210 protein-coding genes, 1 tRNA gene and 9 pseudogenes (2 of these 220 running past the window's edge) are annotated in these 230686 nt (G+C 55.2%); 149 read left to right on the plus strand and 71 right to left on the minus strand.

Annotation, left to right across the window (positions count from 1 at the left end):
* On the plus strand, window positions 1-703 hold the 3' portion of the coding sequence (locus tag K3169_RS06845; protein WP_263270729.1) for a glycosyltransferase family 2 protein. It extends 251 nt beyond the left edge of the window; only the last 703 of its 954 coding nucleotides appear in the window; its start codon lies off the left edge, out of view; it ends in the stop codon at window positions 701-703.
* Window positions 704-729: 26 nt separating this feature from the next.
* Entirely contained in the window at window positions 730-2247 is a 1518-nt protein-coding gene (locus tag K3169_RS06850) for a glucosyltransferase domain-containing protein (RefSeq protein ID WP_263270730.1), read from the plus strand.
* A gap of 64 nt (window positions 2248-2311) precedes the next feature.
* Here the strand turns inward: K3169_RS06850 and K3169_RS06855 are convergent.
* Window positions 2312-3193: pseudogene (locus K3169_RS06855) on the minus strand (glutamate synthase-related protein); the annotation flags it as partial.
* Window positions 3194-3667: 474 nt separating this feature from the next.
* Here K3169_RS06855 and K3169_RS06860 point away from each other — a divergent pair.
* From K3169_RS06860 to K3169_RS06875, 4 genes are read left to right on the plus strand one after another with little or no spacing between them, the layout of a single operon-like run.
* Window positions 3668-5731, plus strand: a complete 2064-nt coding sequence (locus tag K3169_RS06860) for a hypothetical protein (protein ID WP_263270732.1) — start codon at window positions 3668-3670, stop codon at window positions 5729-5731.
* Between the two features lie 4 nt (window positions 5732-5735).
* On the plus strand, window positions 5736-7766 hold the full coding sequence (locus tag K3169_RS06865; RefSeq protein WP_263270733.1) for a site-specific integrase: 2031 nt from the start codon (window positions 5736-5738) through the stop codon (window positions 7764-7766).
* The gene (locus K3169_RS06870; RefSeq protein WP_187602151.1) at window positions 7763-8689 is read left to right on the plus strand and encodes an AAA family ATPase; all 927 of its coding nucleotides are present in this window, start codon (window positions 7763-7765) and stop codon (window positions 8687-8689) included. The genes K3169_RS06865 and K3169_RS06870 overlap by 4 nt, the downstream gene beginning before the upstream one ends.
* A gap of 8 nt (window positions 8690-8697) precedes the next feature.
* Window positions 8698-9930 carry a tyrosine-type recombinase/integrase gene (locus tag K3169_RS06875; protein ID WP_187602150.1) on the plus strand — a complete coding sequence of 411 codons (1233 nt, stop codon included), beginning with the start codon at window positions 8698-8700 and terminating at the stop codon, window positions 9928-9930.
* 47 nt (window positions 9931-9977) lie between these two features.
* On the opposite strand, the gene K3169_RS06880 is transcribed toward K3169_RS06875, so the two are convergent.
* On the minus strand, window positions 9978-11444 hold the full coding sequence (locus tag K3169_RS06880; protein WP_187602149.1) for an RNA-binding domain-containing protein: 1467 nt from the start codon (window positions 11442-11444) through the stop codon (window positions 9978-9980).
* A gap of 64 nt (window positions 11445-11508) precedes the next feature.
* A complete protein-coding gene (locus K3169_RS06885; RefSeq protein WP_187602148.1) occupies window positions 11509-12510 on the minus strand; it encodes a hypothetical protein in 1002 nt (333 codons plus the stop codon).
* A gap of 335 nt (window positions 12511-12845) precedes the next feature.
* Here K3169_RS06885 and K3169_RS06890 point away from each other — a divergent pair, with 335 nt between their 5' ends.
* The 5 genes from K3169_RS06890 to K3169_RS06910 are packed head-to-tail and all read left to right on the plus strand — an operon-like array spanning window position 12846 to window position 16290.
* Window positions 12846-13196, plus strand: coding sequence for a metalloregulator ArsR/SmtB family transcription factor (locus tag K3169_RS06890; protein WP_187602147.1), 351 nt, complete (start codon window positions 12846-12848; stop codon window positions 13194-13196).
* Between the two features lie 22 nt (window positions 13197-13218).
* Window positions 13219-14508: an arsenic transporter gene (locus tag K3169_RS06895; RefSeq protein WP_187602146.1), complete on the plus strand. Its 1290-nt coding sequence runs from the start codon at window positions 13219-13221 to the stop codon at window positions 14506-14508.
* Window positions 14509-14517: 9 nt separating this feature from the next.
* Window positions 14518-14988, plus strand: a complete 471-nt coding sequence (locus K3169_RS06900; protein WP_187602145.1) for an arsenate reductase ArsC — start codon at window positions 14518-14520, stop codon at window positions 14986-14988.
* Window positions 14988-15722 carry an arsenical resistance protein ArsH gene (arsH, locus tag K3169_RS06905; RefSeq protein WP_187602144.1) on the plus strand — a complete coding sequence of 245 codons (735 nt, stop codon included), beginning with the start codon at window positions 14988-14990 and terminating at the stop codon, window positions 15720-15722. Before K3169_RS06900 ends, arsH begins: the two co-directional genes overlap by 1 nt.
* Before the next feature lie 19 nt (window positions 15723-15741).
* Entirely contained in the window at window positions 15742-16290 is a 549-nt protein-coding gene (locus K3169_RS06910) for an arsinothricin resistance N-acetyltransferase ArsN1 family B (RefSeq protein WP_187602143.1), read from the plus strand.
* Window positions 16291-16327: 37 nt separating this feature from the next.
* Here K3169_RS06910 and K3169_RS06915 read toward each other — a convergent pair whose 3' ends face one another.
* Window positions 16328-16777, minus strand: a complete 450-nt coding sequence (locus tag K3169_RS06915) for an antitoxin Xre/MbcA/ParS toxin-binding domain-containing protein (RefSeq protein ID WP_187602142.1) — start codon at window positions 16775-16777, stop codon at window positions 16328-16330.
* 14 nt (window positions 16778-16791) lie between these two features.
* A complete protein-coding gene (locus K3169_RS06920) occupies window positions 16792-17226 on the minus strand; it encodes a MerR family transcriptional regulator (RefSeq protein ID WP_187602141.1) in 435 nt (144 codons plus the stop codon).
* Window positions 17227-17322: 96 nt separating this feature from the next.
* Here K3169_RS06920 and K3169_RS06925 point away from each other — a divergent pair, with 96 nt between their 5' ends.
* Window positions 17323-18285, plus strand: a complete 963-nt coding sequence (locus K3169_RS06925) for an arsenic resistance protein (RefSeq protein ID WP_263270739.1) — start codon at window positions 17323-17325, stop codon at window positions 18283-18285.
* Between the two features lie 441 nt (window positions 18286-18726).
* Here the strand turns inward: K3169_RS06925 and K3169_RS06930 are convergent, their stop codons facing one another.
* From K3169_RS06930 to K3169_RS06940, 3 genes are all read right to left on the minus strand, one after another.
* Window positions 18727-19041 (minus strand): ATP-binding protein, encoded by a 315-nt coding sequence (locus K3169_RS06930; RefSeq protein ID WP_317633761.1) that lies wholly within the window; start codon window positions 19039-19041, stop codon window positions 18727-18729.
* A gap of 710 nt (window positions 19042-19751) precedes the next feature.
* A complete protein-coding gene (locus tag K3169_RS06935; protein ID WP_187602139.1) occupies window positions 19752-20663 on the minus strand; it encodes a toll/interleukin-1 receptor domain-containing protein in 912 nt (303 codons plus the stop codon).
* A gap of 630 nt (window positions 20664-21293) precedes the next feature.
* Entirely contained in the window at window positions 21294-22541 is a 1248-nt protein-coding gene (locus K3169_RS06940) for a DUF3800 domain-containing protein (RefSeq protein ID WP_262410209.1), read from the minus strand.
* Between the two features lie 409 nt (window positions 22542-22950).
* Here K3169_RS06940 and K3169_RS06945 point away from each other — a divergent pair, with 409 nt between their 5' ends.
* A complete protein-coding gene (locus tag K3169_RS06945; protein ID WP_187602138.1) occupies window positions 22951-23283 on the plus strand; it encodes a hypothetical protein in 333 nt (110 codons plus the stop codon).
* 180 nt (window positions 23284-23463) lie between these two features.
* Here K3169_RS06945 and K3169_RS06950 read toward each other — a convergent pair whose 3' ends face one another.
* Complete coding sequence (locus tag K3169_RS06950; RefSeq protein ID WP_263270743.1) at window positions 23464-24399, minus strand: hypothetical protein; 936 nt, start codon at window positions 24397-24399, stop codon at window positions 23464-23466.
* A 504-nt stretch (window positions 24400-24903) separates the two neighbouring features.
* Here K3169_RS06950 and K3169_RS06955 point away from each other — a divergent pair.
* Window positions 24904-26052 (plus strand): hypothetical protein, encoded by a 1149-nt coding sequence (locus K3169_RS06955; RefSeq protein WP_187602136.1) that lies wholly within the window; start codon window positions 24904-24906, stop codon window positions 26050-26052.
* Between the two features lie 260 nt (window positions 26053-26312).
* Here the strand turns inward: K3169_RS06955 and K3169_RS29700 are convergent, their stop codons facing one another.
* Window positions 26313-26633 (minus strand): helix-turn-helix domain-containing protein, encoded by a 321-nt coding sequence (locus K3169_RS29700; RefSeq protein WP_411567028.1) that lies wholly within the window; start codon window positions 26631-26633, stop codon window positions 26313-26315.
* Window positions 26634-26803: 170 nt separating this feature from the next.
* Between K3169_RS29700 and K3169_RS06960 the strand changes: the two genes are divergently transcribed.
* The 3 genes from K3169_RS06960 to K3169_RS06970 all read left to right on the plus strand — a co-directional run bounded on the left by K3169_RS06960 (window position 26804) and on the right by K3169_RS06970 (window position 28386).
* Window positions 26804-27382 (plus strand): hypothetical protein, encoded by a 579-nt coding sequence (locus K3169_RS06960; protein WP_263270744.1) that lies wholly within the window; start codon window positions 26804-26806, stop codon window positions 27380-27382.
* 66 nt (window positions 27383-27448) lie between these two features.
* Window positions 27449-27817: a hypothetical protein gene (locus K3169_RS06965; RefSeq protein ID WP_187602133.1), complete on the plus strand. Its 369-nt coding sequence runs from the start codon at window positions 27449-27451 to the stop codon at window positions 27815-27817.
* 53 nt (window positions 27818-27870) lie between these two features.
* Entirely contained in the window at window positions 27871-28386 is a 516-nt protein-coding gene (locus tag K3169_RS06970) for a hypothetical protein (RefSeq protein ID WP_187602132.1), read from the plus strand.
* Between the two features lie 81 nt (window positions 28387-28467).
* On the opposite strand, the gene K3169_RS06975 is transcribed toward K3169_RS06970, so the two are convergent.
* From K3169_RS06975 to K3169_RS06995, 5 genes and pseudogenes are all read right to left on the minus strand, one after another.
* Window positions 28468-30453: an AAA family ATPase gene (locus K3169_RS06975; protein ID WP_187602131.1), complete on the minus strand. Its 1986-nt coding sequence runs from the start codon at window positions 30451-30453 to the stop codon at window positions 28468-28470.
* A 2-nt stretch (window positions 30454-30455) separates the two neighbouring features.
* Window positions 30456-31028: an ABC-three component system middle component 4 gene (locus K3169_RS06980; RefSeq protein ID WP_222944659.1), complete on the minus strand. Its 573-nt coding sequence runs from the start codon at window positions 31026-31028 to the stop codon at window positions 30456-30458.
* Window positions 31025-32236, minus strand: a complete 1212-nt coding sequence (locus K3169_RS06985) for an ABC-three component system protein (RefSeq protein ID WP_187602130.1) — start codon at window positions 32234-32236, stop codon at window positions 31025-31027. The genes K3169_RS06980 and K3169_RS06985 overlap by 4 nt, the downstream gene beginning before the upstream one ends.
* Before the next feature lie 372 nt (window positions 32237-32608).
* A pseudogene (locus K3169_RS06990) lies at window positions 32609-33349 on the minus strand (glutamate synthase-related protein); the annotation flags it as partial.
* 203 nt (window positions 33350-33552) lie between these two features.
* Entirely contained in the window at window positions 33553-33918 is a 366-nt protein-coding gene (locus K3169_RS06995; protein ID WP_027899812.1) for a hypothetical protein, read from the minus strand.
* A gap of 195 nt (window positions 33919-34113) precedes the next feature.
* Between K3169_RS06995 and K3169_RS07000 the strand changes: the two genes are divergently transcribed.
* The 3 genes from K3169_RS07000 to K3169_RS07010 all read left to right on the plus strand — a co-directional run bounded on the left by K3169_RS07000 (window position 34114) and on the right by K3169_RS07010 (window position 36047).
* Entirely contained in the window at window positions 34114-34395 is a 282-nt protein-coding gene (locus K3169_RS07000) for a type B 50S ribosomal protein L31 (RefSeq protein WP_027899813.1), read from the plus strand.
* 156 nt (window positions 34396-34551) lie between these two features.
* Entirely contained in the window at window positions 34552-35643 is a 1092-nt protein-coding gene (gene ddlA / locus K3169_RS07005; RefSeq protein WP_263270749.1) for a D-alanine--D-alanine ligase, read from the plus strand.
* Window positions 35640-36047: an NUDIX hydrolase gene (locus K3169_RS07010; protein ID WP_263270751.1), complete on the plus strand. Its 408-nt coding sequence runs from the start codon at window positions 35640-35642 to the stop codon at window positions 36045-36047. Before ddlA ends, K3169_RS07010 begins: the two co-directional genes overlap by 4 nt.
* A gap of 6 nt (window positions 36048-36053) precedes the next feature.
* Here the strand turns inward: K3169_RS07010 and K3169_RS07015 are convergent, their stop codons facing one another.
* From K3169_RS07015 to gap, 8 genes are all read right to left on the minus strand, one after another.
* A complete protein-coding gene (locus tag K3169_RS07015) occupies window positions 36054-37562 on the minus strand; it encodes a sigma-54-dependent transcriptional regulator (protein ID WP_263270753.1) in 1509 nt (502 codons plus the stop codon).
* A gap of 252 nt (window positions 37563-37814) precedes the next feature.
* Window positions 37815-38171 (minus strand): DUF5064 family protein, encoded by a 357-nt coding sequence (locus K3169_RS07020; RefSeq protein WP_027899817.1) that lies wholly within the window; start codon window positions 38169-38171, stop codon window positions 37815-37817.
* 125 nt (window positions 38172-38296) lie between these two features.
* Entirely contained in the window at window positions 38297-38752 is a 456-nt protein-coding gene (locus K3169_RS07025; RefSeq protein WP_095094182.1) for a YbaN family protein, read from the minus strand.
* Window positions 38749-39363 (minus strand): biliverdin-producing heme oxygenase, encoded by a 615-nt coding sequence (locus K3169_RS07030; protein WP_263270756.1) that lies wholly within the window; start codon window positions 39361-39363, stop codon window positions 38749-38751. Before K3169_RS07030 ends, K3169_RS07025 begins: the two co-directional genes overlap by 4 nt.
* Before the next feature lie 117 nt (window positions 39364-39480).
* On the minus strand, window positions 39481-42090 hold the full coding sequence (locus K3169_RS07035) for a TonB-dependent receptor (RefSeq protein WP_263270758.1): 2610 nt from the start codon (window positions 42088-42090) through the stop codon (window positions 39481-39483).
* A 119-nt stretch (window positions 42091-42209) separates the two neighbouring features.
* Window positions 42210-43175: a FecR family protein gene (locus tag K3169_RS07040; RefSeq protein ID WP_411567029.1), complete on the minus strand. Its 966-nt coding sequence runs from the start codon at window positions 43173-43175 to the stop codon at window positions 42210-42212.
* Window positions 43176-43242: 67 nt separating this feature from the next.
* Complete coding sequence (locus K3169_RS07045) at window positions 43243-43761, minus strand: RNA polymerase sigma factor (RefSeq protein WP_122707943.1); 519 nt, start codon at window positions 43759-43761, stop codon at window positions 43243-43245.
* Between the two features lie 247 nt (window positions 43762-44008).
* Entirely contained in the window at window positions 44009-45010 is a 1002-nt protein-coding gene (gap, locus tag K3169_RS07050) for a type I glyceraldehyde-3-phosphate dehydrogenase (RefSeq protein WP_099267566.1), read from the minus strand.
* 219 nt (window positions 45011-45229) lie between these two features.
* On the opposite strand from gap, the gene edd reads away from it, so the two are divergent.
* The 10 genes from edd to K3169_RS07100 all read left to right on the plus strand — a co-directional run bounded on the left by edd (window position 45230) and on the right by K3169_RS07100 (window position 57764).
* A complete protein-coding gene (gene edd, locus K3169_RS07055) occupies window positions 45230-47056 on the plus strand; it encodes a phosphogluconate dehydratase (protein ID WP_231666075.1) in 1827 nt (608 codons plus the stop codon).
* Window positions 47053-48030, plus strand: a complete 978-nt coding sequence (locus K3169_RS07060; RefSeq protein ID WP_099267568.1) for a glucokinase — start codon at window positions 47053-47055, stop codon at window positions 48028-48030. Before edd ends, K3169_RS07060 begins: the two co-directional genes overlap by 4 nt.
* A gap of 205 nt (window positions 48031-48235) precedes the next feature.
* Window positions 48236-48973: a response regulator gene (locus K3169_RS07065; protein ID WP_027898728.1), complete on the plus strand. Its 738-nt coding sequence runs from the start codon at window positions 48236-48238 to the stop codon at window positions 48971-48973.
* A 60-nt stretch (window positions 48974-49033) separates the two neighbouring features.
* Window positions 49034-50440 (plus strand): ATP-binding protein, encoded by a 1407-nt coding sequence (locus K3169_RS07070; RefSeq protein WP_099267695.1) that lies wholly within the window; start codon window positions 49034-49036, stop codon window positions 50438-50440.
* A gap of 468 nt (window positions 50441-50908) precedes the next feature.
* Window positions 50909-52195 carry an ABC transporter substrate-binding protein gene (locus K3169_RS07075; RefSeq protein WP_263270761.1) on the plus strand — a complete coding sequence of 429 codons (1287 nt, stop codon included), beginning with the start codon at window positions 50909-50911 and terminating at the stop codon, window positions 52193-52195.
* Between the two features lie 114 nt (window positions 52196-52309).
* Window positions 52310-53218 (plus strand): carbohydrate ABC transporter permease, encoded by a 909-nt coding sequence (locus K3169_RS07080; protein WP_027898725.1) that lies wholly within the window; start codon window positions 52310-52312, stop codon window positions 53216-53218.
* Window positions 53211-54056 (plus strand): carbohydrate ABC transporter permease, encoded by an 846-nt coding sequence (locus K3169_RS07085; protein WP_027898724.1) that lies wholly within the window; start codon window positions 53211-53213, stop codon window positions 54054-54056. The genes K3169_RS07080 and K3169_RS07085 overlap by 8 nt, the downstream gene beginning before the upstream one ends.
* A gap of 2 nt (window positions 54057-54058) precedes the next feature.
* The gene (locus K3169_RS07090) at window positions 54059-55219 is read left to right on the plus strand and encodes an ABC transporter ATP-binding protein (RefSeq protein ID WP_263270762.1); all 1161 of its coding nucleotides are present in this window, start codon (window positions 54059-54061) and stop codon (window positions 55217-55219) included.
* A 112-nt stretch (window positions 55220-55331) separates the two neighbouring features.
* The gene (locus K3169_RS07095) at window positions 55332-56687 is read left to right on the plus strand and encodes a carbohydrate porin (RefSeq protein ID WP_027898722.1); all 1356 of its coding nucleotides are present in this window, start codon (window positions 55332-55334) and stop codon (window positions 56685-56687) included.
* 222 nt (window positions 56688-56909) lie between these two features.
* On the plus strand, window positions 56910-57764 hold the full coding sequence (locus K3169_RS07100; RefSeq protein ID WP_122707933.1) for a D-hexose-6-phosphate mutarotase: 855 nt from the start codon (window positions 56910-56912) through the stop codon (window positions 57762-57764).
* Between the two features lie 153 nt (window positions 57765-57917).
* On the opposite strand, the gene K3169_RS07105 is transcribed toward K3169_RS07100, so the two are convergent.
* Window positions 57918-58784 (minus strand): MurR/RpiR family transcriptional regulator, encoded by an 867-nt coding sequence (locus K3169_RS07105; RefSeq protein WP_027901054.1) that lies wholly within the window; start codon window positions 58782-58784, stop codon window positions 57918-57920.
* A gap of 218 nt (window positions 58785-59002) precedes the next feature.
* Here K3169_RS07105 and zwf point away from each other — a divergent pair, with 218 nt between their 5' ends.
* Genes zwf through K3169_RS07120 form a run of 3 tightly spaced genes read left to right on the plus strand, consistent with a single transcriptional unit; the run spans window position 59003 to window position 61864 of the window.
* Window positions 59003-60472 carry a glucose-6-phosphate dehydrogenase gene (zwf, locus tag K3169_RS07110; protein WP_027901053.1) on the plus strand — a complete coding sequence of 490 codons (1470 nt, stop codon included), beginning with the start codon at window positions 59003-59005 and terminating at the stop codon, window positions 60470-60472.
* The gene (pgl, locus tag K3169_RS07115; RefSeq protein WP_263270763.1) at window positions 60459-61172 is read left to right on the plus strand and encodes a 6-phosphogluconolactonase; all 714 of its coding nucleotides are present in this window, start codon (window positions 60459-60461) and stop codon (window positions 61170-61172) included. The genes zwf and pgl overlap by 14 nt, the downstream gene beginning before the upstream one ends.
* A 17-nt stretch (window positions 61173-61189) precedes the next feature.
* Window positions 61190-61864, plus strand: coding sequence for a bifunctional 4-hydroxy-2-oxoglutarate aldolase/2-dehydro-3-deoxy-phosphogluconate aldolase (locus K3169_RS07120; protein WP_263270765.1), 675 nt, complete (start codon window positions 61190-61192; stop codon window positions 61862-61864).
* A gap of 151 nt (window positions 61865-62015) precedes the next feature.
* Here K3169_RS07120 and K3169_RS07125 read toward each other — a convergent pair whose 3' ends face one another.
* Together K3169_RS07125 and K3169_RS07130 are read right to left on the minus strand one after the other, a co-directional pair.
* On the minus strand, window positions 62016-63191 hold the full coding sequence (locus tag K3169_RS07125; protein WP_263270767.1) for an aminotransferase class V-fold PLP-dependent enzyme: 1176 nt from the start codon (window positions 63189-63191) through the stop codon (window positions 62016-62018).
* A gap of 251 nt (window positions 63192-63442) precedes the next feature.
* Window positions 63443-63682 carry a DUF3820 family protein gene (locus K3169_RS07130; protein WP_263270769.1) on the minus strand — a complete coding sequence of 80 codons (240 nt, stop codon included), beginning with the start codon at window positions 63680-63682 and terminating at the stop codon, window positions 63443-63445.
* A 220-nt stretch (window positions 63683-63902) separates the two neighbouring features.
* On the opposite strand from K3169_RS07130, the gene K3169_RS07135 reads away from it, so the two are divergent.
* Entirely contained in the window at window positions 63903-64382 is a 480-nt protein-coding gene (locus K3169_RS07135; RefSeq protein ID WP_027901048.1) for a PA2169 family four-helix-bundle protein, read from the plus strand.
* Between the two features lie 175 nt (window positions 64383-64557).
* On the opposite strand, the gene K3169_RS07140 is transcribed toward K3169_RS07135, so the two are convergent.
* The 5 genes from K3169_RS07140 to K3169_RS07160 form a co-directional block, all read right to left on the minus strand.
* On the minus strand, window positions 64558-66054 hold the full coding sequence (locus tag K3169_RS07140; RefSeq protein WP_263270771.1) for a diguanylate cyclase domain-containing protein: 1497 nt from the start codon (window positions 66052-66054) through the stop codon (window positions 64558-64560).
* A 367-nt stretch (window positions 66055-66421) separates the two neighbouring features.
* Window positions 66422-67786 carry a heavy metal sensor histidine kinase gene (locus K3169_RS07145; protein ID WP_263270773.1) on the minus strand — a complete coding sequence of 455 codons (1365 nt, stop codon included), beginning with the start codon at window positions 67784-67786 and terminating at the stop codon, window positions 66422-66424.
* Entirely contained in the window at window positions 67783-68466 is a 684-nt protein-coding gene (locus tag K3169_RS07150) for a heavy metal response regulator transcription factor (RefSeq protein WP_122707921.1), read from the minus strand. The genes K3169_RS07145 and K3169_RS07150 overlap by 4 nt, the downstream gene beginning before the upstream one ends.
* Window positions 68467-68578: 112 nt before the next feature.
* Window positions 68579-71704 (minus strand): multidrug efflux RND transporter permease subunit, encoded by a 3126-nt coding sequence (locus K3169_RS07155; protein ID WP_263270774.1) that lies wholly within the window; start codon window positions 71702-71704, stop codon window positions 68579-68581.
* Window positions 71701-72861 carry an efflux RND transporter periplasmic adaptor subunit gene (locus tag K3169_RS07160; RefSeq protein ID WP_122707917.1) on the minus strand — a complete coding sequence of 387 codons (1161 nt, stop codon included), beginning with the start codon at window positions 72859-72861 and terminating at the stop codon, window positions 71701-71703. Before K3169_RS07160 ends, K3169_RS07155 begins: the two co-directional genes overlap by 4 nt.
* Window positions 72862-73111: 250 nt before the next feature.
* On the opposite strand from K3169_RS07160, the gene K3169_RS07165 reads away from it, so the two are divergent.
* From K3169_RS07165 to K3169_RS07195, 7 genes are all read left to right on the plus strand, one after another.
* On the plus strand, window positions 73112-73480 hold the full coding sequence (locus K3169_RS07165) for a hypothetical protein (protein WP_263270775.1): 369 nt from the start codon (window positions 73112-73114) through the stop codon (window positions 73478-73480).
* A gap of 581 nt (window positions 73481-74061) precedes the next feature.
* The gene (locus tag K3169_RS07170; protein ID WP_231676945.1) at window positions 74062-74646 is read left to right on the plus strand and encodes a fimbrial protein; all 585 of its coding nucleotides are present in this window, start codon (window positions 74062-74064) and stop codon (window positions 74644-74646) included.
* 179 nt (window positions 74647-74825) lie between these two features.
* Entirely contained in the window at window positions 74826-75575 is a 750-nt protein-coding gene (locus K3169_RS07175) for a molecular chaperone (protein ID WP_263270776.1), read from the plus strand.
* A 243-nt stretch (window positions 75576-75818) separates the two neighbouring features.
* Window positions 75819-78266 (plus strand): fimbria/pilus outer membrane usher protein, encoded by a 2448-nt coding sequence (locus K3169_RS07180; RefSeq protein ID WP_263270778.1) that lies wholly within the window; start codon window positions 75819-75821, stop codon window positions 78264-78266.
* Entirely contained in the window at window positions 78263-78994 is a 732-nt protein-coding gene (locus tag K3169_RS07185) for a molecular chaperone (RefSeq protein ID WP_263270779.1), read from the plus strand. Before K3169_RS07180 ends, K3169_RS07185 begins: the two co-directional genes overlap by 4 nt.
* Before the next feature lie 345 nt (window positions 78995-79339).
* Window positions 79340-80305, plus strand: a complete 966-nt coding sequence (locus K3169_RS07190; protein ID WP_317633754.1) for a fimbrial protein — start codon at window positions 79340-79342, stop codon at window positions 80303-80305.
* Window positions 80306-80407: 102 nt separating this feature from the next.
* A complete protein-coding gene (locus K3169_RS07195) occupies window positions 80408-80632 on the plus strand; it encodes a hypothetical protein (protein WP_263272241.1) in 225 nt (74 codons plus the stop codon).
* 150 nt (window positions 80633-80782) lie between these two features.
* On the opposite strand, the gene K3169_RS07200 is transcribed toward K3169_RS07195, so the two are convergent.
* The 4 genes from K3169_RS07200 to K3169_RS07215 form a co-directional block, all read right to left on the minus strand.
* Window positions 80783-81535, minus strand: a complete 753-nt coding sequence (locus K3169_RS07200; protein ID WP_231676948.1) for a YkgJ family cysteine cluster protein — start codon at window positions 81533-81535, stop codon at window positions 80783-80785.
* Window positions 81536-81641: 106 nt separating this feature from the next.
* Window positions 81642-81962 (minus strand): hypothetical protein, encoded by a 321-nt coding sequence (locus K3169_RS07205; RefSeq protein WP_263270783.1) that lies wholly within the window; start codon window positions 81960-81962, stop codon window positions 81642-81644.
* A gap of 43 nt (window positions 81963-82005) precedes the next feature.
* On the minus strand, window positions 82006-82512 hold the full coding sequence (locus tag K3169_RS07210; RefSeq protein ID WP_263270784.1) for a GNAT family N-acetyltransferase: 507 nt from the start codon (window positions 82510-82512) through the stop codon (window positions 82006-82008).
* A complete protein-coding gene (locus tag K3169_RS07215; protein WP_027901033.1) occupies window positions 82509-83408 on the minus strand; it encodes a chemotaxis protein in 900 nt (299 codons plus the stop codon). The genes K3169_RS07210 and K3169_RS07215 overlap by 4 nt, the downstream gene beginning before the upstream one ends.
* A gap of 325 nt (window positions 83409-83733) precedes the next feature.
* On the opposite strand from K3169_RS07215, the gene hmpA reads away from it, so the two are divergent.
* The 7 genes from hmpA (at window position 83734) to cyoE (ending at window position 91397) form a co-directional block, all read left to right on the plus strand.
* The gene (gene hmpA / locus K3169_RS07220; protein ID WP_263270786.1) at window positions 83734-84915 is read left to right on the plus strand and encodes an NO-inducible flavohemoprotein; all 1182 of its coding nucleotides are present in this window, start codon (window positions 83734-83736) and stop codon (window positions 84913-84915) included.
* A 654-nt stretch (window positions 84916-85569) separates the two neighbouring features.
* The gene (locus tag K3169_RS07225) at window positions 85570-86094 is read left to right on the plus strand and encodes a disulfide bond formation protein B (protein WP_099267589.1); all 525 of its coding nucleotides are present in this window, start codon (window positions 85570-85572) and stop codon (window positions 86092-86094) included.
* A 452-nt stretch (window positions 86095-86546) separates the two neighbouring features.
* Entirely contained in the window at window positions 86547-87515 is a 969-nt protein-coding gene (gene cyoA / locus K3169_RS07230) for a ubiquinol oxidase subunit II (RefSeq protein ID WP_027901030.1), read from the plus strand.
* 3 nt (window positions 87516-87518) lie between these two features.
* The gene (cyoB, locus tag K3169_RS07235; RefSeq protein WP_099267590.1) at window positions 87519-89537 is read left to right on the plus strand and encodes a cytochrome o ubiquinol oxidase subunit I; all 2019 of its coding nucleotides are present in this window, start codon (window positions 87519-87521) and stop codon (window positions 89535-89537) included.
* A gap of 2 nt (window positions 89538-89539) precedes the next feature.
* A complete protein-coding gene (locus K3169_RS07240; RefSeq protein WP_027901028.1) occupies window positions 89540-90163 on the plus strand; it encodes a cytochrome o ubiquinol oxidase subunit III in 624 nt (207 codons plus the stop codon).
* The gene (gene cyoD, locus K3169_RS07245) at window positions 90164-90499 is read left to right on the plus strand and encodes a cytochrome o ubiquinol oxidase subunit IV (RefSeq protein ID WP_027901027.1); all 336 of its coding nucleotides are present in this window, start codon (window positions 90164-90166) and stop codon (window positions 90497-90499) included. It begins immediately after the preceding gene.
* Window positions 90500-90509: 10 nt separating this feature from the next.
* Window positions 90510-91397 carry a heme o synthase gene (cyoE, locus tag K3169_RS07250; RefSeq protein WP_027901026.1) on the plus strand — a complete coding sequence of 296 codons (888 nt, stop codon included), beginning with the start codon at window positions 90510-90512 and terminating at the stop codon, window positions 91395-91397.
* 81 nt (window positions 91398-91478) lie between these two features.
* Here the strand turns inward: cyoE and K3169_RS07255 are convergent, their stop codons facing one another.
* On the minus strand, window positions 91479-92984 hold the full coding sequence (locus tag K3169_RS07255) for a hypothetical protein (RefSeq protein WP_231666088.1): 1506 nt from the start codon (window positions 92982-92984) through the stop codon (window positions 91479-91481).
* Between the two features lie 199 nt (window positions 92985-93183).
* Window positions 93184-93609 carry a VOC family protein gene (locus tag K3169_RS07260; protein WP_027901022.1) on the minus strand — a complete coding sequence of 142 codons (426 nt, stop codon included), beginning with the start codon at window positions 93607-93609 and terminating at the stop codon, window positions 93184-93186.
* Between the two features lie 126 nt (window positions 93610-93735).
* On the opposite strand from K3169_RS07260, the gene K3169_RS07265 reads away from it, so the two are divergent.
* Together K3169_RS07265 and K3169_RS07270 are read left to right on the plus strand one after the other, a co-directional pair.
* Window positions 93736-94620 carry a LysR family transcriptional regulator gene (locus tag K3169_RS07265; protein WP_099267592.1) on the plus strand — a complete coding sequence of 295 codons (885 nt, stop codon included), beginning with the start codon at window positions 93736-93738 and terminating at the stop codon, window positions 94618-94620.
* 108 nt (window positions 94621-94728) lie between these two features.
* Window positions 94729-95748, plus strand: coding sequence for a branched-chain amino acid aminotransferase (locus K3169_RS07270; protein ID WP_231672857.1), 1020 nt, complete (start codon window positions 94729-94731; stop codon window positions 95746-95748).
* Between the two features lie 90 nt (window positions 95749-95838).
* Here the strand turns inward: K3169_RS07270 and K3169_RS29705 are convergent.
* The 4 genes and pseudogenes from K3169_RS29705 to K3169_RS07285 all read right to left on the minus strand — a co-directional run.
* Window positions 95839-96324, minus strand: a pseudogene (locus K3169_RS29705) (ATPase); the annotation flags it as partial.
* Window positions 96325-96383: 59 nt separating this feature from the next.
* A pseudogene (locus K3169_RS29710) lies at window positions 96384-96816 on the minus strand (ATPase); the annotation flags it as partial.
* A gap of 165 nt (window positions 96817-96981) precedes the next feature.
* A complete protein-coding gene (locus tag K3169_RS07280; protein ID WP_263270791.1) occupies window positions 96982-97770 on the minus strand; it encodes a transporter substrate-binding domain-containing protein in 789 nt (262 codons plus the stop codon).
* A 172-nt stretch (window positions 97771-97942) separates the two neighbouring features.
* A complete protein-coding gene (locus K3169_RS07285; RefSeq protein WP_027901017.1) occupies window positions 97943-98731 on the minus strand; it encodes a transporter substrate-binding domain-containing protein in 789 nt (262 codons plus the stop codon).
* Window positions 98732-99324: 593 nt separating this feature from the next.
* Here K3169_RS07285 and K3169_RS07290 point away from each other — a divergent pair.
* Window positions 99325-99939 (plus strand): YitT family protein, encoded by a 615-nt coding sequence (locus K3169_RS07290; protein WP_027901016.1) that lies wholly within the window; start codon window positions 99325-99327, stop codon window positions 99937-99939.
* A 119-nt stretch (window positions 99940-100058) separates the two neighbouring features.
* On the opposite strand, the gene K3169_RS07295 is transcribed toward K3169_RS07290, so the two are convergent.
* Together K3169_RS07295 and K3169_RS07300 are read right to left on the minus strand one after the other, a co-directional pair.
* The gene (locus K3169_RS07295) at window positions 100059-100289 is read right to left on the minus strand and encodes a hypothetical protein (RefSeq protein WP_263270794.1); all 231 of its coding nucleotides are present in this window, start codon (window positions 100287-100289) and stop codon (window positions 100059-100061) included.
* A 49-nt stretch (window positions 100290-100338) separates the two neighbouring features.
* On the minus strand, window positions 100339-101223 hold the full coding sequence (locus tag K3169_RS07300; protein WP_027901015.1) for a manganese catalase family protein: 885 nt from the start codon (window positions 101221-101223) through the stop codon (window positions 100339-100341).
* A 778-nt stretch (window positions 101224-102001) separates the two neighbouring features.
* Here K3169_RS07300 and K3169_RS07305 point away from each other — a divergent pair.
* From K3169_RS07305 to K3169_RS29720, 3 genes and pseudogenes are all read left to right on the plus strand, one after another.
* Window positions 102002-102526, plus strand: a complete 525-nt coding sequence (locus tag K3169_RS07305; RefSeq protein ID WP_231666094.1) for a Bro-N domain-containing protein — start codon at window positions 102002-102004, stop codon at window positions 102524-102526.
* Between the two features lie 381 nt (window positions 102527-102907).
* A pseudogene (locus K3169_RS29715) lies at window positions 102908-103594 on the plus strand (PAS domain-containing protein); the annotation flags it as partial.
* Window positions 103595-103699: 105 nt separating this feature from the next.
* Window positions 103700-104134: pseudogene (locus tag K3169_RS29720) on the plus strand (methyl-accepting chemotaxis protein); the annotation flags it as partial.
* Window positions 104135-104178: 44 nt separating this feature from the next.
* On the opposite strand, the gene K3169_RS07320 reads toward K3169_RS29720, so the two are convergent.
* Both K3169_RS07320 and K3169_RS07325 read right to left on the minus strand, forming a co-directional pair.
* Entirely contained in the window at window positions 104179-104412 is a 234-nt protein-coding gene (locus K3169_RS07320; RefSeq protein WP_263270796.1) for a hypothetical protein, read from the minus strand.
* 870 nt (window positions 104413-105282) lie between these two features.
* Window positions 105283-106032: a DUF1828 domain-containing protein gene (locus tag K3169_RS07325; RefSeq protein WP_099267600.1), complete on the minus strand. Its 750-nt coding sequence runs from the start codon at window positions 106030-106032 to the stop codon at window positions 105283-105285.
* 806 nt (window positions 106033-106838) lie between these two features.
* Between K3169_RS07325 and K3169_RS07330 the strand changes: the two genes are divergently transcribed.
* Complete coding sequence (locus K3169_RS07330) at window positions 106839-108326, plus strand: SulP family inorganic anion transporter (protein ID WP_231666134.1); 1488 nt, start codon at window positions 106839-106841, stop codon at window positions 108324-108326.
* Window positions 108327-108596: 270 nt separating this feature from the next.
* Entirely contained in the window at window positions 108597-109541 is a 945-nt protein-coding gene (locus K3169_RS07335) for a T6SS immunity protein Tli4 family protein (RefSeq protein ID WP_263270799.1), read from the plus strand.
* Between the two features lie 94 nt (window positions 109542-109635).
* Here the strand turns inward: K3169_RS07335 and K3169_RS07340 are convergent, their stop codons facing one another.
* The 4 genes from K3169_RS07340 to K3169_RS07355 form a co-directional block, all read right to left on the minus strand.
* Window positions 109636-109914, minus strand: a complete 279-nt coding sequence (locus K3169_RS07340) for a hypothetical protein (RefSeq protein WP_099267602.1) — start codon at window positions 109912-109914, stop codon at window positions 109636-109638.
* A gap of 12 nt (window positions 109915-109926) precedes the next feature.
* Window positions 109927-110349, minus strand: coding sequence for a hypothetical protein (locus tag K3169_RS07345; protein ID WP_263270802.1), 423 nt, complete (start codon window positions 110347-110349; stop codon window positions 109927-109929).
* Between the two features lie 336 nt (window positions 110350-110685).
* Entirely contained in the window at window positions 110686-111021 is a 336-nt protein-coding gene (locus K3169_RS07350) for a hypothetical protein (RefSeq protein ID WP_164581778.1), read from the minus strand.
* Window positions 111022-111383: 362 nt separating this feature from the next.
* Window positions 111384-111468 (minus strand) — tRNA-Leu (locus tag K3169_RS07355).
* A gap of 108 nt (window positions 111469-111576) precedes the next feature.
* On the opposite strand from K3169_RS07355, the gene queA reads away from it, so the two are divergent.
* The 6 genes from queA to K3169_RS07385 all read left to right on the plus strand — a co-directional run bounded on the left by queA (window position 111577) and on the right by K3169_RS07385 (window position 117719).
* Window positions 111577-112641 (plus strand): tRNA preQ1(34) S-adenosylmethionine ribosyltransferase-isomerase QueA, encoded by a 1065-nt coding sequence (queA, locus tag K3169_RS07360; protein ID WP_099267604.1) that lies wholly within the window; start codon window positions 111577-111579, stop codon window positions 112639-112641.
* Window positions 112642-112655: 14 nt separating this feature from the next.
* Window positions 112656-113771 carry a tRNA guanosine(34) transglycosylase Tgt gene (gene tgt, locus K3169_RS07365; RefSeq protein ID WP_095094477.1) on the plus strand — a complete coding sequence of 372 codons (1116 nt, stop codon included), beginning with the start codon at window positions 112656-112658 and terminating at the stop codon, window positions 113769-113771.
* A gap of 51 nt (window positions 113772-113822) precedes the next feature.
* Window positions 113823-114158: a preprotein translocase subunit YajC gene (gene yajC / locus K3169_RS07370; RefSeq protein ID WP_099267605.1), complete on the plus strand. Its 336-nt coding sequence runs from the start codon at window positions 113823-113825 to the stop codon at window positions 114156-114158.
* A gap of 63 nt (window positions 114159-114221) precedes the next feature.
* Window positions 114222-116090 carry a protein translocase subunit SecD gene (gene secD, locus K3169_RS07375; protein WP_231672846.1) on the plus strand — a complete coding sequence of 623 codons (1869 nt, stop codon included), beginning with the start codon at window positions 114222-114224 and terminating at the stop codon, window positions 116088-116090.
* Between the two features lie 9 nt (window positions 116091-116099).
* Complete coding sequence (secF, locus tag K3169_RS07380) at window positions 116100-117011, plus strand: protein translocase subunit SecF (protein ID WP_095094266.1); 912 nt, start codon at window positions 116100-116102, stop codon at window positions 117009-117011.
* 165 nt (window positions 117012-117176) lie between these two features.
* Window positions 117177-117719, plus strand: a complete 543-nt coding sequence (locus K3169_RS07385) for a glycine zipper 2TM domain-containing protein (protein WP_027899883.1) — start codon at window positions 117177-117179, stop codon at window positions 117717-117719.
* Between the two features lie 118 nt (window positions 117720-117837).
* Here the strand turns inward: K3169_RS07385 and suhB are convergent, their stop codons facing one another.
* A complete protein-coding gene (gene suhB, locus K3169_RS07390) occupies window positions 117838-118653 on the minus strand; it encodes an inositol-phosphate phosphatase (protein WP_027899882.1) in 816 nt (271 codons plus the stop codon).
* Between the two features lie 592 nt (window positions 118654-119245).
* On the opposite strand from suhB, the gene K3169_RS07395 reads away from it, so the two are divergent.
* The 24 genes from K3169_RS07395 (at window position 119246) to K3169_RS07510 (ending at window position 141147) form a co-directional block, all read left to right on the plus strand.
* Window positions 119246-120393 (plus strand): IS3 family transposase gene (locus K3169_RS07395; RefSeq protein WP_263270807.1). Its coding sequence is split into 2 segments (ribosomal slippage): window positions 119246-119501 and window positions 119501-120393, totalling 1149 coding nucleotides; the frame shifts between segments, so codons are not numbered across the junction.
* A 758-nt stretch (window positions 120394-121151) separates the two neighbouring features.
* Window positions 121152-121925, plus strand: coding sequence for a tRNA (cytosine(32)/uridine(32)-2'-O)-methyltransferase TrmJ (gene trmJ / locus K3169_RS07400; RefSeq protein ID WP_027902652.1), 774 nt, complete (start codon window positions 121152-121154; stop codon window positions 121923-121925).
* Window positions 121925-122701, plus strand: coding sequence for a serine O-acetyltransferase (gene cysE / locus K3169_RS07405; RefSeq protein WP_027902651.1), 777 nt, complete (start codon window positions 121925-121927; stop codon window positions 122699-122701). The genes trmJ and cysE overlap by 1 nt, the downstream gene beginning before the upstream one ends.
* A 158-nt stretch (window positions 122702-122859) precedes the next feature.
* Complete coding sequence (gene iscR, locus K3169_RS07410; RefSeq protein WP_027902650.1) at window positions 122860-123351, plus strand: Fe-S cluster assembly transcriptional regulator IscR; 492 nt, start codon at window positions 122860-122862, stop codon at window positions 123349-123351.
* Window positions 123352-123395: 44 nt separating this feature from the next.
* Window positions 123396-124610 (plus strand): IscS subfamily cysteine desulfurase, encoded by a 1215-nt coding sequence (locus K3169_RS07415; protein ID WP_027902649.1) that lies wholly within the window; start codon window positions 123396-123398, stop codon window positions 124608-124610.
* Between the two features lie 84 nt (window positions 124611-124694).
* Window positions 124695-125081: a Fe-S cluster assembly scaffold IscU gene (gene iscU / locus K3169_RS07420; RefSeq protein ID WP_002552476.1), complete on the plus strand. Its 387-nt coding sequence runs from the start codon at window positions 124695-124697 to the stop codon at window positions 125079-125081.
* A 47-nt stretch (window positions 125082-125128) separates the two neighbouring features.
* Window positions 125129-125452, plus strand: coding sequence for an iron-sulfur cluster assembly protein IscA (gene iscA, locus K3169_RS07425; RefSeq protein ID WP_027902647.1), 324 nt, complete (start codon window positions 125129-125131; stop codon window positions 125450-125452).
* An 8-nt stretch (window positions 125453-125460) separates the two neighbouring features.
* Window positions 125461-125979 carry a co-chaperone HscB gene (gene hscB / locus K3169_RS07430; RefSeq protein ID WP_263270812.1) on the plus strand — a complete coding sequence of 173 codons (519 nt, stop codon included), beginning with the start codon at window positions 125461-125463 and terminating at the stop codon, window positions 125977-125979.
* 45 nt (window positions 125980-126024) lie between these two features.
* On the plus strand, window positions 126025-127887 hold the full coding sequence (gene hscA, locus K3169_RS07435) for a Fe-S protein assembly chaperone HscA (protein ID WP_263270813.1): 1863 nt from the start codon (window positions 126025-126027) through the stop codon (window positions 127885-127887).
* Window positions 127888-127890: 3 nt separating this feature from the next.
* A complete protein-coding gene (fdx, locus tag K3169_RS07440) occupies window positions 127891-128232 on the plus strand; it encodes an ISC system 2Fe-2S type ferredoxin (RefSeq protein WP_027902644.1) in 342 nt (113 codons plus the stop codon).
* A gap of 13 nt (window positions 128233-128245) precedes the next feature.
* Complete coding sequence (gene iscX / locus K3169_RS07445) at window positions 128246-128446, plus strand: Fe-S cluster assembly protein IscX (protein ID WP_087264564.1); 201 nt, start codon at window positions 128246-128248, stop codon at window positions 128444-128446.
* Between the two features lie 90 nt (window positions 128447-128536).
* Complete coding sequence (gene ndk / locus K3169_RS07450) at window positions 128537-128962, plus strand: nucleoside-diphosphate kinase (protein WP_002552482.1); 426 nt, start codon at window positions 128537-128539, stop codon at window positions 128960-128962.
* 30 nt (window positions 128963-128992) lie between these two features.
* A complete protein-coding gene (gene rlmN, locus K3169_RS07455) occupies window positions 128993-130141 on the plus strand; it encodes a 23S rRNA (adenine(2503)-C(2))-methyltransferase RlmN (protein WP_122808276.1) in 1149 nt (382 codons plus the stop codon).
* A 26-nt stretch (window positions 130142-130167) separates the two neighbouring features.
* Window positions 130168-130926: a type IV pilus biogenesis/stability protein PilW gene (gene pilW, locus K3169_RS07460; protein ID WP_027902641.1), complete on the plus strand. Its 759-nt coding sequence runs from the start codon at window positions 130168-130170 to the stop codon at window positions 130924-130926.
* Window positions 130926-131927, plus strand: coding sequence for a helix-turn-helix domain-containing protein (locus K3169_RS07465; protein WP_231676239.1), 1002 nt, complete (start codon window positions 130926-130928; stop codon window positions 131925-131927). The genes pilW and K3169_RS07465 overlap by 1 nt, the downstream gene beginning before the upstream one ends.
* A 3-nt stretch (window positions 131928-131930) precedes the next feature.
* Window positions 131931-133040, plus strand: a complete 1110-nt coding sequence (ispG, locus tag K3169_RS07470; RefSeq protein ID WP_027902639.1) for a flavodoxin-dependent (E)-4-hydroxy-3-methylbut-2-enyl-diphosphate synthase — start codon at window positions 131931-131933, stop codon at window positions 133038-133040.
* Between the two features lie 22 nt (window positions 133041-133062).
* Window positions 133063-134352, plus strand: a complete 1290-nt coding sequence (hisS, locus tag K3169_RS07475; protein WP_122707884.1) for a histidine--tRNA ligase — start codon at window positions 133063-133065, stop codon at window positions 134350-134352.
* Between the two features lie 39 nt (window positions 134353-134391).
* The gene (locus K3169_RS07480; protein WP_027902637.1) at window positions 134392-135033 is read left to right on the plus strand and encodes a YfgM family protein; all 642 of its coding nucleotides are present in this window, start codon (window positions 134392-134394) and stop codon (window positions 135031-135033) included.
* Window positions 135026-136177, plus strand: coding sequence for an outer membrane protein assembly factor BamB (gene bamB / locus K3169_RS07485; protein WP_099267614.1), 1152 nt, complete (start codon window positions 135026-135028; stop codon window positions 136175-136177). Before K3169_RS07480 ends, bamB begins: the two co-directional genes overlap by 8 nt.
* 131 nt (window positions 136178-136308) lie before the next feature.
* Window positions 136309-137781 (plus strand): ribosome biogenesis GTPase Der, encoded by a 1473-nt coding sequence (der, locus tag K3169_RS07490; protein WP_027902635.1) that lies wholly within the window; start codon window positions 136309-136311, stop codon window positions 137779-137781.
* Between the two features lie 342 nt (window positions 137782-138123).
* Window positions 138124-139272: a pyridoxal phosphate-dependent aminotransferase gene (locus tag K3169_RS07495; RefSeq protein ID WP_255877447.1), complete on the plus strand. Its 1149-nt coding sequence runs from the start codon at window positions 138124-138126 to the stop codon at window positions 139270-139272.
* Window positions 139260-140051: an amidohydrolase gene (locus K3169_RS07500; RefSeq protein ID WP_099267616.1), complete on the plus strand. Its 792-nt coding sequence runs from the start codon at window positions 139260-139262 to the stop codon at window positions 140049-140051. The genes K3169_RS07495 and K3169_RS07500 overlap by 13 nt, the downstream gene beginning before the upstream one ends.
* Before the next feature lie 73 nt (window positions 140052-140124).
* The gene (locus K3169_RS07505; protein WP_263270846.1) at window positions 140125-140562 is read left to right on the plus strand and encodes a hypothetical protein; all 438 of its coding nucleotides are present in this window, start codon (window positions 140125-140127) and stop codon (window positions 140560-140562) included.
* Between the two features lie 162 nt (window positions 140563-140724).
* Window positions 140725-141147, plus strand: coding sequence for a FlxA-like family protein (locus tag K3169_RS07510; RefSeq protein ID WP_027902631.1), 423 nt, complete (start codon window positions 140725-140727; stop codon window positions 141145-141147).
* A gap of 222 nt (window positions 141148-141369) precedes the next feature.
* Here the strand turns inward: K3169_RS07510 and leuA are convergent, their stop codons facing one another.
* The 3 genes from leuA to xseA all read right to left on the minus strand — a co-directional run bounded on the left by leuA (window position 141370) and on the right by xseA (window position 145672).
* Window positions 141370-143040 (minus strand): 2-isopropylmalate synthase, encoded by a 1671-nt coding sequence (gene leuA / locus K3169_RS07515; protein ID WP_027902630.1) that lies wholly within the window; start codon window positions 143038-143040, stop codon window positions 141370-141372.
* 409 nt (window positions 143041-143449) lie between these two features.
* Window positions 143450-144286 carry a peptidoglycan DD-metalloendopeptidase family protein gene (locus K3169_RS07520; protein ID WP_099267620.1) on the minus strand — a complete coding sequence of 279 codons (837 nt, stop codon included), beginning with the start codon at window positions 144284-144286 and terminating at the stop codon, window positions 143450-143452.
* 6 nt (window positions 144287-144292) lie between these two features.
* On the minus strand, window positions 144293-145672 hold the full coding sequence (gene xseA / locus K3169_RS07525) for an exodeoxyribonuclease VII large subunit (RefSeq protein ID WP_231676245.1): 1380 nt from the start codon (window positions 145670-145672) through the stop codon (window positions 144293-144295).
* 267 nt (window positions 145673-145939) lie between these two features.
* Here xseA and K3169_RS07530 point away from each other — a divergent pair, with 267 nt between their 5' ends.
* The 3 genes from K3169_RS07530 to guaA all read left to right on the plus strand — a co-directional run bounded on the left by K3169_RS07530 (window position 145940) and on the right by guaA (window position 149759).
* Entirely contained in the window at window positions 145940-146488 is a 549-nt protein-coding gene (locus tag K3169_RS07530) for a sugar ABC transporter ATPase (RefSeq protein ID WP_099267621.1), read from the plus strand.
* Between the two features lie 94 nt (window positions 146489-146582).
* On the plus strand, window positions 146583-148052 hold the full coding sequence (gene guaB / locus K3169_RS07535; RefSeq protein WP_099267622.1) for an IMP dehydrogenase: 1470 nt from the start codon (window positions 146583-146585) through the stop codon (window positions 148050-148052).
* 129 nt (window positions 148053-148181) lie between these two features.
* Entirely contained in the window at window positions 148182-149759 is a 1578-nt protein-coding gene (gene guaA / locus K3169_RS07540) for a glutamine-hydrolyzing GMP synthase (protein WP_099267623.1), read from the plus strand.
* A gap of 452 nt (window positions 149760-150211) precedes the next feature.
* Here guaA and K3169_RS07545 read toward each other — a convergent pair whose 3' ends face one another.
* Window positions 150212-150580, minus strand: a complete 369-nt coding sequence (locus K3169_RS07545; RefSeq protein WP_231676229.1) for a hypothetical protein — start codon at window positions 150578-150580, stop codon at window positions 150212-150214.
* A gap of 369 nt (window positions 150581-150949) precedes the next feature.
* Here K3169_RS07545 and K3169_RS07550 point away from each other — a divergent pair, with 369 nt between their 5' ends.
* The 11 genes from K3169_RS07550 to K3169_RS07600 all read left to right on the plus strand — a co-directional run bounded on the left by K3169_RS07550 (window position 150950) and on the right by K3169_RS07600 (window position 160211).
* Window positions 150950-153070 (plus strand): alpha/beta hydrolase domain-containing protein, encoded by a 2121-nt coding sequence (locus K3169_RS07550; protein WP_231676228.1) that lies wholly within the window; start codon window positions 150950-150952, stop codon window positions 153068-153070.
* Between the two features lie 221 nt (window positions 153071-153291).
* A complete protein-coding gene (locus K3169_RS07555) occupies window positions 153292-154155 on the plus strand; it encodes a hypothetical protein (protein WP_231676227.1) in 864 nt (287 codons plus the stop codon).
* A 106-nt stretch (window positions 154156-154261) separates the two neighbouring features.
* Window positions 154262-154825: an imm11 family protein gene (locus tag K3169_RS07560; protein WP_231676226.1), complete on the plus strand. Its 564-nt coding sequence runs from the start codon at window positions 154262-154264 to the stop codon at window positions 154823-154825.
* A 162-nt stretch (window positions 154826-154987) separates the two neighbouring features.
* Entirely contained in the window at window positions 154988-155422 is a 435-nt protein-coding gene (locus tag K3169_RS07565) for a hypothetical protein (protein WP_231676224.1), read from the plus strand.
* A 27-nt stretch (window positions 155423-155449) separates the two neighbouring features.
* The gene (locus tag K3169_RS07570) at window positions 155450-156043 is read left to right on the plus strand and encodes an imm11 family protein (protein WP_263270847.1); all 594 of its coding nucleotides are present in this window, start codon (window positions 155450-155452) and stop codon (window positions 156041-156043) included.
* 59 nt (window positions 156044-156102) lie between these two features.
* A complete protein-coding gene (locus tag K3169_RS07575; protein ID WP_263270848.1) occupies window positions 156103-156897 on the plus strand; it encodes a hypothetical protein in 795 nt (264 codons plus the stop codon).
* Between the two features lie 44 nt (window positions 156898-156941).
* On the plus strand, window positions 156942-157385 hold the full coding sequence (locus K3169_RS07580) for an Imm26 family immunity protein (RefSeq protein ID WP_231676219.1): 444 nt from the start codon (window positions 156942-156944) through the stop codon (window positions 157383-157385).
* A gap of 33 nt (window positions 157386-157418) precedes the next feature.
* Complete coding sequence (locus K3169_RS07585) at window positions 157419-157943, plus strand: SMI1/KNR4 family protein (RefSeq protein ID WP_231676217.1); 525 nt, start codon at window positions 157419-157421, stop codon at window positions 157941-157943.
* A gap of 3 nt (window positions 157944-157946) precedes the next feature.
* Window positions 157947-158258: a hypothetical protein gene (locus K3169_RS07590; protein WP_231676213.1), complete on the plus strand. Its 312-nt coding sequence runs from the start codon at window positions 157947-157949 to the stop codon at window positions 158256-158258.
* Between the two features lie 219 nt (window positions 158259-158477).
* Window positions 158478-159095, plus strand: a complete 618-nt coding sequence (locus K3169_RS07595) for a hypothetical protein (RefSeq protein WP_231676210.1) — start codon at window positions 158478-158480, stop codon at window positions 159093-159095.
* Window positions 159096-159371: 276 nt separating this feature from the next.
* Complete coding sequence (locus tag K3169_RS07600) at window positions 159372-160211, plus strand: TauD/TfdA dioxygenase family protein (protein ID WP_231676208.1); 840 nt, start codon at window positions 159372-159374, stop codon at window positions 160209-160211.
* Window positions 160212-160246: 35 nt separating this feature from the next.
* Here the strand turns inward: K3169_RS07600 and K3169_RS07605 are convergent, their stop codons facing one another.
* Complete coding sequence (locus K3169_RS07605; protein WP_122707849.1) at window positions 160247-160864, minus strand: TetR/AcrR family transcriptional regulator; 618 nt, start codon at window positions 160862-160864, stop codon at window positions 160247-160249.
* Between the two features lie 401 nt (window positions 160865-161265).
* Here K3169_RS07605 and K3169_RS07610 point away from each other — a divergent pair, with 401 nt between their 5' ends.
* Complete coding sequence (locus tag K3169_RS07610; RefSeq protein WP_099267637.1) at window positions 161266-161934, plus strand: DUF3313 domain-containing protein; 669 nt, start codon at window positions 161266-161268, stop codon at window positions 161932-161934.
* Window positions 161935-162210: 276 nt separating this feature from the next.
* Here K3169_RS07610 and K3169_RS07615 read toward each other — a convergent pair whose 3' ends face one another.
* Window positions 162211-162528, minus strand: coding sequence for a DUF2388 domain-containing protein (locus K3169_RS07615; protein WP_099267638.1), 318 nt, complete (start codon window positions 162526-162528; stop codon window positions 162211-162213).
* A 241-nt stretch (window positions 162529-162769) separates the two neighbouring features.
* Here K3169_RS07615 and K3169_RS07620 point away from each other — a divergent pair, with 241 nt between their 5' ends.
* Both K3169_RS07620 and tadA read left to right on the plus strand, forming a co-directional pair.
* Window positions 162770-164143, plus strand: coding sequence for a multicopper oxidase family protein (locus tag K3169_RS07620; RefSeq protein WP_231676202.1), 1374 nt, complete (start codon window positions 162770-162772; stop codon window positions 164141-164143).
* Window positions 164143-164625: a tRNA adenosine(34) deaminase TadA gene (tadA, locus tag K3169_RS07625; protein WP_027902587.1), complete on the plus strand. Its 483-nt coding sequence runs from the start codon at window positions 164143-164145 to the stop codon at window positions 164623-164625. Before K3169_RS07620 ends, tadA begins: the two co-directional genes overlap by 1 nt.
* A 214-nt stretch (window positions 164626-164839) precedes the next feature.
* Here the strand turns inward: tadA and mltF are convergent, their stop codons facing one another.
* Entirely contained in the window at window positions 164840-166300 is a 1461-nt protein-coding gene (gene mltF / locus K3169_RS07630; protein ID WP_099267639.1) for a membrane-bound lytic murein transglycosylase MltF, read from the minus strand.
* 225 nt (window positions 166301-166525) lie between these two features.
* Here mltF and purL point away from each other — a divergent pair, with 225 nt between their 5' ends.
* On the plus strand, window positions 166526-170422 hold the full coding sequence (purL, locus tag K3169_RS07635) for a phosphoribosylformylglycinamidine synthase (protein WP_263270849.1): 3897 nt from the start codon (window positions 166526-166528) through the stop codon (window positions 170420-170422).
* A gap of 6 nt (window positions 170423-170428) precedes the next feature.
* On the plus strand, window positions 170429-170740 hold the full coding sequence (locus K3169_RS07640; protein WP_099267641.1) for a YqfO family protein: 312 nt from the start codon (window positions 170429-170431) through the stop codon (window positions 170738-170740).
* A gap of 171 nt (window positions 170741-170911) precedes the next feature.
* Here K3169_RS07640 and K3169_RS07645 read toward each other — a convergent pair.
* Together K3169_RS07645 and K3169_RS07650 are read right to left on the minus strand one after the other, a co-directional pair.
* Window positions 170912-171331 (minus strand): annotated as a pseudogene (locus tag K3169_RS07645) (L,D-transpeptidase family protein); the annotation flags it as partial.
* Between the two features lie 188 nt (window positions 171332-171519).
* Window positions 171520-172071: an NUDIX hydrolase gene (locus K3169_RS07650; protein WP_263270850.1), complete on the minus strand. Its 552-nt coding sequence runs from the start codon at window positions 172069-172071 to the stop codon at window positions 171520-171522.
* A gap of 156 nt (window positions 172072-172227) precedes the next feature.
* On the opposite strand from K3169_RS07650, the gene K3169_RS07655 reads away from it, so the two are divergent.
* The 5 genes from K3169_RS07655 (at window position 172228) to purT (ending at window position 175538) form a co-directional block, all read left to right on the plus strand.
* Window positions 172228-172824 carry a CoA pyrophosphatase gene (locus K3169_RS07655; RefSeq protein ID WP_263270851.1) on the plus strand — a complete coding sequence of 199 codons (597 nt, stop codon included), beginning with the start codon at window positions 172228-172230 and terminating at the stop codon, window positions 172822-172824.
* 41 nt (window positions 172825-172865) lie between these two features.
* Window positions 172866-173390, plus strand: coding sequence for a gamma carbonic anhydrase family protein (locus K3169_RS07660; protein ID WP_263270852.1), 525 nt, complete (start codon window positions 172866-172868; stop codon window positions 173388-173390).
* The gene (locus K3169_RS07665) at window positions 173390-173584 is read left to right on the plus strand and encodes a DUF1289 domain-containing protein (protein WP_406644141.1); all 195 of its coding nucleotides are present in this window, start codon (window positions 173390-173392) and stop codon (window positions 173582-173584) included. Before K3169_RS07660 ends, K3169_RS07665 begins: the two co-directional genes overlap by 1 nt.
* Before the next feature lie 205 nt (window positions 173585-173789).
* Window positions 173790-174257, plus strand: a complete 468-nt coding sequence (locus K3169_RS07670) for a VUT family protein (RefSeq protein ID WP_263270853.1) — start codon at window positions 173790-173792, stop codon at window positions 174255-174257.
* A 99-nt stretch (window positions 174258-174356) separates the two neighbouring features.
* Entirely contained in the window at window positions 174357-175538 is a 1182-nt protein-coding gene (purT, locus tag K3169_RS07675) for a formate-dependent phosphoribosylglycinamide formyltransferase (RefSeq protein WP_099267645.1), read from the plus strand.
* 152 nt (window positions 175539-175690) lie between these two features.
* Here purT and K3169_RS07680 read toward each other — a convergent pair.
* The 3 genes and pseudogenes from K3169_RS07680 to K3169_RS07690 all read right to left on the minus strand — a co-directional run bounded on the left by K3169_RS07680 (window position 175691) and on the right by K3169_RS07690 (window position 179388).
* Window positions 175691-177012 (minus strand): annotated as a pseudogene (locus K3169_RS07680) (MFS transporter).
* A gap of 314 nt (window positions 177013-177326) precedes the next feature.
* Window positions 177327-178562 (minus strand): HlyC/CorC family transporter, encoded by a 1236-nt coding sequence (locus K3169_RS07685; protein WP_263270855.1) that lies wholly within the window; start codon window positions 178560-178562, stop codon window positions 177327-177329.
* Between the two features lie 13 nt (window positions 178563-178575).
* Window positions 178576-179388, minus strand: a complete 813-nt coding sequence (locus tag K3169_RS07690; protein WP_099267648.1) for an inner membrane protein YpjD — start codon at window positions 179386-179388, stop codon at window positions 178576-178578.
* A 210-nt stretch (window positions 179389-179598) separates the two neighbouring features.
* Between K3169_RS07690 and ffh the strand changes: the two genes are divergently transcribed.
* The 10 genes and pseudogenes from ffh to K3169_RS07740 all read left to right on the plus strand — a co-directional run.
* Window positions 179599-180975 (plus strand): signal recognition particle protein, encoded by a 1377-nt coding sequence (gene ffh, locus K3169_RS07695; protein WP_027902601.1) that lies wholly within the window; start codon window positions 179599-179601, stop codon window positions 180973-180975.
* A gap of 248 nt (window positions 180976-181223) precedes the next feature.
* A complete protein-coding gene (rpsP, locus tag K3169_RS07700) occupies window positions 181224-181481 on the plus strand; it encodes a 30S ribosomal protein S16 (RefSeq protein WP_027902602.1) in 258 nt (85 codons plus the stop codon).
* Window positions 181482-181486: 5 nt separating this feature from the next.
* Entirely contained in the window at window positions 181487-182023 is a 537-nt protein-coding gene (rimM, locus tag K3169_RS07705) for a ribosome maturation factor RimM (protein WP_027902603.1), read from the plus strand.
* 3 nt (window positions 182024-182026) lie between these two features.
* Window positions 182027-182779 carry a tRNA (guanosine(37)-N1)-methyltransferase TrmD gene (trmD, locus tag K3169_RS07710; RefSeq protein ID WP_263270858.1) on the plus strand — a complete coding sequence of 251 codons (753 nt, stop codon included), beginning with the start codon at window positions 182027-182029 and terminating at the stop codon, window positions 182777-182779.
* A 42-nt stretch (window positions 182780-182821) separates the two neighbouring features.
* Window positions 182822-183172 carry a 50S ribosomal protein L19 gene (rplS, locus tag K3169_RS07715; protein ID WP_027902605.1) on the plus strand — a complete coding sequence of 117 codons (351 nt, stop codon included), beginning with the start codon at window positions 182822-182824 and terminating at the stop codon, window positions 183170-183172.
* Window positions 183173-183283: 111 nt separating this feature from the next.
* Window positions 183284-184180, plus strand: a complete 897-nt coding sequence (xerD, locus tag K3169_RS07720) for a site-specific tyrosine recombinase XerD (RefSeq protein ID WP_027902606.1) — start codon at window positions 183284-183286, stop codon at window positions 184178-184180.
* A gap of 150 nt (window positions 184181-184330) precedes the next feature.
* Window positions 184331-185071: a DsbC family protein gene (locus K3169_RS07725; RefSeq protein ID WP_027902607.1), complete on the plus strand. Its 741-nt coding sequence runs from the start codon at window positions 184331-184333 to the stop codon at window positions 185069-185071.
* 103 nt (window positions 185072-185174) lie between these two features.
* Window positions 185175-186479: a homoserine dehydrogenase gene (locus K3169_RS07730; RefSeq protein ID WP_231676170.1), complete on the plus strand. Its 1305-nt coding sequence runs from the start codon at window positions 185175-185177 to the stop codon at window positions 186477-186479.
* Window positions 186480-186585: 106 nt separating this feature from the next.
* A complete protein-coding gene (gene thrC, locus K3169_RS07735) occupies window positions 186586-187995 on the plus strand; it encodes a threonine synthase (RefSeq protein WP_263270863.1) in 1410 nt (469 codons plus the stop codon).
* A 173-nt stretch (window positions 187996-188168) separates the two neighbouring features.
* Window positions 188169-190448, plus strand: a pseudogene (locus tag K3169_RS07740) (transporter substrate-binding domain-containing protein); the annotation flags it as partial.
* On the opposite strand, the gene K3169_RS07745 reads toward K3169_RS07740, so the two are convergent.
* Window positions 190432-190575 carry a hypothetical protein gene (locus K3169_RS07745; protein WP_231676168.1) on the minus strand — a complete coding sequence of 48 codons (144 nt, stop codon included), beginning with the start codon at window positions 190573-190575 and terminating at the stop codon, window positions 190432-190434. The pseudogene K3169_RS07740 and the gene K3169_RS07745 sit on opposite strands and share 17 nt — an antisense overlap.
* A gap of 42 nt (window positions 190576-190617) precedes the next feature.
* Here K3169_RS07745 and K3169_RS07750 point away from each other — a divergent pair, with 42 nt between their 5' ends.
* Window positions 190618-190914, plus strand: a complete 297-nt coding sequence (locus K3169_RS07750; protein WP_027902610.1) for a DUF3509 domain-containing protein — start codon at window positions 190618-190620, stop codon at window positions 190912-190914.
* A 171-nt stretch (window positions 190915-191085) separates the two neighbouring features.
* Here the strand turns inward: K3169_RS07750 and K3169_RS07755 are convergent, their stop codons facing one another.
* Window positions 191086-191976, minus strand: coding sequence for a TIGR02285 family protein (locus tag K3169_RS07755; RefSeq protein ID WP_263270864.1), 891 nt, complete (start codon window positions 191974-191976; stop codon window positions 191086-191088).
* Between the two features lie 277 nt (window positions 191977-192253).
* Between K3169_RS07755 and K3169_RS07760 the strand changes: the two genes are divergently transcribed.
* The 11 genes from K3169_RS07760 (at window position 192254) to K3169_RS07810 (ending at window position 205800) form a co-directional block, all read left to right on the plus strand.
* Entirely contained in the window at window positions 192254-192796 is a 543-nt protein-coding gene (locus tag K3169_RS07760; RefSeq protein WP_027902612.1) for a YaeQ family protein, read from the plus strand.
* Between the two features lie 174 nt (window positions 192797-192970).
* A complete protein-coding gene (recJ, locus tag K3169_RS07765) occupies window positions 192971-194686 on the plus strand; it encodes a single-stranded-DNA-specific exonuclease RecJ (RefSeq protein WP_027902613.1) in 1716 nt (571 codons plus the stop codon).
* Window positions 194687-194787: 101 nt separating this feature from the next.
* Window positions 194788-195894 (plus strand): NADH:flavin oxidoreductase/NADH oxidase, encoded by a 1107-nt coding sequence (locus K3169_RS07770; RefSeq protein ID WP_122396179.1) that lies wholly within the window; start codon window positions 194788-194790, stop codon window positions 195892-195894.
* A gap of 232 nt (window positions 195895-196126) precedes the next feature.
* Window positions 196127-196864, plus strand: a complete 738-nt coding sequence (locus K3169_RS07775) for a tellurite resistance TerB family protein (protein ID WP_263270867.1) — start codon at window positions 196127-196129, stop codon at window positions 196862-196864.
* Window positions 196865-197197: 333 nt separating this feature from the next.
* The gene (locus K3169_RS07780; RefSeq protein WP_231676162.1) at window positions 197198-198820 is read left to right on the plus strand and encodes a methyl-accepting chemotaxis protein; all 1623 of its coding nucleotides are present in this window, start codon (window positions 197198-197200) and stop codon (window positions 198818-198820) included.
* A 9-nt stretch (window positions 198821-198829) separates the two neighbouring features.
* Window positions 198830-199369, plus strand: a complete 540-nt coding sequence (locus K3169_RS07785; RefSeq protein ID WP_231676160.1) for a chemotaxis protein CheW — start codon at window positions 198830-198832, stop codon at window positions 199367-199369.
* On the plus strand, window positions 199366-200667 hold the full coding sequence (locus tag K3169_RS07790) for a CheR family methyltransferase (protein ID WP_263270869.1): 1302 nt from the start codon (window positions 199366-199368) through the stop codon (window positions 200665-200667). The genes K3169_RS07785 and K3169_RS07790 overlap by 4 nt, the downstream gene beginning before the upstream one ends.
* Window positions 200664-201353 carry a chemotaxis protein CheW gene (locus K3169_RS07795; protein WP_263270870.1) on the plus strand — a complete coding sequence of 230 codons (690 nt, stop codon included), beginning with the start codon at window positions 200664-200666 and terminating at the stop codon, window positions 201351-201353. The genes K3169_RS07790 and K3169_RS07795 overlap by 4 nt, the downstream gene beginning before the upstream one ends.
* Window positions 201350-203743, plus strand: a complete 2394-nt coding sequence (locus K3169_RS07800; RefSeq protein WP_263270872.1) for a hybrid sensor histidine kinase/response regulator — start codon at window positions 201350-201352, stop codon at window positions 203741-203743. The genes K3169_RS07795 and K3169_RS07800 overlap by 4 nt, the downstream gene beginning before the upstream one ends.
* Complete coding sequence (locus tag K3169_RS07805) at window positions 203740-204750, plus strand: chemotaxis response regulator protein-glutamate methylesterase (protein ID WP_027902621.1); 1011 nt, start codon at window positions 203740-203742, stop codon at window positions 204748-204750. Before K3169_RS07800 ends, K3169_RS07805 begins: the two co-directional genes overlap by 4 nt.
* A gap of 45 nt (window positions 204751-204795) precedes the next feature.
* Window positions 204796-205800 carry a PleD family two-component system response regulator gene (locus K3169_RS07810; RefSeq protein WP_027902622.1) on the plus strand — a complete coding sequence of 335 codons (1005 nt, stop codon included), beginning with the start codon at window positions 204796-204798 and terminating at the stop codon, window positions 205798-205800.
* A gap of 444 nt (window positions 205801-206244) precedes the next feature.
* Here K3169_RS07810 and K3169_RS07815 read toward each other — a convergent pair whose 3' ends face one another.
* A complete protein-coding gene (locus K3169_RS07815) occupies window positions 206245-207813 on the minus strand; it encodes a hypothetical protein (RefSeq protein WP_263270873.1) in 1569 nt (522 codons plus the stop codon).
* Window positions 207814-208030: 217 nt separating this feature from the next.
* Complete coding sequence (locus K3169_RS07820; RefSeq protein ID WP_231676142.1) at window positions 208031-208375, minus strand: hypothetical protein; 345 nt, start codon at window positions 208373-208375, stop codon at window positions 208031-208033.
* 409 nt (window positions 208376-208784) lie between these two features.
* Between K3169_RS07820 and prfB the strand changes: the two genes are divergently transcribed.
* From prfB to K3169_RS07855, 7 genes are all read left to right on the plus strand, one after another.
* Window positions 208785-209880, plus strand: a protein-coding gene (gene prfB, locus K3169_RS07825) for a peptide chain release factor 2 (RefSeq protein ID WP_099267665.1) whose coding sequence is annotated in 2 segments (ribosomal slippage) — window positions 208785-208856 and window positions 208858-209880 — 1095 coding nt in all. Because the reading frame shifts where the segments join, the coding sequence is not laid out codon by codon here.
* A 73-nt stretch (window positions 209881-209953) separates the two neighbouring features.
* Window positions 209954-211456: a lysine--tRNA ligase gene (gene lysS / locus K3169_RS07830; RefSeq protein ID WP_122396167.1), complete on the plus strand. Its 1503-nt coding sequence runs from the start codon at window positions 209954-209956 to the stop codon at window positions 211454-211456.
* A gap of 253 nt (window positions 211457-211709) precedes the next feature.
* Window positions 211710-212441 carry a TetR/AcrR family transcriptional regulator gene (locus K3169_RS07835; protein WP_263270876.1) on the plus strand — a complete coding sequence of 244 codons (732 nt, stop codon included), beginning with the start codon at window positions 211710-211712 and terminating at the stop codon, window positions 212439-212441.
* 25 nt (window positions 212442-212466) lie between these two features.
* Window positions 212467-213054, plus strand: coding sequence for a hypothetical protein (locus tag K3169_RS07840; RefSeq protein ID WP_263270877.1), 588 nt, complete (start codon window positions 212467-212469; stop codon window positions 213052-213054).
* Window positions 213055-213068: 14 nt separating this feature from the next.
* Window positions 213069-214346 carry a flavohemoglobin expression-modulating QEGLA motif protein gene (locus tag K3169_RS07845; protein WP_027897880.1) on the plus strand — a complete coding sequence of 426 codons (1278 nt, stop codon included), beginning with the start codon at window positions 213069-213071 and terminating at the stop codon, window positions 214344-214346.
* Between the two features lie 192 nt (window positions 214347-214538).
* The gene (locus tag K3169_RS07850; protein WP_263272244.1) at window positions 214539-215393 is read left to right on the plus strand and encodes an alpha/beta hydrolase; all 855 of its coding nucleotides are present in this window, start codon (window positions 214539-214541) and stop codon (window positions 215391-215393) included.
* Window positions 215390-215719 (plus strand): hypothetical protein, encoded by a 330-nt coding sequence (locus tag K3169_RS07855; protein WP_263270879.1) that lies wholly within the window; start codon window positions 215390-215392, stop codon window positions 215717-215719. Before K3169_RS07850 ends, K3169_RS07855 begins: the two co-directional genes overlap by 4 nt.
* Window positions 215720-215919: 200 nt before the next feature.
* On the opposite strand, the gene K3169_RS07860 is transcribed toward K3169_RS07855, so the two are convergent.
* The 3 genes from K3169_RS07860 to K3169_RS07870 form a co-directional block, all read right to left on the minus strand.
* Window positions 215920-216702 (minus strand): OmpA family protein, encoded by a 783-nt coding sequence (locus tag K3169_RS07860; protein WP_027902471.1) that lies wholly within the window; start codon window positions 216700-216702, stop codon window positions 215920-215922.
* Window positions 216703-216762: 60 nt separating this feature from the next.
* Window positions 216763-217191: a DUF4398 domain-containing protein gene (locus K3169_RS07865; RefSeq protein WP_027902470.1), complete on the minus strand. Its 429-nt coding sequence runs from the start codon at window positions 217189-217191 to the stop codon at window positions 216763-216765.
* Between the two features lie 258 nt (window positions 217192-217449).
* Window positions 217450-217788, minus strand: coding sequence for a pilin assembly protein (locus tag K3169_RS07870; RefSeq protein ID WP_231677736.1), 339 nt, complete (start codon window positions 217786-217788; stop codon window positions 217450-217452).
* Between the two features lie 247 nt (window positions 217789-218035).
* Here K3169_RS07870 and ppc point away from each other — a divergent pair, with 247 nt between their 5' ends.
* The 7 genes from ppc to K3169_RS07905 all read left to right on the plus strand — a co-directional run bounded on the left by ppc (window position 218036) and on the right by K3169_RS07905 (window position 225502).
* Window positions 218036-220672, plus strand: coding sequence for a phosphoenolpyruvate carboxylase (gene ppc, locus K3169_RS07875; RefSeq protein WP_263270882.1), 2637 nt, complete (start codon window positions 218036-218038; stop codon window positions 220670-220672).
* A 276-nt stretch (window positions 220673-220948) separates the two neighbouring features.
* Window positions 220949-221596: an adenylate kinase gene (adk, locus tag K3169_RS07880; protein ID WP_231677734.1), complete on the plus strand. Its 648-nt coding sequence runs from the start codon at window positions 220949-220951 to the stop codon at window positions 221594-221596.
* Between the two features lie 90 nt (window positions 221597-221686).
* Complete coding sequence (gene tsaB, locus K3169_RS07885; RefSeq protein WP_263270884.1) at window positions 221687-222361, plus strand: tRNA (adenosine(37)-N6)-threonylcarbamoyltransferase complex dimerization subunit type 1 TsaB; 675 nt, start codon at window positions 221687-221689, stop codon at window positions 222359-222361.
* 377 nt (window positions 222362-222738) lie between these two features.
* Complete coding sequence (locus tag K3169_RS07890; protein ID WP_027902465.1) at window positions 222739-223050, plus strand: hypothetical protein; 312 nt, start codon at window positions 222739-222741, stop codon at window positions 223048-223050.
* The gene (locus tag K3169_RS07895) at window positions 223047-223916 is read left to right on the plus strand and encodes a DUF72 domain-containing protein (protein ID WP_263270886.1); all 870 of its coding nucleotides are present in this window, start codon (window positions 223047-223049) and stop codon (window positions 223914-223916) included. The genes K3169_RS07890 and K3169_RS07895 overlap by 4 nt, the downstream gene beginning before the upstream one ends.
* 51 nt (window positions 223917-223967) lie before the next feature.
* Window positions 223968-224801: an oxaloacetate decarboxylase gene (locus K3169_RS07900; protein WP_122396160.1), complete on the plus strand. Its 834-nt coding sequence runs from the start codon at window positions 223968-223970 to the stop codon at window positions 224799-224801.
* 2 nt (window positions 224802-224803) lie between these two features.
* Window positions 224804-225502 (plus strand): extensin family protein, encoded by a 699-nt coding sequence (locus K3169_RS07905; RefSeq protein WP_263270888.1) that lies wholly within the window; start codon window positions 224804-224806, stop codon window positions 225500-225502.
* A 105-nt stretch (window positions 225503-225607) separates the two neighbouring features.
* Here K3169_RS07905 and K3169_RS07910 read toward each other — a convergent pair whose 3' ends face one another.
* Complete coding sequence (locus K3169_RS07910; RefSeq protein WP_122396159.1) at window positions 225608-226231, minus strand: energy transducer TonB; 624 nt, start codon at window positions 226229-226231, stop codon at window positions 225608-225610.
* A 96-nt stretch (window positions 226232-226327) separates the two neighbouring features.
* Here K3169_RS07910 and K3169_RS07915 point away from each other — a divergent pair, with 96 nt between their 5' ends.
* Window positions 226328-227125, plus strand: a complete 798-nt coding sequence (locus tag K3169_RS07915) for a class I SAM-dependent methyltransferase (protein WP_263270892.1) — start codon at window positions 226328-226330, stop codon at window positions 227123-227125.
* Between the two features lie 192 nt (window positions 227126-227317).
* Here K3169_RS07915 and K3169_RS07920 read toward each other — a convergent pair whose 3' ends face one another.
* A complete protein-coding gene (locus K3169_RS07920; RefSeq protein ID WP_122396157.1) occupies window positions 227318-227965 on the minus strand; it encodes a TetR/AcrR family transcriptional regulator in 648 nt (215 codons plus the stop codon).
* Window positions 227966-228055: 90 nt separating this feature from the next.
* On the opposite strand from K3169_RS07920, the gene K3169_RS07925 reads away from it, so the two are divergent.
* Together K3169_RS07925 and K3169_RS07930 are read left to right on the plus strand one after the other, a co-directional pair.
* A complete protein-coding gene (locus K3169_RS07925) occupies window positions 228056-229156 on the plus strand; it encodes an efflux RND transporter periplasmic adaptor subunit (RefSeq protein WP_263270896.1) in 1101 nt (366 codons plus the stop codon).
* Window positions 229157-229162: 6 nt separating this feature from the next.
* Window positions 229163-230686 carry the start of an efflux RND transporter permease subunit gene (locus K3169_RS07930; protein ID WP_263270898.1) on the plus strand. The gene runs 1545 nt beyond the window's last position, so the window shows 1524 of its 3069 coding nt (coding positions 1-1524); its start codon is at window positions 229163-229165; the stop codon falls past the right edge of the window.

Below are 230686 nucleotides of genomic sequence, written 5' to 3' on the forward strand. Positions count from 1 at the left end.
TGGCGATGCCGCCATTCCAATAGACGTCGATTTGCAGGACCCGATCAGCGTTATTCCACGCATGGTCATTGAGTGGCAAAGAGGAGCCGATGTGGTGTTGGCCAGGCGCCAGGACCGCTCGGTTGACAGTCGTTTGAAACGTTACGCGGCCGCGTTTTTTTATCGACTCATGAATGTCATTGGTAGTACACGGATTGAAGCAAACGTAGGTGACTTCCGCCTGATGGATCGCAAGGTCGTGGACGTTATAAAAGCACTGCCGGAGCATGAATTGTTCATGAAAGGATTACTTTCCTGGGCGGGTTTTCATACCGTGATTGTTGACTATGAAAGAGCCGCCAGGGTTGCCGGGCAGACGAAATTCAATGCCCGCAAACTTTGGCATCTGGCCCTGGATGGCGTTACTTCTTTCAGCACCGTACCGCTCCGGATATGGACCTATGTGGGCTGTACGCTTTCGTTATTTGCGGTGTGCTACGGGTTTTACCGTGCGGTGGACTGGTTGATGTGGGGTAGCGATATTCCTGACTATTGGCCGCTGATGACGGCCTTGTTATTTTTTAGCGGTATTCAACTAATCGGGATTGGTGTTTTAGGAGAGTATGTGGGGCGTATCTACATGGAAGCCAAGCACAGGCCGCGCTATGTGGTGGAGAGTATTGCAGGACTTCCGGGCAACTCTTCAGCGAACTATAGTGATTGAGGAAGTTCTTTGCGAGGGACCGAGGCGTGAACGGATTTATTCGTAGAGATTTGAGCGGTCAAGAAGTCTTCAGGTTCTACTTGCTTGCTGTCAGTCTGTTTGTTTTTCCGATCGTTCAAGTGGACTATCTTTTTTTTGATGATAATTTTCGCTCTCTGCTAGAGGGCGATGAACTTTGGCGGGATGCTGGAAGGGTAGTGGTTCAGCTGTTTTACAATGCACTAAGCTTTTCCTCGGTAACACCTAATGTATTTCCTCTGGCCCATTTTATTGCAATACCTGTGGTGGCCTCTGCGTTGCAGGTGATTACTCAATATTATTTTGCGCCGTGCAAGCTCGCTGACTGCCTGGTGGTTTTGCCATTATTTTTCAGTCCCACTATTTTGGGTATATTAATTTACCAATACGACGGTCCCGCCGTCATGCTAGGGATGGCCACTGTTCTCTATGCTCACGCCTACCGGTCCGAGTGGCGAGGGCACGCGTGGTTGGGCCCCGCCGTCCTGATCGCAGTTTCTCTGTCTTTTTATCAGGTGTTGTTAAACGTCTTGCTAGGTCTTTATTGTGTTGAAGTTACCGTGAATATCGCACGTGGATCGTCGTTCGGAGGTGTGGCCAGATTACTGGCGAGGCGTGTCATTCACGTCGTGTTGGGGGGGCTCATTTACGGGTTAACTGCCTTGCAGTTCTTGAATACCTGGCGGTCACCATTGCTACCTTTAGACACACACTGGCCTACCGTCATATGGGCGCGCTTCAGCCAAGCTGTCGAAAGCCTTTTATTATTTGTTAATTCGGGTAATCGTTGGCTGGTTATTGTGTTCTCAACGTGTGCGTTCCTCGGCTATTTGAAAGGAGCGACAGAGGTATACAAGCGTGGAGAGTCAGCCATCGAAACAGGCGCATTGTTAGGGCTCTATGTGATGATTGTCCCGGTGATGGCAGGACTTGTTGTGGGATGTGTTCCGTTGTTTTGGGTGTATGAACCCAGTGCGCGAGTTCTGCTGGGATTGGCACCTGTGATATTTTTTGTCTTCTTCTTCAGTCACCGGTTTTTGAGCGCTCTGAGCAAGAAAGCAGCATGGCTACTGGCGATCCCCCTATTCTGCATGTTGTCGTTTTCATTCATGTATGGCCGGATTCTCATGACCCAGAAAGAGCTTGAGAGCAGTATTCTGTACTCGTTGGCATACGATATTCACTCACGATTAGAGCTGAGAAGTGTCGGAGTGATCTATCTGGTCGATGCTGACACCTCCCCGGTGCGCCGTCCTGCCAGTCTGCCTGTTGCAGTAAAGAATCCCGCATTGAATTATGTCGGTGGCGGGTGGCACCCAGAAGGGGAGCACTATCTTGTCATGCCATCTCAATTTCCATACGTGGGAATAACAAACGTAATAGGTATGTCGTCTTCTGATTTCGAGAAGATTATCGATAAGCAGCGATTGGTGAATCATGGACTTTATGACATCTATCTTTCCGGTAGAAATGCCTATATCCAGATGAAAAAAATGAATACATTTTCAGAACCAGAGCCCCGTTAGTCATAAGATAAACCTGCCACAGATCAATATCGCCAAGGCAGGTCTTATCACTTGACTCATTCTGCTAAGCCACCGCATTAGGCTCAAAACTGTCAGCCCGCGCCATCTGCCACATCGTGGAATAGAAGCTTCCATCCACTTCGCCATTCAATAACTGCCCCGGCTCGAGGAACACATGGGACTGGGAAAACAGTTTGATTTCAGTGGCCGACATCCGCCGTACCAGATGTTTGGCCTCCAGTTGCGAAGGATGATCCAGGCCCGCAGCCGCGAGCATTTCGGCCAGCCCCTTTAGCGTATTGCGATGAAAGTTGAAGACCCGCTCGGCTTTGTCCGGCACCACCAGTGCGCGCTGGCGCAGGGCGTCTTGAGTCGCAACGCCGGTGGGGCATTTGTTGGTGTGGCAGCTTTGCGACTGAATGCAGCCGATGGCGAACATGAAGCCCCGAGCGGAGTTGGCCCAGTCTGCGCCGATGGCCAACACGCTGGCGATATCGAAGGCGCTGACAATCTTGCCGCTGGCACCCAGTTTGATTTTGTCTCGCAGATTCAGGCCCACAAGGGTGTTGTGCACGAACAACAAGCCTTCGCGCATCGGGACGCCCATGTGGTCAGTGAACTCCACCGGCGCAGCGCCGGTGCCGCCTTCGGTACCATCGATCACGATAAAGTCAGGGAGAATGCCGGTGTCCAGCATGGCTTTGGCAATGCCCATGAACTCCCATGGATGCCCCAGGCAGAACTTGAAGCCCACGGGTTTGCCGCCCGAGAGTTCACGCAGTTGAGCGATGAACTGCATCAGTTCACCAGGCGTGGAGAACGCGCTGTGGCGTGACGGTGAAACGCAGTCCTCGCCCATGAGGATGCCGCGGGTTTCGGCGATTTCCTTGGTGACCTTGTGTTTGGGCAGGATGCCGCCGTGGCCCGGCTTGGCACCCTGGCTCAAAAAGTTAGATTTCTGAAAGTGTTGACCTTAGGAGCGCTTACCAGCTCATAGGGGTTGCTACGTGGTCACGTTGTATCAGCCCTAAGATTTATAACTGCCTGTGTCAGTTTAACTACATGAGTCTTGAATATTTTGAATGTATAGTTTCTAAACCTCGGCGCAGAGGAATACCTATATATAATAAGCCACTAAGTTTAGCCGGTGATGTGGGGGAGTTATGATCAAATGCCTGAATTATCAAGGCCAAAGGATTGATCGGTACGTCAGCTGAATAAACTGTGGCGGGAGCTTTCAAAACATGATCTAGTTGGAGGCTATACGGTGCTATTGAGAGGTATTTTATAATGTGGTCCGAACTTAATTATCAAGATGGGAAAGCCATTTCAAAATCTACTGAAACGGGCTAAAAATTCAGGAAGGGACTTCACTCGAAGTCGACACCGACTAAAAGAGAAAAAATTCGAAACCCGTTATATGGGAGGTATGATTGTGGGTCGCCGGCGAGTTCAGGTAGATATTGACCAAGAATTGTTGATTGCAAAAACGCAGCAACGGTTTGATTTTACCGACGATGATGGTCTATACCCGTTTTCCAGTGCTTTCAAATGGCGTCCTCAGAAAGGCAAAGCTCAAGGTACGCTGGTTTCTCTGACAATTGATGCCGAAGCTGCGACTAAGATGGAATTAAAATCCAAATCTTATAATTCGGCTAGGTTCTTTTATTCTGAGTTCAAAGAACAATACCCATGGGCAGTGAGAAGCCTCGGACGGGGTTTGAAAACTATATGCTTGAGTAGGCGCGTTTCGCACTCAGAAGGCTCCTACACACGGAATAGCATAAGTGTTTTTTTAGAGTTTTGCAGGCGTGAAGGTGTGGAGCTGAACAGCTTCGAGGATTTAAATTTTCAACTGCTATGTAGCTGGCGAAGTGAGCTACGTTTGGATAATAGAAAAAGTAGTTATAAGGCTGCCCTTTTCAGACGCTTTTGCAAGGTGCTTGAATTGCTGATGGGCACATCTGAATACCCTGTGAGGTTTTCAGTTCCAGTGATGAGATTCGATACATCAGAACCACTGCCGCCTTATAGTGACGCGGTGATGTATCAGTTAATTGCAGCTGCCGCCACAGATGTCGATAATATAATTGCTGGTGCAGCAGAGTTTGAAAAACTTGCTCTTGGTATTTCAAATAATCAACCGCCAAGACGGGTTGTGAAAAAATACGATTGGAAAGAGATCGTATCCGATTTCATGCAAGGCGGATGCAATATCAGGAATGCGGTAGAAAACTCTATATCTCCAGATGATAAAAGCAGAAAGAAACTCACGCTTAAAAGCCTTTATATGTTTAAACAGTGCCCGGATGAATTTCAAGAGTTTTTTGAAAAAGTGAGTCTGGTTGCTCGCCAAAAAAATGGAGAGTTAGCTGCATTGCGAAGGTTAGATGAAAAGCAGATTCCTAGTCGTGATTCTTTGTTTCCATTTTTTCTGTTTTTTTTAATAAACTCTGGAGCTAATAAAGAGACCGCGTGCAGCTGGAAACGTCGATATAAAATAGGCTCTAGTTATATTTCTCCTCTTGACTGGAAAGACCCGTTTGACGATTCGAGGTGTCGGCTTAGAGGAATAAAGTATCGAGGGAAAAGTAACTTACACATTGGTGTCGAAGATACTTGGATACAGATCGCTGAAGAGGGAATGTATCCGATGCTTAAATTTTTACTTTGGTATACCGAGCCGGTATCTAAATTGGCAGATTTTGAGTTGCGGGATCATCTCTGGTTGTACATGGAGAATAATAAAAAGGGCGTTTATGATTATGATGAGCACGATTCTTTTGGAGTTGCATCCCAATCTTTCTTGAATCGCCATGAAATTTGGGATGTTCAATTTGACGATGACGGAGGCTTACTTAAAGCGAGAGTAACATCGCTAGATAGCAGGCGTTTTCGAAAGGTCTTCACTGCTAAGGAACTTCTCAAAACAATTAAAGAATCGCAAAACTTCCAAGAGTTGGCGAGCCAGCTACAGAGCGCAATGCATCATGCAAATTTTGATACTACGTTAGCGAGTTACATGTCTATTGGAAAGTCGAAAGATATTCTTGATATCGGAATTTTCACCTTGCAAACTCAAATGGTGGAGGAAGCGCGTAAGTTTCGAGGGGTTAGGGTCGAATACTCGGATTTATCCGGCCGGGCTGGACTATACACCGCGTGTGCTGATCCCACTCATCCGGATCACGAATGGGCAATTATCGAGACTGGATCGGAATGCGGCGAATACGATATGTGTCTCGGATGCTCTCAAAGTCGGGTATTCAGTGTCCATCTTCCTCGAATTGCAATGCGTATCCTTCAGTATGAAGTCTTTAAAAAATCAATGCCTATCGAATATTGGGATGCCGAGTTTGGTCGTAAAACTGCTCGTGCCTATGACGTGCTGAGTGGATGGTCAAATAAGAAAGAGCTAGAGCTAGCGTGGCAGCAAGCGCGTGAAGGGACCATTTTTCTGCCAGAGATAATCGTTCGTGGGTGAGCATATGGATTCTAAGTCATCATCATTCGAAGTTACAGAAATTGCCGTTGATCAACTCAATGTTGTGGAAGTTCGTTGGAATGATCTCGATAAGACTGCACAGTACTACGCGCCGCGTAAAGTCTCTCAAATCAGCAAATTTGAGGACGATATTTGGGATTTTCGCAGAGAGGGAGTAGGGCGCTTACACTTTGATTCAATGATAGGAAAGAGCGGGAGGCGTTATTTTCCTGCAAAACTTTTACTAAAGTTAATAGCTTTTGTTCTTCTGGGATTTAATGCGAGATTCGAAAGGTCTTGTAGAACAGTCCATAATATTTTATTAGGCGGCAAGCAGTTCGTACACTGGCTGATAAATCAAGGTTATTTGCACAGTGTAAATGAAAATGGATATTTCAAACTACCTTGCGAACTCTATACTGAGGAGTTGAATTCATTCTTTGTCGAGGTCGGAGCATCGACATGGCATGAGAATACAAAAGCTGAAAAGGTAAGATTTCTTTCAGAGTGGTGGGGAATATCCTGCCAAAGTGATTATTTGCCAAGTTGTCTAAGATTAACGTCTGATCCGTTTGGTGGAAATAGAGTCAGTGATATTTTCGCTAAAGATGACTTGACTGAACAGACCTTAGGTTCTGACAATGATGAGGAAGAAGTTGGAGGGTGGCTGCCCATTCCTTTAGAATTTGCCTTTCCAATAGCCAGAACAGCGGTTGAATATATCGAGAAATACGCATCGCCGTTAATTAAATTCTATGAGGTCGTTTACGAAGGTATTGTCAGCGTCAAGCGCAGCAATACGGTAACTCGCGGTCGTATATTGAAAGAGTGTGAAGCGAGAGGTATCACGCTTGATGAATTAGGAAAGGATTTACCCTTTCCCTTAAAATTTGAGCATTATGCACCGCCATCAGACTCGTCAAGGTTTACTTATCGTTTAGATCGGAGAGTTGCAGAAAAGGCTTTTTCATATATAAAACGAGCGGCTGTTATAATTATTCTGTTTACAACTGGCATGCGTGCTCGTGAGCTGAGAAATTTAAAAGTCGGATGCTGTACATTAGATCACCGCATTGGAGTAGAAAATTTCTACCGCCTAAGTGTCACCATACAGAAAACCAGCATGGAGTATTACTCTGGACAGGTAGTGTCAATTCCTGTGCCGGAAATAACTTATCGTGCTGTAAAACTTTTGGAGAGCTTGGGGCGTGGAACTCGACGTGGTAGCATACTTATTGCCCCTCTTCATAGTAATGAGAAAACGGACCATGTAACGGAGCCGGTTTGCCATCAGTCAATAATTAATTACGTTCAGAGTTTTTGTGAGGAAAGTGGAATAGATTATCTCCCGCACCCCCACCAGTTTAGGAAAACAATTGCTGGTTGGTTTGCTATGAACAGTCCAGTTTTAGGGCCTTTACTCGTCATGACTCTTTTTTCCCACAAAAATATCAGCATGACTGAGATGTACTTCAGAAATAATCCTCTCATAAAGTCTGCTCGTGAAGATGTGCTGGTGGAACAATCCCTTAAACTGGTTAAAAGTATTAGCCGTGCGGCAGTTTCGGGGAAGCTGGCAGGAGTATCCGGAGATCGAATTAAAGAAGGTGTAAGATCAGAACCACTATTCCAAGGGTTAACTGGAGACCGTCTAGGGGCAAAGATCGAAGAATATCTACGCGAACGAGCGTTATACGGGTCGATGCATTTTTTACTCACTCCACTATCAATCTGCATGTTCAATCCTGACGATAATGATGAGAAACCGTGTACTAAATTGATCGCGAGCACCGCAGGCGGCAGAGATGATTTCGCTTCAATTGGACTCCCACTTACAAGCGCATGTGTAGGCGCTAAGTGTGATCATTGTCTACTGACAGAGTGCCAATCTGAAAAGCTAGAGCAATCTCTTGAGTTTTATCGTGAGCTTATAGAAGGGGCAGTTGCCGATGATTATTCCAAGAACCTTCATCTTATAAGTACTGCGCGCAACTTTGTAGTGGATTATGCGCCGCTACTAGAGCAGATCAGATGAACGACAGCTGGCTAAAGCTTACGCGTGCCGAGCATGCTCTGGAACAGCTTCGTTCCGAATGTTTGCGCAGTGGAAAGAAAATGGCAGTGTCTCAGTTAGCAAAGATGTCTGGCGCAGACCGGAAGTATTTTTACGGCCATCTCAATACGCCTAACGCCGAGCTGCGCCTGCGTTGGAAGAGGTTGAGTGATGAGGTCAAAAAATTTAACCAGTCTTTCCTCTCTTCAGCTCAGGCTGCTGAGGTAGATCAGCTATCAATCAAAGACAAACTACGTAACGCTTTGATTGAAAATTACAGTCTTGTAGAAAGCGCGAGCCGACTAAACTTAATCAAGAAACGTTTAGAGGACCATTTGACCCAAGCGAGAGAAAAAAATGAAGCTCTGGAGCATCGTATTCAGTTGCTAGAAGCTCGGCTGCATGAGGCGCCAGTGATGAACCGGCCGGTCGTGCCGTTCCTCCATAATCCAGTAGTTGTGTCGCCAGACAGCCTTGCTTTAGGGGGAGATTCGTTGAGTAGGGCTAAGGCATGGGTTAAGGCGGTCAGTGAGCTAAAAATACTATTGGCTAGGCCATTGGACAAAAATCTATACATTACTATTGGTATTCCAGGTAGCGGGAAGACGACTTGGACTTCTGCTGTACAGCCCTCTCAGCGTCTGTCGCTAATATTTGATGCCTGTAGTCTTACGAAATCAGATCGATATGAAGTTTTGGAGGCCGCTAAACATTGCAATAATGTGCGTTGTATTGCGGTGGTGTTTATAGTGCCGCTAGTGACAGCTCTTGATAGAAACAGGCAAAGAATGGAGAGTAGTCGCGTCCCAGAAGCGAAAATTATGGATATGTACGCGTCTATTGAATATCCAGGGTTGTTCGATATTGTTGAGTTGTTTGATGAGATTATACTCGTTCGATCATAGGGGGCGGGATGTATTTAGAGTTTGTTCTTACAGATGACGGTTTCATAATTCCTCACGTTGGAGGAAAGCTCGCCTTCCCCTTAGTTGATTTTTTAATTTATCAGTCTAGCACCCCAATGAAAAGAGGCGGCGTTCGAGAAATCGAGACACTTAAAAATATATACAATCATATGAAAATTTGGTTTGATTATTGTGCAGATCTTGGGCTTGGGTATGACATGGTTACCTATGAAGTACATTTAGTAGCTCTTCACAGATCGCTCAAGGAGCGTCGAGTAATATCAGAGTCTTACAATGTTTATTATCGATCTTGGAGAAGCTTCTATGATTGGTGTGACTCGGAAGGCATTCCCCATTTAATGCGTTTTCCAGCGAAACATACCATTGGCCAGCGTTTGAGTTCTGGTAGTGGGAATGGTTTTAAATCACAATCTGTTTTGAAAATAGAGATAGATCCAGGATTGGATATCACTAATCAAATTTCTGACTACAAGGAAAAGATATTAAGCGATGAGGATTTTAAAGCGCTATCTGATGAGTTAAATAGGCAGGATCCTGTTTTCAAGTACATAGCCTATATGATGGTGACTACTGGACTAAGAGTGGGTGGAGTGGTACAAATTCCAATCGGTGCCAATGTTCTTAATCCAAAGTGGCTCCGTTATCCGGATCTCCAAGAAAAAAATTTAAAATTTCAGAAGCTTACTTATATCCCTAAAGGTGGTAAGCGTAAACTTAAGTGTCTAGTGCTCACTGAAGCGTTAGGTGTGGTTCATGATGAGTATATTACTCAATGCAGACCAAGAAGGGCTGAACTATTTAAAGAAAAAAATGGCAAGCTAGAAGTGGCTCCGTTATGGATTAATGCAAATGGCAAGGAAGTATATAGGCATGATATTTGGGCCGCGTTCCGCGTAGCGTCAAAGGTACTGGGTCGACGTATAACGCCACATTTTTTACGGCATACTTATGCTTCTTATGTGGTGTACTACTATTTTAAGGTTAATGGGTTGACGCCTAACTTAGCGTATACTCATGATATTCATGAACAATTGAGAATTCAACTGGGACACTGTGACGTGGAGACTACGAAAATGTATATTCGTACAGTCATCAGTGTCAAGATGGAGGCTTGGTTACCGTTATTGACTCCACACGTTAAGCAGTTCGTAGATGCGCATCTACCATCGGAAGTATTGGCTATGGTGACACGCTTTTTTGAATCGGATGGTGATTTCTAGGTCTACTTCACTTTCGACTTTGCTAGCGATCATAACACGCTGTGCGACTATGAGAGATCTTCGTCTTGCCTTGGGCATGGGGTCACAGACTCAACCAAGTCATCGCGAGTGGCAAAACCGCACTCGTACTGGATGTATTCAAAATCAGCGTCGATATCCCTGTTACCTATAGACATAGTGCGGGTGAACGAGTGTCTACTAGCGACCGGAGAATCACATGTCGGACAGATAAGGTCGGTCTCTCTTAGCATTTGCCATGCTGATGAAACGCTATCACGTAATTCTGATAGTTCTCCTTGCTTTCTTGCGAGTTCGTCCGCTGCACGGTCACCCTGTTTTTCGAGCCTTCTAATTTCGTCTATGGCAATATGTGCTCTTTGAGTAACGACTCTGAGTAGGTCGTCGGCAGTGCTATAGCGAGCACAGATGTGAACGAACAACTGATGCCCTTTAATAGCTGATGTTGAAGTTCCGTGGCGGATCCAGGTTTCACCGCTTTGTGTAAAATACATCTCGTTAGGCCTGCCGCTGGGTATGCTGATCTCTACAACAAACCTATCCTTTACTTCAGTACCAACGCTAATGAGTGGCCTGAGTTTAATTTCTGCGGCGCTTTGAGGGACGTTAGGAGTAATCGTCAAAATGGCGGCAGCGACTTTTCTGAACAACAGATCTCGGTCATCACGGTCCAACGGCACTCCTTCGGCGACACCATTGTCGGTGACGCCAAAGAGAATGCGTCCCCCTTTGTTATTGAGAAAGCCTATGAGGTATTTAGGTAGCTGTTGCTCAATGGCCTTGCATGGATTGCCCGAAGACACTGCCTTGAATTCAAGAGTCTCAGATTCTTCCTCATTAAGCGTTTCCATTAGTCTGAAGGACAATGAATTAAACTGTGAAAGTGACCTGTCAAACTCATCTGAAATTGGCTGTTGTTCGGAAGTGTAATATCCAGCTTTGATTAGTTTAGTATAATCAATTGTGAAAAGTTCATCGTCAGAATATATCTCGCAAAGTAAACGTTCAAAGTGATGGCCTAGAATCCAAATGTTCTGAGATGGCAAGAGCCATTCAGAACTGCTGCCCTGAATGAAATCCAGCATCGCACTAGAATAGTCGTCGAGGTCAAACTGTGCCATATAGTCGTAGCCATTTCGATCACGACATCTCCATTGCTGCACCAACTCTATAAGCATCTCTACGGTGATTGCGCACCCATAGTCGAGGAAGCTTCGGCATTGAGCCGCATTGTCGTCCCTCAGTTCTCCATAGCCCTTCTTGAGGACGGTAACGATCTCATCACGAACATGACTGAGCGAATATCCTAGAGCTTCGAGTCTGCGGCGAAGCTCGCGAACGGTGATTTGGTAGGCCCGACGAAAATCAGAATCCCCTATTTCACCGATTGCGATCAAATCTGATGCATTAAACAGCAGAGCCTGGTGGTCTCCGACGTGCTTCGGGGTGCCTCCAATATACGTTCCTCCGATCTTCACTTCGCTTTCAGTCGCCATCGCTTTCCCCGTGGTTGATCTATAAATTCTTTAGCAGTGAGCGTGATATCAACGACTACCAAGTTTAGAACGGTATATCGATGTCCATCGGATTAAGCTTTACTGGTTGGCTGCCGGATTTTTTCGGCAAGGCTAGATTCGTAACCGTGTAGAGGTTAAGGAGATCATCCCTGTCCATGAACATAATCTGAGATCGTTTCGCCGCGTCCAACTTGTTCCCGATCCAGTTTCGCGCTTGCTTGGTGATCTCGCCTCCGGCCACGATGAAAGCATGGTCGACGAGCACACGTTTGCTAATCTCAGAGTCGAAAATTTCATGGCCAAGCATCATGTGTACTTGATTGTGAATTTCGGCAATATTGGCGGAGCCTGCCTTGCCAACGCCAGCAGAATCGAGCTTGCCTTTTTTTACCTGGATGCCGAAATAGAGGACGTGAAGCGTGGGCAAGGTGTATTTCATCCAAATATCTTTGCCGTACTCCAGTGCTTTGTCTTTGTGACCGGCTGCCGTGATTCGGTGGAACCCAAGCTGGCGGAACAATGGGAGCAGCACCTCCTCTATCAACTCGTCTTCGGAGCATCTATCGAGATATGTAGTAAGTTGTTCCTTACGTACCAGCTCTGAGGATGTCAGAGGGCGATGGGGGTTCGTTGTCTGGGCAACCGTATTCGTAGCTATGTGACGCAGATGCCCCGTTGTTGACTCGTCATAAAAGGCCTCCCAGCCTTCGCGTGCTAAGACTGTGTTGAGCTTCGAAAGCGCCTTTGAACGTGTTGGATCACTTGGTTGAGCATCAGCACTATCTAACAATAGTCGGATGATCCGTATGAAGGCATCCGGGGGAACCGTAGGGCTTGCCTGCGGCTGATTCAACACCTCGACCAGTCGATCCGCCACCCATGACCATCGAGTCGAACCGTCATGGACGAAATCCAAATCGCAGTCCTCGAAAAACTCGGTCAGGTAGCTGCTTGACCTGTACCGAAAATAGCTAACGCCATCCGGTGATGGATCTCCGCAGACCAAATGCGCTAATTCCCTGAGATTTCTGTTCTTCCATTTCATATTGGAAAATTACCTAGCATCTGACCACCGAATTCCATAGCTGTTGACCAGTTGATTGCATTCGCGCTGACCACTCAATTGCATTCGACCTGACCAGCTATCCTGCCTTTACGCTTAGCGTACTGAATCCCAAATGGCGTTCAGCGAGCATCCATTCGAACATCAAACCTCCGTCCGCGTGCTGAGGCTAATGCTAACCCCTCCGTGTCTTTGCCCCGTGGTCGACCGTTGAGTATTGATCCCCATCGCTCATCCCGTCATAGACATTTGTGCAAGCGGGCTGAATGTGGTTACATCTTCATATTCGATTATCCACATATGCAGAGCGGTTGCTTATGAGCCTGGCACCATACACCTTCTTCAAATGCCTTGGAGACGAAACCCGCGTTCGGATCATGCTCATGCTTTCGGCCGAAGGTGAGTTGTGCGTATGCGAGTTGATCTGGGCACTGGATGACAACCAGTCAAAGGTTTCGCGGCACCTGGCCCAGCTGCGTGCCTGCGGGTTACTCGCGGATCGCAGGCAGGGTCAGTGGGTTTACTACCGCCTGCATCCCGAGCTTGAACAATGGGCACTGGATGTTCTGAACGTCACTACGCAAGCCCACCAGTCCTGGGTTCACGACCATCAAGGACGGCTGGCTTCCATGAAAGACAGACCCGTGCGCCAATCCTCCTGCTGCTGACCTTCTGATTCGGAACATACCCATGCTCATCGCTGCGTCAATTTTCGTAGTTACGCTCGTCTTTGTTATCTGGCAACCCAAGGGGTTAGGTGTCGGCTGGAGCGCGGCTGCGGGTGCCGTTCTGGCACTACTGACAGGCGTCGTGAGTCTGGGGGATGTGCCGGTTGTGTGGCACATCGTCTGGAACGCGACCGCGACCTTCATTGCAGTGATCATTATCAGTTTGCTGCTTGATGAAGCGGGCTTTTTCAAATGGGCAGCGCTGCATGTTGCTCGCTGGGGCGGTGGGAAAGGCGGACGGCTTTTTGCACTCATGATCCTGCTCGGTGCAGCGGTTTCAGCGCTGTTCGCTAACGATGGCGCAGCGCTGATCCTGACACCTATCGTTATAGCGATGTTGACGGCGCTTCGTTTCAGCCCGGCATCCACCTTGGCATTCGTTATGGCAGCCGGCTTCATCGCCGATACCGCCAGTCTGCCCATGGTGGTGTCCAACCTGGTCAACATTGTTTCGGCTGACTTTTTCGGCGTCGGTTTCGGTGAGTACGCCTCGGTGATGTGGCCAGTGAACCTGGTGGCGGTTGCTGCGACGCTGTTCATGCTCTGGATGTTCTATCGCAAGGACGTTCCCGCCCAGTACGATGCGAATCAACTTGAGGCGCCTGAGTCGGTGATTCGTGATCGGGCGACCTTGATTGCGGGCTGGTGGGTACTTGGCCTGCTGCTAGTTGGTCTGTTCGCACTGGAGCCGTTAGGTATCCCCATCAGCGCCGTTGCTGCTGCGTGTGCATTGATCCTCCTGGTCATCGCCGGAAAAGGCCACATCATCTCCACCCGAAACGTCATCAAACACGCGCCCTGGCAAATCGTCGTGTTCTCGCTGGGGATGTATCTGGTGGTCTACGGCCTGCGCAATGCTGGGCTCACCGACTCGCTCGCGGCGCTACTGAACATATTTGCTGAGCATGGTGTGTGGGCCGCTACTTTGGGCACGGGTATCACCGCTGCGCTGCTGTCCTCGATCATGAACAACATGCCGAGTGTGCTTATCGGCGCTCTGTCCATTCAGGGCAGCGACGCTACGGGGCTGGTGCGTGAAGCCATGATCTACGCCAATGTCATCGGTTGCGATCTCGGCCCAAAGATCACACCAATCGGAAGTCTGGCCACGTTGCTGTGGCTGCATGTGCTAGCGCAGAAAAATATCCGCATCACCTGGGGCTACTACTTCAAAGTTGGCAGCATCCTCACCCTTCCTATCTTGCTGGTAACGCTGGTGGCACTGGCGTTGCGGCTGAGCATCCCTGCCTAGGAGACACCCATGAAAGTGCTATTTATGTGTACGGCAAACAGCTGTCGGAGCGTTCTCTCGGAGGGGTTGTTCAACCACCTAGCCCCGAGCGGTTTTACCGCCGTCAGTTCGGGCAGCTTCCCAAGCGGACAACTGAATCCACGCGCCGTGAGTACGTTGCAGGCGCTGGGTATCGACACCACAGATCTCTACAGCAAAGGCTCAGAGGTGTTTTCGGACTCACCACCGGATGTGGTGATCACCGTGTGCGATAAGGCTGGAGGCGAACCCTGCCCGGTCTATTTCGGGCCTGCTGTCAAAAGCCACTGGGGCCTTGCCGACCCTTCTGATGTAGAAGGAACGGACAGCGACATCCAGGCCGCATTTGACGCGACAGTCGTCAAGATCAAAGATCGTTTCGCAGCATTTTTCAGTCTGGATCATTCGACGCTTACACCACAGGAACTGAAGCGCGAGCTAGATCGAATAGGTGAACTGTAATGGACGAATTTCCCTCGGAAAGCAGTCTGGATCTTCCAAGTTTGGATCTATCACTGGTTGATATCCCCACACTGGATCTGCTTCAGGGGCACGATCAACCAGCCCACAAGCCGCGTATTTTGTTGTTGTATGGTTCGACCCGTGAGCGCTCTTTCAGCAGGCTACTGACCCAGGAGGCCGCGCGCATCCTGACCCTAATGGGAGCCGAGGCCGTTATTTTTGATCCCTCGGGCCTGCCTCTCCCTGATGACGCTCCGGAAGACCATCCAAAGGTCAAAGAGCTGCGGGATCTGGTTCTGTGGTCAGAGGGACAGGTGTGGTGTTCGCCAGAGCGTCACGGTGCAATGTCTGCTGTATTCAAAGCCCAGATCGACTGGATTCCTCTCACGATGGGCGCTGTCCGGCCTAGCCAGGGCAAGACGCTCGCCGTCATGCAGGTCTGCGGTGGATCACAGTCCTTTAACACGGTAAACCAGCTGCGGATCCTCGGGCGCTGGATGCGGATGATCACCGTCCCAAACCAGTCGTCAGTACCCAAAGCCTTCCTGGAGTTCGACGACGCAGGGCGTATGAAGCCATCTGCCTACTACGACCGTGTGGTGGACGTGATGGAGGAACTGATGAAGTTCACGCTGATGGTTCGGGGCCGGGAAACGTATCTGGTAGACCGCTACTCGGAGCGCAAGGAAAGCGCCGAGTCACTCTCGAAACGAGTGAATCAAAGATCGATTTGAGCGACCAAGGGGATAGAGGATGAGCAACACCACAGTAAGGATTGCGCAGATTTCGGACGCTCAAGCCATCCAGGCAATTTACGCACCGATGGTTGAGCGCACCGCGATTTCGTTTGAGCTTGAGCCGCCTACAGTCGAAGAGATGGCCAAGCGGATTGGGTCGACTTTGCCGAGTTACCCGTATCTGGTAGCGGAGCGAGACGGCCAGGTCATCGGCTATGCATATGCCAGTCAGCACCGGGCTCGTGAGGCCTATCGCTGGTCGGTCGACGTTACCGTTTATATATCGCCAGAAGCGCGCCGTAGCGGCGTCGGTCGGGCACTGTATGACGTGTTGCTGCCGACGTTGAAGAGGCAAGGATTTCACGCAGCCTATGCCGGGATCGCTCTGCCCAATGATGGCAGCGTAGGTCTGCACGAAGCACTAGGCTTTGCTCACATGGGGACGTATCCAGAAGTAGGATTCAAGCATGGCGCTTGGCATGATGTTGGATATTGGCGTATCGCGCTGGATTCAACGAATCCGCCAAAACTGCCCGTGCTTTTCAGTGAGATCAGTCTCTTCTGAATGAGCCACGACCAGCAGATCAAGTGCGCTTGACCCCTCAAAAAGAAACCCCCTCAGCTAGCTGGAACAGCATCTCTTCAACCTGGCGAGTTCCAACGGTGCTGGTAAGCATCGATAGTGGGCTTTTACCCGAGAAGCGTTCTTTCGGTTTGGTTAGCCAACGCACCGCTTTATCTGCGTCACCGAAGAATGCCTCGGCCATGGCCGTAATGTGCGCGAACCGGTAAAGCCGGTCACTTTCATGGGCCGTGAGGCGCTGTCCTCGCTCCACCCTTGTTTTGAGCGTCTTCAGGGTGACAATCTGGTTTCGCTCTCTCGGTTTTAAATTGGCAGCATCGCAGAAGCCCCAGACAGCCTCAGCAGGGAAACCCAGCTCAATCAGCTCATGGGTGCGCTGATCAGATGCGTCTTCAGGTATTTGGAGAAATACATGCAGGCGGGCCCTGTACGCAATTCGCGTTGTTTCGCGGCGGTTTTCCGTAAGCATGCGTCACCTCGGGGTTAAGAGCAGCAACCTGATCGAGTTCCAGCGGCAGGCTCGAACAATGACTCAACAATCGTGCAATCTGAAGTGGTTGACCCCAGACATACAGACTCACAGGTGCCAGCCATCGAGAGCAGCTCTGTCCGGATCTGTTGAAGCTTGGCAACCTTCTGTTCTACTTGCGCCAAGTGCTTCTTTACGACCGACAATGCATCCGCGCAGGGGCTATTAGGATCTGCCGCAAGAGCAATCAGTTCGCGGATATCGTCCAGTGGAAAGCCTAGTTCACGGTTCTGCCGGATGAAGATAAGCCTTGATCGGTGCTTCTCAGTGTAGATCCTGTGCCTGCCCGTCGACCTTAGCGCCGGGGGGAGCAAGCCGATTTTCTCGTAGTACCGAATCGTTTCAATATGGCAACCCGTGGATTTGGACAGCGCACCGATTCCTGACATGCGAAATTCTCCCCAAGCATTTTCTTGAACCTGTAGTAGCTACAGATATTACCCTGCTCACTTCGAAAATGACTCAATGAGCTTTAAGGGCATCGCGTGGACAGAGAACAGCTAGAACGAAACCAGATATCAGTCTACTTCGCTGCCGTAATAGTCGCCGCCATTGGAGGGCTGCTCTCACCCGTCGCGTCCCAAGCGTTGGGCGTGCTGGTGACACCGGCCATCGCAGTGCTGATGTACGCCATGTTCCTTCAGATTCCGTTTCTGGATCTACGTGAGGGAATTGCGAACAAGCGCTTCATGGCGGCTCTTCTATCGGCCAACTTCATCCTGATTCCGTTACTGGTTTGGGCGCTGACCATGGGGCTGACGGATCACCCGGCTATTCTGGTGGGAGCCTTGCTGGTGTTGCTGACACCGTGCATCGATTACGTCGTCGTGTTCACACACATCGGCAAGGGTGACTCCAAGCTGACGTTAGCCGCCACGCCTGTACTGCTGTTGCTCCAGCTAGTGCTATTACCGGTCTACCTAGCCTTTATGCTAGGTAGTGACTCAACCGTAGTGATCTCCATCGGCCCATTTGTTGAGGCCTTTCTAGTCCTGATCGTTTTACCTTTGCTGTTAGCCGTGGCAACTGCTGCCGGAGTGAAGAAATCACGCATCGTGGAAGGCTGGAACAGCGCCTGGGCCTGGATGCCTGTTCCAGCGATGGCGGCAGTATTGATCGTAGTGATCGGCTCTCAGATTGGGGCTGTGGTACGGGACATGGACAAGCTGTTGCCCGTCATTCCTGTCTACATTGGCTTCATGCTTCTGGCACCGCTGGTAGGTGCGTTGGCGGCACGGATCTTTAAATTGCCAGCTATCACGGCCAGATCAGTGGCGTTCAGCAGCTCGACACGTAATTCGCTGGTGGTTCTGCCTCTGGCCCTGGCTTTGCCCGAGGAGATTAGAGGACTCGCGGCGGCGGCAGTCATTACCCAAACGCTAATTGAGTTGCTCAGTGAGCTAATCTACATCCGCGTGATCCCCGCCTTTGTTTGGCGCAAGGCGTAAATATTTCACAATTAGGTGCAGACACGTGCCCACCACTTCCTCGCATACGGAGACTGAAGCTTGAGCATCGATAAAACGACCAGGTTGATTACCACTCGTAGCTAGGTGAATGCCAACCTCTTGCTGAAAGCGGGTTGGACGCTCTTGCTTGTCGCGGATCGGCGCGAAGGAGAGTATCAATGGTTCGACTACCAATTAGGTTGTCAGCACCCAGAAGAGCCTCCAGAGATCAGGTTCACCGGCGCTGAGGGTGGCCCTGACCCATTCTGAGACTCGTGGTGCGAGCATTGCACGTCGCACTCGTGCAATGCCGCGCACCATCAGTCATTCAGAGCTGATTTCGGCAGCTAAAACAATCGATGGCACCGCACTGACACCTGTTTGCATTCCCACTGACCAGTTGCATTCGACTTTACCAGTCCCAGCTTTGTGAGGCACCGCTCAGGTGCGTTTGCGGCTTTTGACTCTGCGCATCGACTCACCTTTCAACTCGATGGTATGGGACTTATGGACAATTCGGTCAAGAATTGCATCTGCGATTGTCGGATCAGCGAACAAGTCGTACCACTTGTCCTGCGGATACTGGCTGGTGATCAGGAGCGACCCGTTTTGAGACTGCTGATCGATAACCTCAAGCAAAAAAGGCCCTAGTTGAGCATCTATTCCACCGATACCCAGATCATCAATAATCAGCAGCTCTGCACGGATTAGCTGACGCCGCAGCTTAAGCAGGTACTGAACGTCATTAGGTTGAATTCAGCGTGACCTCTGTCGTATCGGCGCAATGCCATAGGTCGGGGTGAGAGGTTTTCTCGGAAAAGCGACGTTTGAGTGGCCACAAAGTTGATCTAGATGCACATGACTCGACTCAGGCAAATCTGGTCAAGTCGAATGCAATTGAGTGGTCAGTGCGGAATGCAATCGACTGGTCAACAGGAATGGAAATGACTGGTCAAATCGAATGCAAACGGGTGGTCAAGTGAATGCAATTACACACATATGGCTGACTCGAAAGGCATACGGCGCTAGGTTAGCGAGGCCGTCTCTTCGCTGCCATAGAGGATAGTGCTACTAACGAGTATTCACTCGGTAATCGTATTGGTTGCTTTTTTGAATTGACAGATGATGGGCTAGCGCGTGCTCTACTCTGTATGCCAGTAAACATCTCCTTGATGCGTTTTGGTAGCTCCATTTGATCAGATGCTGGCCTTTCCGAGATGCCGTGGACGACCCACAGTGGCCGCGTGGATATTTAAGCTTGATCGGCTTGGCAATTGGTGTTCTTACTACCAAGCAGATGGGTATGAGTACATAGAAATTTGGGCAGAAATACGTCTGCCTTCGACGAGCCTTAAACTATGCGAGGCTAGACGGTGCAAGGCGTTTGCCCGTTACGCGAAAAGCGGCCATTGGGGGGCAGGCGGTCTGCTTTCCGTACAGATGTCTGTTTCTATTGTAAAGGATGGCTACAAGAACGGGTTCTGCCCCAATGGTGGAATCGGAGTCGGAACGTTATGCAGGTCCCTGACCAGGGCATCAAACTGCGCAGGGTAGTTAGGGCCAGGAGTCAGATCAAATCTCAACCGGCCGCCTAGCTCAGGGGGAACCTGCGTTTGGGGTCCTGATTGGCGCACTATCGGAATGAACTTGTTGGTCCCTACATTTCTCATCAGTTCCCCTGTGACCATGGAGTGCTCATATCCCACCCCACCTTGTCTCGCGATTGCTCGTTGATAGTACCCGTCTGTACAGATGACCAGCACCCGATCCGCTTCTCGAAGAGAACGTTCCATGAATGCTGCAAGGTCTTCTCCACCACGAACGTGCCATTGATCGAGAATTGCATCTATCCCATTGGAGCGCAGCGTTGCGGCTAGATGAGCAACCCACTGGCGGTGCTCTGGCGAATCCCAAGAGTATGAGACGAAAACCTTCGGCGGCCTCGGCTGCGGTAGCAATTGGGCGTTCCCCAATAGATTACTCGCGGCAAGGGCGGTGGGTAGATCTACATCTTTGAGGGCCCAATGGGTGCGGCAATGCTCTAGACTACGCGCATTGATATCAAGCTCCGCATAGATTGTGCTAAGCAACCTCTGTGGGATCGGTGGAATATGCGGATCTATCGCCAGTGTGATTCGAAGTGCATTCTGCAATTGCTGAACTTCTGTAACACGGCCAACCTTTGCTGGCTGGTTGCGAAACTCTTCGTAAGCAAATAGAGCGGGTATTTGTATGAGATGCTGGAGTGCATCTGGGCTTAGGTCTCTATACCTATCCCTGATCGTGGGCACGGTATGTTCGAGAAATCGATCTCTGCCGATGGTCCAGGTAGGACTGTTCCAGTCGTCTTCACCAGCAGTCATCAACAGGTTATACATGCAGGACATCCCTGGCCCAATGGGCACATCAAATGGACGGCAACGATCAAAACAGCCGATGGTCACTTTGACATCCCTGAGTAATTTTCTCCAGAGCAAAGCGCGTTTGTCACTTTAGTCCTACTAGGGTGGTCGAGCGTCCGTAACGTCACGCGTGGTACCCGATACCGATCTGAAGGATGTTTAGAGAGAGTGTCAGGATGAATTGAATCTTCTAATGGCAATTTTTTTCACAGTTGTGGCTAGGCTGCATCGGCCGAATGAGCCAAGCTGAAGCGCCCATTCAGCATGGGGATTTGCGGAAGTTCGCATTATCTATCTGAGGGTTGAGAGTTTTAGTGGTTTGAAGATCGGCTGATCTCATTTTTGAAGAGCACACTCTGTTGGTAGGGGCAATAATCCGGAGCTTAACTCCTGTCTAATGCCCGGTGCTCAGCTCTGATTGTTGGCCGACCTCACTACTGTTTGGCTAAACCTTGAGCGTGCCGCAAAAGTTGCTGATCGGCAAATCAGCTTTCGATGGCCAGCAACTTTGTGCTTCAGTTACTTGGGGCACTGGCGCGGAGGCACATATCGGTCCCTTTGGATACCTTAAGCCGTATTCTTCGACTCTTGCGCCGCAATGCACTATTAACTTTTTGCAATGTCAGGATTTGGCACTGCATTGTGCAGAAAGAATGGTATATGGTTTGCTGCATTTAAGCCGCCATTATGAATTGTTCCAAGATCCTCCGGAGTTACATCCATAGTAGGCCAGATTTTGTTATGGCCAACAAACCTGTCTAGATCGAGCTTGTTTAACTCTGCGAATAGATAGTCCTGAGATTCCCCTCGACTAACTCCGGAAGCCCAATATGAGAAAGAGCTGGCTATAATGTCGGATACTTGTAGCTGTAAATATTGCTCTGAACTTGAAAAGGTTAATGATTTTCCCTTTATGGGAAGATTTATTTTTCTTCGGTCGTAGCCTAATTCTACCTCGCTCTGCGTCCAGTCCATAAATAGAGCAAACAAGGCTCTTTCTTTTTCGATACTATGAGAATCATCATGAATAATATGAAAACCCTTAGGGTATGAGTTGCCCCATAAGACGCAATGGCTGAAAAATGCGGGTATAGAAGGATCTAAAGAAGTCTTATCAATGCCTTCAAGTGCACCGTGTATACAATTCTTAGTGCTTAAAATTAGGTCAATATCTTCTTTGAATTTGTCGGAAGAAGATGAGTCTTTTACCTTTTCAACAATGGTATAGAAATTTTCGACATGCTCCTGCCCTTGCTCACGAATCATTACAACAAAAGATTTATACATACTCAGCACTAATTCTGGATCACAGAATGTCGGCAAGCAGTAATAGAGCATGTTTGATAAGGCTATATTTCTACCGTTTAGGTAAAGATCTTCGCCCATCAAATGCATCATATGTTCTACAAGGATGTCTACGATTTTTGTAGTTATCATGAAGTCTTTTAAAAAAATGTTGATTTTTACTTTCTTAGGGTTTATCAACTTACTTTTCATGAGCCTAATAATGCCGTCTTGTCCGGATTTCCTGCGTCGGAGATTCTTGAAATGAGCCTCATGAGGTGAATTAGAATCCACGAGGTCAATAAGCTGTTGAGCTTCTTTATTTGAGAACATGCAGCTAGCTAAGGTGAATACCGGTTGATTAAGGTCGAGAAGATTTGATCCCGTATTTCCTGACTCATCAAAGTAGACTGTTGGAATTTTTTGTTTTTCTCGTAAATCGATCAGCTTTAGCTGATTGATTTTTCTTTTTTTTTCAGCTTTCTTAGCACTGTTCTTCGCTTTACTATTTCTGCTCATATTTTCTCTAAGCCTAGCTCTAAATAGCCCGCAAATTGCTTGGTAGCGCATTCATGGGCTCTGTGGATAATATTTTTATTCTCTCTTTTGCACTTGGCTATACCGTGCATTTTAGCAGACAAGTGACCGTTGAGAGGAGCCGTGCACCATGGAACGGAAAGCAATTCTGTTCAATCAATCCCGGCAGTAGGCCAAGCATAGCTGCTCATTTGTCACCGCGCAGTCCAATGGGTAACTTCTTGCCGACTTTTGCCTTTCACGATGTGAAAAAAGACTGATATGGAGCGGTCGTATATGAGCGGTTTCTGCCTAATGGTAGCTATATTTGACGACAAGTGGCGAGTCTTGTGTGCCACAGAGTCAAGGATGTTTAGAGTTCTTTCAGCGGTAAGATATTACAGGCGTCGGCCGAGATGATAGAGTAGGGTAAACGTCTAAACACATCCCCATGAGACATAGCATGAATACAGGATTGACGGAAAATGAGATGCGTCGAGCGTTATTCGGTAGCGGTGAGACTTCTACGCCGGTTACCTCTGATGCGGGAGAAGTGCTCCCGGATGTGGTGATAGTGCCGCCAATAAAGACGGTGGCGAGAAAAAAAGTTGCAAAAGCCTTCACTCCTAGGTTGAGTGTCACTCTCCGGGTGGGAAATGAGTTTGAAGGCGTAACGCACGAGATAATCCATGACGCCGATACGTTGAGCACCCTACTGGCACAGCAAGAAGCCACGAAATTGGCGAAGAAAAAATTTAGATATGTGGAAGTGATATCGATCAAATCGATGCAATAGCTGTCTCACTAATCTTGCGCTACAATAAAGACCAGTCTTGGAGTTTCATGACTATGCCAAAACTGACTTAGGGGCTGTGGTGTAGTAGTCTTTATATCGGCACTTATGTTTTCGAGAGTTCATAACTTCATTTCAATCTCGTAGAAAGTCCCTTGAAACAGCCCCTGAGTCTAGATATTCTTATCCGTTAATATGGTCACCAAATAATCGGAAGTATGCTGTATTGTTTTTTCTGAAATTAATTGCTATTGGGCCATTTAAAATTATTGGCGAATTTGGTGTATGAAGTAGAATAAAAGTTATCTCATAGAACAGTAAAAACATAAACCAACAGTGTGCGTAAGTAGTTATCGACGCTGTACTACTTCTAAACGGCGCAATGGATTTGGCATGAGCGCGATCGTTTCGAAACGCATAACCGAGGCCACTGACTAAAAAAAACAGCACCTCCGACTTTGTCAGCTGAACAAATGAAGAATTCAGTGAAACTTTTTCTAGTCTGATAATTCTACGTATCAAAGAAGCACCATTTCGACGATCCTGCATATTTGCATAGTCATAATTCTGTGACAAAAATTCTAAAACAGTTTGGAGCGAGGTGCTAATAACTGGAGGATTTCCAGTTGAAAAAAGCAGGCGTTTTGCATAGCTAGACAATGAATTTTGCTGGGCACCTGTAAAACTGTATGGGCCAGACTCGCATATTCTTTTCAATAAGTATTCGCAGGTTTGAAACGGAATTTTTTCAGTTAGCTCAAAAAAAGCATCTGAAACATCTTCCTCTAATGAAAAGAATCCATCGACTGTGGGGCAAACGGTATTTCTAAGCTCATTAGTAATATTGCCTTGACCTCCGATTGCATGCGATGTCAAATATTCAAAACTTCGCCAAATCCAATCAAATGCATGATCCGGCCTAAGCGGCAAACTATCTAGAGCATCCAGCATATAGGAAACACAGACATGCAGGTGTTTGTCGTTCGTGTCTGGAAGTTCATATGGGAAAAATAGTTCGGATAGCTCTATATCGCCAAGCCTAACCTTAAATTTTTCTTCAGCATCAGACACCAATGTTTGTGGCCACAAATTGAATTGGTCAATACGGCGCTTTTTCATGACGAATCTCTCCCTAGAATATAAAAAAACTAGCGCAGCATGCCTTTAGGGCGCTAATTCCAAATGCAAAAAAAATAATTTGACTAGCATATTTATTGCGACCTTGAATTGGTTGCGGCTGTATGGCGAGAAGCTACCGAATTGCCAGCATTCTGTCCACCAGTTGCTTTCGGCGGAAGCAAAGTGAATGTCTTTTTATGGCCGATGCCGGTCCGTTACGAGACGCCGAAAACGACCGATTGGAGCATTCCGAGAAATCGATGCCTCAATATCGCGGTCCTTCTCGTTGTGGCGTATGCTGAGATAAGCCACTGAGCAGACCACTCCCGGCAGTGTTTAGTAGAAATAAAGCCCGTAGCACATGCAGCTCCCTTCGGGGTGTGTTTCGAGCATTCGTAGCTAACGTACTTAATAGGTCATGCGAATGCTATCCAGCCCAACTGGTGAAGCACATGTATGCCTGGACAAGCCTTTGTCCGGGAAAGCCGAATTTGGAGTCTATGAATGAGCAGAACCATCATTACCGGCCCGTCTTTCGACGCGCTTTCATTTTTCAAAAGTACTTCGCTTGGCAGCCTTCACTCCCGTCAATGGCAAGAGCTTTTTGCTGCCTGCCTTGGATTCAACACTCTAGCTGCTGCAATCAGTTACGAGAAAGATGCTGGCACATGCATGGACGACATGACCCGCTCCGCAGCGATCATCCTCGATCCATCACAAGCGTTCACATGGCTCGTGCGAAAAGGCATAGAGGTCAATCACGAAGACCTCTGTCTTATCACTCGTTTTCTGAACGAGTATTGGTCCCGAAAATGTGATCAGTCGCCAAAATTTTATTGGTCCATCCGCGACTACCTTGACGTGATTGGGATGAAGATCGCAGAAAGGACTAGCGTAAGCCTGGCTCTCTTTGTTCAGGCATCTTCCGTACCTGAGCTACCTTCGGGTCCAATGCGTCCAATGCACTCATTGTTCCTTCAAGGGAAGACTAGATGTATCGATTTTCCGCTGGCGCTTCACGAAGAGATGGGATCACCTGAGGCCGAAATCGTAACAGGGAAAGCTAACGTCACGTTCAACTGGCCAAGAGGATTGACGCTACATTCGGTTCGAGCTGCGTGCGAAGCTGAAGAAGCCACTGATATTAGCCCTTTCTCATGGGATCATTTCATCGCAATCGGGACGGAGCGAGTAGTTAAAGCGGGCGGCATAGCCTACCAACAGATTTTCGCACGCCCAACTCTGACAGTTGGGTATCCTGTGGTCACAATGGCTCGTGGACCAGTTGTAATGTGGGAAGAGGCTGTGCCAACTTCTGAGCTAGGTGGTGTGATACTAGATTTAGCTCTTAGTTATATCGGCAGGCGGTTTGATCGAGTGATGCTTCATTTCAACGGCGGGCTGATGCCCGATCACATACAAGCGCACACTCGCGAAGGTCGCCAAATCCAATGGAGTCCATCCCGTGACCGTAATCAGGCAGCAATGTTGCTGAACGTCCCGTCTGAAGAGTTAGTTGGAACCGACTGGGGGCAGTTGCTGCGGGATCTTGTTTTAGTAACGGTCGGCCCTGGAATCGAGGTGCCCTATTATGGCTACCAATCCGATCTGGAAGCTCGGCGGGAGCAGCTTGAGAAAGGACAAGAGGTTTGACCCTTAACTTGTATTGAAGGCATGTAAACAAAGCTTTCGGATCGGTGAACATGCCCCAGACTTCGAAATGCAAGGCGCCACATGATGGCGCCTCCTTCGATAGTGAATACCTGCGCAAATCCGACTCTTGGGCGACTCCGCAGCTCTCATCAAACCCGGTAGCAATGTGCAGAGTTTGCACATTGCTACCGATCTGCACTGACAGCCTCCAATGATCGGAGGTGTCTTATGCATCTGGCTTAACATAATTTAGCTATTGTTCACTTAAACTCATCTATTTCCTGCCCTACACGGTGTAGCAGCTCAGCTGCTTCTAGTGTTACGTCATCTCTAGCTGCCGCGAGAATAAGCACGGTAGGTAACTCGACCCCGATATGAGCGCAGATTCCACGTAGGACTGTCAGTGAGGGCGCGCGCTTTCCGAATTCCAGGTCGCTTAGATACTGAGCTGAAACCACTCCGTCAAAATGTGCCTGCGTCCATCCTCGTCTGATTCTTAAATCTCTGAGTACAGATCCCAGTGATGACTCGAAACTCATGACATGCCCGCCAAAAAAATCAGCTGGCATTAGACGAAGCATGCAGGTATTTTGGAATCAACGATAGGCGATGATAAGATATATCTTATAGGGTATTTTCGTCTTTCTAGGTTACGTCCAGATGCTAGGAGGGTCGTTGCGCACCCCCTCTAGGCTGCGGATGGAAGATGGGACGTGAGTTCTTGTGTGCTAGAAATTAAGGAGTGAAAGCGATGAATGACTACGTTCGAGATGCAATTGTGAAGCTCAAGGGGGACGCCGTAGGTGTTGAATTTACAGGGTTCGTCTCCAACGCTCGTCTGCCCAGCCCACCCGCACTCGAAGGTGAAATTTGGCATCACATTCACGCAGATACCTCTGGACGGTACGCTGACGGCCACAGGATAAAGACATCCCCTATTGTAGAAATTCATGCTGTTGGCAACAGTTTATGGGTCGAAACAGAGGCCCACAGTCGCTACGGAATTCTGTCATTCGCTCCACTCGGATGGATATATTTTAGTCGTATGTATCGAACAACTGACCGACTTGATCCTATGCCCGATGGAACCCCGATATTCGATATGAGCCATTTAGTGGCCGATTCGAGGATGCTGGAACCCGGCATTTCAAAGAGGTTTTTAGAAAGACGAGTTAAGCCTGAGTGCACGATTTCGAAGTTCAAGTCTAGGGTAAAGCAACATCTCCGCCCTGCGCTGGATCAGGATTACCTAACGCGCATGAACGATCATGCCGAAGAATGTAGAGAGGTACTGAAGCGCGGCGGTGTACGGTTGATAAATCATGAGTGATTTTGCTTCGCTGCGTTTAAGCCATCTCATCGCACTTATTAGGATTATCTTCTAGGAAACTAATCGATGCATGCTAAACATATTTCTGACCTTCTAGAGCGTTTTCCTGACGCATTCGCCGTCCCTGCTGAAAGTTTAGAGTGTGGTGATGGATGGTATTCAATTCTCGAAACGCTATGCTCGTGCTTGAGCAATTTAAACCAGGGCGAAACGCAACAACCTGTGCTCCTGCATAATTTCAAAGAAAAATTTGGAAAGCTTCGAATATCGGTACATAGCAGTAATCCAGAAGTCCGTGCTTGGATTTATTTTGCAGAGTCACTCTCTACTCGCACGTGCGAAATTTGTGGTTTGCGTGGAAGATTGATTTTTCTTGATGGCTGGCAGCGAGTTCGCTGTCCGGATCATTTTTATATTCCTAGTTATGAATGTTAACAGTATTAACGCTATTCTAAACTAGCCATAGAGTAACAAGAGTCGACGGGGGTATGATGCTTTTTCCAGTTAAGATGATCATGGCAAATGATCCAGCTGTCTCGATATACGCTAAAGCCTTTCTTGAAAGTCATAATGTTCGTCCGAATTCACCTGTGCCGTTGTATGTTTTGAAATCTTTGATTTCTTCTCCGCGCTTATTCGATGTGTATTGGGATGATTTTAATTCAGCAAATTGCGCCATTGCAGGCGATACTTTTTTAGATCGGTTTACTATGCTTGCAGATAGCAAGCAGAAGACATATGCGATCTCGTTTGAACAATGGACTATTTTACGAGGCAACCATAAAGATCATCAGGACTTTGACGCCGGGAATCGCGACGTCTTAAAGATTCAAGTCTGGCCTTTCGAGCCGCAATCTTTAAGTGCAGAGCAGATGCTGCTTGCGGTCGCAGTATCATATTCAGATGTTGAGTTGTTGGATGAGCCACGTTTATGCGGAGCCTTAAATATGCTCCTTTCAGATTATAATGTGGAGTGTTATTGGGAAAACCGAATTTATGGATAGTCTTCTAAATATCGGAATGTGCTTTCAATAAATATATTCTTCCGGAGGTGATACGATGATCACCTCCGAGGTATCTATGTTTTAATTATTTGGTTCTTGTTCAATGTCGTCTATCAATCCCACGTCTAGGCCATTTTCTCCAGTAGAACTATAGTGTGCAACAATGTAGGCTTTATACCTATTAACAAATGTGTCAGGCACGTCGTTGTCTACCAGGATTATCTGACATGGGACTTCTTTTTCCTCGGCCCTGGTCGCCACACTGAGCAGATACTCATAAATGTTTTGGTATTTCAATGGGTCAGAAATACCTTCGCGGGTATCTTCCTGCACGTTCGTCTGATCTTGATATTTCTCTTTAGTCGTTTTGCCCAAGTATTTGCCTACAGTGTCTATCATCAGAAGTCTAGGGTGGTTTATTTCTGCGTCAATAGCATACTCTAAAAGAGAAATCATAAAGCCGACGGAAGATATTGTTCTAAGTCCACCTGATGTTATGTTCAGATAATCGCGATTACGGATAATGGGGGCAAAACTTTTAGGGCTGATGCTAATCCCTTCTTGCCTCTTAATATTTACTTTTTTAAGATATTTGCTGAGGTAATCTGCGAGAGTTTCCAAAACTTCGGCAATACTTGGGGCTGTCTCTCTAAGTTCAGAGAGACGCTCGTTTAATTGCTTAATTGCAAGATTCAGATTTTCATAGGTGTCATGAATTTTTTGCTGCTGATTTCTAACGCGTATGTTATTAACTAGATAGTCGCGGGCTTTTTTGTTGGACGCGATTTCCTTAACCAGAGTATCTCGTTGCGTGAGATACGGCGTAATCATTGCTTGGCTTTCGGTGTCTAACATTTCTCTAGCGCGAGAAAGGTCAGAGTTGTATGCCGCTTGGTCTTTAGCTAAATCACGCGATTTAGATGACAGTTCATCAATAAGCGATTGTATACTTTTCTTTTTTTTCTGAATGGAATTCAGTTCATCTGATAAAGTGTCTCTGTTAACCGCTTGAAAGCTTTCACTTGCTTGCGTTGGCTCAATCGGCGTGTCGCAGACAGGGCAGGGGTTAGCCTGCGTTGTAGCTTGACCGATTCTAGTCTGCGCATGAATGATGCTATGTATTTTTTCAATGTCATTTTCATAGTCATTCTTCAATCGCGAGTACTTTTCTATTTGTGCCCTCGTCTTCACGATTTCCTGTGTTGCGTGTTTTTCATTCAATGATAGTTCGTTGAAAATAGCTTTAAGTTCAGTGTGATTTTGAGAGCTGGCGACCATAGAGTCATTGATTTTTTTAAATTCGACTTCAAGTCCATCTATTGTTTCATCTATTTTTGTAATCGAATCATCAATAGAGGTTTGGCTGTCGTAACCTGTTTCTCTCAAGAATTCAGAGACCGAAGTATACTTGTTAAGAAGTTGCTTGCTTTCGCGACTGCGTTCGGCGATCTGCACCTCTAGTTCTGAAATACTTGAGTCCAAAACATTAAAAATGTACTTGATGACTTCACGATTACTAGTGGATTTTATCCAATTGTTTAGATCTAGGAAGCTTTTGCTTCCGACATCGTCTTGGTTGATGTACACATATTTGAAGAGGTTTCGAAAGCTCAGTCGCTTTACTTCAGAGTCTACTTTGGATGGTGAAACCTTAATTTTTACCTTTGGGAAGCCTAAGCTATCAAGTAAGAAATCAGAAAAAAAACCATCTGGAGCTTGGGTGTCAGTGAAATTGGGTGAATATTTTTTTGGAAAAAAATTTCCGCATTTCTCGAATACGCATGGATAAACTTCTATGTATTCTTTCGGGTCATAGATGTTACGCTTTATCGTCAGAGATATCCCATTTATTTCTAGCTCAAGAGCAGCATATTCAATGGAGGTTCTTACTTCATCTGATAGTTCAATGCTACTGGCGCCGAGTAAGTAGTTTATAAACTCTAATATGCTTGATTTACCCGTGTCAGAATCACCATAAATAATGTTCACGCCTGGGAAAAATGGGATTGAGTATGTTTTTCTATAACCGACAAGATTGAGGCCGCTAATACTGATGTGAGATTTCAATTTCAATTCCTTTTGAAAGCTTCATTTAGGTATGAATGAAGTTTGCTAGTTGTTTGCGTTTGCAAAGCTGAGAGGCTCTCTATTACCTCTATGGCTGAGGCGAAGTAGTTTTGGCAATCTTTATCGAGAGAGGGCGGTTGCGAAGGCGTCAATGCTTCACCCGAGGTCGAGTAAATCAAACTTTCTACAAAAGAACTTCCTACCGGGTTCAATAAGTATTTTATTGAGCTAGGGTCTGTTTTTTCATCACATGCCAACATTCCCCGCGCCGCTAACTCTTTGATTAGAGCTTTAAGCTTTGATCGGTTGAAAAGAATATCCACATTTGTTGATAAGCTCTCAATGGTGTAAGTATATTGGGAGTTGATTGGTGCAAATTTTTTGCCTGCTAATCTAAGTACTTCGTTTATCTTTGATGGGTTTTTCGTAAGATAGATGAAAACTTGGATTTTTTCAAAGTCCAGCACTGCGTTTTTCTTAGATGTCAGACCTAGCTTATAAATTATGAGTGCTAGCAATGAATAGTTTAGTGAGAAGTCATCGTCTATCAATAAATAGGGCAGCGCTTGGTTCATTGTTGTGGGCCTCTTTTCGCCACTACATCCTCAATGGAAGTATTCGCGGACCATACAATGTCGATATCTTCCTTGTTAGCAAGTTGATGAATCATGCCCTTTTTGTGGACACCATCTAATTCTGCTAACAATGTCTTGAGGTATGACCCATCTTCGCTCATTATTTTTGCGTGGACGCGTTGCACGAACTGGTCTGGAGTGGTCTTGTTCGCAATGTGGTGTTCGTGCTCTTGGCGATAAATCTCTCTTACCTTTCCGTACAGTACGCTTAGAAGTTTTTTGTCGTGGTCGCTAGTAAATAGCTTTCTGGCTTCTTCTGCGTTAAAGAAGTATCCCTTTGCGTTGCCCGTAATGCCTTCATGTACGTCAGCTATGACCATCTTTAGCACAAAAAAATGGTCATCATATTGATTGTTATCTTTGAAGTCTCGTACTGCAAGAGGGGCTTTATATGCTGCTTCAAATTCTAAAATATACTTAACTACCGCTTTGTAGACTGTTTCTTCTTGACTTTTGGGTTTGCAGATACTGGTGTGATCTTCATCTACTGCTCTTGAGTCTTTTTTCAAACTTTCAATTGCTAAAGCACTTTTCTTGTCAACAAATTTGTCATGCGCACCGTAGATGTATTTTGTAGGTGGTGGGGAAGACGTGTTTATCCAGTCGCGGCTGAATTGGTAGACAGCATCGCTTAAGACATTCAGATCACTGAGTTGAACGTTAGAGGAGATAAAAGACGCCATGTTTGCTATTTTTGCCCCTGTGTGGGGGACTGCAAGCGAAATAAACCCTTTAACCGCTGTCGACTGGGTTTCCTCTAGCTGGCCAAGAATACATGCTTTTGATATCAGGCCACCCATGCTGTGTGCTATGACGATGACTTTTTCGTAATCACTGAGGTTGACTTCAAATTCTGTGCGTAGCAGTTGAGCGATTTCAGTGATTGGAAGATTTGTTCTAATGCTCTTTCTTGAGCTGAACAGACGAGCAAATATGCCTTTGGTAACACCATACGTTGTGGTGAATGTTGTGAAATAATTGAAACATCCTATATCGTAACGGTCGCTTAGTTGTGGGTCGACCGCTAAGAGACTTGGAAATGAGATATTTTCGTCAAAAGACCAAGTTTCTTGGCCTCCTTTTAGTCCGTGCACGAAAATCACCGCGTTGGGTTTTTTCTCTTTTTTTACCCATGTGATCATGCTCATTTGGATTTCCCTTTCCTTAGTGGACCGCTGCTGTAGCCTCGAAAGGCGACGCAAGTCGACAGATTGATTGTGTTCTGCTGATGCTTTAGCAGGGCTGCGCCAACACGCCACTGGCCAAGCGAAGTCGCGAGCATAGAGCTTTTTGGGGGCGAATTGCCATTAGGTCGTCAAGCCGATATCTCATTGGTCGCTAGGGCGGAAAGAGAGTGCTAAAGATACGTGATCCCATGACGTCAACACTTTGAGTGATGGGGAGTTGGGTAGTGTTGACCTGTCTTGTGACGCTTTTGTTATGTATTTTCTATATTAATCAAATGGATGCGATAGGTTTTTGCTCGCAGACCTTAGGTCAACATCCTGCCCATATAACTTTTGGCTCAACTTGATTTCTATCATCCGGACTTGCGGATCCTGTGCTTGCGTGGCGAAGCGTTGCGGATCGAAACGGCCATCTGCCGTCCTGCAACCGAAATAACCGCTGCCCAATTCCCAGGTCAGATCGCCGCCGTATTCCCGATGATAAGGGCTGATGCTGCCTTCACCCGTGTCATGGGCAAAATTGCCAAGCTTGGCGCCTTTGTTTAGCGCACGAATGGCATTGGCGCTGAGCGAACCAAAGCTCATCGCCGAAATGTTGAATATCGAGGCCGAGTAAGGCTGCGTGCATTGCGGGCCGCCGACGGTGACCCGGAACGCATTCGGATCGCTCAGTGGGGCGGGGCGCATGGAGTGGCTGATGAACTCGAAGCCGGTCTGGTAGACATCAATCAACGTGCCGAAAGGCTTGTCCGCTGATTCGTTCTTGGCGCGGGAATACACCAGCGAACGTTGTGCGCGGGAGAAGGGCAGGGCGTCGCTGTCGGATTCCAGCAGGTACTGACGGATCTCCGGGCGTATGGCTTCTACGGCGTAGCGAATGTTGCCGAGAATCGGGTAGTTACGACGCACCGAGTGAGGCGATTGCAGCAGATCGATGATCCCCACCAGCGACAGCAAGGCAGTCAGCAACGTAAATGGCCACAGCCATTCGTGATGCCAGAACGGCACGCTGAGCAGAGTAAAAAGCACACAACCAACGAAGAAGGCGTAACGACTGAGAATCGACAGACTCATACGGTTTCCTGGGGGCTAAGGACGGCGGTTTTTCGATCTGATTTTTTTGGGTGTTTCTGGCTCAGCGCTGTTCCTGCGGCGACAGTCGCTGTGGTCATTCAGCAGGTCGGGATTCAGAGGGCAGCAGGTCTTCTGTCTTCTGAAGACTATCGGCAGAATTGAGGATAGCTGAACGATAGGGATCAGCCGGGCAGGCGGCGAATTCAGTCCGTCAGAACCCAGGGTTTGATATGGCGAATGCGCTCGGCCATTTCGTAGACATCCTCTCGTCCTTCATGGCTGGTCCAGCGCAGATGTTCGATCAGCGCCTGTTCCCTGGGGTTTAGCGCGACGAAACCCAGCTCATCGGCTTTGCGCATGAAGGTATCGCGAGGTTGCGAGGGGGTACTGGCGGCGATCACTTCCTGCAGCGCGCTTTGTAGCATTGAGACATAGCCGACCAGCATCGACGGGTTGCACAGCACGTCGGTCTTGTTGACGTAGCCGTCAAGCAGACGCAGCGAATCCCTTGCTTCGATCAGGCGGCTGTAGGCGTGGGGGGAGATTTGGTAATGATCGGGTTGAGACATGGCTTGCTTCCATCCGGCCGGTGCGCCAGGAGACCAGTCCCGGACCGTTGATCCAGCAACGGCGGGTCGAACCTTAGCGGCTAGTGCCTACCTAATCAAGTTCACGAATGATGCAAGTCACGACAATCGATTTTGGTCTGAATAGGGTGATATGTTATGTTGTAACTCAAATTCACTCAGTGATTCGGAGACATCATGAAACCTGATATCCACCCTGCTTACCGTCAAGTGCTGTTCCATGACACGGCAGCTGATGTGTTCTTCCTGATCGGTTCGACCGTCGATACTGATCGCACGCAAAAACACAGCGATGGCGAAACCTATCCCTACGTAGCACTCGATGTGTCGAGCGCTTCACACCCGATGTACACCGGGCAACAACGTAAAACCACCACTGAAGGCCGAATTGCGGGCTTCAACAAGCGCTTTGCCACGTTTGGGTCTGGCGCGAAAAAAGACACCGCCGAAGCTGAATGATGCGGTTCTGTCTCACGGGATGGACGATCAGAACCTCCATTCCGTGAGATTTTTTTTGCCTTTTTTTGACTTCGACGACCATCTGCGCGCATCGCTACTGGACTAACGCGCGATTTTGCTTTTGACTCTGCGGCCTGAAAATCAGGAGTTGCCGCTTTGAAAAAGTCAGTCGCTATCCTCTTCGGAGGACAATCCAGCGAACACGAAGTCTCGCTGCAGTCAGCCAGGAACGTGATCAACGCGATTGATCGCGGCACCCATGATCTGACGTTGATTGGCATCGACAAGTCGGGCCGCTGGCTGTGCTTCGATGAAAGCGATTACCTGCGTAATGCCAACGATCCGGCAAAGATCAGCCTCAGTGCTTCGGGCAAGCGCCTGGCGTTGTTGCCGGGCAGTGCTGGCGGGCAGTTTGTCGATGTCGAGTCGGGTGTAGAACTGCCACGCATAGACGTCGTATTTCCCTTGATCCATGGCGCGTTCGGCGAAGACGGTTGTTTGCAGGGTCTGTTGCGCATGCTGGCGATTCCCTGCGTGGGGCCGGATGTGCTCGCCTCGGCGGCCTGCATGGACAAAGACGTGACCAAGCGCCTGCTGCGTGACGCCGGTATTGCCGTGGCTCCGTTCGTGGTGGTCAGTCATGGAGAGTCGGTAGAGTACGCGACAGTCGTCGCACAGCTTGGCTTGCCGATCTTCGTCAAACCAGCGAGTCAGGGCTCGTCGGTAGGTGTCAGCAAAGTTACTGATGAAGCCAGTTACAGCGCCGCGCTGAAACTGGCCTTCGAATACGACCACAAGGTGCTGATCGAAAAAGGCATTGTAGGTCGAGAAGTCGAATGCGCAGTGCTCGGCAACCGTCAGCCGCAAGTCAGTGTCTGCGGTGAAGTGATCGCCAACGACGAGTTCTATGCTTACGACACCAAATACCTGAACGGTGACCAGGCGCGCATCGCGATCCCTGCCGAACTGGCGTCCGATGTCAGCGACGAGGTGCGTCAAGTTGCGCTGCGTGCTTATCAAGTACTGGGCTGTGCCGGTCTGGCCCGGGTGGACTTCTTCGTCACTGAGGCGCGGGACATCATCATTAATGAAGTGAACACGATTCCCGGCTTCACCTCGATCAGCATGTACCCCAAGCTGTGGCAGGCCACGGACTTGTCCTACGCCGGTCTGATTGATCGTCTGATCGCGCTGGCACTGGAGCGTGCTGATGAAGCGCGTCAACTCAAGACCGAGATATTTTCATGAAACTGATTCATATCGCTGCAGCGTTGTTAATCGGGCCGGACGGACGGACCTTGCTGGTACGCAAGCGCGGCACCCAGGCGTTCATGCAGCCGGGTGGCAAGATCGACGCCGGTGAGTCCGCTGCCGAAGCGCTGGCGCGGGAGCTTGAGGAAGAGCTCGGGTTGCGGATCGATCCAGCCAAGGCGGGTTATCTCGGTTCTTTCGCGGCGCCTGCCGCTAACGAGCCAGGGTTCGAGGTGCGCTGCGAGCTGTTCGAAGTGCGCATCAATGTCGAGGTCTTTCCCGCTGCGGAGATCGAAGAAGTCGTCTGGATCAGCGCCGACAGCCACCCGGATCTCAATCTGGCACCGCTGACCCGGGACACCATCCTGCCGATCTACCGGGGCATGCTCGCCGAGGCCTGATCAGCATCAGGCTTTTCCGGGAATCCCGTATTTACGCAAGCGATGGGCAATGGCGGTGTGCGAGGTCTGCAAGCGCGCCGCCAGTTGCCGGGTCGACGGATAGTCGGCGTAGAGCTTTTCCAGCAAGGTTTTTTCGAAGGTATCGACAGCCTGTTCCAGGCTGCCGACTTCGCCATCAACGTCCCCGGCAACGGCTGTGCCGGCGATGTCCAGATCACCGATGTCTACCAGATTGCTTTCACTGATGGCCGCCGCGCGGAAAATCACGTTCTGCAATTGACGCACGTTGCCCGGCCAGCGATTGCCCAGCAACGCCGGATAAGTGCCGGTAGCAAGTCGGCAGACCGGGCGCTGAATCTGTGCGCAAGCCTGTTCCATGAAGTAGCGCGCCAGTAACAGAATGTCCTGTCCGCGATCGCGCAAGGGCGGGACTTCCAGATTGAGCACATTCAGGCGGTAGAACAGGTCTTCGCGGAAGGTGCCTTCGCTGACCATTTTTTCCAGATTGCGATGCGTTGCGCTGAGGATGCGCACGTTGACCTTTACTTCCTTATCCCCGCCAACACGCCTGAAGCTGCCGTCGTTGAGGAAACGCAGTAGCTTGGCTTGCAGGTACGGCGACATTTCGCCGATTTCATCGAGAAAAACAGTGCCCTGATTCGCCAGCTCCATCAGCCCCGGTTTGCCACCTCGTTGCGCCCCGGTGAATGCGCCGGGGGCGTAACCGAACAGTTCACTCTCGGCGAGGTTTTCCGGCAGGGCGGCGCAGTTGAGTGCCAGAAAGGGCGCGCTGTGTCGGGCGCTGGTCGCGTGGCAGGCGCGAGCCACCAGCTCTTTGCCGGTGCCGGTTTCACCCTGGATCAACAGTGGCGCGTCCAGCGCAGCAACCCGCTGTGCGCGGGCCTTCAAGGTGCGGATAGCCGTGGACTCGCCCAGCAGCGCATCGAAGCCTTCGGCATGGTCGTGATGCAAGGCCGACAGACGCTCACCGATACGGCTTGGCTGGTAAAGGGTGAGCAATGCACCCGCATCGGTAATCGGCGTAGCGTCCAGCAAGAACGCTTCGCCGTTGAGCGTGACTTCACGTAAAGGCAGGCGAAAGCCGTTTTCCAGCAATGCGCTGTGCAGACCCGGATCGGCAAACAACTCGGCCACCGGTTCACCGGCAGGCTCGCGCCCGATCAGCGCGATCAACGCCGGGTTGGCCAGCAGCACATGCCCGGCACTGTCCAGCGCCAAAACCGGATCGGTCATGGCTGCCAGCAATGCATCGAGCTGCAAGTGGCGACGCTGGCCGGGCAGAATATCAACGACCGTAATGGCTTCAACGCCACGCACCCGGAACAGTGCGTCCTTGAGTTCTTCAAGGACCTGATGGCTGAGGGTCGGTGCGTCGATGTAAACGTTGGGCGGCACCATTTCCACCGCATCCAGATTCAGATTGCGCCCACCCAGAATGGCCAGGACTTCCTGAGTGATGCCGACGCGGTCGATGAAGCTGACGTGGATACGCATGGGGCGCTAATGGTTCTGGGTGAAGAGGGGGGGCATTATGCCAGTAAAACCGGGGTGCAACGCTCAACTGGAATGAGTCTGGCGGGGTAACTGTGGTTTGAGATGCCACGGTCGCCTACCGTAGACCGCCTTTTCACAGCATTCCGTTGGAGCGAGGCTTGCCCGCGAATCAGCCGACGCGGCAGGGCAGACGAACCGCATTATCGTTCTTCGCGGGCAAGCCTCGCTCCAACAGTGTCTCTGCGCCCTATCTCAAACCAAGTGCTCTGGCTTCACCGGTTCGCCCGGTTCGATGCCCAGCTTGTCGTGAACGTCCTTGAACATACGGTCATATTCTTCATGCATCGCCAGCGGCACCAAAGCGGTGTGCGGCATGCCGTGTTTGACCGCGATCTGGTTGGCGTTGTGAGCAAAGTTGCAGGCCAGATCTTTTGGCAGTAAGAATTCATCCTCGAACGTGTTGCCTGCGACTTCGCCCTGCATCGTGAAATGCATGGATTTGCCTTCCTCAGGATGCTCGCTGACTTCGTAACGGATATGAATGTCATAGCCGAAATCCGATGCTTGCAGCGGCGCGCGAGTGATATGCAGATGGCCTGGTTCGAACATGTCATTGCCCCTTGGCTGGTCGATGAGTGTCACGGTAGACCCGGTAAGGTCCGTTGACGTTCAGGGAATGTGAAGATTCAACCTTAGGCCATGTCGAGTGACAGTGGCGTGACGAGGATCAGTGCTCAGGACTTGCTGCTGACTGGCTCTGGCCGCGACCATATCCACAGGTTGCCTAGCAGCATGCCGCCAACGGCGGCATACACCGGCCAACCGTGCATCAGATAAAGCATCAGCCCCGCGCAGAGCAGCATGCTGATGGTCGCGCTGATCTTGGCGTTACGGGTCACCCGGCGACCATTGCGCCAGTTGCTCAGAATCGGGCCAAACAGCTTGTGATTTTCCAGCCAGGCGCTCAGGCGCGGCGAGCTTTTGGTCGCAGCCCATGCCGCGAGAAGAATGAACTCGGTTGTCGGCAGGCCCGGAATGAAAATAGCGACAATCCCTATGCCCAGACTGACGTAGGCGAGGATGCCGAACAGAAGGCGAGAGAGTCTGGTACCGGGTGGTTTGGAGGTCATGGTCACTACAGGCAGGTTCAGAAAGCCCGGCCAGCTTAACAGCACCGGGCGTTTTTTCATGCTTGAACCGACTCGACCTTTGGCGCATGGGCATAGGCGTGCTGGAGCAGCACATTGAAGCGTTCGAACGCCGCGATGGCGCCTTGATCCGCCTGAGCCTCTTCCTGCTCGGTGAAGTCCAGCCCGTCCAGGGTTCTGATAAAGCTTTTCCAGCCTTCCGCCCGGCCGCCTGCTGGCTCGCCCAGATGCCGGGCTCCGAAGCTTTCGCTCAGGTTCAGCGCAGCGGCACGCTTGATCAAAAAGGCCGCCCCCAGTTTGGAGCCCTCGGACACAAACAGCCAGCCCATGGCCTGAGCCCTGGTCGGTTTGTGCACCGCACCGGAGATAGTGGGTGGAGTGTCAGTGTTCAGATCGGCAAGATCGGCTTTGGCCTGTTCTGCGCGGCACCGTGCAGGCAGGTCAGGGACGATTTTCTTCAACTCGGGATCGTTATACAGCGCCTGCAGCTCTGCCTGAAACAGATACTGGGCGACGAGGAAGCGCTTGTAGCTTTCCAGCGTTTCAAAGGGCGCATTGGCTTTTACTGCCTTGTCGAGTTGCTCGTGCGGCGCGTGGGTAATCTGGTTCAGGCGCTGGGAACGCAGGGCAGGGCGATTGTTCTCGCAGGTCATTGGGTTCTTCCGTGGCAAACATTGAGAGGATGTTAAATAGACGAATGACTCACCCTTGAAGCGTAAAAAAACATGCCGCCGAAGATCATCGACGGCACGCTTTCAGGGGTTGATTGCTTAGATATCCCAGACCACGTTGACGCTGAAGTTGCGGCCGGGCTGAGTCAGGCGGTCAAGGTTGGCCGGGGCGGTGACGGCTGCTTCGCCTGCGCTGTCATAGCCGCGCACGTCGTCCCATAGCCAGTATTTTTTGTCGGTGAGGTTGTACAGGCCCGCATTCACGGTTACATCGTTGGTGACCTTGTAGTACCCGCTGAGATCAAGCACACCGAAGCCCGGCGTTTTAAACTGGCTTGATGAACCGTCTGGTTCATTGAATTCAAGGTCACTCACACGGTCCTTGCGTTTGACCAGCGTCCAGCTGAGCAGCCCGCCATAGTTATCCTGTTCGTAGCCCAGACCGAACACGCCCGTCAGTGGGTTGATGCTATTGAGCGGCTCGCCACTGTCGTTGTTACGGCCATACAGGTAGGTAATGGCGCTTTGGGTAAAGAGGCCTTTTGGAGCGCCAAACGTATCCAGATTCAGGCGACCTTTGAGTTCAACGCCCTTGATGGTCGCATGAGCGATGTTGTTCGCCCGGAAGGTCGCTCCGGTAGCAGTGCCAGGCTGAATCTGGTCTTCATCAATGAAGTCGCGGTATTTGTTGTAAAACACTGCAACGTCGAAGGTGCCTGCTTCAAAGCGGCCACGGAGGCCGGTTTCATAGCTCTTGCTCTTTTCCGGCTCGAGATCAGGATTAGGCTCGACGGTGTAACCGCTTTGCAGGTTTTCGAAACGTCCGTAAAGCGCTTTGGCGCTTGGCGTGCGGAAGCCTTCCGCATATTGGCCGTACCACGTGTACTGATCATTGAAGGCATAGGTCACGCCCAGCTTGGGCGACACGCGATGCCATTTCTGGCTTTCGTCACTGACGCTGTCCCGATCCTCACCCACCGTGTTGAGAAACTCTTGAGTGATGTGCGGATCCAGACGGGTGTAGTCATAGCGGACGCCTGGCAGGAACGTCCAGTCGTTCCAGCGGATTTCGTCCTGTGCAAACAGGCTGTAGGTACTGATAGTGGGGTCCGGGAAGTCACTGGAAGGGGCCAGGGTGTTTTGAGGCAGTACCTGGCCGACTGCCCTGCAAGTACCGAACCCCGCCGTCGACGCGCAGACTTCACCGCCGCTGCGCTGGCCGGTGACTTTCTGCTGCTTGAGGGTGGTGCCATAAGTCAGCAGGTGCTCGGTGTCGCCAATGCTGAAGGCCTTATCCAGTTGAGCATCGAGAATCCACTGACGTTCCTTGTAGGTGGTTTCTCGAGAGCGCCACACATCCCGTGTGATCGGGAAGTAGCGCTCAAGTGTCGTTTGATCGGTCTTGGCAATCTGATAATTCAGACTCCATTTGACGTTATCCGCCAACAGGCTATTGAGCTCGAAGCTGTTTTCCAGACCAAACCGCTCGCGGCTGATGGTGTCGTTCCCGGTGCGTCCACGGTAAAAGTTCAGGCCGGTACCGACCCCGCCAGTGAATAGCCCGCCGACAGCGCTCTGTTGGTCAGTGTCTCGGTCATCCTTGTATTTTTCGTAAGTCAGTCCCAGGCGTGAACCCTCGCCATAGTTCCAGCCCAGCTTGGCCAGAATGTTGGTGGTGCGGGCATCCTCGGGGTTGGCTTGCGTCCGCTCCAGTCCGGTACCGCCGATGCTGCCATAAGATTCAGTCTCGTGGCCGTTGCGCTGGCTCAGGTGCAGCAACCCGTCAAAGTCACCCTGGCGTGCGGCGAATGTCCCAGAGGTGAGCCAGCTTTCATCGGCCGAGCTGTAGCCGGTCTTGAGGCGCGCGCCGACGTCCTTGCCGTCCTTGATGATGTCGTCGGCATCAAGGGTGTAATAGCTGACCGCGCCGCCTATGGCGCTGCTGCCATAAAGGGCCGATGCCGGGCCACGCAGAATCTCGACGCGTTTGACGATTTCCGGGTCGACGTAATTACGGTGGGTGTTGGCATACGGACCGGAGAAATAGTTGTCAGGCACTTCGACGCCGTCCACCTGAGTCAGGATCCGGTTGCCGTCGATGCCGCGAATGTTATAGCCGGTGGTGCCCGAACGTTGACCGGCACCGCCCACGGAAACTCCCGGTTCATAGCGCACAAGGTCACGAATAGTATTCACGTTCTGCCGATCCAGTTCCGCACGTTCATGGACCGAAACCGAACTGGGTACCGACGCAATATCCTGAGCCTGGCGAGTAGCGCTGACCGTGATCTGGCTCAGTGCAACAACTCCGTCGCTGCGTTTTTCCAGCACCACATTGTTGTTTCCCATCGTGCGGTAGCTCAGGTGCGAACCGGCCAACAGTTTTTCCAGTGCGTTGGCAGGTGATAGCGAACCGCGTGCGCCGGGGGAAGTGACGTTGTTGGCCAGCTCAGAAGAAACCCCTACCTGCCAGCCAGTGATGCGGCTGAACTCGTTAAGCGCCGTAGTCAGTGGTTGTTGCGAGATGTTGAATGCGTAAACCCCGGCAGTCCGGGTCGATGCCGTTGTTGTGTCGGCTTCGCTGGCGTTGGCTGCGTGCAAAGCGCCGGACCAGCCAGCAGCGGACAGAACCGCCAGGGTCAACAGCGAGAGGGCGGACTTGTGCAGCCCTGCGGTGCGGGACGCATGGGGCGTGACGGGATTACGCATTGTCGATGGGGCTCCGTTGTGCAGTCTTTTTAGTTTTAGCAGCTGTCGTTAATACGAATCAGTTGCATTGGCTAAGACGAGACGCGCGACGGATGACTATCGAGTAAAAATAAATCGGCTCAGTTGAGAATGACCAGTGCAGGCAGTTCATGCAGCTGGGAAGAGGTGATATGCGCGAGCGACCGGACCACGTCCATTGGATTGTCCAGGCGGTAATTTCCGGTCACCGCAACGCTTTCCAGTTTGCTGTTGGTGTTGACGATCCAGCCGGGATAATAGCGTCGCAACTCGGCGAGGACCTCACCCATCGGGCAATTATCGAACACCAGACGACCTTGAATCCAGGCCAGATCCTTGCCCGGATCAAGCTTCTCGCGATGACTGAAACCTTCAGGCCCCACCCGGATGCTGTCACCTCCTGCGAGCTTCACTGCGTCGTTGCCTTGCGGGGCGCGCACATCCAGTGCCCCGCGTTGCACCTGAATCTGCGCAATGCCATCCAGGTAGCGCACCGCAAAGGCGCTGTCATTGGTGCGCATGCTCACCGCGCCCGCCTGTACCTCCAGTGGCTGACCCTGGCTGACCGGTACTTCGAAGAAGGCTTCGCCTTGCAGCAATTTGGCGACCCGGCTCTTGCCGGTTACATCACTGGAAAATGCCGAGTTGGTGTTGAGCAGCACCTTGGAGCCGTCATCGAGTTGCAGTCGCTGACGTTCACCGACCACCGTCAAGTGATCAGCCTGCAGGCGAAGACCCAGGTTACTGAAACTGAACACGCCGATCAGCAGCATCGCGGCAGTTGCCACAGGTATCCAGCGGGAGCGCAGGCGGCGCCAGCGTGATGGCTGACTGGCGTTCAATTCGACTGCCGCCAGGGCAACCGGTTTTGAGTGCCAGATCGCCTGAACCTTGGCAAACGCCTCCCGGTGGGCAGAGTCGGCCGCCAGCCAGGCCTGAAAACGGGCTTGCTGTTGCGCGTCACTGCCATCCAGCTCAATCAGCCAGGTCAAGGCTTGATCCATCACGCTGTCGCTCAACACCTCTTCAGCGATGGTGCGCGCGCGATGGAGGTCAGGGTCCTTCACGGGAAGTCCTCGGTTATTCTTGTGTGTCGTCGGCCGATGCCGGATTTGCCGCAGACTGCTGGAACGCTCAAGGGTGGTCAAGCCTTGTTGCAACCGCCACACAGATCGCCATGATCAATTTCAGCTCCTTCTGCACGGTGCTTGCGGACACGCCGAGTTGCTCAGCGATTTCCACATAACTGAGACCCCTGAGGCGGCTCAGGCTGAAAATCTGCTGTTGGCGAGGCGTCAGGGTAGCGATGCTTTTACTGAGCACTTCGACCATTCGCCTGGCGTGGATTGCGTCTTCCAGCGACGTCGTCGAGGCGCTGACGTTTTCCATGTCGGCGGTCGTCGCGTCCTCGGCCAACAAGCGTTCCCGCACGCGCCGGGCGCGCAAATGGTCCAGCGCGAGGTTGCGGGCGGTCTGAAAAATGAATGGCTCAAGGTGCTCGATAGCGCGATTGCTCAACGCGCCAGTCACGCGCAGATAGGTTTCCTGAAGCAGGTCTTCTGCGGTGCTGTGATTGCTGACAATCCGCTGCAGGGTGCGCAGCAGAATAGGTCTGTGAGAGACGAATACTTCGTTTAAACGCGATTGACTCACCGGGGGAGTACTCGACCGAGAAAAGCAGCAGATGATAATGCTTCTCATCCGCTTGTTCGGTCAAGGGGTGTTCGCTGTTGTTGTCTGTAGGAAAGGTGCGGTGTGAACTTCCTGTGGGAGCAGAGCTTGCTCGCGATAAAGCTGAACGCGGTCCAAAGTGAAGCGCGTCCAGCCTTATCGCGAGCAAGCTCTGCTCCCACAGGATTACATTTCAGTTCAGGAATGATGATTCCTCAAACTGAAAGTTTTACTCCGCGTTATGCAGCGCCAGGCAGTTGTCCAGCATACGGTTGGAGAACGCCCATTCGTTGTCATACCACGCCAGGACTTTCAGCAACTTGCCGCTGACCTTGGTGTGACTGGCATCGAAAATCGACGACAACGGGTTGTGGTTGAAATCGTGAGAAACCAGCGGCAGCGTGTTGTAACCCAGCACCTTGGAATGCTGGCTGGCTTCTTTCATCAACGCATTGACGTCGGCAGCGGTGGTGTCCCGCGTTAATTGCACGGTCAGGTCTACCAGCGACACATTGATCACCGGAACGCGAACGGCCATGCCCGTCAGTTTGCCCGCCAGTTCCGGCAGTACCAGGCCTACCGCCTCGGCAGCACCGGTCTTGCTCGGGATCATCGACTGAGTGGCTGAGCGTGCGCGGTACGGATCGGTGTGATAGACATCGATCAGATTCTGATCGTTGGTGTAAGCGTGAATAGTGGTCATCAGACCGCTTTCGATGCCCAGTTCACGGTGCAGCACTTGCGCCACCGGAGCCAGGCAGTTGGTCGTGCAGGATGCGCTGGAAATGATTTGATGCGATTTACGCAGCGTGTCGTGGTTAACGCCATAGACGATGGTCGCGTCGGCACCTTGAGCCGGGGCCGAGATAATCACCTTGCGAGCACCGGCAGTCAGGTGTGCAGCGGCTTTGTCGCGGCTGGTGAACAGACCGGTGCATTCGAACACCACGTCAATGTCTTGTGCCTTCCACGGCAGTTCGGCAGGGTTGCGAATGGCGCTGACCGCAATACGGTCACCATTGACCGTCAGGCTCTCGCTGTCACACTCGACCGTGCCGGAAAAAGGCCCGTGAACCGTGTCGAAACGCAGCAGGTGAGCGTTCATCTCACTGTCGCCCAAATCATTGATGGCGACGACCTGCAGGTCCTGGCGGTAGCCTTGGGTATACAGTGCGCGTAGGACGTTGCGGCCGATGCGGCCAAAACCATTGATTGCGATACGAAGAGTCATACAGCCGTCCTTTCTGAATTTGTTGTTGGAATTACAAGATTATTCGCATAGAAATAGAAAACAAGCCTTTTTAGTGGCAATATTTTGTTTTATCTACAACGAGAAGCCTGTAAGGCCAAAACAGTTGATCGAGATCAAGCTTTTACAGATAAGGCCTGTGCCTCGAAATCTGCAAGGTCTGAAACGGGTGACCACATACGTTAGCCTGGAGTTCAGCACATGCATCCCCGCATCCTTGAAGTAACCGAGCGGCTGATAGCCCGTAGTCAAGAAACCCGGCAGCGCTATCTGCAACTGATTCGAGGCGCCGCCAGCGACGGCCCGATGCGCGGCAAGCTGCAGTGCGCCAACTTTGCTCATGGCGTTGCAGCCTGTGGTCCTGAAGACAAAAACACGCTACGCATGATGAACGCCGCTAACGTTGCCATCGTGTCCTCCTACAATGACATGCTCTCGGCGCATCAGCCGTACGAGCACTTCCCGAATCAGATCAAACAGGCTTTACGTGACATTGGTTCGGTCGGTCAGTTTGCCGGTGGCGTACCGGCCATGTGTGACGGTGTGACCCAGGGCGAGCCAGGCATGGAAATTGGTATCGCGAGCCGCGAAGTCATTGCCATGTCCACCGCCGTAGCGTTGTCCCACAACATGTTCGACGCCGCCTTGATGCTGGGTGTCTGCGACAAGATCGTACCGGGCCTGATGATGGGTGCGCTGCGTTTTGGCCACTTGCCGATGATTTTTATTCCGGGCGGGCCGATGGTTTCCGGTATTTCCAACAAGGAAAAAGCCGACGTCCGTCAACGCTATGCCGAAGGCAAGGCTACCCGTGAAGAGTTGCTGGACTCCGAGATGAAGTCCTACCACGGCCCAGGCACCTGCACCTTCTACGGCACCGCCAACACCAACCAATTGCTGATGGAAGTCATGGGCTTGCATTTGCCAGGCTCGTCATTCATCAATCCGTACACCCCGTTGCGTGATGCGCTGACCGTCGAGGCCGCACAGCAAGTGACGCGCATGACCATGCAAAGCGGCAACTTCATGCCCATCGGCGAAATCGTCGACGAGCGTTCGCTGGTCAACTCGATTGTCGCGTTGCACGCCACGGGCGGTTCCACCAATCACACCCTGCACATGCCTGCCATTGCTCAAGCCGCAGGTATTCAACTGACCTGGCAGGACATGGCCGACTTGTCCGAAGTCGTACCGACTCTGACCCACGTCTATCCGAACGGCAAAGCCGATATCAACCACTTCCAGGCCGCGGGCGGCATGTCGTTCCTGATTCGTGAGTTGCTGGAAGCCGGTCTGCTCCATGAAGACGTCAACACCGTGCTGGGGCGCGGGCTGAGCCGATATACCCAGGAGCCATTCCTGGAGGACGGCAAGCTGGTATGGCGCGAAGGCCCGATCGAAAGTCTTGATGAAAATATCCTGCGCCCTGTCGCCAAAGCGTTCTCCCCTGAGGGCGGTCTGCGGGTAATGGAAGGCAATCTGGGGCGCGGCGTGATGAAGGTTTCGGCCGTCGCCCTCGAGCATCAAATTGTTCAGGCCCCGGCCAAGGTCTTCCATGATCAGCAGGATCTGGCGGATGCGTTCAAGGCTGGCGAACTGGAATGTGATTTCGTGGCAGTCATGCGCTTTCAGGGACCGCGTTCCAATGGCATGCCTGAGTTACACAAAATGACACCATTTCTTGGCGTCTTGCAGGACCGGGGTTTCAAGGTCGCTCTGGTCACGGACGGACGCATGTCCGGCGCGTCGGGCAAGATCCCGGCTGCCATTCACGTCTGCCCTGAAGCCTACAGTGGTGGCCCTTTGGCACTTGTGCAGGATGGCGATATTATCCGTGTGGATGGCGTAAAAGGGACCTTGCAAGTTTTGGTCGAACCGGCAGAATTGGCCGCCAGAGAACCCGCTGTGGGCCATCTGGACAATGCGGTCGGCTGCGGTCGCGAACTGTTCGGTTTCATGCGCATGGCCTTCAGCTCCGCCGAGCAGGGCGCCAGCGCCTTTACCTCGAGTCTGGAGACGCTTAAGTGAAGTTGGCCCTGGTCGGTGATATTGGCGGTACCAATGCACGTTTTGCCATTTGGGAAGACGACAAGCTGCATTCGATCCGGGTATTCCCGACCATCGACTACGCCAGTCCGGAGAAGGCCGTTGAGGTCTATCTTCAGGATCTGGAACTGCAACGGGGCGACGTCGGCTCAGTCTGTCTGGCGGTCGCCGGTCCTGTGGACGGCGATGAGTTCGAGTTCACCAACAGCCACTGGAAACTCAGCAAGTCGGCGTTTTCCGCGAAGCTGAAAATTGATGATCTGCTGTTGATCAACGACTTCAGCGCCATGGCGCTGGGCATGACGCGTCTGGCTGACGATGAATACCTGACGGTCTGCCACGGCATCAGCGAGCCGGACCGTCCGCGTGTCGTAGTGGGACCCGGAACGGGTCTTGGTGTCGGCACCTTGCTCAGTGTTGGCGTCAATCACTGGATGGCCTTGCCGGGCGAGGGTGGTCATACCGACTTGCCTATCGGCAATGCGCGCGAAGCCATGCTGTGGATGCGGCTGATGGCTGAGCACGAACACGTCAGCGCCGAAACCGTACTCAGTGGCGCAGGCCTCCTGGGGTTGTACCAGGTCAGTTGTGCGCTGGATGACATCGAGCCGGTGCTCAAGTCTCCGGCGGCTATTACCTCGGCAGCCGTCGCGGGCGATCCGGTTGCGGCAGCGGTGCTGGAGCAATTCTGTGTGTTCCTTGGGCGCGTGGCAGGCAACAATGTGCTCACCGTCGGCGGTCGCGGCGGGGTATATATCGTCGGCGGCGTGGTGCCGCGCTTTATAGAATTCTTCATGAACAGCGGTTTCAAGCGCGCTTTCGCCGAGAAGGGCGTGATGAGCGATTACTTCAAGGGCATCCCGGTCTGGCTGGTGACCGCCGAGTATCCAGGCCTGATGGGCGCCGGTGTTGCGTTGCAGCAGGCATTTGGTGAAGGGCGCGCGGTAGAACTCTAGTTTTTGAAATTCGATCGGGCGCCTGATTTCTAAAATTTGGCATCCAATCCCATGTGGGAGCGGTGCTTGCCCGCGATAAGGTCCGCGCGATTCAAGATCATGGCGCCCTCATCGCGGGCAAGCACCGCTCCCACAGTTCAGGATGTGAGTAAGATTTCAGCTTCACCCCTAACAATAACGATCCATAGCAACAAGGACGATCCCAGTGAGCTCAGTCAGTAAATCGATCCTGCTGGTCGATGACGACCAGGAGATTCGTGAGTTGCTGCAAACCTACCTGAGCCGCTCCGGTTTTCAGGTACGTGCCGTCGGCGATGGTGCGGGCTTTCGTCAGGCGTTCAATGACGAGCCCGGCGACCTGCTGATTCTCGACGTGATGCTGCCTGACGAAGACGGCTTCAGCCTCTGCCGTTGGGTGCGTCAACATGTTCGCCATCCTCATGTGCCCATCATCATGCTTACCGCCAGTTCCGATGAAGCAGACCGCGTCATCGGTCTGGAACTGGGCGCGGATGATTACCTCGGCAAACCCTTCAGCCCACGAGAGCTGGTTGCGCGTATCAAAGCCCTGTTGCGCCGTGCGCAGTTCGGACAAGAGCGCGTCGGCGGTGACGTGCTGACCTTCGATGAGTGGCGGCTGGACATGGTCAGCCACCGGCTGTTCCACAGTGACGGTGAGGAAGTGATCCTGTCCGGTGCCGACTTTGCGCTGCTCAAGCTGTTCCTCGATAACCCGCAACAGATCCTCGACCGCGACACCATCGGCAACGCCACCCGTGGCCGCGAACTGATGCCGCTGGAGCGTATCGTCGACATGGCGGTCAGTCGTCTGCGTCAGCGCCTGCGCGATACCGGCAAGTCGCCGCGCTTGATCCGGACCGTGCGCGGCAGTGGTTATCTGTTGGCTGCCAATGTGATGTGCCAAGCCAGCAGTGGTTACTGAGTGTTGATCTACGATTCGCCAAAACGCTCGTTGCCGCTGCCGCGTTCCTTGCTCGGGCGCATGTTGCTATTGACCCTGCTTGCGGTTTTGCTGGCTCAGGCGTTATCCAGTGTGATCTGGCTGTCGCAACTGCGTGCAACGCAGATGGAAGGTCTGGTCACCAGTGCGCGCAGTCTTGCTCACTCCATGGCCGCCAGCGTCAGTTACTTCCGTTCCTTGCCGTTGGCGTATCGCCCGTTGGTGCTCGACCAACTGCGCAGTATGGGCGGCACGCGCTTTGTCGTGTCCCTCAATGATCGCCCGCTGGACATGAAAGTGCTGGATGCCACGCCACGCAAACAGGCGGTGCTGACCGCAGTCGACGAGGTGCTGCGTCAGCATCTTGGTAATGATCCGGCCATCGCAGTATGGTTTGTGCGGCCTGAAGACTTGCGCATCTTCAACAGCGGGCTGACCCTCGATGAGCTGCCGCGCTCCTGGGCGCATTACGCACTCACTCTGGAGCCTGTGAACCCGCCCGTGCTGGTGACGCAAATCGAGCTGGCGGCGGGAGAGTGGTTGTATATCGCGTCGCTGCTGCCAGAGCCTTACACCACCCTCGAAGAACAGGACCTGCCGCTGCAGCAGGTCTGGTTCATCCTGCTCACCAGCGGTTTTCTATTGTTGTTCATTGGGCTGTTGGTGCATTGGCAGAGTCGGCCGCTCAAGCGTCTGGCGCTGGCTGCGCGGGACATGTCCTTGGGAGCGGACGTCGAGCCGGATGTCGAAGGGGGGGCCAGTGAGGTGGTGGAAGTCAGCAGGGCGTTCAGCGCCATGCGCACTCGCATCAGCCGTTATCTGACCGAGCGTGGTCAGTTGTTCAGCGCTATCTCCCATGACTTGCGCACACCGATCACCCGTTTGCGCCTGCGCGTCGAGCTGCTTGAGGACGAAGCCCTGCAAGCCAAATTCACCCGCGATCTTGATGAACTGGAGTTGTTGGTCAAAGGCGCGCTGCAATGCGTCAAGGACACTGACATTCACGAAAACATCGAGGCTGTGGACCTTAACCATGTGCTCGATTGCCTGGTTGAGCCTTACCTGGCGCCTCATGGCAATGGCAACGCCACGCAGGAGGGCAAGGCACTTGGGCCTTACCCCGGCAAACCGCTGGCCCTCAAGCGCTGCATCGGCAACCTGATCGACAACGCTCTCAAGTACGGCACCAAAGCTCACCTCAAGATCGAGGACAACCTCCAGGCCTTCGTCCTGCACGTGGACGATGAAGGGCCGGGCGTACCCGAGCAACGCCTTGAACGGGTCTTCGAGCCGCACTTCCGGCTCGCGGGCAATCAACAGCAAGGTTACGGTCTGGGTCTGGGCATCGCCCGAAACATCGCCCACAGCCACGGCGGCGAAGTCAGCCTGCAGAATTTACGCGGTGGTGGGCTGCGGGTGACGTTGTATTTGCCTAGAACGGTGGAATGACTGACGCCCGGAATTCTTGTGGGAAATTGAAAACCCCAATTCTACGCTGGACCTGTGGGACCGAATTCATTCGGGAAGGCGGTACTCCAGGCGATACACAGGCTGCGGATGTACCGATCTCTTCGCGAATGAATTCGCTCCTACCCAGACTGTGTGAAAACTACTGCGCTCGGCAATACTGCGTTAAAAACAGGCGAAAAATGCTCATTTAGAACACCTAGACTCCGCTTTTTCGCCTGTTTTTGCCTTGTCTTGCCGTCGCTCGCTACGTTTTCACACAGTCTGTACCGGTATTGTGTTTGCAGGCCAGCATAGAATCTCCCACAGGATTTCTCTCCCTGGTTCCAATGTAACCATCCTGTGACCATCGCGCGTCCCTTCGTTACTGTTCTTTCAAAACCCTTAGTTAGACTCCATGCAGCGCAAGCACAGACTTGCTCATGCATAACAACAAGAAAGGTTAAATCGATGAATTCAATCTCCCGCCTCGCAGCTGTCATCTCTGTTGCCTCGTTGTTCCCTCTGAGTGCTATTGCCGCCGATTCGAAAGGCACCGTGGAAGTCGTCCACTGGTGGACTTCCGGTGGTGAAAAAGCAGCTGTGGATGTGCTCAAGGCTCAGGTCGAGAAAGACGGCTTCACATGGAAGGACGGCGCAGTCGCCGGTGGCGGTGGCGCTACGGCGATGACGGTGCTCAAGAGCCGTGCCGTAGCAGGTAATCCGCCTGGCGTTGCCCAGATCAAAGGCCCTGATATTCAAGAGTGGGCGTCCACTGGCTTGCTGGATACCGATGTTCTCAAGGACGTCGCCAAGGAAGAGAAGTGGGACGGCCTGCTGGACAAGAAAGTCTCCGACACCGTCAAGTACGACGGCGATTATGTGGCCGTGCCGGTCAACATTCACCGCGTCAACTGGCTGTGGATCAACCCGGAAGTCTTCAAGAAAGCCGGTATTGAGAAAAACCCTACAACCCTCGAAGAATTCTACGCTGCTGGCGACAAGCTGAAAAAAGCCGGCTTCATCCCTCTGGCCCATGGTGGCCAACCATGGCAGGACAGCACCGTGTTCGAAGCGGTCGTGCTGTCGGTGATGGGCGCGGATGGCTACAAGAAAGCACTGGTGGATCTGGATAACGGCGCGCTGACCGGGCCTGAAATGGTCAAGGCCCTGACCGAACTGAAGAAAGTCGCAACTTACATGGACGTTGACGGCAAAGGTCAGGACTGGAACCTGGAAGCAAGCAAGGTCATCAACGGCAAAGCCGGTATGCAGATCATGGGTGACTGGGCCAAGAGCGAGTGGACGGCGGCCAAGAAAGTCGCTGGCAAGGACTACGAGTGCGTAGCGTTCCCGGGTACCGAAAAAGCCTTCACCTACAACATCGACTCACTGGCCGTCTTCAAGCAGAAAGACGCCGGTACGGCGGCTGGTCAGCAGGACATCGCCAAAGTTGTGCTGGGTGAAAACTTCCAGAAAGTCTTCAGCATCAACAAAGGCTCGATCCCGGTTCGTAACGACATGCTCAGCGACATGGGCAAGTACGGTTTCGATTCCTGTGCGCAAACCGCTGCCAAGGACTTCCTGACTGACGCCAAATCTGGCGGTCTGCAACCAAGCATGGCGCACAACATGGCGACCACGCTGGCTGTTCAGGGCGCGTTCTTTGATGTCATCACCAACTACATCAATGACCCGAAAGCTGACCCGGCTGATGCTGCGAAGAAACTCGGTTCTGCAGTCAAGGCCGCCAAGTAATTCGTTTGCGCATGCGCTAAAACCACCCCAGTCGCAGTCCGTGTTCATGACATCGTATTCCGGTGTCGGGCACGCCTGCGGACTGGAAATGATTTGTTCAATGTGAGTGATTCGATGAGCTCTGTCGCTGCCCTCAGCAAAGCCTCGCCGCTTGATGCGCTGCAACGCTGGCTGCCCAAGTTGGTGCTGGCGCCGAGCATGTTCATCGTGCTGGTCGGTTTTTACGGTTACATCCTCTGGACATTCGTCCTGTCGTTCACCACCTCGACTTTTTTGCCCAGCTACAAGTGGGCCGGTCTGTCGCAATACGTGCGCCTGTACGAGAGCGACCGCTGGTGGGTGGCCAGCAAGAACTTAATGGTCTTCGGTGGCATGTTCATCGCGATCAGCCTGGCAATCGGCGTGCTGCTGGCGGTGTTTCTTGATCAGCGCATTCGTCGTGAAGGCTTTATCCGCACCATTTATCTGTACCCGATGGCGCTGTCGATGATCGTGACCGGCACCGCCTGGAAGTGGCTGCTCAACCCGGGCATGGGCCTGGACAAAATGCTCCGGGACTGGGGCTGGGAAGGCTTCCGCCTGGACTGGCTGGTAGACCCGGATCGCGTCGTTTACTGCCTGGTGATCGCCGCTGTGTGGCAGTCGTCGGGGTTCATCATGGCGATGTTTCTCGCAGGGCTGCGTGGCGTTGATCAGTCGATCATCCGTGCCGCGCAAATCGACGGCGCGAGCATGCCGAAAATCTACTGGAAAGTGGTGCTGCCAAGCCTGCGTCCGGTGTTCTTCAGTTCGGTGATGATCCTTGCCCACATCGCGATCAAGAGCTTCGATCTGGTGGCGGCGATGACGGCTGGCGGACCGGGCTACTCCTCGGACCTGCCTGCGATGTTCATGTACTCGTTCACCTTCAGCCGTGGCCAGATGGGCATGGGTTCGGCCAGTGCGATCCTGATGCTCGGCGCGATCCTGGCGATTCTGGTGCCTTACCTGTATTCCGAGCTGAGGACCAAGCGCAATGACTAGTCATGTCGGCAAACCCGCCCTCAGCTTCGGTCGTATCGCTATTTATGCGGTGTTGATCCTCGCTTGCTTTCTGTATCTCGTACCGCTGGTGGTCATGTTGCTCACCAGCTTCAAAACACCTGAAGACATCGGCACCGGCAACCTGCTGAGCTGGCCGACCGTGGTCACCGGGATTGGCTGGATCAAGGCCTGGGGGACGCTGGATGGCTACTTCTGGAACTCGATCAAGATCACCGTGCCGGCCGTTCTGATTTCCACGGCCATCGGTGCGCTTAACGGTTACGTGCTGTCGATGTGGCGTTTTCGCGGTTCGCAGCTGTTCTTTGGCCTGTTGCTGTTTGGCTGCTTCCTGCCGTTTCAAACGGTCTTGCTGCCAGCGTCCTTCACGCTGGGCAAGATGGGACTGGCCAGCACCACCACCGGTCTGGTGTTCGTCCACGTGGTTTACGGTCTGGCGTTTACCACGCTGTTCTTCCGTAACTACTACGTGAGCATCCCGGATGCGCTGGTCAAGGCTGCACGGCTGGACGGCGCGGGCTTCTTCACGATCTTCGGCAAGATCATTCTGCCGATGTCGACGCCGATCATCATGGTCTGCCTGATCTGGCAGTTCACCCAGATCTGGAACGACTTCCTCTTCGGTGTGGTGTTCTCCAGTGGTGATTCGCAGCCCATTACCGTGGCGCTGAACAACCTGGTCAACACCAGCACCGGTGCCAAGGAATACAACGTTGATATGGCGGCTGCGATGATCGCCGGGCTGCCGACTCTGCTGGTGTACATCGTCGCCGGCAAGTATTTCGTGCGTGGGCTAACGGCCGGCGCAGTCAAGGGGTAAACATGGCAACGCTCGAATTACGTAACGTAAACAAGACCTACGGCGCGGGCCTTCCGGACACGCTGAAGAACATCGAACTGCAGATCAAGGATGGCGAATTCCTGATCCTGGTCGGTCCGTCGGGCTGTGGTAAATCGACCCTGATGAACTGCATTGCGGGGCTGGAAAACATCAGTGCCGGGTCGATCCTGATCGACGACGCCGATGTCAGCGGCATGAGCCCGAAGGATCGCGACATCGCCATGGTGTTTCAGTCCTACGCGCTGTACCCGACCATGAGCGTGCGCGAAAACATCGAGTTCGGCCTGAAGATTCGCAAGATGAGCGCAGCGGCCATCGACGAGGAAGTCACCCGTGTGGCCAAGCTGCTGCAGATCGAACACCTGCTCAACCGCAAACCGGGACAGTTGTCCGGTGGCCAGCAGCAGCGTGTCGCGATGGGCCGGGCGTTGGCGCGGCGGCCGAAGATTTACCTGTTCGACGAGCCGCTGTCCAACCTCGACGCCAAGCTGCGGGTCGAGATGCGGACCGAAATGAAGCTGATGCACCAACGCCTGAAAACCACCACCGTTTACGTGACCCACGATCAGATCGAAGCGATGACTCTGGGCGACAAAGTGGCGGTCATGAAGGACGGCATCATTCAGCAGTTCGGCACGCCCAAGCAGATTTACAACGATCCGGCCAACCTGTTTGTGGCGAGCTTCATAGGTTCGCCGCCGATGAACTTCATTCCTCTGCGCCTGCAACGCAAGGAAGGGCGTCTGATCGCATTGCTTGATAGTGGTCAGGCGCGCTGCGAATTGCCATTGGGTATGACCGATGCCGGTCTGGAAGACCGCGAAGTGATCCTGGGTCTGCGCCCTGAGCAGATCGTGCTCGCGCGTTCGGAGGCCAATGGTTTGCCGACCATTCGGGCTGAAGTTCAGGTCACTGAGCCTACCGGTCCGGACACTCTGGTATTCGTCACGCTCAATCAGAGCAAAGTCTGCTGCCGTCTGGCTCCGGACGTCGCGCCACAGGTGGGCGAAAGCCTGACGCTGCAATTCGACCCCGCCAAGGTGCTGCTTTTTGATGCCGCGACCGGCGAGCGCCTTGGGGTGCTTGCCAGCCAGCCGGTTGTCGAGCGTGCGGGGAATGTCACCCAGATCAACCGTAACTGACCGGGCACTGCTGGCCGGGCGCTCACTGCCATAAGCGCGTCCAGCCAGCGAACACGAAGTAGTCGATGTCAATGCCGTAGAAGCTAATAACAATAAAATGAGGATCCAAGGGATGAAGAAGCTACGTAATAAATCGCTAAATCACTTCCAGCGTATCGGTGGTTTGTCCGTATTGAGTGCGCTGGTTTTCTCCAGTGCGGCCTACGCCATCGAGCCTTACAACCCCAACGGGCATATGACCGGAGACTGGGGTGGTTTGCGCAAAGAGCTGTATGACAAGGGTTATGATTTCTCGCTCGAATACGTTGGTGAGATGGGGTCCAACGTTCACGGCGGTTACAACACAGACAAAACGGCACGCTACAGCGATCAGTTCGCCCTCGGCGTCAACATTGACCTGCAGAAGGCTTTCGGCTGGAACGATGCCGAGTTCAAGCTGGCAATCACCGAACGTAGCGGCAAGAACATCTCCAATGACCGTCTCGGCGATCCGCGTGTCGGCACCCTGAGTTCCTCTCAGGAAGTCTGGGGTCGTGGTCAGACCTGGCGCCTGACGCAAATGTGGGTCAAACAGAAATTCCTCGACGGCAAGCTCGACATCAAAGCCGGTCGCATGGGCGAGGGTGAGGACTTCGGCAGCTTCCCTTGCGACTTCCAGAACTTGACGTTCTGCGGCACCCAGGCTGCGAACTACGTGGACACCTGGTACAACTGGCCCGTCAGCCAGTGGGCTCTGCGTGTGAAATACAACATCACACCTGAGGTGTACGCGCAGATCGGCGTTTACGAGCAGAACCCGTCTTATCTGGAAACCGGTAATGGCTTCAAACTGAGCGGCAGTGGTTCCAAAGGCACGCTGGTGCCAGTTGAAGTGGTGTGGTCGCCGACCGTCAATTCGCTGCCTGGCGAATACCGTCTGGGCTACTACTTCAGCAGCCCGAGCGCCGACGACCGTTATGAGGACGTCAATGGCCAGCCTCAGGGTCTGACCGGCGCGGCATTCAAGTCGCGTAACGAAAAGACTGGCTGGTGGGTTGTGGCACAACAACAGGTCAGTACCTTCGGTGGCGATCCGTCCCGCGGCCTGAGTCTGTTTGCCAACGCCACCGTGCATGACAAGGACACCAACTTCGTCGACAACTTCCTGCAAGTCGGCATGGTCTTCAAAGGACCTTTCGATGCGCGTCCGAAGGATGACATCGGTATTGGTGTTTCGCGTATCCACGTCAACGATAACGTCTCTGATCGGGCCCGCCAGATCAACGCTGTCAACGGTGTCGATGATTACGACAACCCGGCTTACCTGCCTATCCAGAAGAGCGAGTACAACTCCGAGATCTACTACGGTGTGCACGTAACCGACTGGCTGACCGTTCGTCCCAACCTGCAGTACATCAAACACCCGGGTGGTGTTGATCAGGTTGATGACGCACTGGTTGCGGGTATCAAGCTGCAGACCAAGTTCTAAACGCTCAAGGGTCGTGTGTGCTTTACGGGCAGCCTGGCTGCCCGTTTTTTTTGAGTGGCAGATATGAAGTATCTGATTGAAATGCATACCCCTGTGGGCGCAGAGCTTGCTCCCGATAAGGCTGGACGCGATCCGAAGTGAACTGCGTCCAGCCTTATCGCGAGCAAGCTCTGCTCCCACAGTTAGAGTCTTCCAAGCAATTTTTCGACTGGAGCGGATTGGATGTCCGAACACCCCCTACAGCGATTCTTCACATCCCGACGTACCCGGCCGACTTTTGAGTGGGAGCGTCATCAGCACCGCGATGTGCTGCTGATCAATCATCCGCTGTGCCAGGCCGCCTTCAGTCGTCAGGGTGCTCAACTGCTGCATTTCCAGCCCACGGGGCAGAAACCCTGGCTCTGGTGTGCGTCGCGCTGGCCGCAGGTGGGCGCGATTCGCGGTGGAGTGCCAGTGTGTTGGCCCTGGCATGGAAAGCACCCGAATGAACCCGGCTGGCCTGCGCATGGCTGGGGGCGATTGGTGGACTGGAAGCTGATCGACAGCCACGAAAGCGAGTCCGGCGTCAGCCTGCACTGGCGCTTGCAGCTGTGTGACTGGCAGGCTGACTTGTATGCCGAACTGGGGCAGGGCATGAACCTGCGGCTCAGCACCTGTCATGAAGACAGCGAGCCTTGCCAGTTTGGCCACGCTTTGCATGCCTACTGGCGCATCAGCGATGTGGAGGATATTGCGTTGCAGGGGCTGGAAGGCGCTCAGGGCTACGATCAGTTGAATCGACGGTTGTGTCGGCAGGAAGGCGAGCTACGCGTTGCTGGCGGCTGTCAGCGGGTGTTTGAACACACCGGGGCGCTGCAACTGGAAGATCAAACCTGGCAGCGTCGCCTGGGGATCAACAGTCGTGATAACGCCAACACAGTCGTATGGCATCCCGGTAACAGGCCGCTGCTAGGCGTGGCGGGCAATGAGGCATCCGGTTTTGTCTGCGTCGAAGCGGCGTCAGGCGGCGATGAAAGCCTGAGCCTGGCACCGGGTGAGCAGGTCGAGCTGAGCTTGCAGGCGTGTTTGCTGCATTGAACTGCTAACTTTGTCCGCAAACACGATTCCCGTGGGAGCGAATTCATTCGCGAAGGGGCCGGTACATCCGCAGCCTATCTATCGCCTGAGAAGCCGCCTTCCCGAATGAATTCGGTCCCACAAGTTACCTCCCCAGCCATGCCACTGTGATCCTTACCCCTGATCCTCAACCGGATACCGGCTGTCATTCAAACTTTCCTTGATCTTGCGCAGGTGCGGCTGGAAGTCCACGCCGCGGCGAAGGGTCATGCCGGTAGCCAGCACATCGAGCACGGTGAGCTGGATGATCCGCGAGGTCATCGGCATATAAATATCGGTGTCTTCCGGCAGCGGGATATTCAGGCTCACGGTGCTGGCCTGCGCCAGCGGCGAACCGGCAGCGGTCAGGCCCAGCACTGAAGCGCCATTGGCCCGGGCAATACGTGCCACTTCCACCAGTTCCCGCGTACGGCCTGTGTAGGAAATGATCACGAACAATTCACCGGTGTGTGCCACCGAGGCAATCATGCGCTGCATGAGCACGTCGGCGTGAGCGGTCACCGCCAGATTGAAACGGAAGAATTTGTGCTGGGCATCCAGCGCCACAGGTGCCGAGGCACCCAGCCCGAAGAAGTGGATCTGCCGCGCCTGAATCAACATGTCCACAGACTTGCTGATCAGCGCCGGATCCAGTTGCTGGACTGCACTGTCCAGCGAGGCAATCGCGCTGCCGAAGATCTTCTTGGTGTAAGCCTCGGGATCATCGTCGGCTTCCACTGCACGACTGACGTACGCGGCACCGCTGGCCAGACTTTGTGCCAACTGCAATTTGAGCTCTGGATAACCGCTGACTGCAAATGAGCGGCAGAATCGATTGACGGTCGGCTCGCTGACTTTTGCAGCCTGAGCCAATGCCGCGATACTGAAGCGAGTTGCTTGTTGTGGGTTAAGAAGAATCGCTTCAGCTACCTTGCGCTCCGCTTTGTTGAGCTCTTCGAGGCGGCTCTGGATCTGCTCCAGAAGATTTCTTGAGTGGTCCATTCAAAGTCCTAATCAGGCAGATTTGCTCAGGTTTTTTTGAGGGCAGGCACATAGGGCCTTTAGCCTGTAGCAAAGGTGGCCTATCGTACTCAGGGCCTGTGTTGATCACCACTGGAATATGCTTCTAGATGGAATGTTGTGGTTATTACTACATATGGCCTTGAGTAACGCCTTTAAAAAAGGTATTTGTAGCTTAACTTGATAAAAGAACCAACATTATGCTCTCGATTACGGTTGAACCGTGCACTTTTGCCTTGTTTGGCGCCTTGGGCGACCTGGCAGTGCGCAAACTGTTCCCGGCGCTTTATCAGCTCGACCGCGCTGGATTGCTGCACGCTGACACGCGAATTCTTGCGTTGGCGCGTGAGTCTGGCGACGCACAGCAGCATTTGGCACACATCGAAGATTCATTACGCCGCTTTGTTCCCGAAGCACAGCTTGAAACTGAACACGTGGAGCGTTTCCAGGCGCGTCTGAGTTACCTGCACGTCGACTTTCTCAAGGCCGAGGATTACGTCGCGCTGGCGGAGCGTGTGGGCGATGCGGAAACCCTGATTGCCTACTTCGCCACGCCGGCTTCGGTATACGGCGCGATCTGTGAAAACCTGGCATCGGTCAACCTGACCGAGCGCACCCGTGCCGTGCTGGAAAAGCCCATCGGCCACGACCTCGCCTCGTCGCGTCGGGTCAACGATGCCGTGGCGCAGTTCCTGCCGGAAACCCGCGTCTACCGCATCGACCATTATCTGGGCAAGGACACCGTTCAGAACCTGATCGCCCTGCGTTTCGCCAACAGCCTGTTTGAAACCCAGTGGAACCAGAACCACATCTCCCACGTGGAAATCACCGTTGCGGAGAAGGTGGGTATCGAAGGCCGTTGGGGGTATTTCGATCAGGCCGGGCAACTGCGCGACATGATCCAGAACCACTTGCTGCAATTGCTGTGTCTGATCGCCATGGACCCGCCGAGTGATCTGTCCGCCGACAGTATTCGTGACGAGAAGGTCAAGGTGCTCAAGGCCCTCGCACCGTTCACGCCGGAGCGCCTCGCCACTCAAGTGGTTCGCGGTCAGTACACCGCGGGTTACAGCGAAGGCAAGGCTGTGCCGGGTTATCTGGAAGAAGAGAATTCCAACACCCAGAGCGACACCGAAACCTTCGTTGCCCTGCGTGCCGATATTCGTAACTGGCGCTGGTCAGGTACACCGTTCTATTTGCGTACCGGCAAGCGTATGCCGCAAAAACTGTCGCAGATCGTGATCCATTTCAAAGAGCCGCCGCACTACATCTTCGCCCCTGAGCAACGTATGCAGATCAGCAATCGCCTGATCATTCGCCTACAGCCGGACGAAGGCATTTCTTTGCAGGTCATGACCAAGGATCAGGGCCTGGACAAAGGCATGCAGCTGCGCAGCGGCCCGTTGCAACTGAATTTTTCCGACACTTACCGCAGCGCGCGCGTGCCTGATGCGTACGAACGTTTGTTGCTGGAAGTCATGCGCGGCAATCAGAACCTGTTTGTTCGCAAAGATGAAATTGAGTACGCCTGGCAATGGTGCGATCAGTTGATCGCCGGCTGGAAAAAGGCGGGCGATGCGCCCAAGCCTTACCCCGCCGGAACGTGGGGGCCGATGAGCTCCATTGCCCTGATTACTCGTGATGGGAGATCGTGGTATGGCGATATGTGAACTTGAATTTCCGCAGGGCCTCGTGGCCCGTGAATTCGATAATCCGCAGCTGCTGGCCGAGACGCTGGCCTCCAACGTAGCCGAACAGCTCAGCGCGGCAATCAACGCGAAGGGCGTCGCGACGCTGGTGGTCTCCGGTGGCCGTAGCCCGGTGGCGTTTTTCCAGAGCCTGGCGCAGCAGCCGCTGGACTGGTCGAAAGTGGTTATCAGCCTGGCTGATGAGCGCTGGGTGCCCGTTGAGCACGCCGACAGCAATGCCGGGCTGCTGCAGCGTTTCCTGTTGCAAGGTCCTGCGGCCAAGGCGCGCTTCTTCGGTCTATACACCGTCGCGCCGAGCCTTGAAGAGGCCGCCGACGCGGCTGATCAGGCGCTGGCCGAACTGCCACCGATTGACGTGCTGATTCTGGGCATGGGCGATGACGGTCATACCGCGTCGCTGTTCCCGAACAGTCCGAACCTGAGCGAAGCGTTGCAACTGGACAGTACTCGTCGTTGCTTGCCGATGCTGGCGCCAGCTGTTCCGCATCAACGCCTGACCATGACCCGTCAACTGCTGGCTTCGGCGCGCCTGCCGATTCTGTCGGTTTCCGGTCAGGCCAAACTCGACACCCTGCGGGCCGCATTGGCGGGCGATGACCTCGCTGAAATGCCAATACGCGCCTTTCTTGACTCTTCACTTGAGATTTACTGGTGCCCATAACAAAAGGATCCGCCGCCATGAACACCGTCGATACCACTCAGCCGCTGAACAGCATGGCGAACAAGATCAAGCAGATTGACGACCTCTGCGCCAAGGCAAAGATTTTGCCGGTCATCACCATCCTGCGTGACGAAGACGTCCTGCCGCTGGCGGATGCTTTGGCTGCCGGTGGCATGACGGCGCTGGAAGTCACCTTGCGTTCGGCGTTTGGCCTGAGCGCAATCCGCATTCTTCGTGAGCAGCGCCCTGAGCTTTGCGTCGGCGCTGGCACCATTCTCGACCGGCACATGCTGGCCGAGGCCGAGGCAGCCGGTTCACAATTCATCGTCACGCCAGGCAGTACGCAAGATTTGCTGCAAGCGGCGCTCGACAGCCCGCTGCCGCTGTTACCCGGTATCAGCAGTGCGTCGGAAATCATGATCGGCTACGCGATGGGCTACCGTCGTTTCAAGCTGTTCCCGGCAGAAATCAGCGGCGGCGTTGCGGCGATCAAAGCCCTTGGCGGCCCGTTCAATGAAGTGCGTTTCTGCCCAACCGGCGGCGTCAACGCCGACAACCTCAAGAGCTACATGGCGCAGCCTAACGTCATGTGCGTCGGCGGTACGTGGATGATCGACAACGCGTGGGTCAAGAATGGCGACTGGGGCCGTATCCAGGAAGCCACCGCGCAGGCGATGGCGTTGTTTGATTGATTAATCCGCTGTTGAGCTGCAATACATTCCCCTGTGGGAGCAGAGCTTGGTCTGGGCGGCATTCCGACGATTAGGCTGGACGCGGTTCACTTTAGATCGCGTCCAGCCTTATCGCGGGCAAGCACCGCTCCCACAGTTCGAAGTTCGGTATTCACACGAGCTTTTGCAGCGCCTCCACCAACAACCCCATATCCGCCGCCGAGGTACTGAACCCCGGCGTAATCCGGATACAAGGCCCGCACGCTGCGCCCTCACGGGCGACGGTGAACAGGTTGTAGTCCTCCAGCAAGCGCTTAACCATCTTCTGCTGATCTGCCTGACGGGTGAAGCGCAGCGCGGTGATCCCGCAATACAGCCGCGGATCGTCCGGGGTCAGAATCTCGATATGGTCCAGCTCTCTGGACGGCTTTACCCACAAGTCGCGCAGGTAGTTCAGGCGTGCGCCTTTACTGGCCGAGCCACCCATCGCCGCATGCTCTTCGAACACCTTGGGCAGGGTCATCCAGGCCGGAATATTCGGTGTGCCATAAGGCACCAGCGACAGAATGTTATCGGGGGAGTAGCGGGTGTCGCCCATGTCCGGGTCGATGGCTGAAATCCTCTCCCGCGCTACATAGATAAACCCAAGGCTCAACGGCGCGCCAATCCACTTCTGCAGGTTGTAGCCCGCGAACGCCACGCCCAGCTCGTCGAGTTTGAAATCCAGTTGGCCCAGTGCGTGGGCACCATCAAGGATGATATCCACGCCGTGCTCTTTCGCCAGGCCCGCAATAGCCTGAACCGGCATCACGAGTCCTGTGCGGTGAGTGACGTAGGTCAGCGCCATCAACTTGAGCCGTGGATACTGCTCGAAGGCTTGCTGATAGCTGTTCAACAGGCTTTCGTAGGTAGCGGGGTGGACGTGGGAAATCTCGATGACTTCGACGCCACGGCTTTTGGCCAGCCAGCGCATGGCGGACTGCACGCTGATGTAATCCAGATCACAGATCAGCACCTGATCGCCAGGTTGCAGCTGGTTGTAGTTGCGGATCAGCGACTGTAACGATTCGGATGCGCAGCGGGTGATTGCGATTTCTTCTGCGCTGACTTGTAGCAGCAGCGCCAGTTCGGCGTGAATCCTGCCGCTGTCATGGGTATCGAATTGACGACGCACATAGACCGAGTTGCTACGGTTCACATAATCAATATTGCGACGATAGTCTTCCATGACCTCACGTGTCATACGCCCGAAGTAGCCGTTCTCCAGATTGATCGGCCCTGGCTCAACGTCGTAGCGCCCGGCGATGTCCTGCCAGAACTGTTCATCCCTTGCCTGTTGCTCGAGCATTGCGTCCTCTCTTTCTGACTGAATGACACGTTTTGTAGAAGCCACTGTGAACCCAATCCTGTAGGAGTCGCCCCGGTGTCCCTAAAACCACGCTGTCGCGCAGCAAACATAGAACCAAGGAGCGCACGAGCACCGCGAGGCCGCGATGGCGGTATTCCAGACAGGACGCGCCATCGCTGCCTCGCGGTGCTCGTGAGCGCTTACAAGGGCAATTTGCACGCAACATTGGATGGCGCCCCGGAAATCTACTGTTATTGGCGATCGCTGTACTGCTTCCGTGGCCCCGTGCGCAGCGGTTCCAGTAGCTCCGACAGGCCGTTATGGTCAATCTCCTGCATCAACGCTAGCAGGCTGCCCAGCTCTCCCTTGGGGAAGCCCTCCCGCGCAAACCAGTTCAGGTATTGGCCCGGCAAGTCGGCCAGCAGGCGGCCTTTGTATTTGCCAAACGGCATTTCGCGGGTGACCAGCAGCAAAAGTTTTTCCGGATCCATGAGCTTCGCGTTACCTGATTTCAAAACACCCTGACGATACGTGCATTCTGCATGCAGGCCAAAGGACAGTTCATGCAGAAATCACGACTCATCTGTATGGTTTTTAATATAAGTCATTGATTTTAAAGGTTTAAGTTTATTCAAAAAAGCTGGCATGCCCCCTGCAATTACCTAAGCATGCAAATCATTTTGTATAAACCTGCCCATAAGGAACTTGAAAATGACTGACATCAATAAAGAATCGATCTCCCTTCTGAACGACCTGATCGAAACCAGCAAAGATGGCGAAAAGGGTTTTCAGACCAGCGCAGAAGATATCAAAAACCCTGCGATCAAGGCTTACTTCCTGAGCCGTTCTGCAGAAATCAAAACTTCTGTCGCTGAACTGCAGGCTGAAGTACGTTCACTGGGCGGCGATCCAGAAACCTCTTCCAGCGTAAGCGGCACCCTGCACCGCGCATGGGTTGACCTGAAGTCGGTATTGACCGGCAAAGACGACAAAGCAATCCTGGAAGAAGTAGAGCGCGGCGAAGACGTAGCGCTGAAGGCTTACAAAGAAGCCCGTCAGAAAGCGGTTGAGAAAAACCTGCCAGCTTCCGTTACCTCGTTGATCGACAAGCAACTGGTTGGCGTACAAGCTAACCACGATAAAGTCCGTGACCTGCGTAATGCTGCTCGTGCCGAGAAAGCTGCACACTAAGACTTGATTGTCTAAAAAACGCCAGCCAGTCTGGCGTTTTTTTATGGCTGTAATTCAGCGATATTTTTGGCCTCCCTCGGGACAGGCAGGAGCGAATTTATTCGCGAAGAGGCCAACGTTATCGCTGGATAATCAACTGACTGAACCCTGCCTTCGTCTCAACATCCCCTAAAACCTAAGTCGGCTCAACTCTGTTGCGCCCGTTGCTCTTGGCAACATACAGCGCCTTGTCGGCAGTGTTGAACAGCGTATCAACAGGGGCGCCAGCATTCGCCTCTGTACAGGCGATACCAATGCTGACGGTAATTGGCTGGTTATCCCCCGCATAAGGGGCAATGTCCTGTACGGCTTGCCTGATGACCTCTGCGATGGCTCTGGCACCCTCCATATCGGTTTCACCCAGCACCACGACAAACTCTTCGCCGCCATAACGAGCCACAAAATCACCCGGTCTTCTGATGTTGTTGGCGATGGTCGTCGCAACGTTGCGTAGCGCTTCATCTCCGCCATGATGGCCGTGGCGATCATTGAAGGCTTTGAAGTGATCCACATCGATCACCAGCAGCGAAACGGGTTTGCCTGAACGGATGCTGCGCATCCATTCGCTTTTAATCACTTCATCGAGCCGACGCCGGTTGGCCAGCCCGGTCAGCGCATCGGTTGAGGCGCGGGTTCTGAGCTCTTCTTCGGCCTGATGCCGCAGGCCTAATTCACGGCGCAGCAGCAGGCTCAGCCACAGAATACCCAGACACAGTACGGTGGTTGCGAAACCAACCAGCAGAACATTGCGATGCCAGAGGGCGTAGACCTCTTTGACGGACTGGCCTACTACAACAATCAGCGGCAAATCGCCGACATGGGAAAACGTGTATAGGCGCTCTTTGCCGTCGATGGATGACGTACCAGAAAAACTGCCATTACCTTCTTCAATAATCCGTTTGAAATTTGGGGTGCTGGCAAAGCTGGTGCCGATAAGGTCCTTGCCGGAGATTTCTGGATGACGGGCGAGCAGAACGCCGTCAGTGTTAAGTAGCGTGATGTTGCTGTCCGGACCAATGTCCAGCGTGCGAAACAACTGCTTGAAATACACCAGGCGCATCGCCGCACTGGCGATGCCTTGAAAAGAGCCGTCCTCGCCCGATATCCGCCGACTGAAGCTGATGCACCAGTCCTTGAACCCGCCGCGGGACTTGAAGGGCGCACCCACCAGCATCTCTTTTGACGGGTTACGCCTGAGCTCCTGGAAGTGCGCGCGATCAGCAAGATTGACAGTTCGGGGCGTCACTGATGTGGAGTCGGCGAGAATACGCCCGTCCTTGTCTATCAACAGCAGGTCGCCTTTGTAGCGTGCAGCGGTGGAGCGATCAAACAGGACCAGGTGACGCAGATTCGGCGCAATGTTTTGCAGTTCGGGCATTTGCCATGCGCTGATCATGCCCTGCAACGAGGTGTCGTAAAGCTCAGCATTACGCAATACATCGGCATCAATCAGGCTCACGATATTGGACGAAGCCCGCGCTGCCGCTTCATTCGCATCCCTTCGTTCACGGGTCAATAACGAGACAACAATGATCGCAATGGCGGCGATTGCCAGCACACTGCCGCACACCAGGAAAATCTCTGGCCGAGTCCATTTTTTATTCGGTGCCTGCATGGCGTGATGAGCAATCATTGCGCGGAGTGAACCCGGTAAATAATAAATCTTCCTCAACTCTTTGTTTTAAAAGAGGTTTAAGGAATTCATATATTGATAGTGGTTATCGATCCGGTATTTATAACCCATACAGGGCGCGTTGAAACAGCAGTGATTTATTGTGTTTGTGAACACGTTTTATTTGCTGGAGTGTTGTATCTGTAAAAAACACATGCCTGGACACTCATCCTTGTGAGAGCAGGGCTTGCCCGCGATACATGAGACGCATCTGGAAAATAGACTGCGTCATTGTTTATCGCGCGAAAGTCGGATCGCCGCACAGTCTGCCCCGCAGGATTGAATTCCAGGCCCGTTAGTCAGGTGTGGTTTGCTTCAAAGAAAAGCATCACAACGGCAAGTTGATCCCGAAGGTATTGATACCGTCGCGGCTGTGCACGAATACGCTGCCGCCATGCATCAGCGCAATGGCTTTGACGATGGCCAGTCCCAGGCCATGGTTGGCACCGCTATTGGCGCGCGAGGCGTCCACCCGGTAAAAGCGTTCGAACAGCTTGGGCAGGTGCTCGCTGGCGATCTGCGTACCGGGGTTGGCGACGCCCACACTGACATGATCGGTCTGCTCGGCAATGTCCACGCGAATCGTTCGCCCAGCCTCGGTGTGTTGCACGGCATTGTGGAGCAAGTTGATCAGCGCCCGACGCAAGTGGGCCTTTTCCATGGGCACACGAGCATCACCGTGGACTACGACGCGCACCTGGGCATCCTCAAGAATGAAGTCCAGATAATCCAGCGTTGTCGCCACTTCCTCAGCCAGAGACGCGCACGTCAGTTCCGTTACCTTGCTGCCTTGATCGGCACTGGCCAGGAAGAGCATGTCATTGATGATCGAGCGCAGTCGTTCGAGCTCTTCCAGATTCGATTGCAGCACCTCGAAGTAGTGTTCCGCCGAACGCCCTCGGGTCAAAGCCACCTGAGTCTGACCAATGAGGTTGGTCAGCGGCGAACGCAGTTCATGGGCGACATCCGCGTTGAAGGATTCAAGCCGCGCATAGGCCTGCTCGACTCGCTCAAGTGTTGAGTTGAATGAGGTTACAAACTGGTTCAGTTCCGGTGGCAGGGGCGTCATCTGCAGACGTCCGGAGAGTCTGGGAGGTGTGAGCTTGCGCGCCTCTAGTGAAAGACTGGCCAACGGCCGCAACCCGATGCGCGCGGCCCAATAACCCAGCACTGACGCCAGCAGGATGCCTAGCGTCGCGAAGCCGATCAGGGCAATCATCAGCGAGTGCTGGGTTTGCAGAAATGTATCGGTATCGACGGCAATCAGGAAACGAAGCGGCGGGCGTTGCTCTCTGGCTTCGAACTGGCTGACCAACACCTTGAACGGATATTCGTGCCCGGCAATTTGCAGGTCACGCATGCCCAAAGGGCCATTGGCGAAACGGCGAATGTCGGCATCCGGGCTGCCAAACTCATAGACCGGATTGTCACTGACTACCCAGAAACGCAAGCGCTTGTCTTCTTCGCTGAGCAACTTCAGCTTGTTTTTGATCCGGCCCCAGTGCTCGACGTCGCTGTGGCGATTGACCGCAGATTCCAGCACGCTGTAGCGGGCTTCCGCCTCTGCTTCCGGCAGCAATGCCATGCTTTTATCAACCTGTAGATACAACGCCCAGCCGATCAGGGTAAACACCAGCAACGCCACGAGCGCGAACAGGCCGCTCAGGCGCAGGGCGATGGAGTCCGTCCTCACTGCGATTCTCCGGCACGACTTTCAAGCACGTAGCCCATGCCGCGAATCGTGTGCAGTAATTTCTGTTCGAAGGGGCCGTCCAGCTTGGCGCGTAGCCGTTTGATCGCCACTTCCACGACGTTGGCGTCACTGTCGAAATTGATGTCCCAGACCATCTCGGCGATGGATGTCTTGGAGAGGATTTCACCCTGGCGGCGCGCCAGCACACTGAGCAACGAGAACTCCTTGGCCGTCAGGTCCAGACGCAGCCCGGCGCGCGTTGCCTTGCGGCTGATCAGGTCGATCCACAAATCGGCAATGCTGATTTGCATGGGTTCGTGACCGCTGCTGCGTCGGGTCAGCGCTTGCAGGCGAGCGACCAGTTCAAGAAATGAGAACGGCTTGCCCAGATAGTCATCGGCACCTTCGCGAAGGCCGCGGATACGGTCATCCACTTGCTCGCGGGCGGTGAGCATGATCACAGGCGTCTGTTTGCGGGCGCGCAACGTGCGCAGTACCCCAAAGCCATCCAGACCTGGCAGCATCACGTCGAGAATGATCACCTCGTAATCGCTCTCCAGCGCCAGATGCAGGCCTTCTATGCCGTCGCGAGCGAGGTCCACGGTAAAGCCTTGCTCGGTCAGACCGCGACGCAGGTAATCAGCGGTCTTCTCTTCGTCTTCGATGATCAGGACACGCATGGGGCAGGGTCTCTTGGTGCAAAAAAAATACACAGTTTTTCAGCCGGAATACATTCCTGTGGGAGCGGTGCTTGCCCGCGATACATGAGACGCGGCTGGAAGACCCACCGCGTTATCGTTTATCGCGAGCAAGGTGGAGCGCCACCCCGGCCGCTCCCACAGGTTGGGATCCCTTTGGCTTATGAAACACCCGCTCCAGCTGCAAGTAGATCACCGGTGTCGTGAACAGCGTCAGCATCTGGCTGACCAGCAAACCACCGACGACGGCAATCCCCAGCGGCTGGCGCAGTTCGGCACCCACACCATAACCGAGCATCAAGGGCAGGGCACCCAGCAAGGCCGCCAGGGTGGTCATGATGATTGGGCGGAAACGCGTCAGGCAGGCTTCATGAATTGCATCCAGTGGGCTCATGCCTCGGTCACGCTGCGCCTCGAGGGCGAAGTCCACCAGCAAAATACCGTTCTTCTTGACGATACCGATGAGCAGAACCACGCCGATCAAGGCCATGATCGAAAAGTCTTGCCCCATCAACCACAGCAGCAACAGTGCGCCGATACCTGCCGAGGGCAGAGTGGAGATGATCGTCAACGGGTGGACGAAGCTCTCATAAAGCACACCCAGAATGATGTACACCGCCACCAGCGCCGCCAGAATCAGCCAAGGCTGGTTGGCCAGTGAACTCTGAAACGCCTGCGCCGCCCCCTGGAAGTTACCGATGATGGAAGCTGGCATGCCGATCTCGTTTTTGGCCTGATCGACCATCCGCACCGCATCGCCAAGTGCCACACCGGGCGACAGGTTGAATGACAGGTTGGCGGCAGGGAACATGCCGTCATGGGCGATGGACAAAGGCCCCATGGTTGGCGCGCCGACCTTGGCCAGCGCCGACAGCGGCACCATCTCGTTGGTCAGGGGCGAGCGCAGATAGAAATACCCCAGGCTTTCGGCCTTGCCGCGTTGTTTGGCGTCCAGTTCCAGAATCACTTTGTACTGATTGATTTCAGTCTGGTACTCGCTGATCTGTCGCTGGCCGAAAGCGTCGTACAGGGCCTGATCGACATCGTTGGTGGTCAATCCGAAGCGAGCGGCAGCGCTGCGGTCGATATTGATATGGGTAACGCTGCCGCCCAGTTGCAGATCGTTGGACAAATCACGGAATGCGGGGTTGGTGCGCAGTTTTTCCGTCAGGCGCTGGGTCCAGGTATTGAGCAGCGGACCGTCATTGCTTTTGAGCACATATTGATACTGGCTGCGGCTCGGACCGGGGCTCAGGTTGATGTCTTGCCCGGCGCGCAGGTACAGAACGATGCCGGGAATCTTCGCCAGCTTCGGACGTATCCGGTCAATGAACTCACTCACCGAAACGTCGCGTTCACCCCGGGGTTTAAGGGAGATCCAGAACCGCCCGTTCGCGATGGTCTGGTTGCTGCCGCTAACCCCAACCGAATGGGAGAACGCCTGCACTGCCGGATCAGCACCGATGATTTTCGCCAGTTGCAGGTGTTTTTCCACCATGTCGGGATAGGAAATATCGGCCGCAGCCTCGCTGGTGCCAAGGGCGAATGCGGTGTCCTGTACCGGAAAGAACCCCTTGGGGATCAGTACGTAGCCAACGCCTGCAAGCACAAATGTCAGCCCGAAAACCCCGAGCATGATCCGTTGATGGGCCAGGGCCTTGTTCAGGCCCCGCTCATAAAGTGCCAACAGGCGTTCGCTGAAACCTGGCTTTGCATGCGGATCATGTTTCGGCGCGCGCATGAACAGCGCCGCCAGTGTCGGCGCGAGGGTCAGCGAAACGACAACCGAAATCAGAATGGTCGCGGTGGCGGTGAGTGCAAACTCTTTGAACAGCCGCCCGACCACGCCGCCCATGAATAGCAATGGAATAAACGCTGCCACCAGAGAGAAGCTGATAGACACCACCGTGAAGCCAATTTCCCCGGAGCCCTTGATCGCCGCTTCGCGCATGCCGTCACCGGCCTCAAGGTGTCGGTGAATGTTCTCCACCACGACAATGGCGTCGTCCACCACGAATCCGACCGCCACCACAATCGCCACCAGCGTCAGGTTGTTCAGGCTGAAACCAAACACGTACATCATCGCGAAGCTGGCAACCAGCGAGACACCCAGCACAGCGCTGACAATCAGCGTGGCCGACAGCTGGCGCAGGAACAGCGCCATGACCGCGACCACCAACAGAATGGCGATCACCAGGGTCATTTCCACTTCGTGCAGCGAGGCACGAATGGTTCGTGTCCGGTCATTGAGCACCGAGACGTCGACCGAGGCCGGAAGCATTTCCAGCAGACGTGGCATCTCGCGCTGAATGCGGTCCACGGTTTCCACGATGTTGGCACCGGGCTGGCGGAAAATCGTGACGTTGACGCCTTGCTGATCGCCCGACCAGGCCTGCACGTAAGCGTTTTCCGAACCGTTGATGACCCGCGCCACGTCTTTCAGGTGAATAGGGGCGCCGTCCTTGTACGAGACGATCAGTTGCGCGTAATCCTGAGGCCGAAACAGTTGATCGTTGGAGGCGATGGTGGACACGCTGTCCTTGCCATACAGCGCACCTTTGGCGAGGTTGAGACTGGTCTGTTGCACCGCGACGCGGATATCAGCAAGCGTCAGGCCCAGTGCGGCAAGCTTCTCCGGTGCAGCCTGTACGCGAATTGCCGGGCGTTGCTGACCAGTAATGAACACCTGCCCCACACCGTCGATCTGGCTCAGTTGCCGCGCCAGCAATGACTCGGTTACGTCGCTCAGTTCGGTAGGCGGCATCAGATTGGAGCTGACGCTGAGAATCAGCACCGGGCTGTCCGCCGGATTGACCTTGCGCCAGGTCGGCAGGTTGGGCATGTCGGCGGGAAGGCGGCCTGCTGCGGTATTGATCGCGGCCTGGACTTCCTGCGCGGCGGTGTCGATGCTTTTGTTGAGGGTAAATTGCAGGGTCAGGTTGGTGGAGCCCAAAGCGCTGCTGGAGGTCATTTGCGTCATGCCGGGAATGGCGCTGAATTGCACTTCCAACGGCGTCGCGACTGACGAAGCCATGGTTTCCGGGCTGGCACCGGGTAACTGCGCGGTGACCTGAATGGTCGGGAACTCGGCCTCAGGCAGCGGCGCGACGGGCAGGCGCGGGAACGCAATCGCCCCCAGCAGGACCATAGCAAACGTCAATAATAAAGTGGCGACCGGATGGTCCACGCACCAGGCTGAAACCGATCCACGGCCCTTCATCGTGTGCCGTCCAGTTCTGCCGTCTGGCTAGTCTCTGTCGTGTTACGCAGCACTTCGATTTTCGATCCAGCCTTGAGTCGTGACTGACCGTCGCTGACTAGCACGTCGCCCGCCTTGGGACCGGAGATCAGCATCAGGCTGCTGTCCTGATACAGCACCTGCACCGGAACCACTTCGACCTTGTCGCCGTTGACCCGGAACGCGAAGTGTTGATCGATGCCGCGTTGCACGACCTGCGGCGGCACTCGCAAGGCATCGCGGTCTATGGCTGTCTGGATTTTCACCGTGACCAGTTGACCTGGCCACAACAGCTGTTTTGGATTATTGAATTCGGCTTTGGCGCGAATGGTCCCGGTGGTGGCCGAGACCTGGTTGTCGATCAGGGTCAGCTTGCCGTCTCCCAGTAGCGTGCCGTTATCGCCATCACCGAGGAAGGCTTTGACGGCTGCTGGCGAGCTTGAAGCAATCAAACCTTGCAGCGTTGGCAGCATTTGTTGCGGCAGTGAAAACTCCACCGAGACAGGATCAATCTGCGTGACTGAAAACAGGCCCTGAGCATCGCTGACGCGCAGGAAGTTGCCTTCATCGACGTTGCGAATGCCGACTCTGCCAGTGACCGGTGAGCGAATCTGGGTGTACGAAAGTTGCACTTGAGCGGCGTTGATCGCGGCCTCGTTGCCCATCGCTGTGGCTTTGAGTTGATGGACCGTGGCTTGCTGCTGATCGAAAGTCTGTTTGGAGATGCCATTGTCTTCACTGAGCAGCCGATAGCGCTTCAGGTCGACCTGGGCCATGTCCAGCTGTGCCTTGCTTTGCGCAAGCTGAGCCTTGGCCTGTTCCAGCGAGGCGCGAATGGCCCGGTCGTCAATCGTCGCCAGCAAATCTCCGGCCTTGACCGTTTGCCCTTCCTTGACCAGCACTTTGGTAAGGATGCCGTCTACTTGCGGGCGAATGATCACACTGTGCAAAGACAGCACTGAACCAATACCCGTGACGAAACGCGGTACATCCTCCTCGGTCACTTTGACGACTTTGACCGGCACCGCTGTCGGTGTGCTGACTTTTGCCGTCGCCGGACGGGTCAGGGTCCAGCTGGATACACCGATCAAGCCCGTGATGACAACAACGGCAAGGACGGTTCTGGTCTGTTTACGCATTCGAGAGACGCCGGAAAGTCGGGGAAGGAGGGTCGTTGTGGATGGCGCTTCTCTTATAGCCCGTCAACCCGGTCAGCAGGGTGACGGCCACCTGTCAGAATTGTCAGCAAGAAAGGCGCAACGCGCACGAACGTTATCAAGAAACACGGGCTGGAGACGATATCTATAGAAAGGAATTCTCGGGAAATTTTCCTGCTTGTTCCATTTGGTTTTCTTTGCTGATCAAAACGTACCAAGTTGGAGCAAGCCCATGAAGTGCAGCGTCTCAAGCGTGAACCGTTGGTTTGAAGTCGTTTATGAGGCGCGCAAGGTCATCGCCGTTCTGATTGTCGGTCCTTTATGCCTGAGTGCGTTTACCGCATCGGCCGCTAACGGTCAGCTGAGTTTTAGCGGGGCCGTCAACAATGCCAGCTGCGCGGTGCTGCCGACGAGCCTGGTTGGAGGGATCAACACTCAACGGGTGAACGTTTCCGCCCATATGTCCATTGTGGTTGATACGGCGCATAACGCCTGTACTGGCTCCGTCATCCCGTTCTCGACACAGTATCAGGCGCTGCCAGTATCATTATCGAAGGGCAACCCGGTGGGTGCCGGAGTTCTGACCCTCACGTATCAATAGGCTCCTGGCACCGCGCTATCGCGCAGCAAACGGGTAATCCTGTAGGAGCCAACTTGTTGGCGAGACGTCGGACCTGCATCGTCAGTATTTCCGCCTCGCCTACAAGGTTTGCGTTTCAAATCCATTATTGAAGTGATATTTGATGATGGAGCACGAGGATCGCGAGGCCGCGATTGCGGTGTATCAGACAGACCGATATCGCTGCCTCGCGGTGCTCGTGAACTCCTGCAGGTCATATCTACGGCATGACCCTGGGCTCCTCTAACTGAATCCCTCCGCTAACCTGATACTTGTCGGGTGCGTGACAGCTATGGTTGCAAATATAGTTGAGCGTTGTAGCAATGTCGTCAACTTTATGTGAAGTATTGCCTGACCTTTTTTATCGGGTATTATCGCAACGCCACGGATTATGCGGGCTACAAAAAAGTTACGGTTATTCCTACGGAAGGTTCCTGCAAGTTCCGTGGCTTATTCCATACGATTAAAGTAACAAAGCCGACATCGATCCAAAAGATCGAACCTTATAGTGCGTGGCGTCCGATTTAGGGCATACACGAAATAACACAAGGAATGTCGTTACTATGAAAAATATCACTCTTGCCCTGGCCGTTAGTGGCGCTTTGGCTTTGAGCCTGGCTAACACCGCCAATGCTGCGAACAATGGTGTGCTGAAGTTTTCCGGCACCCTGACCAACATTTCCTGCAGCGTTTCACCCGGCACTGGCACCGGCCCAGGCACCCAGCCTGGCGATATTGCGGTTGATCTGGGTAACGTTTCGTTCTCTGACATTGGTACTTCTGGTGAGAATAAACTGGAGACCGCGACGCCCATTCAGTTGCTGGTCAACTGCACCGCGGGTGCCGATCAATACAACCTTGTGAAAATGCGCTTTAAAGCCGGAATGGGTCATGGTACCGATGACAATGACAGCAAGTTACTTCGCGTAACCGGTTCGGCAGGCGGTGTTGCCATTGGTGTGCTTAACGCTTCGAATCAACTGATGGATCTGTCTGGAACCGGCACCATAGACAAACCGCTGGTCAAGGACGGTGCCGGTGGTGCCACCGCTGAGCTGAATCTGGCCGGGGTCTACATGCTGAATGGTACGGTAACCCGACCAGGTACAGCCATGGGCGATCTGCCGTTCACCCTGGATTACGAGTAATACGCCGCATGGAGCGAGCATTGCTCGCTCCATTTCGGGTTACTTACTCCATCGAACATCGAAGGGTATGGACGTTCGCAGAGTCGGCTTAAGCCGCGCGCGGTTTGAGTTCGGCCCTGCGAACCGTGTCTGATCAAGGCACTGTGGGATTTCATACTGAGTACAAGGCGAGCGCCAGCATGTTTTTGTTTTTCTACCGTCGTGTAGCCCAATTGGCTGCAACGGCTTTATGGTCATTGCTGTTCTGCGCGAGCGTGCAGGCCAGCATCGTCATAAACACCACACGCATTATTTATCCCGCTTCAGACAAGGAGGTCAGTTTCGGCGTACATAACGCAGGCAATAAAGAGATCCTTGTACAAAGTTGGCTGGAGCCAAGCGCCGAACATACAGATCCGAATAACCTGCCTTTTGTGATAACCCCGGCGATTGCCCGTTTAGCCAGTGATGGCAGGCAACTGGTGCGGATTATCTATTCTGGCAAGGACATGCCGCAGGACCGCGAATCAGTGCTCTGGCTCAACGTTCAGGAAATTCCTCAGGTGGCTGCGCAAAACACATTGCAGATCGCCATCCGGCAGCGAATGAAGCTGTTCTTCCGGCCCAAAGGGCTGGTGGGTGATGTCGCCGAAGCGCCGGAATATCTGCGCTGGAAGCTGGCGGCAGATAATACATTGCACGTTGAAAATCCGGGGCCGTATCACGTTTCCATGGTCATGATTACCGCACAGCGTGCCGGCAACAAGTTGCTGAGCCATGACAGCCAGATGATCGCCCCCGGTCAGCAACTGCAACTACCGTTAAGTGATTTTGGCGATGGAGCGACGTTGAACTTCATTAGCATCAATGATTTTGGCGGTCAGGTTGCATACCGCACCACACTGAAATCCGGCGAGATCACACAGGCCGTCACGGTGGAACCTCGATAACGGTCACTTCGTTTTTCTTCACTGCGTTACTTACCCAATTCAAGCCGCGTCACGCGCAATGGCTCAGTAGTTGTGTGCCTGCCTGAAAGGGATTCGGGCAAGGCTCAGAACTTCCAGATCGAGTGGAAACTGCTAATGGAATGGCTTTACAAAAACATTGGGGAATCAACTCCGGGATCCATCCTGCGTTTAGCAAAGGGGTTCAGACTCAAGTCGGTAACCGGCGGTATGGTTCTGGTCGTCATGCAGGTATTTACAGCGCAAGGCTGGGCAATCGAAAGCGCGCCGGTTAAACCGGTAAAGTTTAATACAGCATTCATCCAGGGCAGCGACCAGCCTCCAGAGCTTACTGAGTTCCTGCAGGCCAATACGCTGTTGCCTGGCACCTATCGGGTGGACATTTACGTCAATCGCGCATTGAGCGGTCGGCGCGATATTGTCTTTGCCAACAACCCGTTATCTGACCGTATCGAACCCTGCCTGACTCTGGAGATGCTTCAGACTTTCGGGCTTGATCTCAGTCGTTTGTCAGGCGACCCGACAACGCAAAGCGCACAGGCGTGCTTTGATTTGCCTGCCAATATCGAGTTCGCCCGGGTTGAGTACCAACCCAATACGCTGCGCCTCAATATCAGCGTGCCGCAAGCGGTCATGCAGCGCAGTGCCAGAGGTTATGTACCTCCGGAGTTGTGGGACGGTGGCGAGTCCGTCGGCTTCTCCAGCTACTCGTTCAATGCTGTCAGACGTAGTAATCGGCGGGAGAAGATCGACCAGTATTATCTGGGGCTGCGCAATGGCCTCAATTTGGGCGCATGGCGGCTGAGGAACGAGTCCTCCCTGGTCTACGCCGACAATCAGTCTTATCGCTTCAGTAGCAACCGGACTTATCTGCAACGGGATCTGAGCACGCTGCGCAGTCAACTGACCCTTGGCGAGACATTCACCGACTCACAAATTTTCGACAGTGTGCGTTTTCTGGGTGTGGGGGTAAGTTCTGACGATGCCATGCTTCCCGACAGTGAACGCAACTATGCGCCGGTGATTCGCGGCACTGCCGAAACCAACGCATCGGTTGAAGTTCGTCAAAACGGCTTCCTGCTCTACAGCGGCAACGTTTCACCGGGGCCGTTCGAGATCAGTGACATTTACCCGAGCGGTTCCAATGGTGATCTGCAGGTCACCATCATTGAAGCCGACGGTCGTCGGCGTTCCTTCACCCAGGCCTATGCTTCGCTGCCGGTCATGGTGCCCGAAGGCGCATTTCGTTACAGCCTTGCGACAGGGCAGGTCGACAGCGGCAGCAATGACGCTGCGACTCCGACCTTTGCCAGCCTTGCCCTGATTTACGGCGTGTCCGAACGGATCACCGGCTTTGGCGGTTTGCAGTGGGCTGAGGATTACCAGGCAACCAACGTCGGTGCGGGTCTCAATACCGGGTACGGCGCACTGTCAGCCGATGTGACCCACTCCGTCAGCGAAATCGATGATCAGCGTCAAGCGGGGCAGAGTGTGCGCCTGCGATACGCCAACACCTTGAATGCCACTGACACTACCTTCGCAGTGGCGGGTTATCGCTATTCCACCGAGCGCTATCTGTCCCTCAACGAACATGTCGAATCCTCACGAGCGCGGTTCCGTCGGGCAATGACTGGCCGTCCCAAAGACCGCATGGAGCTGACCGTTACGCAGACCTTGCCTGCGCAGTACGGTAGTCTCAGTCTGACCGCGTCCGAACAGCGTTACTGGGATCTTGGCAGCAAGACTCGACAGTTCTACCTGGCGTATAACGCTGCCTGGCGGTCGCTCAGTTACAGCCTGTCTGTGGAAAACAATCGTCAGTCCGGTCGCGACGGGCAGGCTGAAAATGACAACCGGGTCGCGGTCAGCCTGACCTTCCCGTTGGGTGAAAACTCCAGTTCTTCGCGCTTGTCCTTCAATGGCTTACGCGACAGTGCGGGCGAATACAACGCTCAGGCAGGCCTCAGTGGTCAGGTTCTCGATCAGCGTCACGCGTTCTATTCGGTGCAGGCCGGGCACGACAGCAGCTCTGGAAGTTTTGGCTCCGGAAAGCTCAACACCACGCAGCCCTATGGGCGCTTCGAGGCAGGCTACAGCCAGGGCCGTGATTACGATGCCTTCAGCCTTGGGGCCTCCGGGTCAGTGCTGGTTCATGGCGGCGGCATAAACCTGGGGCAGTCACTGGGAGAAACCTTTGCTTTGGTGGAGGTCACAAAGGTCGGCGGCGCCAGACTGACCAGCTTCAGTAATGTCGAAACCGCTGCCAATGGATATGCCGTGCTGCCTTACGCGCAGCCCTATCGCAGCAACTGGGTCAGCCTGGATACCCGTCAACTCGGGGCCGACGTTGAGCTGGATAACGCGGTTAGCCAGATTGTGCCGCGTCGTGGCGCGATGCCGGTGGTGCGCTTCAAGGCCTCAACCGGACGTCGTGTGCAGTTTGAGCTGATTCAGGCCGACGGCAGCAAAATCCCCTTGGGGGCGAGTGTCGAAGACCTCGATGGCAAGGCCCTGGCGGTGGTTGACCCGACAAGTCGGGCGCTGGTTCTTAGCGAGCAGGACTATGGCGAGTTGCAGGTGAAGTGGGCCGGTCAAAGCTGCCGTGCGCCTTTCTCTCTCCCGGCCCGTGATCCTTCACGTGCCTACGAACGCATTCGGGTGATCTGCCAATGATGACGCTCATCTGTCTGGGCCTCGCCGCCCTGTTGTCGAGTTTTAATCTGCAGGCTGCCGTGTCTCTGAGCGGGACACGTCTGATCTTTGATGGCCGTTTCCCCGAAGCGAGCCTCGAAGTCGCCAATCGCAGTGACCGTGAAGTGTTGATTCAGGCCTGGTTGAGTGACCCGGCCAATACCGACGGTGATCTTGAAGAGGCCGCTGCCGAGCTGCCCTTCTTGCTTAGTCCGCAGTTGGCGCGCCTCGACGCCCGCGGCAAACAGACCCTCAGGGTCTTGTATCAGGGCCAGGGCATGTCGCTCAACGAGGAATCCTTGCTGCATGTTTATGTGCTGGAAATACCACGGCGCACCGACGTCACTAACGCGTTGAACATTGCGATTCGCCAGCGCATCAACCTGTTCTATCGTCCTGCCGGGCTTACCGAAGACCCTGCCGCAACCGCCTACCGTCTGCGCTGGACGCTGGCCTCCACCTCGTTACGCGTGAGTAATCCGACTTCTTACCATGCCGCGTTACAGGATGTGCGGTTGGGCGGGGTGGCTGCCAGGGACTACTTACTGTTGGCGCCAGGTGCCAGCCATGAAATGGCTGTTCCTGCCGCAGGCGGAATACGGAGTCTGTCGTTCAAGGCGCTCAATGATTATGGCGGCGCGGACGCTTATTGCGCCGCGGGCAATAGCGATGGTTTTGACAACACTGAACACCGGCAAAAGGACTGCTGAATGATGAATACCTGTTTCCAGGCTGTACGGAATTTTCTGAGCTCAAGTGCCATTCCTGTGGAAGTGCGCTCCTATAAAGCAAAATATAAATCACTGAATAAACGGGGGCTGTTGGAGCGAGTGGGCGGCAATCCGACTTGCCCGCGAACCAATCGACTCGGTAGGTCAGACGCACCGCGCTATCGTTCTTCGCGGGCAAGTCGGATTGCCGCCCACTCGCTCCAACAGTTCAATGTTTGTTTCGCGACAGCGTGGTGCCTGGGACACAGCGCTGCCTCCCACATTAAACCGAGTTTGCCGCGCAGCTGCGGGGCGCCTTGGAGACTTGGCGGCTCCTGCAGAGTATTGTTTCTGCTTGCTCTGTTATTTACCCCCGCTACCAGCTTCGCAATGATCTGCAAAACCCAGGGCGCGGGGGAAACGGTGGTTCGTGGCGATCTGGACAGCAGCGTGGCTATCCCGGCCAGCGCGCCCGACGGGGATATTGTCTGGCGCTCTGAACGGATGGACCTTCAGGTCGAGTGCTTCAAGGACGGCGAGCTATCAGCGCAGGAGGAAATTTTCCTCTACCTCAACCCGGACAACCTGAAGATAGGCCAGGGCATTCGCGCCGGTCTCACGTTGGCGGGAGTCGATCATTCGCAGAGCAGCGGGCGAATCAGTACCGGCCAGTACCTGCCTGTTTGTCACGAGGGCGCGGAGAACATCGGTGCCTGCCCCAAGGCCCGATTCAATCTCGCGTTCTCCGTGTTCATTCAGAAGTTCGGGCCGACCCCTCATTCCGGTATCGCCAGTGATCTGCTTGATTACCGGTTATTCCAGCTCGACAGTGGCAAGGGGCTTAATCCTCTGCCGGATCACAGCCTCAGTTACCGCATCAATAACCTGAACGGGCTGCGCTTTGTGGCGTGTGATGCACAGTTGCAGGTGGTGCCTGAAACCCTGGATTTCGGCCACATCGGCATTCAGGAGGTTGCGGTGGGCAAGGTCATCGAGCGCCGTCCGTTTTCGCTCGTCACCCGACGCACCTGTGATTCGCCGTTCAGTCTGGGCGCGCGCTTCAAGCCGGTCAGTGGCAGATTGTCAGGGGACTACCTGATCCCTGCCGCCAACGACGGTGTCGGTATCCGCATTTTGAAAGCCCGTGATGATTCGGTGTTGAGCTACAACGAACCTTTTCATCTTGCCGATCTACTCAACGATAACCAGGCAGCGACTGTCGACTTCAATGCCGAGCTGGTCTGGCAGAAAAACAACCCTCAAGCCGGGCCATTCGAGGCAGAAGTAATGGTCGATCTGTTCTACAAGTAGCCTCAGCCGATGAGAGGCTTGGCCCGGTGCAGGCGGAGGGCAAATGATTCAGGTATGCTGCGCGACCTTTCGACGACCGATTGCCAATTTCTGGAGCTTTTCATGACATCTACTGACTCAACACCGGCTCCTGAAAACGTCGTCGCCGAGGATTCGGCTGCGGATAAGAAAGCACCGATCCCTGCGTTCAGCTTCCCTTTCAAGCCCGCTGACTTCGCGCAATCGAAAAAAGACGAGCCTTGGTATCAGAAGTCGAACAAGCACGGGCATAACAAAATCCCGGGCGCCGCTCCCCACGGGACTCGAAAGTCGATGGGCAAGCGTTAAACAGGATCAAATCATTCGCCCTGGAATGAGATTAATCGTGGGAGCGAATTTATTCGCGAAGAGGTCGGTGGCTCCACTGCATATCCAGAAATTGGAAAACCTTATTCGCGAATGAATTCGCTCCCACAGATGCTTCACCTGTCAGGGCAATCAACCCGCCTGCAGCGGTATGAACATGTAACCCGCAGGCTCGCCCGTCGCCAGTTCGGCCCCGGCCACATTCAGTGTCTCGATCACGGCGTCGCCTGCCACATGAAAGGTCCAGCCATTGCTTGTCGGGGCCGCATCGGTGTTGTCCACCAGATCCATGACAGCAGTGGCAAAGGCATCCATATCCGGTAAGTACGCAACGAAACCATTGCCTTTCAAGGCCGTGGCGCGAATCCCCAGTCGTTGGCAGATCGCCTCTTTGGCACCGATATCTTCCCGGTCAGCCTGGCGAGACTGCTCAATCAGGCGGCTGAGTTCGGTATCGACCAACTGGCCGCCGACGATCAAATCCGGTCCTTGTTCCCATGCCTCGGGCGGACAGTCCTTGGCCTCGGGGCGTAGTGGAATGTGCGGGTTGATTTCCATCGGATAGATACGGCATACCAGTGGGCGCCGCTCATAAATGCCGCAGCGATTGTCTGCGTCAAGATTCCGGCAAGGTCCTTTGTTATAGGCCGCGAAAGTGATCGCGACCTGCGCCTGGGTCACACCACTCTGGACCAGCGTCGAGCGGCGTGTCGCGTGGGTCAACTGACCCTCTGGCAAGCCGTAGCCATCAGCCAGAAATGCCTCGATCAGGATGATCAGCGAACCGCCGTCAGCCGCCCATTGCAGGGATTCCCCGAGAGTGAGTGGCACATGATGGTCGCTGCAGCAGCGGCCGCAACCGGTGCAAGAGTATCGCGTATTCATTGCAATAAAGGTCCGTCATGACAGACGTCGAACGCGACAGAAACCAGAGCTGCCGGCACGACTGAGACGGTGTTCGAAGCAAGTTGTGAGCCAGCGAGCGCGATGCTTACTTTTTCACAGTGGCGGGAAGCTCGGTCCACTCACTGACCGTGGCTTTCTTGCTCGTTCGGTTGTAAAGGCACAGCTCGGCGCCGGGCTGATTTTTCATATGCGGCTGTGGGTAACGGCCTCTGAGCATGAGCGCTTCGTACCCGACATGGTCGTCAAACCCCGCCTTGCCGACAGCACGCACTTCTTTGAGCTGGCTGGCTTTCATGCAGCTGTCGATAACCGCCTTGTCCAGTGCCTTCCAGGCGTCTGTGCTGGAAGCATTGGCCTGGCCGGCGAGTGTCGCCGAGGCGATCAGCAGGAAGGTGGACGCTTTCATTGTCGTTCTCCATGAACATCGATTGATGATGGAGTATGCCAGATCAGACCTGATCGGTTTCGTGGCGCTGGACGTAGCGCATGCCTGCCTTCTCATACAGGCAGCGCGCGGCCAGATTATTCTCCATGACCTTGAGGTCCACCCAGGCTTCGCCTCGCTGCCGAAAAATGTTGAATACATGGTTGAGCAACTGAAGCGCCAGGCCTTGATTTCTGGCACGGGGGTGTATGACCAGATCCTTGATGAAGGCGCTGGTCCAGCCCTGAATCAGCCCGACCATTCCTTGCTCATCCCGGAGGGCAAAGCACAGCGTCGGATCGTATTCGGGATCGGTTCGCCAGTCGTTTACCCAGTCTTGATACTCGGGCATCCGTATATCGTCGGCATGCCCCTGCAACAACAGAGCGTGAGCTTCAGGGGCGTCTTCGAAGGTGAACGGCGTGATCTGGATATGACCGGGCCATGCTTGTGCCGGGGCCAGATTTCCCAGATCACGGCGCATCAGCCACCAATGCCGGTCTGAACCGCCGAGGCGGTCCATCACACTCATGCGCCTTGAGCCTTGACCGCGCGTGCAGCGACGATCAGGCAGCGGGTCAACTCAGGTGACGAAAACTTGGTCAACACCGCATTGGCCCCTGCAAGCCTGGCTTTCTCACTGTTCATGGCGCTGTCGAGCGACGTGTGCAGCAGAATATACAAGTCTTGATAGTCAGGCGTTTCACGCAGTGTGCGGGTCAAAGCGTAGCCATCCATCTCGGACATTTCGATGTCGGAAACCAGCACGTTGATCTGCGCAGGAGAACCCTGGAGTTCGAGCAAAACGTCAATGGCCTCCTTGGCGCTGCGGGCCGTGTGGCAATCGATACCCAGATTGCGCAGTGTGAGCAGCGATTGCTGCAGCGCCACCTGGCTGTCATCGACCACCAGAATGCGGGTGGCAGCCAGCAGTTCAGCTTCTTCCATGGTCAGCGCATCCGGCTGTGCAACGATCTGCGCCGGGGCAATACCGTGGATGACTTTTTCGATATCCAGTACCTGCACCAGCGTGCCATCGACCTGAGTGACACCGGTGATGAACGATCTGCCGTTGGCACCAAAGGGCGGTGGGCGGATATCAGTCGTCAGGCAATGCACGATCTTGCTGACGGCCTGAACATGCAGCCCCTGTTTCGAACGACTGACGTCAGTAACGATCAGGCAGCCGCCATCCGGGTCGACCAAAGGTCTTTCACCAATGGCCCGGCTCAAGTCGATCACCGACAGCGAGGCTCCTCGCAGCGTGGCAACGCCTTTGACGTGCGGGTGCGATTCGGGAAGTCGTGTCAGGGCAGGGCAGGGGATGATTTCGCTGACTTTCAGCAGGTTGATCGCCATCAACTTGCCGCTGCGTAATGTGAACAGCAGCAGCGAAAGTGAATCTGCTCGGACGTTCTTGGTGGACATATAAAACCTTCTGGCAATAAAAGTTTTGCCGCAGTAAGCAGCAAATAGCCTTCTCTGAACAGGTTATCGACCCGGTACAGGCACGCTTGAGGGTTTTTTGTGCGCTAACCGGATTTGCCTGATCCAGTCGACATGTCGACAGCGGACTGGATGAAGCTCACAGCGATGAGTCATTAAGACCTCGTGTAGTCATAATGACCGCTTTTCTTTTGGAGTCTATTTGACTAATAACCGCTAACTCATTGATTTTAAAAGCCTGAAATTCTGGCATGGTTTCTGATACGGCATGAGTACTTTTTTAACGCCTGTCTGTAAGGAGTACATCATGTTGACCGCCTCGGATCGCGCCATTGTCAAAGCCACCGTCCCACTGCTGGAAAGCGGGGGCGAAACGTTGACGACTCACTTCTACAAAAAGATGCTCGATGAGTATCCACAAGTCAGGCCGCTGTTCAATCCTGCGCATCAGGCCAGCGGCGATCAGCCCAGAGCTCTGGCTAATGGTTTGCTGATGTACGCACGACACATTGATGAACTGGAGCAGTTGGGTGGCTTGCTGACAAAAATAATCAACAAGCATGTCGCCCTGCAAATCCTCCCGGAGCATTACCCGATTGTCGGTCGTTGCTTGCTGAGTGCTATCCGCGAAGTGCTGGGTGATGCGGTCGCCACTGAAGAGGTGCTGCAGGCCTGGGGTCGTGCCTATCAACAACTCGCGGATGTGCTGATTGGCGCCGAGCACGCAATCTATGAAGAAAAGGCGCAGGCTCCTGGCGGTTGGCGTGGTACGCGTGAATTCACCTTGGCGGCTAAAGTCGCTGAAAGCTCGGAGATCACTTCGTTCTACCTGCGGCCCGCAGACGGTGGACAGTTGCTGGATTTCGCGCCGGGCCAGTACATCGGGGTGCAATTACAGATTGCCGATGAGGATGTGCGCCGTAACTATTCGCTGTCAGCGGTGGCGGGCAATAACCAGTACCGGATCAGCGTTAAACGCGAGCCTCGCGGTAAGGTTTCCAACTATCTGCATGATCACTTGCAAGTGGGCGACAGCCTGCACCTGTTTCCACCCTCGGGCGAGTTCACCCTGACAGCCAGCGACAAGCCGCTGGTGTTGATCAGCGGGGGAGTGGGCATCACCCCAACCCTGGCGATGCTCGAAGCTGCACTCACAACATCGCGTCCGGTGCATTTCATCCACTGCGCCCGCAATGGCAGCGTGCATGCCTTTCGCGACTGGGTTGGCGGACTTGCCGTCAGGTATCCGCAGCTCAAACGTTTTTACTGCTACGCCGAAGATGACGGTGTCAGCCCGGCGGCAGATGCACTTGGCCTGCTTGATCAATCGCGCCTGGAGCATTGGTTACCCGAAGAGCGAAATGTGGATGCGTACTTCCTCGGCCCCAAGGCTTTCATGAAGGTCATCAAACGCCAGCTCAAAATCGCAGGAGTGCCGGAAAAGCAAAGTCGCTACGAGTTTTTTGGTCCGGCTTGCGAGCTGGAGTGAGGTGCGACAAATAGTCGCGCTCTTCTATATATAGAAGAGGAGCTCCCGAGGAATGCGTTTTCCTCAATCATGGCTGCCGCCGATAAGCAAAATATGCTCCGTTTGCGTTCTGCGGGAGCTGCCGGAGGCTGCGATAGCGTACTGCCTGACCTGCCGCTATCGCAGCCTTCGGCAGTTCCTGCAGGGATGGCCAGATGCTACCTGCTGCGACAAATAGCCGCATCCCTCTATATATAGAAGGATGCGGTTTGTCCCGATTTGGTCCTTGAATGGAGATGCCTTTTCTGTAGCTGCGAAAGGCTGCGATAGCGTACTGCCTGACACTCCGCTATCGCAGCCTTCGGCAGCTCCTACAGGGATGGACCGATGCTACCGGCTGCGACAAATAGCCGCATCCTTCTATATAGAAGGATGCTGTTCGTCCTGCGCGATGCAGTTGCTCATGCACTGAACTGGCGCAACCAACACCACCGGGCGGCCAAATATGCCCATATGGCGGGTACAGGCTTGAGTTGTCCGTCACGGACCATGATTATCGCGAGCGATCAGGGCGTTGAGCCTTTACAATCCGGTGTCTGCCCTCGGGGTGCTGGCATCAAGTCCCCCGGCATTGATCGAACGGTCCCAATGGACACCCTTTCGAAAGGTAAGTGAATGAGCGACAACATGTTGTACCTAAAACGCGAGAAGCGCTTTCTGGTCCTGCTGGGCGTTATCTGCCTGGCGCTGATCGGCGGGGCGCTGTACATGCAGATCGTATTGGGCGAGGCGCCTTGCCCGCTGTGCATCCTGCAACGCTATGCGCTGCTGTTCATCGCCATCTTCGCCTTCATCGGCGCGGCCATGCCGGGCCGCCGCAGCATCACTGCGCTGGAAACACTGGTAGTGCTCAGCGCAATAGGCGGGATTGTTGCCGCAGGCCGCCATGTCTACATCCTTTCGCATCCTACCGAGAGCTGTGGCATCGATGTGCTGCAACCGATTGTCGACGGCCTGCCACTGGCCTCGATGTTCCCGATCGGGTTCCAGGTCAGCGGGTTCTGCACGACCCCTTATCCGCCAGTCCTCGGATTGTCCCTCGCGCAGTGGGCTCTGGTCGCGTTCGTTTTGACCGTCGTACTGGTGCCGATCGGCATCATTCGTAACCGTCGGAAATACCGCGGGCTACAGGGCCTGTAAGGAAAAAGTGCCCCTACGGAAAGGGGCATTTTTTGTGAAAAATTCGTGAGCTGTTTGTCGATTTTTACAGATCCTGATACAAACTGTTGCTAAAAAAAACATAGTCATTAAATTTCTAGATATCTACAATCCCCGCACTTGCCCCGCTGGCTTACCCAGTGATGAGCATTTTCGAGGTCAAATAGCGCCTTTTGCGCAGGCTGTGCCGTAGTGCCAGTCGGACTCTGAAGTACCATGAATGCATGCACCAAAGGGAGTTGGCCCGTATTCCGGGCGTGATGCCACGCATTCGAACAAGAAATTAAAGATAAATATGGATTTGTCGTTACGCTTTGCATGCGTCGTGACAGGCTTTGTTCAATCCAAAAAATATGCCAACACGGCAGGTTTCGGTGTTGGCGGTCGAAAACCAATTGCACCCGCAAGCTGCTTTTGCTTTTAGAGGTCGTGAGATGAGTAAAAAAAGGTACCCCAGGTTTTTTGGCTTCTTGGCCCTTTTCAGCATGCTTTTGCTCAGTGGTTGCGAGGGCGTGCCTCTGCTCGATCCTAAAGGGCAAATAGGGCTCGACCAGCGCAACCTGATTATCACCGCAACGCTGTTGATGTTGATCGTGGTGATTCCGGTCATTTTCCTGACCATCATCTTCGCCTGGAAATATCGTGCCACCAACAAGGACGCTACTTACACGCCTGAATGGTCGCACTCCACCAAGATCGAGGCCGCAGTCTGGGGCATTCCTCTGGTCCTGTTGGTGTTTCTTGGCTACATCACTTACAAGTCTACTCACGCTCTGGACCCGTATCGTCCAATCGAGTCCGATGTGCCGCCGATTACCATCGAGGTGGTTTCGCTGGACTGGAAGTGGGTCTTCATCTACCCGGAACAAGGCATCGCAACGGTCAACAAGATCGTTTTCCCAGCCAATACTCCGGTGAATTTCAAGATTACCTCTGATTCGGTGATGAACTCGTTCTTCATTCCGGGTCTGGGCGGCCAGGTTTATGCCATGGCTGGCATGCTGACCAAGCTACACTTGATCTCTAACGAAAATCACGAATACGACGGGATCTCCGCCAACTACAGTGGCGCGGGTTTCACCGGCATGAAGTTCAAGGCAATTGCAACGTCCAAGGCGGATTTCGACGCCTGGGTCGCCGAAGTCAAGAGTTCACCTAAAAAGCTTGAAGCTTCGGAATACGCTGCTCTGCTCAAACCGAGCGAGCGTAACCCGGTCGAGCTGTTCTCCGCAGTCACTCCGAACCTGTTCAATGCCGTCATCGACAAGTACGAAGGCATGAAGCCAGGCAAGGTGAACCCTCACGAGCAGGAAGGTACTGCACGCGAGTCGGACGCCAACGTGGGTGAGAAAGTGATGGACATGGGCAAGGGTAAGCATTCAGCTGCTGGGGCAGAGGAGTAAACGATGTTTGGTAAATTAAGTCTGGACGCGATCCCGTATCACGAGCCGATAGTCATGATCACCCTGGCGATGATCGCCTTGGGTGGTATCGCTCTGGTTGCGGCACTCACCTACTTCAAGAAGTGGACCTACTTGTGGACTGAATGGCTGACGTCAGTCGACCACAAGAAAATCGGTGTGATGTACATCGTGGTTGCCATGGTCATGCTGTTGCGCGGTTTCGCCGACGCCGTGATGATGCGTACCCAGCTGGCCTTGGCCCAGAATGGTGCCGAAGGCTATCTGCCGCCTGAGCACTATGACCAGATCTTCACCGCTCACGGTGTGATCATGATCATCTTCATGGCGATGCCATTCTTCACCGGCCTGATGAACATCGTCGTGCCGCTGCAGATCGGTGCCCGTGACGTTGCCTTCCCGTTCCTGAACTCCCTGAGCTTCTGGCTCCTGGTGTCCGGCGTACTGTTGGTCAACATTTCCCTGGGTGTCGGCGAGTTCGCTAAAACCGGTTGGGTTGCTTACCCGCCATTGTCCGGGCTTGCCTACAGTCCTGGAGTGGGGGTTGATTACTACATCTGGGCGCTACAGCTATCCGGACTAGGGACGACGTTAACGGGTGTCAACTTCCTCGTCACCGTGCTGAAAATGCGCACGCCTGGCATGAAGCTGATGGAGATGCCGATCTTCACCTGGACCTGCACCTTCGCTAACATCCTGATCGTTGCTTCGTTCCCGATCCTGACTGCCACCCTGGCAGCCCTGACTCTGGACCGTTACCTGGACTTCCACATTTTCACGAACGAGTTGGGCGGTAACCCAATGATGTACGTGAACCTGTTCTGGGCGTGGGGTCACCCTGAGGTTTACATCCTGGTACTGCCGGCGTTCGGTGTGTTCTCCGAAGTCATCTCTACCTTTACCGGCAAGCGTCTGTTCGGCCACAAGTCGATGATCTACGCCAGCGGCGGTATCACCGTCCTCGGCTTCATGGTCTGGCTGCACCACTTCTTCACCATGGGTTCTGGCGCCAGCGTCAACGCCTTCTTCGGTCTGGCAACGATGCTGATTGCGCTGCCGACGGGTGTGAAGCTGTTCAACTGGCTGTTCACCATTTACCAGGGCCGTCTGCGCTTCACCGCGCCAGTGCTCTGGACCCTGGGCTTCATGATCACCTTCTCGATCGGCGGTATGACCGGCGTTCTGTTGGCGATCCCGGGTGCTGACTTCGTGCTGCACAACAGCCTGTTTGTAATCGCTCACTTCCACAACGTCATCATCGGCGGCGCGGTATTCGGTTACATCGCTGGTTTCGCGTTCTGGTTCCCTAAAGCGTTCGGCTTCAAGTTGAACGAGAAGTGGGGCAAGGCTTCGTTCTACTGCTGGTTCTTCGGTTTCTTCGTCGCGTTCATGCCGCTGTACTTCCTGGGCTTCCTGGGTATGACTCGTCGTCTGAACACTACCGACAACCCGGCCTGGAACCTGTACCTGGACATCGCCTGGTTCGGTGCAATGCTGATCGCCGTTGGTATCGCATGCCAACTGATCCAGATCTTCGTGAGTATCCGTGACCGCAACAAGCCAGAGAATCTTGATCTGACTGGCGACCCATGGAATGGCCACACGCTGGAATGGTCGACGTCTTCGCCGCCACCGTTCTACAACTTCGCTGAACTGCCTAAAGCCGACGAGCTGGATGCATTCACCGCGGCCAAGCGTGATGGCGTTGCTTACAACGTACCGGCTCACTACTCGGCGATCCACATGCCGAACAACACTGCGACTGGCCTGGTAATGGGTCTGCTGTTGACAGTGTTCGGTTTTGCCATGATCTGGCACATCTGGTGGTTGGCTATCGCCAGCCTGGCGGCGACCGTTGTTTCGTTCGTCATCCACGCCGCACGTGACGATCAAGGCTATATGGTGCCCGCTGAAGAAGTGGCGCGTATCGAAGGTGAGCAGCACAAGGTCCTCGTGGCTCAGGGTGCATACACGCCTGGCAAATCCACACTGGAACAGGTTTAAACATGTCGAACTTAGTATTGAATCCAGGAGATGCCCACGATCACAGTGATCACGGGCATGATCACCACGATGCGGGGCCGATGACCGTTTACGGTTTCTGGCTCTACCTGATGACCGACTGCGTGTTGTTCGCATCCTTCTTCGCGATCTACGCGGTGTTGGTAAACAACGTTGCAGGCGGTCCTTCGGGACACGACATTTTCGAACTGCCATTCGTGGCCGTCGAAACTGCTTTCCTGTTGTTCAGTAGTATCACTTACGGCTTTGCGATGCTGGCCGTTCACAAGGGCAAGAAGAGTCAAGTGCTGGGCTGGTTGGCCCTCACTTTCCTGTTCGGTGCCGGCTTCATCGCGATGGAAATCTACGAGTTCCATCACCTGATCGTTGAAGGTTATGGCCCTAGCCGTAGCGGCTTCCTGTCTGGCTTCTTCGCGCTGGTAGGCCTGCACGGTCTGCACGTGACCAGCGGCCTGATCTGGATGGGCATCATGATGTATCAGGTCAAGACTCGCGGCCTGACGTCGACCAACGCTACCCGTCTGAGCTGCCTGAGCCTGTTCTGGCACTTCCTGGACGTGGTATGGATTTGCGTCTTCACCGTTGTTTATCTGATGGGGACTTTGTAAATGGCTAACGCACACGCGCATACCTCTGCTGACGACCATAGCAATGGCGTAAAGGACTATGTGATCGGCTTCGTCCTGTCCGTGATCCTCACTGCTATCCCGTTCGGCGTTGTGATGTACCCGGTCATGTCCAAGTCAGCGACGCTGATCACTATCCTGTTGTTCGCTGTGGTGCAGGTTCTGGTTCACCTGCGCTACTTCCTGCACCTTGATCGTTCGGTTGCCCAGCGCAATAACGTGTTCGCCTTTGCGTTCACTGCGATGGTCATCGTGCTGCTGGTCGGCCTCTCGTTGTGGATCATGTTCAGCATCCACACCGTCATGATGGCTAAATGAGGTAACCCTGATGTCCCTTAAGCACTTTATCCAAATCACCAAGCCGGGGATCATTTTCGGTAACGTGCTTTCGGTGGCAGGTGGCTTTTTTCTGGCCTCCAAAGGGCAAATTGACTTCGGCATGTTCCTGGCCGCAGTCATAGGCACCTCATTGGTCGTGGCATCCGGTTGTGTATTCAACAACTGCATCGATCGTGACATTGACCAGAAGATGGAGCGCACCAAGAACCGTGTGCTGGTACAAGGCCTGGTCTCACTGAGACTGGCCTTGCTCTACGCGACGATTCTCGGTGTTGGCGGGGTGGGGTTGCTTTACACCAAAACCAACCCGCTCGCAGCGATGCTCGCCGTGATCGGCTTCGTGATTTACGTCGGCTTCTACAGCCTGTATTTCAAACGCAAGTCGGTACACGGCACATTGATCGGTAGCTTGTCGGGGGCTATGCCTCCGGTAATCGGCTACTGCGCAGTGAGCAACAGCTTCGACTTTGCGGCATTGACCCTGCTGGTGATGTTCAGCCTCTGGCAGATGCCGCACTCCTATGCCATCGCGATTTTCCGTTTCAATGACTACCTGGCTGCGAAGATTCCGGTTCTACCGGTTGAGCGCGGTATCAAGGTCGCCAAGCGGCATATCCTGCTCTACATCCTGGCGTTCCTGGTCACCACCTTGATGTTGACCTTCGGCGGTTACGCCGGGCTCAACTATCTGGCGGTTGCTGCGGGCATGGGTATGTACTGGCTGTATATGGCCTGGAAAGGCTACAAGGCGGTGGATGACACCGTCTGGGCCCGCAAGCTGTTCGTGTTCTCCATCTTCACCATCAGCGCTTTGAGCTTCATGATGTCGGTGGACTTTCAGGTAACCAAAGATCTGCTGGTGACTTACGCCTTCTGATCCACAGTTAGTCTGAAAACAGAAAGCCCCGTTGCTCGTTTGAGCAGCGGGGTTTTTTATTTCTGGCGTTTCACCTCTCACTCAATTCTCAAACCAAAACTCATACTTCCCCGTCGGCTGCTCCAGCGCATAAGCCTGCATCACCTCCCTGAGTGTCTGCGCTGATTGCTCGTCGGTCGCATAAAAAGCAACGTGGTTGAACGCCGTAGCGATTTTAGGGATGTGCATCTGCAGTTCGCCGACCTTGATCCAGTTGTCCGGGCGTTCGGGGAACCACTCTTCGTAAACGAAGGCATAGTGGACGTTCTTGCGATCCATCAAATCCTTGATCCATTGCGGGCCGCTTTCGGACTTGCGCAGTTTCAGCGCTTCAAGGTTGCCCAGGCCCCAGAGGTCCAGCACGTATTGTCTGGAGTTCAGCGCCACCAGTCCAAGATCGTTGACTGCCACAGGGGCGTTGAGCCGCTGGGCGATCTGTGACATCGGGTACTGCTGGTTATAGACCGCTGCTGACGCTAGCGGTGTGCTCAGGGTGGTGTACACCAGTTGCGCGAACGCCAGTGGTAGCAGGCCGAAGATGATTGCTGTGGTGCGCGCCTTGAGATGGGTCAGGCACAGGTGCAGGAAAAACACCCCAAGAAATGTCAGCCAATAGATTTCATAGCGCCCGAACCATCCATTCTTGCCAAACAGGGTATGCAGCGCGGTGACCGTAATCAGCAGCATGACCAGCAGTTTACGGTTCGGCATGAAGGCACACATGACCAGCATCGCGAGAATGATCCAGCCATACTTTTCGAACTGGCCAATGGCATTCATGACGATGGACGATAGCCCGGTCGTGTCCGATTTGGCGATAACAGAGGAGGGCAGGTAGCCAACGCCCAGCCTGGCCAGAAACAGAGAGAACAGCGCCACGATACCGACCAGTGCGACTCCGCAGACCAGCGGCTTCAGACGCTCACTCTTGCACAGCAAATAGAGCAACACCGGAAGAGACACCGCCAGCCCTTCGTAACGCACCAGTGGCAATAGCAGGATGGCCAGGTAGACGCCGTTGCTCGTGATCTGTTTGCCGTAAAACTCTTTGCGCAGCACGCCCACTGCAATCACCGCCACCAGATAAATCTGCAGGCAATGTTCCATGCCGTTGAAGATCAGCCCGTAGAAGTTGGTCGCGAGAAACCAGCCGCCCAGAATGAAGAACCGATGGGCAGAGCTGATACCCGACAGCAGTCGGTTGAAAAGCGAGAAGGTCAGAAAGGAGAAACCGATGTTCAGGAGCAGCGGCACCCACAGCATCAAGCCGCTGAGAGGGGTAAAAGGCGCCAGGAGAAAGGGCCAGAGGATGCTCGACGACGGTGCCGAATATTCGCCGGGATTGATGCCGTAATGACCGCTGAAGATGCGCCTGGCCAGATCGATATGGATATATGGATCATCCAGGGTATACATCAACGTGCCGCCGTTGATGACCAGTATGCTCAGCAACAGCAGAGTGACTGGCAGGCAGAACAGCAACAGCATCAGGCGGCGATCAGGAGTGGTTGCGATAGAGCAGGTTGCTGCGTTGATGCCCGTATCCATGGCTATCTGCTCATCAAAGAAGGCGAAGGAGTCCTGTTTGTCTGAAACAGGGTCAGCCTAACGCAGCACCACTTGATGTCAAATTAATGGCCTCAATCGCTTCCTGCTCGATGAGGTGTTTATCACGCGTCAAAATAACCACTTCAGGTGTGAAGGCTACTGTCACGAGTGCGACTGGCAGCCCCCGCCATAAACCTGATTACTTGGCGAACAACTGACCGATGTCCTTGAACGCCTTGAACTCCAGCGCGTTGCCGCACGGGTCGAAGAAGAACATGGTGGCTTGCTCACCGACTTCGCCTTTGAAGCGCACGTAAGGTTCGATCACAAACTTGATGCTCTGCGAACGCAGACGCTCGGCCAGGATTTCCCAGTCTTCCCAGCTCAATACCACACCAAAATGCGGAACGGGCACGTCATGGCCGTCCACCACGTTAGTGCCTGCCGATTCTTGCGAGGCGGTTTTCGGGTGCTCATGAATCACCAGTTGATGGCCGTAGAAATCGTAGTCAACCCAATGATCGCTGGACCGGCCTTCGGTGAAGCCGAAAATATTCGTGTAGAAATGGCGGGCGGCGGCCAGGTCGTGGACGGGAATAGCTAAATGGAAAGGGGCGAGGCTCACGGTAGTCATCCTTTTTTTATGAGGCAAAGGCTATGGAAGATGGATTGATTCTAGATAAGAATAAATTTATGCAAAGCGGATATATTTACTGCTCAGCTCAAATAAAATCGATCAATTGGACGGCTTATGTTGCGTGAATTGAAGACCTTCATCGCCGTGGCCCGCTATGGCACCTTCGCCGCGGCGGGCATGCACATTGGTTTGACCCAGTCAGCTGTCAGTTCGCAGATCAAGAACCTTGAACAGGCGCTCGGCGTGCGTTTGTTTGATCGCACCGGGCGTCAGGCGATTCTCAATGCCGCTGGCGTTCGCGCGCTGCCCCTGGCGCAAGAAATGTTCGAGTTGTTCAATCGCATGTCGACGCCGGTGGACCCGGATGAGTATCGCGGCGAAATGAAGATTGGCGCGATTGCCAGCGCGCAAACCGGATTTCTGCCTCAAGCGTTGTTAAGGCTGAGGCGTCGCGCACCGGCGGTGGAGGCCAAGCTGGTGCCTGGCGTGTCGCTCAACCTGCTGAGTCAGCTGGACGCGGGTGAGCTAGACGTAGCGATCCTTATCAAGCCGCCCTTCGAGTTGCCCAAAGAACTGCATGTGCAGGTGCTGGAAACTGAGCCCTTTGTGCTGATTGTGCCGCTGGATGTCGAGGAGACCGATCCACTCAAGCTGTTGGCCGGGCAGCCGCACGTGCGCTACGACCGCGCTTCGTTCGGTGGACGTCAGGTCACGCGGTTTTTGCGTGAGCAGCAGATCGAGGTGCACGTCGCGCTGGAACTCGACGAGCTGGACGCTATCGTCAAGTTCGTCGAAAGCGGGCTGGGCATTTCCCTGATACCTCGGGCCGGGCTCTGGCTGGAGCGCGAAGCCAGGGTGCGGGTCATCAGCCTGGGCGACCTGACCTTTCATCGCGAAGTGGTGTTGATGATGCGCCGTAGCCAGCGCGATCTGCCGCTGCACAAGCTGTTCACCGATTGCCTGACACCTGACGCCGGTGGAGAGAATTCGTCAGATTGAAGGTGTATCAAGGTTTATGCGTATTTGAGGCCGCAAGCCGCGGATGATCTGGCAGAATACGGCCATTGCCTGATTCGTCCAGGCAGCCGCTAAATGAAAGAGGGCGTTATGAGTCACGACAGCATTAACTGGGACACTCTGGGTTTCGACTACATCAAAACTGATATGCGCTACCTCTCTCACTGGCGCGATGGCGCATGGGACGAAGGCTCGCTGACTGAAGACAACGTGCTGCACATCAGCGAAGGCTCCACCGCGCTGCACTACGGCCAGCAGTGTTTCGAAGGCCTGAAGGCCTATCGCTGTAAGGACGGCTCGATCAACCTGTTCCGCCCTGACCAGAACGCCCTGCGTATGCAGCGCAGCTGTGGTCGCCTGTTGATGCCGCAGGTGCCAACTGACGTCTTCATCGAAGCCTGCAAGAAAGTCGTTGCTGCCAACGAGCGTTTCATCCCGCCTTACGGTTCTGGCGGCGCGCTGTACCTGCGTCCCTTCGTCATTGGCGTGGGTGACAACATCGGCGTGCGTACTGCGCCCGAGTTCATTTTCTCGATCTTCTGCATTCCGGTTGGCGCCTACTTCAAAGGTGGCCTGAAGCCGAACAACTTCGTGATCTCCGGCTACGACCGCGCAGCGCCACAAGGCACAGGCGCAGCGAAGGTCGGCGGTAACTACGCCGCCAGCCTGATGCCAGGTTCGGAAGCCAAGAAACTGAGCTTTGCTGATGCCATTTATCTGGATCCGCAAACCCACACCAAGATCGAAGAAGTCGGTTCGGCCAACTTTTTTGCGATCACTCACGACGATGTGTTTGTTACGCCCAAGTCGCCTTCCGTGCTGCCGGGTATCACCCGTCTGTCGCTGATCGAGCTGGCGCAGAGCCGTCTGGGCCTGAAGGTCGTGGAAGGTGATGTGTTTATCGACAAGATCTCTGACTTCAAGGAAGCCGGCGCTTGCGGCACTGCTGCCGTGATTACGCCAATCGGCGGGATTTCCTACAACGACAAGCTGCACGTGTTCCACAGCGAAACCGAAGTCGGCCCGATGACCCGCAAGCTCTATGCGGAACTGACCGGCGTACAGTCCGGTGACGTTGAAGCGCCAGCAGGCTGGATCGTCAAGGTTTGATGTAAACCTGTAGGAGCTGCCGAAGGCTGCGAACGAGGCTGTGTCAGACAGACCGCTTTCGCAGCCTTCGGCAGCTCCTACAGATCTCCGTTATTTCGTGGAATCTGTCTCCTTCGCCGGCCCCAGCACAATCACCAGGTGCCGCAAGTCTTCCACGCTCAAACTGATGCTCTTGCCCGACGGGCTTTCGCTCACTTCACCCAGCGCATACACCGTAAAGAACTTCACCTCTTCGGCATGGCTCAGCAGTTCGCTGATGTATCGGCTGGAGCGGTAGGCTTTCATCTGCGCAGGCGACACATACAGCGTCACCAGTTTGCCCTCAAGCCGGTCGAAGAACTTGAACTTGAACCCCAGCCCGTAGCGCTCCACCAGACCGCCGCCGTATAGCACCCGACCGTTATCGCCCAACTTCGCGTATTTGATATGCCGGAAGTAGGAGCGCAGCGTCAGCTCGCCCTGGCCAGGAATCTTCAGGGTCAGCAGCTTGAAGTCATCGGCGGATAATTGCGCTTTGGCTTGACGATAGCTGTCGACGAGACGTTCAAGGTTGTTGGTGCGGGTTTCGCTGTCGCGAGGAGGCTTTGCTGCTGGAGCCTTAACGGGAATAAATTCGTCCGCTGCCTCTACGGCAACAGCAGCCGGTTTGGCTTCTTTGGTTTTTGCTGCACCCGGCGTCTTGATGGCTGGATCAAAGACGTCGATATAGTCATCCAGCTTGCGTTTGGCCTTGCGGATGCGCGTCTGTGGTTCGGTTTCTTCGCTATCAGCGGGCGGCTGATTTTCTTCTGCCTGCTCATCGATCCACTCACAATCGGGATGATGATCGGAGTGCGGGTTAGCGCGAAAGTGAGCAGACACAAACGTCGGATTGTCCTGCGGCTTCACGTCGTAACGCACGCCCGTAATCTTCGCCCCGAATCTGCGACAGGGCTCGCTCGAACAGAGAAACTCAAAACGCTGCCGAGGCTCTTCCTGAGAAAAGTATTCCCGGCGCGCAGCACTGATCGACAACTCCTCCTGGAGCTCGACACAGAACGCACGGGTGATGGTTTTGTTGGTTTTCATCTGGCAGGTCCGACAGGTCAGAAGCACGTCGTAGTGTCTTTGACATAACTGTGTCCTGCAATAGACACCAAACCGATAGGAGCCAACTTGTTGGCGAGGCAGCGTGCCTGATACACCGCGTCAAGCCTCTCGCGAACAAGTTCGCTCCTACCGGTTTTTCGGGTTTTACTGCCCCGGCACTGCCAGCCAGTTACCCACTGCTTTCTGATAAGCACCGGTGGCTTTGCTCAAGTGCAGCCACTGATCGACATAGCTTTTCCAGGCCACATCGCCACGTGGCAGCAGGTAGGCTTTCTCACCGTATTGCAAAGACTGGGTCGGATTGATCGCACACAAACCCGGCATGCGCTTCTGTTGGTAGAGCGCTTCGGAGGCTTCGGTGATCATCACGTCAGCTTTTTTATCCAGCAGCTCCTGGAAAATGGTTTTGTTGTCGTGGAACGCCAGCTGCGCGTTGGGCAAGAAGGCGCGGGCGAAGGCCTCGTTGGTGCCACCGGCCGGTTCGATTACGCGTACAGACGGCTTGTTAATCTGCTCGAGGGTTTGATAGCGCGCCACATCTTCACAACGGGCCAATGGAATCTTGCCGTCGACGTCCAGCGTGCTGCTGAAGAACACCTTCTTCTGGCGCTCCAGTGTCACCGAAATCCCACCCACGGCGATGTCGCATTTCTCGGCGACCATGTCCGGGACCAGCGTCTTCCAGGTGCTCGGCACCCATTGCACCTTCACCCCAAGGCTTTGCGCCAAGGAGCGGGCCAGTTCGATATCAATACCTTCGTATTCACCGTCTTCGCGCAGGAAAGAATACGGCTTGTAATCACCGGTGGTGCACACCGCGAGTTGTCCCTCTTGCAACACCTTGTCCAGATGCGACGGCAGTTCCTGTGCCTGGGCAAAACCCGACAGCCCGAAAAGCAGGGCGGCGGTAGCGCTGTGTTTCATGTTTTTCATAGGAGGAGAAGCTCGAGGGTTGGAGTGATGCAGCGGACAAAGCAAGAACGGAGCCATGTCGCGCAAGTGCGCAACCACTCAAACCCTGTAGGAGCTGCCGAAGGCTGCGAAGCATTTATCCTGACATACCGCGATCGCAGCCTTCGGCAGCTCCTACAGATGAACGCTCTTCTTACTGCCCCGGCACCGCCAGCCAATGACTGACCACGGTCTGATACGTCCCGGTTGCCTTGCTCAGATGCAGCCATTGATCGACATAGGCCTTCCAGGTGGTGTCGTCCCGTGGCAGCAGATAGGCCTTCTCGCCGTACTGCATGTAGCGCGTCGGGTTGATCGCACACAGCCCGGGCATGCGCTTCTGCTGATACAGCGCCTCGGACGAGTCGGTAATCATCACGTCGGCTTTCTTATCCAGCAGTTGCTGGAAAATCGTCTTGTTGTCGTGGAAGGCCAGTTGCGCCGCAGGCAGATGGGCGCGCACAAACGCTTCATTGGTGCCACCGGCTGGCTCGATCAGGCGTACCGAGGGTTTGTTGATCTGCTCGATGGTTTGATACAACGCCTGATCTTCACAGCGGGTCAGCGGGATCTTGCCGTCAACGTCCAGCGTGTTGCTGAAGAACGCCTTCTTCTGGCGTTCCAGCGTTACCGAGACGCCGCCCATGGTCACATCGCACTTACCGGCCAGCATGTCTGGCATCAGGGTTTTCCAGGTCGTCGGCACCCACTGCACCTTCACGCCAAGGCTCTGCGCCAGCGAGCGGGCCATTTCGATATCGATGCCTTCATATTCGCCATCCTCGCGCAGGAAGGTATAGGGCTTGTAATCACCCGTGGTGCAGACAGCCAGCTCGCCGGACTGCAGCACCTTGTCCAGATGCGAGCCTGAATCGTCAGCCAGGGCGGTGCCGGAGAGTCCCAGCAGCAGGGTAGCGGTGATGCAAAGTTTCTTATTATTCATGGAGGGCAGAACTCGAAAAAGTTAAGTGGCAACGCGGCCGTAATCCTGCCTGACAATCACCGTCGCTGCCATTGTTGCGGGGTCGTTATCTGCCCCTATTTCAATGTGTATTCATGCAAAAACACCTGACTGCACTGTTTTTCGTGGGAGCGAATTCATTCGCGAAGGCGTTTATCCGGCAAAAATATCTGCGTCTGACACACCGCCTTCGCGAATGAATTCGCTCCCACAGGGATGTGTTTTCACCGCGTAAATATCTGACTGCACTGTTTTTCGTGGGAGCGAATTCATTCGCGAAGGCGTTTATCCGGCAAAACATCTGCGTCTGACACACCGCCTTCGCGAATGAATTCGCACTCAAGGGATTTCCATTCATCCCGGCAACGGTGGGCTATTTGGCAAGCGTGTGAATATGCACCACGGCAGTGCGATCCGGCGCATAAACAGTGCATTTCCTGCTTATCGGTGCGTGATATACGCATATCTATCTATTTAGCGCGCACATCGATCTTTTATTGGGTAATCTGTGCGCGCTTTGGTTGGCGGTTTTCTGTTGGCCAGCTATTCGTCCTTACACTTTTCAAGAGTTCGTCATGACCCAGATCGCCGCCACTCAGACCGTCAAGCACTCCATGTTCGAAGACATATTTGCGATCGTCATTGGCACGTTGATGGTGTCCTTTGGGGTGATGATGCTGCGTCAGGTGGGCGGTGTGACCGGCAGCAGCGCCGGGATCGCGTTCCTGATCAGCTATGCGACCCACTTATCATTCGGCGTGGCATTCTTCCTGATCAACCTGCCGTTCTATTATCTGGCCATCCGCCGAATGGGCTGGGCGTTTACCATCAAGACCTTCTGCTCGGTCGCGCTGGTGTCGATATTCTCCGAGCTGCACGCGCGGTTCATCCATATCGACCAGTTGCAGCCGATCTACGCAGCGCTGTTCGGCAATATCATGATGGGCCTGGGGTTCATCGTTTTGTTCCGGCACAAGGCAAGCCTGGGCGGTATCAATATTCTTGCGCTGTACCTGCAAGACCGCATCGGTCTGCGCGCAGGCAAGTTGCAGATGGTTGTAGACGTACTCGTGGTGCTGGGCTCTCTGTACCTCGTCAGCCTGCCGATACTGTTGGCATCCATCGCCGGTGCTATCGTGCTGAACCTGATCATCGCGGTGAACCATCGGCCGAATCGTTATACCGCCTGATGCCTTCCAGTTAGTGCAGAAAAAACAAGAGCAAGCCCCCGCTGAGGAGCCTGCTCTTTTTTTGCGGTGCTTCACTGGTTGTTACTCTGGGGGTGTTTACTCTGGGGTAGCTACTCTGGCTATTTATCCGACCGATAGCTGATTGCCGCATAACCACTGGTTGAGTGCGACTGAAGTTCTCGGGTCAGTTGCCCAAGAGTCCGCAGACTCTTCAAGGTCTGGTTCACCTGAAAGCCACGTTTGAGAATAACGGCCTGCTGATCAAAACGTTTTAACGTTGAGTCAAATACGGCGGGTGCAGCCTCAAGTGTCTCCAGATCCTGTCGGGGCGAATGTCCAGTTAAAGCCATGGTTACCTCCTTATCAGTTCGGGGTTTGGGCCAGCGATTGTTCAAACGATCAAGCGTCTTTGCCTTGCACGAAACCTGAGCCCAGATCAGCCGCAGTGATCGGGTTGGACTCCGGATCGGACATGGTTCGGGTTTTCATATCAAGCAGCACATCTTCATCTTCATCTGACAACACGACAGACGCACTACCGTCGCCACCATCCACCGCAGGCTCTGGCGATTCGACGTATTCCCACTCTTCACCCTCGTTCCATGGGCCGCGCACATCCGGGCCGCCAGTGGACAGGTTGAAGTACACGTTGGTGAACTCAGGCATGCCGGGCAACTTGCCTTGCGGGAAGTTAGGCTGGATGGAGTGCAGTGCTTTTTCGAACGACTTCTGGTGAGCAATTTCCCGGGTCATCAGGAAGCCCAGCGCTTCTTTGACACCTGGATCGTCAGTCACATTCATCAGGCGCTCATAGACAATCTTGGCCCGTGCTTCGGCGGCAATGTTGGAACGGAAGTCCGCCGTTGGTTCGCCGATGGTGTCGACATAAGCGGCAGTCCATGGCACACCGGCCGAGTTGGTCAGTGGCGCGCCCCCGCCATACAACAGGCTGGTGATGTGCGAATCGTTACCGGCGCCGTTGATAGCGCGATACAGTTCGCCTTCTTCCTGTACGCCTTCAGCCAGTTGGCCTTTGCCGCCACGGTTAAGCATGCAGATGATCGAGCCAATGATTTCCAGGTGGCTCAGCTCTTCAGTGGCGATGTCCATCAGCAGGTCTTTACGGCCTGGATCTTCTTCAGCCAAGGCTTGAGTGAAGTAGCGCGCTGCTGCCGCCAGTTCACCTTGAGCTCCACCAAATTGCTCAAGCAAAAGATTCGCCAAGCCTGGGTTTGGTCTTGCCACACGCACGGTGTATTGCAAACGTCGGTTATGTAAAAACATGGAGTTAGTCCTCAACTTTATCTTGGCCAAAACGGCTGTGTGGTCATCTTTGGGGCCACAGGAAAGAGAGCAATTGAAAAGAAGTACCGTTCCGGAAAGTTGACCAGCGGTATTAAAATTTTAGAACTTGAAAGTTGATAGAGTCGACTGAGTGTTTATCGTCGTATAAATGCACTGTTTTGGGTGGGTGGCTTTTGATCGGTAGCTATTGGCCATACAGAAGCTGTCCTGATTACCTGACACCGCGCTGTCACGAAGAAACTAACAGATAACCCGTAGGACCGGCTTTAGCCGGGGGGACGTTAATTGGGCCAGGGTTGCCTTGCGGATGTAATGGCCCCCTCCCGGCTGAAGCCGGTCCTACGGAAACCCGTTTTTTCCCAAAGCCTACAGTGCCGCCTATATGTAAATTAGTTGTATTGTGGAAAATTCTTACACCTTTTGAAGTACTGTCTTATTGCTATATTTTTCTTTTAAATTCTTACCTTATAAGCACTTGCGACATGAAAAGCATGCGGCTAGTCTCCGCTCCGTTGCTCAAAACAAGCGACCGGATTTAGCGATCCGAATCCACATTAATAGACATCTCCTACGGAATGTTTCCAGCGTTCATCTACGCTTGAAACATGCGTTATGGCAGTTGTGCGTCGGAGACCTTCGGGTCTGCCGGTGTATTTGTCTTTTAGGTGGGCCGGTTCGCTAACCTTCGCACAACTGCCACCCTTACCCTGTTCAGCGGGTTAAGGATGGCAAGCCATGACCGAAAGGAGTTAAACGGATGCAAGCGCTTCAACCTCAGCCAACTCGTCCAGCCGATTGTTTCGAACCCCTGCTGTTCGTCCGCCACCAACGCATGCTGCGCGCCCTGATGCTCGAAGAGCAGGGCTGGTTCTGCCTGCAGGATCTGGCACGCCTGATGGGCAAAGCACTGGATCAACGCTCCATCTATAAACTCGACCCGGACCAGTACCGTACTGCGTGGCTGCTGGCCAGCGCTCAATGGAGCAAACAGATACTGATCAGCGAGTCCGGCGCCTACGCCATGCTGGTTCACCACTACGTCCCGGAAAACCGCGCCTTGCGCCGCTGGCTGACTCATGAAGTCATGCCCGCCCTGCGTGAAGCACCGCAAACCCATCAACCCAGCTTCAGCGTTATGCAGTGGCCCGGCAAAAGTCTGTGCCTGCTGCAATGGCAAAACGAACAGTGGATCAAACTGCGCGACATGCCGGACGTATTGCCCGCACCTCAAGCATGGGAAAAACCGTGGTGGCGCAAAGCGCTGGACATGACTCGCCAGTGATCCGCCATACGTCCAGGCGCTTGGTTGAAACCCGACCTGGTAATCGTGATTAGCTATTTTCAATGCGTAAAAAAAAACCAGACACTGGATCCAGTTTTCTTTTTTTATAATTTATTCAGGCATATACAGCCCGTTATCTGAAAACAACGTTTTTTCGCTGGAAACCTCGTTCCAGAGCCTCAAGTCTTCGCCGTTTCAGCCGCTATCAGTCGTATACATTTACGCGTAATCAATACCGATTGCTGCTTGCCTGCCTCTGATAAAAAACGTGTGCGGAGTTACTGCTTTATGATTTTCAATAAACGATTGAAGCAGGAGTTGTTAACGATAAGCGAAAAGCTTTCGTCCATGGAGCAGGTACGCGACAGTCTCGAAATCGAAATGCTGTCCATCAACCTTGATGAGCGCGGCAAGATCGAGTCGGTCAACCGCAAATTCGAACAGGAAATGGGCTACACCAGTAGCGAGTTGGTCGGCCGCTCGCTGCTGGAAATGGTGCCCAAATACGCCCAGAGCACTGATCACTTTTCGCGCATGAGCAAAGCGATTCAGCAAGGCAAGCACTGGGCTGGGGCGCTGCAGATTTTCCGTGGTGATCAGAGAGAAGCCTGGTTGCGGGTGATCGTTCAGCCGGTGACCAACAGCAGTGGCAAGGTCACGCAGTTCTCCGTGTACGCCAGTGACCTGACGCGCACCATTGAGGCCTCCCGTGAGCACGAAAACCTGATCGAAGCGTTGCAGCGTTCCACGGCCGTTATTGAGTTCGATCTCAGCGGTACCGTGCTCACCGCCAACCAACGCTTTCTGGATTCCATGGGCTATTCGCTGTCGCAAGTAGTCGGCAAGCACCACAGTATTTTCTGCGAAGCGCAGGAAGCCAACTCTCCGCAGTACCAGATGTTCTGGGACAAGCTGCGCCGTGGCGAGTTTGTGGTCGATCGCTTCAAACGTATCGACAGCCGTGGTCATTCTGTCTGGCTGGAGGCGTCCTACAACCCGGTGACAGACGCTCACCGTCGTCTTTACAAAGTTGTGAAATTCGCCACTGTCATCACCGAGCAAGTCGAGCGCGAAGAGGCCGTTTCCGAAGCCGCAAGAATTGCCTTCACGATTTCGAAACACACCGACGAAACTGCGCGTAAAGGCAGCGTCGTGGTCAAGGAAACCGTCGACGTCATGCGCGCCCTGGCTTCTCAAATGGAGCTGGCTGTAGAGGGCATCGGCGCACTCGACAAGCAATCGCAAATCATCGGCTCGATCATCACCGCGATCAGCAGCATTGCCGATCAAACCAACCTGCTGGCCCTCAACGCCGCCATCGAAGCCGCCCGCGCCGGTGAACAAGGCCGAGGCTTCGCCGTCGTCGCCGACGAAGTCCGCCAACTCGCCTCCCGCACCAGCAAAGCCACCGCCGAAATCGTCGACGTAGTGCAGAAAAACCAGGCACTCGCCGAGCAAGCGGTTGGCGTCATCGAACACGGAAAAAAACAGGCTGAACAGGGCCTGGAGCTGTCAGGTCAGGCCGGTAAAGTCATCGTCGAAATTCAGGATGGCGCCCAACAGGTTGTGAACGCTGTGGGGCAGTTTGCGAATCAGGTATCGGGTTGATTGATCAGCCAGGCCCGGGTTAAACCGGGCCTGGTTTATTGGCTTCACGCCGCCTTGGCCTCGGCCCATTTACTGTTGCTCAGCATGAATACGGCACCTTCTTCCGGTGCCGCATTGGGGGCGATTTCAAAAGGCCCGTTCTGGATATGGCGGAAGGCGGCATAAAACGCCCGCATTGCAAAATCCGCCGGACCAGGCACCGCATCGACCCCTTTTTTCTCCCAATTGGCGACCGTCTGCACATCAATGCGCAGCATCGCTGCAAGTTCCGACTGCACCAGGTCCTGCTCCTTCCTCAGAAACCGAAACTGTATCTCAAGCTCATTCCATCATGGTAGGACCGACCGGGGGGGCGCTCCACTTCATTCGGGAAGGCAGTATTTTAGTCGATACAAAGGCTGCGGATGCACCGGCCTCTTCGCGAATGAATTCGCTCCTACCGGGATCAACGTTTGCAGGCCAACATAGAACCTCCCACAGAAAGTGTTTGGGGCTGATAACTCCTAAGACTGCTGCGCCTGACACCCCACTGTCGTTTGGTCGATTCGGAACTCTGTGGGAGCTGAGCTTGCTCGCGATGAATGCAACGCGGTCCAACTGATACACCGCGGCGTCTGCATCGTGGGCAAGTCTCCTGAAGGGACACAGTTGCGGTGCGAATCGTGATGTCAGGTAGATCGCTGCGACACTCCAGGTGCGCACGATAAGGCTCTCCACCCAGTCTGTGGTCAGCAATATCTACTACCGGCTTGTAATCAGAGCTGAGTTGACCATTCAGGCCAGGCACACATCAATCCTCAGGATCAACCTGACTCTCCGGCTTCCAGCTTGCCACCGGATCAGCCATCCCCTCAACCCGGAGGAATAGTACCCAGCACACCCACGCCGATTGCTACCAATAAAAAAATCGCCATGTAGATCGTTAGCTTGCCCATAAGGCCTCCCGATATTGGGTGAGGTAGCGAGTCCAGATGCACGCTGAAAACTGCGCTATCAGTGGCCGGTTCCCGGCTGCTGAGGCCTTGATTATCGGGGGGAGGGTATTTTCAATACAGATTCAGAAGGCGGAGAAAAATACGGATCAGATGGCGAGGCAGGTGAGCAGACGTTAGGGCTGTACGGTGAATAAATAGCGTTGAGCATGACTTCTAATGAGTACCGGGGCTGAAAAACTGCTCGAAGTCGGTGATGCGTATGGTTGGTGCCAGATCACCAAGGACCGCAATCTCCTCATCTGCCTTTGTTGGCTTGTCCCGGTCATCCACTATGAAAAGCATATCGACAGGGTCTTCAGCTTTGTTGACGAGTAGCGCTTTCCTCAACCGTGCATTGATGGCGTTGGCCGTAGGCGTGACTGAATCGACATAGGTAGACCCCCATAGAAAGTCAAAGTGAGTTCCAGTTCCGCCCACGTTAATAAGTACGTTTCGATCCAGGTGTCTTGTCGGATCTTTCGCCCGCAACATCAGTTCAACTTCTTGGGTTAGCGAGAAGTCTGTGTCGCCCTCCGAAAAGCGATCCTCCTCCCAGGTGGCGATAGAGGAGAAGAGGCGCAGTATTTTCGCACCCCAGATACTCAATTCAGACTCAATAAAAACAGTTTCGAAAGCGCCTGCGTCCGACAGTGAAAAGCCATGCCTGATTGCAATGTTTTCAAGGCTCCGCCAGTTGCGTTTATCCCCCAGTGGATAGCCAAGAGAACGCAGTGCAAACAAAGTGATGCCGTCGTCTGTGAATTCCAGATTTCCAGCTTCTGCGAACAGATAAAAGTCCAGTGACTTCCCGCCCCGTAACGTGAAGGGCGTACTTATGTAGGTAGCGATCCTGCTACCGGTCTCGATGGTCTGGCAGTGCCATCCGGATCTCTCAAAGAAGTCGTTGCAACTTATGTTATCCATCGTCACTCCCGAAAAGATCGTCTTTGAAGGGAGGGGATAGTTTTGAAATACAGATGAGGAATTGAGACTCGGCGCTCATCCAGCAGCATGCTCGTAGCTTGAAGCCATCCTGAATGTGTTGGCTTCGCCTGCCATTCGATTTCGTCAGAGAGGTATTTCGCCCTTCGACACCAATCACGACACGCGGCAAGCCAGTCTTCTTCAACCATTATCAATTCCAGCGGCTTGAGTCAGTAGCTTTTAGCGCTACTTTGGGTGAGGAAATGCTAATGAAAGTCAGGGAGGATTGCTGTCGGATTAATCTGTTAATGGCTTGCGATGTTTCGCCGTGGCAGGCAGGGAGTGGCGCATTCGTGATACTGCATGTCTCAAGTCGGGCTGGACTCAAGTGCAAGTGAATAGGTGCCCCATCCTGTGGACTTCATCTGGAAAAAAGTCCCTCCATTATTCCTGAATAACCTCCTGTTCTTCAGCGCTCGCGCTTATAAAGCCAACGGGCCTTATGCCTCGCGTCCGTCGGATGGACCAGCCCTCAAATTGAAAACCCCTCTCTTGATTCGCTATCATTCCGACGTCGCAATCCGACCACCAATGGAAAATACATTGCTCCATTCGAACTGGCTGCCTACGCCGCCTTAGCGTTTCGCCCCCCTCGCAATACCCTGACCGCCTTCTAGCTGCGGTCTCCTTCTGCTGCGTGTCTTTATTGGCCGTGGCAACACCACAACTCTACTGAAACAGACGCATCTGCCTTACACAGCGCCGTCCGCGCTTTGCGTAGTGGTGCGTTTGCCATGGGTAAGTCTATGTTTGAAAAAATCAAAGCCGCCTGGCTATGTAACGTGCGGGCAGATGTGCTCGCGGGTCTCGTTGTCGCATTGGCGCTCATTCCTGAGGCCATCGCTTTTTCCATCATTTCCGGCGTCGACCCCAAGGTGGGTCTCTACGCGTCGTTCTGTATCTGCACCGTGATCGCCTTCGTGGGCGGTCGTCCCGCCATGATTTCTGCTGCGACAGGCGCCATGGCTTTGCTCATGGTGAACCTGGTCAAGGATCACGGTCTTCAATACTTGCTGGCCGCCACCTTGCTATGCGGAGTCATCCAGATCCTCGCGGGTTATCTCAAGCTGGGGGAGTTGATGCGCTTCGTATCGCGCTCCGTGGTCACCGGGTTCGTCAACGCGCTGGCCATACTGATTTTCATGGCTCAGTTGCCTGAGCTGACTGACGTCACCTGGCCGGTGTATGCGATGACCGCCGGTGGTCTGGCGATTATCTATCTTTTCCCGCGCATACCTTTGGTTGGGCGGCTGTTACCGTCGCCACTGGTGTGCATCATCGTGTTGACTGCGATTGCGGTCTATCTCGGTCTGAACGTGCGTACCGTTGGAGACATGGGGTCTCTGCCTGACAGCCTGCCTATCTTCATGTGGCCTGAGGTGCCGCTGAACTTCGATACGTTGCTGATCATCCTGCCTTACTCAGCCGCACTGGCCGTTGTCGGACTGCTGGAATCCATGATGACGGCGACCATCGTCGACGACCTGACGGACACCACTAGCGACAAGAACCGCGAGTGCAAAGGGCAGGGCATTGCCAACGTCGCGACGGGACTTATCGGCGGCATGGCAGGCTGCGCGATGATTGGACAATCCATGATCAACGTGAAATCGGGCGGCCGGACGCGTTTGTCGACACTGAGTGCTGGCGTGTTACTGCTGATCATGATGCTGTTTCTGGGCGACTGGCTGGCTCGTATTCCCATGGCCGCTCTTGTTGCCGTGATGATCATGGTATCGATCAGCACCTTCAGTTGGGCGTCCATCCGCAACCTCAAGCAATATCCGCTTTCGACCAACATCGTGATGGTCGTCACCGTCGTTGTGGTCGTCGCCACTCACAACCTGGCTTACGGCGTCATTGCCGGGACGCTCCTGGCCGCAATGTTCTTTGCCAACAAGATTGCCCGTTTTCTGGACGTCACTTCCCAGCGTGATCCGGAACATAGTCACCGCACTTACTACGTCACCGGGCAAGTGTTCTTCGGCTCTGCAGATCGCTTCACCAACGCCTTCGATCTCAAGGAAGAACTTGAAACATTGACCATCGACTTGCGTGGCGCGCATTTCTGGGACATCACAGCAGTGGCCGCTCTGGACAAGGTCGTGCTGAAACTGCGCAAGACTGGTGCCGTGGTTGATGTGATCGGCATGACTCGGGCGACGGCTACGTTGGTGGATCGCTTCGGTGTGCACGACAAGCCAGATGGGATTGATACGCTGATGGGGCATTAATGCCGCGAGACGGCTGCTTTGATCGGTTTCGAACTGCTGGAGGAACTGTCTCGTGCTCTCGCGCTTGGGTTCATAGGGTTCGCGAAAGCAAGCGCGAGCCTCTGTGTGATGGAAACCGATCAAACTTGCATGGCTACTCATGGAGGGATGTACAAGCTTGTCTGGCCGTCGAAAGGGTAGACTCCCACCGATACCGCCAAGCCATCCGCCAATATCAGAAAGTGACATGAGGGTGAAACATTGCACGCAGTGACCAGATTCTTATTATGCATGCTCGTGTCAGCAGGCTTTAATGCAACCAGCGTGCTGGCTAGCTCCTATGAAGACAGCAAAAGCGAAAGCCTCTTGAATACTCACTACTTTGGCAGATTTGAAATCGCACTGCCTCGCGGGTCGGAAATCTCTGCAGACTATAAAAACTTTGACGAAAAAATAGAGTGGGTCAGCAACGAGGGAGACTCCCATATAAATCAAGCTGTGGACCAGAAAGTAGAAGACTTGAAAAAAGGCATAGCGGTCGGCACTTTCAGTGTTTACGAGAAAACGGTCCCTCTTGACAATGGAAGCGTATTGCTCGTTTCGCGATTTAACAAGTTTTATACCTTTAACGTATACCTGCTCACTGCCAAAAATACGCTTTACCACATGATGGCAGCAAACATATCTGAACAGGGCCTGGAGGGTGGCATCGAGAAAATGCGCCTGTTAAGTAATTCCATTTACTCCCGACCGCCACACCAGGCTCCTCCGCAGGGTGGTTTTGCAATAGAGGCGGGCTACACGACGCTTGGTAGCGAAAAGTTCTTGGAGTCTGTTTACATGGGCGCGCAAATTGCGGGACATCCAGGTACCTATATCAGCTTTCTCACAAAGGCAATTTTTACTCAGGAAGACAGCTTGATAGAGCGATTTGAAAAACGTCAGTACGACGTGTCGATAGGAGAGCTTGCTAATTCCGGCAGTATCAAGACCCTCAGGAAAAGGCCTCGCCTGGTAAACGGAATTCAGGCTGAGGAAGTTGCGGTTAGCGCCCGCGTAGATGGCAAACAGTTTTATGCTTTCCAGCTAGAGTACAAAGGCACAGTAGAGTCCAACACACGGCCTTATATTGCGCTTGAACTCGGTACGCACGAGAAAGGCAGCGATTTTAAATCCGATGAAGACGCGTTGAAATTCTGGGACGGGATTGTCAATAGCCTGAAACCGCTGCCTTGATCGGTGGCTCAAGTAACCGTGTGAGTCGTGACGCTTGGTGTTACGACTTGCACGGTTTTGCTTTGGCGCTCCCAATCACAGCGAGACTCAAGCGTCAGCGAATCTGCGCACCAACTTTGCTGATTTCATCCGCCGAAAGGTCTCGCCAATCCCGTGGAGATATCCCGTACTCCGCGCTCGCAGCTTCAAGCACTTCTTCAAGTGAATGATAGAGATGGTCGCCGTCAACGATGTTTGGGTAATCGTTATAGCGAATAACCAGATAAAAAACCTCATCCTCCGTGGTCACCAGACCGAACGCCACCAGCGCTGCGACGCCTGAATCATCCGGCTGCTTTAGTGCTGCGAACAGGTAGCTCGGTTGTGAAGCCATGGTGTTGCTCCTCTAGCGGTTTGCGGGATGAGCGGCCTGGTTATCCTTGACCTCTTCCAGGCGACCGCCGCAGTCAATAAACGACTCCTCGTAATTCTGCCGACAGATCTTGCTTTGCGCCGCCCCAGGGTCGACCGGCTCCGAGCCGCAGGGGTTTGAAATTTGCGGGGTCGCTGGGGTCTGCTGCATGCAGGCTCGGTAGCCTACCATTCGCCCCTCGTAAATTGCCCGCTGGCCTTGAGCGCTTTGCTCTGCCCGTTTCTCACAGGCCTGAACTCTTGCATCTAGTTGAGCCACGCAGCGCTGACCCTGCTCGGTTTCGGGTTTGACATAGCGGTAGTGCGTGCAGGCGGCGAGGTTGATTAGGGCAAGGGCGGCGAGGGAGATAACAGTGAGGCGGCCAGTCATGTATTTCATATCCGTATGGGTAAACAATGCGCTTTTCTTATCGCTGATCCCGCATTGTGATGCTAGGAAAGCCCGGCAGCAGGTCTGCTGAAATCGCTCGGGAGCGACGATCTAGAGCGCTTGCCACGTGGACTTACGTAACCAAAAATGCGTCAGTATGAGTTCCATTAATGAGCTGTCAATTCAAAGTGGAAACGGATGCAACCATTCTGTATGCGTGTCCGCCAGATGGAATTCAAAGCGGATGGAACGGTGCCCCTACTTGGTATTCGCTCCGCGTGAAGCCCGAATAATCATGTAGTTCCTGACCGGCTGCAGCGATCTCTGCCTGCCAATGTTCAAGCGCTAATGCAGCGAACCCAATCACTGGCCAGCTTTGACCCTGTTCCGCTCCACCTTGCGCAGACCCTTGGCAAGCAACCAATAAAAAACGATAAGCAACGGTATGGGCTGCGTGGCTATCAGCATCGCGCGTTTAATTTCCGACAGGCCTTGTGGATGGTAATTCTCAAATACATTGGTCAGTACGATAATTGTCACCAGCGACGAGAACATGTAGCACATACAGACCGCCATGATCCGGAAGAAGATTCGCCACGCTCGGGAGGGATGGTCGATATTCCTGGAGGCTGGTGAAGCAGTCGGATTTGGGCAAACGACGCAGAAGCCTATCATTCCAGCCACGAACTGGAATGTCACGACGCACACTAGCGGTGACATGAGGGATAACCCGCGCCGATTGATGATGAGGTAGACAAACGATTGGCCCATCCATGAGTGTGGGTTGGAGATGCGATCAACGAATTCTTACTGACACTTCCTACGCGCTTTAGGTCTGCACCGGAAAATTTTTCCTTGTGTAGTGTACGTGACAGTCATGTGTGTCATACCTTGCGGCGCTATCTTCAACCCGGTGCCTTCGGATCTCAGGAGGCCAGCAAGCCCTGGCAGGTCACCGTCTTTTATTATCGGAAAACCCAAATCCCACCCACAAAAAAACCGGCGCAATGGCCGGTTTCTATGTATTCAAGCTGCATTGAGCGGCAGCTTGAAGTGTGTCGTGGTGCCCCGAGGGAGAATCGAACTCCCACTTCTTTCGAAAACGGATTTTGAATCCGCCGCGTCTACCAATTCCGCCATCAGGGCTCAATGGCGGCGAAGTCTACAGACGGTATTACCGTTGGTCAATCACCTTTCATGGTCAATTTTGTCTCTTTCCGCTAAACTTCGCGGCCCTGCTAGACGAACTCGATCATGCGCGTTGCTGACTTTACTTTCGAACTCCCTGATTCCCTGATCGCTCGCCACCCTTTGGCCGAGCGCCGCAGCAGTCGTTTGTTGACCCTGGACGGGGTGACGGGCGCGCTGGGGCACGAGCATTTTTCCGATTTGCTGGAGCATGTACGCCCCGGTGACTTGATGGTGTTCAACAACACCCGAGTGATTCCGGCGCGCTTGTTCGGCCAGAAGGCGTCCGGCGGCAAGCTGGAAATTCTGGTGGAGCGGGTGCTGGACACGCATAGCGTGCTGGCCCATGTGCGGTCGAGCAAGTCGCCCAAGCCGGGGTCGATGATTGTTATCGATGGCGGTGGCGAAGCCGAGATGGTCGTGCGTCACGACACGTTGTTCGAGCTGCGCTTTACCGAGCCGGTCTTGCCGTTGCTGGAACGCGTCGGTCATATGCCGTTGCCTCCTTATATAGACAGGCCCGATGACAGCGCCGACCGCGAGCGTTATCAGACCGTCTATGCCCAGCGTGCCGGTGCGGTTGCTGCGCCGACCGCGGGTCTGCATTTCGATCAGCCGCTGCTGGATGCCATGAAAGCCAAAGGCGTGGAGATGGCGTTTGTCACCCTGCACGTTGGCGCGGGCACGTTCCAGCCGGTGCGGGTCGAGAAGCTTGAAGACCACCACATGCACAGCGAATGGCTGGAAGTCGGCCAGGATGTGGTGGATGCCGTGGCGGCCTGTCGTGAGCGCGGCGGTCGGGTGATTGCAGTCGGTACGACCAGCGTGCGTTCGCTGGAAAGTGCCGCGCGCGACGGTGTGTTGAAGCCGTTCAGCGGCGACACCGATATCTTTATTTTCCCGGGGCGTCCCTTCCATGTGGTCGATGCCCTGGTGACCAACTTTCATTTGCCGGAATCCACGCTGTTGATGCTGGTTTCGGCATTCGCCGGTTATCCCGAGACCATGGCTGCCTACGCGGCTGCAGTGGAAAACGGTTACCGCTTCTTTAGTTACGGTGATGCGATGTTCATCACCCGCAATCCCGCGCCGACCGCTCCCAAGGCATCGGGCCCAGAGGATCACGCATGAGCCGCACCAGTCGTATGTCTTTCGAGTTGTTGGCCACTGACGGCAAGGCGCGTCGTGGTCGATTGACCTTCCCGCGTGGCGTGGTGGAAACCCCGGCGTTTATGCCGGTGGGCACTTACGGTACGGTCAAGGGCATGCTGCCGCGTGATATCGAAGCCACCGGCGCGCAGATCATTCTGGGCAACACCTTTCACTTGTGGCTGCGTCCGGGCACCGAGGTCATCAAGGCCCACGGCGACCTGCACGATTTCATGCAGTGGAAGGGCCCGATTCTGACCGACTCCGGCGGTTTTCAGGTGTTCAGCCTGGGCGCGATGCGCAAGATCAAGGAGGAGGGCGTGACCTTCGCCTCGCCTGTTGATGGCGCCAAGGTGTTCATGGGCCCGGAAGAGTCGATGCAGGTTCAGCGTGATCTGGGCTCGGACATCGTGATGATCTTCGACGAATGCACGCCTTACCCGGCTGACGAAGATGTCGCCCGTGTGTCCATGGAGCTTTCGCTGCGCTGGGCCAAGCGTTCGAAAGTCGCGCACGGTGAAAGCACGGCTGCGCTGTTCGGTATCGTTCAGGGTGGCATGCACGAAAGCCTGCGCAAACGCTCGCTGGAAGGCCTGGATCAGATCGGCTTTGATGGCTTGGCCATTGGCGGTCTGTCGGTGGGTGAACCCAAGCATGAAATGATCAAGGTGCTGGATTACCTGCCCGGCCTGATGCCCCCTGAAAAACCTCGTTACCTTATGGGGGTAGGCAAGCCTGAAGATCTGGTTGAGGGTGTGCGCCGCGGAATCGACATGTTCGATTGCGTGATGCCGACCCGCAATGCCCGCAACGGTCATTTGTTCATTGATACAGGTGTATTGAAGATCCGTAACGCGTTCCATCGTCATGATGATTCGCCGCTGGATCCGACCTGCGATTGCTACACCTGTCAGAACTTCTCGCGCGCTTATCTGCACCACCTGGACAAGTGCGGCGAAATGCTGGGAAGCATGCTTAATACGATCCACAATTTGCGGCATTACCAGCGCCTTATGGCTGGTTTGCGCGAGGCTATTCAACAAGGTACATTGGCCGCCTTTGTCGATGCCTTCTATGCCAAGCGCGGGATTCCAACGCCGCCGATGGACTGAGTCAAAACAAGTTTTTCTGCTTTCTACTTAATTATGCAACTGGAGTGCTAAATGAGCTTTTTCATCTCTCCCGCTTTCGCGGATGCTGCTGCACCTGCTGCCGGCCCTATGGGTGGCGGTTTTGAATGGATCTTCCTGGTCGGCTTTCTGGTCATCTTCTATCTGATGATCTGGCGTCCACAGGCCAAGCGCGCCAAAGAGCAGAAGAACCTGCTGGGCAACTTGCAGAAGGGCGACGAAGTGGTTACTACCGGCGGTATCGCTGGCAAGATCACTAAAGTGAGTGACGGCTACGTGGTTATCGAAGTTTCCGACACTGTTGAGCTGAAAATGCAGAAGGGCGCTATTGCTGCCACGCTGCCAAAGGGCACCCTGAAAGCGATTTAAGATTCAGACTTTTACCAATCGACGGGGCGCGCAAGGCGCCCCGCGTTATAAGCGGGCGGCGTGATGCTGAACAAATACCCTCTGTGGAAATACGTACTGATCCTGGCGGTGCTGGTGATCGGTTTTATTTATTCCGCACCCAATCTCTACCCTGACGATCCAGCGATCCAGATCAGCGGCGCAAGCACTGCGTTGCAGGTGGGTCAGGCTGATCTGGAGCGTGCGAGCAAAGCGCTTGTTGATTCCGGAATCGCGGTCAAGGCCTCTTCCCTGGCCGAGAATGGCAAAGGCGGTTTGTTGCGTCTGACCAAGCAGGAAGACCAACTGCCGGCCAAGGATGTCGTGCGCAAGGTGTTGGGTGATGACTATGTCGTCGCACTTAACCTGGCACGTACCACTCCGACATGGTTGCGTAATCTTGGCGCAACCCCGATGAAGATGGGTCTGGACTTGTCCGGTGGTGTGCACTTCCTGTTGGAAGTTGACATGGACAAGGCGCTGGATGCGCGTCTGAAAGTTTATGAAGGCGAAGTCAAAAGCCTGTTGCGCAAGGAAAAGGTGCGTTATCGCAGCCTGCCGCAACTGGGTGGCGCTATTCAACTGGGGTTCAGCGATGACGCTGCCCGTGAAGAAGCCCGCGTACTGGTTCGCAAGAATTACACCGATTTCGAGATCACTCCGGCTGAACTGAACGGGATTCCTGTTCTGCGCCTGGCGATGACTCCGGCGAAAATCAACGAAATCCGCGATTACTCCATCAAGCAGAACCTGACCACGGTGCGTAACCGGGTCAACGAGCTGGGTGTTGCCGAGCCTCTGGTTCAGCGTCAGGGTGCCAACCGCATCGTGGTTGAGTTGCCGGGCGTGCAGGACACCGCTGAAGCCAAGCGTATTCTGGGCAAGACGGCCAACCTGGAATTCCGTCTGGGCGCAGGTCCGGATGACTCCAAAGCCACTACCGAGATGTTCGAGTTCCGCGAAGGCGGTCGTCCGGCAGCTCCTGTGGAGCGTGGTCTGATCATCACCGGTGATCAGGTGACTGACGCCAAGGCCAGCTTTGACGAACATGGTCGTCCACAGGTGAACATCACGCTGGACGGTCACGGCGGTGATTTGATGAGCCGTGCAACCCGCAGCAATGTGGGCCGCAGCATGGCGGTGATCTTCATCGAGCAGAAGCCAACCACTACTTACACCAAGCAGATGGTCGACGGCGTCGAGAAAGACGTGCCGGTTCAGACCTTCAAGGAAGAGAAGAAAATCATCAGTCTGGCGACCATTCAGTCGCCGCTGGGTGCTCAGTTCCGTATTACCGGTCTGAACGGTCAGGGTGAGTCTTCCGAGCTGGCGCTGTTGCTGCGTGCCGGTGGTCTGGCTGCGCCGATGTACTTCGCTGAAGAGCGCACTATCGGCCCGAGCCTGGGTGCTGACAACATCACCAAGGGTATCGATGCTTCCCTGTGGGGCATGCTGTTCGTGTCGCTGTTCATCATGGCCATCTATCGCTTCTTCGGCTTGATCGCAACAGTCGCTCTGGCGCTGAACATGGTCATGCTGCTGGCGTTGATGTCGCTGCTGAGTGCAACGCTGACACTGCCGGGTATTGCCGGTATCGTCTTGACGATGGGTATGGCGGTGGACGCCAACGTGCTGATCTTCTCGCGGATACGCGAGGAAATCGCCAATGGCATGACTGTCCAGCGTGCGATTCATGAAGGTTTCGACCGCGCCTATACCGCGATCCTCGACGCCAACCTGACGACGCTGCTGGTCGGCGGCATTCTCTTCGCAATGGGCACCGGCCCGGTGAAGGGTTTTGCGGTGACCATGTCGCTCGGGATCTTTACCTCGATGTTCACGGCCATCATGGTGACCCGCGCAATGGTCAACCTGATCTATGGCGGGCGTGACTTCAAGAAGTTGTGGATTTAAGGGGCTGCCATGTTACGTACCATTAACTTCATGGGCGTTCGCAATATTGCGTTCGCCGTTACGATGCTCCTTACTGCTCTGGCGTTGTTCAGCTGGTTCCATAAGGGCCTCAACTATGGTCTGGACTTTACCGGCGGTACGCTGATCGAGCTGACTTACGAGCGTCCTGCCGATCTGGGCAAGGTTCGTGAAGAACTGGTCAGCTCCGGTTATCACGATGCTGTGGTGCAGAGCTTTGGTGCTACTACCGATCTGCTGGTGCGTATGCCCGGTGAAGATCCGCAGTTGGGTTCTCAGGTTGCCGATGCGCTGCGTAAAGCAGGTGGTGACAACCCGGCTACCGTTAAGCGTGTCGAGTTCGTAGGCCCGCAAGTGGGTGAAGAGCTGCGCGACCAGGGTGGTCTGGGCATGTTGCTGGCTCTGGGCGGTGTTCTGATCTACCTGGCTTTCCGCTTCCAGTGGAAGTTCGCGGTAGGTGCGATCATCTCCCTGATCCACGACGTTGTGGTGACCATGGGCATCCTGTCGTTCTTCCAGATCACCTTCGACCTGACGGTGTTGGCGGCGGTGCTGGCGATCATCGGTTACTCGCTAAACGACACCATCGTCGTATTCGACCGCGTGCGGGAAAACTTCCGTCTGCTGCGCAAGGCGTCGTTGATCGAGAACATCAACATCTCCACCACTCAGACGCTGCTGCGTACTGTCGCAACGTCGGTTTCGACCTTGCTGGCGATTGCTGCTCTGTGGGTATTTGGCGGTGACAATCTGGAAGGTTTCTCCATTGCGCTGTTCGTGGGTGTTGTGGCGGGTACTTACTCCTCCATCTACATCGCGAACGTGGTGCTGATCTGGCTGAACCTGACCACTGAGGATCTTATTCCTCCTGTGGTCGTCGATAAGGCTGACGATCTACCCTGATCGCAGTTCTCTCCGAGTATGATGCCAAAAGGGCATGAGTATTGAACTCATGCCCTTTTTTATGCTCCAAGGCTTGGGTTCGTGGATTGCCGAGGCTCACGCTGGAACGGTAACGACCCCAAGCACTGCGTAGGAAACTACGTTTGAGATGGTCAGGAGGTTCACGTGAACAAATCGTTGCTTGTTGGTGCTGTGCTGGGCGCTGCCGTTGTTACGGCTGGCGGTGCTGTTGCCACCTACAGCCTCGTTAAAAGCGGCCCGGAATATGCGGATGTACTGGCAGTCGAGCCGGTTAAACAGCAAATAAAAACGCCGCGTGAAGTTTGCAAAGATGTAACCGTTACCAAGCGTGCTCCGGTCAAGGATGAGCACCAGATTGTGGGCAGTGTGATCGGCGCTGTTGCAGGCGGCTTGCTGGGTAACCAGGTAGGCGGCGGTAACGGCAAGAAGATCGCCACCGTAGCGGGCGCTGTTGGCGGCGGCTATGCCGGTAACAAGGTTCAGGAAGGCATGCAGAACCGCGACACTTATACCACCACCGAAACTCGCTGCAACACGGTCAATGACATCAGCGACAAGGTCGTGGGTTATGACGTGAAGTACAAGTTGAACGACAAGGTGGGTCAGGTGCGCATGGATAGAGATCCAGGCGGTCAGATTCCAGTCAACAAGGAAGGCCAGCTGATTCTGGGTCAAAACCAGCAATAAGTTTTGAGTCTGTGTTGATCAGAAAAAGCACCTTCGGGTGCTTTTTCTTTTTTGGTCTGGCGGAAAGTGGCAGGCACAAAAAAACCGGCACTTGGCCGGTTTTTTATGGGGCTGAATCTTAACGCTTCATCGTGGCCGGCAGGTGCGGTGCGATGGAGGTCAGAACAGCTTTGAAGCATTTGGTGTTACCGGCAACGATGTGGCCTTTCTCCAGGAAGTCGTGACCGCCTGTGAAGTCGCTGACCAGACCGCCTGCTTCCTGAATCAGCAGTGCGCCTGCAGCCATGTCCCACTCGGACAGGCCCGATTCCCAGAATGCGTCGAAGCGACCGGCAGCGACGTAAGCCAGGTCCAGGCTTGCGGCGCCTGCGCGGCGGATGCCTGCGGTCTGACCTACCAGGCTGCGGAACATGCCCAGGTAGTTTTCCAGGTTGTCCATCTGGTCGTCGCGGAACGGGAAGCCGGTGCCGAGCAGGGCGCCATCAAGGCTGGTGCGCGGGCTGACGCGCATGCGGCGACCGTTAAGCTGCGCGCCGTTACCGGCGCTCGCGGTGAATTCTTCCTGGCGAACCGGGTCCAGAACCACTGCGTGAGCCAGACGTCCTTTATGTTTGCAGGCAATGCTGACGGCGAAGTGCGGGATGCCGCGAACGAAGTTGGTGGTGCCGTCCAGTGGGTCGATGATCCACAGGTAGTCAGCGCCTTCGCCGCTGCCTTCATGCATTCCGGTTTCTTCGCCAAGGATGCCGTGAGTCGGGTATGCCTTGCGCAGGGCGGTGATGATCAGTTGCTCGGCAGCGCGATCGATTTCGCTGACGTAATCCTTCGCACCTTTTTCATCGACCTTGATGGTATCCAGGCGCTCGATGGAGCGGAAGATCAATTCGCTGGCGCTGCGGGCGGCGCGCAGCGCGATATTCAGCATGGGCTGCATGGACGTTTCACCTAGGTCGTTAAAGAAAGCCGAACATTGTATTGGCTGTGGCGGAACTTTTCCAGTGGTTAACTGGATGTGTTGAGTATGTCGCCAATGTCGTGGGACCGGCTTTAGCCGGGAGGAGGTCGCTACAGCCGACGCATTTGTATCGTCAGACACTGGTTCCTGTAGGAGCAGAGCTTGCTCGCGATAAGGCTGGACGCAGTTCACTCCAGATTGCATCCAGCCTTATCGCGGGCAAGCCCAGCTCCCACAGGATCTGCGCAATCCTGGGTATTGGTGTGAAGATCGTGGGATCTGCTTTGGTCGGGGAGAGGTCGTTACAGGCGACGCATTTGTATCGTCAGACGCTGGTTCCTGTGGGAGCAGAGCTTGCTCGCGATAAGGCTGGACGCAGTTCACTCCAGATTGCATCCAGCCATATCGCGGGCAAGCCCAGCTCCCACAGGATCTGCGCAGTCCTGGATATTGGTGTGAAGTCGTGGGATCTGCTTTGGTCGGGGAGAGGTCGTTACAGGCGACGCATTTGAGCTGGTCTAATGACCCCGGACACTTCAATAGGGGAAACTATATCCATTGAGGAGTCACCATGACCAAGAAATACAGAAAATTCGATGCCGCCTTCAAGCTTGATGTTTGCAAGCTCATCGTCGATCAAGGCCAGAGTGTGAACTCTGTCTGCCTTGATATGAACCTGAGCGATACGGCAGTGCGTCGCTGGGTTGAGCAATACAAGGCCGAGCTGTTGGGTGGCCCGGGAATTGGCAACCCGTTGACCAGCGAGCAACAGCGTATTCGCCAACTGGAGCAGCAGATTCGTGAGCTGAAAATGGATAATGACATCCTAAAAAAAGCTACGGCCTTCTTTGCCCGCGAATTGAAGTGATCCATCAACTGGTTCACCAATTACAACGTAAGGCCTACCCGGTGGCTCGTCTCTGTCGGGTACTGCGGATCAGTCGCTCCGGTCTTTATGAGGCCCAACAGCGTCGTTTGAAACCCAAGCCCGCCTGTCCGGCAGCGGCCAGGATCAAGGCAGCCTTTGAAGCGTCGGAGCGTTGCTATGGTAGTCGTCGTGTGGTGAGCGCCTTGCGTAAAGAAGGCCTGTCGATTGGTCGCTTCAAGGTGCGCAGCCTTATGAAACAACAAGGTCTGCGCCCGGTCTGGAAGCGTAAGTTCGTTCACACAACCAACAGCAATCACAACTTGCCGGTGGCTGAAAACCTTCTAAATCGCCAGTTCAACCCTGGGGCGATCAATCAATCCTGGGTTGCAGACATTACTTATATCCGCACACGCGGCGGCTGGGTGTACCTGGCAGTGGTCATGGACCTTTTCTCGCGCAAGATCGTGGGCTGGGCCATGGCCCCTCATATGCGAGCCGAGCTGGTAATCAGTGCCATGCAATTGGCTATCGCTCGACGCCAGCCTGAGCCGGGTTTGATCGTCCACTCGGATCGAGGCAGTCAGTACGCAGGAGCGGCTTATCAGGCGCTGCTGACCCGCAATGGAATGCGTTGCAGTATGAGCCGCAAGGGTAACTGCTGGGACAACGCGGTTATGGAGCGCTTCTTTTTGAACCTGAAAATGGAGCGTACATGGAGGAAGGATTACGCCAACCACGCCGAAGCGATAAAGGACATCACGGACTACATCGTTCGGTTCTACAACGAGGGGCGATTGCACTCGAAACTGGGCTATGTGCCGCCCAATCAATATGAGCGGCAAGCAGCCTGACAATCACCGATTGAGGTGTCCGGAAAAAGTTGACCACTGCAATTTGTATCGTCAGACACTGGTTCCTGTGGGAGCAGAGCTTGCTCGCGATAAGGCTGGACGCAGTTCACTCCAGATTGCATCCGGCCTTATCGCGGGCAAGCCCAGCCCCCGCAGGATCTGCGCAATGCTGGATATTGGTGTGAAGTCGTGGGATCTGCTTTGGTCGGGGAGAGGTCGCTGCAGACAACGCATTTCTATCGTCAGACACTGGTTCCTGTGGGAGCAGAGCTTGCTCGCGATAAGGTTGGACGCAGTTCACTCCAGATTGCATCCAGCCTTATCGCGGGCAAGCCCAGCCCCCGCAGGATCTGCGCAATCTTGGATATTGGTGTGAAGATCGTGGGATCTGCATTGGCCGGGAGAGGTCGCTACAGACGACGTATTTGCATCGTCAGACACTGGTTCTTGTGGGAGCAGAGCTTGCTCGCGATAAGGCTGGACGCAGTTCACTCCAGATTGCATCCAGCCTTATCGCGGGCAAGCCCGGCTCCCACAGGATCTGCGCAGTCCTGGATATTGGTGGGAAGTCGTGGGATCTGCTTTGGCCGGGGAGAGGTCGTTACAGGCGACGCATTTGTATCGTCAGAAATGCCGCCTTCCCGGCTAGAGTAGGTCCCGCGTCACGCCCGTATTTAGCAAGCCGCAACCGTTCATGGCGTTCACCTCGGTGGTTCTGTAAGATTTCACCCCCTCTACTTTATCTGTGAGCACTCGCCTTGCTGCAAAACATTCGTGTTGTCCTGGTCGGTACCAGTCACCCCGGTAACATCGGTGGGGCTGCTCGTGCCATGAAAAACATGGGGCTTTCGCGCCTGGTGCTCGTTGATCCGCAGTTCTTCCCTCACCATGAAGCGGATGCCCGCGCTTCGGGCGCTGGCGATATTCTGGAGAAGGCTCAGGTAGTCGCGACCCTTGAAGATGCTCTGGTGGGATGCAATCTGGTCATGGGCACCAGTGCCCGCGACCGTCGTATTCCGTGGCCGTTGCTCGACCCGCGTGAGTCGGGCGTGATGGCTGCCGAGCAGGCAGGGCAGGGCGCAGAAGTCGCGCTGGTGTTTGGTCGTGAATACGCCGGCCTGACCAACGAGGAGCTGCAGCGATGTCATTACCACGTGCATATCCCGTCTGATCCAGAGTTCAGCTCGCTGAATCTCGCTGCGGCGGTGCAGGTCCTCAGCTACGAGGTGCGCATGTCGTGGCTGGCTACGCAGGGGCAGCCCACCAAGGTCGAAAAAGTTGAAGTGACCTCGGTGCGCAGCGCTGACCTGGCGACCATGGATGAGATGGAAGGCTTCTATGGCCATCTCGAATCAACGCTGGTGGCTATCGGCTTTCTCGATCCGGAAAAACCTCGCCACTTGATGGCCCGGCTGCGTCGCCTTTACGGCCGCAGTGAGGTGAATCGTTCCGAGATCAGTATTTTGCGCGGCATCCTTACCGAGACCCAGAAGGCTGCACGTGGTGAACCGTACAAACGGAAGGAACAATGATGTTCGAGCGTCTGCGAGAAGATATTCAGAGTGTGTTTCATCGCGATCCTGCTGCGCGCAACTCCTTTGAAGTGCTGACCTGCTACCCCGGCATGCACGCCATCTGGCTGCATCGGCTGGCACACATTCTGTGGACCAACGGCTGGAAATGGCCGGCGCGGGTGGTTTCGAATTTCGGTCGTTGGATGACTGGCATCGAAATCCATCCCGGCGCCAAGGTCGGGCGGCGTTTTTTCATCGATCACGGCATGGGTATTGTGATTGGCGAAACGGCTGAAATCGGCAATGACGTAACGCTCTATCAGGGCGTTACCCTGGGAGGCACCAGCTGGAACGCGGGCAAGCGCCATCCGACGCTGGAAGACGGCGTTGTGGTGGGTGCGGGCGCCAAGGTGCTCGGGCCGTTCACTGTTGGTGCTGGCGCCAAGATCGGTTCCAACGCGGTTGTCACCAAGGCTGTCCCTGCAGGTGCTACGGCCGTGGGGATTCCGGGGCGGATCATTATCAAGTCCAGTGATGATGTAGAGGCCAAGCGCAAGGCGATCGCCGAGAAGCTGGGTTTTGATGCTTACGGGGTCAGCGAAGACATGCCAGATCCGGTGGCGCGTGCGATTGGTCAGTTGCTTGATCACTTGCAAGCAGTGGACGGTCGTCTCGAAGGTATGTGCGAGGCCCTTAAAGGGCTTGGCAGCGATTACTGCGCCAAGGAGCTGCCCGAGCTGCGCGACGAAGTGTTTGATTGCGTGAAGGACAAGAGCGAGAGCAAGGTCGGCTGATGGGGGCTGCACCCGGGGCGTGCCATGCGCCCCGGTGTTTGCTATGATGCGGCCGCTGTTTTGCGCCCAATCCCGACTGTTTTGCTAGGTCTTATAGTTGACTTAAATACTCGGGAATAGCATACTCGCTCTCATTCCGAACCTCTGCGGTATACGCCATGCGACTGACTACTAAAGGCCGATACGCTGTAACTGCCATGCTTGATCTGGCGTTACATGCGCAGAACGGGCCAGTGTCTCTGGCCGACATTTCCGAGCGTCAGGGCATTTCCCTGTCCTACCTTGAGCAACTGTTCGCCAAGCTGCGCCGTGGCAATCTGGTCTCCAGTGTGCGTGGTCCCGGTGGTGGTTATCAGTTGTCCCGCGACATGCACGGCATCAAGGTTGCCCAGGTGGTCGATGCCGTCAACGAATCTGTCGATGCCACGCGTTGCCAGGGGTTGGGTGATTGCCACGCTGGTGACACCTGTCTGACTCACCATTTGTGGTGTGACCTCAGCGAGCAGATTCACGAATTTCTAAGCGGTATCAGTCTGGCCGACCTTGTCACTCGCCGTGAGGTACAAGAAGTTGCCCAGCGCCAGGATATGCGCCGTACCAGCGCCAAGACCCAGTACCTGGATAAGATTGAAACGTCCGCCGTTGAATGAGCGTAGATGAATCAGCGGTGCGCCTGCCTGATAGGAGAGATTCAATGAAGTTGCCGATTTACCTTGATTACTCCGCGACGACCCCGGTCGATCCGCGTGTCGCTCAGAAAATGATTGAGTGCCTGACCGCTGACGGAAACTTCGGTAACCCGGCATCGCGCTCCCACGTCTTCGGCTGGAAAGCTGAAGAGTCGGTCGAGAACGCTCGCCGTCAGGTCGCCGATCTGGTCAATGCCGATCCGCGCGAAATCGTCTGGACCTCCGGTGCTACCGAGTCCGACAACCTCGCCATCAAGGGCGTTGCGCATTTCTATGCGAGCAAGGGCAAGCACATCATCACCAACAAGATCGAGCACAAAGCTGTGCTTGACACCACGCGTCAGCTTGAGCGTGAAGGTTTTGAAGTCACTTACATCGAGCCTGGTGAAGACGGTCTGATTACGCCTTCGATGGTTGAAGCCGCTCTGCGCGACGACACCATTCTGGTTTCGATCATGCACGTTAACAACGAAATCGGCACCATCAACGACATCGCTGCCATCGGTGAGCTGACCCGCTCCCGTGGTGTGCTGTTCCACGTTGATGCTGCGCAGTCCACCGGTAAGGTTGAAATCGATCTGGCCAGCCTCAAGGTTGACCTGATGTCGTTCTCTGCCCACAAGACCTATGGCCCTAAAGGTATCGGCGCGCTGTACGTCAGCCGCAAGCCGCGTGTTCGCCTTGAAGCGGCCATGCACGGCGGCGGTCACGAACGTGGCATGCGTTCCGGTACTCTGGCGACGCATCAGATCGTCGGTATGGGCGAAGCATTCCGTATTGCCAAGGAAGAGATGGCCGCAGAAAACGTGCGAGTCAAAGCCTTGAGCGATCGCTTCTACAAGCAGGTCGAGCATCTCGAAGAGTTGTACGTCAACGGCAGCATGACTGCTCGTGTGCCGCACAACCTCAACCTGAGCTTCAACTACGTCGAAGGCGAGTCGCTGATCATGGCGCTCAAGGATCTGGCCGTTTCGTCCGGTTCCGCCTGTACTTCCGCGTCGCTCGAGCCTTCCTATGTGCTGCGCGCCCTTGGTCGTAATGACGAACTGGCGCATAGCTCGATACGCTTCACCTTTGGTCGTTTCAGTACTGAAGAAGAAATGGACTACGCCGCGCAGAAAGTCTGCGAAGCGGTCACCAAGCTGCGTGCACTTTCGCCGCTATGGGACATGTACAAAGACGGCGTCGACATTTCCAAGATCGAGTGGGCGGCGCACTAATTAAAAGCCGCCTTACAGACAGGCCATGTTTCAACCAGTTGTTGCATGGTTTGCAGAGCGGCTCCCTGATAGAGGAATAGCATCATGGCTTACAGCGAAAAGGTCATTGACCACTACGAAAATCCGCGCAACGTCGGCAAGATGAACGCGGAAGATCCAGATGTTGGCACCGGCATGGTCGGCGCTCCTGCTTGCGGCGACGTTATGCGTCTGCAAATCAAGGTCAACGAGCAGGGCGTCATCGAAGACGCCAAGTTCAAGACTTATGGTTGCGGTTCGGCTATCGCTTCCAGCTCTCTGGCAACCGAGTGGATGAAGGGCAAGACTCTGGATGAAGCAGAGACCATCAAGAACACTCAGTTGGCTGAAGAACTGGCTTTGCCTCCGGTGAAAATTCACTGCTCGGTACTCGCGGAAGACGCTATCAAAGCGGCCGTTCGTGACTACAAGCAGAAGAAAGGCCTGCTGTAATAGCAGCGTTTTCTAAAGAAGCTGGTGTGAAGTAATAAGGAGTTCCGATGGCTATCAGCATGACAGAAGCTGCCGCAAATCACGTAAGACGCTCCCTTGATGGGCGCGGCAAAGGTGACGGCGTTCGTCTGGGTGTTCGCACCACAGGCTGTTCAGGTCTTGCCTATGTGCTTGAGTTCGTCGATGAGGCGCAAAGCGAAGACACCGTGTTCGAATTGCACGGCGTCAAGGTGATCATTGACCCGAAAAGCCTGGTCTATCTCGATGGCACCGAGCTTGATTTCGTCAAGGAAGGGTTGAACGAAGGCTTCAAGTTCAACAATCCCAACTCGCGCGGTGAATGTGGCTGCGGCGAAAGCTTCAACGTCTGAGGCTTATTGTGGGTACTCCTTGTCATTTCGCTCTATTCGAGCTTCAGCCGAGCTTTCGCCTCGACCTTGATCAGTTGGCGGCGCGCTACCGTGAGCTTGCTCGCGAGGTTCATCCCGACCGTTTTGCGGACGCCTCCGAGCGTGAGCAGCGGTTGGCGCTTGAGCGCTCCGCCAGTCTTAACGACGCCTACCAGACGCTCAAGAGCGCTCCGAAACGGGCGCGCTATCTATTAGCGATGCGCGGCGAAGTGCCTCTTGAAGTCACCGTGCACGATCCCGAGTTTCTTCTGCAGCAGATGCAATGGCGCGAAGAGCTTGAGGATCTGCAGGACGAGGCTGATCTGGCGGGTGTCGCGGTTTTCAAGCGTCGCCTCAAGACTGCTCAGGACGAACTGAACGAAAGCTTTGCGGCCTGTTGGGATGATGCTGCGCAACGCGAACAGGCCGAGCGCCTGATGCGGCGCATGCAGTTCCTCGACAAGCTCTCTTACGAAGTGCGCCAGCTTGAAGAGCGCCTCGACGATTAACTCCGTGCTGCTTCTGGCCGCACGCCTGTGAAATTCTGATAAAGCATGGCTCTACTGCAGATCGCCGAACCCGGTCAAAGCCCCCAACCTCATCAGCGTCGTCTGGCGGTGGGTATTGACCTGGGGACTACCAATTCGCTGGTTGCTGCACTGCGCAGTGGCCTTTCCGAACCGCTGGCCGACGCAGAAGGGCAAGTCATTCTGCCGTCTGCTGTGCGCTATCACGCTGATCGCGTTGAAGTGGGGCAGGCTGCCAAAGCCGCCGCTTCGACGGATCCGTTCAACACTGTACTGTCGGTCAAGCGCTTGATGGGTCGTGGTCTGTCCGACGTCAAGCAATTGGGCGAACAGTTGCCTTATCGCTTTTTAGGCGGTGAGTCGCACATGCCGTTCATCGAGACTGTTCAGGGGCCGAAAAGCCCGGTGGAAGTCTCTGCCGATATCCTCAAGGTTCTGCGTCAGCGTGCTGAGCAGGCGTTGGGTGGTGATCTGGTCGGCGCGGTTATCACTGTTCCGGCTTATTTCGACGACGCTCAGCGTCAGGCCACCAAAGACGCCGCTAAATTAGCGGGTCTTAACGTACTGCGCCTGCTCAATGAGCCGACCGCTGCGGCCGTGGCTTATGGTCTGGATCAAAGCGCCCAGGGCGTTGTGGCGATTTATGACCTGGGCGGCGGTACGTTCGACATCTCTATTCTGCGTCTCACTGGCGGCGTTTTCGAAGTCTTGGCAACCGGTGGTGACACCGCGCTGGGCGGCGACGACTTCGATCATGCGATTGCGGGCTGGATTGTCAGTGAGGCAGGTTTGTCTGCCGATATCGACCCTTCTGCTCAGCGCAGCTTGCTGCAAGCGGCTTGCAAGGCCAAAGAAGCGCTGACCAGCGAGGCTTCCGTTGACGTCGAGTACGGCGACTGGAATGGCACGTTGACGCGGCAAGCTTTCGAAACCCTCATCGAGCCAATGGTTGCGCGCAGCCTCAAATCTTGCCGTCGTGCCGTGCGTGACGCCGGTATCGAGCTGGATGAAGTTGAAGCGGTGGTCATGGTTGGCGGTTCTACACGTGTCCCGCGTGTGCGTGGCGCTGTGGCTGAGTTGTTTGGTCGCCAGCCGTTGACGGATATCGACCCGGATCAAGTGGTCGCCATTGGTGCGGCGATCCAGGCAGATACTCTGGCCGGCAACAAGCGTGACGGTGGTGAGTTGTTGCTGCTCGACGTGATTCCGCTCTCGTTGGGACTGGAAACCATGGGCGGCCTGATGGAGAAGGTGATTCCGCGTAACACCACGATCCCGGTCGCGCGCGCTCAGGAGTTCACCACTTACAAAGACGGCCAGTCGGCAATGATGATTCACGTGCTGCAAGGCGAGCGTGAGTTGATCAGCGACTGTCGCTCCCTGGCTCGTTTCGAATTGCGCGGCATTCCGGCCATGGTGGCGGGTGCGGCAAAAATCCGTGTGACGTTCCAGGTGGATGCGGACGGTCTGCTCAGTGTCTCGGCCCGCGAGCTGGGTTCGGGTGTTGAGTCGAGCATCCAGGTCAAGCCGTCCTATGGGCTGACCGATGGCGAAATTGCCCGGATGCTCACGGATTCCTTCGCCAACGCCAGTGACGACAAAGTTGCCCGCGTATTGCGCGAGCAGCAGGTTGATGCCCAGCGCCTCGTCGAGGCAGTGGAAGCAGCACTGGAAGTCGACGGCGAGCGCTTGCTGGATGCCGAAGAGCGCATGGTCATCGACCTGCAGTTGCAGGAATTACGTGAATTGATGCAAGGCACCGATGGCCCCGCCATCGAGCAGCAGACCAAGCTTCTCTCGCAGGTGACCGATGCATTTGCAGCCCGCCGCATGAATATGACGGTAAAAGCCGCTCTGGCGGGGCGCAATCTGAATGACATTGAGGAATAACTGATGCCGCAGCTGATTTTTCTGCCCCATGCCGTGCTGTGTCCGGATGGGCTGGTTGTTGAGGTCGAGCCCGGCACGTCTATTCTCGAAATTGCTCACGAGCATCACATCGAGATTGAAAGTGCCTGTGGTGGTGTTTGTGCCTGCACCACATGCCACTGCGTCATTCGCGAGGGTTTTGCCTCGTTGAATGAAGCGGATGAGCTGGAAGAAGACATGCTGGACAAGGCCTGGGGGCTGGAACCTCAGTCTCGCCTGTCTTGTCAGGCGATCGTCGGAAATGAAGACCTGACGGTTGAAATTCCCAAGTATTCGCTTAACCATGCGGCCGAAGCGCCGCACTGATCGAGAAGCTGTCATGAGTTACGGTTGGAATGACGTACAACGAATCGCTGAGGAACTGGCCGAGACTCATCCCGGCGTCGATCCTTACTCGGTGGGGTTTACCAAGCTGCAACTGATGATCAAGCAGTTGCCGGATTTCGACGACACCTCTGGCCGCGTCGGCGAGAAAGTGCTCGAAGCGGTTCAGACGCTTTGGGCCGACGAAATCGGCTGATCCAATTTGCACGTTAGGCAATAACCTCAAACCCGCGTATAATTCGCGGGTTTAATTTTTCGCTTTAATCATCGTTTCTGGAGTTACACCATGGCTGTTCAACGTACTTTCTCCATCATCAAGCCTGACGCCGTTGCTAAAAACGTAATCGGCGAGATCACCACTCGTTTTGAAAAAGCCGGTCTGCGCGTCGTTGCTTCGAAACTGAAGCAGCTGTCCAAGGCTGAAGCTGAAGGTTTCTACGCTGAGCACAGCGCTCGTGGCTTCTTCGGCGACCTGGTTGCGTTCATGATCTCCGGTCCTGTTGTTGTTCAGGTTCTGGAAGGCGAAAACGCTATCGCTCTGAACCGTGAGCTGATGGGCGCTACCAACCCTAAAGAAGCTGCTGCCGGCACTATCCGTGCTGACTTCGCCGATTCCATCGACGCCAACGCTGTTCACGGCTCTGATTCCGAAGCAGCCGCTGCTCGCGAAATCTCGTACTTCTTCGCAGCTACAGAGGTAACCGCTCGCTAAGTCCTGGACTAACGAGCGAAGGGTGAATTCATGATTGCAACGACTGGCAAAACAAACCTGTTGGGTCTGACCCAGCTGGAAATGGAAAAATTCTTCGATTCCATCGGGGAGAAGCGCTTCCGTGCCGGTCAGGTCATGAAGTGGATTCACCACTTTGGCGTCGATGATTTCGACGCCATGACGAATGTCAGCAAGGCCTTGCGTGAAAAACTCAAGGCTTGTGCTGAGGTTCGTGGTCCTGAAGTCGTCAGCGAGGACATCTCCACCGATGGCACCCGTAAGTGGGTGGTGCGTGTGGCGTCCGGCAGCTGCGTCGAAACCGTTTATATCCCCCAGGGCAAACGCGGCACCTTGTGTGTTTCGTCCCAGGCGGGCTGTGCGCTGGATTGCAGTTTCTGCTCTACCGGCAAACAAGGCTTCAACAGCAACCTCACCGCCGCCGAAGTGATCGGTCAGGTGTGGATTGCCAACAAATCCTTTGGCAGCGTCCCGGCTACCGTCGACCGTGCCATCACCAACGTGGTGATGATGGGCATGGGTGAGCCGCTGCTGAACTTCGATAATGTCGTTGCCGCCATGCATCTGATGATGGATGACCTGGGGTATGGCATTTCCAAGCGTCGGGTGACTTTGTCCACCTCCGGCGTGGTACCGATGATCGACGTGCTGGCTGAGCACATCGATGTATCGCTGGCGTTGTCACTGCACGCGCCAAACGATGCGCTGCGCAATCAACTGGTGCCGATCAACAAGAAATACCCGCTGAAAATGCTGCTTGAATCCTGCCGTCGCTACATGGCGACGCTGGGTGAGAAGCGCGTGTTGACCATTGAGTACACCTTGCTCAAAGACGTGAATGATCAGGTCGAACATGCTGTTGAAATGATCGAGCTGCTCAAGGACACGCCTTGCAAGATCAACCTGATTCCGTTCAACCCGTTCCCGCATTCCGGTTACGAGCGTCCGAGTAACAACGCGATTCGTCGCTTCCAGGATCAACTGCATCAGGCTGGGTATAACGTCACGGTGCGTACTACCCGTGGGGAAGATATCGATGCAGCTTGTGGTCAGTTGGTCGGGCAGGTCATGGACCGCACTCGCCGCAGCGAGCGTTACATTGCCGTACGTGAGCTGAGTAGCGAGGCGAGTGTGGCTCAAAACGCCGCGACTCGAACCTGATCGCTAACCTGGCCGAGAGAATCTCAATGTCCGTGCGCGCCACCCTGCTGCTCTGCTTCATGATCGCGCTGGCTGGGTGTGTGACCTCAGGCAAAGTTGATCCGATGAGCACCAGCCAGGGTCGTGATGCCGCACGCGAGGCCTATGTCCAGTTGGGTATTGGCTACTTGCAGCAGGGGCAGACCGAACGGGCCAAGGTACCCCTGAAGAAAGCGCTTGAACTGGACGGTTCCGACGCGGATGCCAACGCTGCCCTGGCGCTGGTGTTTCAGGTCGAGATGGAACCCGAGCTTGCTGACCAGCACTTTCAAAAGGCCCTGTCTTCTCGTCGAGGAGATGCGCGCATCCTTAATAATTACGGCAGTTTCCTTTACGAGCAAAAACGCTACAAGGAAGCCTATGAGCGTTTCGAACAGGCCGCTGCTGATAACCTTTATCCTGAGCGCTCGCGGGTTTTTGAGAATCTTGGCATGACTGCCGTGATGCTCGGTGATCGCGAAGCGGCGACGGCGCATTTCACCAAAGCCCTGCGCATGGACCGTATGTTGCCACGCGCATTGCTGGAAATGGCTGAGTTGTCTTACGAAGACAGGCATTATGTGCCCGCACGTGATTATTACGACCGTTTTAGCCAACTCAGCGAGCAAAATGCACGTAGTCTATTGCTTGGTACGCGATTGGCAAAAATCTACGATGATCGCAACAAGGCAGCCAGTTTTGGCCTGCAACTCAAAAGACTCTATCCCGGTACGCCGGAATATCAGCAATACCTGTCGGAGCAATGATGAAAGCGGTGCAACCCGAAGTCGTAGCAGCCACTCGCGTCAATCCTGGCGAAACCTTGCGTCAGGCTCGCGAGAATAAAAACTGGTCGCTGCCAGACGTCGCCCAGAGGCTCAATCTCACGGTCACTTCGTTGAGTAACCTCGAGGCTGGCCACTTTGACAAGCTGCCGGGTCATACTTTCGCCCGCGGCTATGTTCGCGCGTACGCCAAAGTCCTGGATCTCGACCAGACTGCACTGGTGACTCAATTTGACCAGTACACAGGCACAGACAGCGCGGGCAGTTCGGTGCATGCGTTGGGTCGTATCGAAGAACCGGTACGCCTGTCGCACAATATTCTGCGAATCGTCAGTCTGCTGTTGCTGGTTGTTCTGGTCGGCGGTGGTTTCTTCTGGTGGCAGGATCAGACGTCCTTGCGAGGCAAGGACTCAGGCCTGAGCCTTGAGCACGTTGAAGTCGAGAGTGCCGACGGCACTACCCAGATTCATCCTCTGGACGAACCTGAAGATCAGGCCGTCGCCGAAGCGCAAACCTCCGATTCGGCTCCGCTGGCGTTGAATCCAGCCAACCCAGCGAATCCGGCAACCCCTGCCACACAGGCGCCTGCTCAGACCGCAACTGCTCCGTCGACGACCACTCCGCCTGCCAGCTCAACGGCGGCAGCGCCGACCAACACCGCGCCTGCAACTGCTCCGTCAGCTCCCGCTGTTGCGCCTGCGCAATCTGCACCCGCCGCTGCGCCTGAGGCACCTGTTGCCGGTGCGGGTCAGGTAAGTATCTCGTTTACAGCCGATTGCTGGACTCAGGTGACTGACAGCACCGGTAAAGTTTTGTACATGGGCATCAAACACAAAGGCGATACTCTGGATGTGAGTGGCAAGCCGCCACTCAATGTACGTCTGGGGGCTGCGGCCGGTGCTCAGGTCAGCTACAACGGCATGCCTGTCGATGTGGCTCCCTTCACCAGCGGCGCTACCGCACGCCTGAAACTGGGGCAATAACTCATGCACGGTGAATCTCCGATCAAGCGTCGCGAATCCCGGAAGATCTGGGTGGGCTCGGTCCCGGTAGGGGGCGATGCACCCATCGCGGTGCAGAGCATGACCAACAGCGACACCAATGACGTCGCTGCTACCGTCGCGCAAATCAATCGTCTTGAGGCGGCCGGTGTGGATATCGTGCGGGTTTCGGTCCCGGACATGGACGCAGCGGAAGCCTTTGGCCGTATCAAGCAATTGGTGAAAGTGCCGTTGGTTGCCGACATCCACTTTGATTACCGGATTGCGCTGCGCGTTGCTGAGCTGGGTGTCGATTGCCTGCGTATCAACCCGGGCAACATCGGTCGCGAAGACCGGGTGAAGGCTGTGGTCGACGCCGCCCGTGATCGTGGTATTCCGATTCGCATTGGCGTCAACGCCGGTTCGCTGGAAAAAGACCTGCAGAAGAAGTACGGCGAGCCAACGCCAGCGGCGCTTGTAGAGTCAGCGCTGCGCCACGTCGAGCACCTCGAACGCCTGAATTTCAAGGACTTCAAGGTCAGTGTAAAAGCTTCCGATGTGTTCATGGCCGTCGAAGCCTATCGCTTGCTGGCCAAGGAAATTGTCCAGCCATTGCACTTGGGTATCACTGAAGCGGGCGGATTGCGTTCAGGCACGGTGAAATCGGCCGTTGGCCTAGGTATGCTGCTCGCCGAGGGAATTGGGGATACTATCCGCATCTCGCTGGCGGCTGATCCGGTCGAAGAGGTGAAAGTCGGCTACGACATCCTTAAATCGCTGCGCCTTCGTTCTCGTGGAATCAACTTCATCGCCTGCCCGAGTTGCTCGCGACAGAACTTCGATGTGGTCAAGACCATGAATGAACTGGAAGGGCGGCTTGAGGATTTGCTGGTGCCGCTGGATGTTGCGGTTATCGGTTGTGTGGTCAACGGCCCGGGTGAAGCCAAAGAGGCTCATGTAGGCCTGACAGGCGGCACGCCGAATCTGATCTACATCGACGGCAAGCCGGCCCAGAAGCTGACCAATGACAATCTGGTGGATGAGCTGGAACGCTTGATTCGCCGGAAAGCGGCCGAAAAGGTCGAAGCTGACGCAGCCCTTATCGCGCGCGGCTAATCAGAATTGCTAAGGATTTTTTGTGAGTAAGTCTCTGCAAGCCATTCGTGGCATGAACGACATCCTGCCCGATCAGACCCCGCTGTGGCGTCACTTCGAAGGCACTGTCTCGCGTCTGCTGGATAACTACGGTTACCGGCAGATTCGCATGCCTATCGTGGAATTCACCGATCTGTTCAAACGCTCCATCGGTGAAGTGACCGATATCGTTGAAAAAGAGATGTATACCTTTGCCGATCGCAACGGTGACTCCCTGACCCTGCGCCCTGAAGGCACTGCTGCCTGCGTGCGCGCAGTGCTTGAACACGGCATTACCGGTGGCGGTCAGGTTCAGAAATTGTGGTACATCGGGCCGATGTTCCGTCATGAACGCCCGCAGAAAGGTCGCTATCGTCAGTTTCACCAGATCGGCGTCGAGGTTTTCAACCTGGACGGTCCGGACATCGACGCAGAGCTGATCGTACTGACCTGGCGCCTGTGGGGCCTGTTGGGCATTCGCAACGCAGTGAAGCTCGAACTGAATAGCCTGGGCACCAGCGAGGCGCGTGCGCGGTATCGCGATGCGCTGGTCGAGTTCCTGTCGGCACGTCTCAGCGAATTGGACGAAGACAGTCAGCGTCGCCTGAAAACCAACCCTCTGCGGGTACTGGATACCAAGAACGCCGACACTCAGGCGCTGCTGGTTGATGCGCCGAAGCTGGCGGATTATCTGGATGACGAATCGCGAATTCACTTCGAAGGTCTGAAGGCGCGTCTGGATGCAGCGGGCATTCCGTATGTCATCAATCCCAAGCTGGTTCGTGGCCTCGATTACTACAGCAAAACCGTTTTCGAGTGGGTGACCGATCAACTGGGCGCTCAAGGTACAGTCTGCGCGGGCGGCCGTTACGACGGTCTGGTCGAGCAAATGGGCGGCAAGCCTACCAGTGGCGTTGGATTTGCCATGGGTATCGAACGTCTGGTCCTGCTGCTTGAAACACTTGAGCAGGTTCCGGAAGAAATTTCCCGTCAGGTCGACGTGTATCTGTGTGCCTTCGGCGAAGCGGCTGAACTGGCTGCGCTGGCGCTGACCGAGCGTGTTCGTGACGAGCTGCCGAACCTGCGTTTACAGGTGAATGCCGGAGCTGGCAGTTTCAAAAGCCAGTTCAAGAAAGCCGACAAGAGTGGTGCATTGTTTGCGTTGATCCTCGGGGAAGAGGAGCTGGCGCAGCAGATCATCGGCGTCAAACCCCTGCGTGGTCAGGGTGAACAACAAAATATTGCCTGGGATGCTCTGTCCGAGCACCTGGCCTCCTGCGTTGTGCAGGGTTGAAGCTGATTTACAGCCGATTTAGCGAATAGGAGTATTGGGGTGTCAGGTACTGAAGATGATGAACTGGCGGCAATGAAGGACTGGTGGCAGCGCAATGGTAAACCCCTGGTAACAGGTGGCTTGCTGGCGTTGGTAGTGGTGCTTGGCTGGCAGGCCTGGACCAGATACGAAAGCAATCAGTCGCAAGGTGCTTCGGCGCTTTACCAGCAATTGCTGGAAACAGCCCTTACGCCAAGTGGTCAGGCTGACACGGCTCGTGTGGCTGATATCGCCAACAAACTGAAAAGCGAGTTCGGTGGTTCTGCCTACGCCCAGTACGGCAGCCTGTTCGTAGCCAAGGTGGCTGTCGACAATGGCAAGCTTGATGACGCTGTAGCCGAGTTGAAACTGGTGACTGACAAGCCGGCCAGCGATACGCTGGGCGAAATCGCTCGTCAGCGTCTGGCTCGCGTACTGGCTGCACAGAACAAGGCTGACGACGCTCTGAAGCTGCTCGATGGCGATGCTGAAAAGGCATTCCTGGCCAGCCGTGAAGAACTCAAAGGTGACCTGCTGGTACAGCTGGGCCGCACCGACGAGGCCCATGCTGCATACCAAAAAGCCAAATCCGCGCTGTCTGAAGAAGCGGCCGTAGGTGGCTTACAAATGAAGCTCGACGACCTGGCCAAAGGGGATGCGTGACGTGATCCGTTGGAAACATGCAGCATTGCTGGCCCTGGCCATTTTGGCCGCGGGTTGCAGCAGCAACAGCAAAAAGGAATTGCCACCGGCCGAGCTGACCGACTTCAAAGAAGAAGTCGTGCTGCAGAAGCAGTGGAGCCGCTCCATTGGTGAGGGGCAGGGCGAGACCTACAACATGTTGGTTCCGGCTATCGATGGCGACCGTATCTTTGCCAGCGATGTAGAAGGTTACATCGTCTCGATGGACCGCATGAACGGTAATGTCATTTGGGAAAAGGACCTTGAGTTGCCTGTTTCCGGCGCCGTTGGCGTTGGTTACGGCATGCTGATGTTCGGCACCCTGAAGGGCGAAGTCGTTGTGCTGGACTCCAGCACCGGTGAAGAAAAATGGCGCGCTCGCGTGACCAGTGAAGTTCTGGCCCCGCCGTCCACCAATGGTGATGTGGTCGTGGTTCAGACTCAGGATGATCGCGTAGTCGGCTTTGATGCTGCTACCGGCAACCAGCGCTGGATTTACGAAAGCACGCCAGCAGTATTGACCCTGCGCGGCACTGGCGCGCCGATCGTGACCAACCACCTCGCGGTGGCGGGTCTGTCGACTGGTAAAGTGGTCGCACTGGACACCTCCAACGGCGTGCCGGTCTGGGAGCAGCGTGTCGCTGTCCCACAAGGTCGCTCCGAGCTGGATCGCGTCGTTGATATCGACGGTGGTCTGCTGTTGTCCGGTGGTACGTTGTATGTCGCTACCTATCAGGGCCGGGTTGCCGGTCTGGAGCTGGAAAGCGGCCGTGTCATCTGGCAGCGCGACGCCTCGAGCTACTCCGGTGTAGCACAAGGTTTCGGTAGCGTTTATGCCAGCCTGGCTTCCGGTACTGTCGAAGGTATCGACGAGCGTTCGTCCTCCGCACTGTGGAGCAACGAAGCACTGGCCCGTCGTCAATTGGGCTCGCCAGAAGTGTTTTCCAGCTATGTAGCCGTTGGCGACATGGAAGGCTATCTGCACCTGTTGAGCCAGGTAGATGGTCGTTTCGTGGGCCGCGAGCGCATCGACAGCGACGGCCTGCGTGCGCGTCCGTTGGTAGTGGGAGACATGATTTACGTCTACGGCAACAGCGGCAAGCTGGAAGCCCTGACGATCAAGTAATGACTTGAGGCCTGAGCCTCTAGCGACCCCGTTTCGGCGGGGTTTGCAGCACCTTGCGGTGCTGCTCCGAACTCCGGCCGCTGCCCTGCAGCGGCTTTTGTATTTTCTGAAATAACGAAGTGGAGAGCCGCATGGTTCCCGTAATCGCCCTGGTGGGTCGACCGAACGTCGGCAAGTCCACCTTGTTCAACCGCCTGACCAGGACTCGCGACGCCATTGTCGGCGATCTGTCCGGTCTGACCCGTGATCGCCAATACGGTGAGGCCAAGTGGCAAGGGCGCTCCTACATTTTGATCGACACCGGCGGTATCTCCGGTGATGAACATGGCATGGACGAAAAAATGGCCGAGCAGTCGCTGCTGGCCATTGAAGAAGCTGACGTTGTTCTGTTCCTCGTTGATGCGAAGGCTGGCTTTACTGCCGCTGACCAGATGATCGGCGAGCACTTGCGCAAACGTGGCAAGCGCTCCTATGTGGTTGCCAACAAGGTCGACAACATCGACCCTGAAATGGCCCGCGCCGAGTTCGCGCCGCTGGGTATGGGTGATGCTATCCCGGTTGCCGGTGCTCACGGTCGCGGCATCAGCCAGATGCTGGAAATCGCCCTCAGCCAATTCCCGAAAGACGAAGGGGAAGAGGACGAGGAAGGCGAAGCCGAAGTGGTCGCTGAAGGCCAGGAAGCCAAGCGCATTCCCGGTCCTAGCGAAAAGGACGGTATCAAGATCGCTATCATCGGTCGCCCTAACGTCGGCAAGTCGACACTGGTCAACCGTATGCTGGGTGAAGACCGGGTTATCGTTTATGACGAGCCGGGCACTACCCGCGACAGTATCTACATCCCGTTCGAGCGTAACGACGAAAAGTACACGCTGATTGATACGGCCGGTGTGCGTAAGCGCGGCAAGATCCACGAGGAAGTTGAAAAGTTCTCGGTGGTGAAAACCCTGCAAGCCATCAAAGACGCCAACGTTGTGATCTTTGTCATGGACGCTCGTGAAGGCGTGGTCGATCACGACTTGAACCTGTTGGGCTTTGCCCTGGAAGCAGGTCGCGCACTGGTTATCGCGTTGAACAAATGGGACGGCATGGTCCCGAGCGAGCGCGACTATGTGAAGACCGAGCTTGAACGTCGCTTGTTCTTCGTCGACTTCGCGGACATTCACTTTATCTCGGCACTGCACGGCACTGGCGTGGGCAACCTGTACCAATCGGTGCAGAACTCCTTCAAGTCTGCTGTGACCCGTTGGCCAACAAGCCGTCTGACGCAGATTCTCGAAGATGCGGTCAGCGAGCATGCGCCACCGATGGTGGGCAGCCGTCGCATCAAGCTGCGTTACGCTCACTTGGGTGGTGCTAACCCGCCGCTCATCGTGATCCACGGTAACCAGGTCGAGAAAGTACCGAAGTCTTACGTCCGGTACCTGGAAAACACCTACCGTCGTGTGCTGAAACTGGTCGGTACGCCGATCCGTATCGAGTTCAAAGGCGGCGAGAACCCGTACGAAGGCAACAAGAACACGCTGACAGACCGTCAGGTCAACAAGAAGCGTCGAATGATGTCGCACCACAAGAAAGCCGACAAGAAGCGTAGAGACAAACGCTGATAGTATTGCCAGCGTAGGTCTTAAGTGGGAGCTGAGCTTGCTCGCGAAGAACGATGGCGCGGTCTGCTTCAAACCGCGTCGTTTGTATCGCGGGCAAGCCCTGCTCCCACAGAGACCGCGCTATTCCGTAGAACCGGCTTCAGCCGGGAGGGCGTAGGGTGAATCTCTCGCAGATTCTGCGCAACCTAGCAGATCCGCATAGAACCTCGCTTTATGCATCTGGCAGTAAAAAGCTTTCTCAATAAAAGGCGCTAATAGCGCCTTTTTTTATGCGCGCGCTATGGGCTATCCTGCCTGACCCGTGCCACCGTGGAGCCGGGCGTACAGCAGGAAAAAGGCCCCATGATTGACAGCAAGTTGCCCAATGTCGGCACCACTATTTTTACCGTCATGTCCCAGCTCGCCGCTGAGACGGGCGCGATCAACCTGTCCCAGGGTTTCCCCGATTTCGATGGTCCCCAGGCGCTGCGCGATGCATTGAGTCGTCACGTCGCTGAAGGTCATAACCAATACGCACCCATGACCGGTTTGCCTGCGCTGCGTCAGCAAGTCGCGGCCAAGATATCGCGCTGCTATGGCCGTCAGGTGAATCCGGACACCGAAATCACCATTACACCGGGCGCTACCCAGGCGATTTTTTGTGCGATCCAGGCCGTGATTCGTTCCGGTGACGAAGTGATCGTTTTCGATCCTTGTTATGACAGCTACGAGCCCTCGGTTGAACTGGCCGGCGGACGCTGTGTGCACGTCCAGCTGGACGCAAACGACTTCTCCATCGACTGGCAGAAACTGCGTGATGCGCTGAGCCCCCGCACCCGGATGATCATCATCAACAGTCCGCACAACCCAAGCGGGGCGTTGATCAGCCGGGTTGAACTGGATCAACTGGCTGCACTGATCGCCAACCGGGATATCTACCTGGTCAGTGATGAGGTCTATGAGCATCTGGTATTCGACGGCGTTCAGCATGTCAGCATCCTGAGCCACGAAGAGCTGTATCAACGCTCCTTTGTCGTCAGTTCATTCGGCAAGACCTATCACGTCACAGGCTGGAAAACCGGCTACGTAGTGGCACCGCCCGCACTGAGCGCCGAGCTGCGCAAGGTCCATCAGTATGTCAGTTTCTGTGGTGTCACACCGCTGCAATGGGCACTGGCTGACTTCATGGCTGAGCATCCTGAACACGTCGAAGAGTTGCCCGGGTTTTATCAGGCCAAACGTGATTTCTTCTGCGATCAATTGCAGGGTTCGCGCTTTACGTTTGATCGTGTTGGCGGCACCTACTTTCAACTCGTGAACTACGCGCAGATTCGCCCCGACCTCAACGATGTAGAGATGTCGCTGTGGATGACTCGCGAACATGGTGTAGCGAGTATTCCTGTTTCGGTCTTCTACCAAAACCCACCTGAGGGGCAGCGCTTGATTCGGTTGTGCTTCGCCAAACGTGAGGAGACGCTGCGTCAGGCAGCGGAAAAACTATGCGCGATCTGAGTGAGCTGCCGAACCTGAACGTGGCGCTGGTGCAGACCTCTCTGGTCTGGCATGACCGCAAGGCCAACCTTGAGCACTTCGCCATGCTCCTGGCTCCCGTCAAGGGGGCTGATCTGGTGATCCTGCCGGAAATGTTCACCACGGGTTTCTCCATGGACTCTGAGACTCTGGCCGAGCCGGAAGCCGGTCCGACATCCAGATGGATGCTGGAGCAGGCCAGGCTGCTGGATGCGGTCGTCACCGGTAGCGTTATTATCAAGGCTGCGGATGGCAGTCACCGTAACCGGCTGTTGTGGGCGCGTCCGGATGGTGAGTTGCTGCACTACGACAAGCGTCACCTGTTTCGCATGGCAGGTGAGCATGAGCATTACAGCCCCGGCGAGCGTCAGGTGCAATTTGAACTCAAGGGATGGCGTGTGCGTCCGCTGATCTGCTATGACCTGCGTTTTCCGGTCTGGAGTCGTGACGCCCAGCACACCGATTTACTGCTCTACACCGCGAACTGGCCGGGTGCCCGACGCTTGCACTGGAATCGCCTGTTGCCCGCCCGGGCAATCGAGAACCTTTGTTACGTGGCAGCCGTGAACCGGACCGGAACCGACGGCAAAGGCTTCGCTTATACCGGTGACAGTCAGGTGCTCGATTTTCAGGGTGAGAGCCTGTTCAACGCCGGGGAGGCCGATGGCGTTTTCGAGGTGACGCTGAATGCCGCGGATCTGGCGGCTTACCGGACAAAGTTTCCGGCTCACCTCGATGCCGATACATTCGAGATACACTAAATCCTTTCAGCGCGGGTGGCGCATGTCGATATAACAGACAGAGATGACTCAATGTTTCTATCTGGAGATCGACATGACCACCATCAACACATCGTCCCTCAACACCTACGCAAGTTCCTTCAGTGTCGCGATCAAAAAAGACGACGCGGCGACTGCTGCGGCCAGTTCGGACGCCACGACTGCGACGGGCGATGAAGCCGGCACTGACAGCACCAAAGTGGCTGCTGGTGGTGCGCCAGCGGGTGGGGGCGCGGCTGGGAGTTCGACGTCCGACAGCACTCAGGAAAGTATCGAGAAGCTGCAAGAGCAGATCGAGAAAACCGAGAAGCTGTTGAAAGAGCAACAACAGCAACTGGCTGCTGCGCAAAACGGTAATGCCACTCCTGAGGAAAAAGCCCAGAAGGCCATGGCGATTCAGGCACAGATCTCCAGTACCAACGCGACACTTGCCTCGCAAGAAGCGGCATTGGTGCAACTGACCACATCTGGCGGTATCGACACCACGGCGTGATCATTGCTGAACCGCTTTTATCGAGTGTTTTTCGCCACGTTGAAACGCCTTGAAGCTTCGCTGCTTCCGGGCGGTTTGTGCTGCGTGTCACAAACTCCTCTGCAGTAGCTTCAGTTCTGCCTTGGGCGGCCGATAACGCGCATAACCGCCTAGGAGTCGACCATGACTACAATCAATACCAGTTCATTGGGTCTCTACCCTGCAACGCTGACTGCCACCATCAAAAGCAATGCAGACAAGGCCAGTGAAACCCAGTCTGGCGATTCGGTCCCGAGCAAAATCAACGTCGACTTGCGCGGCAACGTCTATCAGACTGACGATGCAAAAGCAGGTGCGGCAGGTCCATCGAGCCCGGCCCAGGCGGCGATAGAGAATTTGCAGAAGCAGATAAAAGAAGTTCAGAAGCAGCTATTGCGCGAACAGCAGCAATTGGCAGCGGCGCAAAACAGTAAGGGTTCCGAGACCGAGAAGGCTTCGCGAATCATGGCCATCCAGCAGCAGATTTCAGGCACTACTGCGCAGTTGGCGACCATGCAAGCCGCTCTGCTCGATTTGATGAAAGGCAATGTTAAAGCGACCGCCTGATAATTGCGCCTGAATAAAAAGGCCCTGAAGCTTTCACTTCAGGGCCTTTTTTTGTTTGAAATGCCGGTCGGGGCAACAATCAATTGCCCGGCCGTGCAACGCATGTGGGAGCGAATTCATTCGCGAAAGCGGGGTGTCAGACCCTGATCTATTTCAGACCTGCCCCGTTCGCGAATGAGTTCGCCCCCACAAGGTCTTGTTACAGGCTACGAGCCACGAGAATCAGGCCGCCTTGGCTTCTGCCTGGCTCAGCGAACGGTTCAGTGCACTGAAAAGCGCCTTGAAGCTCGCCGTGGTGATGTTCTCGTCAACACCCACGCCGTGGACCGCACGATCGCCGTTCACGCGCAGCTCGATGTAGGCAGCGGCTTTGGCCGTGGTGCCTGCGCCGATGGCGTGCTCGTTGTAATCCATGATTTCCACACCAATTGGCAGGCTCGAGACGAGGGCTTCCAGCGCACCGTTGCCTTTGCCTTTCCAGCGCTGGGTTTCGTCGTTGACGCTGACTTCGGCGTCCACGGCGCTGGTGTTGTTCTCTTCCTGCAAGCGGTGGCTTATCAGTGCGTAGGGCTTGTTGGCCTGCAGGTATTCACGTTTGAACAACGCGTAGATCTGCTGGGCACTCATTTCCAGGCCCAGACGATCGGTTTCGCCCTGAACCACCTGGCTGAATTCGATCTGCATGCGGCGGGGCAGGGAGATGCCGTATTCCTGTTCCAGCAAATAAGTGATGCCGCCTTTACCAGACTGGCTGTTGACGCGGATCACCGCTTCATAGCTACGGCCGATATCAGCCGGATCGATCGGCAAGTAAGGCACTTCCCACAGCGCATCGTCTTTCTGCTGGGCGAAGCCTTTGCGGATTGCGTCCTGGTGGGAGCCGGAGAATGCGGTGTGCACCAGATCGCCTACGTACGGTGCACGCGGGTGAACCGGAATCTGATTGCACTCCTCAACGACTTTACGAACCCCGTCGATATCGGAGAAGTCCAGTTGCGGGTCCAGACCCTGGGTGTACATGTTCAATGCCACAGTCACCAGGTCCACGTTGCCGGTGCGCTCGCCGTTACCGAACAGGCAGCCTTCAACGCGATCTGCGCCCGCCATCAGGCCCAGTTCGGTAGCGGCAATGCCAGTACCACGGTCATTGTGGGTGTGCAGGCTGATGATCACGCTGTCGCGACGAGTGATGTTGCGGCAGAACCACTCGATCTGATCGGCATAGATGTTCGGGGTAGCGACTTCAACCGTGGCAGGCAGGTTGAGGATGACCTTGTTCTCAGGCGTCGCGTTCCAGACTTCGATGACCGCGTCGCAGACTTCCTTGGCGAACTCCAGCTCGGTGGCGCTGAAGGTTTCCGGAGAGTACTCGAAGGTCCACTGGGTTTCTGGCTGTTCAGCTGCGTACTTAACGAACAGCTTGGCAGCGCTGACTGCGATCTCTTTCACGCCAGCCTTGTCCTGATTGAAGACAATACGGCGGAACGACGGGCTGGTGGCGTTATACAGGTGAACAATGGCCTTCTTCGCGCCGCGCAGTGATTCGAATGTGCGGGCAATCAGGTCTTCGCGACCTTGGGTCAGCACCTGAATAGTCGTGTCATCCGGGATATGACCGTCTTCGATCAGGGTGCGCACGAAGTCAAAGTCGGTTTGCGAAGCCGCCGGGAACGACGCTTCGATTTCCTTGACGCCGACGTTGACCAGAGTCTTCCAGAAACGCAGCTTTTTGACTGCATCCATTGGCTCGATCAACGACTGGTTGCCGTCACGAAGGTCCGAGCTGCACCAGATCGGCGCCGCAGTGATGGTTTTGGAAGGCCAGGTGCGGTCAGGCAAATCAATGGTCGGGAAAGCACGGTACTTCTTCGAGGGATCTTTGAGCATTGGCATTGGAGCGAATCCTTTGGGGTACTTATTTTGTATGGGCCGGGAGAAGGCGGCCAACCGATAAAGCGAAAGGCGGGGTGAGGCACATCGATCTAGCCTGGCAGTCGTGCACTGACCAGGCTGAGACAGCGATGTTGCCGCAACAAAATGAGGGTTTGAGAGTTTTTCATAAGGCCAACCGTACCCATTGGGGTGAAAGTTGGCAAGCAGTTGAAAAAAATTGAGAGAAGTTCTCTTAAAGCCGCTTTTTTTGATTGTTTGTGGCTAATATTTTTACTTATACGGTTTTATATTGCTGGGTGCGAAGCCTGTAGGAGTGAACTTGTTCGCGAGGCTATGGATCAGTCGATAGATGTACGTCGCTTGGGAATTCGCTTCGCCAACAAGTTGGCTCCTACAGCAGCGTTTTCATTTACGGCTGAAACGCACCGATGAATATCGCCGGATCGACCCGCGCATCATTCAGGCTGACGTTCCAGTGCATGTGCGGACCTGTGGCCCGACCGGTCGAGCCAACGCGACCCACCACGCCGCCACGAGGCACGGCATCGCCGACTTTCACGTCGATTTTCGACATGTGGCAGAACATGCTGATAAAGCCCTGACCGTGGTCGACGAATACCGTATTGCCGTTGAAGAAGTAATTACCGGTCAGGATCACTTTGCCTGCCGCCGGAGCTTTGATCGGAGTCCCCGCCGGAACAGCGAAGTCCAGCCCTGAATGAGGATTGCGCTCTTCGCCATTAAAGAAGCGGCGCACACCGAACTTGCTGGAAAGAGGGCCTGCCACGGGTTTGTCCAGCGCCAGATTGCTCGGCGTACCGGGGCTGAAGCTGCGATAGGCCTTGAGCTGCTCAGCCAGTTCGCCATCAATGCGTTTCAGGTCATCCGGGTTGGGATTGACCTGACGCTGGTTTTTCAAGGTGATGCGCTGTTCAGGGTACTTCTTGTTACCGACGACAAAGTTCAGGGTGCGATTGCCGCTGGCATCTTTTGCTATCAGTTTCTGCGCGCCTGGTTTAACCGTCAGAGGCACGCCAACAATCGCCAGCCAGCGAACGCCTTGTTCCTTGACCACCAGCACCGGTTTGCCGTCGTACGTGGCGGTTGGTGCCTGCGCGGCATTGCCCAGATCAACCACTGCCACGCCACCAGGCACCGGCTTGTTCAGCAGTCGGGTGATGTAACTGTCAGCGTGGGCGGGCAGGCACAGGCAAAGAGCGAACAAGGGAGCGAGAAAACGCAGCATCAATAATCAATCCAGAAGAGAAAGGGTGACAGGCGTCAGGTGATTGTCTTCGACCCGCACTTGCAGTTCGCCTTCGCCAAGTCGGGCGGTTAGACGCTGGCCAGTGCGGGTTTGTGCTGCGTTGCGAATCGCATGACCGCGCTCGTCGAGCAAAATGCTGTAACCCCGACCCAGCGTCGCCAGCGGGCTGACCACTTGCAGGGTTTGTACTTGGGTTTGCAATTGCAGACGGCGGGTTTTTAGCGTGTCGCGCATGGCTTTCGGCAGGCGCTCAGCCAGCACGTCCAGACGCTGGCGCAGAAACGCCAAGGTTCGGCCGGGATGCTGCGCCGCGAGACGGCTTTCCAGATGAGCGAGCCTGACTTGCCGCTTGTGCGTTTGCTGATCGAAGGCCCGGCGCATGCGCATGTCCAGATCATCCAGACGTTGGGCTTGCTGACGCAGACGTTCGCCGGGATGCCGCAAACGACGGGAGACGCCTTCCAGACGCAGTCGCTCACGCATGAGCTTGTCTTTTATGCGGCTGACCAGTCGACGATGCAGGTTGTCGACGCGGCGATGCAGGTCGCTGGAGTCGGGGGCCAGCAGTTCAGCGGCAGCGGAAGGCGTGGGGGCGCGAACGTCCGCTACAAAGTCACTGATGGACACATCGGTTTCGTGGCCGACGGCGCTGACGATGGGTGTTACACAGGCGTCGATGGCCCGTGCGACCGCCTCTTCGTTGAAGCACCACAGGTCTTCCAGCGAGCCTCCGCCGCGGGCGAGGATCAGCGCATCGAAACCGCGTGAATCCGCCAGCTTTAAAGCACGGACAATCTGGTTGATGGCTTCGCGGCCCTGGACTGCGGTGGGGATCAGGGTCAGCTCCACCTGAGGCGCACGACGCCGGAAGACGCTGATGATGTCGCGGATCACGGCGCCGGTCGGTGAACTGATAATGCCGATGCGCTGCGGATGCAGGGGCAGGGCGACTTTGCGCTCGGCGCTGAACAGTCCTTCGGCGCTGAGTTTTTCTTTCAATGCGTCGAAAGCCAGCCGCAGTGCGCCGTCACCCGCAGGTTCTACGGTATCGAGAATCAACTGATAGTCGCCGCGACCTTCAAACAGTGAAACCTTGCCGCGTACCTTGACCTGCAAGCCGTCCTTCAGTGCCTGACGAACCCGAGCGGCGCTTTGCCGGAACAGTGCACAACGCACCTGAGCCCCGGAGTCCTTCAAGGTGAAGTACACGTGACCGGATGCCGGGCGCGAAAGGTTGGAGATTTCCCCTTCAACCCAGATATTGCTGAACACATCCTCCAGCAACACCCGGGCACGGCCGTTGAGCTGGCTGACAGTAAGGACTTCCCGGTCGAGGCCGAGTCTAGCGAAGGGGTCTTTGATCATGGTGGGCATGATAAAGGCAATGCGCAGCAAGCGCACGACGGGAAATACATGTCTGCCTGATACGCCGCCATCGCGGCCTTGCGGAGCTGGTGCGCCCCCCGTTCTGTAGGAGCGCACGAGCACCGCGAGGCCGCGATGGCGGTCTACCTGATATACCGCCATCTCGATGTCACGCTGTCCTGTGCTGCTTGGTCACTGACACCGACTTGACCTGAGCCGCTAGGGGATTAAGCTGCCAACCCCCGCACACATCAGCAAAAGATCGCCATGAACAGCCAAAGCATTATTGTCCCGCAGATTTCCGGTTTTCCCGGCCGTGAAGCCCGGGCGCGTCTGATTCTGCGCTGGCTGGTCAAGCTCAATGTCGTCGAGCCGGAGCTGACCACTTGCGGGCGCACCTATAACAAAATGGCCTACGCCATTGCGCCCGGCGCCCGTGCAGTCGTCGAAAACCCTGATGCTCTGCCATTCGGTCAGCCGGTCAATGGGCTGGAGATCGTCACCAAACGCTGCATCTATACCCCGCTCAAGGATTTCGCTGAAGAGGCCGGCTGCCCGGAGTGCCGCAAGGAAATCGGTGAAGCGCTGTTCGACAGTCTTGAGGACTGGATGCCAGGCCACACCGATAACTTCATCTGCCCGGAATGCCGCCATGAAGACGACATTAACGGCTTTCTGTTTCTGCAGCCGTGCGGCTTTTCTAACCTGGGCTTCATCTTTAATGACTGGCTCGACGCGCCGTTCAAACAGAGCTTTCTGGATGACTTCGCCGAACGTCTGGATCGTCCCGTTTCTTTCGTCAAAGTACGTCTATAACGCTCTGTGATAATTGCCTAAGGTTTACATTGAGCCGACGGGGGTGTCTGGGTATAATGGCGCGCTTCCAATTTCCCGCTCGGGAGCCCCCGCGATGCTGCGTATCAGCCAAGAAGCACTTACTTTCGACGACATTCTCCTTGTGCCCGGTTATTCCGAGGTACTTCCTAACGAAGTCAGTCTGAAAACCCGTTTGACCCGTGGCATCGAATTGAACATTCCGCTGGTCTCCGCTGCCATGGACACCGTGACTGAAGCCCGTCTGGCAATTGCCATGGCTCAGGAAGGCGGTATAGGTGTAATCCACAAGAACATGACCATCGAGCAGCAAGCTGCCGAAGTCCGCAAGGTCAAGAAGTTCGAAGCCGGTGTCGTGAAAGACCCGATCACCATCCAGGCTGACGCCACGGTTCGTGACCTGTTCGAACTGACCCGTCTGCACAACATCTCAGGCGTACCTGTCCTGCACAATGGCGACCTGGTCGGCATCGTGACCTCCCGCGACGTACGCTTTGAAAATCGTCTGGATGTGCCTGTTCGCGAAGTGATGACGCCTAAAGAGCGTCTGGTCACTGTTCGCGAAGGCGCTGACAAGAACGAAGTGCGCGAACTGCTGCACAAGCACCGTCTGGAAAAAGTCCTGATCGTCGACGCCAATTTCGCGCTCAAGGGCATGATGACCGTCAAGGACATCGAAAAAGCCAAGGCTTATCCGCTGGCCAGCAAGGACGACCAGGGTCGTCTGCGCGTTGGCGCGGCGGTCGGCACCGGCAAAGACACCGGCGAGCGTGTGACTGCATTGGTTGCAGCGGGCGTTGACGTAGTGGTTGTCGACACCGCTCACGGTCACTCCAAAGGTGTGATCGATCGCGTTCGCTGGGTCAAAGAGAACTTCCCGGAAGTGCAGGTCATCGGCGGCAACATTGCTACCGGCGCTGCTGCCAAGGCACTGGTTGCCGCTGGCGCTGACGCAGTCAAGGTCGGTATCGGCCCGGGCTCGATCTGCACCACGCGTATCGTTGCCGGTGTCGGCGTGCCGCAAATCAGCGCCATCGCCAACGTATGTGCTGCCCTTGAGGGCACTGGCGTTCCATTGATCGCCGACGGCGGTATCCGTTTCTCCGGTGACCTGTCCAAAGCCATCGTGGCCGGTGCTTCCTGCGTGATGATGGGCTCGATGTTTGCCGGTACTGAAGAAGCGCCAGGCGAAATCGAACTGTTCCAGGGTCGCTCCTACAAGGCTTACCGCGGTATGGGTTCGCTGGGCGCCATGTCTCAGGCTCAGGGCTCCTCCGACCGTTACTTCCAGGATTCGTCCGAAGGAGCCGAGAAGCTGGTGCCGGAAGGTATTGAAGGCCGTGTTGCCTACAAGGGCTCGCTGGCTGCAATCATCCATCAGCTGATGGGCGGCCTGCGTTCCTCCATGGGTTACACCGGCAGCGCTGACATCGAAGAGATGCGTACCAAGCCTGAATTCGTGCGTATCACCGGTGCCGGTATGGCTGAATCCCACGTCCATGACGTGCAGATCACCAAGGAAGCGCCGAACTATAGGGTCGGCTAAAGCCGACCAGCTATAAGCTCCAAGCTTCTAGCTGCAAGCGATGGCTGTGGTGACACAGCCATCGCATACATCCCGATTAGCTTGCAGCTTGCGGCTTGAAGCTCGCAGCTGCTCTTCAGAGCCTTTTCCATGTCCCTCGACATTCACGCCCACCGTATCCTGATCCTCGACTTCGGTTCCCAGTACACCCAGTTGATCGCCCGTCGCGTGCGTGAAATCGGTGTTTACTGCGAACTGCACCCGTTCGACATGGACGACGAAGCGATTCGCGAATTCGCTCCAAAAGGCGTGATCCTCGCCGGCGGCCCCGAGTCCGTACACGAAGCCGACAGCCCGCGCTGCCCGCAAGCGGTATTTGACCTGGGCGTGCCGGTTTTCGGTATCTGCTACGGCATGCAGACCATGGCCGAGCAGTTGGGCGGCAAGGTTGCAGGTTCTGAGCTGCGCGAGTTCGGCTACGCGCGCGTTGACGTAGTCGGCAAAAGCCGTCTGCTCGATGGCATCGAAGACCATATCGACGCCGATGGCCTGTTTGGCCTCGACGTATGGATGAGTCACGGTGACAAGGTCACCAAGCTGCCTGAAGACTTCCACATTCTGGCCAGCACCCCGAGCTGCCCGATTGCCGGTATGGCTGACGACGCTCGCGGTTACTACGGCGTGCAGTTCCACCCGGAAGTGACCCACACCAAGCAGGGCGGTCGCATCCTGTCGCGTTTCATCCTCGACATCTGTGGCTGTGAAGCGCTGTGGACCCCTTCGAAGATTGCTGAAGACGCTATCGCTCAGGTTCGCGCTCAGGTCGGTACTGACAACGTATTGCTGGGTCTTTCAGGCGGCGTTGACTCCTCTGTTGTGGCTGCGTTGCTGCACAAGGCGATCGGCGACCAGTTGACCTGCGTATTCGTTGACAACGGCTTGCTGCGCTTGCATGAAGGCGAGCAGGTCATGGCCATGTTCGCCGAGAACATGGGCGTCAAGGTTATCCGCGCCAACGCTGAAGATCAGTTCCTGAACAATCTGGCTGGCGAAAGCGACCCGGAGAAGAAGCGCAAGATCATCGGCCGTACCTTCATCGACGTGTTCGATGCCGAATCCTGCAAGCTGGACAACATCAAGTACCTTGCCCAAGGCACCATCTACCCGGACGTGATCGAGTCGGCTGGCGCCAAGAGCGGCAAGGCTCACGTGATCAAGTCGCACCACAACGTGGGCGGCCTGCCGGAAGAAATGAACCTCAAGCTGGTCGAGCCACTGCGTGAACTGTTCAAGGACGAAGTGCGTCGCCTCGGCCTCGAACTGGGTCTGCCATACGACATGGTTTACCGTCACCCATTCCCGGGCCCGGGCCTCGGCGTGCGGATCCTCGGTGAAGTGAAAAAGGAATACGCCGACCTGCTGCGTCGCGCTGACCACATCTTCATCGAAGAACTGCGCAAAGCCGACTGGTACCACAAAGTCAGCCAAGCGTTCGTGGTATTCCAGCCAGTCAAATCGGTTGGCGTTGTAGGCGATGGCCGTCGTTACGCGTGGGTCGTTGCACTGCGCGCCGTAGAAACCATCGACTTCATGACCGCACGTTGGGCGCACCTGCCTTACGAGCTGCTGGAAACCGTCAGCGGCCGGATCATCAACGAGATCGAAGGCATTTCTCGTGTGACCTACGATGTGTCGAGCAAGCCGCCTGCGACTATTGAGTGGGAGTGACCCCTACAGCGCTGCATGAAAAAACCGGCTTTTGCCGGTTTTTTTTGCTCGCGATAATGGCTTACTGTCGCTATTGAAAGAGCCGTATTGTGTTCGTAGCAGCGCTCTGTCGGTAGCTGGATATCATCAAGCACGGAAGGCCAGAATGAAAGTACTCACAGATGATGAGATTGGCGTTGCATACGCACAGGTAGTAATAAATTAATGATCTGAGCGGGCCTCTTGATAATAGAGTGGGAGTAAGTTTTTTAGTAACTATCTGATTTTTGTTAAAAATAAGATTGGATAGTGATTTTACTGTTTCATCAATGGCGTTTTTCATGGTGCGCATGGTAGGAATCAGCAGTGAAGTGCCGCGATACCATGTTCGGCACTAGTGATGCCAGCATGGTGTCGAGAGTATTAATTCTGCAAATGTGGTTAAGAACTGAATGCCACTGTGCAATACTCTTTCAATCCCGCCTTGTAAATTTTGACAAAAAGTTTTGTGAGCGAACTTTGTATTCTTTATTAAGCAAGTTTAAAACATTCGTTAGGAACACATACAGATTCCCCTCGAAATAATCTTCAATGAAAGATGTTTCCTGCCCGAACGGAGGATCTACATATTCCAGACCTTCCGGGGTTGTGTGATTTTTAATATATTTCTTTATTTGTGCTTTTAGGAAAAATACATTAAGCAGGTTGCGTTCATCGATGTAGCTCTTAACTATTTGGTCTAGGCCCAAAGGCGTAAACTGCGCCTTCTCATCATCTGTCAGGAACTCCCCGACACCTTCTCCCAAATCATAAATGAAGTCAGTTATTAATCCGTATGCCATAACTCTAGTCTCATGTTTATGGAAAAAGCAGTTACTATGAAGTATGACATAATGTTGTACTCAAAAAAATTAATCACTGCATAAAATTTAGGTCAGAATACTAGCTGAATTTCAGCACGAATTACCAACCCGACCTGTGTTTAGGTTGGTCGAACGTTGAGAGGTAGTCATGAGGCTTGCCAGTTGAAAGGCGTATCTGATGGTAGGCGAGCAAGCATCAGTCATGATTGGAATGTTATATTTCATGGTGTCTACATTGACTGTGCTAATCGCTACTTTCGACGGTCGATACCATGTCGACTTAGCAGGGAAGGGCATGGATCCATGACTGCCACGTTGATATAAAAAAATAAAAATTTGGGGGTACAGATGAATCGCCTATCTCATGCAGCAGCCTTCGCAACCGCCATGATGATCGTTGCAGCACCAGCCCAAGCCCGTATTACAAAACTGGAGATCCTGCGGACCGAACCCGCTTTCGGAGGCGAAAGCTTTGGGAAAGCCGGGGCTTACGAGCGCGTCTTGGCGCGCGCTTATGGTGAGTTAGACCCGGGAGCTTCGGGAAACAAGATTATTCAGGACATCGAACTTGCACCACGCAACAGCCGTGGAATGGTTGAATATACGACTGATGTTGCAATTCTGCGTCCCGCTGACGTGGCTAAATCGAATGACACTCTTCTGTTTGATGTGCCAAATCGAGGCTCCAAGCGGGCGATGTTATTGTTCAATGCTGATATGCGGGGTAACCCAGCAGCGGTCAACAACATCGAAGTCGCTGGGGACGGTTTTCTACAACGGCTGGGTACGACGGTGATCTCGTTTGCCTGGCAGGGGGACGTTGCCCCAGGTGACAACCGCATGATGGTGCAATTACCGACGGCCATAAATACGGATGGGTCGCCCGTAACAGGTGTGGTGCGCAGTGAGTTGACCACGCTCTCACCGACCGTCAGCCTTAACCTGTCCGCAGGTTGGTTTACATCCACGCCTCCTCATACAAGCTACAAAACTGTTGAAACCGACAATACCAAAGCGCTCGCGAATGGCTTTCGCCCGACGTTGACGGTGCGTTCGCGGGCAAATGCGCCCAGGCAGGAGATTCCAGCGAGTGACTGGAGTTTTGGTGATTGCAAAACGCCGAATGAAACCCGGATTTGCCTATCCGCCGGTTTTCAGCCTGGCAAGCTTTACGAGTTGATTTACCGGGCCAAGGAACCTGCGGTAATGGGTATTGGTTTTGCTATAGCGCGGGATGTCGGTGCGTTTTTCCAGCAGGCTGAGCATGACGATGCAGGTGTGCCCAACCCTGTAGTGCACGGACATAACGTCAAGTCGATTATCACGGGCTCGTCACAAGCCGGGCGATTCATCCGCAGCATGATCGCGCTGGGTTTCAACCGCAGCGAGGAAGGTCATCAGGTCTATGATGGTGCGATGCCGCATATTGGTGGGGGCCTGATGCCTCTCAACATCCGGTTTGCTCAGCCAGGTCGGGCTTGGGGCCAGCAGGTGGATCACGACTATCCTGCTTACGACTTTCCGTTTACCTATGGGCGGGAGACCGATCCAATTACCGGGCGCTCGCAAGGTTTGCTGGATCGCTGCAGCGATAACAATACTTGCCCTCGCATATTCCACATGGCAACGGCCCTTGAGCTTTGGGAGGGACGCCAGTCGCTCGGTCTTACCGATCCACTCGGCTTGCGCGATGCCCATGAACCGGAAAACGTCCGCACTTTTATTATGGCAAGTACGCAGCATGCACCGCCGTCTTTGCCACTCCCGGCTAACCCACCCTTTGGACTTTGCCAGGTTCAATCAAATCCCAATCCACACATCTGGACAATGCGCGCAGCGTTCATCAACCTCGTTGGTTGGGTTCATGATGAGACAACGCCACCCGCTTCGATAAAACCTTCTGTGGCAAGCGGCACCCTCGTGCCGGCGGACAGAGTCAGTTTCCCGCTCATCCCCGCGACCAATTATGGTGGCGTTCCGCGCCCGGCGCTCCGCTACACCGGTGCTGTCAATAGCCTGCAGGTGCTTTATTTTGGTCCGGATTATCGTCCAGAAGACAGCTCTGGCATTCTCACCAGCGAGCCGCCGCAACCGGGTGTTGGTAGTTACGGCATCCTGGTGCCGCAAGTAGATTCAGACGGAATTGATGTGGGTGGCGTTCGGGATGTGTATCTGGGGGCTCCCATCGGGACTTACACGGGGTGGAACACCTTCCGGCCCGAGTTTTTTGATGGTGGCTTTTGCAACTTCCAAGGCAGCTTCCTCCCATTTGCCGCGACGAAGGAAGAGCGAATCGCGGCCGGAGATCCTCGCCTTTCCCTGGAGGAACGCTACCCCACCAAGGAGGCTTATGTGTCTGCGGTGAGTAAAGCAGCAGACTCGCTGGTTGAAGGGCGGATGCTGCTTCCTGAAGACCGTGAGCGGCTTGTAAAGGAAGCACAGGAGAAAGGTATGCGTACGGGGCCTTGAGAAGAGTTGATCATCCCTGACCTTGCCGCCTGACTGACCTCGACGCCAGGTCTAGGAAAAAAAAGCCCTGAAGCCCGTGTAGTTGCGGGCTTCTGGCTTTTTGGATCGGCAAATGCGACAAGCACGCAACACGTTTGACGGCGAGGGGCTCATTGGCTTGTGCTGCGCGGCGCTTGCAATAATACTTTACGGACAAAGCCTGCATTGGAGAAAAGGGGTGAGTGAAGATCATTGCCAACTATTTAAAGGCGCACCACTATCGGCTCTGCAACCTGCCGGAGGATATTATGAATAAAAAGCTGGAAAAAGCTGTAAAGGACTACTATCGCAGCTCTTCTTCAGGAGCCTTTAGGTATCCTGATTCAATGGATGTCCTGCTTGAAAATAATATGATTTTTCCAGCAGAAGAAATCGAACATGACGAATTGATAGAAAGACTTTTCCAGGAAAAGCAAAAAGCAACGAAAGAAAGCGTCGTCGAGTCTTTTCTCGTGGGGCTTGAGAAAGGCCAGCCAGAAAAAAGAGCTGCGATTTCGGCCTACGCTGTTGCGTTTAACTTTCCAATGCATACCTTCCAGTCGACTGAACATTTTCAGTGTAAAATCTGCGGTTTAATCAAGAAAAAAACAAGAAACTTTACTCTTTGGAATCTGGGTCGACACAGTTTAGGGGCGACTATTAACGGAAACCCTGAGCAGTTGTATTTTTCGTTACGAGAGCATAACAAAGCTCCTTCAGAAAAAGTTGAATCCATTGAGTTCTTACAAAAAATGTTAACGGTTATCAGGCAGTCGGACCCTGAAGAAAAGCCAGTGACACTGGAGAAAAAAATCAGAAATATACCTGGGTCCATGTTGAATAAGGAACTCTGCAGAGGGTTGCTGGATTTGTTAGGTCATATTGGAGTTTTGGAAAGCCCAGATCATAAAGGTTTGATTCACAAATGGACATATCTGGGGCTTGCACCGAGGAAGTCTCATTCAACAGATTGGAGTTATCCTGTGGATTTTTGGAAAGGCATATATGGGGTTAATGAGGAGGCGGTAGAGTTTTGGTTTGGTGATTATCTTAAGCACTTTAGTTAAAAAAATGAAAGTAAGACATGGCCGAGGTCTTTGATTTTAGTCTCAAGTCTGATCAGTTTTTTGACGCGGTTGTATTAATTTCTGTTTTATTTAGTGGAGTGGGCGTGTGGCTAAATTTTCTATTTTAAAAATATTTGAGTATTATCCTGAGCGATATTGGTTTAAACACGAGATGTTGGCAGGTCAGGATTCGATCTCTTTGAAAACTGGGATGGAGATAACGGAAGAGTTGAAGATCGAGTTTACGCTAACTTCAAAAGTCAGTGTTGATGCACTCCTTAAATATGATTTTTTCTTCAGCAGTGGACCTAACTTCATCAGCCCTAGATTTCATCAGTTGTTATTAAAAGCCCAAGTCTCGGGTATTCAGTTTCTTGACGCAGACGTATTTATAGCGGGTAAGAGGTATGAAGGTTATAAGATTTTCAATGTCACTTCAAAGCATAGCGTATTTGACAAGGAAAAATCTAAAAGCCGACCAATTGTAAGCTATCTGCCAGATGGCCCTAAGATTTATAATGAGATTGTGCTGAGAGATGATGTTGAATTGGTCGTGGATGTTTTCAGAGCTGAAGAGGATTTTACGGTTGTGTTGGTCTCTGAACGAGTGAGGGAGCTGTGCGAGCTTAACAAGGTTCGTGGATTACAGTTTATAGATCGTTTGTCTTAGGCCTGACGCCCATGGTAGGTATTCTTCTATACGAAATCGATTCACCCTGTTAATGGGTTTGTATTCGACGACGGTGATGAGTTTTCCATGAAAAGTGTGTCAAATAGAAACTAATAAAGGATTTGGGAGTCTCAAGCTTTCGGGCAGCGGTAGGTAAAGACAATGATATCTGACAAGTTGATAAGCTTTTTCAAGATTCAAGGTTGGTGGTATGACGATGCCAGCGCAGATTATAAGGTAGAGCTGGAAAAGCTGGGTGTTGATCCGTCATCAGACTTCGCTCGGTTCTATCTGCATGTTGAGGACGGTCCGACGTTCATGCAGCATGGAAAGGAAATATATCAGGTGTGCTGGTTTTCCAAAAATACCGATTTTGATCTTGCGTTGAAGGACACGCATGAAACCTTAGGGCTTCCACAGGCGTATATACCACTGGATAGCTTCGAAGGTGAAAGTGGCTATTTTTATAATAGAAGCACTGGAGAGGTGCTTCGTGTTTCTTTGGGAAATGAGCTTTTGGACTTCAGAGAGGGGCGGCTCAAGCCTCAATGGGAAAATTTTAACGATTTCCTGGAATTCTATTTTGAGCTGGCGTGATGGGGCCATTGCTATGAGGATGTTGACATGAGAGATTCATACATAGTCAGCTATGAACCCGACGGTGAGGGTGCACCCTATTTTTTTGATAGTAAATGGGTTCCTGACCTCCCAGCATTTCACTTCCCGAGTGAGAATCCCTTAGAAAGCACCTTGAGTACGCGCTATCGCGTAATGGCTGATACTCCAACACTAACTGCCGATTGGTTGCCGGATCATTTTTTGGCATCTAAAAGCTTTCTGAGAATTTGCGACCAGCTTGCATGTTCTTATATCAGTCGCCCTGTTGATATTGATCTTCAAGGAACAGCTTGTGGTGAAGCGTACTTTTTCTTTGTTCCTTCTGAAAGAGTAAATGCAATGAACACGAAAAAATCGGTGTTCACCCTTGATGAAAACCCCAAGATCGATGGTAGCAAATCAATCAGCCCTGTCTACGAGCGTATAGACAAATTGGAAGTGTCAGATGATGTGGAATCACACCTTTTCTACTTTAATGAAATAGCCGAGATAGTATGCTCGACTGATTTTCGTAATGAATGCATCAGAAAAAGCATTTCAGGCTTGAGCTTTACACTGATAGACGAGCACTATCAGTATGCGCCATGGGATGATTTCTAAATCATGAAGTATGCTAAAGAGCATGTTTTGGACCATCACATCAACCTGTAGGCAGATATATGAGTATAGGATTGGCTATTTACGGGGTGGATGATGTCAGCCCGGTTGCAGTGTTTGAAATGGCCCAGCGGTTTTTTGAGAAGCTGAACTATCCTGTCACGGCAGCGGCATTTCATAAAAGAATCGCCCCAACAGCAGATGGAGAGAGTCTAGACTTCGTAGAGGTGGAACCTGATGAGCTCAGAACAGCGCTGACTGTCGGGGAAGCAAACGATTTCAGAATATACAGTGAAGCAGGTAATAGTGACCCTTGGTTCAGCTCCTTCGGTTATACAACCGAAAGTTTTGGTAATTTTTTCTGCATAGACGCGCAGTCGGAAGAGTGCTTTGAAGCTGCTCAAGATAAATTCACCTGCTTTGTCGATGAGATAGCACTGGAGGTGAATTTCACGTACGCGATTATTTATAACGTAGAGAAAGTCTCGGACGCCGTGTGGTACGCTCGCGGCACAAACATGAAGACGCTATTTCCTTTTGAGAGTCCAGTCGCTTTTTCTCACGATACGCCTGGGTTGTATGAAGGTGAACGCACGTATGAAAAAACAAAGCTTAGAATGGTTTATCCGGTAAATTATTTAAATAAAAACCATATGTCTATATGCGTCGATAATACTCCTCTACCTGAATGGATCGCTATGAATCCGGAGCGGGGTACGTTGATGAATATTTCCGAAAAAATACGCTGGACAGTGCCGGCGAGCGCTCTGCTTGAGGTGAATAACTCTTGTGGGCAGTCCGGGGCTTTACTGGCCTGGATGCCGGAGAAGATAAAGAAAAGGCCGAAGTTACCTTAGGTTCTGGATTTTACTGATTTGGTAACTATAAATGGAGAGCTGTAGTGGTGAAATATAACTCAGGGGATGTCTTTCTGATTCCCGTCAGCTCTGGAGGATTTGCTGTTTGTCAAATAATATGCGCGTTCCGGGACCGTTTCAAAAGAGTGTTCTCTTTTGGGGTTTTGAGCGTGACTGATGATGACAGCAAGGTTGATCTACTGGACAACGAGTTTCTCTACTTCAAGAATTTCAGAGGCCCGGAAAATATCATATTCACCTCTGCTGAAAACCTTAAAAAAGGAAAGTGGAAAATCGTCGGAAATATCCCGCTTAACGCCGAGAAAACAAAGCTGAAATATTTTAGAGATGCGGGTGCTTTATACCTTGACGATGAGTTTCTGGAGATGTTGGAGTTTCCTAGGTACAAAGAATTCAATGTGTTGGCGGTGGCTGGGTATGAATTGGTTAACAGTTATCTAGAGCAGTTTTTTGATAAGCCTAAGTGAGAAGCCTAAAATCGACATAGGGATAATATAGATATGCCTATAGTTTATAAGAAAGGTTTGCAAAAAACTGACCTGGATTTTATAGAGTCAGAACTTCACAGATCGTTGTCGGCTGATTACAAGGATTTTTTGATGAGAATGAACGGCTGTTATCTGTCAGCGCCTGACTACGCGCAGATACCTTTGACCGCTGTTGATGAAGGTGCGGTAAGTTTTGACAGGTTTTTTGGCTGGCTGCCGCTCGATGAATGTAATGATCTCATACAGTTCAATAACGAGTTCGTCGGCGAGGTCGATTTTCTAAACAACGCAGTGGTTATTGGTGAGGATGGCGGAGGGAATCCTTACGTGATGGTCGATGAGGGCGAGGGCGTTCGTGCCGGTATTTACTACTGGGATCGCACTCATCTGCATGATTCCAACACGAACAACCATTTTGATATCGCTGAGGTAGAGGATTGCGGAAACCTGTTTTTCATTGCTTCTGGTTTTAGTGAATTTTACAGGTTGATTTTGCAGTGCGTAGGGGCGTCACCAGAATTTTTGGAGGGGGTTTGATAGATGGACGCGAAGATCGCCGTTGAATTGGTTTGCGCAAGCCTGCTCGGAGAACACGCCATTCCGGTGAAGATCCGTACCAGACACCGTGTAACTGAAGAAGAAGTCAATGAACTGTTCCTGGCGATTGATTTTTTAATCAGACATTACAGAGAACAGGACACGGTTCCCAAGAACCTGGCGCTTGCTTTTGTAGATATATATGCTGGCTTCAGTGTTGCCGAAGGGTTCTATAGCGACGATGAGATCAAGCGATATGAAGATATCGGAATAGCTCTTCAGGAAAAAGCATACGATTTATTCGAAGGGGCTTGAGATATTATCTTGAGTGAAGCGAAGCGCCGCGCTTGGACTCCACGTAGACGCCCATGTTGAATCCGTTAAGCGAGGTCTGAAATCGCAGAAGCATTGATGCTGCACCAAGCCAGGATTTCGTATTATGATCTGGGAATGGAACGATCTGTCGTGGAGGTTTAGGTCAAGACGTTCGTTGGCAAAGATGTTTAAAACATGTGCTTGATGCAGGAGTGATTCATGGGCAAGGAAAATCGTATTTTTTTTGAAGCCGAGTTGCAAAAGGAACTCAAACTGATCAAGTGCGAGGATCTGGTAGTTACGGCAGTTAAAAGAGGTCTGAAATTTCGCTTTGAAAAGAAGCTTGTTGCGGAGTTTTATTTTCAGTATCTGATGAGCTCACACTCATTTATTCTGCTTGGGCGTGTCTTTGGAGGGCCCATTTTTGACGGTATGTCCAAAATAGAGGTGCCTTACAAAAGTAACCTGGGCAGTGAGGCGTGTTTCTCCTTTATTTCCTCAGCAAAACAAGATAAAAAATTTAGTCCCAAAATTGACGGCGATATAGCTGTTCCTCGCCCTGAGCAGGCGAGTGACGTGTGTAAGCATATTCGTAACAGGCTGGAGGAATATTATATCCCTTTGATCGTCGGCTGCGTATTGCCGAAGGAGCGTACTATTGATGATGTTTTATACGCGCCGAGAGACTATTCCTATCCTGCTGCATTTATTCATTGCGCGGTTGCCTGTGATCCAACGATATTAAAAGATGGCATGAAAGAGAAACTGAAATCCAACAAGAAAATTATCAAAAATAAAGCTTTTGATCTTAAGCTTTTAGATTTTGACGTTTCGTAATGTTCGAGGTCCAGGCGCTCCCAGGACGGCACGACGCACCTGGCACCGCCAAGCCAACAGTCTTGCATCAGATTGAAAGTCGAACACATGACGAATTCACGGCTGAGCTGTTCAACGCCGCATCAGAAAGCCCGCATCCTCGCGGGCTTTCTGCATTTTTGAGACTGCGAAATTTTTATCCGAGACCGACGATCAGCCCAGTCTCCCAAGACAAGCCTATTGAGTTCCCATTTCTATAAGCGTACAGTCGTGTTCACTTATAGAGAGGAAGCCGTCATGACACCCAATAGAAGCGCTTCTCTGGCTCACGCGCCGATCAAACCGTTAATCGGCAGTCGTGTTCTCAATGGCAAGGATGATTTGCTGTCTGGCGGACTGGCCAGTGAAATACGCGATCTATTGGCCGAGCGTGGCGTGCTGGTTTTTCCGCAGGTCAGCTTCACTGATGCCGAGCAGATAGCGTTCACACAAACGCTTGGGGTTTTCTCGCCGGAAATCAGCGATGGTCAAGGCGTCACCAAGATCACTCTGGATGCGAAGGAAAACCCGGCCGGTGCCGAGTTTCTTAAAGGGTCACTGTATTGGCACATCGACGGCACGCGCAACGAGTCGCCGATTCTGGCTTCGTTGCTGTCTTGTAAGGTGACGGCGACGTGGGGTGGCAACACGGGTTTCTGTAATACCTACGCTGCTTACGAAGCCTTGTCCGAAGCTGACAAGCAACGCTACGAGGAGATGCGGGTCATTCACGCGCCCTGGGCGTCGTTGCTGTATTACGAGCCGGAACCCAGTCTGAAGAAGCTGCAGGCGATGCAGGCCATCGGTGAGAAAGAAATACCGCTGGTATGGAAGCATCGCTCTGGGCGCAAGTCGTTGATTCTCGGCTGCACGGCGCTGCAGGTCACCGGCTTGAGTGTTGCGCAAAGCGCGCAAGTTCTGGTTGGCCTTCGGGAGTGGGCGACTGCGGAGCCTTTCAGTTATAGCCATGAATGGCAGGTGGGGGATCTGGTGATCTGGGACAACACCGGCACCATGCATCGCGCGGAGGCTTACGATCCGGGCTGCTCACGCATGATGCATCGCACAAAACTGGAGGGTGAAGAGCCGTTCGAGTAACGCGGTCGATGCGGGCTCTTCAAGCTCGCGGTGCATTAGCGAGGTGCGGCACCTTTGAGAAACATGTCTACGGCTGTTGTCACCATTTCTTCTATTTCAGCGTGGGTCATGGGCGCCGGGTTCTGTTGGAAAAGCCGCTCTTCGGGCTCGGATGTAATCAGCGAAAGAAACTGTTTCGCCCTGACCCTTGGATTGCCCGGTCTTATTTCACCGCTTTCGATAGCAGCAGACATGAGCGAAGCGAGCGCGTCGATTCCCTGGCTTGGGCCTGATTCGTAAAACAGCTTGCCGATGTCCGAGCGACCCGATTCTGCGAGCACCATCCGGTAAACCTTGATGGCGGTCGAGTCGTTCGTGACGATCATTAACATCTGACGCCCGAATTCCAGAAGCTTCTGTTCGAGCGTAATGCCGGTATCCGATTTTGCTGTCAGGTCCGCCACGGCGTTGTACAAGTGCGAGGTGGCGTACATCTGAACGACGGCGACGAAGAGTGCCTCCTTGGATGCGAAGTAGCCATAAAGAGTGGCCTTGGAACCTCCGAGTCGCGTCGAAACCTCCTTCATGGAGGCGCCTTCGTACCCGAGTTCAAGGAATACGCTGGCAGCCGTTTCTACAATGGCGGTACGTCGACTCTCGGTGCGAACCTTCATTATTTCTCCATAAGAGTACACTGGTGTACATTTTAGTGTTGACGGTGACCGGGTAAGCGGCTAAAAGTATACAGGCTAGTACGGTTTTGGGCGACGTGACGGATAGGGTGTTGATTTCAGTACCAAGCGGGGTATTGGCGTAGGTCTTTATAGGCGGAGTGAGCGGGTCAATACAAACTGACTTGATCAAGGTTGCTTTTGATCAGGCCGAAGTTTGGCGCGGCCTCCTGGTGTTATTAGCGCAGCCTGATCACAACTACTTTCAAAAGAAGTATTGAACGGCACAGGCCTTATTGGTTATTTGCAGAAGCATATATCTGCTGACACTTTGCGCCTGCGATATGTAAATCGAGCACTGGCCCCTGAACGCTTTACCGTGTTTAACCTTCGGAGAAACAGATATGTGCGCAGATAAAGAACCCAAAGCGGGTGTGTTTTTACTGTTGGCACTGGCATTGGCCGGGTGCGCGTCTCAAGAGCCTTTTCCGTACGCAGGCATAGAGTCTGCTCGAGAGATGCGACCCAATAAGGCGGATGAGTCTGATCGCGTTCCGTATGCGTATAAAACTCGCGTGGACTGGAGTCGGTACAAGAATGTCATGCTGGAGCCAGTGACACTCTATTCCGGCGCAGATGAGCAGTTTTCCGGGATTACGTCGGAGGATAAGCGTGATCTGGCCAACTACATGACCGTCGAGTTCTCCGAGGCCTTGGGCAAGCGCTTTCGATTCGTGTCCACGCCTGGACCCGATACGCTGAGGATTCGGCTGACCTTGACCGGGGTGGAGACAACGACGCCGGTGCTGGCAACGTTCTCGAGGTTCGACATCGGCATGGGTTCTTATAATCTCGTTCAGGCTGCACGTGATCGCAAGGGGACGTTTACTGGCTCAGTCAGTTACGTGGTCGAGATCTACAACGCATCAACAATGCGTCTCCTTGAGTCCTATGTCTCTCGGCAATATCCGAAGGTGTATGACATCAGTTCGACGTATGGCCGCTTATCTGCCGCGAAATCGGGTATTGAAAGAGGTGCGGACAGTCTGGTTGATACGTTGGCTGAAAAATAAAGTCGCGCGCTCACCAAACAATTTCGACTATCTAATTGAAGTGCTTTTTATCTGTAGGAGCGCGCTTGCCCGCGATTCAGTGTGTCAGTCGATAAATATGTCGGCTGCTCTAACGCTATCGCGGGCAAGCGCGCTCCTACAGATAATGCAGTGCTTTTTAATGGATAGGTTTGTATGATATGAGCGTGACGCGGCTAGTTATTTATTTATCCAGACATACGAAAACGCCGGGGGATATATATTCCCCCGGTATTATCTGCAGGCAGTGAGCAAGTATCAGCGGTCAGTCGGTAAGTTCTGGTAGAGAATTGCAGTCGCCAACTCCATATCCGAGGCCTTCAGCTCAGGGTTTTCAGCGCGTGCACTGGCGATAGCCGCTTCCAGGTACGGGCCCCGGATGCTCCCGCCACTGGCGATAAAGCTGCTGGCATCGTCCTGGGTGGCGACGATCTGCTTGTTGTCCTTGGAAGTCAGGTAGCTGGAGCCGGTGGTAGCCCCCGACGTTAGTACGTTGCGCCAGAACGAGTCGGCCATTGCCGATGCCATGGGGACCGACAGCGCTGCGATGGTGGCTAAAGCGAATTTAAGACGCATGGGTATAAACCTCAATGGGTGGTGTTTTTTCTAAACCGTACAGTACGGTTCATTTATGAAAAGATCAACTCATCCATTTCAATCAAGCCTGTTGCGCCGGATCCGTTGAGCTCCTGAGGGCCAATCTCTGTCGCGCGACACCACCGCACTTAAGTTTTGCCAGATGCAGGTGTATCGTATTCGCCCCTCGCATCGACTCTCGACTGCGACCCGTGTCTGGTTTTTTGAGGTGTTCACGTTCATGTCTTTTACCCGTCGACAAATACTCGGTGGCCTTGTCGGTCTTGCCGTGGTTGGGCTTGGGGCGGGAGGAGCTTCGCGTTATTGGCTGGGTCGTCGTGGGCCGGGGGAGGGGCATGATTTCGAGCTGATCGCCGCGCCGCTTGATGTGGAGCTAGTGCCCGGGCATCAGACTCCGGCGTGGGCCTTCGGCAGATCTGCGCCGGGGACCGAGTTGCGGGTGCGCCAGGGCGAGTGGCTGCGCTTGCGCTTTATCAATCACCTGCCGGTTGAAACCACCATTCACTGGCACGGCATCCGTCTTCCGCTAGAGATGGATGGTGTGCCTTATGTGTCGCAACTGCCGGTCAAGCCGGGCGAGTATTTCGATTACAAGTTTCTGGTGCCGGATGCAGGCAGCTACTGGTATCACCCCCATGTCAGCAGCAGTGAAGAATTGGGGCGTGGGCTGGTCGGGCCGCTGATCATCGAAGAGCGCGAGCCCACGGGTTTCAAGCATGAGCGCACGGTCAGTCTGAAAAGCTGGCATGTGGATGAAGTAGGGGCGTTTACAGAATTCAGCGTGATTCGTGAGGCTGCACGTGAGGGGACGGCGGGGCGGCTTTCTACTATTAATGGCATTCCCCAGGGCGTGATTGAATTGCCGGCCGGGCAGATCACTCGCGTGCGCATTCTGAATCTTGATAACACCGTGACCTATCGCCTGAATCTGCCGGATGCAGAGGCGCAGATTTATGCGCTGGATGGCAATCCGGTCAAGCCTCGGCCATTGGGCAAAGATTATTGGTTGGGTCCGGGCATGCGCCTGTGTCTGGCGATCAAGGCGCCGCCAGCGGGTGAGGAGTTGTCGTTTCGAAATGGCCCGGTGCGCCTGGGGACTTTTCGTTCGGTCGCCAATGACGACGCGCCGGGTGAATGGCCGCCGGAACTGCCGGCTAATCCGATCGCCGAGCCGGATCTGGAAAACGCCGAGAAACTCAATTTCAACTTTGAATGGGTGGGCTCGGTGTCGGTCAATGTCGACAATGGCAAGCCGCCGAGTCTGTGGCAGATCAATGGCGAAGCCTGGGACATCACTGACAAGACCTGCGCTGATCGCCCGATAGCAAAACTGGTGCTGGGCAAGAGCTACATCTTCGAGCTCAAGAACATGACCCAATACCAACACCCGATTCACCTGCACGGGATGAGCTTCAAGGTGCTGGCCTCGGACCGGAGAAAGATCATTCCGTATTTCACCGACACCTTCCTGCTGGGCAGGAACGAGCGCGCACGTGTGGCGCTGGTGGCGGATAATCCCGGCGTGTGGATGTTCCACTGCCATGTGATCGATCACATGGAAACCGGACTTATGGCAGCAATAGAGGTTTCCTGATGCGGCAGCCGCAAATTATTGATCGCAGCCGCGATCAGGACTTCATGCGCGAAGCGTTGGCGTTGGCAGCTCAAGGTGCTGCGCTGGGCGAGGTGCCGGTGGGCGCGGTGCTGGTGCAGGACGGCGAGATCATTGGCCGCGGCTTCAATTGCCCTATCAGCGGCAATGACCCCAGCGCGCATGCCGAGATGGTCGCAATACGAGCCGCGGCGCAAGCGGTCAGCAATTATCGGCTGCCCGGCAGTACGCTGTACGTCACCCTTGAGCCGTGCAGCATGTGCGCGGGGCTGATCGTTCACTCGCGTGTTACTCGCGTGGTGTACGGCGCACTTGAACCCAAGGCCGGCATTGTCCAGAGCCAGGGGCAGTTTTTCACTCAGGGCTTTCTCAACCATCGTGTGTTGTTTGAGGGCGGGGTACTGGGGGAGGAGTGCGGCACGATGCTGAGCGAGTTTTTCAGGATGAGACGGGCGAAGGGGTGATTCTGAGTCGCTGGAATTTACGTTTTCACACAGTCTGTGTGGGAGCGAATTTATTCGCGAAAGGGCCGGTACAATCGCAACCTATGTGTCGCCTGAAATACCGCCTTCCCGAATAAATTCGGTCCCATAGGTTCATCATGAGCTTGAGATCATGGAGATCCAGTGAGCTCGCGTTTCATTTCAATATTGTTTTAGAGAGGCAGGGGGAAGTCTTTTACAGCGGAGGATTTTCTTCTGCAGGCTTGGTCTTGTTAACACCCGGCACATGCATATTGCTTTCTGCAACCTGGCTGCCTTCTAGCTGAGGCTGAGTGGCCCAGGTGAGAATGTCGTAGTAACGGCGGATGTTGGCCACGAAATGCACCGGCTCGCCGCCTCGGGCGTATCCATAGCGAGTCTTGCTGTACCACTTTTTCTGCGAAAGGCGGGGCAACATTTTTTTAACGTCGAGCCATTTATTTGGATTCAGGCCTTCGTTTTGTGCCAATTTCCGCGCATCTTCCAAATGTCCGCTACCAATGTTGTAGGAAGCGAGAGCAAACCACGTACGATCCGGCTCTAAAATCGTGTCGTCCAGCTGTTCCTTCACGTAGGCAAAATACTTTGCACCACCCTGAATGCTCTGTCTGGCATCCAGTCGGTTGGACACACCCATGGCCTGGGCGGTGTTTTGGGTCAGCATCATCAGGCCGCGCACGCCAGTCTTGGAAGTAACGCCGGGCTGCCACAGTGATTCCTGATAGCCGATGGCTGCCAGCAGACGCCAGTCCACTTGTTCTTTCTTGGCAGACGCCTGGAAGTGCTTCTCGTATTTAGGCAAGCGTTCCTGCAAATGCTGGGCGAAGGTATAAGCGCCCACATAACCCAAAACGTCAACGTGCCCGTAATAGCGGTCTTTCAAGCGCTGCAAGGTGCCGTTTTTATTGACCTTGTCGAGGTAGGCGTTGATTTCGTTGAGCAGGCTGTTGTCTTCGCCAAGTGCGACTGCCCAGCGCTGCCCTTTACCTTCGCCCAGATCGAAGGCCACGCGCACGTTGGGAAAGTAAACCTGATTCATCGCCAGTTCGTTGGAATCCACCAGCGTGATGTCAGTTTGGCCCTCATCTACCATTCGCAGGAGGTCAACAACCTCAACAGCGTCGGATTCTTCGTACTCGATTGCAGGATTTTGTGCTTTCAGAGCGGCCATCTGTTCGGCATGACTGCTGCCTTTAAGGACCATAATGCGCTTGCCGACCAGATCTGAAGGGTCGGTAGGGCGTGACTGGCCGTTGCGATAAATGACTTGCGGGGTGACATCAAGGTAGGAGTGAGAGAAGCGCGCCTGCTTTTTACGCTGCTCCGTATCGATCAATCCAGCGGCTGCCAGCACCGGACCGCCTGGTTTCTGGATCTGATCGAACAACTCATCAAGATTGTCGGCTGTTTCGATCTTCAGCTCTACGCCGAGATCTTCGGCGAAACGCTTGACCAATTCGTACTCGAAACCCGTCTCCCCGTTGCGATCCTGGAAGTAGGTCGCGGGGCTGTTGCGAGTGACCACGCGCAGCACGCCGTCCTCCTTTACTCGCTCCAGTGTGTTGGGTTTATCAACACAGGCGCCGAGCATCAGGAAGAGTCCGGTTGCGATGAGCCATCTGGCACAACGAGGGCGGAAGTCTGATTGGGAAAACATCGGAGCAGTATACGCAAAGCGCACCCGTCGCCATATCTCGACAGCGAAGCTCGGGTCTGCTAGAGCACCGCCTTTCTGATGGGCAAGCTGAGGGCTGCGTGAACGGCAACATGAGCCGCCGATATGCGGACACCGTCAATCTGGCCGTTTTGGGTGCTCAAGCAGTCGCTTTAGGCTAGAATGCACGGCCTCAAAGCACACCCCCTTCCCGAGGCTGTCCCGAAGATGTTGATCCTGCGCGGTGCTCCTGCCCTTTCTGCCTTTCGCCACAGCAAATTGCTGGAACAACTGAAACAGAAAGTTTCAGCTGTCAGCGGCTTGTATGCCGAATTTGCCCACTTTGCCGAAGTTACTGGCGATCTGACTGGCGAGGAACAGGAAGTTCTCGTTCGCATCTTGAAATACGGCCCGAGCGTGCCGGTTCAAGAGCCGAGCGGCCGGTTGTTCCTGGTGATGCCACGTTTCGGCACTATCTCGCCGTGGTCCAGCAAAGCGAGCGATATCGCCCGTAATTGCGGCCTGGCGAAGGTCCAGCGCATCGAGCGCGGTATTACCTTCTATGTAGAAGGACAGTTCAGCGAAGCTGAAGCGCAAATCATCGCCGGTTGCCTGCATGACCGCATGACGCAGATGGTGCTGGGTTCCGTACAGGAAGCCGAAGGCCTGTTCACTCACGCCGAGCCCAAGCCGCTCACGGCGATTGACCTGCTGGGCGGCGGTCGTGCCGCGCTGGAAAAAGCCAACGTCGAGCTCGGCCTCGCACTGGCTGAAGACGAAATCGATTATCTGGTCACCAGTTTCAATGGTCTGGGGCGCAACCCTCATGACATCGAGCTGATGATGTTTGCCCAGGCAAACTCCGAGCACTGCCGTCACAAGATCTTCAACGCCAGTTGGGATATCGATGGCGAGAGTCAGGAAAAAAGCCTGTTCGGCATGATCAAGAACACCTATCAGATGCACAGCGAAGGCGTCCTGTCTGCTTATAAGGACAACGCCTCGGTGATCGTCGGCAGCGTGGCGGGTCGTTTCTTCCCGGACCCTGAAACCCGCCAGTACGGTGCGGTTCAGGAGCCTGTGCACATTCTGATGAAGGTCGAGACTCACAATCACCCGACTGCGATTGCCCCATTCCCGGGCGCATCGACCGGCTCTGGCGGCGAGATTCGCGACGAAGGCGCAACGGGTCGTGGTGCCAAGCCTAAAGCTGGCCTGACCGGCTTCACCGTTTCCAACCTGCAGATCCCCGGCTTCGAACAACCGTGGGAAGTGAACTACGGCAAGCCTGAGCGCATCGTGACCGCGCTGGACATCATGCTTGAAGGCCCGCTGGGTGGCGCAGCGTTCAACAACGAATTCGGCCGTCCGGCCCTGACCGGTTATTTCCGTACGTTCGAACAGTCCATCAGTACGCCGCACGGCGATGAAGTTCGCGGATACCACAAGCCGATCATGCTGGCTGGCGGTATGGGTAACATCCGTGCCGAACACGTGCAGAAAGGCGAAATCACCGTTGGCTCCAAGCTGATCGTGCTTGGCGGCCCGGCGATGTTGATCGGTCTGGGCGGCGGTGCGGCTTCTTCCATGGCCACCGGTACCAGCTCTGCGGATCTGGATTTTGCGTCGGTTCAGCGTGAAAACCCTGAAATGGAGCGTCGTTGCCAGGAAGTTATCGACCGTTGCTGGCAATTGGGTGACAAGAACCCGATCAGCTTCATTCATGACGTCGGCGCGGGCGGTTTGTCCAACGCCTTCCCGGAGCTGGTCAATGATGGCGGCCGCGGCGGTCGTTTCGAATTGCGTAACGTACCGAACGACGAGCCGGGCATGGCCCCTCTGGAAATCTGGAGCAACGAATCCCAGGAACGTTACGTGATGGCTGTTGGCGCCGAAGATTTCGAGCGTTTCAAGGCGATCTGCGAACGTGAGCGCTGCCCGTTCGCGGTAGTAGGCGAGGCGACTGCCGAGCCGCAACTGACAGTGACCGACAGCCACTTCGGTAACAATCCGGTTGATATGCCGCTGGAGGTGCTGTTGGGCAAGGCTCCACGCATGCACCGCAGTGCTGATCGCGAAAACGAGTTGGGCGATGATTTCGACCCAAGCGTGCTGGATATCGAAGAAAGCGTACAACGCGTTCTGCACCACCCGGCCGTTGCCAGCAAAAGCTTCCTGATCACCATTGGTGACCGCAGCATTACCGGTCTGGTCGCTCGCGATCAAATGGTAGGGCCTTGGCAGGTGCCAGTCGCTGACGTCGCCGTGACTGCGACCAGCTTTGACGTCAACACCGGTGAAGCGATGGCGATGGGCGAGCGTACTCCGCTGGCACTGCTGGACGCTCCTGCTTCGGGCCGTATGGCCATCGGCGAAACGCTGACCAACATCGCTGCATCGCGCATCGAAAAGCTTTCCGATATCAAAATGTCCGCCAACTGGATGTCCGCTGCCGGTCACCCAGGTGAAGACGCTCGTCTATATGACACTGTGAAAGCGGTCGGTATGGAGCTTTGCCCGGCACTGGGTATCACCATTCCGGTGGGTAAGGACTCGATGTCCATGAAGACCCGCTGGAGCGATGACGGCGTCGAGAAGAGCGTGACGTCGCCGCTGTCGCTGATCGTAACCGGTTTTGCCCCGGTGACCGACATCCGCAAGACCCTCACCCCGGAACTGCGCATGGACAAGGGCGTTACCGACTTGATCCTGATCGACCTGGGTCGTGGCCAGAACCGTATGGGTGCTTCGATCCTGGCTCAGGTTTACGGCAAGCTTGGTCGCGTTGCGCCGGACGTCGATGACGCGGAAGACCTCAAGGCCTTCTTCGCTGTTATTCAAGGTTTGAATGCTGACGGCCACCTGCTGGCTTACCACGACCGTTCCGATGGCGGTCTGTTGACCACCACGCTGGAAATGGCATTTGCCGGGCATTGTGGTCTGGACCTGCACATGGACGGCCTTGCTGAAACGCCGGCTGAACTGGCAGCGATCCTGTTCAACGAAGAACTGGGTGCAGTCATCCAGGTTCGTCAGGACGCCACGCCAGACGTGCTGGCTCAGTTCAGCGCTGCCGGTCTGGAAGATTGCGTCGCGGTGATTGGTCAGCCGGTCAACAACGATGAAGTCGCCATCAGCTTCAATGGCGAGCCAGTGTTCAGTGGCCAGCGTCGTCTGTTGCAGCGTCAATGGGCTGAAACCAGCTACCAGATCCAGCGTCTGCGTGATAACGCCGAATGTGCCGATCAAGAGTTCGACGCGCTGCTGGAAGAAGATAATCCAGGCCTGACCGTCAAGCTGGGCTTCGACGTCAACGAAGACATTGCTGCGCCTTACATCAAGACTGGCGTGCGTCCGCAAGTGGCTGTGCTGCGTGAGCAGGGCGTCAACGGTCAGGTCGAAATGGCAGCTGCTTTCGACCGCGCGGGTTTCAACGCGATTGACGTTCACATGAGCGATATCCTGGCGGGCCGTGTCGATCTGAACGACTTCAAGGGCATGGTTGCTTGCGGCGGTTTCTCTTACGGTGACGTACTGGGGGCTGGCGAAGGCTGGGCCAAGTCGGCGCTGTTTAACAGCCGGGCGCGTGATGCGTTCCAGGGCTTCTTCGAGCGTCAGGACAGCTTCACCCTTGGCGTATGCAACGGTTGTCAGATGCTGTCCAACCTGCACGAGTTGATTCCGGGCAGCGAGCTGTGGCCACACTTCGTGCGCAACCGCTCCGAGCAGTTCGAAGCGCGTGTTGCCATGGTGCAGATCCAGGAATCGCCGTCGATCTTCCTGCAAGGCATGGCCGGTTCGCGTATGCCGATCGCCATCGCTCACGGTGAAGGTCACGCGGAGTTCGCCAACGATGAAGCGCTGGTCGCTGCCGATGTTTCCGGCACTGTGGCGCTGCGCTACGTCGATACCCACGGCAAGATCACCGAAGCCTACCCGGCAAACCCGAACGGTTCGCCGCGCGGTATCGGTGGCCTCACCACCCGCGACGGTCGCGTCACCATCATGATGCCGCACCCTGAGCGTGTATTCCGTGCGGTACAGAACTCGTGGCGTCCGGAAGACTGGAACGAAGACGGTGCGTGGATGCGCATGTTCCGCAACGCCCGTGCGTGGGTGAACTAAGAAACAATGTACAAGCTCGCGTTCTTTGTACCGCCGAGCCATGTGGAACAGGTCAAAAGTGCCGTATTCGCCGCTGGTGCAGGGCGAATCGGGGCTTATGATCAGTGTTCATGGCAGGTGCTGGGTCAAGGCCAGTTCCGCCCGCTGGATGGCAGCCAGCCATTTATTGGGCGGAGCGGTGTGGTCGAGCAGGTACAGGAATGGAAAGTCGAGCTTGTCGTTGCGGATGAGTTGATTCAGCCAGTAGTGGCGGCTCTCAAGCAGAGCCACCCCTACGAAACGCCGGCCTATGAGGTTTGGCGGCTGGAGGTTTTTTGATCTCCCCAGCGCTAATGATGCGGCATATGGGGACTTGTGGGAGCGAATTCATTCGCGAATAAGGCGGCACAGACGATAAATCTTTATCGACTGTACGTGCCTCTTCGCGAATGAATTCGCTGCCACAGGGATCGCGCAGGCAGTTAGATATGCGTCCTCCCGATGCCTGGATTAAGGCCTGATCTCAATCATCGTGCCGTCCTTCACCAGGCCCCACACTTCCCGCATGTCGTTGTTCTTCAGCGCGATGCAGCCGTTGGTCCAGTCCAGCGTGTGGAAGTACCACTCCGGATATTCCTCATCCACTGGCGTGCCATGAATCATGATCATGCTGCCGGGCTTCACGCCTTCGCGTTTCGAACGCTCGGCGTCCGCCGCATTCGGGTAGGAGATGTGCATTGACAGGTTGTAGTTGGTGCTGGTTTTACGCCAGTCCAGCCAATAGAAACCTTCCGGTGTGCGCTGGTCGCCTTCCTTGAGTTTGGTGCCTTTGGGTTGTTTGCCCAGCGAAATACGGTAAGTCTTCAGAGGCTCGCCGCCGCTGATCAGTTGCAATTGGCGAGCTGACTTGAGCACCAGCACCTTGTCGATTTTCTTGTCGGCAATGTTCTCAACGTTGACTACTTTTTCGCCGACGATCTTTTGCTCGCTGCCTTTGGGAACAATGGTCTGGGTAAACGAGGCCTGGGACAACGGCATGAAAGACAAGCACAAAGCAGCGAGCAACCAACGCATCGAAACGGTATCCCTGAAGCGGCGCCTGTAAGGGGCTGGCCTGATTAAGTGTCTTGAATGGGCCGCGACGGCGGCAGGGCTTCGTTACGCACAGGGTAAGCCTGCTCGCGACGATCAGCGAAGAAGCATTCTAGGGTACGCCGGACGGTCATGAAAGCCAGGTCCGACCAGGGTATATCCGCTTCATCGAACAACTGGACTTCCAGGCTTTCAATTCCCGCAGCGAATTCCGGTGTGGCCAGTTCGCCCCGGAAGAACACATGAACCTGATTGATATGCGCCACATCCACCAGCATGTACAGGTTCAGTTCGCCTGGTGTTGCACAGGCTTCCTCATAAGTTTCCCGGCGCGCTGCCTGTTCCATGGTTTCACCGTTTTCCATGAATCCGGCTGGCAAGGTCCAGAAACCCAGGCGCGGTTCGATGGCGCGACGACATAACAAGACCTTGTTATCCCAGACGGCCAGACAGCCCGCAACGATATTGGGGTTTTGATAATGAATGGTCTGACAGTGCTCGCAGACAAAGCGCAGGCGGCTGTCGCCTTCGGGTATGCGCTGGATGACCGGTTTGCCGCATTGGCTGCAGAATTTCATGGACGCGTTCAATTGCTGAATTCAGTCGCTATCTTGGCGTGTGCCAAGGGTGATCGGCAAGCTGCGCTTTAGTCGCGTTCACATTGTCCTGCGAGGACTTGGGCAGTTCGCCACTTTGGTGCATGATGCCGGGTAGGCAACAGATCGAGATTTCCCATGCTGGATGAGCTACTTCGCCGCGTAAGCAGTCATACGCCGAGCACCTTTGAGACGGATCGACTTTTCCCCGAAGCTGCGGTGTTGCTGCCTATTACCCGCAACGACGAGCCGGAGCTTATTCTGACGCTGCGTGCCAGCGGGCTGTCGACTCACGGCGGCGAAGTGGCTTTCCCTGGTGGGCGGCGTGATCCGGAAGACCGTGACCTGATTTTCACTGCACTGCGCGAAGCCGAGGAGGAGATAGGTCTGCCGCCGGGGCTGGTTGAAGTGATCGGGCCGCTCAGTCCGTTGATATCCAAGCACGGTATTAAGGTCACGCCTTACGTGGGGTTGATTCCCGACTTCGTGGAGTACCGCCCCAACGATGCCGAAATCGCCGCCGTGTTCAGCGTGCCACTGGAGTTCTTCCGTCAGGACACCCGGGAGCATACCCACCGCATCGACTATCAAGGTCAAAGTTGGTACGTGCCCAGCTATCGTTACGGCGAATTCAAGATATGGGGCCTGACCGCGATCATGATTGTCGAATTGATCAATGTGCTTTATGACAGCAATATCAGTCTGCATCACCCGCCAGAACACTCCGTGATCTAAGCATCGTTAAACAGGCCGCAGAGCCTTGAGGATACTTGTGCATGAAATACCGTCTGGGCGATTTTCGCGTCGAAACCCATCCCCAAAGCTGGATCGCGCCTAATGCTGTGCTGATTGGCAAGGTCAAGCTGGAGGCAGGAGCCAATGTCTGGTTCAACGCGGTGCTGCGTGGGGATAACGAGCTTATCCATATTGGAGAGAACAGTAATGTTCAGGACGGTACGGTCATGCACACCGATATGGGCTCACCGCTGGAGATCGGTAAAGGCGTGACGATTGGTCATAACGCAATGCTGCATGGCTGCAGCGTCGACGACTACAGCCTGATCGGCATCAACGCGGTCATTCTTAACGGCGCGAAGATCGGCAAATACTGCATCATTGGCGCTAATTCACTGATCGGCGAAGGCAAGGTTATCTCCGATGGCTCGCTGGTCATGGGTTCACCGGGTAAAGTGGTGCGCGAACTCACTGATGTGCAGAAGAAAATGCTCGAAGCCAGCGCCGCCCATTACGTCCACAACGCCCAGCGCTACGCTCGCGACCTGATGCCGCAGGAAGACTGATGGAAACCGAACGCCGCGTAGCCTCTCCGTGCGTCAGTATCTGCGCCCTGGATGACGACGATGTCTGCCTGGGATGCCAGCGCACCGTCAAAGAAATCACTGACTGGCACGCCATGGACAATGACCAGCGCCGCGCCGTGCTCAGGCTCTGCCATGAGCGGGCCGAGGCGAGTGGGCTGGTGTGGAAAATGTAATCCGAAGTCGCGCTTTTCCTGTGGGAGCCGAGCTTGGTCTGGGCGGCATTCCGACGATGAGGCTGGGCGCAATCTACATGATATCTGCGGTGTCCTTATCGCGAGCAAGCTCGGCTCCCACTGTTTGAATCTCATTTCAAATACGCCACCGCATTGCATCGCCTGATACCATTACCCATCCTCCCCGCCACATAAGCCTCACCTCATGCTCTTCCTGATCGCCTATATCAGCAGTGTCGTGCTGATCAACTTTGCTTTCTCTGCCGCGCCGCACCTGGACGTTATCTGGTCCGCCTGGGGTGGGTTGGTGTTCGTGCTGCGCGACATGGTGCAAACCCGTTTTGGGCATGGGGCGATCCTCGCCATGCTGGCGGCTCTGGTGCTGTCGTATGTGACGTCCGACCCGACCATCGCGCTGGCCAGTGCCACGGCGTTTGCGGTCTCGGAGTGCATCGACTGGCTGGTATTTACGGTAACCAGGCGCCCACTGCGTGATCGCTTATGGCTCAGCTCTGCGCTGAGTATCCCGGTGGACACCTTCATCTTTTTCGGCATGATCGATGCGCTGACCCCGCCCGTGATTATCACGGCGCTGGTTTCCAAATTTGTCGGCGTCACGGCCGTCTGGCTGATCATGACCTGGCGTGCACGCAAGAATGCGAGTGCGGGCTGAGAATTACGGGCCTTCGTGGTAAATTGCGCGCCTTTCTCCACAGCGGTCGCTCGCACCTGACGCGGGCTGCCCTCGATATCTGCTCCACGAGGACCTGAGATGACTCAAATCGGAACTCCACTGTCGCCTGTCGCGACCCGCGTATTGCTCTGCGGTTGCGGTGAGCTGGGCAAGGAAGTCGTGATCGAACTGCAGCGCCTGGGCGTTGAAGTGATCGCTGTTGATCGTTATGCCAATGCGCCTGCCATGCAGGTTGCCCATCGCAGCCATGTGATCAACATGCTTGACGGTGCTGCGCTGCGTGCAGTGATCGAAGCCGAGAAACCGCACTACATCGTGCCGGAAATCGAGGCCATCGCCACCGCTACTCTGGTTGAGCTGGAAGCTGAAGGTTTCACAGTTATCCCGACGGCCCGCGCCACGCAATTGACCATGAACCGCGAAGGCATCCGTCGTCTGGCTGCTGAAGAGCTGGACCTGCCGACTTCGCCGTATCACTTCGCCGACACCTTTGAAGACTACAGCAAGGCAGTCCAGGACCTGGGCTTCCCGTGTGTGGTCAAGCCGGTGATGAGCTCGTCGGGCAAAGGCCAGAGTCTGTTACGTACTGCTGATGACGTGCAGAAAGCCTGGGATTACGCTCAGGAAGGCGGTCGTGCCGGTAAAGGTCGGGTGATCATCGAAGGATTCATCGACTTCGAATACGAAATCACTTTGCTGACCGTGCGCCACGCTGGCGGTACTACGTTCTGCGCGCCAGTGGGTCATCGCCAGGAAAAGGGCGACTATCAGGAATCCTGGCAGCCACAGGCAATGAGCCCGATTGCGTTGGCTGAGTCCGAGCGCGTTGCCAAGGCAGTGACCGAAGCTTTGGGTGGTCGCGGTCTGTTTGGTGTTGAGCTGTTCATCAAAGGTGATCAGGTCTGGTTCAGCGAAGTATCGCCGCGCCCTCATGACACAGGTCTGGTAACCCTGATTTCTCAGGACCTGTCGCAGTTTGCCTTGCACGCCCGCGCGATTCTGGGTTTGCCAATCCCGCAAATTCGCCAGTTCGGGCCATCGGCTTCTGCGGTGATTCTGGTGGAAGGCCAGTCCACTAATACCACTTTCGCCAACCTCAACGAGGCGCTGAGCGAGCCGGATACCGCGCTGCGCCTGTTCGGCAAGCCTGAGGTCAACGGCCAGCGCCGCATGGGCGTTGCTCTGGCTCGCGACGAGTCGATCGAAGCAGCGCGCGCCAAGGCGACGCGTTCTTCGCGGGCTGTGAAAGTCCAGCTGTAACGCAAGCCCTGCAGGAAATGGCGCGGTGTCGCTGACACCGCGCTATCTCGAAGCAAGCATTGGACCTGTAGGAGCTGCCGAAGGCTGCAATGGCGGTTTGTCAGGATGAATGCTTCGCAGCCTTCGGCAGCTCCTACAGGATCAGATTTGAGCTAAACGATTTTATCCAGATCCGCCTCACGCGTTTCTTTCAGGCACAGCACGGCAATCACGCTGATCAACGCTGCTGCCGACACATACCCGCCCACCCAGCTCAGTCCGCCCATCGCCACCAGTTTCTGGGCGAAGAAGGGCGCTACCGATGCGCCGACGATGCCTCCCAGGTTGTAGGCCGCTGACGCGCCGGTGTAGCGCACACGGGTCGGAAACAACTCGGGCAACATTGCGCCCATCGGGGCGAAGGTCACGCCCATCAGGAATAGTTCGATACACAGAAACAGCGCCACCGCCCATGTCGTGCCGTGGGTCAGCAACGGCTCCATGGTGAAGCCCGAGAGGATCGCCAGCACGCCACCAATGATCAACACCGGGCGACGTCCGAAGCGGTCACTGGCCCATGCCGCCAGCGGAGTCGCTGCTGCCATGAACAGTACTGCGAAGCACAGCAGGGCGAGGAAGGTCTCACGGCTGTAGCCAAGCGTTGATACGCCGTAGCTCAGGGAAAACACGGTTGAGATGTAGAACAGCGCATAACAGACCACCATTGATGCGGCGCCCAGTAATACCGGCGCCCAGTACTGGCTGAACAGCTCCACTATTGGCATCTTCACCCGTTCGTGGCGGGCGATGGCGTTGGTGAAGACCGGGGTTTCTTCGAGCTTCAGTCGCACATAGAGCCCAACCATTACCAGTGCCGCGCTCAGCAGGAACGGGATTCGCCAGCCCCATGAGCGAAACTGTTCGTCATCCAGCGTCATGGCCAGTGTCAGGAATAGCCCGTTCGCGGCGAGGAAACCAATCGAAGGGCCGAGTTGCGGGAACATACCGAACCAGGCGCGCTTGCCTTTGGGGGCGTTCTCCGTGGCAAGCAAGGCTGCGCCGCCCCATTCACCACCCAGCCCCAATCCCTGGCCGAAACGCAGCACGCATAACAGAATCGGTGCCCAGGCACCTATCGTTGCGTAGCCCGGCAGTACGCCGATCAGCGTGGTGCACACGCCCATCAACAGCAACGAGGCGACCAGCGTCGACTTGCGTCCGATACGGTCGCCGAAATGGCCAAACAGCGCTGAGCCTAGCGGCGGGCAAGGAAGGCGATGCCAAACGTCAGAAATGCGGACAGCATTTGTGCGGTGCCGGACGTTTGCGGGAAAAACACCGGGCCGATCACCAGCGCAGCGGCGGTGGCGTACACGTAGAAATCGTAGAACTCGATGGCGGTGCCAATGAAGCTGGCGGTGGCGACACGTGTGGCAGAGTTGACCGGGCGAGCCGGTGCGCTCTCAGTTTCATGGGTGGCAGAAGTCGTAGTCATGCGGGTCTTCCTGACAGTCATAGTGCCTGTCGGTGATCGCCAGATACGACGATCCACGGCGGCATACATTAATTATTGTGGGTACAGCGCTGATCAGGTTAGCCCGGATAAGGGCGAGAGGCGTTGGTCATGCCGGGGGTAGGGCAGAGCCAGGGAGATGCGCGAGACGTTCAGGCTGAATGACTGGCCGGATCACATGGGGTGCGGGTAGCACACGGATCGGCGGGCTGGGTAAGCGGCCCGATTATAGGAATCGAGCCGCCGGTATAACAAGAGGCTTCTGGCAAGGGCGTCTGGCAAAAACGCCTGTTACGTTATCGAGCGGCGGGTTTCTGCCACATCATGACCCGTGCGACACGGTTGTCTTCGGTTTCGAGAATTTCCAGACGATACGGCCCGATCTTTAGGCAAACCGCGCTTTCCGGAATGGTCTCCAGCGCTTCGGTGACCAGACCATTAAGAGTCTTGGGCCCATCGGACGGTAGATGCCACCCCAGGCTCTTGTTCAAATCGCGAATCGACGCAGCCCCATCTACCACCAGACGACCGTCGGCCTGTGGATGAATGTGCGGGTTGTTCAGGGTTTGCTCGTTTTCGAATTCGCCGACGATTTCTTCAAGAATGTCTTCGAGGCTGACGATGCCCAGTACTTCGCCGTATTCATCGACCACGACGCCCATGCGGCGCTGTTGCTTGTGGAAATTCAGCAGTTGCAACTGAAGCGGAGTGCTCTCCGGAACGAAGTACGGCTCATAGCACGCGGCGACGATCTGTTCTTTGGTCAATTCGCCCTTGGGCAGCAGATGACTGATCTGCCGGGTATTGAGTACGCCCTGAACCTGATTGATGTCGTTGTGGTAGACCGGCAGCCGGGTGTGGCGCGAAATGATCAGGCGCTCGACGATCTGTTCGATGCTGTCGTCGAGATTGACGCCATCCACTTCACTGCGCGGTACCAGAATGTCATTGACCGTGATGCTGTCCAGTGCATGAATGCCTGACAGCACGGGCGAGCGGCCGGGATGGTGCTCATTCACGCCGTCATGATGCGCGTGCGGGCGCTCGCCATCCTCATCGCCTGCGATAGCCTGCTTGTTGCGCGTGCCGAAGGGACGCAGCAGCGTCCTGGCTATGGAGTTGAACAGCCAGGCCAGCGGCCAGAGGATGATCATCGGAATACGCAGCAAGCTGTTGGCCATGTGCACGATGGCTTGCGGATGACGCGCCGCCAACCTGCGCGGGATGAGTTCGGCGAAGATCAGCGTGATGCTGGTGACAATGATCCAGGCCAGTGTCGGGCCGTTGTAAAACCAGTAGTTCACCGACAGTAAGGTGACGATTACGGTGATCAACACTTTGATAAGCGTGTTGGCGAGGATCAGGCTACCCAGCTCGAATTTAAGCTCTGGCCAGCTGGACGTGGGCAGGCGGTCGCCGTTGCGCAGCACTTTGAGGTGATGGTGGGCAGTTTCAATGGCCGTGAACAGGGCTGCCCAGAGAATCAACAGGACCACGACACCGAGCATCGGCGCGATTGGCAAATTATCCATAATCAGCGAACCGTCAGATGTGCAGAATGAATTCGCGGACCAGCTTGCTGCCGAAATAGGCCAGCATCAGCAGGCAGAAGCCGCCCAGGGTCCAGCGGATAGCCTTGTGTCCACGCCAGCCGAGACGGTTACGACCCCACAGCAGTACGCTGAACACGACCCAGGCCAGGCAGGCCAGCAGGGTTTTGTGCACCAGATGCTGCGCGAACAGGTTCTCGACGAAAAGCCAGCCTGAAATCAGAGACAGCGAAAGCAGCGACCAGCCGGCCCAGAGAAAACCAAACAACAGGCTTTCCATGGTTTGCAGTGGCGGGAAATTCTTGATCAGCCCGGAAGGGTGCTTGTGTTTGAGTTGATGATCCTGCACCAGCAGCAGCAATGCCTGCACCACGGCAATGGTGAACATCCCGTAAGCGAGGATCGACAGCAGGATGTGGCTCAGGATGCCCGGTTCTTCAACGATGGGTTGCACGGTGCCAACTGGCGCGAACTGCGCGAGCAATACGGTAACCATCCCCAGTGGGAATAAAAGCACGAGCAGGTTTTCAACCGGAATACGCACGGTCGCCAGCAGCGTGAGGGCAATCACCGCCACGGCAATCAGGCTGGCGGCGCTGAAAAAGTCCAGGCCAAGTCCGATGGGGCGGATCAACTGGGAGAAAAGTCCGAAGGCATGAGCAACAACGGCCAGCGTACCGAGCAGGCAAAGCAGCCGTTTGTCGGCGCGTTTCGCCTGGCTGAGGCGGATGCCTTGATAGATTGTCGCAGCGGCATAAAGGCAGGCGGCGGCGAGGCTGGGTAGCAGGCTGGGTGGCAAAGGGAACATAAATCCTGATGGACGGGCCTCTAAAGACGCTGAGTTTGGCATACAACCGTCATTTCACGAAAGACCACAGATGCAGACTCCATGGTGTCCGTGCCGCAGAGTCTTCGCTATAATCCGCGACCTGCTCAAGCCGCAGGCTCGCCGAGCGCCATTTTATAACGGGCCGGGCCGCATCAACCGGGGTTCGCCAAGAGCCTGAAAGGATCGCGCATGTTTGAAAATCTGACAGACCGTCTCTCGCAGACGCTGCGCCATGTAACTGGCAAGGCCAAGCTGACCGAGGACAACATCAAAGACACCTTGCGCGAAGTGCGTATGGCTTTGCTTGAGGCCGACGTTGCCTTGCCGGTCGTCAAAGACTTCGTCAACAAGGTCAAGGAGCGCGCTGTCGGCACCGAAGTGTCCCGCAGCCTGACGCCGGGCCAGGCTTTTGTGAAGATCGTTCAGGCCGAGCTGGAAGACATGATGGGGGCAGCCAACGAAGAGCTGACTCTTAATGTCACGCCGCCTGCCGTGATTCTGATGGCAGGTCTGCAGGGTGCCGGTAAGACCACTACTGCAGGCAAGCTGGCCAAATTCCTCAAAGAGCGCAAGAAGAAGACCGTCATGGTTGTGTCGGCCGACGTTTATCGTCCGGCGGCCATCAAGCAGCTTGAAACGCTGGCAGGCGACATCGGCGTTACGTTCTTCCCGTCCGACATCAGCCAGAAGCCGGTAGACATCGCTGAGGCGGCAATAAAGGAAGCGAAGCTCAAGTTCATCGACGTCGTCATTCTCGATACCGCGGGTCGCCTGCACATCGACGCGGAAATGATGGGCGAGATCCAGGCGCTGCACGCTGCGGTCAAACCGGCCGAGACGCTGTTCGTCGTAGACGCCATGACCGGTCAGGATGCTGCGAACACTGCCAAGGCGTTCGGTGATGCTCTGCCGTTGACTGGCGTGATCCTGACCAAAGTCGACGGTGATGCCCGAGGCGGTGCGGCGTTGTCCGTGCGTGCTATCACCGGCAAGCCGATCAAGTTCATCGGTATGGGCGAGAAGAGCGATGCGCTCGAGCCGTTCCACCCGGACCGTATTGCGTCGCGAATCCTGGGCATGGGCGACGTGCTCAGCCTGATCGAGCAGGCCGAACAGACCCTCGACAAGGACAAGGCCGACAAACTGGCCAAAAAGCTGAAGAAAGGTAAGGGCTTCGATCTCGAAGACTTCCGCGATCAGCTACAACAGATGAAAAACATGGGCGGCCTTGGCGGGCTCATGGACAAGCTGCCGAGTATCGGCGGCGTCAACCTGTCGCAAATGGGCAATGCCCAGGGCGTGGCAGAGAAGCAGTTCAAGCAGATGGAAGCCATCATCAACTCGATGACCCCTGCAGAGCGTCGCGATCCCGAGCTGATCAGTGGTTCGCGCAAGCGCCGCATCGCGATGGGGTCGGGCACGCAGGTGCAGGACATCGGGCGTCTGATCAAGCAGCACAAGCAGATGCAGAAGATGATGAAGAAGTTCTCCGCCAAAGGCGGAATGGCCAAAATGATGCGCGGCATGGGCGGAATGTTGCCCGGCGGCGGCATGCCAAAAATGTGATGTATCGCGCGCAGGAAGCTCTGCGCGCATTCCACATGGGGGCTCGCCCCTACGTAAATTCCCGCTTTGCGGGTCTACACCAGCCGTCGGAAGCGACGGCTCCCTGGCAAATCTGGATGATACAAGAGCATGTGTCAGAAAAAGACATTTGCAAAAGTCCGGATATTCCTTAGAATATGCGGCCTTTCGGGCACCTATGCCCGCTGTGCATCTTAGATTTGCAGCACCGACTACAGGAACGATGTTCAATGCTAACCATTCGTCTTGCTCTGGGCGGCTCCAAAAAGCGCCCGTTTTACCACCTGACTGTTACCGATAGCCGCAATGCGCGCGACGGTTCGCACAAGGAACAAATTGGCTTCTTCAACCCGGTTGCCCGTGGTCAGGAAGTTCGTTTGTCCGTGAACGAAGAGCGCGTTAACTACTGGCTGAGCGTGGGTGCACAAACATCCGAGCGCGTTGCCCAGTTGCTGAAAGAACACGCCAAGACCAAGGTCGCGGCCTGAGCAATATGAACGCGGCGCCTACGATTGCCGACGACTTGATCGTCATTGGCAAGATTTATTCGGTACATGGCGTTCGCGGCGAAGTGAAGGTCTTTTCCTTTACTGATCCGATTGGAAACCTGTTGGATTACAAAACCTGGACGCTTCGGCGCGAAGGCAGCGTTAAACAGGTAGAGCTGGTCAGCGGACGCTTGCAAAACAAGTTCCTGGTCGCAAAGCTCAAAGGTCTCGATGACCGTGAAGAAGCTCGTCTTCTGGCCGGTTTTGAAATCTGTGTGCCGCGCAACCTGTTCCCTGATCTCACCGATGGCGAGTACTACTGGTACCAGCTGGAGGGTCTCAAGGTTATCGACCATCAAGGGCAATTGCTCGGGAAGATCGATCATCTGCTGGAGACAGGCTCGAACGATGTAATGGTGGTCAAGCCCTGCGCTGGCAGCCTGGATGATCGCGAACGTTTGTTGCCCTATACGGAGCAATGCGTGTTGGCAGTTGATCTGGAAGCTGGCGAGATGAAGGTGGAATGGGATTCGGACTTCTAAGCAATGGCTAGCCTGCGCATAGAAGTGATCAGTCTGTTTCCCGAGATGTTTTCCGCCATCAGCGAATACGGCATTACCAGCCGTGCGGTGAAACAAGGGCTGTTACAGCTGACTTGTTGGAATCCGCGGGACTACACCACGGATCGACATCACACTGTTGACGATCGCCCATTTGGCGGTGGTCCGGGCATGGTGATGAAGATCAAGCCCCTTGAAGATGCTCTGGTTCAGGCCAGGCAAGCGGCAGGGGATGCGGCGAAGGTGATTTACCTGTCGCCACAAGGCCGCCAACTGAATCAGTCTGCGGTACGCGAACTGGCGCAGGGGGAAGCGATTATCCTCATCGCCGGTCGTTATGAAGGCATTGACGAGCGTTTTATTGATGCTCATGTCGATGAAGAGTGGTCGATTGGTGACTATGTACTGTCTGGCGGCGAGCTGCCGGCAATGGTGCTGATCGATGCGGTTACGCGGCTGCTGCCTGGAGCTTTAGGGCATGCGGACTCTGCGGAGGAAGATTCCTTCACTGATGGTCTGCTGGATTGCCCGCATTACACCCGACCGGAGGTGTATGCGGATCAGCGTGTTCCCGACGTGTTGCTAACTGGCAATCACGCGCACATCCGGCGTTGGCGTTTACAGCAGTCCCTCGGGCGGACCTATGAACGACGCGCCGATCTTCTGGAAAGCCGCTCGCTTTCTGGAGAAGAGAAGAAGCTGCTCGCGGAATACATCCGCGAACGGGACGATAGTTAACGTATCGATGGTAGATCAGACGATTTACCTTAGGAGCACAGCATGACTAACAAAATCATCCTTGCACTCGAAGCAGAGCAGATGACCAAAGAGATCCCTACCTTTGCCCCGGGCGACACTGTTGTCGTTCAGGTGAAAGTGAAGGAAGGCGACCGCGCTCGTCTGCAGGCGTTTGAAGGCGTAGTAATTGCCAAGCGTAACCGTGGCGTGAACAGTGCCTTCACTGTTCGTAAAATCTCCAACGGTGTTGGCGTTGAGCGTACTTTCCAGACCTACAGCCCGCAAATCGACAGCCTGGCTGTGAAACGTCGCGGTGACGTTCGCAAAGCCAAACTGTACTACCTGCGTGACCTGTCCGGTAAAGCAGCTCGCATCAAGGAAAAACTGTCCTGAGTACAGTTTTTCGATGCAAGAAAAAAGCAGCCTAAGGGCTGCTTTTTTGCGTCTGGGGTTTTATTGTCCTCAGTCTGTAACTTATGTAGCACTGCTCAAGCGCGAATACCCATGTCTGCTATCGATGACCCTCTGATCGACCGGTTTCTTGATGCCCTTTGGCTGGAGAAGGGGCTCTCGGACAATACGCGTGATGCCTATCGCAGTGACCTTGCCCTGTTCAACGGCTGGTTGCAGGAGCAAGGCCTGGAATTGATCAATGTTGGACGCTCGGCGATTCTTGATCATCTGGCCTGGCGGGTGGACAAGGCCTACAAGCCTCGCTCCACGGCACGGTTTCTTTCAGGTGCCCGTGGCTTCTACCGTTACCTGCTGAGAGAGAAACTGATTCAGGTCGATCCCACGCTGCAGGTGGACATGCCTCAGCTTGGCAGGCCATTGCCCAAGTCACTGTCGGAAGCAGACGTTGACGCGTTACTGGCTGCACCTGACCTGAGTGAAGCTATCGGCCAGCGGGATAAAGCCATGCTCGAAGTGCTTTATGCCTGTGGCTTGCGAGTCACCGAGCTGATCAGTCTGACCCTGGAGCAGGTCAATCTCCGTCAGGGTGTATTGAGGGTGATGGGCAAGGGCAGCAAGGAGCGTCTGGTCCCCATGGGCGAAGAGGCCATTGTCTGGATCGAACGCTACATGCGCGGGGCTCGCGATGAATTGCTGGCGGGGCGTCCCAGTGATGTGTTGTTTCCCAGTCAGCGGGGAGAGCAGATGACCCGCCAGACCTTTTGGCACCGGATCAAACATCAGGCCATGGTTGCAGGTATCAGCAAGTCGCTGTCGCCTCATACATTGCGGCATGCTTTCGCAACCCACTTGCTCAACCATGGCGCTGACTTGCGCGTGGTGCAGATGTTGTTGGGGCACAGTGATCTGTCAACGACACAAATCTATACCCATGTTGCCCGTGCCCGATTGCAGGACATGCACGCCAAACATCACCCGCGCGGCTGAAAGGTCAGGGCGGTATCTTTTGCAGGCCGTCTGTGTCGGTCCGGGTAAGGTTTACGGCCCTTATGTGGTAGTCTTTGCCGGTTTCGCAGATTGAAGCTGACGGGCGCTTTTTTTGCCCAAGCCAGTCTGCCCACCGCCCGAGGAGTTTTCATGCGCGTGACCACGATTATCGCCGCCGCAGCCGTTGCGTTGGCCAGTACGTTCAGTATGTTTGCCCAGGCGGATGCTCCCGCCGATCAAGCCATTCGCAAGACCCTTGAATCGCTAAAGCTCGAGCTGCCGGTTGAAAGCATCGGTGCCAGCCCGTTAAGCGGTCTGTACGAAGTCAAACTCAAGGGCGGCCGCGTGCTGTATGCCAGCGCTGACGGCCAGTTCGTGATGCAGGGCTATCTGTTTCAGATCCAGGATGGCAAGCCGGTCAACCTGACCGAAAAGACCGAACGTCTGGCTATCGCCAAGACCATCAATGGTATTCCGACCGCCGAGATGGTGGTGTACCCGGCCATTGGCGAAACCAAATCGCATATCACTGTGTTCACCGATACCACTTGCCCGTATTGCCACAAGCTGCATGCCGAAGTGCCGCAGTTGAACAAAATGGGCATCGAAGTTCGTTACGTCGCTTTCCCACGCCAGGGGCTGGGCTCGCCGGGCGACGAACAACTGCAGGCTGTCTGGTGTTCCAAGGATCGCAAGGCTGCCATGGATCGCATGGTCGATGGCAAGAACATCGAGGCGCCCAAGTGTGCCAACCCTGTCACCAAACAATTTGAAGTGGGCCAATCGATCGGTGTGAACGGCACACCGGCCATCGTTTTGGCTGACGGCCAGTTGATTCCGGGTTACCAACCCGCTGCACAAGTGGCCAAACTGGCGCTCGGCGCCAAATAAGTCAGCGCGTCCCATGACCGTTGAGTAAATAGAGAGCCGTGTGTGATGCACGGCTGTTTTCCACGGTCGGTTCCAAGCCGGCCGTTTTTACGGGGAGTTCATAGTGAATCCGGTCAAAGTAGGCATCTGTGGGCTAGGTACCGTCGGTGGCGGTACCTTCAACGTACTTAAGCGTAACGCCGAGGAAATTGCCCGCCGCGCGGGTCGTGGAATCGAAGTGGCACAAATTGCCATGCGTACGCCAAACCCCAACTGCCAGATTACCGGTACACCGACCACCAGCGACGTCTTCGCGGTGGCAACCAACCCTGAAATCGATATCGTCATTGAGCTGATCGGCGGCTATACCGTAGCCCGCGATCTGGTTCTCAAGGCCATTGAAAACGGCAAGCATGTAGTCACTGCCAACAAAGCGCTGATTGCCGTGCACGGTAACGAAATTTTCGCCAAGGCGCGTGAGAAGGGCGTGATCGTAGCGTTTGAAGCTGCGGTTGCCGGCGGTATCCCGGTCATCAAGGCAATTCGTGAAGGTCTGTCGGCCAACCGCATCAACTGGGTTGCCGGGATCATCAACGGCACAGGTAACTTCATCCTGACCGAAATGCGCGAGAAAGGCCGTACCTTCCCTGACGTTCTGGCTGAGGCTCAGGCTCTGGGTTATGCCGAAGCCGATCCGACGTTCGATGTCGAAGGTATTGATGCTGCACACAAGCTGACCATTCTGGCGTCCATTGCCTTTGGTATCCCGCTGCAGTTCGACAAGGCCTACACCGAAGGCATCACCAGACTGACCACTGCTGACGTGAATTACGCCGAAGCGCTGGGTTATCGCATCAAACATCTGGGCGTCGCGCGCAGTACAGCTGCCGGTATCGAACTGCGGGTACACCCGACGCTGATTCCTGCTGATCGACTGATCGCCAACGTCAACGGCGTGATGAACGCAGTCATGGTCAATGGCGACGCTGCAGGCTCGACGCTGTTCTACGGCGCGGGTGCTGGCATGGAGCCTACCGCTTCGTCGGTGGTTGCCGATCTGGTCGATGTGGTGCGTGCGATGACGTCCGATCCGGAAAATCGCGTACCGCATCTGGCATTCCAGCCCGACTCGCTGTCTGCTCATCCGATTCTGCCGATCGAAGCCTGCGAAAGCGCGTATTACCTGCGCATCCAGGCCAAGGATCATCCGGGCGTGCTGGCTCAGGTGGCAAGCATCCTGTCGGAGCGCGGGATTAACATTGAGTCGATCATGCAGAAGGAAGTCGAAGAACATGACGGCCTGGTGCCGATGATTCTGTTGACCCATCGTGTGGTGGAACAGCGTATGAATGACGCCATTGAGGCCCTGGAAGCGGTGCAGGACGTGGTTGGCCCGGTAGTCCGGATCCGCGTCGAACATCTCAATTAAACACAGCGGCAAGCTACAAGCTACAAGCGGCAAGTGAGGGCGGACTGCTTTTGACTTGCAGCTTGCAGCTTGAAACTTGAAGCTCAAACCGAAGGTTTGAAATCTTATGCGCTACATCAGTACTCGCGGCCAGGCGCCGGCCCTGAATTTCGAAGACGTATTGCTGACTGGTCTGGCCAGCGACGGCGGCTTGTATGTGCCGGAAAACCTGCCTCGCTTTACCCAGGAAGAAATCGCTTCCTGGGCTGGGCTGCCTTATCACGAACTGGCCTTCCGGGTGATGCGCCCGTTCGTGACCGGCAGCATTCCGGATGCGGACTTCAAAAAGATCCTTGAAGAAACCTACGCCGTATTTGCCCACAGCTCGGTTGCGCCATTGCGTCAGTTGAATGGCAATGAGTGGGTGCTGGAACTGTTCCACGGGCCGACGCTGGCCTTCAAGGACTTCGCACTGCAATTGCTGGGTCGTCTGCTGGATTACGTGCTGGCCAAGCGTGGCGAGCGTGTAGTGATCATCGGTGCAACCTCCGGCGACACCGGTTCGGCAGCCATTGAAGGCTGCCGCAAGTGCGATAACGTCGATATCTTCATCCTGCACCCGCACAACCGGGTATCGGATGTACAGCGTCGGCAGATGACGACTATCTTCGGCGACAACATTCACAACATCGCTGTGGAAGGCAATTTCGATGATTGCCAGGAAATGGTCAAGAACAGCTTTGCTGACCAGAGTTTCCTCAAGGGCACGCGCCTGGTAGCCGTTAACTCGATCAACTGGGCGCGGATCATGGCTCAGATCGTCTACTACTTTCACGCCTCGCTGCAGTTGGGTGGCCCGGCGCGTTCTGTGTCGTTCTCGGTACCTACCGGCAACTTCGGCGATATTTTCGCGGGTTACCTGGCGCGCAATATGGGGCTGCCGATCAATCAGCTGATCGTCGCCACCAACCGCAACGACATTCTGCACCGTTTCATGAGCGGCAATCAGTATGTAAAAGAGACCTTGCACGCGACTTTGTCGCCATCCATGGACATCATGGTCTCGTCGAACTTCGAGCGTCTGCTGTTCGATATGCACGGTCGTAACGGTGCCACGCTCGCAGGCTTGATGGACAGCTTCAAACAAGGCGGTGGTTTCAGCGTCGACGAAGAGCGCTGGACCGAAACCCGCAAGCTGTTTGACTCCCTGGCTGTCAGCGACGCTGAAACCTGCGAGACCATTGCGGATGTTTTTGCAAAGACTGGCGAGGTGCTGGACCCGCATACTGCGATCGGTGTAAAGGCCGCTCGGGCCTGCCGTCGCAGCCTGGATACGCCGATGGTGATCCTCGGGACGGCGCATCCGGTCAAATTCCCGGAAGCAGTGGAGAAAGCGGGTGTAGGAAAAGCGCTCGAGCTACCTGCACATTTGTCTGATTTGTTCGAGCGGGAGGAACGCTGCACGGTTTTGCCGAATGACCTGAAAGCCATACAGGCCTTCGTTAGTCAGCACGGCAACCGGGGTAAACCGCTCTAACGGTATATCCATGTAACAACTTAAGGCCCGCCCCCCAGCGGGCCTTCTCATTTCTGCATGCCACACTTCGGGAGTTTTAGACACTTACGGATGAGTTAGTCGCTGTGAAAATTGCAAGCAAAGGGAGCTTCTTCGAAGGCAAGAACCTCGCTCCCATAAAAAGCACACTGGTTGTGCTGTCACTATTACTGGCTGTGTTGTTCGTTCAGCCAAGCCATGCTGAGAGGAATCTTTCGTTCAGCCTGGTTGCGCCGTTCGTGGCTCTGGAGCCTCTGGAGTTATCTGCCTCGGATCGTGAATGGCTCGATGATCAACCTGCGCTACGCGTCGGGGTTGTTACCGTCGATTATGAGCCTGTGGATATCACCAGTGATCGCAACCGGTATCAGGGCATCACTGCCGATTATTTGAGTCTGATCGCCAGCAAGCTCAATGTGAGAATGCAGGTGCGCGGTTTTCCCAGGCCTGAAGGGGCAATCAACGCGCTGCGGGATGGCACCATCGACATTATTGCCACTGCCAATGATTTTGAGCGCGTTTTTGGCGACCTTCGGTTGTCGATGGGCTATATGCCTGATCGTTCGGTAGTCGTCGGACGCGGTAACGGGCGAGGTCTGGAGGAGTCGCTCAAGGGAAACAAGGTTGTGGTTCTTGAGGGCTACATGGATCTCCTGGCGGTGCAGATCGCCTACCCTGAGAGCGAAATCATTATTGCCCCCAGCCTCTTCAGTGCCATGGAGGCTGTGAGCCACGGAGAAGCAGATGTCTTCATTGGCAATGACGTCATCGTCCGCTCCTACATGGCGCTGCGTCCTTATCTTGGATTACAGGTTCTGTTTGACAGTCTTTTGCCTCAGGACAGCTTTTCATTTGCCGTGCGTTCGGACCAGACGCAGTTACTGTCTCTGATCGACACTGCGCTGGCCAGCCTGGGGTCCGCGATTACCCGGGAGATACTGGGACGCTGGACTCTGGGGCTGGGCGCTGACGCCAGCACTCAGCGAATCGCGCTAAGTCGTGCAGAAAGACGCTGGATCAGCAGGCACCCGGTGGTCACAGTTGCTTCTCAGCAGCACCCACCGTACATCTATCGTGATGGGGATGGGAATTGGGTCGGGCTCAATGTCGACATATTGAATCGAATTTCGCGCATCACCGGTCTGCGGTTCAAGCATGAAGAGGCCTTGAGCATTGAGCAGACGTTCAACCTCCTGCGTAGCGGTCAGGCCCAGATGAACACGACGCTTGCAGAGAATGCAGAGCGTCGGGAGATGCTCGATTTCAGCTATTCATTTGGCGGTAATAGCTGGGTATTCGTGTTGCGTGCAGGAGAGGCTTCTCTGCATTCACTGCGAGACCTGGCCGGGCGCACTCTGGCGTTGCCTGCCAGGCATGCTCTGGAAGGCATCATAAGGCGCGAGCATCCACGTATAAATTTAATCCTTACAGCCAACTATGAAGAAGCTCGCCAACTGGTCGCCTCCGGGGATGCTGTGGCGACGATTCAGAACGAGGCCGGGGCTTATCTGGATCCGCGAGGCGTGCTGAAAGTTGGTCGCAGTGTGGAGGGATGGTGGTCCTCTGACCGAATGACTGTCATCAAGTCTCAACCAGAACTGCTTAATATCATCAATAAGGCGCTGGAAGAGTTTCCGGTCAGCGAGATGCGTGCCATCCGCACAAGGTGGATGTCGTCTGCTGTGCAGCAGACCAGTCTGTTGAGCCGGATTCCCGGCTGGGTGTATTGGGGGCTAAGTGTCGCGCTGGCGCTGGGGCTGGTTTCGCTGATCTGGAGTAGCCGTCTCAAGGTTCAGATATTTCAGCGTCTCCAGGCCGAAGCGGCGCTCAACGACCAGTTGGTCTTCAAGCACGCGCTGTTTGACGGAATACCCAACCCGGTCTACGTCAGGGACCTGAAAGGGCGATTGATTTCCTGCAATCGAAGTTATGAAGAGAATCTGGGAATCAGCTTCGAGCAGATGAATGGTCGGCGCTTGATTGACGTGGAGCTGATACCTAGAGAAACCGCGGAGCAATTGCACGGGGATTACATCAAGCTGCTGGAAACGCGTCAGCCCATTTTCGCTGACCGCACCATGCTTCTGGGAGACAAGCAGATTGATGCCTTGCACTGGACGGTGCCTTTCTATCGTGCCGATGGCGAGGTTCAGGGGTTGCTGGGTGGCTGGATCGACATCAGCGAGCGCAAGCGACTGGAAACTCAACTGTGTGAAGCCAAGGAGCAAGCGAACGCAGTCAATGACGCCAAAAAACTTTTCATGAAGGATGTCGGTCATGAGATGCGCAGAAATCTGGAAGTGATTGTCGGCTTTTTGGAATTGGAACTTAAGGAGGCTCTGCATAAGGGGCAGACGCCGTCCAGCTCTGTGGAAGTGGCCCTTGTTTCAGCCCGTTCGGTTCTCGAAATGATCGACGTTAGCGACGAGGCGGCGTGATGCGCAATCTCTCGATATTGTGCTTAGTACCGGTCGATGGTTTTTTCTCTGTCATGTTCGGCAGGCATGCTCGAACGGTGACATCGTTAAACCATCGAAACTTTCCATCAATGCCGATGGTCATTGATAAGCACCTTTGCATTCAAATTGTTGAGTGGTGATCCGGATGGAAAATATCAGCTTACTGCTAAGTGAAGCGCTGGCACCTTACCAGGCCGACCTTGGGCCTGTTGGACCATTGGGTGAGCGCCTGGTGTCTATCAAGGATGCAGCCGGTGCAGTAGTAATCGAGCGCACATTCACCGCAGCGCATCTGTGTGACAAACGCCAGCTGACGGATGTAGTTGATGGTTTGCGTCGTGATTTGATGGTGGCCGAAGGGCGCATCGAGCCTTGCGTGATTGCGGCAATGCGCAACGCAGCCCTGGGTCGTCCGTTCATCCCGGCGCCGGGCTTTGTTTGAAGTGATCTGGAACCTTACGGTCCATTAGTGCTCTGACTCTTTACGGCAGGTTCAGACACTGTGCTCCGGTGGCTCAACCTGTTCGTACTGGTCCCGAATGGACCACGGTTTACCCCGAGTAGTCTCCCCGCTGCTCGGGGTTTCTTTTTTTCAAGCCTGCGCAATTCCGTTTTACATGCCTGGCTTCTCGAAAAACGTTTTGGCGTCTTCCAGATATTCCTCGCGTTTTGAGGGCGGTAGCCACTGCGCATAGAATCCCACCAGCTTCGTCTCGCGCAGTATCCGCATCTCGCGATTGATGATCTCCATGGCTTGCCGACCCTGCACTGTGTTCGAGCAGCCTATATGCGTGAACTGGTATTTGGGAGCGCCTTTGACCGGCAAGAAGACCAGATCCTGTTCGGGTATTCCTTGCTGGCGTGCTTGATACAGCGCTTCCGGCCAATAGCTGATCAGACCTTGCAAGCGTCCCAGTCGCTCCATTTGCAATAAACTGCCAACGGCATCGCCGCCGTAATGCATGCTCAATTCGTCGTCCGCAACCTTGCTCAGAATCTGATCAATGACCAGTCCATAGCTGCGCTCGGCAACCACGCCTATCTTCACGGTCTTGCTTTTCAGCACGGCATCCAGATCGACCACGCCGCGATCCACATACGGAGTGAACTGGGCCATGTCCTGCTGGCGCACAATCAAACCGTTGCTGAATGCCGCAAAAGTCGGGATCGAAAATACAATGCTTTTGGCCCGTTCCTGCGTCCAGAGTAAGGTGGGGTCGCACGCAAACACGCCCTCCTTGAGCATTTGCATCCCGCGTGCACGGTTCACGCGCATCAGCAGATGGTCATATTCAGGCATCCGGGCGATGAGTAATGGCATCAGTCTGTCGACAGCGCCTTTTCCTTCATCAGGGCCGGAAAAAATCGTCGAAGGAGGCAAGTCCCTTAGCAGCCATATCAGCGTGTCCTTTGCATGGCTGAAGCGTGGCAGAGCCATGAGACTCAGCAGGGCGAGGCAGATGACCAGTGTCGGTCTGGCGGGATGCGAGTTGCGATAAGGCATCGCGGATGTCGTCCCCGGGAAATGGCTGGAGTATAGGCGTCAGATGACGCGCAGGAGAATAGACGCTCCAGGTCGAGCGTGCCGCGCAGTATCACTCATAACCCGTCGCCAGGAATATCGGGCTTTGCCTGACCCCCCTTAAGGGTATTTGTCACTGTGCAAACCGCTCCGGATCATCAACCACTGCAGACATCACAGCCAATCGGCTGGAGCGGGTCGTTCAATGGGGCTGCTTCGGGTAGACTTGCCGCCTTTCCCCGTATCTAGAAGCCCGTTCATGGCCCAGCCGTCCACGACCTACAAATTCGAACTCAACCTTACCGATCTTGATCGTGGGGTTTACGAAACCGTCAAACAGACCATTGCCCGTCATCCTTCGGAAACCGAGGAGCGTATGACCGTGCGCCTGCTGGCTTATGCCTTCTGGTACAACGAGCAGCTGTCTTTTGGTCGTGGCCTTTCTGATGTGGATGAGCCTGCGCTGTGGGAAAAAAGTCTTGATGACCGCGTCCTGCACTGGATCGAGGTTGGCCAGCCTGACTCTGATCGCCTGACATGGTGTTCGCGCCGTACCGAACGTACCAGTCTGCTGGCCTATGGCAGCCTGCGCGTGTGGGAAGGGAAGGTTATTCCGGCTATCAAGAACCTGAAAAACGTCAACGTCGCCGCTGTTCCGCAAGAAGTGCTCGAGGTGCTGGCCAAGGACATGCCGCGGGTCATCAAGTGGGATGTGATGATCAGCGAAGGGACCATATTCGTCACGGATGATCGTGGTCAGCATGAAGTCCAGCTGCAATGGCTTACCGGCGAGCGCGGCTGAGGTCGTCCAGGTCTCGGCGCCTCCTGTAGGAGCGCACGAGCACCGCGAGGCCGCGATAGCGGTTTATCAGACAGACCGCCATCGCTGCCTCGCGGTGTTCGTGAGTTCCTGCAGAAAAGCATTTAAATTCAGTTAGTCAGTTATTTAACGTCTGGTCGGAATCAAAAAAAACGCATGCGCATCGAACCTCGTCTCCTGCCGCAAACCCTGCCTTTTCTCGGCGATCTGCCGCCGTTGCTGACCCGGCTGTATGCCGCGCGGGGTGTGCTGTCAGAAGCCGAACTCGACAAGAGCCTGGCGCGGTTGATTCCTTATCAGCAACTCAAGGGGATCGATGCGGCGGTAGACTTGTTGGTCACGGCGCTGAACGAGCGGCAGCGGATCCTCATCGTTGGCGATTTTGATGCTGATGGCGCTACAGCAAGCACAGTAGGCGTGTTGGGGCTGAGGCTGCTGGGTGCCGCGCATGTTGATTATCTGGTGCCCAATCGCTTCGAGTACGGTTACGGCCTGACCCCGGAAATTGTCGCAGTTGCGCTGGAGCGCGAGCCTCAACTGCTGATGACTGTCGATAACGGCATTTCCAGCGTTGAAGGTGTCGCCGCGGCGAAAGCGGCAGGCCTGCAGGTGCTGGTCACCGATCACCACTTGCCAGGCCACGAACTGCCTGCGGCTGACGCTATCGTCAATCCCAATCAGCCAGGCTGCACGTTCCCAAGCAAGGCCCTGGCTGGCGTCGGGGTTATTTTCTATGTGTTGATGGCGTTGCGTGCGCGGCTGCGAGACAGTGGCTGGTTCGAGGCTAATCAGCGCGCACAACCCAACCTGGGCGAATTGCTGGATCTGGTCGCTTTGGGCAGCGTCGCCGACGTGGTGCCGCTGGATACCAATAATCGCATTCTGGTGCATCAGGGCTTGCTGCGTATACGCGCAGGCCGTGCGCGTCCAGGCCTGAAAGCGATTCTCGAAGTTGCACGTCGCGACCACAAACGGATTACCTCTACTGACCTGGGGTTCATTCTCGGGCCGCGACTGAACGCGGCGGGGCGTCTGGACGACATGAGTCTGGGTATCGAATGCCTGCTCTGCGAAGACGAAACCCTGGCCCGTGAAATGGCCGTGCAACTGGATGAGCTGAATCAGGACCGCAAATCCATTGAGCAAGGCATGCAGCGTGAGGCGCTGGCCCAGCTCAAGGACTTGCCGCTGGAGTCGATGCCGTTCGGCCTTTGCCTGTTCGAACCAGACTGGCACCAGGGGGTGATTGGCATCCTCGCGTCGCGCATGAAAGAGCGTTACCACCGTCCGACCATCGCATTCGCCAGTGCTGGTGAGGGCATGCTAAAGGGGTCCGCTCGCTCAGTACCCGGTTTCCACATTCGTGACGCACTGGACGCTGTGGCTGCCCACCATCCCGAACTGATCAGCAAGTTTGGCGGCCACGCAATGGCGGCGGGATTGTCATTGCCGGAGGAGAACTTCCCGGCGTTCGCCGAAGCTTTCGATGTAGAAGTGCGGCGCCAATTAAATGAAGAGGACCTGACCGGTCGTCTGCTGTCTGACGGCGCGTTGGCGGTCGAAGAATTTCACCTGGAGCTGGCCCGCGCACTGCGCAATGCAGGTCCGTGGGGTCAGCACTTCCCCGAGCCGCTGTTTCACGGTGTCTTCCAGCTGGTAGAGCAGCGGGTGGTAGGTGAGCGTCATCTGAAGATGGTGCTCAAGAGTGAGTGCGGCAGCGTGAAACTTGATGCCATCGCATTTGGTGTGGATCGTGATGTCTGGCCGAACCCGAACATCCGTTGGGTCGAACTGGCCTATAAACTGGATCTCAACGAGTTTCGCGGCAATGAAACCGTCCAGCTCATGGTCGCGCACATCGCGCCGCGCTAGGGCAAACAGCAGGAACCCTCAAAGGTATTGGGTTGTCGACTAGGCTTCAGGCACGTTTTTTATCACGTGCCCTGCTGCCTATTACAGCCTGAGAGGTTCCCATGAGCTTGTTGTTAGAACCCTACACCTTACGCCAGCTAACCCTGCGCAACCGCATCGCGGTATCCCCGATGTGTCAGTACTCAGCGGTCGATGGCCTGACGAACGACTGGCATCTGGTTCACCTTGGCAGCCGAGCAGTGGGCGGTGCCGGCCTTGTCTTTACCGAGGCCGTTGCGGTCACCAAAGACGGCAGAATCACGCCTGAAGACCTTGGCCTGTGGAACGATGAGCAGATCGAAGGCTTGCAGCGAATCACTCGCTTCATCAATGCTCAAGGTGTTGTTGCAGGCATTCAGCTTGCTCACGCCGGGCGCAAGGCCAGCACCTGGCGGCCGTGGTTGGGCAAGTCGGGCAGCATCAAAGCCGAAGAGGGCGGCTGGACGCCTTGGGGGCCATCGCCGATTGCTTTCGATCCCAAGCATACCGCTCCGGTGCAATTGAGCGAGGCGCAGATTCAGGACGTCATTCAGGCATTCGTGGCCTCTGCAAAGCGGGCGCTGACGGCCGGTTTCAAGGTGGTTGAAGTGCATGCCGCCCACGGCTATCTGTTGCACCAGTTCCTGTCGCCGCTCAGCAATCAGCGTCAGGATAAATACGGCGGCTCATTTGAAAACCGTATTCGTCTGACGCTGGAGGTGACTCAAGCGGTCCGTGCCGTGTGGCCTGAAGAGTTGCCTTTGTTTGTGCGGGTCTCCGCCACTGATTGGGTGGAAGATGGCTGGAACCCCGATGAAACCGTTGAACTGGCGCGCCGCTTGAAGGATTTGGGTGTTGACCTGATTGACGTGTCGTCGGGCGGCACTTCAGCCAATGCTGAAATTCCGGTGGGTCCGGGGTATCAGACGCGCTTCGCAGAACGGGTTCGCAAGGAGTCGGACATGGCGACGGGCACCGTAGGCATGATCACTGAACCGGCTCAGGCCGAACATATCCTGCGCACTGGGCAGGCCGATATCATCCTGCTCGCCCGCGAACTGTTGCGTGATCCCTACTGGCCGCTGCATGCCGACGATGACCTCGGCGGCCGCAAGGCAACCTGGCCTGCGCAGTATCAACGTGCGACCCATCGCGACCAGCCGATTCATGAGTCTGATTTGCGGGATTAGTGCCTGAGTGAGAGTCGGCGCTTGCGAACATGCATGACACCGTGGGACCGGCTAGCCGGGAAAGGGCCGATACAGTCGGCTCATTTCTGTCGCCAGTCATTCGGCCTTCCCGGCTAAAGCCGGTCTCGCGTCGTTGCAACATCTGGAAGCACACCGACTCTCCAGTCCTGACACACTTCGTTTTACTCTGCCGTGTACCCAATCGAATGAAAAAAGTCTGTGGAGGCTTTCCATGAACACGCGTGGCTTACTCGACCAACTTCTTAAATCCGGCCAGGAGATGCTGCAGAACAAGGCCGGTGGTGCCGGGCATCAGCAAGGCGGCAAGAAATCCTCTGCCGCGGGCGGCCTGGGTGGTTTGCTGGGCGGTGCTGGTGGCGGTGGTTTGAGCAGTCTGTTGTCGGGGGCGGGTGGTGGTGCCCTGGCTTCCGGCGCCATGGGTTTGCTGTTGGGCAGCAAGGGCGGGCGCAAAGTCGGCGGCAAAGTGCTGACCTATGGTGGCCTGGCGGCGCTGGGCGTCATTGCCTACAAGGCATATGGCAACTGGCAGGCCAAGCAGGGTCTGGCCACTCAGGGTGAGCCACAAACCATTGATCGTCTGCCACCGGAGCAAGTCGAGGAGCACAGTCAGGCAATCCTTCGGGCCCTGGTTGCCGCGGCAAAATCTGACGGTCACGTGGATGAGCGCGAACGTGAGTTGATCGAAGGTGAATTTACCAAGCTGACCGGTGATCAGGAGCTGCAACAATGGCTGCACGCCGAATTGAACAAGCCACTGGACCCCGTTGAAGTCGCGCGCGCCGCGAAGACGCCGGAAATGGCTGCAGAAATGTACATCGCCAGTGTGATGCTGGTGGATGAAGAGCAATTCATGGAGCGTGTTTATCTGGACGAACTGGCCCGTCAGCTCAAGCTGGCACCCGCGTTGAAAGCTGAGTTGGAGATACAGGTGCGCCAGGCTCAGGGTTGATTGCAGTCGATTATGCTTGCTCGCAGCAAATGACAACGCGGTATGCCTTTCAACCGTGTCTCATGTATCGCGGGCAAGCCTCGCTCCCACAGTTCCTGCGTCAGGCTGGCCCAACCACCCATCTGCAACACCCATCCAACCTCTGCATTCATTCGAATACCTAAGGCCTGTAAGAAGATTCTCCGGGTTTCGTGGGAATAGGCCTAATTTATCTCTGAAACAACCCCCTTAGTTCGTCAGAGCCTGGGCTATACTCAGGCCGCGTTGGGCCGTTAGTCGGTCCGCTTCTTGAACCCGGCGTGAAGTCCGGTGTTGAACTCTTGAGGGATGACCGTGAAGAACTGGACCTTACGCCAACGGATCTTGGCGAGTTTCGCCGTAATTATCGCCATCATGCTCATGATGGTTGTCGTGTCGTTTTCCCGCCTGCTATCCATTCAGTCCAGCGAAGAAGAAGTTCGCCTTGATGCACTTCCAGGCGTGTACTACAGCACCCTGCTGCGCAGCGCCTGGGGAGAAAGTTACATCCGCACTCTCGAGCTGATCGGTGAAGGAGAAGGACGTGAGTTGACCGGCCCGGAAAAAGACCAGTTCAAGGATTTCGAGGCGCGTCTTCAGCAGCAGGTGGACAACTATAAACAGACCATCTTCGACGATAACGATCGCGCAAATTTCACTGACTTCGAGCGGCAGCGCGAGACGTACACGCGCCTGCTCAATGACGTGCACACCAGTTTCCAGCGCGGCGACTATATAAAAGCCAAGACCGAGTTTTATGATCAGACCAGACCAGTATGGTCGGCGGGTCGTAAGCAACTTAACGACATCATCGTCATCAACAAAAAAGTAGCTGATGACGCTACCGACCGAATTGTCGTGGCTGTTACCGGCGCAAAAATCAGCATGGGGCTTTCTCTGCTCATTGCGATCATTGCTGCGACATCATGCGGGCTGTTGCTGATGCGCTCGATCATGTCGCCGATGCAACGCATCGTCAGCATCCTGGAAACCATGCGCACCGGAGACTTGAGCAAACGGCTCAATCTGGATCGCAAAGACGAATTCGGCGCTGTGGAAACCGGCTTCAACGACATGATGACCGAGTTGACCGGGCTGGTTTCCCAGGCGCAACGCTCTTCGGTACAGGTCACGACCTCCGTCACCGAGATCGCTGCAACCTCCCGGCAGCAGCAGGCCACGGCGACCGAGACCGCAGCGACGACCACCGAGATCGGCGCGACTTCCCGGGAAATTGCGGCCACGTCCCGCGACCTGGTACGCACGATGACCGAAGTGACCAGTGCTGCTGATCAGGCTTCGATCCTCGCCGGTTCCGGCCAGCAGGGCCTGGCGCGGATGGAAGACACCATGCACCAAGTGATGGGCGCGGCGGATCTGGTCAACGCCAAACTGGCGATCCTCAATGAGAAGGCCGGCAACATCAATCAGGTGGTAGTGACTATCGTCAAGGTTGCTGACCAGACCAACCTGCTGTCGCTCAATGCTGCCATCGAAGCTGAGAAAGCCGGTGAGTATGGCCGTGGTTTTGCGGTGGTTGCGACAGAAGTACGCCGTCTGGCTGACCAGACTGCGGTGGCGACTTATGACATCGAGCAGATGGTCCGTGAGATCCAGTCGGCGGTGTCTGCCGGTGTGATGGGCATGGACAAGTTCTCCGAGGAAGTGCGCCGCGGCATGTTCGAAGTCACCCAGGTCGGCGAACAGTTGACGCAGATTATTCATCAAGTGCAGGCGTTGGCGCCTCGGGTGTTGATGGTCAACGAAGGCATGCAGGCTCAGGCTACCGGCGCCGAGCAGATCAATCAGGCGCTCGTGCAGTTGGGCGATGCCAGTAGCCAGACTGTGGAGTCCTTGCGTCAGGCCAGTTTTGCCATTGATGAGTTGAGTCAGGTGGCGGTCGGTTTGCGTAGCGGCGTTTCGCGTTTCAAAGTCTGAGTACTGACCATGAGCGATCAACCGGTCAGTCGCGGCAGTTCCTCGGTAGCGCCGAAAAACAAGCTGTTCCTGCTATTTCGTATCGGCGATGAACGCTACGCACTGGAGGCGCTGCAAGTCGCCGAAGTGCTGCCGCGTCTACCGCTCAAGGCCATTGCCCAGGCTCCACGATGGGTCGCAGGTGTGTTGGCCCATCGCGGCGATATGATCCCCGTGATTGATCTTGCAGCGTTGGCGTTCGGGCAGATCGCCAAGTCGCGAACCAGTACGCGATTGGTGTTGGTGCATTACCAGGTTGATGCCGGACAGCCCAAGCGCTTGCTGGGGCTGATTATCGAGCAGGCCACCGACATGCTGCGATGCGCGCCGGACGAGTTCAAGGACTACGGCCTGGACAATCCTGAGGCGTCCTATCTGGGGCCGGTACGCGAAGACGCGTCAGGGCTTGTGCAGTGGATCCACGTCCAGGACTTGCTCAGTGATCAGGTGCGTGAGTTGCTCTATCCGGCGCAGCCCCCGGAAGCTGAATTGATTGGAGAGGCACCATGAGCCAGGAGGCGCGCTTCTTCGGTTTTCTCAAGGACCGCATCGGCCTTGATGTCGCTTCCATAGGTGAGGCGATCGTCGAGCGTGCGATTCGTCAGCGTTATCTGGCCACCAAGGCTATCGACAGCGACGGTTACTGGCAGCTTCTGCAGTCATCGGCTGAAGAGCAACAGGCGTTGATCGAGGCTGTAATCGTTCCCGAAACCTGGTTTTTTCGCTATCCGGAATCCTTTGTTTCATTAGGCAACCTCGCCAAGGCACGCATTGCCGAGCTGAACGGCGTACGGCCGATCCGTATCCTCAGCCTGCCGTGTTCCACGGGTGAAGAACCTTATTCCATCGCCATGGCTTTGCTGGATGCGGGTGCGCTGGCAGCGCAGTTCACCATCGATGCAATGGATATCAGCCCGATATCCATTCAGCGCGCAGAGCGCGGCGTGTACGGTAAAAACTCGTTTCGCGGCGATGACATTTCTTATCGTGATCGTTATTTCAACGCCTCCGACGACGGTTTCGAGTTACAGGATCGGGTGCGTGAACGGATCAGCTTCCGTGCCGGCAATTTGCTCGATCCGGCACTGACAAACCAGACGGCCTATGACTTCGTGTTCTGTCGTAATTTGCTGATCTATTTCGATCAGCCCACGCAGAAACATGTGTTTGAGGTGCTCAAGCGCCTGACCCGCGATGACGGCATTCTGTTTATCGGACCTGCCGAAGGCAGCCTGTTGACGCGCATGGGCATGCGCTCGATTGGTATTCCCCAGACTTTTGCGTTCAGTCATTACAGCGCTCCGCAAGAGCCCGTACCGCTGCCTGCTGAGCCCTCTCCGCGCAGTGCAATTGTCCCGCCGGGTTTCAACCCGCGAAGCGTTTCGCGTACTCCGCCGCGACCGACCACCGTGTCGCTTGCGCCTACGCAACGGTCACCTTCCGTTGCAACGGGGAGCCCCGTTACGGCAACGGGTAGAGACGACGTTGCGACATTGCTCGCCACTATCGCCAGCCTTGCCAACGAAGGCAAAAGCGCTGATGCACGCGCTGCGTGTGAGCGCTTTCTGAAAAGCCATGAACCTGTGGCGCAGGTGTTTTACTGGTTGGGGTTGCTCAGCGAGGTCGAAGGCAGCAATGCCCAGGCTCAGGGCTTTTATCGCAAGGCGCTGTATTTGCAGCCGCAACACCCGGAGGCATTGGCGCAACTTGCAGCGTTGCTGGCGGCCCAGGGTGATAGCGCCGGGGCACGCAGGCTGAATGAACGTGCGGCCCGCAGTATGAACAAGCAAGGTGGTAGCCCGCGATGAGCAGAATCTTCAGCTATTCGAGCTTCATCCACGAGGATGCCCAGGCAATCGATGACTGCTGGAATCGCATCGGCATTCATGGTGACCGGTCGTGCCCGCTGCTGGTCGAGCATATCCACTGCCGTAACTGCCCGGTCTATGCCGCAGCGGCTACCAGCTTGCTGGATCGCTACGCGCTGACCCGAGGCGATGACGATCATGTGCAAGGGGCCGATTTCAAGGTCAAGACCAAGACGCGCTCGATTCTGGTTTTCCGTCTGGGCGAAGAGTGGCTGGGGTTCCCCACTCGCTGTATGGTCGAGATTGCACCATCACAAACCATTCATTCGCTGCCGCATCAGCGTTCCCGGGCACTGCTCGGTGTGGCCAATGTGCGTGGTGCGCTGGTTGCCTGCCTTTCACTGGTGGAATTGTTGGGGCTCGATACTACGGTTGTGCCTGCGCAATCGAGCCGGATTATGCCGCGCATGCTGATCGTGGCCGCTGACGGCGGTCCGGTGGTGGTGCCGGTGGATGAAATTCACGGTATCCATGCCATCGAAGAAGATCTGCTGGACTCGGCTTCGACTTCCGGAACGCATGCCAACGCGCGCTTTACCCGAGGTGTCTTGCAATGGAAGGATTACAGCCTGCGTCTGCTCGATGAAGAACAACTGTTGTCGGCGATCAATCGGAGCCTTTCATGACGCCAGATGAAATGCGCGATGCCTCGCTGTTCGAGCTGTTCACCCTTGAGGCCGAAGCCCAGACTCAAGTACTGAGCGGTGGTTTGCTTGCCCTTGAGCGTGACCCGACCCAGGCCGATCACCTGGAAGCCTGCATGCGTGCCGCCCACTCACTCAAAGGCGCGGCACGTATCGTCGGTGTCCATTTCGGTGTCAGCGTTGCCCATGTCATGGAAGATTGTCTGGTCAGCGCTCAGGAAGGTCGTCTTTATCTGCAGCCCGAACATATCGACGCCTTGCTGCAAGGGACTGATCTGTTGATGCGTATTGCGACGCCTGGCGTGAGCAACGTCGCGCAGGCCGATATCGACGCTTACGTAGAACGCATGAATACCCTGATGAGCCAGGGCAGCGGTATGCTGCGCGGTGCGACGTTATCAACCCCCTCCGCTGACGATGCCTTGTTGGCGGCCGCGATGGGGTTGACGCAATCGACGCCTTCCGGTCTTGATCCGTTGCTCGCACTCAAGCTTCCTGACGAAAATCCGGTGCCCGGTATTGCCACTGTGCCAGTGCCAGAGCCGGTGTCGTCTGTCGACGAAGGCCCGGTTGAGCCTGCTGCTGCGCCTGCCATGCGGCGTAACCGTCGGGCATCCGAGGGCGGCGAGCGCGTGTTGCGGGTGACGGCCGAGCGACTGAACAGCTTGCTGGATCTGTCGAGCAAGTCACTGGTCGAGACGCAACGCATCAAGCCTTATCTGGCCAATATGCAGCGGCTCAAGCGTATCCAGACCGGCAGCAGTCGCGCGCTGGATGATCTTGAGGCCAGTTTTGGCGAGGCTGGTCTTGGTCCGGATGCCCAAAAAGCTCTGGACGAAGCGCGCCGTCTACTCGCCGAAGCGCAGCAGATGCTGGTTAGCCAGACTGCTGAACTTGACGAATTCGGCTGGGTGGCGGGGCAGCGAGCGCAGGAGCTTTATGACACTGCACTGGCTTGCCGGATGCGACCGTTTGCCGATGTTCTGGCCGGTCAGGCGCGCATGGTGCGTGATCTCGGACGCGAGCTCGGCAAGCAGGTCCGGTTGGAAATCGAAGGCGAAAAAACCCAGGTCGATCGTGACGTGCTGGAAAAGCTCGAGGCCCCGCTGACCCATTTGCTGCGCAACGCTGTGGACCACGGCATCGAGCTACCTGAAACGCGGCTGGATGCGGGTAAACCGGCAGAAGGACTGATTCGTCTCAAAGCGTCCCATCAAGCGGGCCAGTTGCAGGTCGAGCTCAGCGATGACGGCGGCGGTGTGGACCTTGAGCGGTTGCGCAGCAATATCATCAAGCGTCAATTATCGCCTGCTGAAACGGCGTCGCAATTGAGCGAAGAAGAACTGCTGACGTTCCTGTTTCTGCCCGGTTTCAGTTTGAAAGACAAAGTCACCGAAATTTCCGGACGTGGCGTCGGCCTTGACGCTGTCCATGACATGGTTCGCCAACTGCGCGGCGTGGTCTTCGCTGAACAGCAGGCAAACCATGGCACCCGGTTTGTGATGGAAGTGCCGTTAACCCTGTCGGTAGTGCGCAGCCTGGTAGTAGAGGTCGGCGGCGAAGCCTATGCGTTCCCGTTGGCGCACATTGAGCGCATGAGCGATGTGCACAGCGACGATATTGTCCAGCTCGAAGGGCGCCAGCATTTCTGGCATGAAGGGCGACACGTCGGCCTGGTCGCCGCTAGCCAGTTACTGCACCGGCCACCAAGCCAGAGCTCTGAAGGTGTGCTCAAAGTCGTGGTGATCCGTGAGCGGGATGCGGTCTATGGCGTTGCTGTCGAGCGTTTTATCGGCGAGCGCACGCTCGTGGTATTGCCTTTGGATCCCCGGCTGGGCAAGGTCCAGGACATCTCCGCGGGTGCCTTGCTCGACGATGGCTCGGCAGTGCTGATCATCGATGTCGAGGATATGCTGCGTTCGGTAGAGAAGTTGCTCAACACCGGACGTCTTGAACGCATCGACCGGCGCAACCGTCAGGTTGACGCTGTATCGCGCAAACGTGTGCTGGTGGTCGACGATTCGTTGACGGTACGTGAGTTGCAGCGCAAGTTACTGGTCAATCGCGGCTACGAAGTGGCCGTTGCCGTGGACGGTATGGATGGCTGGAATGCATTGCGCGCAGAAGATTTCGATTTGCTCATCACCGATATCGACATGCCCCGCATGGACGGTATCGAACTGGTCACGCTGGTACGTCGGGATACTCGATTGCAGTCCCTGCCAGTGATGGTCGTTTCCTACAAGGATCGCGAAGAAGATCGCCGTCGTGGTCTGGATGCGGGGGCTGATTACTATCTGGCCAAGGCCAGTTTCCATGACGACGCGTTACTCGATGCCGTTGCTGAATTGATTGGGGATGCTCAGGCATGAAGATCGCGATCGTCAATGACATGCCTATGGCAGTCGAGGCCTTGCGTCGGGCGGTGGCCCTTGAGCCTTCGCACGAAGTGGTGTGGGTAGCGGGCAACGGGGCAGAGGCTGTGCGTAAATGCGCCGAGCTGCTTCCGGACGTCATTCTGATGGACCTGATCATGCCGGTCATGGACGGCGTCGAAGCCACCCGGCAGATCATGGCGGCGACGCCTTGCGCGATTGTGATCGTCACCGTCGACCGCCAGCAAAATATGAATCGTGTGTTCGAAGCGATGGGGCATGGTGCGCTGGATGTCGTGGATACGCCCGCCATCGGCGCAGGCAACCCCAGGGACGCCGCCGCACCGCTGTTGCGCAAGATCCTCAATATCGGCTGGTTAATGCGCCCGGAGCAACGCTCCGAACCGATTGTTTCGGCACCGTTGCGCTCCAGTAGTCAGCGTCAGCAATTGGTGGCTATCGGTTCGTCGGCAGGCGGGCCCGCAGCGCTGGAGATATTGCTGAAAGGCTTGCCGGTCAATTTCCCGGCGGCCATCGTGTTGGTGCAGCACGTGGATCAGGTTTTTGCCGCTGGCATGGCTGAATGGCTCAGCAGCTCCTCGGGGTTGCCGGTTCGGCTGGCTCAGGAAGGCGAACCGCCTCGGCCTGGAACGGTGCTGCTGGCGGGCACCAATCACCATATCCGTTTATTGAAGAACGGCACGCTGGCCTATACGGCAGAACCGGTCAATGAAATTTATCGGCCATCCATTGACGTTTTTTTTGAAAGCGTGGCGCGTTACTGGACCGGAGAAGCAGTAGGTGTTTTGCTGACGGGCATGGGACGCGACGGGGCTCAAGGCCTCAAGCTCATGCGCCAGCAAGGTTATTTGACCATCGCTCAGGATCAACAGTCCTGTGCGGTGTACGGCATGCCCAAAGCGGCAGCTGCCATTGATGCGGCGGTCGAGATCAGACCGCTGGAGACTATTTCGATGCGTTTGAAAGAGGTGTTCGCCCAATGAGTATTCAGGCGAAATCACTATCAGGCGCTGGACAGGAGTTCGGGAATGAATGACTTGCTGCTGGACTCCCTCCAGCCAGATGACGAAAACTCGGCCATGGTGCTGCTGGTCGATGATCAGGCGATGATCGGCGAAGCGGTCAGGCGTAGTCTGGCCAACGAGGAGCGTATCGACTTTCACTTCTGCGCTGATCCGCATCAGGCCATTGCGCAGGCGATCCAGATCAAGCCCACGGTTATCCTTCAGGATCTGGTCATGCCAGGCCTGGACGGCCTGACGCTGGTGCGCGAGTACCGCAATAATCCGCTGACCAAAGACATTCCGATCATCGTGCTTTCGACCAAGGAAGACCCGATGATCAAGAGCGCGGCGTTTTCTGCCGGTGCCAACGATTATCTGGTCAAACTGCCGGACACGATCGAGCTGGTGGCGCGGATTCGCTATCACTCACGCTCCTACATGACCCTGTTGCAGCGTGACGAAGCGTACCGTGCCTTGCGCGTGAGTCAGCAGCAGTTGCTCGACACCAACCTCGTGCTGCAGCGCCTGATGAACTCTGATGGTTTGACGGGCCTGTCCAACCGTCGTCATTTCGACGAGTACCTGGAGTTGGAGTGGCGTCGTGCGAGCCGTGATCAGACCCAGTTGTCGTTGATGATGATTGATGTCGATTTCTTCAAGGCGTACAACGACAACTTCGGCCATCTGGAAGGCGACGAAGCGCTGCGTCAAGTGGCCAAGGCCATTCGCGCCAGTTCGGCTCGCCCATCGGACCTGCCTGCGCGTTATGGCGGCGAAGAGTTCGCGCTGGTGCTGCCCAATACGTCACCGGGTGGTGCACGTCTGCTGGCCGAGAAGCTGCGCATGACCGTCGCGGGCATGAACATCCCGCACATCGCGCCGACACCTGGCGCTTCGTTGACGGTCAGCATTGGCGTATCGACCATCGTCCCGCAGCCTGGCACCAACAGCCGCCAGTTGATTCAGGAAGCGGACAAAGGGCTTTATGCGGCCAAGCATAATGGGCGTAATCAGGTTTCGGTGGCGTAGGGCCAGATTGAGGTCCGGCCTACGCTGTTGGCTTCAGGGTTGCAAAGCCTGATCCGCCATGTTGTACCTGAAAGGGTTGCCCGCCAAACTATTCAGATTGAGTCTCACTACAGGGATCCAGATCCCTGTTTTGGTTTTTATATTTAGCCTGATACGCCTTCGCCTTCGCCTTCGCCAATGCGCCAATGCGCTAAGGATGCCGACTTTATAGAAAAACGACTCTATAGGCAGACTATGGCCTATATTCCGAGCCCACGTTGCGATCATGATCTCGTTCCCTCTGCGCCAGGGTTCGTACGCCGACCCCGGAGCAGGTGCCCAAGTCGCCTGCTAAATTCCGCTCTTTCTTGAGGTCGCACCCCTTGCCCGGGCGTACGCCTACCAACGTTCCCGCATCATTGGCGTAGATGCACAGATTCTCGAGCCCTCTCAGCGTTATGTAATTCATGGCTGAACAGCCTGGTCTCCCGCGGTGTAGCTAAAAGGATTACCATTTAGTTGGCTTAGATTAAGTCTTATGATCGGCAGCCAGAGCCCTGTTCTGGTTTTGTACTTGCTTTGATAGATTTTTGCCTCTGCTAGACCGGGCGCATTTTTATAGAAGAATGACTCCAGTGGTAATTGAGTCGGAATGTTTTGTGCCCAGACTTTTACCATCACCTCGTTCCACAGCGCTTCCATATTGGGAGGACGGTTTTCTCTAACTTTCAGGCTGACCATAAATTGTTCGGGAGACGCAGTGCTTAAAGAGCACTGGTAATCCCGGTTGAGGATAGTTCGTGTATAAGCGTACCATTGGTCCACGGTTTGAACGCCTACCCCGGCGCAAGTACTGATATCGGCGAGTTGAAAGTTTCTCGGTTTGAGGCCACACCCCCGATTGCCCCGAGCGCCCACCAGAGTCCCGGCATCGTAGGCATACACGCACAAATATTCTACCGGCTTGCCTTGTGCAGTCGCTTCGCTCTGTGACAGGAATGTAAAACCGCTATTGTGGTAGAGGTTTTGAACATGAGCATCGGCTCTCATATAGGAAAATGAGATACCGCCTAGCTGGGTTGATAACGCGCTTGGATTCCAGGGGTCGTAGGCTCCATTCTCCGTCGCGCGAATAATAACTCCGTTACAGTAATAAGCCGGCAGGTTATTCGGACAGGCTGCCCTCGTATCCAAATACCGAGCGTTTATGGCCGCTGCTATGGCGTCACCTGATGAAGCGGAGTTGATAATCTCAAGGGATAAAGCTTCAGATATTTTAAGCGGTTCCAGGCCAATCCCCACGCTGTAGGTAAACACCCCATTGCCACCCACGTCACCGGCCACTGCAGATGTGGGTACGGTGAACACCACCGGCCGAGCCGTACCCACGAGTTGAACGGTTGCATTGTATTGAGATTTACCTGTCCATCTCAGTCCTACGTTGTGCCCACTGGTAATAGTGGGGTAGGTGACATTGACTGTCACGTTGGCGCCCAGTGTTGAAAGGTTCAGCTTCCCTGCTTGTGCTTGTGGCGCAACCGGTTTCGGAAAAGTGGCGGGAACTGCGTTCCCTATTACATTGATCGATAGACGATTGGATACTTCGATAGGGCTGTTATCGACGCCCACGCTGTAAGTCAATACGCCGCTGCTGCCTGTATCGGCAGCTATGTTGGCCTTAGGCACAGTAAACGTCAGCGGTCCCGCTGCGCCCACTGTCTGCACGGGTGATTTATAGGTGTTTTTACCCGTCCACCACACCGAAACAGTATGACCTGTAGCAACAGCCGGATACGTGACGTTTACAGTGGCATTCGCACCCAGTGTGTTCAGATCGATTGTCTTGTTGGGGGCTTCAGTTACCGTGGGGTCAGGCAATACCAATGCGCGTGTTGTACTGCTCTGGATAACCGACGCCTCTACGTTTGATGTTGAACTGCCCAGGCGGTTCTGCAAACCGGTAGCTAAACTACATGCGCTCAACGCGCAGGACAACGTTATGGCAAGGACAGTGCATTGTGATGTCAAACGCATGATGACGTCTCGCTTTTGCCTGGTTTTTGCCGTAGATACAAGAGGGCGTCCAACTCGTTATCTATAGGGCAATGCGCGTTGAATGGTCGGAACGTTACGCTGCTTATCGGTAAGTTTTACCGTTCTGTAGGTGTGACTAGATATCTGGCCGTGTACCAGGGAAGCGATGCAGGATGCACCGCTTTTTTAAGCTTTTGAGTTATCGGATAGTGGCTTGCTAAGCAATGACTTTGACCGAAAGCGGTGCGGAGATGTTGATGGGATCGTTACCTGAACCGACCGAGTAAGTCACCGTGCCACTGGCGTTCAAATCGGCTTCGATATTGCCCTTTGGAATGAGGAATTGCAGTGTTTTAATGTCTATTACTGTCTGGATAGGGGTGTGATACATCACCTTGCCACTCCAGCGTGCACCGACTGATTGGCCAACAGCCATGCTTGGGTAAGTGACACTCACCGTCGCACTATCGCCAAGAGTGCTTAATTGAATCGTACCGTTTTGCGCCTCCAGCACAACGGGCGACGGCAAGATGGATGAACGTGCATTCGTTTGAGAGGTCATTGTGGTCTTCCTGATTTTCTTATAAAGAGAGTTCTGGGAAGGAGGGGATCCAACCGTCATGAAAGTCTGGCAGAAGGATGGATAAGTGAAAGACCATGTCGCTATGGTATTAATCGCTAAATTTTATATGTGTCGTTGAGAGGTAACTATTATCGGTGGTTGAAAGTACCCGTGATTAGTTATCCATGTTGATCTGCTCTGCTTCCCACTGTTCAAGCCGACCTCAGCCTTTTTCTCGTGGAGCATTGATAGCAGGATGCCGCGATGAACCGATATTTCGAAGAGGATGCCCAGTCCTGCAGCGGGCTTGCGTGAATGCTGCTCATCACTGCCCAACGGGCTGCCTTCATCGCCCTCACTCGGGTATACTCACCGGCTTTGAAAATTTCGCCTGCGAGTGCTGCCCACCATGGAAATCAACCCGATCCTAAACAGCATCAAGGACCTGTCCGAGCGCTCCGAAACCATTCGGGGGTATCTTTGACTACGATCACAAACATGATCGTCTGACCGAAGTTAACCGCGAGCTCGAAGATCCAAATGTCTGGAACAACCCAAGCTACGCCCAGGAACTAGGCCGCGAGCGTTCGCTGTTGGCGCAGATTGTAGACACCCTGGACGAAATGTCCTCCGGTCTGGCCGATGCCAAAGACCTGCTGCTGATGTCCGCCGAAGAAGAAGACCAGGCTGCCGTCGATGACGTGGCTGCCGAAGTCGAGCGCCTGCGTGCGTCGCTTGAGAAGCTTGAATTCCGTCGCATGTTCAGCGGCGAGATGGACCCCAACAACGCCTACCTGGATATCCAGGCCGGCTCCGGCGGTACCGAAGCACAGGACTGGGCCAACATCCTGCTGCGCATGTACCTGCGCTGGGCTGACAAGCGCGGTTTCGACGCTACGATCATGGAACTGTCCGCCGGTGAAGTCGCCGGTATCAAGGGCGCTACCGTGCACATCAAGGGCGAATACGCCTTTGGCTGGCTGCGTACCGAAATCGGCGTGCACCGTCTGGTGCGCAAGAGCCCGTTCGACTCCGGTAATCGTCGTCACACCTCGTTCTCGGCGGTCTTCGTTTCTCCGGAAATCGACGACAACATCGAAATCGACATCAATCCGTCGGACCTGCGTATCGATACCTATCGTTCGTCCGGTGCCGGTGGTCAGCACGTAAACACCACTGACTCGGCCGTGCGGATTACTCACGTACCGACCAACACCGTGGTGAGCTGTCAGAACGAACGTTCCCAGCACGCGAACAAAGACACCGCTATGAAAATGTTGCGGGCGCGCTTGTATGAGCAGGAAGTGCAGAAACGCAACGCCGCTTCCCAGGCACTGGAAGACACCAAGTCCGATATCGGCTGGGGTCACCAGATCCGTTCATACGTGCTGGACGCCTCGCGGATCAAGGATCTGCGGACCAACATCGAACGCAGTGACTGCGACAAGGTGCTGGACGGCGATCTCGACGAGTACCTGATTGCGAGCCTGAAACAAGGGCTGTAACCCGTCAGCCTTGATCTTCAAGACCCCCGTGCAAACGCGGGGGCAACGAACCTGTGATGGAATATTTAAAGACATGAGCGACCAACAACTCGACCCGCAAGCCCTGCAACAGGAAGAAAACACCCTGATCGCCCTGCGCAAGGAAAAGCTTGCTGCCGAGCGCGCCAAGGGTCAGGCTTTTCCTAATGACTTCCGCCGCGACAGCTACTGCAATGACCTGCAGAAAAAGTACGTGGACAAGACCAAGGAAGAGCTGGCTGAAGCGGCGATCCCGGTCAAGGTTGCCGGTCGCATTATGCTCAACCGTGGCTCGTTCATGGTGATTCAGGACATGACCGGTCGCATCCAGGTCTACGTCAACCGCAAGACTTTGTCGGAAGAAACCCTGGCCGCAGTGAAAACCTGGGACCTGGGCGACATCATTGCTGCTGAAGGCACTCTGGCGCGTTCGGGCAAAGGCGACCTGTACGTTGAAATGACCAGCGTGCGTCTGCTGACCAAATCCCTGCGCCCGCTGCCGGACAAGCACCACGGTCTGACCGATACCGAGCAGCGCTATCGTCAGCGCTACGTTGACCTCATCGTCAACGAAGAAGTGCGTGATACCTTCCGTGTGCGTTCTCAAGTCATCGCTCACATCCGCAGCTTCCTGATGAAGCGTGACTTCCTGGAAGTCGAAACGCCAATGCTGCAGACCATCCCTGGCGGCGCAGCAGCCAAGCCGTTTGAAACTCACCACAATGCGCTGGACATGGAAATGTTCCTGCGTATCGCGCCTGAGCTGTACCTGAAACGTCTGGTGGTTGGCGGCTTCGAGAAAGTGTTCGAGATCAACCGCAACTTCCGTAACGAAGGCGTCTCGACCCGTCACAATCCTGAGTTCACCATGCTTGAGTTCTATCAGGCGTATGCGGACTACGAAGACAATATGGACCTCACCGAGGAGCTGTTCCGCGAGCTGGCTCAACTGGTTCTGGGGACTACTGATGTGCCTTACGGCGACAAGGTATTCCACTTCGGCGAACCGTTCGTGCGTCTGTCGGTGTTCGACTCGATCCTCAAGTACAACCCGGATCTGACCGCTGCTGACCTGCAAGACATCGACAAGGCTCGTGCCATCGCCAAGAAAGCTGGCGCCAAAGTGCTGGGCTTCGAAGGTCTGGGCAAGCTGCAGGTGATGATTTTCGAAGAGCTGGTCGAGCACAAGCTGGAGCAGCCGCACTTCATCACTCAGTACCCGTTCGAAGTGTCGCCACTGGCACGCCGCAACGATGACAACCCGAACGTCACCGACCGTTTTGAACTGTTCATCGGCGGCCGTGAAATCGCCAACGCTTACTCCGAGTTGAACGACGCGGAAGATCAGGCCGAGCGCTTCCAGGCTCAGGTTGCCGACAAGGACGCGGGCGATGACGAAGCCATGCACTACGACGCTGACTTCGTGCGTGCGCTGGAGTACGGCATGCCGCCGACTGCCGGTGAAGGCATCGGCATCGACCGTCTGGTCATGCTGCTAACCAATGCCCCGTCGATCCGGGACGTGATCCTCTTCCCGCACATGCGCCCACAAGCGTAAGTGACGTGAAAAACGAGCCGCCTGTGATGGGCGGCTTTTTTTTGCGTGACGATTTGGCCTCTGAAAGCTTCAGTTCAGACATGTTGGTTTACATTTTCAGCGCAACTGGCATCTTGGCCTGGTGTGATTGCTCCGGGCTGGCAGGAGCGAACTTGTTCGCGAGGCGCTTACATGACCACCGCCGCGTCGACAAACAGGCTCTTGCCGTTGCAATCCCGGACAGATCGTTTTCAAGCAAAAGGAAAGAACCGTCGTGACCCGTTCGATTGCTCAAAATGGAGCCGCTGGTGCTGCCAGCGCCGTGGTGCAAAGTGTCGAGTATCAAGGTCGCAAGGCGAGTCGACAGGGCAGTGAACAGCGCAGGCAGGAAATTCTCGATGCCGCCATGCGCATCGTGGTCCGTGACGGCGTGCGTGCGGTGCGTCACCGCGCAGTGGCTGCGGAAGCGGGTGTACCGCTGTCGGCCACCACGTACTACTTCAAGGACATCGATGATCTGCTCACCGACGCTTTTTCTCAGTACGTCGAACGCAGCGCCGCGTACATGGCCAAGCTCTGGGAAAGTACCGAAGTCACCTTGCGCGAAATGGTGGGGCGTACTGACGGCACGACTGCTGGTCGTGCGCGTCTGGCTGATGAAATCGCGATCATGGCCATGGAATATATTCGTCGGCAACTGTCGACCCGCCGCGATTATTTGATTGCAGAACATGCCTTCCACTGTGAGGCGTTGATTAACCCGCGTCTGGCCCGACTGGTGGATGCGCATCGGGATATTCTGCTGCAAGGTGCCTACCGCCTTTTGCAGGTCATGGGTTCGGTTCAGCCGCTTCAGGACGCTCAAGTGTTGACGGGGGTCATGTGTCGGATGGAGTATCAAGGTCTGCTACATGGCCCGCAGCCCGACGCGGACAAAGAAAACCTCGGTATTCTCACCCGTCAGATGCATCTGGTATTAGGCACGACAAAGCCGCTCGACGAGTGACAAGCCCCCTTCTCGGGAGTAGCCAATGAAAGCCTGGCGTCTGCTTGTCGCCTTGTCGTTCCTGCTGTTGAGTGGCTGCCTGGTGACGTTCAAGGATTCGATTCCGGCGCGCGAAGCAGCGCCAACGCAACTGCTGGGCAACTGGACCAGCAAGAATGCCTGGGGCGAGCCGCTTGAGCTGGAAATCAGCCGGATCAGCAGCAACGAGTACAAGGCGGTCAGCTACCGTAAGGGGGATCGCAAGGGCCGCGATACATACGCTTTTACCGTGTCCCGGCATGGCAGTCGCTGGTACCTGAGCGCCGGTCTGCCGGAAAAATATGGCGGCCATTTCGTAATGGCTGGCTTTGAACTGGCGCAAACCGGCGAGTTGGTGGTCTACAACCTGGACATGGATCGCTTCAACCAATGGGTTGAGCAAAAAGTGCTCAGTGGCGAAAAAATGCCAATCGGGAAAGACGACGGATTGTTGATCACCAGCCCTCTGGATCAAGTGTTTGGTTACCTGAACGATCCGGCCAATTCTGATGTTTTTCTCGAGGTAGCGCGTTACCAGCGGCTGCCCGAGCAGGGCACACGCCCGACCAACCAAGGGCCGACCAAGGCGCAATAACCAAGGAGCACGGGGTGGACGAGTACCAGCAGACTATACGAACGTTGTCGGATCGGATCGTCGCAGCCCAGACGCCGATTCGGGTTCTGGATGCGGTGAAGTGGGACGACACGGTGCGCAAGGATTTTCTTGCGGCCAAAGGCAAGGCCTTACCTGCGGTGGATCGCGCCTACTACGAAAATCGGCCTCTGGGTTTTGACTCTTCTGAACTGAAGCTCGAGTTCCAGAATATCGAGCGCGACATCACCCGTCAGTTGGGCCAGTTCAACCCTGTGGGCCAGATCATGCGCCGCATGTGCAAGGAGTACCGCATGGTAGTCCGCATGCTGGAGGCCCGAGGCACTGCGGATTTCGGGTTGATCTCCCAGGAGTTGTACGGCGCGGCGTCTGACGCTTTTCATGCCGGTGATCCAACCCTGGCTGATCTGGGTTTGATGCTTTCTGACTACCTCAATAACATCGCCGGTCGCGGTGACCTCAAGGATGAACCGAAAATCCTGACGGCCAAAGACGCGGTGTCTTTGTTGCAAAGTCGTCTGAACAAGGTTTTTGGTGAGGCCGAAGAGACCATTCGCGTCTTCGAATCCGACGGCATCGTCGCCGATGCCGCGGCAGGCGCCGACTACATCAAGATTCGCTCCGACGCGATGTTCAACGAGCGCGATGTCCGCGCGCTGGAAGTTCATGAGGGTCTGGTGCATGTGGGCACCACGCTGAATGGCCAGAATCAGCCGATCTGTACCTTCCTGTCAAAAGGACCGCCGTCCTCGACGGTGACGCAGGAAGGCCTGGCGATCCTCATGGAGGTTATCGCCTTTGCCTCCTACCCAAGTCGTTTGCGCAAGCTGACCAACCGGACTCGCGCCATCCACATGGCAGAGGAGGGCGCAGATTTCCTTCAGGTGTTCGAGTTCTATCGTGAGCAAGGTTTTGGCATGTCTGAAAGCTACGGTAATGCCAGCCGGGTTTTCCGCGGCTCGGTGCCCAATGGCCTGCCGTTCACAAAGGACCTGTCCTATCTCAAGGGTTTCATCATGGTTTACAACTATATTCAGCTCGCCGTGCGCAAGGGCAAGCTGGAACAAGTGCCACTGCTGTTCTGTGGCAAAACCACCCTTGAGGACATGCGTACATTGCGTCAGTTGGTGGATGAAGGCCTGGTCGTGCCGCCCAAATACCTGCCCGAGCAGTTCCGGGACATGAATGCGCTGTCGGCGTGGATGTGCTTCTCGAACTTCCTGAACCACCTGAGCCTGGACCGGATCGAGGCGGACTATTCGAATATTTTGTAGCGCCTCAGATCTCTTGTAGGAGCTGCCGAAGGCTGCGAAGGCGGTGTGTCATTAGAATCCGATCGCAGCCTTCGGCAGCTCCTACAGAAAATGTATTTTATTGATCCGAGCCGCATCAAAAAACAAAAGGAATCCCGCTTGAAATTCCTCATCACCCTCACGCTGCTCTTGTCCCTGAGCGGCTGCAGCTCGATGCTGTTCTACCCGGAACCGGGCCTGCCGTTTACCCCTGAAAAAGCCCACCTGCAATACCGCGACGTGACCCTGACCGCTGCCGACGGCACGCAACTTCATGCCTGGTGGTTGCCTGCCAAAGAAGGCGTTGAAGTCAAAGGCACGGTGCTGCACTTGCATGGCAATGGCGGCAATCTGGCCTGGCACCTGGGCGGTAGTTGGTGGTTGCCGGAGCAGGGTTATCAGGTTCTGATCCTTGACTATCGCGGCTATGGTTTATCCCAGGGGGCGCCCAGCCTGCCTGCGATTTATCAGGACGTGGATGCAGCATTCGACTGGCTGAACAGAGCCCCTGAAGTGCAGGGCAAGCCGCTGGTCGTGCTCGGTCAAAGCATCGGCGGGGCCTTGGGAGTTCATTACCTGTCGGAGCATCCGCAGCAACGTTCGCGGCTCAAGGCGCTGATTCTCGATGGAGCGCCCGCCAGTTACCGTAAAGTCGCTCGTTATACGCTGAGTACTTCATGGCTGACCTGGCCGTTCAAAACACCGCTTTCCTGGTTGATACCCGACGCCGACAGCGCCATCAATGGCCTGCCGAAATTGAAGGGGACGCCGATGCTGATATTCCAGAGCATGGACGACACCCTCGTGCCGCTCGACAACGGCATCAGCCTCTATCAGGCCGCGCCCCTGCCACGGGTGCTGCAACTGACCCGTGGCGGTCATGTGCAGACATTCTCTGACCCCACCTGGCGTCAGGTGATGATCCGCTATCTGGAGGATCCGCAGCACTTCAATGGTCTGCGTCGTCTCGGTGAAGTGCCGAATTACCCGGATCCCTCTGAAAAAGAAACACCTGAGAACCGCAAATGAGTGAAGAGCGCAATGCCATTCCCCTGATCATCACGGGTATTTGCACGATCTTCGTCACTGTCGGCACGCTTTGGTATTACGGCTATCTGCATTTCGCCAAACCTGAGGATGCGCTGTTGCTCAACGAGTTCACGATGCTCAAAACCGTGCCGGGCGAAGACTATAAAATCGCCGCCACACCTGCCGCCGAAGTCGCGCAATGCATTGATGGCGTGCTGGTGTTGTTTGATACAGCGCAGAAGGGACTGTCAGGAGTTCTGATCAATAACAGGAAGCAGGCAGTGCGCTGTGCAGGCCAGGAGACGCCACAGCAACTTCAGCCTTGATTGTGAAATGCGATCCCCTGTGGGAGCTGGGCTTGCCCGCGATAAGGCTGAATGCGTTCTAAAGTGAACCGCATTCAGCCTTATCGCGGGCAAGCCCAGCTCCCACAGGAGAACTCACTCAGATCCGTATTAAGTAAACTACAACAAAAAAGCCCGGCCTGTTTTCACAGGCCGGGCTTCTGGATTGCAGCGTCAGCGATTTACTTCATCGACGAACGCGGCGCTACCGGCTGGTTGTCGTTGGAAACGGTCACTTCCACACGGCGGTTCTGGGCACGGCCCGAAGCGCTGGTGTTGTCGGCAACCGGGTATTCCTTGCCATAACCCTGGGAAACTACGCGGGCTGGATCAACGCCCATTTTCACCAGTGCCATGCGCACAGAGTTGGCGCGACGCTCGGACAGAGACAGGTTGTAGGAATCGGAACCCGAACTGTCGGTATAACCTTCCACGATCACTTTGCGATCCGGGTTATCACGCAGGTAGGTCGCCAGTTGGTTGACGTTAACCAGACCGCTGGATTTCAGCTCCGCCTTGTTCAGGTCAAACAGCACGTCGCCGAAAGTCACCAGCGTACCGCGCTCGGTTTGCTTGGCGTTCAGGCTGCTTTGCAGTGCCTTGATCTGAGCGTCACGGGCATCCAGACGGGCTTGAGCGCGCTGAGCGGAGGCACCTTTCAGTTCCTCTTCAGCGGTGCGCAGGGCAATAGTCTGCTTCGCAACTTCAACACGCTGGTTGGTCAGATAAGCCAGTTGGTCGACTTTCTTCTCGTCTTCGCTGTTGCGATAGGCTGCGTCAGCCTTGTCCAGCCAGTCGCTGGCGTCTTTGGTTTCCAGCGCCGCTACTTTGGTAGCCTGCGGGTTGGTCTGCAGAGCGGAGAAGTTGGTGCGAGCCTGTTCCAGATTCTGGTTAGGCGGCGTCGAGCAAGCGGCCAGTGCAACACTCATGGCCAGCAGGGCAGGGATCATCACTTGTTTGCGCATAATAGTTTCGTCCTTTCAATCGAATTCGAAATGCATGAAAAACGTTGGCTGCAACGTTGGTTACTGGGCCGGTGCCGGTTGCACCTGACGCAGACCTTCTTCACGTAGTTCGTTGACGCCTTGACGGGCATCCTGCACAGCTCGCTCTGCCTTGGCAGCCTGGGATTTACGTTCGGCTACGCGAGCGTCCCATTCAGCTTGTTCAGCCAGGCGGCGTGCTTCGTCGTATTTCTGTTCTTGCATGGCGAGCTCGGCTTGCTTGAGTTTGTCTTGCGCCGATTTCATTTCCACTGCGGAGAACTCGGTACCACCGGCGCTGACGGCGCTGTTGACGGCCGATTGGCTCACAGCGTACTGCTCGGTCGGAGGATTACCTGCACAACCAGCGAGTACGAAGCTGGCACCCAGTGCCAGAGCAGTCAGTTTCAGACCGCGCAGGCCTTTGAATTTGGTGTTGGCAGTAAGCGTGTTCATCGTGATCGACTCCATTATTTAACTCCTGAAAATCTTGAGTGTTCCATGACAGTCGTTGGCCTGAAGCGTGCGAGGTAGCGTATGGCTGCGCCGTTGGCTATCCGTAGGCTTTTCTGTAATGGCTATGGGCTCGGACACATGAGCTTTTTGAATAGTTCAGGTTTTTTTTGACGTCAACAGTTAGTGAGGCCAGGGAACAAATCATGTGAAAGAACGATCCTCGCACGTCATTGCCAGGCCGTCTTGAGGCCCGCGCGACGCGTAAGCGGGTTGTTACTCAGAGTCCTTTTTTTCGGACAACTCATGCAGATACCGCCGCGAAAGCGCCAGAAAACGTGGGGTAGGGCCTACGTCTTCGTAGACCGGGTCACCTTCTTCATCAGTGGTCACGACATGCTGGCCTTTGACGTAAGGGAAGCTCGCTTCGAGTTCTTCCAGGGCTGCACCGATCAGCTCGCCCAGTAACTCTTCAGGATGATGTTTGGGGTACATCTCTGTCAGCGCGCTCAAGCGCGCAGCGGACTCCATGTCCAGGTGGATCGCATATTCAGTCTGGGTCAGCCGTCCTTTGGCGTTCTCTTCCCAATGGTTGGCGAGTTCACGGATTTTCATAGGGACCTCTTTGTTTGCCCACCGATGGCAGGTCTGCTTGAGTGCTGATTCATTGAGTGCTCAGCCATGGTTCACCGATGAGATTAGCCGGGTTATTTCAAAAGGTTTATTCACCGGGTGTTGGCGTGGCTGTTGATTTTGCTGCACTGATGGTAGAAAAGGGATAGATCAGAATTCTGCACGCCTGTTCAGTCGCTAACGCTTTGAGGCGGGTGGCGCCCACACAAAAATCAGGGGGAGAGGAACGATGGCTGATATCGACGCGCGTTTACGCGAGGATGTGCACCTGCTGGGTGAGCTGTTGGGCAATACCATTCGCGATCAGCGCGGGAGTGAGTTTCTCGACAAGATCGAACGTATTCGCAAAGGAGCCAAGGCCGGTCGGCGCGGTTCGGCTGAGGGCGCCGAGCAGCTTACTTCCAGTGTTGATGGCCTGGCCGAAGATGAATTACTGCCGGTTGCGCGGGCCTTCAATCAGTTTCTCAACCTGGCCAACATCGCCGAGCAATATCAACTGATTCGGCGGCGTGACGATTCACAGCCGCAACCGTTTGAATCTCGAGTGCTGCCTGAGCTGCTCGACCGCCTCAAAAGTGCAGGACATAAACCCGAGACCTTGGCTCGGCAGTTGAGCAAGCTGGAAATCGAACTGGTCCTCACTGCGCACCCCACCGAAGTGGCACGCCGCACCCTGATTCAGAAGTACGACGCCATCGCCGCACAACTTGCGGCCCTCGATCATCGTGATCTGAGCAGCGCCGAACGTGAGCAGATCACCGAGCGCCTGCAGCGTCTGATTGCCGAAGCCTGGCACACTGAAGAGATTCGCCGCACCCGACCGACCCCGGTGGATGAGGCGAAATGGGGTTTCGCCGTTATCGAGCATTCGTTATGGCATGCAGTACCCAATTACCTGCGCAAGGCCGATCACGCGTTGCATGCAGCCACCGGTTTTCATCTGCCACTGGAGTCTGCGCCGATTCGTTTTGCCTCATGGATGGGCGGCGACCGTGACGGTAATCCCAACGTCACGGCGGCGGTTACGAGAGAGGTGCTGTTGCTGGCCCGCTGGATGGCGGCGGATCTATATGTGCGTGACGTCGATCAACTGGCAGCCGAATTGTCGATGCAGCAAGCCAGTGATGCGTTACGTGCCAGTGCAGGCGACAGCGCTGAACCCTATCGTGCTGTCCTGAAGCAACTGCGCGAGCGGCTACGGGCGACCCGCAACTGGGCTCAGGCTTCGCTGGCCGTCACACAGCCCGCGCCAGATAACGTGCTGCATGATAATCGCGAGCTACTTGAGCCGCTGATGCTCTGCTTTCAGTCGCTGCATGAGTGCGGCATGGGCGTGATCGCGGATGGTCCGCTGCTGGACTGTCTGCGTCGTGCAGTAACGTTCGGTCTGTTTCTGGTGCGTCTGGATGTCCGTCAGGACTCCACCCGGCATAAGTCGGCCATGACCGAAATTACCGACTACCTTGGTCTTGGCCGCTATGAGGAGTGGGACGAGCAGGCACGCGTTGATTTCCTGTTGCGGGAATTGAACAGCCGACGTCCGTTGCTGCCTGCGCACTTCAAACCGGCCGCTGACACCGCCGAGGTGCTGGCAACCTGTCGCGAGGTGGCTGCTGCGCCTGCCGCCTCGTTGGGTTCCTATGTGATTTCCATGGCCGGTGCTGCTTCGGACGTGTTGGCGGTGCAGTTGCTGCTCAAAGAGGCGGGCTTGCAGCGCCCTATGCGCGTCGTGCCGCTGTTCGAAACCCTCGCGGACCTGGATAACGCCGGACCAGCCATGGAACAGTTGTTGAACCTGCCGGGCTACCGTTCACGCCTGCACGGCCCGCAGGAAGTCATGATTGGCTATTCCGATTCCGCCAAGGATGCGGGCACCACTGCCTCGGCCTGGGCGCAGTATCGTGCGCAGGAAAAACTCGTTGATATCTGCCGCGCCCAGCAAGTCGAACTGCTGCTGTTTCATGGTCGCGGGGGCACTGTTGGGCGTGGTGGTGGTCCTGCTCACGCGGCGATTCTGTCGCAGCCACCGGGTTCGGTCGCAGGGCGTTTCCGTACCACCGAACAGGGTGAAATGATCCGCTTCAAGTTCGGCCTGCCAGACATCGCCGAGCAGAACCTCAATCTATATCTGGCCGCCGTGCTGGAAGCCACCTTGCAACCGCCACCGCCGCCCGAGCCTGCATGGCGAGAGATGATGGATAACCTGGCGGCCGATGGCGTCAGCGCTTATCGCGCGGTGGTGCGTGAGCATCCGGAGTTCGTCGAATACTTCCGTCAGGCCACACCGGAGCAGGAACTGGGTCGATTGCCTTTGGGGAGCCGTCCGGCCAAGCGCAGGGAAGGGGGCGTAGAGAGCCTGCGGGCCATCCCGTGGATTTTCGCCTGGACTCAGACGCGATTGATGTTGCCCGCCTGGCTTGGCTGGGAGGCAGCGCTCAATAAGGCCCTCGAACGTGGCGAAGGTGAACTGTTAGGGCAGATGCGTGAACACTGGCCGTTCTTCCGCACCCGGATCGACATGCTGGAGATGGTGCTGGCCAAAGCCGACCACGATATTGCCCAACTGTACGATCAGCGTCTTGTGGAGCCGAGACTGCAACATTTGGGTACGCATTTACGCGACCTATTGTCGCAGGCATGCTCCGTAGTGCTGGGGCTGACCGGGCAATCGCAACTACTGGCTCATAGCCCTGCGACGCTTGAATTCATCAGCCTGCGCAACACGTATCTGGATCCACTGCATCTGCTTCAGGCAGAGTTGCTTGCCCGTTCACGCAACCGTGAGGCAAGTCTGGACAGTCCTCTGGAGCAGGCACTGCTGGTGTCTGTGGCGGGTATTGCCGCCGGATTGCGTAACACCGGTTAGTCAGCGCTTCCGTTAATGGCGCGCCGTCAATTGCCAGTGCGCCATTGGCATCAATGACTTGCGCGCTTTTGACTGGCTCAAGCCACCTGAACCAATTTCGCACTCTGCTACCTCTGACCGGGTAGTGGATACTGCGACTTTTGGCGGCTTGTGCCACTTGTGTCGGCTGTGTATCTTGATCAGCCTTTGGCCATTCTTCGGCTCGAACCACATTTGAGATTGGTCCAGTAGTGGCGAATCCGACGTTTACATATAAAAAATTTGAGGAGCACATCGATGCGCGTGATTCTGCTGGGAGCTCCCGGGGCCGGTAAAGGTACTCAGGCAAAATTCATCACCGAAAAATTCGGCATCCCGCAAATTTCCACAGGCGATATGCTGCGCGCTGCCGTCAAGGCTGGCACTGAACTGGGCCTTAAAGCCAAGAGCGTCATGGACAACGGCGGTCTGGTTTCCGATGACCTGATCATCGGTTTGATCAAGGATCGTCTGTCCGAGCCTGATTGCGCCGGCGGCGTGCTGTTTGACGGTTTTCCCCGCACCATTCCACAGGCGGAAGCGCTTCTGGCGGCGGGTCTGGAAATCGACCACGTGCTGGAGATCGCTGTAGATGACGAGGAAATCGTCAAGCGCATGTCCGGTCGCCGTGTACACGAAGGCTCTGGCCGTATCTATCACACCATTTTCAATCCGCCCAAGGTTGAAGGTATTGATGATGTGACCGGCGAGCCACTGTTGCAGCGCAAGGATGACGTCGAAGAAACCGTTCGCCATCGCCTGGCCGTGTATCACGACCAGACCAAGCCGCTGGTTGAGTTCTACAGCAAACTCGAAGCGAAAAATGGCAAGCCTAAGTGCAGCCACATCGCAGGCGTCGGTTCGGTTGAAGACATCACCAGAAAAGTGCTTGAAGCTCTGAGCTGACAGCACTGGCTTGAGTCAACAAACGGTCCGCTTGCGGGCCGTTTTGTCGTTTATAATGCGCCCCTTTTTTGATCTCGATGGATAACCCTGATGACCACCTTGCTGGCCCTGGACACCGCCACTGAAGCCTGCTCGGTCGCTTTGCTGCACGACGGCAAGGTGCTGAGCCACTACGAGGTGATCCCGCGCCTGCACGCCCAGCGTTTGCTGCCCATGATCAAAGCGATCATGGCAGAGGCGGGTATTGGCCTGTCAGCGCTGGATGCCATTGCTTTTGGCCGTGGTCCGGGTGCCTTTACGGGCGTGCGGATCGCCATTGGCGTTGTGCAGGGGTTGGCCTTTGGTCTGGAGCGTCCGGTTCTCCCCGTTTCCAATCTGGCAGTGCTGGCCCAGCGAGCAATGCGCGAGCACGGTGCTCATCAGGTTGCTTCGGCCATCGACGCGCGCATGGATGAGGTTTACTGGGGTTGCTTTCGCGAGTTCGCAGGAGAGATGCGTCTGCTTGGCGCCGAAGCCGTACTCCCGCCAGAGCAGGTTGCTTTGCCTGTTGATGCGAGTGGTGAATGGTTTGGTTCGGGTACAGGCTGGGAGTACGCCGAGCGTCTGCCGGTCAGCGTCATAGGCCACGACGCCGGTATGCTACCCCATGCTCAGGATTTACTGACCCTGGCGACCTTCGCCTGGCAGCGCGGTGAGGCCATCGTTGCAGACGATGCCCAGCCGGTTTATCTGCGGGATAAAGTGGCCACGCCCAAAGCCCGATGATTTCTGTAGGTACTCGCTCTTGCAGGTTCTACGCGATCCGGTGGGACCGAATTCATTCGGGAAGGCGGCATTCCTGACGGCAGAGATAAATCGAACGCACAGGCCCCTTCGCGAATGAATTCGCTCCCACGGATTTGCGTTTGCAGGCCAACATAGAATCTCCCGCAGGAATCTGTGTTTGCAGCCCTACGCAGGGTCTGTGCCATCCTGGGAACCCTTTGTGGTTAGTCAAAACACGACCTTTCATCGCCTAAAATCCTCAACTTCCCGCTTGTTGCGAAACTTTTTCAAATTGTGTGGTCTAGTTATCGTTCGGGTAATTGCAACACTCTGCCCGTGAAGTTAGATTGCCACTATAAGATGCAGAGTACGCACTAATGCGCATAGACGGCCCTTCACAACGTTCATACCCCATCAAACGCAAGCCGCGTAATCAGCCTGCGATCGTTGATGGCACCTTCGAAGAAGTCGAAAACGACGCCGAAGTTGCCCAGCAGCCAGCGCAAAGCGCTCGCTCAGGTGGTAATGCACAGGCCAATTCGACTGCCAACGTTCCTGCACGTCCGCAAGACATCATCTTCCCGCGTTCCATGAGCACTCGCGTTGCCACTGCGCTGGCCAGTTACCTGACCACCGCCAGCTTCGTTGACTGGGATCTGGAAGTTTCAGGGCTTGATCTCCACGTTTGAATGATTCTCGCCTGCCTTACTTTCTGGGATGTCCGTCATGGAGTGAAAACGCCTGGCGCGAATCACTTTATCCCGAAAACGCTCGTACTAACGAATTTCTAGGCCTGTACTCACAGGTCTTCAACGCCGTTGAAGGCAACACCACTTTTTACGCGCGGCCTGCGCCCTCCACTGTGCAGCGCTGGGCTGAAGTGCTGCCCGATGATTTTCGCTTTACGGCCAAATTTCCCGGCGACATCAGCCATGGCGGTGATTTGCGCCTGCAATTGCAGGCCGCGGAAACATTCATCCAGTTGCTGGCACCTTTGGGCGAACGCGTTGCACCTTTCTGGCTTCAGTTGCCTGCCAGCTTCACGCCGCAGCGGCTTGCCGAACTCGTCACGTTTATTGACGAGCTGAACTGCCCGTTGGCCGTCGAGGTGCGCAATATGGCGTTTTTCGAAAAGGGTGATGAAGAGCGCATGCTCAATCGCCTTTTGCTGGAACGTGGCGTTGAGCGCATCTGTCTCGATTCACGCGCGTTGTTCAGCTGTGTGTCCAGCGATCCGGCGGTACTGCATGCACAGTCGAAGAAACCCAAGGTTCCAGCCCGTCCGGCAGCGCTGACTCAATTTCCGCAGGTGCGCTTCATTGGTCATCCCGTGCTGGAGGCCAATGACCCGTTTCTGGTCCAGTGGGTGGCTAAAGTCGCAGCCTGGATTGAAGAAGGGCGTACGCCTTATGTGTTCCTGCACACCCCGGACAACCTCGAAGCGCCGCTTCTGGCCCGACGTTTCCACAGTCAGTTGATGGAACGCTTGCCAGGTTTACCGCCGTTGGTTGAACTGGATCGCGCACCACCGGTGCAGCAACTGGGCTTGCTCTGAGGTCGATAACTATGGCTTCAATAGCCGTATTAACGATCACAGGAGTCAGCAATGGATTCGCAACAGCTTCTTCGCGCACAAACTTTCAAGGCACTGCACGAGCGTGATCATGCTTTTGTGATCCCCAATCCGTGGGACGCAGGGTCGGCCAAACTGTTGGCCTCCATGGGCTTCGAAGCGTTGGCCACCACCAGCGCGGGTCTGGCTTTTACCTTGGGTCGGGCGGATGCCGAAGGTGCGCTGAGCTTCGCCGAATCGTTGGAAAACATCCGGGCAATCGTTACTTCAACAGACTTGCCGGTCGCCGCCGATCTTGAAAACTGTTTCGCCGATAGCCCTGAAGACTGTGCAGCCAACCTGCTGGCAGCGGCGCGGACCGGCATCGTTGGTGCTTCTATCGAAGACGCCACTGGCAAGACCGATCAGCCTATTTATGATTTCGAATTGTCCGTAGCGCGGGTTAGCGCGGCGGCACTGGCTGCACGCAGCTTGCCGTTCCCGTTCATGCTGACTGCTCGAGCGGAAAACCTGCTTAACGACCGGATGGATTTTGCGGACACCTTGAACAGGCTGAAGGCATACGCCGATGCTGGAGCTGACGTGCTGTACGCGCCCGGCCTGCGCACTCGCGAAGAAGTTATTGCCGTGGTCCGTGCCGTTGCGCCCAAGCCAGTCAACGTGTTGATGGGGTTGGGCGGTGTCACGCTGACCGTCGCTGAACTCAGCGAGTGCGGCGTCAAGCGTATCAGCGTCGGCTCATCCCTTGTGCGCGCGGCGTTCGGCGGCTTGTACCGCGCTGCAGAAGAAATCCGTACCCAGGGGACGTTTACCTACGCTGAGCAAGCGCTGCCGTTTGCTCAACTCAATGCTTTGTTCAAGGACTGAGGGTGCGGGGCTCGACGCTGTTTCTGGTTTTCCTGCTGCTCTGTGCTGGCGCCATCGCTGCGGTATGGCGGGGCTGGATCGAGGTGCCAGCGCAATGGAATCCCTGGGCGCCATTGGATATTCAGGCTGAACCCAACTTCCTGACCTCCTGGAAGCTGTCGCGGGTCAAGAATGATCCGCAGTTGTGCGATCAGGTGCTGAGTTCATCAAGCCTTCGTTTCAGCCGTCAAGCCGACAGCCGCGCATCCGCCGATTGCCCGCTCACCGGCGTGCTGCGCATACAGGGCGGAGAGGTGGCGCTGAGCAGCAGCTTCCTCGCCAGTTGTCCGTTGGCGGTGGCCTACGCGCTGTTTGAAGTTCACACCTTGCAGCCCGCAGCCCAGGCGGTATTTGGTCAGCGAGTGACGCGTATCGACCATCTGGGCAGTTTTGCCTGTCGCAACGTCTACGGCAGGAGCAGCGGACGATTGAGCCAGCACGCAACCGCAAACGCGCTGGACATCGCCGGCTTCCGCCTGGCCGATGGGCAGCGGATCAACCTGTTGCGGGACTGGAAGAACGAGGGCGACAAGGGCCGGTTCTTGCGTGAGGTTCGCGACGGAGCCTGCAAGAACTTCAATACGGTGTTAGGGCCTGATTACAACGCGGCGCATCAAAACCATTTTCATCTGGATATGGGCGGTTGGCGGGTGTGTCGCTGAGGTAGATGTTTATGTAGGCGCTGCCGAAGGCTGCGAAGGCGGCGTGTCATGGGAATCCATTCGCAGCCTTCGGCAGCTCCTACAGATGTCACCGAATCAACGGAATCAAGCAGCCATGCGCAGGTTTTGCAGGATGATCGGACGTGCCCAGCCCATGTCGAAATTCAGGGCGCGTTGCTGGGCGACCATGGTGGCGTCATCCAGTGGCAGGGCGGGCTTGTCAGCCAGGTCCCATTCGAATTCGGCGATTGGCAAGTGCAGTGGGCGAGGCTGAGGGCCCGGGCCTGGAATCACGCTGTCGTCGTAAGGATTAAGTACGTTCGGACGAACCCACTCGCTGTCGAATTCCAGATCGCGTTGCTGAGCGATCATTTCGCTGATGCTGAACGGTTCGTTCGGAGGTGGCAGCAGGTCGAGTTCAAATTCAGCGATCGGAAGAAACAGCGGCTCGGCAGGAACACGTGGCATGTCTTCAACCGGGCAGGCGCGCTGCTCGACGATCTTGCCCAGTGTACGCGCACCGGCAACAGGCTCGCCTGTAGCAACATCAGTCGCAACGCTGGCTGGATCAACGGGTTCAGCCGTTGTATCGCGTACTTGTTCAGCCATCACACGGGCAAACGCATCCGACCAGATCTGGGTAACACCGCCCAGAGCCCGGCTGTTACGCAGGGTAAAATCACCTGCGTGCGTTAGATAACCTATGGATGATTGCTGAATGTCTGACATATCGATCGTTACACGTCGTAGGTCTGGCAGAATGCCTGATACTTCTTTATCGGCAGATTTTGCCGATCATTAACACTTTTTGAGCGTGTGGACACAATGAGTGAGCAACAAGCGGGCAGTCGCATCCGGGTCGAAGCCCTAGGTAGCCCCTCAGGTAGCCAAAGTCAGGAACAGGCCGCGCAGTGGGCACAGCGTCTGGACCTGCCGTTAGAGGACGTTGACGCGGACTTTGCCCTGCAAGTGACAGACGATGGCCTGCAATTGCAGCAGTTGGGTGATGACGTGCCAGGCCCGGTGCGGGTGGATTTCGTTGAGGGGGCGGTGGCTCATCGGCGTCTGTTCGGTGGCGGCAGCGGGCAGATGATCGCCAAAGCGGTGGGCATTCAGCCTGGCGTTCGGCCTTCGGTGCTGGATGCAACGGCGGGCCTGGGCAAGGATGCGTTCGTGTTGGCCAGCCTTGGCTGTCAGATGAGCCTGATCGAGCGCCAACCGATCATCGCGGCATTGCTGGAAGACGGCCTGAGCCGTGGACGGCAGGATCGGGAAGTGGGTTCGATCATTAGCCAGATGCGCTTGCTGACCGGCAACTCCATCGAGTTGATTCGGGGCTGGGAAAGCGAGCCGCCGCAAGTGATCTATCTGGACCCGATGTTCCCGCATCGGGAAAAAACTGCGCTGGTGAAGAAGGAAATGCGCCTGTTCCGCCCGTTGGTAGGCGACGACATGGACGCGCCTGCGCTGCTGGAAGCTGCATTGGCATTGGCCACCCACCGCGTAGTGGTAAAACGCCCACGCAAAGCCCCGTGCATCGAAGGCCCCAAGCCGAGCTACGCGCTGGATGGCAAATCCAGCCGGTATGACATCTATCCGAAGAAGGCGTTGAAGTCGGTGTGATCTTGATCATTTCTCTGGCGCGCCACAGGTCTCCTGTTGCGCTGCTGCGGATTCTTTGTGGGAGCCGAGCTTGCTCGCGATGAACGATAACGGGGGTGTAGCTTTAGCTATTGCAGCGCCTGCATCGCGAGCAAGCTCGGCTCCCACGGTTTTGCATCAGCCTCGGATTCCACCTTGATCCAGAGAGCCTGATCAAACCGAATACGCCCGCATAAACAATGCCACCACGTCCTGCACGTGCGCTTCTGCGCTGGCTTCATCCGGCCGTTCGCCGCAGCCCACCAGAAGGCGGAAGTTGCAGACGCCTTTGATCAGGCTGAGAAAGTGCTCGGCGGCGGTTCCAGGGGATTCAAACTTCAGTTGCCCGCGCTGCTCCAGGCGCCTCAGCAAACGCTCGGTTTCCTGAAGAACCCGCTGTGGTCCTGCGGCGAAAAATATCTGCGACAGCTTCGGATCCTGAGTGCCCAGCGTCACCATCAGACGGTGCAACTCAACGGATTCAGGACTGTTTATGAGTATCTGGAAACCCCGCGCAACACTCAGCAACAAGGTCTTTGCCGGTAAGTCGCGGTTCAGCTCAATGAATAATTCCGGCAACTGCTCTTCGCAACGTGCCACCACGGCTGCGGTAAACAGGGTCTCCTTGTCATTGAAGTGGCTGTAGACCGTGAGCTTCGAAACCCCGGCCTCTGCTGCAACCGCATCCATGCTGGTGCCGGCGTAGCCATTGCGCACAAATAACTCTTTTGCCGCATCAAGAATGGCCCCGCGCTTGGCCTGATCTTTTGGCCGACCGGGCCCCGGATTGCCTTGAGCGCTGCTTTGAGAATGGTCAGGCATGTTCGTTTAATAATGTACTGGTGAGTTTGGTAATTTTTAATATACTCGTCAGTACAATTATTCCAAGCATCTTTTGCGAAGGCCTCCACCATGTTGCGCAAGTTCCTGTGCCTCGTCCTGCCTCTGGGTCTGATGTCACTGCTGTCTGGCTGTGGCCAGGAAGCAACTGCACCGACCACAATTCGTCCCGTCATGGTTATTCAGCCATCGCCATCCGCGCAGTCCGTGGACAGTTATCCCGGTGAAGTCCGCGCCCGCTTTGAGCCGGATCTGGCGTTCCGGATCGGCGGCAAGGTCAGCAAGCGTCTGGTGGAAGAGGGGCAACGGGTCAAGGCCAATCAGCCCTTGGCCGAGCTGGATGCTCAGGACGTTCGTCTGCAACTGGATGCCACGCGCGCTCAAGTCGCCGCCGCCGAGGCCAACCTGCAGCTGGTGCGCTCCGAGCGGGATCGCTACAAGACCCTTATGGATCGGCAGATGGTCAGCCGTTCGCAGTACGACAACGCCGAAAACCTCTATCGCTCCGGTGAGGCCCGTCTCAAGCAGATCAAGGCCGAGCTGACCGTTGCTGACAACCAGACCAGTTATGCCGTGCTGCGCGCGCCACAGGACGGCGTGGTGGCAAAAAGGCTGGTGGAAGTCGGTCAGGTTGTCGCTGCCGGGCAAACGGTCTTTACCCTTGCTGCTGATGGTGAGCGGGAAGTCTTGATCAGCCTGCCGGAACAGAACTTCGCCCGCTTCAAGACAGGGCAGCCCGTCACCGTCGAGTTATGGACTCAGCGCGAACAACGCTTCCCCGGGCGCATTCGCGAATTGTCGCCTGCGGCTGACCCGCGTTCGCGGACTTTCGCCGCGCGTGTTGCTTTCGCCAGCGGCAAAGTGCCCGCGGAATTGGGCCAGAGTGCGCGGGTATTCATTGCGACCGAGCAAGCCGTGCCGCTGTCGGTACCGCTCTCTGCCGTGACATCGGAGAACGGCATCAATTACGTCTGGCGAGTCGCGGCCGACAGCACCCTCAAACGCGTCAGTGTCCGACTTGGGCCTTATGGTCAGGAGTCGGTGCCAGTGCTCGAAGGGCTGACCGCCAGTGACTGGATCGTCGCTGCGGGTGTGCATGTGTTGCACGAAGGTGAACAGGTGCGCCCTGTGGACCGTGAAAACCGTGCGGTCAAACTGGCTGCGAAGGAGTAAGCACGGATGCGATTCAATCTCTCCGAATGGGCGTTGCGCAATCGGCAAATCGTCCTGTACCTGATGATTGTTCTGGCGGTAGTCGGTGCGTTGTCCTACACCAAGCTGGGCCAAAGCGAAGACCCTCCGTTCACCTTCAAGGCCATGGTGATCCGCACGCTGTGGCCCGGCGCAAGCGCTGAGGAGGTGGCGCGGCAAGTCACTGATCGCATCGAAAAGAAACTTATGGAAACCGGCGAGTACGACCGCATCGTATCGTTCTCGCGTCCCGGCGAATCTCAAGTTACTTTTATTGCCCGTGACTCGATCTTCTCTTCGTACCTGCCGGAGCTGTTCTATCAGATCCGCAAAAAGGTCGGGGATATCCGTCAGAACCTGCCTCCGGGTGTACAGGGCCCGTTCTTCAACGATGAATTCGGCACTACCTTCGGCAATATTTACGCGCTGTCCGGCAAGGGCTTCGACTATGCCGTGCTCAAGGATTACGCCGACCGCGTTCAGCTTCAACTGCAGCGCATCAACGATGTGGGTAAGGTCGAGCTGATCGGCTTGCAGGACGAGAAGATCTGGATCGAGCTGTCCAACGTCAAGCTCGCCACGTTGGGGCTGCCGTTGCAAGCTGTGCAGCAGGCGCTCGAAGCGCAGAATGCCGTCTCGGCTACCAGCTTCTTTGAAACACCCAGCGAGCGTATTCAACTGCGCGTCAGCGGTCGTTTCAAGACGGTTGATGAGATCCGTGAATTTCCGATCCGCGTGGGTGATCGCACACTGCGTATCCGTGATCTGGCCGAGGTCCATCGCGGCTTCAATGACCCACCTGCGCCGCGCATGCGTTTCATGGGCGAAGAGGCGATCGGGCTGGCGGTGGCGATGAAGCCGGGCGGCGACATTCTGGTGCTGGGCAAGGCGCTTGAGGGCGAGTTTGCCCGCCTGCAGAAAAACCTGCCTGCCGGAATGGAGCTGCGCAAAGTTTCTGATCAACCTGCTGCGGTGAAAACCGGCGTCGGTGAGTTCGTTCAGGTACTAGCCGAAGCACTGGCGATTGTGTTGCTGGTGAGTTTCTTCTCACTGGGCATGCGTACCGGCATGGTGGTCGCATTGGCGATACCGCTGGTATTGGCCATGACGTTCGCCTGTATGTACTACTTGGGCATCGGCTTGCACAAGATTTCCCTCGGTGCGTTGGTGCTGGCGCTGGGCCTGCTGGTGGACGACGCGATCATTGCCGTGGAAATGATGGCGATCAAAGTGGAGCAGGGCTACGACCGGCTGCGTGCTGCGAGTTTCGCCTGGACCAGCACCGCTTTCCCGATGCTGACCGGCACGCTGATCACCGCTGCTGGCTTCTTGCCGATTGCCACCGCGCAGTCGAGCACGGGCGAATACACCCGTTCGATCTTCCAGGTGGTGACCATCGCGCTGCTGGCTTCCTGGGTAGCTGCCGTGGTGTTCGTGCCATATCTGGGCGAGCGGCTGCTGCCCGATCTGGCGAAGATTCACGCCAAAAAACATGGCACTGGACCTGACGCA

The sequence above is a fragment of the Pseudomonas phytophila genome, from assembly GCF_025643095.1.
Lineage (GTDB): Bacteria > Pseudomonadota > Gammaproteobacteria > Pseudomonadales > Pseudomonadaceae > Aquipseudomonas > Aquipseudomonas quasicaspiana.

Excerpts from the sequence above, each read along its gene's own strand:
- K3169_RS06860 (WP_263270732.1), top strand. The coding sequence starts at position 3,668 with ATGGGAGGTATGATTGTGGGTCGCCGGCGAGTTCAGGTAGATATTGAC.
- K3169_RS06865 (WP_263270733.1), top strand. The coding sequence starts at position 5,736 with ATGGATTCTAAGTCATCATCATTCGAAGTTACAGAAATTGCCGTTGAT.
- K3169_RS06870 (WP_187602151.1), top strand. The coding sequence starts at position 7,763 with ATGAACGACAGCTGGCTAAAGCTTACGCGTGCCGAGCATGCTCTGGAA.
- K3169_RS06875 (WP_187602150.1), top strand. The coding sequence starts at position 8,698 with ATGTATTTAGAGTTTGTTCTTACAGATGACGGTTTCATAATTCCTCAC.
- K3169_RS06880 (WP_187602149.1), bottom strand. The coding sequence starts at position 11,444 with ATGGCGACTGAAAGCGAAGTGAAGATCGGAGGAACGTATATTGGAGGC.
- K3169_RS06885 (WP_187602148.1), bottom strand. The coding sequence starts at position 12,510 with ATGAAATGGAAGAACAGAAATCTCAGGGAATTAGCGCATTTGGTCTGC.
- K3169_RS06890 (WP_187602147.1), top strand. The coding sequence starts at position 12,846 with ATGAGCCTGGCACCATACACCTTCTTCAAATGCCTTGGAGACGAAACC.
- K3169_RS06895 (WP_187602146.1), top strand. The coding sequence starts at position 13,219 with ATGCTCATCGCTGCGTCAATTTTCGTAGTTACGCTCGTCTTTGTTATC.
- K3169_RS06900 (WP_187602145.1), top strand. The coding sequence starts at position 14,518 with ATGAAAGTGCTATTTATGTGTACGGCAAACAGCTGTCGGAGCGTTCTC.
- arsH (WP_187602144.1), top strand. The coding sequence starts at position 14,988 with ATGGACGAATTTCCCTCGGAAAGCAGTCTGGATCTTCCAAGTTTGGAT.
- K3169_RS06910 (WP_187602143.1), top strand. The coding sequence starts at position 15,742 with ATGAGCAACACCACAGTAAGGATTGCGCAGATTTCGGACGCTCAAGCC.
- K3169_RS06915 (WP_187602142.1), bottom strand. The coding sequence starts at position 16,777 with ATGCTTACGGAAAACCGCCGCGAAACAACGCGAATTGCGTACAGGGCC.
- K3169_RS06920 (WP_187602141.1), bottom strand. The coding sequence starts at position 17,226 with ATGTCAGGAATCGGTGCGCTGTCCAAATCCACGGGTTGCCATATTGAA.
- K3169_RS06935 (WP_187602139.1), bottom strand. The coding sequence starts at position 20,663 with ATGTATAACCTGTTGATGACTGCTGGTGAAGACGACTGGAACAGTCCT.
- K3169_RS06940 (WP_262410209.1), bottom strand. The coding sequence starts at position 22,541 with ATGCGCTACCAAGCAATTTGCGGGCTATTTAGAGCTAGGCTTAGAGAA.
- K3169_RS06945 (WP_187602138.1), top strand. The coding sequence starts at position 22,951 with ATGAATACAGGATTGACGGAAAATGAGATGCGTCGAGCGTTATTCGGT.
- K3169_RS06950 (WP_263270743.1), bottom strand. The coding sequence starts at position 24,399 with ATGAAAAAGCGCCGTATTGACCAATTCAATTTGTGGCCACAAACATTG.
- K3169_RS06955 (WP_187602136.1), top strand. The coding sequence starts at position 24,904 with ATGAGCAGAACCATCATTACCGGCCCGTCTTTCGACGCGCTTTCATTT.
- K3169_RS29700 (WP_411567028.1), bottom strand. The coding sequence starts at position 26,633 with ATGCTTCGTCTAATGCCAGCTGATTTTTTTGGCGGGCATGTCATGAGT.
- K3169_RS06960 (WP_263270744.1), top strand. The coding sequence starts at position 26,804 with ATGAATGACTACGTTCGAGATGCAATTGTGAAGCTCAAGGGGGACGCC.
- K3169_RS06965 (WP_187602133.1), top strand. The coding sequence starts at position 27,449 with ATGCATGCTAAACATATTTCTGACCTTCTAGAGCGTTTTCCTGACGCA.
- K3169_RS06970 (WP_187602132.1), top strand. The coding sequence starts at position 27,871 with ATGATGCTTTTTCCAGTTAAGATGATCATGGCAAATGATCCAGCTGTC.
- K3169_RS06980 (WP_222944659.1), bottom strand. The coding sequence starts at position 31,028 with ATGAACCAAGCGCTGCCCTATTTATTGATAGACGATGACTTCTCACTA.
- K3169_RS06985 (WP_187602130.1), bottom strand. The coding sequence starts at position 32,236 with ATGAGCATGATCACATGGGTAAAAAAAGAGAAAAAACCCAACGCGGTG.
- K3169_RS06995 (WP_027899812.1), bottom strand. The coding sequence starts at position 33,918 with ATGTCTCAACCCGATCATTACCAAATCTCCCCCCACGCCTACAGCCGC.
- K3169_RS07000 (WP_027899813.1), top strand. The coding sequence starts at position 34,114 with ATGAAACCTGATATCCACCCTGCTTACCGTCAAGTGCTGTTCCATGAC.
- K3169_RS07010 (WP_263270751.1), top strand. The coding sequence starts at position 35,640 with ATGAAACTGATTCATATCGCTGCAGCGTTGTTAATCGGGCCGGACGGA.
- K3169_RS07015 (WP_263270753.1), bottom strand. The coding sequence starts at position 37,562 with ATGCGTATCCACGTCAGCTTCATCGACCGCGTCGGCATCACTCAGGAA.
- K3169_RS07020 (WP_027899817.1), bottom strand. The coding sequence starts at position 38,171 with ATGTTCGAACCAGGCCATCTGCATATCACTCGCGCGCCGCTGCAAGCA.
- K3169_RS07025 (WP_095094182.1), bottom strand. The coding sequence starts at position 38,752 with ATGAAAAAACGCCCGGTGCTGTTAAGCTGGCCGGGCTTTCTGAACCTG.
- K3169_RS07030 (WP_263270756.1), bottom strand. The coding sequence starts at position 39,363 with ATGACCTGCGAGAACAATCGCCCTGCCCTGCGTTCCCAGCGCCTGAAC.
- K3169_RS07035 (WP_263270758.1), bottom strand. The coding sequence starts at position 42,090 with ATGCGTAATCCCGTCACGCCCCATGCGTCCCGCACCGCAGGGCTGCAC.
- gap (WP_099267566.1), bottom strand. The coding sequence starts at position 45,010 with ATGACTCTTCGTATCGCAATCAATGGTTTTGGCCGCATCGGCCGCAAC.
- edd (WP_231666075.1), top strand. The coding sequence starts at position 45,230 with ATGCATCCCCGCATCCTTGAAGTAACCGAGCGGCTGATAGCCCGTAGT.
- K3169_RS07070 (WP_099267695.1), top strand. The coding sequence starts at position 49,034 with ATGTTGCTATTGACCCTGCTTGCGGTTTTGCTGGCTCAGGCGTTATCC.
- K3169_RS07075 (WP_263270761.1), top strand. The coding sequence starts at position 50,909 with ATGAATTCAATCTCCCGCCTCGCAGCTGTCATCTCTGTTGCCTCGTTG.
- K3169_RS07080 (WP_027898725.1), top strand. The coding sequence starts at position 52,310 with ATGAGCTCTGTCGCTGCCCTCAGCAAAGCCTCGCCGCTTGATGCGCTG.
- K3169_RS07085 (WP_027898724.1), top strand. The coding sequence starts at position 53,211 with ATGACTAGTCATGTCGGCAAACCCGCCCTCAGCTTCGGTCGTATCGCT.
- K3169_RS07090 (WP_263270762.1), top strand. The coding sequence starts at position 54,059 with ATGGCAACGCTCGAATTACGTAACGTAAACAAGACCTACGGCGCGGGC.
- K3169_RS07095 (WP_027898722.1), top strand. The coding sequence starts at position 55,332 with ATGAAGAAGCTACGTAATAAATCGCTAAATCACTTCCAGCGTATCGGT.
- K3169_RS07100 (WP_122707933.1), top strand. The coding sequence starts at position 56,910 with ATGTCCGAACACCCCCTACAGCGATTCTTCACATCCCGACGTACCCGG.
- K3169_RS07105 (WP_027901054.1), bottom strand. The coding sequence starts at position 58,784 with ATGGACCACTCAAGAAATCTTCTGGAGCAGATCCAGAGCCGCCTCGAA.
- zwf (WP_027901053.1), top strand. The coding sequence starts at position 59,003 with ATGCTCTCGATTACGGTTGAACCGTGCACTTTTGCCTTGTTTGGCGCC.
- pgl (WP_263270763.1), top strand. The coding sequence starts at position 60,459 with ATGGCGATATGTGAACTTGAATTTCCGCAGGGCCTCGTGGCCCGTGAA.
- K3169_RS07120 (WP_263270765.1), top strand. The coding sequence starts at position 61,190 with ATGAACACCGTCGATACCACTCAGCCGCTGAACAGCATGGCGAACAAG.
- K3169_RS07125 (WP_263270767.1), bottom strand. The coding sequence starts at position 63,191 with ATGCTCGAGCAACAGGCAAGGGATGAACAGTTCTGGCAGGACATCGCC.
- K3169_RS07130 (WP_263270769.1), bottom strand. The coding sequence starts at position 63,682 with ATGGATCCGGAAAAACTTTTGCTGCTGGTCACCCGCGAAATGCCGTTT.
- K3169_RS07135 (WP_027901048.1), top strand. The coding sequence starts at position 63,903 with ATGACTGACATCAATAAAGAATCGATCTCCCTTCTGAACGACCTGATC.
- K3169_RS07140 (WP_263270771.1), bottom strand. The coding sequence starts at position 66,054 with ATGATTGCTCATCACGCCATGCAGGCACCGAATAAAAAATGGACTCGG.
- K3169_RS07150 (WP_122707921.1), bottom strand. The coding sequence starts at position 68,466 with ATGCGTGTCCTGATCATCGAAGACGAAGAGAAGACCGCTGATTACCTG.
- K3169_RS07155 (WP_263270774.1), bottom strand. The coding sequence starts at position 71,704 with ATGAAGGGCCGTGGATCGGTTTCAGCCTGGTGCGTGGACCATCCGGTC.
- K3169_RS07160 (WP_122707917.1), bottom strand. The coding sequence starts at position 72,861 with ATGCGTAAACAGACCAGAACCGTCCTTGCCGTTGTTGTCATCACGGGC.
- K3169_RS07165 (WP_263270775.1), top strand. The coding sequence starts at position 73,112 with ATGAAGTGCAGCGTCTCAAGCGTGAACCGTTGGTTTGAAGTCGTTTAT.
- K3169_RS07170 (WP_231676945.1), top strand. The coding sequence starts at position 74,062 with ATGAAAAATATCACTCTTGCCCTGGCCGTTAGTGGCGCTTTGGCTTTG.
- K3169_RS07175 (WP_263270776.1), top strand. The coding sequence starts at position 74,826 with ATGTTTTTGTTTTTCTACCGTCGTGTAGCCCAATTGGCTGCAACGGCT.
- K3169_RS07180 (WP_263270778.1), top strand. The coding sequence starts at position 75,819 with ATGCAGGTATTTACAGCGCAAGGCTGGGCAATCGAAAGCGCGCCGGTT.
- K3169_RS07185 (WP_263270779.1), top strand. The coding sequence starts at position 78,263 with ATGATGACGCTCATCTGTCTGGGCCTCGCCGCCCTGTTGTCGAGTTTT.
- K3169_RS07195 (WP_263272241.1), top strand. The coding sequence starts at position 80,408 with ATGACATCTACTGACTCAACACCGGCTCCTGAAAACGTCGTCGCCGAG.
- K3169_RS07200 (WP_231676948.1), bottom strand. The coding sequence starts at position 81,535 with ATGAATACGCGATACTCTTGCACCGGTTGCGGCCGCTGCTGCAGCGAC.
- K3169_RS07205 (WP_263270783.1), bottom strand. The coding sequence starts at position 81,962 with ATGAAAGCGTCCACCTTCCTGCTGATCGCCTCGGCGACACTCGCCGGC.
- K3169_RS07210 (WP_263270784.1), bottom strand. The coding sequence starts at position 82,512 with ATGAGTGTGATGGACCGCCTCGGCGGTTCAGACCGGCATTGGTGGCTG.
- K3169_RS07215 (WP_027901033.1), bottom strand. The coding sequence starts at position 83,408 with ATGTCCACCAAGAACGTCCGAGCAGATTCACTTTCGCTGCTGCTGTTC.
- hmpA (WP_263270786.1), top strand. The coding sequence starts at position 83,734 with ATGTTGACCGCCTCGGATCGCGCCATTGTCAAAGCCACCGTCCCACTG.
- K3169_RS07225 (WP_099267589.1), top strand. The coding sequence starts at position 85,570 with ATGAGCGACAACATGTTGTACCTAAAACGCGAGAAGCGCTTTCTGGTC.
- cyoA (WP_027901030.1), top strand. The coding sequence starts at position 86,547 with ATGAGTAAAAAAAGGTACCCCAGGTTTTTTGGCTTCTTGGCCCTTTTC.
- cyoB (WP_099267590.1), top strand. The coding sequence starts at position 87,519 with ATGTTTGGTAAATTAAGTCTGGACGCGATCCCGTATCACGAGCCGATA.
- K3169_RS07240 (WP_027901028.1), top strand. The coding sequence starts at position 89,540 with ATGTCGAACTTAGTATTGAATCCAGGAGATGCCCACGATCACAGTGAT.
- cyoD (WP_027901027.1), top strand. The coding sequence starts at position 90,164 with ATGGCTAACGCACACGCGCATACCTCTGCTGACGACCATAGCAATGGC.
- cyoE (WP_027901026.1), top strand. The coding sequence starts at position 90,510 with ATGTCCCTTAAGCACTTTATCCAAATCACCAAGCCGGGGATCATTTTC.
- K3169_RS07255 (WP_231666088.1), bottom strand. The coding sequence starts at position 92,984 with ATGGATACGGGCATCAACGCAGCAACCTGCTCTATCGCAACCACTCCT.
- K3169_RS07265 (WP_099267592.1), top strand. The coding sequence starts at position 93,736 with ATGTTGCGTGAATTGAAGACCTTCATCGCCGTGGCCCGCTATGGCACC.
- K3169_RS07270 (WP_231672857.1), top strand. The coding sequence starts at position 94,729 with ATGAGTCACGACAGCATTAACTGGGACACTCTGGGTTTCGACTACATC.
- K3169_RS07280 (WP_263270791.1), bottom strand. The coding sequence starts at position 97,770 with ATGAAAAACATGAAACACAGCGCTACCGCCGCCCTGCTTTTCGGGCTG.
- K3169_RS07285 (WP_027901017.1), bottom strand. The coding sequence starts at position 98,731 with ATGAATAATAAGAAACTTTGCATCACCGCTACCCTGCTGCTGGGACTC.
- K3169_RS07290 (WP_027901016.1), top strand. The coding sequence starts at position 99,325 with ATGACCCAGATCGCCGCCACTCAGACCGTCAAGCACTCCATGTTCGAA.
- K3169_RS07295 (WP_263270794.1), bottom strand. The coding sequence starts at position 100,289 with ATGGCTTTAACTGGACATTCGCCCCGACAGGATCTGGAGACACTTGAG.
- K3169_RS07300 (WP_027901015.1), bottom strand. The coding sequence starts at position 101,223 with ATGTTTTTACATAACCGACGTTTGCAATACACCGTGCGTGTGGCAAGA.
- K3169_RS07305 (WP_231666094.1), top strand. The coding sequence starts at position 102,002 with ATGCAAGCGCTTCAACCTCAGCCAACTCGTCCAGCCGATTGTTTCGAA.
- K3169_RS07325 (WP_099267600.1), bottom strand. The coding sequence starts at position 106,032 with ATGGATAACATAAGTTGCAACGACTTCTTTGAGAGATCCGGATGGCAC.
- K3169_RS07330 (WP_231666134.1), top strand. The coding sequence starts at position 106,839 with ATGTTTGAAAAAATCAAAGCCGCCTGGCTATGTAACGTGCGGGCAGAT.
- K3169_RS07335 (WP_263270799.1), top strand. The coding sequence starts at position 108,597 with ATGCTCGTGTCAGCAGGCTTTAATGCAACCAGCGTGCTGGCTAGCTCC.
- K3169_RS07340 (WP_099267602.1), bottom strand. The coding sequence starts at position 109,914 with ATGGCTTCACAACCGAGCTACCTGTTCGCAGCACTAAAGCAGCCGGAT.
- queA (WP_099267604.1), top strand. The coding sequence starts at position 111,577 with ATGCGCGTTGCTGACTTTACTTTCGAACTCCCTGATTCCCTGATCGCT.
- tgt (WP_095094477.1), top strand. The coding sequence starts at position 112,656 with ATGTCTTTCGAGTTGTTGGCCACTGACGGCAAGGCGCGTCGTGGTCGA.
- yajC (WP_099267605.1), top strand. The coding sequence starts at position 113,823 with ATGAGCTTTTTCATCTCTCCCGCTTTCGCGGATGCTGCTGCACCTGCT.
- secD (WP_231672846.1), top strand. The coding sequence starts at position 114,222 with ATGCTGAACAAATACCCTCTGTGGAAATACGTACTGATCCTGGCGGTG.
- secF (WP_095094266.1), top strand. The coding sequence starts at position 116,100 with ATGTTACGTACCATTAACTTCATGGGCGTTCGCAATATTGCGTTCGCC.
- suhB (WP_027899882.1), bottom strand. The coding sequence starts at position 118,653 with ATGCAGCCCATGCTGAATATCGCGCTGCGCGCCGCCCGCAGCGCCAGC.
- cysE (WP_027902651.1), top strand. The coding sequence starts at position 121,925 with ATGTTCGAGCGTCTGCGAGAAGATATTCAGAGTGTGTTTCATCGCGAT.
- iscR (WP_027902650.1), top strand. The coding sequence starts at position 122,860 with ATGCGACTGACTACTAAAGGCCGATACGCTGTAACTGCCATGCTTGAT.
- K3169_RS07415 (WP_027902649.1), top strand. The coding sequence starts at position 123,396 with ATGAAGTTGCCGATTTACCTTGATTACTCCGCGACGACCCCGGTCGAT.
- iscU (WP_002552476.1), top strand. The coding sequence starts at position 124,695 with ATGGCTTACAGCGAAAAGGTCATTGACCACTACGAAAATCCGCGCAAC.
- iscA (WP_027902647.1), top strand. The coding sequence starts at position 125,129 with ATGGCTATCAGCATGACAGAAGCTGCCGCAAATCACGTAAGACGCTCC.
- hscA (WP_263270813.1), top strand. The coding sequence starts at position 126,025 with ATGGCTCTACTGCAGATCGCCGAACCCGGTCAAAGCCCCCAACCTCAT.
- fdx (WP_027902644.1), top strand. The coding sequence starts at position 127,891 with ATGCCGCAGCTGATTTTTCTGCCCCATGCCGTGCTGTGTCCGGATGGG.
- iscX (WP_087264564.1), top strand. The coding sequence starts at position 128,246 with ATGAGTTACGGTTGGAATGACGTACAACGAATCGCTGAGGAACTGGCC.
- ndk (WP_002552482.1), top strand. The coding sequence starts at position 128,537 with ATGGCTGTTCAACGTACTTTCTCCATCATCAAGCCTGACGCCGTTGCT.
- rlmN (WP_122808276.1), top strand. The coding sequence starts at position 128,993 with ATGATTGCAACGACTGGCAAAACAAACCTGTTGGGTCTGACCCAGCTG.
- pilW (WP_027902641.1), top strand. The coding sequence starts at position 130,168 with ATGTCCGTGCGCGCCACCCTGCTGCTCTGCTTCATGATCGCGCTGGCT.
- K3169_RS07465 (WP_231676239.1), top strand. The coding sequence starts at position 130,926 with ATGAAAGCGGTGCAACCCGAAGTCGTAGCAGCCACTCGCGTCAATCCT.
- ispG (WP_027902639.1), top strand. The coding sequence starts at position 131,931 with ATGCACGGTGAATCTCCGATCAAGCGTCGCGAATCCCGGAAGATCTGG.
- bamB (WP_099267614.1), top strand. The coding sequence starts at position 135,026 with ATGCGTGACGTGATCCGTTGGAAACATGCAGCATTGCTGGCCCTGGCC.
- der (WP_027902635.1), top strand. The coding sequence starts at position 136,309 with ATGGTTCCCGTAATCGCCCTGGTGGGTCGACCGAACGTCGGCAAGTCC.
- K3169_RS07495 (WP_255877447.1), top strand. The coding sequence starts at position 138,124 with ATGATTGACAGCAAGTTGCCCAATGTCGGCACCACTATTTTTACCGTC.
- K3169_RS07500 (WP_099267616.1), top strand. The coding sequence starts at position 139,260 with ATGCGCGATCTGAGTGAGCTGCCGAACCTGAACGTGGCGCTGGTGCAG.
- K3169_RS07505 (WP_263270846.1), top strand. The coding sequence starts at position 140,125 with ATGACCACCATCAACACATCGTCCCTCAACACCTACGCAAGTTCCTTC.
- K3169_RS07510 (WP_027902631.1), top strand. The coding sequence starts at position 140,725 with ATGACTACAATCAATACCAGTTCATTGGGTCTCTACCCTGCAACGCTG.
- leuA (WP_027902630.1), bottom strand. The coding sequence starts at position 143,040 with ATGCCAATGCTCAAAGATCCCTCGAAGAAGTACCGTGCTTTCCCGACC.
- K3169_RS07520 (WP_099267620.1), bottom strand. The coding sequence starts at position 144,286 with ATGCTGCGTTTTCTCGCTCCCTTGTTCGCTCTTTGCCTGTGCCTGCCC.
- xseA (WP_231676245.1), bottom strand. The coding sequence starts at position 145,672 with ATGATCAAAGACCCCTTCGCTAGACTCGGCCTCGACCGGGAAGTCCTT.
- K3169_RS07530 (WP_099267621.1), top strand. The coding sequence starts at position 145,940 with ATGAACAGCCAAAGCATTATTGTCCCGCAGATTTCCGGTTTTCCCGGC.
- guaB (WP_099267622.1), top strand. The coding sequence starts at position 146,583 with ATGCTGCGTATCAGCCAAGAAGCACTTACTTTCGACGACATTCTCCTT.
- guaA (WP_099267623.1), top strand. The coding sequence starts at position 148,182 with ATGTCCCTCGACATTCACGCCCACCGTATCCTGATCCTCGACTTCGGT.
- K3169_RS07545 (WP_231676229.1), bottom strand. The coding sequence starts at position 150,580 with ATGGCATACGGATTAATAACTGACTTCATTTATGATTTGGGAGAAGGT.
- K3169_RS07550 (WP_231676228.1), top strand. The coding sequence starts at position 150,950 with ATGAATCGCCTATCTCATGCAGCAGCCTTCGCAACCGCCATGATGATC.
- K3169_RS07565 (WP_231676224.1), top strand. The coding sequence starts at position 154,988 with ATGATATCTGACAAGTTGATAAGCTTTTTCAAGATTCAAGGTTGGTGG.
- K3169_RS07570 (WP_263270847.1), top strand. The coding sequence starts at position 155,450 with ATGAGAGATTCATACATAGTCAGCTATGAACCCGACGGTGAGGGTGCA.
- K3169_RS07575 (WP_263270848.1), top strand. The coding sequence starts at position 156,103 with ATGAGTATAGGATTGGCTATTTACGGGGTGGATGATGTCAGCCCGGTT.
- K3169_RS07585 (WP_231676217.1), top strand. The coding sequence starts at position 157,419 with ATGCCTATAGTTTATAAGAAAGGTTTGCAAAAAACTGACCTGGATTTT.
- K3169_RS07590 (WP_231676213.1), top strand. The coding sequence starts at position 157,947 with ATGGACGCGAAGATCGCCGTTGAATTGGTTTGCGCAAGCCTGCTCGGA.
- K3169_RS07595 (WP_231676210.1), top strand. The coding sequence starts at position 158,478 with ATGGGCAAGGAAAATCGTATTTTTTTTGAAGCCGAGTTGCAAAAGGAA.
- K3169_RS07600 (WP_231676208.1), top strand. The coding sequence starts at position 159,372 with ATGACACCCAATAGAAGCGCTTCTCTGGCTCACGCGCCGATCAAACCG.
- K3169_RS07605 (WP_122707849.1), bottom strand. The coding sequence starts at position 160,864 with ATGAAGGTTCGCACCGAGAGTCGACGTACCGCCATTGTAGAAACGGCT.
- K3169_RS07610 (WP_099267637.1), top strand. The coding sequence starts at position 161,266 with ATGTGCGCAGATAAAGAACCCAAAGCGGGTGTGTTTTTACTGTTGGCA.
- K3169_RS07615 (WP_099267638.1), bottom strand. The coding sequence starts at position 162,528 with ATGCGTCTTAAATTCGCTTTAGCCACCATCGCAGCGCTGTCGGTCCCC.
- K3169_RS07620 (WP_231676202.1), top strand. The coding sequence starts at position 162,770 with ATGTCTTTTACCCGTCGACAAATACTCGGTGGCCTTGTCGGTCTTGCC.
- tadA (WP_027902587.1), top strand. The coding sequence starts at position 164,143 with ATGCGGCAGCCGCAAATTATTGATCGCAGCCGCGATCAGGACTTCATG.
- mltF (WP_099267639.1), bottom strand. The coding sequence starts at position 166,300 with ATGTTTTCCCAATCAGACTTCCGCCCTCGTTGTGCCAGATGGCTCATC.
- purL (WP_263270849.1), top strand. The coding sequence starts at position 166,526 with ATGTTGATCCTGCGCGGTGCTCCTGCCCTTTCTGCCTTTCGCCACAGC.
- K3169_RS07640 (WP_099267641.1), top strand. The coding sequence starts at position 170,429 with ATGTACAAGCTCGCGTTCTTTGTACCGCCGAGCCATGTGGAACAGGTC.
- K3169_RS07650 (WP_263270850.1), bottom strand. The coding sequence starts at position 172,071 with ATGAAATTCTGCAGCCAATGCGGCAAACCGGTCATCCAGCGCATACCC.
- K3169_RS07655 (WP_263270851.1), top strand. The coding sequence starts at position 172,228 with ATGCTGGATGAGCTACTTCGCCGCGTAAGCAGTCATACGCCGAGCACC.
- K3169_RS07660 (WP_263270852.1), top strand. The coding sequence starts at position 172,866 with ATGAAATACCGTCTGGGCGATTTTCGCGTCGAAACCCATCCCCAAAGC.
- K3169_RS07665 (WP_406644141.1), top strand. The coding sequence starts at position 173,390 with ATGGAAACCGAACGCCGCGTAGCCTCTCCGTGCGTCAGTATCTGCGCC.
- K3169_RS07670 (WP_263270853.1), top strand. The coding sequence starts at position 173,790 with ATGCTCTTCCTGATCGCCTATATCAGCAGTGTCGTGCTGATCAACTTT.
- purT (WP_099267645.1), top strand. The coding sequence starts at position 174,357 with ATGACTCAAATCGGAACTCCACTGTCGCCTGTCGCGACCCGCGTATTG.
- K3169_RS07685 (WP_263270855.1), bottom strand. The coding sequence starts at position 178,562 with ATGGATAATTTGCCAATCGCGCCGATGCTCGGTGTCGTGGTCCTGTTG.
- K3169_RS07690 (WP_099267648.1), bottom strand. The coding sequence starts at position 179,388 with ATGTTCCCTTTGCCACCCAGCCTGCTACCCAGCCTCGCCGCCGCCTGC.
- ffh (WP_027902601.1), top strand. The coding sequence starts at position 179,599 with ATGTTTGAAAATCTGACAGACCGTCTCTCGCAGACGCTGCGCCATGTA.
- rpsP (WP_027902602.1), top strand. The coding sequence starts at position 181,224 with ATGCTAACCATTCGTCTTGCTCTGGGCGGCTCCAAAAAGCGCCCGTTT.
- rimM (WP_027902603.1), top strand. The coding sequence starts at position 181,487 with ATGAACGCGGCGCCTACGATTGCCGACGACTTGATCGTCATTGGCAAG.
- trmD (WP_263270858.1), top strand. The coding sequence starts at position 182,027 with ATGGCTAGCCTGCGCATAGAAGTGATCAGTCTGTTTCCCGAGATGTTT.
- rplS (WP_027902605.1), top strand. The coding sequence starts at position 182,822 with ATGACTAACAAAATCATCCTTGCACTCGAAGCAGAGCAGATGACCAAA.
- xerD (WP_027902606.1), top strand. The coding sequence starts at position 183,284 with ATGTCTGCTATCGATGACCCTCTGATCGACCGGTTTCTTGATGCCCTT.
- K3169_RS07725 (WP_027902607.1), top strand. The coding sequence starts at position 184,331 with ATGCGCGTGACCACGATTATCGCCGCCGCAGCCGTTGCGTTGGCCAGT.
- thrC (WP_263270863.1), top strand. The coding sequence starts at position 186,586 with ATGCGCTACATCAGTACTCGCGGCCAGGCGCCGGCCCTGAATTTCGAA.
- K3169_RS07745 (WP_231676168.1), bottom strand. The coding sequence starts at position 190,575 with ATGACCATCGGCATTGATGGAAAGTTTCGATGGTTTAACGATGTCACC.
- K3169_RS07750 (WP_027902610.1), top strand. The coding sequence starts at position 190,618 with ATGGAAAATATCAGCTTACTGCTAAGTGAAGCGCTGGCACCTTACCAG.
- K3169_RS07755 (WP_263270864.1), bottom strand. The coding sequence starts at position 191,976 with ATGCCTTATCGCAACTCGCATCCCGCCAGACCGACACTGGTCATCTGC.
- K3169_RS07760 (WP_027902612.1), top strand. The coding sequence starts at position 192,254 with ATGGCCCAGCCGTCCACGACCTACAAATTCGAACTCAACCTTACCGAT.
- recJ (WP_027902613.1), top strand. The coding sequence starts at position 192,971 with ATGCGCATCGAACCTCGTCTCCTGCCGCAAACCCTGCCTTTTCTCGGC.
- K3169_RS07770 (WP_122396179.1), top strand. The coding sequence starts at position 194,788 with ATGAGCTTGTTGTTAGAACCCTACACCTTACGCCAGCTAACCCTGCGC.
- K3169_RS07775 (WP_263270867.1), top strand. The coding sequence starts at position 196,127 with ATGAACACGCGTGGCTTACTCGACCAACTTCTTAAATCCGGCCAGGAG.
- K3169_RS07785 (WP_231676160.1), top strand. The coding sequence starts at position 198,830 with ATGAGCGATCAACCGGTCAGTCGCGGCAGTTCCTCGGTAGCGCCGAAA.
- K3169_RS07790 (WP_263270869.1), top strand. The coding sequence starts at position 199,366 with ATGAGCCAGGAGGCGCGCTTCTTCGGTTTTCTCAAGGACCGCATCGGC.
- K3169_RS07795 (WP_263270870.1), top strand. The coding sequence starts at position 200,664 with ATGAGCAGAATCTTCAGCTATTCGAGCTTCATCCACGAGGATGCCCAG.
- K3169_RS07800 (WP_263270872.1), top strand. The coding sequence starts at position 201,350 with ATGACGCCAGATGAAATGCGCGATGCCTCGCTGTTCGAGCTGTTCACC.
- K3169_RS07805 (WP_027902621.1), top strand. The coding sequence starts at position 203,740 with ATGAAGATCGCGATCGTCAATGACATGCCTATGGCAGTCGAGGCCTTG.
- K3169_RS07810 (WP_027902622.1), top strand. The coding sequence starts at position 204,796 with ATGAATGACTTGCTGCTGGACTCCCTCCAGCCAGATGACGAAAACTCG.
- K3169_RS07815 (WP_263270873.1), bottom strand. The coding sequence starts at position 207,813 with ATGCGTTTGACATCACAATGCACTGTCCTTGCCATAACGTTGTCCTGC.
- K3169_RS07820 (WP_231676142.1), bottom strand. The coding sequence starts at position 208,375 with ATGACCTCTCAAACGAATGCACGTTCATCCATCTTGCCGTCGCCCGTT.
- lysS (WP_122396167.1), top strand. The coding sequence starts at position 209,954 with ATGAGCGACCAACAACTCGACCCGCAAGCCCTGCAACAGGAAGAAAAC.
- K3169_RS07840 (WP_263270877.1), top strand. The coding sequence starts at position 212,467 with ATGAAAGCCTGGCGTCTGCTTGTCGCCTTGTCGTTCCTGCTGTTGAGT.
- K3169_RS07850 (WP_263272244.1), top strand. The coding sequence starts at position 214,539 with ATGCTGTTCTACCCGGAACCGGGCCTGCCGTTTACCCCTGAAAAAGCC.
- K3169_RS07855 (WP_263270879.1), top strand. The coding sequence starts at position 215,390 with ATGAGTGAAGAGCGCAATGCCATTCCCCTGATCATCACGGGTATTTGC.
- K3169_RS07860 (WP_027902471.1), bottom strand. The coding sequence starts at position 216,702 with ATGCGCAAACAAGTGATGATCCCTGCCCTGCTGGCCATGAGTGTTGCA.
- K3169_RS07865 (WP_027902470.1), bottom strand. The coding sequence starts at position 217,191 with ATGGAGTCGATCACGATGAACACGCTTACTGCCAACACCAAATTCAAA.
- K3169_RS07870 (WP_231677736.1), bottom strand. The coding sequence starts at position 217,788 with ATGAAAATCCGTGAACTCGCCAACCATTGGGAAGAGAACGCCAAAGGA.
- ppc (WP_263270882.1), top strand. The coding sequence starts at position 218,036 with ATGGCTGATATCGACGCGCGTTTACGCGAGGATGTGCACCTGCTGGGT.
- adk (WP_231677734.1), top strand. The coding sequence starts at position 220,949 with ATGCGCGTGATTCTGCTGGGAGCTCCCGGGGCCGGTAAAGGTACTCAG.
- tsaB (WP_263270884.1), top strand. The coding sequence starts at position 221,687 with ATGACCACCTTGCTGGCCCTGGACACCGCCACTGAAGCCTGCTCGGTC.
- K3169_RS07890 (WP_027902465.1), top strand. The coding sequence starts at position 222,739 with ATGCGCATAGACGGCCCTTCACAACGTTCATACCCCATCAAACGCAAG.
- K3169_RS07900 (WP_122396160.1), top strand. The coding sequence starts at position 223,968 with ATGGATTCGCAACAGCTTCTTCGCGCACAAACTTTCAAGGCACTGCAC.
- K3169_RS07910 (WP_122396159.1), bottom strand. The coding sequence starts at position 226,231 with ATGTCAGACATTCAGCAATCATCCATAGGTTATCTAACGCACGCAGGT.
- K3169_RS07915 (WP_263270892.1), top strand. The coding sequence starts at position 226,328 with ATGAGTGAGCAACAAGCGGGCAGTCGCATCCGGGTCGAAGCCCTAGGT.
- K3169_RS07920 (WP_122396157.1), bottom strand. The coding sequence starts at position 227,965 with ATGCCTGACCATTCTCAAAGCAGCGCTCAAGGCAATCCGGGGCCCGGT.
- K3169_RS07925 (WP_263270896.1), top strand. The coding sequence starts at position 228,056 with ATGTTGCGCAAGTTCCTGTGCCTCGTCCTGCCTCTGGGTCTGATGTCA.